This is a genomic window from Bradyrhizobium sp. Cp5.3, from assembly GCF_000426265.1.
Lineage (GTDB): Bacteria > Pseudomonadota > Alphaproteobacteria > Rhizobiales > Xanthobacteraceae > Bradyrhizobium > Bradyrhizobium neotropicale.
On the sequence record NZ_AUFA01000008.1, the window covers coordinates 55,520 to 281,157 of the forward strand.

At 64.8% G+C, this 225,638-nt stretch carries 222 protein-coding genes, 1 tRNA gene, 1 pseudogene and 1 riboswitch (2 of these 225 running past the window's edge); of the genes and pseudogenes, 110 read left to right on the top strand and 114 right to left on the bottom strand.

Annotated features, from left to right (window positions below; all coding sequences use genetic code 11):
- Both K289_RS0112405 and K289_RS0112410 read right to left on the bottom strand, forming a co-directional pair.
- Nucleotide 1 carries a 1-nt sliver of a ParA family protein gene (locus K289_RS0112405; protein ID WP_027551806.1) on the bottom strand. 677 nt of this gene lie to the left of the window's left edge, so only 1 of the gene's 678 nt is visible here; only part of the start codon is in view: it crosses the left edge, with 1 base visible at nt 1; the stop codon falls past the left edge of the window.
- 445 nt (nt 2-446) lie between these two features.
- Entirely contained in the window at nt 447-812 is a 366-nt protein-coding gene (locus K289_RS0112410) for a hypothetical protein (protein WP_027551807.1), read from the bottom strand.
- Between the two features lie 382 nt (nt 813-1,194).
- Between K289_RS0112410 and K289_RS0112415 the strand changes: the two genes are divergently transcribed.
- The 6 genes from K289_RS0112415 (at nt 1,195) to K289_RS0112440 (ending at nt 4,794) form a co-directional block, all read left to right on the top strand.
- Nucleotides 1,195-2,139 (top strand): AEC family transporter, encoded by a 945-nt coding sequence (locus K289_RS0112415; RefSeq protein ID WP_027551808.1) that lies wholly within the window; start codon nt 1,195-1,197, stop codon nt 2,137-2,139.
- A 174-nt stretch (nt 2,140-2,313) separates the two neighbouring features.
- The gene (locus tag K289_RS0112420) at nt 2,314-2,655 is read left to right on the top strand and encodes a helix-turn-helix transcriptional regulator (RefSeq protein ID WP_027551809.1); all 342 of its coding nucleotides are present in this window, start codon (nt 2,314-2,316) and stop codon (nt 2,653-2,655) included.
- Nucleotides 2,656-2,666: 11 nt separating this feature from the next.
- Nucleotides 2,667-3,137, top strand: a complete 471-nt coding sequence (locus tag K289_RS0112425) for an ArsI/CadI family heavy metal resistance metalloenzyme (protein WP_027551810.1) — start codon at nt 2,667-2,669, stop codon at nt 3,135-3,137.
- The gene (arsC, locus tag K289_RS0112430) at nt 3,137-3,556 is read left to right on the top strand and encodes an arsenate reductase (glutaredoxin) (RefSeq protein WP_027551811.1); all 420 of its coding nucleotides are present in this window, start codon (nt 3,137-3,139) and stop codon (nt 3,554-3,556) included. The genes K289_RS0112425 and arsC overlap by 1 nt, the downstream gene beginning before the upstream one ends.
- The gene (locus tag K289_RS0112435) at nt 3,557-4,231 is read left to right on the top strand and encodes an MIP/aquaporin family protein (RefSeq protein WP_027551812.1); all 675 of its coding nucleotides are present in this window, start codon (nt 3,557-3,559) and stop codon (nt 4,229-4,231) included.
- A gap of 158 nt (nt 4,232-4,389) precedes the next feature.
- Nucleotides 4,390-4,794: a nuclear transport factor 2 family protein gene (locus tag K289_RS0112440; protein WP_027551813.1), complete on the top strand. Its 405-nt coding sequence runs from the start codon at nt 4,390-4,392 to the stop codon at nt 4,792-4,794.
- A gap of 204 nt (nt 4,795-4,998) precedes the next feature.
- Here the strand turns inward: K289_RS0112440 and K289_RS48605 are convergent, their stop codons facing one another.
- Nucleotides 4,999-6,690: a hypothetical protein gene (locus K289_RS48605; protein ID WP_051310560.1), complete on the bottom strand. Its 1,692-nt coding sequence runs from the start codon at nt 6,688-6,690 to the stop codon at nt 4,999-5,001.
- Nucleotides 6,687-7,802 carry a dsDNA nuclease domain-containing protein gene (locus K289_RS44290; protein ID WP_051310561.1) on the bottom strand — a complete coding sequence of 372 codons (1,116 nt, stop codon included), beginning with the start codon at nt 7,800-7,802 and terminating at the stop codon, nt 6,687-6,689. Before K289_RS44290 ends, K289_RS48605 begins: the two co-directional genes overlap by 4 nt.
- Before the next feature lie 225 nt (nt 7,803-8,027).
- Here K289_RS44290 and K289_RS0112465 point away from each other — a divergent pair, with 225 nt between their 5' ends.
- Nucleotides 8,028-8,651, top strand: a complete 624-nt coding sequence (locus tag K289_RS0112465; RefSeq protein WP_027551814.1) for an ImmA/IrrE family metallo-endopeptidase — start codon at nt 8,028-8,030, stop codon at nt 8,649-8,651.
- A 118-nt stretch (nt 8,652-8,769) separates the two neighbouring features.
- On the opposite strand, the gene K289_RS0112470 is transcribed toward K289_RS0112465, so the two are convergent.
- The 3 genes from K289_RS0112470 to K289_RS0112485 all read right to left on the bottom strand — a co-directional run bounded on the left by K289_RS0112470 (nt 8,770) and on the right by K289_RS0112485 (nt 10,840).
- Nucleotides 8,770-8,846, bottom strand: a tRNA-His gene (locus tag K289_RS0112470).
- 192 nt (nt 8,847-9,038) lie between these two features.
- Nucleotides 9,039-9,473 (bottom strand): phasin, encoded by a 435-nt coding sequence (locus K289_RS0112475; RefSeq protein WP_027551815.1) that lies wholly within the window; start codon nt 9,471-9,473, stop codon nt 9,039-9,041.
- Nucleotides 9,474-10,456: 983 nt separating this feature from the next.
- Nucleotides 10,457-10,840 carry a phasin family protein gene (locus K289_RS0112485; protein WP_027551817.1) on the bottom strand — a complete coding sequence of 128 codons (384 nt, stop codon included), beginning with the start codon at nt 10,838-10,840 and terminating at the stop codon, nt 10,457-10,459.
- Between the two features lie 357 nt (nt 10,841-11,197).
- Here K289_RS0112485 and K289_RS0112490 point away from each other — a divergent pair, with 357 nt between their 5' ends.
- Both K289_RS0112490 and K289_RS0112495 read left to right on the top strand, forming a co-directional pair.
- Nucleotides 11,198-14,629, top strand: coding sequence for a PAS domain-containing protein (locus K289_RS0112490; RefSeq protein WP_027551818.1), 3,432 nt, complete (start codon nt 11,198-11,200; stop codon nt 14,627-14,629).
- Between the two features lie 115 nt (nt 14,630-14,744).
- Nucleotides 14,745-14,966: a hypothetical protein gene (locus K289_RS0112495; RefSeq protein WP_027551819.1), complete on the top strand. Its 222-nt coding sequence runs from the start codon at nt 14,745-14,747 to the stop codon at nt 14,964-14,966.
- 103 nt (nt 14,967-15,069) lie between these two features.
- On the opposite strand, the gene K289_RS0112500 is transcribed toward K289_RS0112495, so the two are convergent.
- Together K289_RS0112500 and K289_RS0112505 are read right to left on the bottom strand one after the other, a co-directional pair.
- Nucleotides 15,070-16,248, bottom strand: coding sequence for a cytochrome P450 (locus K289_RS0112500; protein ID WP_027551820.1), 1,179 nt, complete (start codon nt 16,246-16,248; stop codon nt 15,070-15,072).
- A 15-nt stretch (nt 16,249-16,263) separates the two neighbouring features.
- The gene (locus K289_RS0112505; RefSeq protein ID WP_051310562.1) at nt 16,264-17,472 is read right to left on the bottom strand and encodes an ABC transporter substrate-binding protein; all 1,209 of its coding nucleotides are present in this window, start codon (nt 17,470-17,472) and stop codon (nt 16,264-16,266) included.
- A gap of 125 nt (nt 17,473-17,597) precedes the next feature.
- Between K289_RS0112505 and K289_RS0112510 the strand changes: the two genes are divergently transcribed.
- Nucleotides 17,598-18,053 (top strand): MarR family winged helix-turn-helix transcriptional regulator, encoded by a 456-nt coding sequence (locus tag K289_RS0112510; protein ID WP_027551822.1) that lies wholly within the window; start codon nt 17,598-17,600, stop codon nt 18,051-18,053.
- Between the two features lie 67 nt (nt 18,054-18,120).
- Here the strand turns inward: K289_RS0112510 and K289_RS0112515 are convergent, their stop codons facing one another.
- Both K289_RS0112515 and K289_RS0112520 read right to left on the bottom strand, forming a co-directional pair.
- Nucleotides 18,121-19,293: an acetyl-CoA C-acyltransferase gene (locus K289_RS0112515; RefSeq protein ID WP_027551823.1), complete on the bottom strand. Its 1,173-nt coding sequence runs from the start codon at nt 19,291-19,293 to the stop codon at nt 18,121-18,123.
- Nucleotides 19,294-19,412: 119 nt separating this feature from the next.
- Nucleotides 19,413-20,312 carry a LysR family transcriptional regulator gene (locus tag K289_RS0112520; protein WP_027551824.1) on the bottom strand — a complete coding sequence of 300 codons (900 nt, stop codon included), beginning with the start codon at nt 20,310-20,312 and terminating at the stop codon, nt 19,413-19,415.
- 121 nt (nt 20,313-20,433) lie between these two features.
- On the opposite strand from K289_RS0112520, the gene K289_RS0112525 reads away from it, so the two are divergent.
- The 4 genes from K289_RS0112525 to K289_RS0112540 are packed head-to-tail and all read left to right on the top strand — an operon-like array spanning nt 20,434 to nt 24,895.
- Nucleotides 20,434-21,807, top strand: a complete 1,374-nt coding sequence (locus tag K289_RS0112525) for a 2-hydroxycarboxylate transporter family protein (protein ID WP_084788600.1) — start codon at nt 20,434-20,436, stop codon at nt 21,805-21,807.
- A 14-nt stretch (nt 21,808-21,821) separates the two neighbouring features.
- Nucleotides 21,822-22,685, top strand: a complete 864-nt coding sequence (locus K289_RS0112530) for a CoA ester lyase (RefSeq protein WP_245283902.1) — start codon at nt 21,822-21,824, stop codon at nt 22,683-22,685.
- Entirely contained in the window at nt 22,682-23,947 is a 1,266-nt protein-coding gene (locus K289_RS0112535; RefSeq protein ID WP_035684576.1) for a CaiB/BaiF CoA-transferase family protein, read from the top strand. Before K289_RS0112530 ends, K289_RS0112535 begins: the two co-directional genes overlap by 4 nt.
- A gap of 12 nt (nt 23,948-23,959) precedes the next feature.
- Entirely contained in the window at nt 23,960-24,895 is a 936-nt protein-coding gene (locus K289_RS0112540; RefSeq protein ID WP_027551828.1) for an amidohydrolase, read from the top strand.
- 39 nt (nt 24,896-24,934) lie between these two features.
- Here the strand turns inward: K289_RS0112540 and serA are convergent, their stop codons facing one another.
- The 10 genes from serA to K289_RS51515 form a co-directional block, all read right to left on the bottom strand.
- On the bottom strand, nt 24,935-26,524 hold the full coding sequence (gene serA / locus K289_RS0112545) for a phosphoglycerate dehydrogenase (RefSeq protein WP_027551829.1): 1,590 nt from the start codon (nt 26,522-26,524) through the stop codon (nt 24,935-24,937).
- A 198-nt stretch (nt 26,525-26,722) separates the two neighbouring features.
- Nucleotides 26,723-27,895 carry a phosphoserine transaminase gene (locus K289_RS0112550; protein ID WP_027551830.1) on the bottom strand — a complete coding sequence of 391 codons (1,173 nt, stop codon included), beginning with the start codon at nt 27,893-27,895 and terminating at the stop codon, nt 26,723-26,725.
- A 79-nt stretch (nt 27,896-27,974) separates the two neighbouring features.
- Nucleotides 27,975-28,181 (bottom strand): hypothetical protein, encoded by a 207-nt coding sequence (locus K289_RS0112555; RefSeq protein ID WP_027551831.1) that lies wholly within the window; start codon nt 28,179-28,181, stop codon nt 27,975-27,977.
- A 157-nt stretch (nt 28,182-28,338) separates the two neighbouring features.
- Nucleotides 28,339-28,803, bottom strand: a complete 465-nt coding sequence (locus K289_RS0112560; RefSeq protein ID WP_027551832.1) for a GNAT family N-acetyltransferase — start codon at nt 28,801-28,803, stop codon at nt 28,339-28,341.
- A 15-nt stretch (nt 28,804-28,818) separates the two neighbouring features.
- Nucleotides 28,819-29,409 (bottom strand): glutathione S-transferase family protein, encoded by a 591-nt coding sequence (locus K289_RS0112565; RefSeq protein ID WP_027551833.1) that lies wholly within the window; start codon nt 29,407-29,409, stop codon nt 28,819-28,821.
- 71 nt (nt 29,410-29,480) lie between these two features.
- The gene (locus K289_RS0112570; RefSeq protein WP_027551834.1) at nt 29,481-30,359 is read right to left on the bottom strand and encodes an outer membrane protein; all 879 of its coding nucleotides are present in this window, start codon (nt 30,357-30,359) and stop codon (nt 29,481-29,483) included.
- Between the two features lie 169 nt (nt 30,360-30,528).
- Entirely contained in the window at nt 30,529-31,398 is an 870-nt protein-coding gene (locus K289_RS0112575) for an outer membrane protein (protein ID WP_027551835.1), read from the bottom strand.
- A gap of 216 nt (nt 31,399-31,614) precedes the next feature.
- Nucleotides 31,615-32,868: an MFS transporter gene (locus K289_RS0112580; RefSeq protein WP_027551836.1), complete on the bottom strand. Its 1,254-nt coding sequence runs from the start codon at nt 32,866-32,868 to the stop codon at nt 31,615-31,617.
- A gap of 97 nt (nt 32,869-32,965) precedes the next feature.
- Complete coding sequence (gene glmM, locus K289_RS0112585) at nt 32,966-34,309, bottom strand: phosphoglucosamine mutase (RefSeq protein ID WP_027551837.1); 1,344 nt, start codon at nt 34,307-34,309, stop codon at nt 32,966-32,968.
- Between the two features lie 221 nt (nt 34,310-34,530).
- A complete protein-coding gene (locus K289_RS51515; RefSeq protein WP_198024694.1) occupies nt 34,531-34,698 on the bottom strand; it encodes a hypothetical protein in 168 nt (55 codons plus the stop codon).
- A 104-nt stretch (nt 34,699-34,802) separates the two neighbouring features.
- On the opposite strand from K289_RS51515, the gene K289_RS0112595 reads away from it, so the two are divergent.
- Entirely contained in the window at nt 34,803-35,939 is a 1,137-nt protein-coding gene (locus K289_RS0112595; protein WP_027551838.1) for an alpha-hydroxy acid oxidase, read from the top strand.
- Nucleotides 35,940-36,240: 301 nt separating this feature from the next.
- Here K289_RS0112595 and K289_RS0112600 read toward each other — a convergent pair whose 3' ends face one another.
- From K289_RS0112600 to K289_RS0112640, 8 genes are all read right to left on the bottom strand, one after another.
- Nucleotides 36,241-36,867, bottom strand: a complete 627-nt coding sequence (locus K289_RS0112600) for a hypothetical protein (protein ID WP_027551839.1) — start codon at nt 36,865-36,867, stop codon at nt 36,241-36,243.
- 77 nt (nt 36,868-36,944) lie between these two features.
- Nucleotides 36,945-37,571, bottom strand: coding sequence for a hypothetical protein (locus tag K289_RS0112605; protein ID WP_027551840.1), 627 nt, complete (start codon nt 37,569-37,571; stop codon nt 36,945-36,947).
- A gap of 57 nt (nt 37,572-37,628) precedes the next feature.
- Nucleotides 37,629-38,462 carry a shikimate dehydrogenase gene (locus K289_RS0112610; RefSeq protein WP_027551841.1) on the bottom strand — a complete coding sequence of 278 codons (834 nt, stop codon included), beginning with the start codon at nt 38,460-38,462 and terminating at the stop codon, nt 37,629-37,631.
- Nucleotides 38,463-38,634: 172 nt separating this feature from the next.
- Nucleotides 38,635-40,389 carry a SulP family inorganic anion transporter gene (locus K289_RS0112615; protein WP_027551842.1) on the bottom strand — a complete coding sequence of 585 codons (1,755 nt, stop codon included), beginning with the start codon at nt 40,387-40,389 and terminating at the stop codon, nt 38,635-38,637.
- A gap of 93 nt (nt 40,390-40,482) precedes the next feature.
- On the bottom strand, nt 40,483-40,755 hold the full coding sequence (locus tag K289_RS0112620; RefSeq protein ID WP_027551843.1) for a helix-turn-helix domain-containing protein: 273 nt from the start codon (nt 40,753-40,755) through the stop codon (nt 40,483-40,485).
- 369 nt (nt 40,756-41,124) lie between these two features.
- Entirely contained in the window at nt 41,125-43,173 is a 2,049-nt protein-coding gene (locus tag K289_RS0112630; RefSeq protein WP_027551844.1) for an elongation factor G, read from the bottom strand.
- A 231-nt stretch (nt 43,174-43,404) separates the two neighbouring features.
- A complete protein-coding gene (locus tag K289_RS0112635) occupies nt 43,405-43,884 on the bottom strand; it encodes a DUF992 domain-containing protein (RefSeq protein ID WP_027551845.1) in 480 nt (159 codons plus the stop codon).
- A gap of 172 nt (nt 43,885-44,056) precedes the next feature.
- Nucleotides 44,057-45,259: a pyridoxal phosphate-dependent aminotransferase gene (locus K289_RS0112640; RefSeq protein ID WP_027551846.1), complete on the bottom strand. Its 1,203-nt coding sequence runs from the start codon at nt 45,257-45,259 to the stop codon at nt 44,057-44,059.
- 549 nt (nt 45,260-45,808) lie between these two features.
- Between K289_RS0112640 and K289_RS0112645 the strand changes: the two genes are divergently transcribed.
- From K289_RS0112645 to K289_RS0112670, 6 genes are all read left to right on the top strand, one after another.
- Nucleotides 45,809-46,459, top strand: a complete 651-nt coding sequence (locus K289_RS0112645) for a glutathione S-transferase family protein (protein WP_027551847.1) — start codon at nt 45,809-45,811, stop codon at nt 46,457-46,459.
- Nucleotides 46,460-46,636: 177 nt separating this feature from the next.
- Complete coding sequence (locus K289_RS51520; protein ID WP_198024695.1) at nt 46,637-46,813, top strand: hypothetical protein; 177 nt, start codon at nt 46,637-46,639, stop codon at nt 46,811-46,813.
- A 74-nt stretch (nt 46,814-46,887) separates the two neighbouring features.
- Nucleotides 46,888-47,046 carry a hypothetical protein gene (locus K289_RS51525; RefSeq protein WP_198024696.1) on the top strand — a complete coding sequence of 53 codons (159 nt, stop codon included), beginning with the start codon at nt 46,888-46,890 and terminating at the stop codon, nt 47,044-47,046.
- A gap of 127 nt (nt 47,047-47,173) precedes the next feature.
- Nucleotides 47,174-47,986: a PAS-domain containing protein gene (locus tag K289_RS0112660; protein ID WP_027551848.1), complete on the top strand. Its 813-nt coding sequence runs from the start codon at nt 47,174-47,176 to the stop codon at nt 47,984-47,986.
- Nucleotides 47,987-48,082: 96 nt separating this feature from the next.
- On the top strand, nt 48,083-48,538 hold the full coding sequence (locus tag K289_RS0112665; RefSeq protein WP_027551849.1) for a GNAT family N-acetyltransferase: 456 nt from the start codon (nt 48,083-48,085) through the stop codon (nt 48,536-48,538).
- Between the two features lie 269 nt (nt 48,539-48,807).
- Entirely contained in the window at nt 48,808-49,749 is a 942-nt protein-coding gene (locus K289_RS0112670; RefSeq protein WP_027551850.1) for an aldo/keto reductase, read from the top strand.
- Between the two features lie 79 nt (nt 49,750-49,828).
- On the opposite strand, the gene K289_RS0112675 is transcribed toward K289_RS0112670, so the two are convergent.
- From K289_RS0112675 to K289_RS0112685, 3 genes are all read right to left on the bottom strand, one after another.
- Nucleotides 49,829-50,152, bottom strand: coding sequence for an antibiotic biosynthesis monooxygenase (locus tag K289_RS0112675; RefSeq protein WP_027551851.1), 324 nt, complete (start codon nt 50,150-50,152; stop codon nt 49,829-49,831).
- Between the two features lie 139 nt (nt 50,153-50,291).
- Nucleotides 50,292-51,506 carry a DUF1501 domain-containing protein gene (locus K289_RS0112680; protein WP_156917932.1) on the bottom strand — a complete coding sequence of 405 codons (1,215 nt, stop codon included), beginning with the start codon at nt 51,504-51,506 and terminating at the stop codon, nt 50,292-50,294.
- Nucleotides 51,507-51,510: 4 nt separating this feature from the next.
- Nucleotides 51,511-53,076, bottom strand: coding sequence for a DUF1800 domain-containing protein (locus tag K289_RS0112685; RefSeq protein WP_027551853.1), 1,566 nt, complete (start codon nt 53,074-53,076; stop codon nt 51,511-51,513).
- A 115-nt stretch (nt 53,077-53,191) separates the two neighbouring features.
- Between K289_RS0112685 and K289_RS52225 the strand changes: the two genes are divergently transcribed.
- Entirely contained in the window at nt 53,192-53,380 is a 189-nt protein-coding gene (locus tag K289_RS52225; RefSeq protein WP_027551854.1) for a cysteine-rich CWC family protein, read from the top strand.
- Nucleotides 53,381-53,496: 116 nt separating this feature from the next.
- Here K289_RS52225 and K289_RS0112695 read toward each other — a convergent pair whose 3' ends face one another.
- The 4 genes from K289_RS0112695 to K289_RS0112710 all read right to left on the bottom strand — a co-directional run bounded on the left by K289_RS0112695 (nt 53,497) and on the right by K289_RS0112710 (nt 56,186).
- Nucleotides 53,497-54,195: a glutathione S-transferase family protein gene (locus K289_RS0112695; RefSeq protein ID WP_027551855.1), complete on the bottom strand. Its 699-nt coding sequence runs from the start codon at nt 54,193-54,195 to the stop codon at nt 53,497-53,499.
- Nucleotides 54,196-54,324: 129 nt separating this feature from the next.
- Nucleotides 54,325-55,032, bottom strand: coding sequence for a glutathione binding-like protein (locus K289_RS0112700; protein ID WP_027551856.1), 708 nt, complete (start codon nt 55,030-55,032; stop codon nt 54,325-54,327).
- A 147-nt stretch (nt 55,033-55,179) separates the two neighbouring features.
- Complete coding sequence (locus K289_RS0112705; protein WP_027551857.1) at nt 55,180-55,410, bottom strand: hypothetical protein; 231 nt, start codon at nt 55,408-55,410, stop codon at nt 55,180-55,182.
- Entirely contained in the window at nt 55,407-56,186 is a 780-nt protein-coding gene (locus K289_RS0112710; protein WP_027551858.1) for a sulfite exporter TauE/SafE family protein, read from the bottom strand. Before K289_RS0112710 ends, K289_RS0112705 begins: the two co-directional genes overlap by 4 nt.
- Before the next feature lie 317 nt (nt 56,187-56,503).
- On the opposite strand from K289_RS0112710, the gene K289_RS0112715 reads away from it, so the two are divergent.
- The 9 genes from K289_RS0112715 to K289_RS51530 all read left to right on the top strand — a co-directional run bounded on the left by K289_RS0112715 (nt 56,504) and on the right by K289_RS51530 (nt 64,684).
- The gene (locus K289_RS0112715; protein WP_027551859.1) at nt 56,504-57,421 is read left to right on the top strand and encodes a LysR substrate-binding domain-containing protein; all 918 of its coding nucleotides are present in this window, start codon (nt 56,504-56,506) and stop codon (nt 57,419-57,421) included.
- 111 nt (nt 57,422-57,532) lie between these two features.
- On the top strand, nt 57,533-57,757 hold the full coding sequence (locus K289_RS0112720; RefSeq protein ID WP_027551860.1) for a hypothetical protein: 225 nt from the start codon (nt 57,533-57,535) through the stop codon (nt 57,755-57,757).
- 39 nt (nt 57,758-57,796) lie between these two features.
- Nucleotides 57,797-58,030, top strand: coding sequence for a hypothetical protein (locus K289_RS0112725; RefSeq protein WP_027551861.1), 234 nt, complete (start codon nt 57,797-57,799; stop codon nt 58,028-58,030).
- A gap of 96 nt (nt 58,031-58,126) precedes the next feature.
- Nucleotides 58,127-61,042 carry an excinuclease ABC subunit UvrB gene (gene uvrB, locus K289_RS44300; RefSeq protein WP_084788602.1) on the top strand — a complete coding sequence of 972 codons (2,916 nt, stop codon included), beginning with the start codon at nt 58,127-58,129 and terminating at the stop codon, nt 61,040-61,042.
- 223 nt (nt 61,043-61,265) lie between these two features.
- Nucleotides 61,266-61,712: a nuclear transport factor 2 family protein gene (locus K289_RS0112735; RefSeq protein ID WP_027551862.1), complete on the top strand. Its 447-nt coding sequence runs from the start codon at nt 61,266-61,268 to the stop codon at nt 61,710-61,712.
- A 266-nt stretch (nt 61,713-61,978) separates the two neighbouring features.
- Entirely contained in the window at nt 61,979-62,419 is a 441-nt protein-coding gene (locus K289_RS0112740; protein ID WP_027551863.1) for a nuclear transport factor 2 family protein, read from the top strand.
- Nucleotides 62,420-62,687: 268 nt separating this feature from the next.
- A complete protein-coding gene (locus tag K289_RS0112745) occupies nt 62,688-63,590 on the top strand; it encodes a hypothetical protein (protein WP_027551864.1) in 903 nt (300 codons plus the stop codon).
- Nucleotides 63,591-63,821: 231 nt separating this feature from the next.
- A complete protein-coding gene (locus tag K289_RS0112750) occupies nt 63,822-64,238 on the top strand; it encodes a hypothetical protein (protein ID WP_027551865.1) in 417 nt (138 codons plus the stop codon).
- Nucleotides 64,239-64,546: 308 nt separating this feature from the next.
- Nucleotides 64,547-64,684: a hypothetical protein gene (locus K289_RS51530; RefSeq protein WP_198024697.1), complete on the top strand. Its 138-nt coding sequence runs from the start codon at nt 64,547-64,549 to the stop codon at nt 64,682-64,684.
- Between the two features lie 41 nt (nt 64,685-64,725).
- Here K289_RS51530 and K289_RS51535 read toward each other — a convergent pair whose 3' ends face one another.
- The 3 genes from K289_RS51535 to K289_RS0112770 form a co-directional block, all read right to left on the bottom strand.
- Complete coding sequence (locus K289_RS51535) at nt 64,726-64,872, bottom strand: hypothetical protein (RefSeq protein WP_027551866.1); 147 nt, start codon at nt 64,870-64,872, stop codon at nt 64,726-64,728.
- A gap of 201 nt (nt 64,873-65,073) precedes the next feature.
- Nucleotides 65,074-65,556 carry a MaoC family dehydratase gene (locus K289_RS0112765; RefSeq protein WP_027551867.1) on the bottom strand — a complete coding sequence of 161 codons (483 nt, stop codon included), beginning with the start codon at nt 65,554-65,556 and terminating at the stop codon, nt 65,074-65,076.
- Complete coding sequence (locus K289_RS0112770; RefSeq protein WP_027551868.1) at nt 65,556-66,008, bottom strand: MaoC family dehydratase; 453 nt, start codon at nt 66,006-66,008, stop codon at nt 65,556-65,558. The genes K289_RS0112765 and K289_RS0112770 overlap by 1 nt, the downstream gene beginning before the upstream one ends.
- Nucleotides 66,009-66,162: 154 nt before the next feature.
- On the opposite strand from K289_RS0112770, the gene K289_RS0112775 reads away from it, so the two are divergent.
- The gene (locus tag K289_RS0112775) at nt 66,163-66,459 is read left to right on the top strand and encodes a DUF4282 domain-containing protein (protein ID WP_027551869.1); all 297 of its coding nucleotides are present in this window, start codon (nt 66,163-66,165) and stop codon (nt 66,457-66,459) included.
- 128 nt (nt 66,460-66,587) lie between these two features.
- Here the strand turns inward: K289_RS0112775 and ychF are convergent, their stop codons facing one another.
- From ychF to K289_RS0112795, 4 genes are all read right to left on the bottom strand, one after another.
- On the bottom strand, nt 66,588-67,685 hold the full coding sequence (gene ychF, locus K289_RS0112780; RefSeq protein WP_027551870.1) for a redox-regulated ATPase YchF: 1,098 nt from the start codon (nt 67,683-67,685) through the stop codon (nt 66,588-66,590).
- A gap of 136 nt (nt 67,686-67,821) precedes the next feature.
- Nucleotides 67,822-68,427, bottom strand: coding sequence for an aminoacyl-tRNA hydrolase (gene pth, locus K289_RS0112785; RefSeq protein WP_027551871.1), 606 nt, complete (start codon nt 68,425-68,427; stop codon nt 67,822-67,824).
- A gap of 57 nt (nt 68,428-68,484) precedes the next feature.
- Nucleotides 68,485-69,210: a 50S ribosomal protein L25/general stress protein Ctc gene (locus K289_RS0112790; RefSeq protein ID WP_027551872.1), complete on the bottom strand. Its 726-nt coding sequence runs from the start codon at nt 69,208-69,210 to the stop codon at nt 68,485-68,487.
- 296 nt (nt 69,211-69,506) lie between these two features.
- Complete coding sequence (locus tag K289_RS0112795) at nt 69,507-69,767, bottom strand: accessory factor UbiK family protein (protein ID WP_027551873.1); 261 nt, start codon at nt 69,765-69,767, stop codon at nt 69,507-69,509.
- Nucleotides 69,768-69,931: 164 nt separating this feature from the next.
- On the opposite strand from K289_RS0112795, the gene K289_RS0112800 reads away from it, so the two are divergent.
- The 8 genes from K289_RS0112800 (at nt 69,932) to K289_RS0112830 (ending at nt 76,307) form a co-directional block, all read left to right on the top strand.
- Nucleotides 69,932-70,663: a dienelactone hydrolase family protein gene (locus K289_RS0112800; RefSeq protein WP_027551874.1), complete on the top strand. Its 732-nt coding sequence runs from the start codon at nt 69,932-69,934 to the stop codon at nt 70,661-70,663.
- Nucleotides 70,664-70,677: 14 nt separating this feature from the next.
- Nucleotides 70,678-71,520, top strand: coding sequence for a prolipoprotein diacylglyceryl transferase (gene lgt / locus K289_RS0112805; protein ID WP_027551875.1), 843 nt, complete (start codon nt 70,678-70,680; stop codon nt 71,518-71,520).
- 21 nt (nt 71,521-71,541) lie between these two features.
- The gene (locus K289_RS0112810; protein WP_027551876.1) at nt 71,542-72,660 is read left to right on the top strand and encodes a class I SAM-dependent methyltransferase; all 1,119 of its coding nucleotides are present in this window, start codon (nt 71,542-71,544) and stop codon (nt 72,658-72,660) included.
- Nucleotides 72,657-73,424, top strand: coding sequence for a peptidoglycan editing factor PgeF (pgeF, locus tag K289_RS0112815; protein WP_027551877.1), 768 nt, complete (start codon nt 72,657-72,659; stop codon nt 73,422-73,424). The genes K289_RS0112810 and pgeF overlap by 4 nt, the downstream gene beginning before the upstream one ends.
- Before the next feature lie 73 nt (nt 73,425-73,497).
- On the top strand, nt 73,498-74,232 hold the full coding sequence (locus K289_RS44305) for a MerR family transcriptional regulator (RefSeq protein ID WP_245283903.1): 735 nt from the start codon (nt 73,498-73,500) through the stop codon (nt 74,230-74,232).
- A 14-nt stretch (nt 74,233-74,246) separates the two neighbouring features.
- Nucleotides 74,247-74,429: a hypothetical protein gene (locus K289_RS52230; RefSeq protein WP_245283904.1), complete on the top strand. Its 183-nt coding sequence runs from the start codon at nt 74,247-74,249 to the stop codon at nt 74,427-74,429.
- Nucleotides 74,430-74,541: 112 nt separating this feature from the next.
- Nucleotides 74,542-75,156 carry a hypothetical protein gene (locus tag K289_RS0112825; RefSeq protein WP_027551878.1) on the top strand — a complete coding sequence of 205 codons (615 nt, stop codon included), beginning with the start codon at nt 74,542-74,544 and terminating at the stop codon, nt 75,154-75,156.
- Nucleotides 75,157-75,353: 197 nt separating this feature from the next.
- Nucleotides 75,354-76,307, top strand: coding sequence for a ribose-phosphate pyrophosphokinase (locus K289_RS0112830; RefSeq protein ID WP_027551879.1), 954 nt, complete (start codon nt 75,354-75,356; stop codon nt 76,305-76,307).
- A 113-nt stretch (nt 76,308-76,420) separates the two neighbouring features.
- On the opposite strand, the gene K289_RS0112835 is transcribed toward K289_RS0112830, so the two are convergent.
- The 9 genes from K289_RS0112835 to K289_RS0112875 all read right to left on the bottom strand — a co-directional run bounded on the left by K289_RS0112835 (nt 76,421) and on the right by K289_RS0112875 (nt 86,018).
- Nucleotides 76,421-76,879, bottom strand: a complete 459-nt coding sequence (locus K289_RS0112835; protein ID WP_027551880.1) for a carbon monoxide dehydrogenase subunit G — start codon at nt 76,877-76,879, stop codon at nt 76,421-76,423.
- 9 nt (nt 76,880-76,888) lie between these two features.
- Complete coding sequence (locus K289_RS0112840; protein ID WP_027551881.1) at nt 76,889-77,728, bottom strand: XdhC family protein; 840 nt, start codon at nt 77,726-77,728, stop codon at nt 76,889-76,891.
- Nucleotides 77,729-77,739: 11 nt separating this feature from the next.
- Nucleotides 77,740-78,948: a VWA domain-containing protein gene (locus K289_RS0112845; protein WP_027551882.1), complete on the bottom strand. Its 1,209-nt coding sequence runs from the start codon at nt 78,946-78,948 to the stop codon at nt 77,740-77,742.
- Complete coding sequence (locus tag K289_RS0112850; protein ID WP_027551883.1) at nt 78,945-79,811, bottom strand: MoxR family ATPase; 867 nt, start codon at nt 79,809-79,811, stop codon at nt 78,945-78,947. Before K289_RS0112850 ends, K289_RS0112845 begins: the two co-directional genes overlap by 4 nt.
- Nucleotides 79,812-79,961: 150 nt before the next feature.
- Complete coding sequence (locus K289_RS0112855; protein WP_027551884.1) at nt 79,962-82,382, bottom strand: aerobic carbon-monoxide dehydrogenase large subunit; 2,421 nt, start codon at nt 82,380-82,382, stop codon at nt 79,962-79,964.
- Nucleotides 82,379-82,879, bottom strand: a complete 501-nt coding sequence (locus tag K289_RS0112860) for a (2Fe-2S)-binding protein (protein WP_027551885.1) — start codon at nt 82,877-82,879, stop codon at nt 82,379-82,381. The genes K289_RS0112855 and K289_RS0112860 overlap by 4 nt, the downstream gene beginning before the upstream one ends.
- 13 nt (nt 82,880-82,892) lie before the next feature.
- On the bottom strand, nt 82,893-83,756 hold the full coding sequence (locus K289_RS0112865) for a xanthine dehydrogenase family protein subunit M (protein ID WP_027551886.1): 864 nt from the start codon (nt 83,754-83,756) through the stop codon (nt 82,893-82,895).
- A 233-nt stretch (nt 83,757-83,989) separates the two neighbouring features.
- Nucleotides 83,990-85,192, bottom strand: coding sequence for an MHYT domain-containing protein (locus tag K289_RS0112870; protein WP_027551887.1), 1,203 nt, complete (start codon nt 85,190-85,192; stop codon nt 83,990-83,992).
- 253 nt (nt 85,193-85,445) lie between these two features.
- Nucleotides 85,446-86,018, bottom strand: a complete 573-nt coding sequence (locus K289_RS0112875; RefSeq protein ID WP_027551888.1) for a 6,7-dimethyl-8-ribityllumazine synthase — start codon at nt 86,016-86,018, stop codon at nt 85,446-85,448.
- 75 nt (nt 86,019-86,093) lie between these two features.
- Nucleotides 86,094-86,253: riboswitch (FMN riboswitch) on the bottom strand.
- Between the two features lie 419 nt (nt 86,254-86,672).
- On the opposite strand from K289_RS0112875, the gene K289_RS0112880 reads away from it, so the two are divergent.
- Both K289_RS0112880 and proC read left to right on the top strand, forming a co-directional pair.
- Nucleotides 86,673-87,173 (top strand): YbjN domain-containing protein, encoded by a 501-nt coding sequence (locus K289_RS0112880; RefSeq protein WP_027551889.1) that lies wholly within the window; start codon nt 86,673-86,675, stop codon nt 87,171-87,173.
- A 202-nt stretch (nt 87,174-87,375) separates the two neighbouring features.
- The gene (gene proC / locus K289_RS0112885; protein WP_027551890.1) at nt 87,376-88,221 is read left to right on the top strand and encodes a pyrroline-5-carboxylate reductase; all 846 of its coding nucleotides are present in this window, start codon (nt 87,376-87,378) and stop codon (nt 88,219-88,221) included.
- A 130-nt stretch (nt 88,222-88,351) separates the two neighbouring features.
- Here proC and K289_RS0112890 read toward each other — a convergent pair whose 3' ends face one another.
- The 6 genes from K289_RS0112890 to K289_RS0112915 all read right to left on the bottom strand — a co-directional run bounded on the left by K289_RS0112890 (nt 88,352) and on the right by K289_RS0112915 (nt 93,479).
- The gene (locus tag K289_RS0112890) at nt 88,352-88,747 is read right to left on the bottom strand and encodes a thioesterase family protein (RefSeq protein WP_027551891.1); all 396 of its coding nucleotides are present in this window, start codon (nt 88,745-88,747) and stop codon (nt 88,352-88,354) included.
- Nucleotides 88,748-88,769: 22 nt separating this feature from the next.
- Nucleotides 88,770-89,024 carry a tautomerase family protein gene (locus K289_RS0112895; protein WP_145927713.1) on the bottom strand — a complete coding sequence of 85 codons (255 nt, stop codon included), beginning with the start codon at nt 89,022-89,024 and terminating at the stop codon, nt 88,770-88,772.
- Nucleotides 89,025-89,092: 68 nt separating this feature from the next.
- Entirely contained in the window at nt 89,093-90,571 is a 1,479-nt protein-coding gene (gene hisS, locus K289_RS0112900) for a histidine--tRNA ligase (RefSeq protein ID WP_027551892.1), read from the bottom strand.
- Between the two features lie 141 nt (nt 90,572-90,712).
- Nucleotides 90,713-91,237, bottom strand: coding sequence for a YegJ family protein (locus tag K289_RS0112905; RefSeq protein WP_027551893.1), 525 nt, complete (start codon nt 91,235-91,237; stop codon nt 90,713-90,715).
- Between the two features lie 144 nt (nt 91,238-91,381).
- Complete coding sequence (locus K289_RS0112910; RefSeq protein ID WP_027551894.1) at nt 91,382-92,272, bottom strand: branched-chain amino acid aminotransferase; 891 nt, start codon at nt 92,270-92,272, stop codon at nt 91,382-91,384.
- A 124-nt stretch (nt 92,273-92,396) separates the two neighbouring features.
- Nucleotides 92,397-93,479, bottom strand: coding sequence for a branched-chain amino acid aminotransferase (locus tag K289_RS0112915; protein ID WP_027551895.1), 1,083 nt, complete (start codon nt 93,477-93,479; stop codon nt 92,397-92,399).
- A 338-nt stretch (nt 93,480-93,817) separates the two neighbouring features.
- Here K289_RS0112915 and K289_RS0112920 point away from each other — a divergent pair, with 338 nt between their 5' ends.
- The 3 genes from K289_RS0112920 to K289_RS0112930 are packed head-to-tail and all read left to right on the top strand — an operon-like array spanning nt 93,818 to nt 96,501.
- Nucleotides 93,818-94,360, top strand: coding sequence for a MarR family winged helix-turn-helix transcriptional regulator (locus tag K289_RS0112920; RefSeq protein ID WP_027551896.1), 543 nt, complete (start codon nt 93,818-93,820; stop codon nt 94,358-94,360).
- On the top strand, nt 94,357-95,088 hold the full coding sequence (locus K289_RS0112925; protein ID WP_027551897.1) for a response regulator: 732 nt from the start codon (nt 94,357-94,359) through the stop codon (nt 95,086-95,088). Before K289_RS0112920 ends, K289_RS0112925 begins: the two co-directional genes overlap by 4 nt.
- A gap of 24 nt (nt 95,089-95,112) precedes the next feature.
- A complete protein-coding gene (locus tag K289_RS0112930) occupies nt 95,113-96,501 on the top strand; it encodes an ATP-binding protein (RefSeq protein WP_027551898.1) in 1,389 nt (462 codons plus the stop codon).
- On the opposite strand, the gene K289_RS0112935 is transcribed toward K289_RS0112930, so the two are convergent.
- Genes K289_RS0112935 through K289_RS0112945 form a run of 3 tightly spaced genes read right to left on the bottom strand, consistent with a single transcriptional unit; the run spans nt 96,498 to nt 98,123 of the window.
- Nucleotides 96,498-97,244, bottom strand: coding sequence for a haloacid dehalogenase type II (locus K289_RS0112935; protein WP_245283905.1), 747 nt, complete (start codon nt 97,242-97,244; stop codon nt 96,498-96,500). The genes K289_RS0112930 and K289_RS0112935 overlap by 4 nt on opposite strands.
- On the bottom strand, nt 97,245-97,775 hold the full coding sequence (locus K289_RS0112940) for a DUF3617 family protein (RefSeq protein WP_027551900.1): 531 nt from the start codon (nt 97,773-97,775) through the stop codon (nt 97,245-97,247).
- 42 nt (nt 97,776-97,817) lie between these two features.
- A complete protein-coding gene (locus K289_RS0112945; protein WP_027551901.1) occupies nt 97,818-98,123 on the bottom strand; it encodes a hypothetical protein in 306 nt (101 codons plus the stop codon).
- A 176-nt stretch (nt 98,124-98,299) separates the two neighbouring features.
- Between K289_RS0112945 and K289_RS0112950 the strand changes: the two genes are divergently transcribed.
- From K289_RS0112950 to K289_RS0112965, 4 genes are all read left to right on the top strand, one after another.
- A complete protein-coding gene (locus K289_RS0112950; protein WP_027551902.1) occupies nt 98,300-98,767 on the top strand; it encodes a hypothetical protein in 468 nt (155 codons plus the stop codon).
- 109 nt (nt 98,768-98,876) lie between these two features.
- Nucleotides 98,877-99,578, top strand: a complete 702-nt coding sequence (locus K289_RS0112955) for a ribonuclease T2 (RefSeq protein WP_027551903.1) — start codon at nt 98,877-98,879, stop codon at nt 99,576-99,578.
- Nucleotides 99,579-99,710: 132 nt separating this feature from the next.
- Nucleotides 99,711-100,568 carry a 23S rRNA (adenine(2030)-N(6))-methyltransferase RlmJ gene (locus K289_RS0112960; RefSeq protein ID WP_027551904.1) on the top strand — a complete coding sequence of 286 codons (858 nt, stop codon included), beginning with the start codon at nt 99,711-99,713 and terminating at the stop codon, nt 100,566-100,568.
- A gap of 253 nt (nt 100,569-100,821) precedes the next feature.
- A complete protein-coding gene (locus K289_RS0112965) occupies nt 100,822-101,037 on the top strand; it encodes a cold-shock protein (RefSeq protein WP_008544396.1) in 216 nt (71 codons plus the stop codon).
- Nucleotides 101,038-101,109: 72 nt separating this feature from the next.
- Here K289_RS0112965 and K289_RS0112970 read toward each other — a convergent pair whose 3' ends face one another.
- On the bottom strand, nt 101,110-101,733 hold the full coding sequence (locus K289_RS0112970; protein WP_027551905.1) for an outer membrane protein: 624 nt from the start codon (nt 101,731-101,733) through the stop codon (nt 101,110-101,112).
- 249 nt (nt 101,734-101,982) lie between these two features.
- Here K289_RS0112970 and uvrC point away from each other — a divergent pair, with 249 nt between their 5' ends.
- The 7 genes from uvrC to K289_RS0113005 all read left to right on the top strand — a co-directional run bounded on the left by uvrC (nt 101,983) and on the right by K289_RS0113005 (nt 108,259).
- Nucleotides 101,983-104,046, top strand: a complete 2,064-nt coding sequence (gene uvrC / locus K289_RS0112975; protein ID WP_027551906.1) for an excinuclease ABC subunit UvrC — start codon at nt 101,983-101,985, stop codon at nt 104,044-104,046.
- A gap of 96 nt (nt 104,047-104,142) precedes the next feature.
- Nucleotides 104,143-104,760 carry a CDP-diacylglycerol--glycerol-3-phosphate 3-phosphatidyltransferase gene (pgsA, locus tag K289_RS0112980; RefSeq protein ID WP_027551907.1) on the top strand — a complete coding sequence of 206 codons (618 nt, stop codon included), beginning with the start codon at nt 104,143-104,145 and terminating at the stop codon, nt 104,758-104,760.
- The gene (gene moaD, locus K289_RS0112985) at nt 104,757-105,008 is read left to right on the top strand and encodes a molybdopterin converting factor subunit 1 (protein WP_027551908.1); all 252 of its coding nucleotides are present in this window, start codon (nt 104,757-104,759) and stop codon (nt 105,006-105,008) included. The genes pgsA and moaD overlap by 4 nt, the downstream gene beginning before the upstream one ends.
- Before the next feature lie 4 nt (nt 105,009-105,012).
- Entirely contained in the window at nt 105,013-105,480 is a 468-nt protein-coding gene (locus K289_RS0112990) for a molybdenum cofactor biosynthesis protein MoaE (protein WP_027551909.1), read from the top strand.
- On the top strand, nt 105,480-106,439 hold the full coding sequence (prmB, locus tag K289_RS0112995; RefSeq protein ID WP_027551910.1) for a 50S ribosomal protein L3 N(5)-glutamine methyltransferase: 960 nt from the start codon (nt 105,480-105,482) through the stop codon (nt 106,437-106,439). Before K289_RS0112990 ends, prmB begins: the two co-directional genes overlap by 1 nt.
- A gap of 93 nt (nt 106,440-106,532) precedes the next feature.
- Nucleotides 106,533-107,129: a hypothetical protein gene (locus K289_RS0113000; RefSeq protein ID WP_027551911.1), complete on the top strand. Its 597-nt coding sequence runs from the start codon at nt 106,533-106,535 to the stop codon at nt 107,127-107,129.
- Nucleotides 107,129-108,259 carry a YihY/virulence factor BrkB family protein gene (locus tag K289_RS0113005; RefSeq protein ID WP_027551912.1) on the top strand — a complete coding sequence of 377 codons (1,131 nt, stop codon included), beginning with the start codon at nt 107,129-107,131 and terminating at the stop codon, nt 108,257-108,259. Before K289_RS0113000 ends, K289_RS0113005 begins: the two co-directional genes overlap by 1 nt.
- A gap of 48 nt (nt 108,260-108,307) precedes the next feature.
- Here K289_RS0113005 and K289_RS0113010 read toward each other — a convergent pair whose 3' ends face one another.
- Nucleotides 108,308-109,150, bottom strand: a complete 843-nt coding sequence (locus K289_RS0113010) for a class I SAM-dependent methyltransferase (RefSeq protein ID WP_027551913.1) — start codon at nt 109,148-109,150, stop codon at nt 108,308-108,310.
- Between the two features lie 120 nt (nt 109,151-109,270).
- Between K289_RS0113010 and K289_RS0113015 the strand changes: the two genes are divergently transcribed.
- From K289_RS0113015 to K289_RS0113025, 3 genes are all read left to right on the top strand, one after another.
- Nucleotides 109,271-110,833, top strand: coding sequence for a winged helix-turn-helix domain-containing protein (locus K289_RS0113015; protein ID WP_027551914.1), 1,563 nt, complete (start codon nt 109,271-109,273; stop codon nt 110,831-110,833).
- Between the two features lie 141 nt (nt 110,834-110,974).
- Nucleotides 110,975-112,453: an EAL domain-containing protein gene (locus K289_RS0113020; RefSeq protein WP_027551915.1), complete on the top strand. Its 1,479-nt coding sequence runs from the start codon at nt 110,975-110,977 to the stop codon at nt 112,451-112,453.
- 15 nt (nt 112,454-112,468) lie between these two features.
- Nucleotides 112,469-113,323 (top strand): TIGR01459 family HAD-type hydrolase, encoded by an 855-nt coding sequence (locus K289_RS0113025; RefSeq protein ID WP_027551916.1) that lies wholly within the window; start codon nt 112,469-112,471, stop codon nt 113,321-113,323.
- Nucleotides 113,324-113,446: 123 nt separating this feature from the next.
- On the opposite strand, the gene K289_RS0113030 is transcribed toward K289_RS0113025, so the two are convergent.
- The gene (locus tag K289_RS0113030; RefSeq protein ID WP_027551917.1) at nt 113,447-113,842 is read right to left on the bottom strand and encodes a response regulator; all 396 of its coding nucleotides are present in this window, start codon (nt 113,840-113,842) and stop codon (nt 113,447-113,449) included.
- A gap of 229 nt (nt 113,843-114,071) precedes the next feature.
- On the opposite strand from K289_RS0113030, the gene K289_RS0113035 reads away from it, so the two are divergent.
- From K289_RS0113035 to arfB, 7 genes are all read left to right on the top strand, one after another.
- Nucleotides 114,072-115,043 (top strand): bifunctional riboflavin kinase/FAD synthetase, encoded by a 972-nt coding sequence (locus K289_RS0113035; RefSeq protein WP_027551918.1) that lies wholly within the window; start codon nt 114,072-114,074, stop codon nt 115,041-115,043.
- A gap of 207 nt (nt 115,044-115,250) precedes the next feature.
- On the top strand, nt 115,251-118,250 hold the full coding sequence (ileS, locus tag K289_RS0113040; RefSeq protein ID WP_027551919.1) for an isoleucine--tRNA ligase: 3,000 nt from the start codon (nt 115,251-115,253) through the stop codon (nt 118,248-118,250).
- Nucleotides 118,247-118,741 carry a signal peptidase II gene (gene lspA / locus K289_RS0113045; RefSeq protein ID WP_027551920.1) on the top strand — a complete coding sequence of 165 codons (495 nt, stop codon included), beginning with the start codon at nt 118,247-118,249 and terminating at the stop codon, nt 118,739-118,741. Before ileS ends, lspA begins: the two co-directional genes overlap by 4 nt.
- Nucleotides 118,742-118,835: 94 nt before the next feature.
- Entirely contained in the window at nt 118,836-119,558 is a 723-nt protein-coding gene (locus K289_RS0113050) for a hypothetical protein (RefSeq protein ID WP_027551921.1), read from the top strand.
- Between the two features lie 198 nt (nt 119,559-119,756).
- Nucleotides 119,757-121,148, top strand: a complete 1,392-nt coding sequence (locus K289_RS0113055; RefSeq protein WP_027551922.1) for a pitrilysin family protein — start codon at nt 119,757-119,759, stop codon at nt 121,146-121,148.
- The gene (locus K289_RS0113060; RefSeq protein WP_027551923.1) at nt 121,145-122,518 is read left to right on the top strand and encodes a pitrilysin family protein; all 1,374 of its coding nucleotides are present in this window, start codon (nt 121,145-121,147) and stop codon (nt 122,516-122,518) included. The genes K289_RS0113055 and K289_RS0113060 overlap by 4 nt, the downstream gene beginning before the upstream one ends.
- A 116-nt stretch (nt 122,519-122,634) precedes the next feature.
- Nucleotides 122,635-123,051 carry an alternative ribosome rescue aminoacyl-tRNA hydrolase ArfB gene (arfB, locus tag K289_RS0113065; RefSeq protein ID WP_027551924.1) on the top strand — a complete coding sequence of 139 codons (417 nt, stop codon included), beginning with the start codon at nt 122,635-122,637 and terminating at the stop codon, nt 123,049-123,051.
- A gap of 58 nt (nt 123,052-123,109) precedes the next feature.
- Here arfB and K289_RS0113070 read toward each other — a convergent pair whose 3' ends face one another.
- Nucleotides 123,110-123,418 carry a hypothetical protein gene (locus tag K289_RS0113070; protein WP_027551925.1) on the bottom strand — a complete coding sequence of 103 codons (309 nt, stop codon included), beginning with the start codon at nt 123,416-123,418 and terminating at the stop codon, nt 123,110-123,112.
- A 310-nt stretch (nt 123,419-123,728) separates the two neighbouring features.
- Here K289_RS0113070 and K289_RS0113075 point away from each other — a divergent pair, with 310 nt between their 5' ends.
- Genes K289_RS0113075 through K289_RS0113090 form a run of 4 tightly spaced genes read left to right on the top strand, consistent with a single transcriptional unit; the run spans nt 123,729 to nt 126,689 of the window.
- A complete protein-coding gene (locus K289_RS0113075) occupies nt 123,729-124,115 on the top strand; it encodes a cytochrome c family protein (RefSeq protein WP_027551926.1) in 387 nt (128 codons plus the stop codon).
- Nucleotides 124,116-124,511, top strand: a complete 396-nt coding sequence (locus tag K289_RS0113080) for a VOC family protein (protein WP_027551927.1) — start codon at nt 124,116-124,118, stop codon at nt 124,509-124,511.
- A gap of 30 nt (nt 124,512-124,541) precedes the next feature.
- Complete coding sequence (locus tag K289_RS0113085; RefSeq protein WP_027551928.1) at nt 124,542-125,090, top strand: hypothetical protein; 549 nt, start codon at nt 124,542-124,544, stop codon at nt 125,088-125,090.
- A gap of 30 nt (nt 125,091-125,120) precedes the next feature.
- A complete protein-coding gene (locus K289_RS0113090) occupies nt 125,121-126,689 on the top strand; it encodes a GMC family oxidoreductase (protein ID WP_027551929.1) in 1,569 nt (522 codons plus the stop codon).
- 283 nt (nt 126,690-126,972) lie between these two features.
- Here the strand turns inward: K289_RS0113090 and K289_RS0113095 are convergent, their stop codons facing one another.
- Nucleotides 126,973-127,290, bottom strand: coding sequence for a ribbon-helix-helix domain-containing protein (locus tag K289_RS0113095; RefSeq protein WP_027551930.1), 318 nt, complete (start codon nt 127,288-127,290; stop codon nt 126,973-126,975).
- A 242-nt stretch (nt 127,291-127,532) separates the two neighbouring features.
- Here K289_RS0113095 and mutL point away from each other — a divergent pair, with 242 nt between their 5' ends.
- Nucleotides 127,533-129,344, top strand: coding sequence for a DNA mismatch repair endonuclease MutL (gene mutL / locus K289_RS0113100; protein ID WP_027551931.1), 1,812 nt, complete (start codon nt 127,533-127,535; stop codon nt 129,342-129,344).
- A gap of 158 nt (nt 129,345-129,502) precedes the next feature.
- Here the strand turns inward: mutL and rsmD are convergent, their stop codons facing one another.
- Both rsmD and K289_RS0113110 read right to left on the bottom strand, forming a co-directional pair.
- Nucleotides 129,503-130,057: a 16S rRNA (guanine(966)-N(2))-methyltransferase RsmD gene (gene rsmD / locus K289_RS0113105; RefSeq protein ID WP_027551932.1), complete on the bottom strand. Its 555-nt coding sequence runs from the start codon at nt 130,055-130,057 to the stop codon at nt 129,503-129,505.
- Complete coding sequence (locus K289_RS0113110; protein WP_027551933.1) at nt 130,058-132,022, bottom strand: pseudouridine synthase; 1,965 nt, start codon at nt 132,020-132,022, stop codon at nt 130,058-130,060.
- Between the two features lie 119 nt (nt 132,023-132,141).
- On the opposite strand from K289_RS0113110, the gene K289_RS0113115 reads away from it, so the two are divergent.
- On the top strand, nt 132,142-132,600 hold the full coding sequence (locus K289_RS0113115) for a nucleoside deaminase (RefSeq protein WP_035684603.1): 459 nt from the start codon (nt 132,142-132,144) through the stop codon (nt 132,598-132,600).
- Here the strand turns inward: K289_RS0113115 and K289_RS0113120 are convergent.
- Together K289_RS0113120 and purD are read right to left on the bottom strand one after the other, a co-directional pair.
- Nucleotides 132,597-133,502 carry an alpha/beta fold hydrolase gene (locus K289_RS0113120; protein WP_027551935.1) on the bottom strand — a complete coding sequence of 302 codons (906 nt, stop codon included), beginning with the start codon at nt 133,500-133,502 and terminating at the stop codon, nt 132,597-132,599. The two genes, K289_RS0113115 and K289_RS0113120, sit on opposite strands and share 4 nt — an antisense overlap.
- A gap of 149 nt (nt 133,503-133,651) precedes the next feature.
- Nucleotides 133,652-134,935 carry a phosphoribosylamine--glycine ligase gene (purD, locus tag K289_RS0113125; RefSeq protein ID WP_027551936.1) on the bottom strand — a complete coding sequence of 428 codons (1,284 nt, stop codon included), beginning with the start codon at nt 134,933-134,935 and terminating at the stop codon, nt 133,652-133,654.
- Between the two features lie 153 nt (nt 134,936-135,088).
- Here purD and xseA point away from each other — a divergent pair, with 153 nt between their 5' ends.
- Complete coding sequence (xseA, locus tag K289_RS0113130) at nt 135,089-136,708, top strand: exodeoxyribonuclease VII large subunit (protein ID WP_027551937.1); 1,620 nt, start codon at nt 135,089-135,091, stop codon at nt 136,706-136,708.
- Between the two features lie 236 nt (nt 136,709-136,944).
- Here the strand turns inward: xseA and K289_RS50390 are convergent, their stop codons facing one another.
- Both K289_RS50390 and K289_RS0113140 read right to left on the bottom strand, forming a co-directional pair.
- Complete coding sequence (locus K289_RS50390; RefSeq protein WP_145927705.1) at nt 136,945-137,094, bottom strand: hypothetical protein; 150 nt, start codon at nt 137,092-137,094, stop codon at nt 136,945-136,947.
- Between the two features lie 170 nt (nt 137,095-137,264).
- Nucleotides 137,265-138,113 carry a dienelactone hydrolase family protein gene (locus K289_RS0113140; RefSeq protein ID WP_027551938.1) on the bottom strand — a complete coding sequence of 283 codons (849 nt, stop codon included), beginning with the start codon at nt 138,111-138,113 and terminating at the stop codon, nt 137,265-137,267.
- Nucleotides 138,114-138,289: 176 nt separating this feature from the next.
- Here K289_RS0113140 and K289_RS0113145 point away from each other — a divergent pair, with 176 nt between their 5' ends.
- Nucleotides 138,290-138,517 (top strand): DUF2093 domain-containing protein, encoded by a 228-nt coding sequence (locus tag K289_RS0113145; RefSeq protein WP_027551939.1) that lies wholly within the window; start codon nt 138,290-138,292, stop codon nt 138,515-138,517.
- Between the two features lie 16 nt (nt 138,518-138,533).
- Here K289_RS0113145 and K289_RS0113150 read toward each other — a convergent pair whose 3' ends face one another.
- From K289_RS0113150 to K289_RS0113160, 3 genes are all read right to left on the bottom strand, one after another.
- Nucleotides 138,534-138,854, bottom strand: coding sequence for a hypothetical protein (locus K289_RS0113150; RefSeq protein WP_027551940.1), 321 nt, complete (start codon nt 138,852-138,854; stop codon nt 138,534-138,536).
- 185 nt (nt 138,855-139,039) lie between these two features.
- Nucleotides 139,040-139,978 (bottom strand): AraC family transcriptional regulator, encoded by a 939-nt coding sequence (locus tag K289_RS48610; protein WP_198024698.1) that lies wholly within the window; start codon nt 139,976-139,978, stop codon nt 139,040-139,042.
- 327 nt (nt 139,979-140,305) lie between these two features.
- On the bottom strand, nt 140,306-141,385 hold the full coding sequence (locus K289_RS0113160) for an AraC family transcriptional regulator (RefSeq protein WP_245283906.1): 1,080 nt from the start codon (nt 141,383-141,385) through the stop codon (nt 140,306-140,308).
- A gap of 791 nt (nt 141,386-142,176) precedes the next feature.
- Between K289_RS0113160 and K289_RS44325 the strand changes: the two genes are divergently transcribed.
- Entirely contained in the window at nt 142,177-143,406 is a 1,230-nt protein-coding gene (locus K289_RS44325) for an OpgC family protein (RefSeq protein WP_051310564.1), read from the top strand.
- Between the two features lie 14 nt (nt 143,407-143,420).
- Here the strand turns inward: K289_RS44325 and lpxK are convergent, their stop codons facing one another.
- From lpxK to K289_RS0113200, 6 genes are read right to left on the bottom strand one after another with little or no spacing between them, the layout of a single operon-like run.
- Entirely contained in the window at nt 143,421-144,437 is a 1,017-nt protein-coding gene (gene lpxK / locus K289_RS0113175) for a tetraacyldisaccharide 4'-kinase (protein WP_027551942.1), read from the bottom strand.
- On the bottom strand, nt 144,430-145,776 hold the full coding sequence (locus tag K289_RS0113180) for a 3-deoxy-D-manno-octulosonic acid transferase (RefSeq protein WP_027551943.1): 1,347 nt from the start codon (nt 145,774-145,776) through the stop codon (nt 144,430-144,432). Before K289_RS0113180 ends, lpxK begins: the two co-directional genes overlap by 8 nt.
- On the bottom strand, nt 145,739-146,452 hold the full coding sequence (locus K289_RS0113185) for a lysophospholipid acyltransferase family protein (protein WP_027551944.1): 714 nt from the start codon (nt 146,450-146,452) through the stop codon (nt 145,739-145,741). The genes K289_RS0113180 and K289_RS0113185 overlap by 38 nt, the downstream gene beginning before the upstream one ends.
- Entirely contained in the window at nt 146,449-146,697 is a 249-nt protein-coding gene (locus K289_RS0113190; protein WP_027551945.1) for a DUF4170 domain-containing protein, read from the bottom strand. Before K289_RS0113190 ends, K289_RS0113185 begins: the two co-directional genes overlap by 4 nt.
- Before the next feature lie 60 nt (nt 146,698-146,757).
- Complete coding sequence (locus K289_RS0113195) at nt 146,758-147,576, bottom strand: 3'(2'),5'-bisphosphate nucleotidase CysQ (RefSeq protein WP_027551946.1); 819 nt, start codon at nt 147,574-147,576, stop codon at nt 146,758-146,760.
- Nucleotides 147,563-148,972, bottom strand: a complete 1,410-nt coding sequence (locus tag K289_RS0113200) for a TldD/PmbA family protein (RefSeq protein WP_027551947.1) — start codon at nt 148,970-148,972, stop codon at nt 147,563-147,565. Before K289_RS0113200 ends, K289_RS0113195 begins: the two co-directional genes overlap by 14 nt.
- Nucleotides 148,973-149,245: 273 nt before the next feature.
- On the opposite strand from K289_RS0113200, the gene K289_RS0113205 reads away from it, so the two are divergent.
- Entirely contained in the window at nt 149,246-149,764 is a 519-nt protein-coding gene (locus K289_RS0113205; protein ID WP_027551948.1) for a DUF6101 family protein, read from the top strand.
- Between the two features lie 105 nt (nt 149,765-149,869).
- Here K289_RS0113205 and ubiA read toward each other — a convergent pair whose 3' ends face one another.
- Complete coding sequence (gene ubiA / locus K289_RS0113210) at nt 149,870-150,802, bottom strand: 4-hydroxybenzoate octaprenyltransferase (protein ID WP_027551949.1); 933 nt, start codon at nt 150,800-150,802, stop codon at nt 149,870-149,872.
- Entirely contained in the window at nt 150,799-151,470 is a 672-nt protein-coding gene (locus tag K289_RS0113215) for a hypothetical protein (protein WP_027551950.1), read from the bottom strand. Before K289_RS0113215 ends, ubiA begins: the two co-directional genes overlap by 4 nt.
- Before the next feature lie 209 nt (nt 151,471-151,679).
- Between K289_RS0113215 and K289_RS0113220 the strand changes: the two genes are divergently transcribed.
- The 6 genes from K289_RS0113220 (at nt 151,680) to K289_RS0113245 (ending at nt 157,756) form a co-directional block, all read left to right on the top strand.
- On the top strand, nt 151,680-152,435 hold the full coding sequence (locus tag K289_RS0113220; protein ID WP_027551951.1) for a 16S rRNA (uracil(1498)-N(3))-methyltransferase: 756 nt from the start codon (nt 151,680-151,682) through the stop codon (nt 152,433-152,435).
- A gap of 270 nt (nt 152,436-152,705) precedes the next feature.
- A complete protein-coding gene (locus K289_RS0113225; RefSeq protein WP_027551952.1) occupies nt 152,706-153,857 on the top strand; it encodes an ATP phosphoribosyltransferase regulatory subunit in 1,152 nt (383 codons plus the stop codon).
- Nucleotides 153,854-154,831 (top strand): ATP phosphoribosyltransferase, encoded by a 978-nt coding sequence (gene hisG, locus K289_RS0113230; RefSeq protein WP_027551953.1) that lies wholly within the window; start codon nt 153,854-153,856, stop codon nt 154,829-154,831. The genes K289_RS0113225 and hisG overlap by 4 nt, the downstream gene beginning before the upstream one ends.
- A gap of 87 nt (nt 154,832-154,918) precedes the next feature.
- Entirely contained in the window at nt 154,919-155,965 is a 1,047-nt protein-coding gene (locus K289_RS0113235) for a glycosyltransferase family 2 protein (protein WP_027551954.1), read from the top strand.
- Nucleotides 155,962-156,807 (top strand): ChbG/HpnK family deacetylase, encoded by an 846-nt coding sequence (locus tag K289_RS0113240; RefSeq protein ID WP_027551955.1) that lies wholly within the window; start codon nt 155,962-155,964, stop codon nt 156,805-156,807. Before K289_RS0113235 ends, K289_RS0113240 begins: the two co-directional genes overlap by 4 nt.
- A gap of 124 nt (nt 156,808-156,931) precedes the next feature.
- Nucleotides 156,932-157,756 carry a DUF2076 domain-containing protein gene (locus tag K289_RS0113245; RefSeq protein ID WP_027551956.1) on the top strand — a complete coding sequence of 275 codons (825 nt, stop codon included), beginning with the start codon at nt 156,932-156,934 and terminating at the stop codon, nt 157,754-157,756.
- Nucleotides 157,757-157,875: 119 nt separating this feature from the next.
- On the opposite strand, the gene K289_RS0113250 is transcribed toward K289_RS0113245, so the two are convergent.
- Nucleotides 157,876-158,694, bottom strand: a complete 819-nt coding sequence (locus K289_RS0113250; RefSeq protein WP_027551957.1) for a L,D-transpeptidase — start codon at nt 158,692-158,694, stop codon at nt 157,876-157,878.
- A 316-nt stretch (nt 158,695-159,010) separates the two neighbouring features.
- On the opposite strand from K289_RS0113250, the gene K289_RS0113255 reads away from it, so the two are divergent.
- On the top strand, nt 159,011-159,784 hold the full coding sequence (locus K289_RS0113255) for a protein phosphatase CheZ (protein ID WP_027551958.1): 774 nt from the start codon (nt 159,011-159,013) through the stop codon (nt 159,782-159,784).
- Nucleotides 159,785-159,886: 102 nt separating this feature from the next.
- Here K289_RS0113255 and K289_RS0113260 read toward each other — a convergent pair whose 3' ends face one another.
- Complete coding sequence (locus K289_RS0113260) at nt 159,887-160,408, bottom strand: hypothetical protein (protein WP_027551959.1); 522 nt, start codon at nt 160,406-160,408, stop codon at nt 159,887-159,889.
- A 316-nt stretch (nt 160,409-160,724) separates the two neighbouring features.
- Here K289_RS0113260 and groES point away from each other — a divergent pair, with 316 nt between their 5' ends.
- The 3 genes from groES to K289_RS0113275 all read left to right on the top strand — a co-directional run bounded on the left by groES (nt 160,725) and on the right by K289_RS0113275 (nt 164,169).
- Nucleotides 160,725-161,021 carry a co-chaperone GroES gene (gene groES / locus K289_RS0113265; protein WP_025033779.1) on the top strand — a complete coding sequence of 99 codons (297 nt, stop codon included), beginning with the start codon at nt 160,725-160,727 and terminating at the stop codon, nt 161,019-161,021.
- A 159-nt stretch (nt 161,022-161,180) separates the two neighbouring features.
- Entirely contained in the window at nt 161,181-162,812 is a 1,632-nt protein-coding gene (groL, locus tag K289_RS0113270) for a chaperonin GroEL (RefSeq protein ID WP_027551960.1), read from the top strand.
- Nucleotides 162,813-162,957: 145 nt separating this feature from the next.
- Nucleotides 162,958-164,169, top strand: coding sequence for a hypothetical protein (locus K289_RS0113275; protein ID WP_027551961.1), 1,212 nt, complete (start codon nt 162,958-162,960; stop codon nt 164,167-164,169).
- 808 nt (nt 164,170-164,977) lie between these two features.
- Here K289_RS0113275 and K289_RS0113285 read toward each other — a convergent pair.
- Both K289_RS0113285 and K289_RS0113290 read right to left on the bottom strand, forming a co-directional pair.
- Nucleotides 164,978-165,376 (bottom strand): META domain-containing protein, encoded by a 399-nt coding sequence (locus K289_RS0113285; protein ID WP_027551962.1) that lies wholly within the window; start codon nt 165,374-165,376, stop codon nt 164,978-164,980.
- A 151-nt stretch (nt 165,377-165,527) separates the two neighbouring features.
- Nucleotides 165,528-167,192, bottom strand: coding sequence for an L-lactate permease (locus tag K289_RS0113290; protein ID WP_027551963.1), 1,665 nt, complete (start codon nt 167,190-167,192; stop codon nt 165,528-165,530).
- Nucleotides 167,193-167,487: 295 nt separating this feature from the next.
- Here K289_RS0113290 and K289_RS0113295 point away from each other — a divergent pair, with 295 nt between their 5' ends.
- Nucleotides 167,488-169,251: an ABC transporter ATP-binding protein/permease gene (locus K289_RS0113295; protein ID WP_027551964.1), complete on the top strand. Its 1,764-nt coding sequence runs from the start codon at nt 167,488-167,490 to the stop codon at nt 169,249-169,251.
- Between the two features lie 203 nt (nt 169,252-169,454).
- Here K289_RS0113295 and K289_RS0113300 read toward each other — a convergent pair whose 3' ends face one another.
- From K289_RS0113300 to K289_RS0113315, 4 genes are all read right to left on the bottom strand, one after another.
- Nucleotides 169,455-170,465: a TorF family putative porin gene (locus tag K289_RS0113300; RefSeq protein WP_027551965.1), complete on the bottom strand. Its 1,011-nt coding sequence runs from the start codon at nt 170,463-170,465 to the stop codon at nt 169,455-169,457.
- A 380-nt stretch (nt 170,466-170,845) separates the two neighbouring features.
- Nucleotides 170,846-171,187 carry a hypothetical protein gene (locus K289_RS0113305; RefSeq protein ID WP_027551966.1) on the bottom strand — a complete coding sequence of 114 codons (342 nt, stop codon included), beginning with the start codon at nt 171,185-171,187 and terminating at the stop codon, nt 170,846-170,848.
- A gap of 77 nt (nt 171,188-171,264) precedes the next feature.
- Nucleotides 171,265-172,578 (bottom strand): glycolate oxidase subunit GlcF, encoded by a 1,314-nt coding sequence (gene glcF, locus K289_RS0113310; protein ID WP_027551967.1) that lies wholly within the window; start codon nt 172,576-172,578, stop codon nt 171,265-171,267.
- Nucleotides 172,575-173,813 (bottom strand): FAD-binding protein, encoded by a 1,239-nt coding sequence (locus K289_RS0113315; protein ID WP_027551968.1) that lies wholly within the window; start codon nt 173,811-173,813, stop codon nt 172,575-172,577. The genes glcF and K289_RS0113315 overlap by 4 nt, the downstream gene beginning before the upstream one ends.
- Nucleotides 173,814-174,121: 308 nt before the next feature.
- On the opposite strand from K289_RS0113315, the gene K289_RS0113320 reads away from it, so the two are divergent.
- Nucleotides 174,122-174,457, top strand: coding sequence for a putative quinol monooxygenase (locus tag K289_RS0113320; protein WP_027551969.1), 336 nt, complete (start codon nt 174,122-174,124; stop codon nt 174,455-174,457).
- Between the two features lie 44 nt (nt 174,458-174,501).
- Here the strand turns inward: K289_RS0113320 and K289_RS0113325 are convergent, their stop codons facing one another.
- Nucleotides 174,502-175,995 (bottom strand): FAD-linked oxidase C-terminal domain-containing protein, encoded by a 1,494-nt coding sequence (locus tag K289_RS0113325; protein ID WP_027551970.1) that lies wholly within the window; start codon nt 175,993-175,995, stop codon nt 174,502-174,504.
- 238 nt (nt 175,996-176,233) lie between these two features.
- Between K289_RS0113325 and cycA the strand changes: the two genes are divergently transcribed.
- Nucleotides 176,234-176,629: a cytochrome c-550 CycA gene (gene cycA / locus K289_RS0113330; RefSeq protein ID WP_027551971.1), complete on the top strand. Its 396-nt coding sequence runs from the start codon at nt 176,234-176,236 to the stop codon at nt 176,627-176,629.
- A gap of 20 nt (nt 176,630-176,649) precedes the next feature.
- Here cycA and K289_RS0113335 read toward each other — a convergent pair whose 3' ends face one another.
- Entirely contained in the window at nt 176,650-177,606 is a 957-nt protein-coding gene (locus tag K289_RS0113335) for an alpha/beta fold hydrolase (RefSeq protein WP_027551972.1), read from the bottom strand.
- Between the two features lie 329 nt (nt 177,607-177,935).
- Between K289_RS0113335 and K289_RS0113340 the strand changes: the two genes are divergently transcribed.
- The gene (locus K289_RS0113340) at nt 177,936-178,118 is read left to right on the top strand and encodes a hypothetical protein (RefSeq protein WP_027551973.1); all 183 of its coding nucleotides are present in this window, start codon (nt 177,936-177,938) and stop codon (nt 178,116-178,118) included.
- 12 nt (nt 178,119-178,130) lie between these two features.
- Here the strand turns inward: K289_RS0113340 and K289_RS0113345 are convergent, their stop codons facing one another.
- From K289_RS0113345 to ykgO, 3 genes are all read right to left on the bottom strand, one after another.
- Nucleotides 178,131-178,391, bottom strand: coding sequence for a hypothetical protein (locus tag K289_RS0113345; protein ID WP_027551974.1), 261 nt, complete (start codon nt 178,389-178,391; stop codon nt 178,131-178,133).
- 125 nt (nt 178,392-178,516) lie between these two features.
- Nucleotides 178,517-179,158, bottom strand: a complete 642-nt coding sequence (locus tag K289_RS0113350; RefSeq protein ID WP_027551975.1) for a tetratricopeptide repeat protein — start codon at nt 179,156-179,158, stop codon at nt 178,517-178,519.
- A 110-nt stretch (nt 179,159-179,268) separates the two neighbouring features.
- The gene (ykgO, locus tag K289_RS0113355; protein WP_006611362.1) at nt 179,269-179,394 is read right to left on the bottom strand and encodes a type B 50S ribosomal protein L36; all 126 of its coding nucleotides are present in this window, start codon (nt 179,392-179,394) and stop codon (nt 179,269-179,271) included.
- A 313-nt stretch (nt 179,395-179,707) separates the two neighbouring features.
- On the opposite strand from ykgO, the gene K289_RS0113360 reads away from it, so the two are divergent.
- The 3 genes from K289_RS0113360 to K289_RS0113370 are packed head-to-tail and all read left to right on the top strand — an operon-like array spanning nt 179,708 to nt 181,835.
- Complete coding sequence (locus K289_RS0113360; protein WP_027551976.1) at nt 179,708-180,592, top strand: amidohydrolase family protein; 885 nt, start codon at nt 179,708-179,710, stop codon at nt 180,590-180,592.
- A 13-nt stretch (nt 180,593-180,605) separates the two neighbouring features.
- Nucleotides 180,606-181,346: a haloacid dehalogenase type II gene (locus K289_RS0113365; RefSeq protein WP_027551977.1), complete on the top strand. Its 741-nt coding sequence runs from the start codon at nt 180,606-180,608 to the stop codon at nt 181,344-181,346.
- 21 nt (nt 181,347-181,367) lie between these two features.
- On the top strand, nt 181,368-181,835 hold the full coding sequence (locus K289_RS0113370; protein ID WP_027551978.1) for a YbaK/EbsC family protein: 468 nt from the start codon (nt 181,368-181,370) through the stop codon (nt 181,833-181,835).
- Nucleotides 181,836-181,844: 9 nt separating this feature from the next.
- Here the strand turns inward: K289_RS0113370 and K289_RS0113375 are convergent, their stop codons facing one another.
- The 3 genes from K289_RS0113375 to K289_RS0113385 form a co-directional block, all read right to left on the bottom strand.
- Entirely contained in the window at nt 181,845-182,174 is a 330-nt protein-coding gene (locus tag K289_RS0113375) for a hypothetical protein (RefSeq protein ID WP_027551979.1), read from the bottom strand.
- Between the two features lie 95 nt (nt 182,175-182,269).
- Nucleotides 182,270-183,256, bottom strand: coding sequence for a tripartite tricarboxylate transporter substrate binding protein (locus tag K289_RS0113380; RefSeq protein WP_027551980.1), 987 nt, complete (start codon nt 183,254-183,256; stop codon nt 182,270-182,272).
- Nucleotides 183,257-183,357: 101 nt separating this feature from the next.
- The gene (locus K289_RS0113385; RefSeq protein WP_027551981.1) at nt 183,358-184,293 is read right to left on the bottom strand and encodes a LysR family transcriptional regulator; all 936 of its coding nucleotides are present in this window, start codon (nt 184,291-184,293) and stop codon (nt 183,358-183,360) included.
- Between the two features lie 117 nt (nt 184,294-184,410).
- Between K289_RS0113385 and K289_RS0113390 the strand changes: the two genes are divergently transcribed.
- The 3 genes from K289_RS0113390 (at nt 184,411) to wrbA (ending at nt 186,669) form a co-directional block, all read left to right on the top strand.
- On the top strand, nt 184,411-185,163 hold the full coding sequence (locus K289_RS0113390; protein ID WP_027551982.1) for an SDR family NAD(P)-dependent oxidoreductase: 753 nt from the start codon (nt 184,411-184,413) through the stop codon (nt 185,161-185,163).
- A gap of 35 nt (nt 185,164-185,198) precedes the next feature.
- A complete protein-coding gene (locus K289_RS0113395) occupies nt 185,199-185,897 on the top strand; it encodes a pirin family protein (RefSeq protein ID WP_027551983.1) in 699 nt (232 codons plus the stop codon).
- 172 nt (nt 185,898-186,069) lie between these two features.
- On the top strand, nt 186,070-186,669 hold the full coding sequence (gene wrbA / locus K289_RS0113400) for an NAD(P)H:quinone oxidoreductase (RefSeq protein ID WP_027551984.1): 600 nt from the start codon (nt 186,070-186,072) through the stop codon (nt 186,667-186,669).
- 243 nt (nt 186,670-186,912) lie between these two features.
- On the opposite strand, the pseudogene K289_RS44335 reads toward wrbA, so the two are convergent.
- The 4 genes and pseudogenes from K289_RS44335 to K289_RS0113420 all read right to left on the bottom strand — a co-directional run bounded on the left by K289_RS44335 (nt 186,913) and on the right by K289_RS0113420 (nt 191,634).
- A pseudogene (locus K289_RS44335) lies at nt 186,913-187,789 on the bottom strand (protein-L-isoaspartate O-methyltransferase).
- Nucleotides 187,790-187,871: 82 nt separating this feature from the next.
- Entirely contained in the window at nt 187,872-189,017 is a 1,146-nt protein-coding gene (locus K289_RS51540) for a GNAT family N-acetyltransferase (RefSeq protein WP_027551985.1), read from the bottom strand.
- A 15-nt stretch (nt 189,018-189,032) separates the two neighbouring features.
- Nucleotides 189,033-190,526 (bottom strand): O-antigen ligase, encoded by a 1,494-nt coding sequence (locus K289_RS44340; RefSeq protein WP_084788604.1) that lies wholly within the window; start codon nt 190,524-190,526, stop codon nt 189,033-189,035.
- A gap of 40 nt (nt 190,527-190,566) precedes the next feature.
- Nucleotides 190,567-191,634 carry a glycosyltransferase gene (locus tag K289_RS0113420; protein WP_035684682.1) on the bottom strand — a complete coding sequence of 356 codons (1,068 nt, stop codon included), beginning with the start codon at nt 191,632-191,634 and terminating at the stop codon, nt 190,567-190,569.
- 247 nt (nt 191,635-191,881) lie between these two features.
- On the opposite strand from K289_RS0113420, the gene K289_RS0113425 reads away from it, so the two are divergent.
- Nucleotides 191,882-192,859 (top strand): glycosyltransferase, encoded by a 978-nt coding sequence (locus K289_RS0113425; RefSeq protein WP_027551987.1) that lies wholly within the window; start codon nt 191,882-191,884, stop codon nt 192,857-192,859.
- Nucleotides 192,860-192,874: 15 nt separating this feature from the next.
- On the opposite strand, the gene K289_RS0113430 is transcribed toward K289_RS0113425, so the two are convergent.
- A complete protein-coding gene (locus K289_RS0113430; protein WP_027551988.1) occupies nt 192,875-193,903 on the bottom strand; it encodes a glycosyltransferase family 2 protein in 1,029 nt (342 codons plus the stop codon).
- 406 nt (nt 193,904-194,309) lie between these two features.
- Here K289_RS0113430 and K289_RS0113435 point away from each other — a divergent pair, with 406 nt between their 5' ends.
- The 5 genes from K289_RS0113435 to K289_RS0113455 all read left to right on the top strand — a co-directional run bounded on the left by K289_RS0113435 (nt 194,310) and on the right by K289_RS0113455 (nt 200,174).
- Nucleotides 194,310-195,110, top strand: coding sequence for a bifunctional 2-polyprenyl-6-hydroxyphenol methylase/3-demethylubiquinol 3-O-methyltransferase UbiG (locus tag K289_RS0113435; protein ID WP_027551989.1), 801 nt, complete (start codon nt 194,310-194,312; stop codon nt 195,108-195,110).
- Between the two features lie 306 nt (nt 195,111-195,416).
- The gene (locus K289_RS0113440) at nt 195,417-197,789 is read left to right on the top strand and encodes an exopolysaccharide transport family protein (protein ID WP_027551990.1); all 2,373 of its coding nucleotides are present in this window, start codon (nt 195,417-195,419) and stop codon (nt 197,787-197,789) included.
- On the top strand, nt 197,782-198,588 hold the full coding sequence (locus tag K289_RS0113445) for a WecB/TagA/CpsF family glycosyltransferase (RefSeq protein WP_027551991.1): 807 nt from the start codon (nt 197,782-197,784) through the stop codon (nt 198,586-198,588). The genes K289_RS0113440 and K289_RS0113445 overlap by 8 nt, the downstream gene beginning before the upstream one ends.
- Nucleotides 198,589-198,608: 20 nt before the next feature.
- Nucleotides 198,609-199,601, top strand: coding sequence for a UDP-glucose 4-epimerase GalE (gene galE / locus K289_RS0113450; RefSeq protein ID WP_027551992.1), 993 nt, complete (start codon nt 198,609-198,611; stop codon nt 199,599-199,601).
- A gap of 231 nt (nt 199,602-199,832) precedes the next feature.
- A complete protein-coding gene (locus K289_RS0113455; protein WP_027551993.1) occupies nt 199,833-200,174 on the top strand; it encodes a hypothetical protein in 342 nt (113 codons plus the stop codon).
- Here the strand turns inward: K289_RS0113455 and K289_RS0113460 are convergent.
- A complete protein-coding gene (locus K289_RS0113460; RefSeq protein ID WP_027551994.1) occupies nt 200,148-204,263 on the bottom strand; it encodes a GAF domain-containing protein in 4,116 nt (1,371 codons plus the stop codon). The two genes, K289_RS0113455 and K289_RS0113460, sit on opposite strands and share 27 nt — an antisense overlap.
- Before the next feature lie 303 nt (nt 204,264-204,566).
- Between K289_RS0113460 and K289_RS0113465 the strand changes: the two genes are divergently transcribed.
- Genes K289_RS0113465 through K289_RS0113475 form a run of 3 tightly spaced genes read left to right on the top strand, consistent with a single transcriptional unit; the run spans nt 204,567 to nt 207,809 of the window.
- Nucleotides 204,567-205,619, top strand: coding sequence for an Ldh family oxidoreductase (locus K289_RS0113465; RefSeq protein WP_027551995.1), 1,053 nt, complete (start codon nt 204,567-204,569; stop codon nt 205,617-205,619).
- Between the two features lie 21 nt (nt 205,620-205,640).
- Nucleotides 205,641-207,008: an LLM class flavin-dependent oxidoreductase gene (locus K289_RS0113470; protein ID WP_027551996.1), complete on the top strand. Its 1,368-nt coding sequence runs from the start codon at nt 205,641-205,643 to the stop codon at nt 207,006-207,008.
- A 15-nt stretch (nt 207,009-207,023) separates the two neighbouring features.
- Nucleotides 207,024-207,809: a fumarylacetoacetate hydrolase family protein gene (locus K289_RS0113475; RefSeq protein WP_027551997.1), complete on the top strand. Its 786-nt coding sequence runs from the start codon at nt 207,024-207,026 to the stop codon at nt 207,807-207,809.
- Nucleotides 207,810-207,935: 126 nt separating this feature from the next.
- Here the strand turns inward: K289_RS0113475 and K289_RS0113480 are convergent, their stop codons facing one another.
- The gene (locus K289_RS0113480) at nt 207,936-208,391 is read right to left on the bottom strand and encodes an Lrp/AsnC family transcriptional regulator (RefSeq protein WP_027551998.1); all 456 of its coding nucleotides are present in this window, start codon (nt 208,389-208,391) and stop codon (nt 207,936-207,938) included.
- A 155-nt stretch (nt 208,392-208,546) separates the two neighbouring features.
- On the opposite strand from K289_RS0113480, the gene K289_RS0113485 reads away from it, so the two are divergent.
- Nucleotides 208,547-211,978: an indolepyruvate ferredoxin oxidoreductase family protein gene (locus tag K289_RS0113485; protein ID WP_027551999.1), complete on the top strand. Its 3,432-nt coding sequence runs from the start codon at nt 208,547-208,549 to the stop codon at nt 211,976-211,978.
- A 99-nt stretch (nt 211,979-212,077) separates the two neighbouring features.
- Here K289_RS0113485 and K289_RS0113490 read toward each other — a convergent pair whose 3' ends face one another.
- Complete coding sequence (locus K289_RS0113490) at nt 212,078-212,989, bottom strand: LysR family transcriptional regulator (protein ID WP_027552000.1); 912 nt, start codon at nt 212,987-212,989, stop codon at nt 212,078-212,080.
- A 142-nt stretch (nt 212,990-213,131) separates the two neighbouring features.
- On the opposite strand from K289_RS0113490, the gene K289_RS0113495 reads away from it, so the two are divergent.
- From K289_RS0113495 to K289_RS0113505, 3 genes are all read left to right on the top strand, one after another.
- The gene (locus K289_RS0113495) at nt 213,132-214,283 is read left to right on the top strand and encodes an HlyD family secretion protein (protein WP_027552001.1); all 1,152 of its coding nucleotides are present in this window, start codon (nt 213,132-213,134) and stop codon (nt 214,281-214,283) included.
- Nucleotides 214,284-214,399: 116 nt separating this feature from the next.
- Nucleotides 214,400-216,016 (top strand): MDR family MFS transporter, encoded by a 1,617-nt coding sequence (locus K289_RS0113500; protein WP_027552002.1) that lies wholly within the window; start codon nt 214,400-214,402, stop codon nt 216,014-216,016.
- Between the two features lie 29 nt (nt 216,017-216,045).
- Nucleotides 216,046-216,507: a carboxymuconolactone decarboxylase family protein gene (locus K289_RS0113505; RefSeq protein WP_027552003.1), complete on the top strand. Its 462-nt coding sequence runs from the start codon at nt 216,046-216,048 to the stop codon at nt 216,505-216,507.
- A gap of 127 nt (nt 216,508-216,634) precedes the next feature.
- Here K289_RS0113505 and K289_RS0113510 read toward each other — a convergent pair whose 3' ends face one another.
- From K289_RS0113510 to K289_RS0113535, 6 genes are all read right to left on the bottom strand, one after another.
- Nucleotides 216,635-217,495, bottom strand: coding sequence for a D-amino-acid transaminase (locus tag K289_RS0113510; RefSeq protein ID WP_027552004.1), 861 nt, complete (start codon nt 217,493-217,495; stop codon nt 216,635-216,637).
- Between the two features lie 188 nt (nt 217,496-217,683).
- Entirely contained in the window at nt 217,684-218,415 is a 732-nt protein-coding gene (locus K289_RS0113515; RefSeq protein ID WP_027552005.1) for an amino acid ABC transporter ATP-binding protein, read from the bottom strand.
- An 8-nt stretch (nt 218,416-218,423) separates the two neighbouring features.
- Nucleotides 218,424-219,116, bottom strand: a complete 693-nt coding sequence (locus K289_RS0113520; RefSeq protein WP_027552006.1) for an amino acid ABC transporter permease — start codon at nt 219,114-219,116, stop codon at nt 218,424-218,426.
- 2 nt (nt 219,117-219,118) lie between these two features.
- Nucleotides 219,119-219,850, bottom strand: a complete 732-nt coding sequence (locus K289_RS0113525; RefSeq protein ID WP_027552007.1) for an amino acid ABC transporter permease — start codon at nt 219,848-219,850, stop codon at nt 219,119-219,121.
- 119 nt (nt 219,851-219,969) lie between these two features.
- The gene (locus K289_RS0113530) at nt 219,970-220,881 is read right to left on the bottom strand and encodes an amino acid ABC transporter substrate-binding protein (protein ID WP_027552008.1); all 912 of its coding nucleotides are present in this window, start codon (nt 220,879-220,881) and stop codon (nt 219,970-219,972) included.
- Nucleotides 220,882-220,991: 110 nt separating this feature from the next.
- Complete coding sequence (locus tag K289_RS0113535; protein WP_027552009.1) at nt 220,992-222,377, bottom strand: M20 family metallopeptidase; 1,386 nt, start codon at nt 222,375-222,377, stop codon at nt 220,992-220,994.
- A gap of 233 nt (nt 222,378-222,610) precedes the next feature.
- Here K289_RS0113535 and K289_RS0113540 point away from each other — a divergent pair, with 233 nt between their 5' ends.
- Complete coding sequence (locus K289_RS0113540) at nt 222,611-223,990, top strand: LLM class flavin-dependent oxidoreductase (RefSeq protein ID WP_027552010.1); 1,380 nt, start codon at nt 222,611-222,613, stop codon at nt 223,988-223,990.
- A 253-nt stretch (nt 223,991-224,243) separates the two neighbouring features.
- Here K289_RS0113540 and K289_RS0113545 read toward each other — a convergent pair whose 3' ends face one another.
- Nucleotides 224,244-225,638: the 3' portion of a thiamine pyrophosphate-binding protein gene (locus K289_RS0113545; RefSeq protein ID WP_027552011.1), read on the bottom strand. Its footprint extends 267 nt past the window's final position; 1,395 of the gene's 1,662 nt are visible here — the last part of the coding sequence; the start codon falls outside the window, past its right edge — the gene reads right to left on this strand; the stop codon is at nt 224,244-224,246.

A 225,638-nucleotide genomic window follows, 5' to 3' on the forward strand; every position in this document is an offset into this window, starting at 1 on the left:
TACCTCTGGCCTCCAGATTGACCCCAGGTACCGAAAATGAATCACCGCGCTGATTCGTGAAAGAAAAATTTACCGGGAGTTGCGTCGCCGCCACGAAATAACAAGGCGTGTTGGCTTTTGAGTCACACTGCGTCGCGCGACGCCGATACGAACTGTAATAAAACGCGTGCTCCGCAAGCATTCCGTGCGCTTTTTGAGCAGCGATGCGGCAACAGGCGGGATGCAACCTCGCCGCGCAAATCCTGTTCCGACTCTTTTCCTATCATCGCGCTCGTCATGGCCGCAGCGCCGCGCGCGTGGCGCGTGAACAAAAGGAGTCCCCGGGCTTTCGCGAGGCTGATGCCGGGGCATTTTGACAGAGGTGCATCCGCGCGAAGGCGCCAAAACGCGAATGCCCGGGACAGGCCCGGGCATGGCGGCGGTTGCGAAAAGAGCGTGACGGGCGTTCAGCCCTCGTCGGTCTTTTTCTTCTTGCTCGCCTTCGATGTTGGCTTGGAGGTCGGCTTGGTGCTCTTCTTCGCGGTGCGCGGCTTGAAGTCGGTCGGCCGCCCGGCGCGCTCCTCGCCCGCCTCCGGCCCCCGCCGGAAGAACACCCGGCATTGCGGCGAGAGCTGCGACTTCTTCTGGACCATGCAGGCGGTGATGGCATCGACGTTCGGCACGAACTCGCCGCACAGCCGCATCGCATCCGGCGTGCAGGCCTGCTGCTCCTCCGGGGTGTAGGCGAAGCCAGCGCCAGGCTGGACCATGACGGCGAGGGCAATCCCACAGATTGCGGCAGCCAAGGACTTCTCGAAGCGAAACGCCGGCATCGATCCCCCCAATTGTCGTGTCGGGGGATAGTGGGTGAACGTCCCTTCGTTGGCAACCGAGCCGCGATACGAAAACCGCGAGCTGTGCGCTCTCGGCAACAGGGCGGTCAGCCCGGCACCAGCCAGGCCAGCGGCAGCAAATGGCCGAGGCTGCCGGCTTAACCCTTTGGCAGCGCTGACGAGATCGGGTGCGGCCTGAATCTTCCGCTCCCCTCCGACAAAAAACGCGAAAACAACCCCATGCAAAGGAGCCGACGAGGGCCGAAGCACATTTTGCGGATTTTACGAAGCCCCTTTGACATGTCGGGCAAAACAGCGGCATGATGCCATGATCGAGGGCGCGTGGGGTGGCCAGTCTATATCCCCGTGAGGTGAGGACCGCATGGCCACCGTGTTGATCGTCGCGCCGGTGTTTGCCCTGATCGCGGCCGGCTATGCGGCGGTGCTGTTTCGCTTCGTCTCCGAGACGGCGCACAAGGGCATCTCCGAATTCGCGTTCAGCATCGCCATTCCTGCCCTGCTGTTCCGCACCATCGTCGTCTCGGAATTCCCGCACCTCAGCGCCTTCCGGATGTGGGGCGCCTATTACGGCGCGCTCGCCATCACCTGGATCGCGGCGCTGGCGCTGTCGGCCCTGCTGCGCGAGAACCGCGAGGACAGCGAGGATGGCGTCGTGCTCGCGATCGGCTCGGTCTACGGCAACATCGTGATGCTCGGCATACCGCTGACGCTCTCGGCGCTGGGAAACGAGGCCGCGGGGCCGATGGCGCTGATCCTGTCGGTGAACACGCCGCTGCTCTGGCTCTGCGGCACGCTGCAGATGGAGTTGGTCGACCGCAAGCAGAAGGGCTCGGCCCTGTCGATCATCCTGCCGGTGCTGCTGGATCTTTCGCGCAACCCGATCATGCTGGCGATCGGCTTCGGCCTCGTCTGGCGCTTCACCGGTTTTGGCCTGCACCCCGTCGTCGACAGGACGATCGAGCTGCTCGCGCAGGCGGGATCGCCGGCGGCGCTGATCGCGCTCGGCATCAATCTGTTCCGGTTCGAGGTCAAGGGCGAGAAGCTCGGCATCGTCGTCATGTGCGCGCTCAAACTGCTGGCGATGCCGGCGGCCGCCTTCCTGCTGGCAAAGCTGCTCGACCTGCCGCCGCTGGCGGCCGGCGTGGTCGTGCTGTTCGCAGCGATGCCGACCGGCGCGAACGCGTACATCTTTGCGGTTCAGTATCAGCGGCTGGTGAACCCGGTGTCGGGGGCGGTCGCGCTGGGCACGCTGCCGGCTGCGGTGACGCTGCCGGTGGTGGTGGTGATCGTGGCGGGGTTGAACTAGCTCCGCAGGATACCGCGTCATCTGCTCAGCATCTCATGCGCGCGATGTAATCGGACTGTGGAAGTCAGGATGGCGGTCGCGCAGCGCCAATCGTCGGTGTGGGCGGCGGCTCCTTATTTGCGATGCTCGAGGGCGCGGCTTGACTCCTCCGATCATTTCGATAATCGTTGAATTATGGAAAAGACGGATGCTGTCGCGGCCCTTTCTGCGCTAGCCCAGGAAAATCGGCTCGATGCCTTTCGGCTGCTCGTGCAGGCCGGACCGGAAGGCATGGCCGCGGGCGCAATCGCGGCTACGCTCGATGTTGCGCCGAATACGCTGACCTTCCATTTCGACCGCCTCCGCATGGCCGGCCTTGTCACCGTCCGCCGCGAGGGCCGCTCGATGATCTACGCCGCGCAATTCGAGCAGATGAACGCCCTGCTCGCCTTCCTGACCGAGAACTGCTGCGGCGGGGTACCATGCGCCCCGGCGGCCGCGTGCAAGCCTACGCGCAAGACCAAAGTGCCAGCTTGAAAGGACACGCCATGAAGCGCCTTCACGTTCACGTCTCCGTCGAAGACATCACGCACTCCATCGGCTTCTATTCGGCGCTCTTCGCGTCCAAGCCCACGGTCGTGAAGCCAGATTATGCGAAGTGGATGCTGGAAGATCCCCGCGTAAATTTCGCGATCTCGACGCGCGGCCGTCAGCCCGGCCTCGACCATCTCGGTATCCAGGTGGAGAACACTGACGAGCTGCACGAAGTATACGAGCGGCTTCGGCAAGCCGGCGGCAATGTCATCGAGCAAGGCCAGACGGCCTGCTGTTACGCGAAGTCGGAGAAATCGTGGATCGACGATCCGGCCGGGATCCCCTGGGAGACCTTCCACACCACCGGCGAAAGCACGACCTATGGCGACGGCTCCGGCGAGAACCGTGCACGCGTGGCTCATGAGAAGCAGGGTGCTTGCTGCGCTCCGCAAGCCGCCGCCAAGCCCACCTCGGCGTGCTGCTGATGGATGTCATCATCTACCACAATCCCGATTGCGGCACCTCCCGGAACACGCTCGCGCTGATCCGCAACGCGGGCGTGGAGCCGCGTGTCGTCGAGTATCTCAAGACACCACCATCACGGACGATGCTGCAAGCGCTGATCGCTCGCATGGGCATGAGCGCACGCGAGCTGCTCCGCGAAAAGGGCACGCCCTATCAAGAGTTGGGGCTGGGCGACGAGAGCTTGAGCGACGATGCGCTGCTCGACGCCATGATGGCGCACCCGATTCTCATCAATCGACCAATCGTCGTATCACCGCTCGGCGTGCGGCTTTGCCGGCCGTCGGAGGCCGTCATTGACCTTCTTCCGGCCCAGCAGGGCGAATTCGTCAAGGAAGACGGCGAGCGAGTCATCGACAACAGAACCAAGGGCGCTACCTAGATGCAGTCGCTGGGGCGGCGACTATTTGCCGAATGGCTTGGGACGTCATTCCTTCTGGCCGCAGTCGTCGGCTCGGGGATCATGGCCCAAAAGCTCGCGGGCGGGAACGTAGCTATTGCGCTGCTCGGCAACACCATTCCAACCGGCGCAATTCTTGTCGTACTCATCTCGATCTTCGGACCCGTTTCCGGCGCTCACTTCAATCCAGCCGTCACGCTGGCTCTCGCCGCACGCGGCGAACTGCCTTGGCGTCTATCGCCAGCATACATCGTAGCCCAGCTTGCTGGTGCTATCGCGGGTGTCTGGATCGCGCATCTGATGTTCGAGCTTCCCCTTTGGCAAGTCTCGGTGACGCAGCGGACGGGCGGCGCTCAATGGCTGGCGGAGGGCGTGGCTACCTTTGGCCTCGTGCTGACGATCTTCGGCTGCGCCGCCAAAGCGCCGAGCGCGATCCCTTATGCGGTCGGCCTTTACATCACTTCGGCCTACTGGTTCACGGCCTCGACATCGTTCGCCAACCCGGCCGTGACGATAGCAAGATCACTATCCGATACATTCGCCGGAATTGCACCCGCGGGCGTTGTCCCCTTCATCATCGCTCAGCTCCTGGCCGCTGCCGCTGCGACCGTACTAAGCGGCTGGCTCTGGCGGCCTTCCTGCTCGCAAAGCTCATGAACGAGCTTCCCTTTGATAAGCCTGATCTATTTGCTCCTCCATGAGCAGGTTTCGTATCGAGGGCAGCGTCCAAATTGGCGTCCAGTGTCAGGATTTTGCCTTTGCACGCGAAGGTAGCTACTCTGTTCCGACGTGAGATGTGTTGCAGGGAGCCCGACATGGGACATCGCGAAGACATGCTCAAGGTCATCAGGGAGGCTTACGCGGCGCGCGGTAACGGCAATGCCGAGGGCCTCGTGGCAGCTTTTCATCCCGAAGGTGTATTCACGCTGGTAGGCGACAAAAGCGCACTCGAAATAGCCGGAAGTGTTCAGGGGCACCCGACCTTGCGAGAAGCTTTCGGTCAATTCATCGACAACTTCGGCTTCGTAGATCGCCAAATCCTAAGCGAGCTGGTTGAGGGGCAGCATGCTGCCGTGCGATCCCTCCTCGTCGTAGAACATCGCCCGACCGGGAAAACCTTCCGGACCGAAGTCCTGGACCTGTTCAGATTTCAGGACGGCAAAATCGTTGAGCTAACTGAATTTGCGGACACCGCGCAGATCAAAGCGATGATCTCCTAGGACCGGCGGATAACACCGCCACCGCGCAGGCGGGATCGCCGGCAGCGCTGATCGCGCTCGGCATCAATCTGTTCCGGTTCGAGGTCAAGGGCGACAAGCTCGGCATCGTCGTCATGTGCGCGCTCAAACTGCTGGTGATGCCGGCCGCCGCCTTCCTGCTGAATTACGGTGACAGTCCTGGACTGTCACCGTAACTGCCACAATTCATTGAAGGAGCTTGGTATAGAAGGGCCGCATGAGATCACTCACCTCATCGAACAACGTAGTCTTAAGAAGCTTGTTCTTCGTGTCAGTCTCTATGATGTGCCCATCATATTTCGCGCCGTGAAGACTCACTGTACCAAGAATTAACTGAGAGCCTTCTGGAATTTCACCGAGACAAAAATCGATCATACGCGTCGCATTTGCAGCGTCCTGATCCTGCTGCACGGGCGAGTCAACCACGATCGGACAAAATGCAGATGTAGAAAACCTCTTCATCGTGTGGATGAACGCGTAGTAGTAGGCGAGAAGCCCCCGTGGCAAATCGCTGCCCGTCTCACGAATATGACAGTCGATCGCCTTGTAACTGTCTTCCGACAGATTTGGGACGTGAAGTTGCTGAACGAAGGAGTTCATTTGCCGCAAGTAGAAACCCTTAATCTCGCCCTGCCGCTTCTTGTCATCCAGCGACTTCATGATTTGCGCCGCCTCGTCGGACTTCATGTCTTGCGCGCCAATTTGCGAGTCAATCTCCTTCTGCTCTGAGGCAATGGTCTCATCCATCAGCTTCTCACTTTCGCCTTCAATGAGATCTCGTAGCTTCAGATCACCCCGCTGCTCATCAAGAATTCCATTGATGCGCTCCATCGAGGCTGAAAAGTGCCCTATTTGCTCTTTTGCAGCAGCAATCTCGGCATCTACCGCATTGATGTCACTCCGAACATCAATGAGGAACGCGCGACACGTGTCGACATCCGAAATCAAACTGAACTTGTTGGCAAAATCGTTAGAGTGAACGGTCCCACATGTCGGACATATGATCTCGTCTTCGGTTTCGCGCCGCAAAAATTCATAATCTGCGCTGAGATCGGCCAAAGCGCTTTCAGCTATCACGCTCTGCTCTACAAGTATTGCTCTCTTGGAATTGAACTCCGAAAGCGAACGCTGCACTTTGTCTTGCGCGGACTGCAGCGACCGGCACTCCGCAACGAGAGCATCAATCTGATCAACGAACCGGTCGGGAGAAAGATCGAAATGGAGACGCTTACGATTAGCGCGCAGCCGCGTGCCTGCCCGATCCAATGCGCGACGTTCGATCTTGAACTCTTCTCTGGCCTTGTCGGCCGAGGCTTTTGATGCCTTGGCTTGATAGTACGCGTTCGGCCGTAGGCCAGCGTGAAAATTCGCGACATCCTTCCGATAGCCAGCAAACATCAGGAGGTTGGAGAACGAACTCCAATTGTCTACCCAACTGACGTCTTGATCGACATAGAATGGTAGGAACAAGTACGCGGGAGGAGGGATCTGCAGCTCGCCCTTTCGATCAGCCAGCGTAAGACCGAAATCGAGCAACTTAGCGATCTGCGGACCAATCCCCGTTGTTACGTTGCTACCTACCCAAATCGCTGCACCGTCGCCGTCAAAAAGCCCAAAGGTGTTGCCCGATCTCAATAGGCTGTAGGGCGTGCCATCTACGGTGAACTCGACCAGTGTATCGACTGCAGCATCCTTCCAAGTCGGATTAATCTTGGCAGAGTCAGCACCAAAGGCAGCATAGATTGATTTGATCAGGCACGACTTACCAGTGTCATTGTCTCCTAAGACCACTGTCCTGCGTGGATCGAACGTCATTAGCCGGGCCGCCTTCTCGCGCTCGGACAACAGAAGCAACCTTCTTAATTGCAAGTTTTTCATGACTTCGCGTCCGCAGAGCCCTTATCAGCTTTTTGTACATCTCCTGACGGGTCATAGGTCATCACCTCATAAATGATCATTGCCTTTGCACGGCTCGGCGTCAGATTAGATATTGTAGCTTTTGCGAAGCTCCAGATTGCGCCAAACAAATGATCGGTCAACGGCGTCAGTGCGAGAGAAGAATTGGGGATCTTCCGCAGTTCCACGCGAACACGCGTGCGGACACGATTTATTGCCTCGTTGCCGGCGCCTAGTGCGAGCGCTCTATAGAGGCGCCACTCCTTAGCAATGCTAGCTTTTTCGATCGCCGAGAATGTCAGATCGTTTGCGAAGTCTGACCAACTCGGTACGGCATCGTTGTTGGTGATCTGTGCCAGCCAACTATTTACATGGCTCTTGGTGATCGCTTTGTGCTTAATCAGGTCATCGAACGTATCGATTGAACCGGTGAACTTTGATTTCGTCCGGCAGTCCTCGATGATGGCCTTATAAAGTGTGTCGGGACTGTAGCTTATGGTGCCCAGCTGGCTTGTTATAAAGTCTTGCATCAAGCCCTTCACGTGCGCAGAGGCATCATGCAGGCTCAGGTCGGCTCTGACAAAATGCATTAGCTTCGCAGTTTCTTGCGTCGCTGCCGGACGTTCATGCTTGAGCTTCGCCAAGAACTTCCTGAAAGCTTCCGCATCACAATCGGCAAAGCAGCAGATTGTGGCGGAGGCGTCCATGAATTCACAGGGCAGATTGGAAACGAAGCTCAGCCTTTCGGTTTCGTCGGGGAAGAGCTCGTAGTTGTCGTGCATCTTCCCGATGTAGGATGGAAGCAACGAGGCTCCGTCCTTCGATTTTTTTCTAGAGCTCAGGTCTGTGAGCGTCCAATGGCCTTTGACCTTGGTCTTGACCTGGTAAAACCGAGCTCGCGTAGGCGTTGAACTGCTGTTCAACCGCACGATGTCATCGTGAAACTCAAAGGCGACCGCGTAATCGTCGAGTTCGCTGTGGCTCTCGAAGATCAGGACGAGTCCCCAGATGGCCTGATAGTCGTACCGCTCATAGCCAGTCTCGCCGGATTTCTCACGTCGTGGCGTTTGAACGAGCTTGTCCGCAAATGCCATGCATTCCCCCCACGGCACTTTAGCGTGACGAAGCCACGAGACAACCACTGCGAGCAGCTCGCGACTAAGCCTTCGGCATAATGTCGCTCCTAACGTTGCACGAGACGGCAACGATAAGACAGCGTACTTGACCTATAAAAATTCGCAAAAACGCTTGATTTTGTACTTGGAACAGCCACCTCCTACAAGGGAGAGTGTATCCTGTCTCAGCGCGAGCAGCATCCAATGTATAAAACCAATGATGATCTTGAAGCGATTGCCCGTGGGTTCCTGAAAAGGCTTGGGCTCGAACATCAGGTTCGGCCGGACATGATGACGCTGATCTCGAAGATCAAGCGCGAGGTGTCCAATTTCAGATATCGGCGAGTGCCAGACGCCGAGATGCCGGACGCAGAAGCGCATTGGTATTCAGACGATTTCGAACTCAGCATGCGCGAGAGCGTATTCGTCGCCATGCAACGCGGCGAGCCTCGCGCGAGAATGACGGTCGCGCATGAGCTGTCCCATTACCTGCTTAGGCACAAAGGATTTCTGAACCGAAGGGCAGAGAAGTCCCTCGCGGAGGTGTCGATCCCGCGCATCGTCAAGCAGGAGGACGAAGCCCGCCGGTTGGCGCCAATTATTCTCGCCCCCGAACACCTGATCCCAGAGGGCGCATCGGTCGAAGACATCATGTCGACGTTCGGACTAAGCCACCAAGCCGCAGCTCTTCGAAAGAATGAAGTGGATGAGTTGCGAAGCCGCAGACAACGTGCGGGTCGGCCGCTACCGCAATCAATAATTGACTACCTGAAGGAAGCGAAGCGTCGTGGACACCCTGTCCGGACCGATCTTGGCGACGACTCCTAGCTACGATTTCTACTTTTTCTCCGTACTCGCTGCGGACCCCACGTGCGCGCATCGCTACAAAATCCGCTGCCCAAACGGGGCGAACAAAGCGCGCTCCATACTAACCGATTGAAATCATTGGTACAGTTGGGTGGGCTCGAACCACCGACCTCCTGTTCCACAGACAGGCGCTCTAACCAACTGAGCTACAACTGCATCCTTGCGAGCCGCCTTTAGGGGCCTTGAGCAGGCCGAGGCCAAGGGGCTGGACGGGGCGGAAACTAGGTGCAACGGCCGTTTTTGGCAAGGCCGCAATCCCCTCGAATTACCCCTTAAACGACGTTATTTCCAAAACAAAACCCGGGCCGCTGGGCCCGGGTTTCTCTTAATTTGAACGGGCCAAATCGGTCAGGCAGCGGGCTTGCCGAACTTGGCGGCGCTGGCCTTGATCGGCTCGGCGGTCTCGGTGGCGACGCGCTGGCCGATCTCGAGGAGCTCCTTGGCCTGGGCCTGGAGGGTCTCGAACTGCTTGCGGGTATGGCCGGTCCACAGCTCCATCGCCTCCGTCGGCGACTTGCTGCCGAGCAGCTCCTGGGCGAAGTCCAGATGGGCGCTGGTGTTGGCCTTCATGAACTCCATCAGCTTGGCGGTGTATTCGCTCGCGCCCTTGCTGGCGGTGGTGAACACGGCCTCGATGGCGCCGTTCTGGCTTTCGGCCGCGTCCTTGAACTTGGCGTAGCTTTCGCGGGCCTGCGAAACGCCCTTCTCGGCGAACGCCCGCATCTGCTCCGGAACCTCGAACGGAATGATCGAGGCAGAGAATGGATCAGTCGCACCTGTCATGATTGTCCCTCACGATTAAGTTGCAAAATCGAGTGAGCCGTCTGGCGCGCCCGCCGGCCAAGTCGGCGGGTACGAAAACTGCTAACGCTTCAAACGAGAGATGGCTCGCCCAGCGCCAAGCATTCTTCACGGCTATCATGTCAACATTGTGCAACGCAATGTGATCAGAGGTGCGCCGCGAAAATTTAACCCGGCCGGGATGCAGATCCTGGCCGGGGGAACCCATGGTTGCGGTATCTCGATGCCCTCAGTGCTTGTGTTTGGTCGCGTCGATCGCGGCGCGGCGGTGACCTGGAAGCGCGACGGTCAATTCCGTCATTCCGGGGCCCGAGCGCAAGCGAGGGAGCCCGGAATCCATCGGGCCACGGAGCAGGCGGATGAATGGATTCCGGGCTCGCGCCAAGGGGCGCGCCCCGGAATGACGGAGGGGCCCTAGTGCTTCGGCTTGGTCGCGTCGTTCGCGGCGCGGCTGTGACCTGGAGGCGCGACGGTTCAATTCCGTCATTTCGGGGCCCGAGCGCAAACGAGGGAGCCCGGAATCCATCGGGCCGCGGAGCAGGTGGATGGATTCCGGGCTCGCGCCAAGGGGCGCGCCCCGGAATGACGGAGGGCTCTAATGCTTCGGCTTGGTCGCGTCGTTCGCGGCGCGGCTGTGACCTGGAGGCGCGACGGTTCATTCCGTCATTCCGGGGCCCGAGCGCAAGCGAGGGAGCCCGGAATCCATCGGGCCGCGGAGCAGGTGGATGAATGGATTCCGGGCTCGCGCCAAGGGGCGCGCCCCGGAATGACGGAGGGGCCCTAGTGCTTCGGCCTGGTCGCGTCGTTCGCGGCGCGGCTGTGCCCTGGAGGCGCGACGGTTCATTCCGTCATTCCGAGGCCCGAGCGCAAACGAGGGAGCCCGGAATCCATCGGGCCGCGGAGCAGGTGGATGAATGGATTCCGGGCTCGCGCCAAGTGGCGCGCCCCGGAATGACGGAGGGGCCCTAGTGCTTCGGCTTGGTCGCGTCGATCGCGGCGCGGCTGACGGCCTGACCGATCTCGCTGGCCTGCTCGGCGAGGGCGCGCATCTGGGCCTGCACATATTCACCGTGCAGCCGCATCACCTCGGAGAGGTCCTTGGCGTGGACCAGCGACTGGGCGTAGTCGAGGGAGGCCTCCACATTGGTCGCGGCGAAGGCGATCGCCCTCGTGCCGACGTCCTTGGCGCCGGCGCGCATGGTCGCACCGCGCTCCTCGAACGAGCCGGCCGCGGCCTCGGCGCCGGCGAGCAGTTTCTCGAATGTCTCGCGCGCCTGCTTGAAGCCGGTTTCCGCCATGGATCGCATCTCCGGCGGAATCTCAAAACGTTCATGCGCCTGCTGGGTCATCCCTACCACTCCTGTCTTGTTGGTTTTTTTCGGCCTTTTGCGGCCGTCCCCGACGCGCCCCGGGCCGTCCCTGACGTGCCCACAGTGAGACTAGCAGCGCTGGGTATTGCCGGTGTGACGCGGCGGCCCGGCCCTCGCGAATCTCAGGGGGCTAACGCAGACGCGCCCTTGCGGGTTCATCCGGATTAAGGTTATCGCGGCTTTGGGGCGCCCCTTCGGCCCTGCGGCCGTGGACCTGCCCGCGCCCGCGGGCGATACTAACCCTTTCTTAAGGCTGCCATTCCGGCAGCCCCCGACGCCCAAGACACGTGAGAGACACGTGGGAGACGCGTGAGAGCTTGAGAAGCAGCCGGTTGGATGAGTAGGTCGGATTTCCAGTTGCGAGGCGTCGGTGATCCGCGGCTGGCCGTGCATGCGACCTCTCCGCTGCCCGCGTGGCTCTGGTCGATCGATGGAACGCGGGTGCTCTGGGCCAATCCGGTCGGCGCAAGGCTGTTCGGTGCGCCCAATGCCGCAACGCTTGTGGCAAAGGCGTTCGGGCCCGCGGACCCACATCGCCGCCAGGTCGCCCGCCTCGCGCGCCAACTCGCCGCGAGCGGCGCGGTCCGGCTCGAGCGGCTGCGCGGCTTCGGCGCCCCGCTCGGCGTCCTCATGACCTGCGCCTGCGCGCGGCTCGAATTTCCCGACGGCAGCCACGGCGTGCTCGTCACCGCGATGGACCCGACCGGCCGCGGCATGCCGCTGGTGGAACGCCTGCAGCGACTGGTCGAAGGCGTCCATGTGCCGATGGCCGCGTTCACGCCCGACGGCCTGTTCATCGGCGCGAGCGAGGCCGCCCGCCCCCTGCTCGGCTTTCGCGATCTCGGCGAGGCCGGCCTCGATGAAGCCCGCAGCGAGGCGCTGCGGCAGGGCCATGTCGAGACGACGACCGGCATCGGCCACATGGTGCTGTACAGGGTCGGCGTGGGTGCCGATGTCGGCCTCGTTGCGCTGATCGCGCCTTTCGTCCGGACGGCGGAGCCCGAGGCGGACGAGGTCGCGCCTGAGGTCGTCCAGGATATCGCGCACCAGGACTCCGCACAGCCTGAACCCGAGGCCGCGCCGCCCGCATCTGCGGCCGCAGTGCCGGACTGTGAGCAACCGGCGTTGTCGAACGAGGCCCCTGCCGAATTCGCGCTGTTCGATGCGTTTGCCGAGCCGGATCAGCTGCCTGCTCCCGCGCTGAGCGAGCCGGAGCCGACCCAGGCTGCAATCAAATCTCCGGTTGAAATCCTCAAGCAAGCCATTGTCTCGCCCCAAGCCGAGCCGATCACGGCTGGCATGGTCGAGCCGCCGTCACGACATGCGGAGCCGCCCGCACCGCGCCATCACCCGCTGCGCTTCCTGTGGCAGATGGATGCGCAGGGGCGCTTCGCGCTCGGCTCCGACGAGTTCATCCGCCTGATCGGCGCGCATACGGCAGCCGGCTTCGGCCGGCCCTGGCACGAGATCGCGGAGGAGTTTTCGCTCGATCCGGACGGGCACGTCGCGCAGGCGCTGGCGAGCCGCGACACCTGGGCCGGGATCACCGTGAACTGGCCGGTCGATGGCGACCAGCACCTGCCAGTCGAGCTCGCCGGCCTGCCGGTCCATGACCGCGCGCGCAATTTCGCGGGCTTCAAGGGCTTTGGCGTGTGCCGCGATCTGGACGGTCTCAACCGGCTCGATGCACTGCGCCGGTTCGAGCTGTTCACCGAGCCGCCGACGCCGCAGCGCCTCTCCGCCGACATCGTCGCGCCTGAGCCCGAACCGGAGGCGCCGCCTGCTCCGGATGAGCTGGCCTCGGCCGGGCCTGAACCGTCCGAGCCTGAACCGCTCGAAGCCGAACTGCCCCAAGAGGAATTGCCTCAAGACGAACTACCCCAAGACGATTTGAACAAAGCCGAACTGAACAAAGCCGAACTGCCTGAACCAGCAACCGACGCGAATTCACACCCAACCGATTTGGAAAAATCCGTGGACACGCCAGTGGAAACGCCTCCCAACGTTGTGCCGTTCCGCCCGCACGGCGATGCGAGATCGCCGACGCTCACGCCTGTCGAGAACAGCGCGTTCAACGAGCTCGCCCGGCAATTGTCGGAGCGGCTCGAGCGAGAGCGAGAGACCATTGCGGGCGCATCGTCCGAGCCACTGACGAGCGAGACCGCCGCCGAGCCGCCGCCTGAGGCGGAGCCACCGCGCCTGCCGGCCGGATGGCTGACCGAGCCCGAGCCGCCGGCGCGCGGCGACAGCGCGCGCGACCGCACGCTGCTCGACCTGTTGCCATCAGGCGTCCTGATCTATCGCCTCGACCGCCTGCTCTACGCCAACCCCGCCTTTCTCGCGCGCATCGGCTATGCCGATCTGAGCGCGCTGGAGAATGCCGGCGGGCTGGATGCGCTCTACATCGAGGTGGGCGTCTCCGCGGCGAGCAGCACGTCGCAAGCCGGCACGCCGGTGACGATCAGCGCGAGCGTCGCCGATGGCGACGAGCCGCTAGCGGCCACCGAGGCGCATCTGCACACGATCGCCTGGGACGGCGACACCGCGCATGCGCTGATCTGCGCGCTGCCGCAGGCCGCGCCTGTTGCTGCCGCGCCCGCCGTCGCCGAGCCCGTGGTGATGATCCCCGATGAGCCCGGGCCTGAAATCGAGGCCGGCGACGCGGACGCCGAGGATCTTGCGGCGATCCTCGACACGACAGCCGAAGGCATCATCATGTTCGATGCCGAAGGCAACATCCACGCCTGCAACCGCAGCGCCGAAGCGCTGTTCGGCTATGACGGCGAGACGCTGCTGCAGCAGAATCTGCTGACCCTGTTCGCGCCCGAGAGTCAGCGCGTCGTGACCGACTATCTCGAAAGCCTCAGGAGCCAGGACATATCGAGCCTGCTCGACCACGGCCGCGAGGTGCTGGGCCGCGAGAAGAAGGGCGGCGTCCTTCCGCTCGCCATGATCATGGGCCGCACGAGGCCCGACGGCCCGAACTTCTTCGCCGTGTTCCGTGATCTCTCGCAGAGCAAGAAGGGCGAGAGCGAATTGAAGCAGGCGCAGCGGCTCGCCAATGGCGCGGCCAGCGCCAAGGCCGACATGCTGGCGCGGATCAGCCACGAGATCCGCACGCCGCTGAACGCGATCATCGGCTTTGCCGAGGTGATGATCTCTGAACGCTTCGGCACGCTCGGCAACGAGCGCTACGGCGAATACATGAAGGACATCCGCGCCTCCGGCGAGCGCGTGATCGCGATCATCGACGATCTGCTCGAGCTCTCGCGCATCGAGACCGGCAAGCTCGACCTCAACTTCGCCAACCTCCACCTCAACGATCTCGTCGAAGCCTGCGTCACGGTGATGCAGCCGCAGGCCAACCGCGAGCGCATCATCATCCGCACCTCGCTCGCGCACGCGCTGCCGCAGGTCATGGCGGATGCGCGCGCGATGCGGCAGATCACCATGAACCTGATCACCAACTCGATCCGGCTTGCGAGCGCCGGCGGCCAGGTCATCGTCTCGACCGCGCTGAACGATCGCGGCGAGGTTGCCCTTCGCATCCGCGACACCGGCCATGGCCTGTCCGAGAAGGAGGTCGCGGCCGCGATGGAGCCGTTCCGCACGCCGCCGCCGGGCGACGCGTCGGACAATTCGGCGCTCAGCCTGTCCTTGACCAAGGCGCTCGTCGAAGCCAACCGCGCCCAGTTCAACATCAAGAGCGCGGCCAATTCCGGCACGCTGATCGAGGTGGTGTTCGCGCAGGCGCTGGCGCGGGCGTAAGGCGTGATCAGACCAGGTTGATTGCTGCCACGCGGGAGGTGCGCGTTGCCCGCGATTGGAACTGTTTGGCGGTTCTCCAGTTTATGCGATTGTTTCCCATCCCCTGGAGACAAGCATGAAGAAGCTCATTTTCACAACGATATGCGCTCTTGCGCTTGCGGTTGGCAGCGCAATGGCCCAGACGCAGCCCGCGCCAGAGGCGTCACCCGGCGTCGCCAAGCACACGTCCAAGCACGCGACGCACATGAAGCATGCGAAGCACATGAAGAAGGAGACGACTGGGCAAACCACCGGCATGGCGCCCTCGAAGACCAAGCAGCCTGCCGCGCGGTATTAGGCTCTTGCACGTCCAGATCACGTGCGGCGGGTACGCCCTTGCTCGTGCCCCATAGCGGAGATTGAGATCTCGCAAGGGTCGCCCACCGTCATCAGCGGAGAGGTCAAGCAGCCGTCACACGGACCGGCATGCTTTTGAGACCCCGAAGAGAGTTGTTGAGCATCCGCTCCGGCTCGGCGATGAGTTCGATCGATTTCGCGCGCTTGGCAAGTTCGGTGAGAACCAACTCACCTTCCAGGCGCGCGATCATCTGCCCCACGCAGGCGTGGATGCCCGAACCAAACCCCACATGCCCCGCTGCGGGTCGCTCCACATCGAACCGGTCGGGCTCCTGCCAACGCGCCGGATCACGGTTGGCGGAAGCCATGAAGATCAGCACTTTGCGGTTTGCCGGGATGGTATCGCCGGCTATTTCCACCTCGCGCGAGGTGGTACGAAAGAAAGTTTGCACAGGCGAGTCATAGCGCAGCCCTTCCTCGAAGGCGTTGCGGGCGAGTTCGGGCCGTTCGCGCAGCCTTTCGAACTGCACTGGATGACTGGCAAGCGCAAGAAGCGTATTCCCGAGACCATTGATCGTCGTGTCGACTCCCGCGGTCAGGAACGGCCGGACCAGATGCGTGGCTTCGTGTTCCGTGATCTCCCCGGCATCCGCAGCTTGGTAGATCATCATGCCAATACCATCGGGCCTGAGCTCGCTACGCGCGCAACGGTCCATGATCCACTTCTGCGCGGCGAGGCCCGGGTCACGAGATCTGGCGAGGATGTGGTTCTCTGGCCCGAAGCTGTTGAAGACGAACGTGCTCCAGGCAAGCAGGTTCTCGCGTCCCTCCTCCGAGACGCCGATGGCATCGGGGAAGACCTTCATCGGATACGCCATGGCGAGATCCGTCATCGCGTCGAAGGTACCGCGCTCGACGAGCTCGCAGATTTTCTTCTCGGCTTCCCTCTGGAAGGTCTCGCGCAGCTTTTTCGCGACGCCCGGTGACATGGTCCGGGCGAGCACCCGACGTCCCTTCTCGTGATCAGGTGGGTCGATCTGCAACGTCATCGGCCGGGGCAGCGCCGGGTTCATCCCCTTCAGGCCGACGCCCTCCCCGCTAATGAAGGTTCGCCAATCCTTGAGAGCGGATTCGACCTGTTCATACCGCGCCATCGCCCAGATGTCGTACTGCTCGATCCTGAATACCGGCCCTAATTCGCGGAACGCATGGTAGACCGGATACGGATCCGTCAGCACGTCGTCAGCGAACGGATCGATCCGGGTGGAGGCAAACTGGCTCATGCCGGTTCCCTCCACCTACTGTTTGCTGAGAGGGCAATTGCCCTCGCTCTCGGGTCTGAAGGCATCTTCGCCCTTGATGGTCCCGACGACCTTCAGGAGGTCCCAACTGGACTTCGATTGGTCGGGCGATTTGACCTGGAGGAGATAGAGCGGATGGATCTTGCGTCCGTCCCTGCGAATGAAGCCTTTGCCGAACAACGGATCATCCGTCGGAAGCTCCTTCATGGCCGCGACGACCGCTTTGCCGTCTTTCGCGCTACCGACCTTGTCGACAGCCTTCAGATAGTGAATGACGGAGGCGTAAACGCCGGCCTGCATGTCGTTGGGGTAGGCCTTGGACGGGATGTGCTCCGAGAAGCGCTTGGCGAACGACCGCGTGCCATCGTTGAGGTCCCAGTAGAACGGATTCATGATCTGGGCGCCTTGAGCGAATTGCAGCCCAAGGGACGGAATGCCGTTCATGCCCAGAATCAGGCCGACCAGCTTGTGATCCCTGGTCAGGCCGAACTCGGCGGCCTGCTTCATCGAGGTGATCGTGTCATCGCCGGCGTTGGCAATGCCAATGATGTCGGCGCCGGAAGCCTGTGCCTGCAACAGGAACGAGGCGAAGTCCGCCGTCCCGAGAGCATGACGGACAGCTCCAAGGACCTGTCCGCCGGATGCCTTGACCGCTTCGGCCGCTTGCTTCTCCAGATCGTGGCCGAAGGCATAATCGGCCGTGATGAAGAACCACTTCTTGCCGCCCTGCTCGACGACAGCCTTGCCGAGCCCGCGACCGTAAGCGTAGGTGTCGTAAGTCCAGTGAACCGTATTCGGTGTGCACTTTTCCCCCGTCAGGAGCGCCGTGCCGGCGCCCGATCCGACGAACACCTTGTTTTTTTCGGCGCTCATTCCCGCGACCGCCAGCGCAATCGCCGAGTTGGGAACGTCGAAGATTGCATCGACGCCCTCATTCTCATACCAGCGACGTGCGATGTTGACGCCGGCATCGGTCTTGTTCTGGTGATCTGCGCTGACGACTTCGACCTGCTTGCCGCCAGCCTTTCCGCCATAATCCTCGACAGCCATTTGTGCCGCGATGACCGACCCGATGCCCTGGTAGCTCGCAAAAGCCCCGGACTGGTCGTTGAGGACGCCGAGCTTTACCCGTTCCTGCGCATCGGCCGACCCGCAACCAAGCGCGAGTGAGCAGATGCACGTCGCCAATAGGCTTGCCACCTTCATGGATACTCCTCCCAGCTACCATTGCGGTCTCAGCCGCATAATACTTATATTTTATAAGTAGCTTGGCGGTGTCAATTCGGCATGCGTCGTGATAGATGCGAAACGAAGATGACCCAGGGGAGCCAATGGCAATCGCAACAATGGCGGCAGAGAAGCAGCTCGATCTAGCTGCCCTTCGCGGCACCCCCGGCTTCGTGATCCGATTGATCCAGTTGAAGTTCTTTGACGGCTTCTACGATACCTTCGCTGAACTCGGACTGACGCCTGCGACCTATGCCATCCTCATGCTGGTGCGGGACAACCCGGGGATCGTTCCCAGTAGCGTCGCGACCCTTTTGCGACTTCACCTGCCGAATCTGACCAAAATCCTGCACCAGCTCGAACATGCCGGTCTGGTGAAGCGAAGCCGGTCAAAAATCGACCGGCGCGCCACAGAGATCACTTTGACATCGAAAGGCGAGAAATTGATGAGGGATGCCGTCAGGCTTACGGCGCCCTATAACCGCCGAATGCTTGCTCCCCTCAGTGAGGCCGAACGATCAACCTTGATCGAGCTGCTAAATCGGGTCAGCCCATTCTGATGCAGCGCTCAAACAAAAAGGCACGGCGCTTTGCGGCACCGTGCCTTTTCTCATTAGCGCGCTTTGATCAGCTATAGATTTCGAACAGGCCGGCGCCGCCCTGGCCGCCGCCGATGCACATCGTCACGACGCCCCACTTGGCCTTGCGGCGCGCTCCTTCCTGCAGCAGGTGGCCGGTCAGGCGTGCGCCGGTCATGCCGAAGGGATGGCCGATCGCGATCGAGCCGCCATTGACGTTGTACTTGGCGGGATCGATGCCGAGCTTGTCGCGGCAATACAGGCACTGGCTGGCGAAGGCTTCGTTCAGCTCCCAGAGATCGATGTCGTCGATCTTCAGGCCGGTGCGCTTGAGCAGCTTCGGGATCGCGAACACGGGACCGATGCCCATCTCGTCAGGCTCGCAGCCGGCGGTCGCCCAGGCGACGAAGCGGCCGAGCGGCTTGAGGCCGCGCTTCTCGGCGTCCTTGGCCTCCATCAGCACCACGGCGGCGGCGCCGTCGGAGAGCTGGCTGGCATTGCCGGCGGTGACGAACTTGCCCGGACCCTTCACCGGCTCGAGCTTGGCGAGGCCTTCCAGCGTGGTCTCGGGCCGGTTGCACTCGTCGCGATCGACGACGTAGTCGACGATGCTCTCGGCCTTGGTCTGCTTGTCGACGACCTTCATCCTGGTCTTCATCGGGACGATCTCGTCCTTGAACTTGTTCGCCTGCTGCGCCGCGGCCATGCGGCGCTGCGATTCCAGCGAGAACTCGTCCTGATATTCGCGGCTGAGCTTGTAGCGCTCGGCGACGATGTCGGCGGTGTCGATCATCGCCATGAAGATGTCGGGCGCGACCTTCAAGAGCTCCGGATCGATCGATTCCTTCGGCGAGCCGCCGCCGGGGATCGAGATGCTCTCGACGCCGCCGGCGACGATGCAGTCGGCGCCGTCGGAGCGGATCGAGTTGGCGGCCATCGCGATGGTCTGGAGCCCTGACGAGCAGAAGCGGTTCACCGACACGCCGGCGGTGGTCTTCGGCAGGCCCGCGAGCAGCGCGGCCTGACGGCCGATGTTCGGCGCGCCGTGGGCGCAATTGCCGAGATAGCAGTCCTCGACATAGTCCTTGTCGACGCCGGCGCGATCGACCGCGTGCTGGATGGCGTGGGCCGCGAGAGACATCGGCGGCGTGATGTTGAACCCGCCGCGGGCGGACTTCGCCAGGCCCGTGCGCGCATAGGAAACGATGACGGCTTCACGCATTGGTTTCTCCCTTTTCGGATCGTCGATTGTGGCTCTTCAGACGCTCTTCGTACAGATATCCGGCCAAGGCAACAGAAATCGTTTTCGCCCGATTTTCCGGCAAGCGGAACGGCCCGATATCATCGCCTTCCGCTCGACAGCCGTGTCTTGATAATTCCGTAGAGTGCGCTGGCAGCGGGCGCCAGCGTCTCGTTGCGCCGCCGCACCAGGGCGATCGTGCGGTACAGGACCGGATCGAGCAGCGGCACCTCGACCAGGCCGGTCGCGACCGTGGTCGCGTTCATAGCTGCGGGGAGGATTGCCGCACCGACATTCTCCCGCGCCAACGCGATCGCACTCGGCGTGCTCTCGACCACGAAGCGGCCTCGCGTCTGCAGCCCTGCCTTGACGAGCTGCGTCTCGACGATGCGGCGGTTGCCGCTGGCGCCGCCGAGCGTGATGAGGTCGATGCCCGCCAGGTTCGACCATGCCACCCGCTTCAGCTTCGAGGCCGGATGCGCGCGGCTGCAGACCAGAACAAAGGGATCGCGCATCAGCATCTCCTCGGAGAGATCGGGGTTGGCCTCCTGCTGGATGTGGATGCCGAAGTCGGCCTGGCCCTCGCGCACCGCATCGGTGACGAGCGCACCGGACCGCTCGAGCAGCTGAATGCGATTGTGCGGATACTTCCTGGCGTACATGCGCAGTGCAAGCGGCAACTGCCGGAACGCGACCGACTGGAGCGTCGCCAGGGTGACGTCGCCAACCCCGAGGCGCGATGTCGTGCGCAGCCGGTCGAGGCCATGGACGAGGTCATCGACGATGCGGCGCGCCAGCGGCAGGAAATCCTTCCCCATCGGGCTCAACGCCGTCGAGCGCGTGGTGCGGTCGATCAGACGGAGCCCGACGAAGGCCTCCAGCCGCTGAATGCGGCGCGTCAATGCGGTCTGGGTGATGAAGAGATGATCCGCCGCCCGGTTGAAGCTGCCGAGCTCGGCGACATGGACGAAGGCCTGGACGCCGTCGATCGGGATCTTCATGCCAATTTCTCATGAAAAATTGCGATTAATGCATTTTACGCAGGCTGGAGCCTCCCGCAAGATCGCTTCCGACGGAAGGATACGCAACCGGCCGCACCTATTTGGAATTTCGGGAGGAACGATGACGACCAATGCGGTGGCCGGCCCCATGAACCCGGTCACGGAGCGCGCGCCCACGGCCGAGACATCCGCCGCCAATATCCTGCAGCGATTGATGGAGATCAGGGTCGGCATCATCCCTCTGCCGGTCTATCTGCTCCTGCTCGGCCTGATCGCGGCTTTCTCCTTCAAGGGTAAGATTTCCGGCGAGGTCACGGTGATGATCGCCGTACTCGTCGCTGGCGGCTTCACCTGCGCCGAGATCGGGCGGCGGATCCCGATCCTGAACGTAATCGGCGGTTCCTCGCTGGTGACGATCTTCCTGCCGTCGTTCCTGGTCGCGCATCAGCTGCTGCCGGCGCCGCTGGTGCAGCAGGTGACGACATTCACCAAGTCCACCAACTTCATCTATCTCTTCATCACCGCCGTCGTCGTCGGCTCGATCCTGAGCATGGATCGGCGCGTGCTGATCCAGGGTTTCGTCAAGATCTTCATTCCGCTGGTGAGCGGCTCGATCCTCGCGCTTGGCGTTGGTGGTGCGGTCGGCTGGCTGTGCGGGATCGGCTTCTGGCGCTCGATTCTCCACGTCGTCGTCCCCGTGATGGCGGGCGGCGTCGGCGAAGGCGCGATCCCGCTTTCGGTCGGCTATGCGGAGGCGCTGGGCCTCAACCAGGGCGCCATGCTCGGTCAGATCCTGCCGCTGGTGTTCTTCGGCAACCTCGTCGCCATCATCTGCTGCGGAGCACTGAACTCGCTGGGCAAGCGGCGGCCGGATCTCACCGGCGACGGCCAGCTCCAGCCGGGCGCCGACGTTGCGGCGGACGCCGTCCGCGACCACGCGCATGCCGGCGTCACCAGCGTCGATGTCGCAACCGTTGCGGCCGGAGGCATCAGCGGCATCGCCATCTACGTTTTCGGCACGCTGATCCACAGCCTGATCGGTCTGCCGGCTCCGGTCGCCATGCTGTTCCTGGTCGTGCTCGTCAAGCTGCTCAAGGCGGTGCCGGCCTCGCTGGAGGAAGGCGCCCGCGTCGTGTTCCGCTTCTTCGTCACCGCGGTGACCTATCCGCTGCTGTTCTCCACCGCAGTGGCGCTGACGCCGTGGCATGAACTGGTCGAAGCGTTCCACCCGGCGAATCTGGTGACCATCATCGCGACCGTCGTGACGCTGACGGCGACAGGATTCTATGTCGGCCGCCTGCTAAGGATGTATCCGATCGAGACTGCGATCGTGAACGCCTGCCACAGCGGTCTTGGCGGCACCGGCGACGTCATGATCCTGACCGCTGCCGAACGAATGGAACTGATGCCGTTCGCGCAGGTCGCGACCCGGATCGGCGGCGCGATCACGGTGACGCTCGCGATCATCGCGATGGCCCACTTCAAGGTCATCTGAGCGGAGGGAAGGGCATGCTGATGCGAAGCAAGCTGTTCGTTCCGGCCTCGCGGCCCGAACTGTTCGACAAGGCGCTGAACTCAGCCGCCGACGCGCTGTCGTTCGATCTCGAGGACGCGGTCGCTCCAGGCCAGAAGTCGCAGGCGCGTGCGCTGCTCGCCAAATTCCTGCGCGGGCTGCCGGCAACCCGTAAATCCATCGTGGTCCGGGTGAACGCGTTCGGCACCGCCGAATTCAACGCCGACATCGAAGCCCTGGCCGGAGCCGTGGTCGATATCATCAACCTGCCGATGGCCGAGGACGCGGATGCGGTGCTCCAGGCGATCGCGCGAATCGAAATGCTGGAGACCTCGTCGCGACGGGTCGGCGTGCTGCTCAACGTCGAGACACCCAAGGGCCTGCGCAATGCCGCCGAACTGGCCAGCTCGCATCCGCGCGTGATGGGGCTTCAGATCGGCTATGCCGATCTGCTCGAACCCTGCGGCATCATCAGGTCCGACCGCGACGCACTCGCTCATATCCGCCTTGCGGTACGCTTCGCTGCCGCCGAGGCCGGTATCGCCGCCTATGACGGCGCCTTTGCCGCAGTCAAGGACACCGACGGCTACCGCGCCGAATGCCTGGCGGCACGAAACCACGGCTTTGCCGGCAAGAGCTGCATCCATCCGAGCCAGATCGCGATCGCCAACGAGACATTCATGCCCGATGCGGCCGAGATCGCGTGGGCGCGCAAGGTCGTGGCCGCCGCTGCGGGAGCCGATGCGCGGGGCATCGGTGCCTATCTGGTCGACGGCCATATGATCGACAAGCCATTCGTCGAACGCGCTCGCGCCGTCGTGTCGCTGGCCGACACAATCTCGACCGAGGCCACGCCATGAGCCAATTGCACGCCCGCGATTATGAGCCCGGCCGCAGCGGCACGCTGGATGGTGTCCGTATCCTCGACCTGTCGCGGCTGTTCGCCGGCAACGTGCTGACCCAGATCCTCGGCGACTTCGGCGCCGAGGTGATCAAGGTCGAGCCGCCCGAGGGCGACACGCTGCGCGCCTGGAAAACCGAGGGCATCGAGACCCACTGGAAGGTCTATTCGCGCAACAAGAAGAGCCTGTGCCTATCGCTGCGCGATCCGCGCGCGATCGACATCATCCGGAAACTGGTGCCGTCGACCCAGATCTTCATCGAGAGCTTTCGCCCCGGCGTTCTGGAAAAGATGGGATTGTCGCCGGAGGCGCTGCTGGCGCTCAATCCGTCCCTGGTCATCATCCGGATTTCCGGCTGGGGGCAGGACGGTCCCTACGCGCAGCGTCCTGGCTTCGGCACCGTGATCGAGGGCGTGTCGGGATTTGCCGCGATCAACGGTTTTGCCGACCGCGAACCGGTGTTGCCCCCGATGTATCTTGCCGACGGCGTCGCCGGCGTCTATGGCGCCTCCGCCGCGATGATCGCGCTCCGCGAGGTCGAGATGAAGGACGGCCGCGGCCAGGTCGTCGATCTGTCGCTGCTCGATCCGCTGTTCGCAATCCTCAGCCCGCAGGCCGCGAACTATCGGCTCACCGGCAAGGTCAAGCCGCGCACCGGCAGCCGCTCCACCAATTCTGCCCCGCGCAACGCCTATCGGTGCAGCGATGGACACTATGTCAGCCTGTCCGGATCGATCCAGAAGATGGCAGAGCGGCTGTTCCGCGCCATCGGCCGCCCCGAGTTGGTCGACGACCCGCGCTTCCGCACCAACGCCGACCGCCTGCGGCATGCCGACGAGCTGGACGCCATCATCGGCGAGTTCATCGGCGCGCGGACGCAGGCCGAGAACGTCGCCTTCTTCGAGCAAGCCGAGGTCACGATCGGCCCGATCTACGACACCCCGCAGATCATGGCCGATTCGCACGTCATCGCCCGCGAGCTGATCGCCGACTATCCGGACCCGGACATGGGGCAGCTCCCGATGCACCACGTGGTGCCGCGGCTGTCGCAGACGCCAGGCACGATCCGGACGCCCGCCCCGGCACTCGGCCAGCACAATCGCGAGCTGCTCAACGAAATCGGCATTGGCGACGACGGCTACGCGGCACTGCGCGAGGCCAACGTGGTCTGCGAAGCCTCGAACAACGCCGCGCCGGCGAAACGCCATTCGAGCGTGTAACGGAGGGTCTCGATGCTGCACCAGATGACGCGAAGGACATTCGTCGCGGCAGCCACCGCAACGGCCGCAGGACTTGCTCAGTCGCGTCATGCGGCAGCCGAAACGATCCCCAATTCATCCGGCACCGAGGCTCCGAAGACAAAAGCGCCGGCGAATGCCTGCGACGCGCATTTCCACATCATCGATCCCCGCTTTCCGACACCGGAAAGTGCCAAGCCGGCAGGCTCGACCTTCGATGACTATGTGCTGCATCAGCGCCGCATCGGCACGACGCGCGCGGTTCCGGTGCAGCCGAAATATCACCGCACCGACCATGCCTGCATCCTCGATGCGCTCAGTCGGCTCGGCAAGAACGGACGGGGCGTCGGGGTCTGTCATCCCGACGTGACTGATGCGGAGCTGAAACGGCTCGATGCCGGCGGAATCCGCGGACTTCGCTTCAGCGTTTGGAATCCGGGCGACACAGTGACCACAATCGACATGATCGAGCCGCTGTCCAAGCGCAGCGCCGATCTTGGCTGGCACGTCCAGCTTCACATGTCAGGCGATCAGATCGTCGAGACGTCGGCAATGCTCGGCCGCCTGCCCTGCCCGATCGTGTTCGACCACATGGGGCGGCTTCCGCCGAAACAGGGGCCGGAACATCCGGCTTTCCGCGTCATCGCCGATCTCGCAGGTAAGGGCCGCGCCTGGGTAAAGCTCGCCGGTGCTTATCTCAACACCGAGCAGGGCCCGCCCTATGCCGACGCGACGCGAATCGCGCAGGCCTTCGTCAAGGTTGCGCCCGATCGCCTGGTCTGGGGCAGCGACTGGCCCCATGTCACCGAGAAGCACAAACCTGATGACGCAGAGCTGTTCGAACTGCTCGCGGCGTGGGCCGGCAATGAAAAGACCCGCGACGCAATCCTGGTCGACAATCCGACCCGGCTTTATGGCTTCGATCGCTGACGCTACCGGAGTAGCGCCAGCGCATTCTGCCTATGGGCCTTAGAACGTCAGCGCCTTGACCTGCTTGACCTGCGGCAGCGCCTGCACCTTGGCGAGCACGTCCGCCGGCACCGCGCCGTCGACCTCGACGAGCGCGATGGCGTCGCCGCCCTGCTCGACACGGCCGAGATGGAAGGTCGCGATGTTGATCTTGGCGTCGCCCAGGAGGCCCGCGAAGCTGCCGATGAAGCCCGGCTTGTCCTCGTTGGTGACATAGATCATCGACTTGCCGAACTCGGCGTCGACGCGGATGCCCTTGATGTCGACGAGGCGCGGCTTGCCGTCGTGATAGACCGTGCCGGAGACCGAACGCTCCTGGCGTTCGGTCGCGACCGTGACGGTGATCAGGCTCTCATAGTCGCTCTGCGCGGCGCGCACGATCTCGTCGACCACCATGCCGCGCTCCTTGGCGACGACGGGCGCGGAGACGACGTTGACCTCGCCCAGCATCGGCCGCAGCAGGCCCGACAGCACCGCGGAGGTGATCGCCTTGATCTTCATCTCGGCGACATGGCCCTCATAGGTGATCTGCACCTTGAGGATGCCGGTCTCGGTGAGCTGGCCGGCGAAGGAGCCGAGCTTCTCGGCGAGCGCGATGAACGGCTTCAGCTTCGGCGCTTCCTCCGCCGTGATCGAGGGGAAGTTGACGGCGTTCGAGATCGCGCCGGAGAGCAGATAATCCGACATCTGCTCGGCGACCTGGAGCGCGACGTTCTCCTGTGCCTCCGTGGTGGAGGCGCCGAGATGCGGTGTGCAGATCACGTTGGGATGGCCGAACAGCACGTTCGAGGTGGCGGGCTCCTCGACGAAGACGTCGAAGGCGGCGCCTGCGATGTGCTTGGAATTCAGCGCATCGACCACCGCCTGCTCGTCGACCAGGCCGCCGCGCGCGCAGTTGATGAGGCGCACGCCCTTCTTCATCTTGGCGATCGCGGCCGCGTCGATGATGTTCCTGGTCTTCTCCGTGAGCGGGGTGTGCAGCGTGATGAAATCGGCGCGCCTCAAGAGGTCGTCGAGTTCGACCTTCTCGACGCCGATGTCCTTGGCGCGCTCCGGCGACAGGAACGGATCGTAGGCGACGACCTTCATGCGCAGGCCGAGCGCGCGGTCGGCGACGATCGAGCCGATGTTGCCGCAGCCGACCACGCCGAGCACCTTGCCGGTGATCTCGACGCCCATGAAGCGGTTCTTCTCCCATTTGCCGGACTGCGTCGAGATATCGGCCTGCGGAATTTCGCGCGCCAGCGCCAGCATCAGGGTGATGGCGTGCTCGGCGGTCGTGATCGAATTGCCGAACGGCGTATTCATCACGATGATGCCCTTTGCCGTGGCGGCGGGAATCTCGACATTGTCGACGCCGATGCCGGCGCGGCCGATCACCTTCAGCTTCGTCGCCTTCTCGATGATCTTGGCGGTCGCTTTCGTCGCGGAGCGGATCGCAAGGCCGTCATAGTTGCCGATGATCTCGGCCAGCTTGTCCTTGTCCTTGCCGAGATTGGGTTGGAAGTCGACCTCGACACCGCGATCCTTGAAGATCTGCACGGCGGCGGGAGAGAGCGCGTCGGAAATGAGAACTTTGGGTTTGGTCATCTGAATGATCCTCTACCTTCCCCTGAAACGAGGGCGGCCTTCGACGGGAGTAGGTTGATGCTGTTTCTCTTCCTCTCCCCGTTCTTACGGGGTGAGGGGCAGCCACAGGCAAGGTGCTCGCGGAGAGAGCCCCTCACCCGGATCGCTGCGCGATCCGGCCTCTCCCCGCAAGAACGGGGAGGGGCTAAGAAAGAAAGATCAAGCCGCTTTCGCGAGCGCGGCCTTGGTCTCGGCGAACGCCCAGTCGATCCACTGGGTCAGCAGCTCGACGTCCTTGGCCTCGACCGTGGCGCCGCACCAGATGCGCAGGCCTGCCGGCGCATCGCGGTAATACGCGAAGTCGAAGCCCGCGCCTTCCTTCTCGACCAGGGCGACGAGCTTCTTGCAGAATTCGGCCTGCGCGTCGGCGGGAAGCGAGGTGATCGCGGGATCGGTGAACTTCAGGCACACCGACGTGTTGGAGCGGATCGAGGCGTCCTTCGCCAGAAAATCGATCCAGGGCGTCTTCGCCTTCCAGTCGGCGAGCACCTTGGTGTTGGCGTCGGCGCGCGCGATCAGCGCCTTCAGGCCGCCGATCGACTTCGCCCAGTTCAGCGCGTCGAGATAGTCCTCGACGCAGAGCATCGAGGGCGTGTTGATGGTCTCGCCGACGAAGATGCCTTCGTTGATCTTGCCGCCCTTGGTCATGCGGAAGATCTTCGGCAGCGGCCAGGCCGGCTTGTAGGTCTCGAGCCGCTCCACGGCGCGGGGCGACAGGATCAGCATGCCGTGCGCGGCCTCGCCGCCGAGCGCCTTCTGCCAGGAGAAGGTGACGACGTCGAGCTTGGCCCAGTCGAGCGGCTGCGCAAACGCAGCGGACGTCGCGTCGCAGATGGTCAGGCCTTCACGGCTCGCGCTGATCCAGTCGGCGTTCGGCACGCGCACGCCCGAGGTGGTGCCGTTCCAGGTGAAGACGATGTCGCTCTTCGGATCGACCTTGGAGAGATCGGGGATTTCACCGTAGGCCGCGTTGAGCTTGGTGAGGTCCTTGAGCTTCAATTCCTTGACGATGTCGCTGACCCAGCCCTCGCCGAAGGATTCCCAGGCGAGCGTGGTGACGGGCCGCGCACCGAGCAGCGACCACAGCGCCATCTCGACCGCGCCGGTATCGGAGGCGGGCACGATGCCGATGCGATAATCGGCGGGCACCTCGAGCACCTCGCGCGTCAGATCGATCGCGAGCTTGAGCTTGGTCTTGCCGATCTTCGCGCGATGCGAGCGGCCGAGAGCTGCGTCCTTGAGATTTTGGGCGTTCCAGCCGGGGCGCTTGGCGCAGGGGCCGGAGGAGAAATGCGGCACGTTCGGCCGCGAAGCGGGCTTCGCTACAGTCATGATCTACCCTTCCAGATAGTAAGCCTCCCGTTGGGGGGAGGTGTCCCGCCGCGGCTCATACGGGAAACGGGTAGAATCGTCAAGGAAGTTCGGGCGCCTCACGGCGGAGTGATGGCGATTCCGGTGCAGCTTCCGGTGATTCGACTGCGGCCAGCGCATTCAGCAAATCCGTTGCCTCGCTGATCAACTGCGCGGCCCGGCGTCGGCTGCTCACTTTCAAAATGCATTTGTCGCCGGCCTGGACGACGTAGTCGTTGCCGACCTTGATCAGAGAATAGCTCGTCATCGAAATCCCCGAACTTACCGAGCCCGGTGTCAGACGCTACCTAGCACCGTTCGTCCCAGAGCAAACGTGAACGACGGCTCGGTAGTTAATCAGCTCTCAATATGAACGGATGCGCAATCCGATTTTGCAGGCGACGCAACGGCGACGCCGAGCTGGTTCAAAAGCGGACAGTCATGCCCACATGACTCGCCGTGAATCCGAGCCGCTTGTAGAAGCGTTGCGCATCGACACGGCTCGCATGCGTCAGCAGCTCGACCAGATTGCAGCCTTTCGCCTTCGCCTCCGCCACCGCCCATTGCACCAACCGCTCGCCGATGCCGCGGCTGCGACAATCGGAAGCAACGCGAACATCCTCGAGCAGACCGCGCGCGCCGCCTTGTGAGCTCAGGCCAGGCAGGATCGCGAGCTGCAGGCAGCCGACCACCCTGCCCTCGCTCTCCGCGACCACGAGCTGGAGTTTTGGATCGCGATCGACCCGCTCGAACGCCTCGTAATAGGACGCGGGCAGTGGATCCTCCAGCCGCTCGCGCGCTCGGCCGAGATGATCGTCGGCGAGCATCGCCACGATCGCGGCAACGTCGTCGCGGCGCGCGCGGCGGATGGAGACGGACTTCGTAGTCATATCTGAACCTTCAAATCAGCGCGCCGGCGGAAGACCGAGACCGGCCTCGGCCTCGCCGATCCAGCGGCGAACGGCAGCAAAGCGGGCAAGATCGAAGCCGCCTTCATGCGCGAGGCGCGTATAGGCGAGCAGTGCGACGTCGGCGAGCGAAATCGCATCCCCAACGAAGAAGCGGCTCGCTGCAAGATGCTGGTCCATGCGGTCGAGCGCCGCATGGCCGCGCTTGACCTTCTCCGGATCGAGCTCGGAGGCAGCCTTGCCGAGATAGACGAGTTGGAAGCGGCACACCGCGATATAGGGCTCGTGGCTGTACTGCTCCCAGAACAGCCATTCATCCATCTTGGCCGCAGCGAACGCATCGCGCGGAACGAGCGCGCTGTCACGGGCGAGATAGCGGATGATGGCGTTGGACTGCGCCAGCGTGCGGCCATCGTCGAATTCGATCGCCGGCACCTGGCCGGCGCCGTTCAGCTTCAGGAACTGCGGCGTGCGCGTCTCGCCCTTGCGGGTGTCGATCTCGATCCAGCGATAGGGCAGCGCGAGCCTGTCACAGACCCACTTCACCTTGAGACAATTTCCGGAATTGCTGTCGCCGTGGATCTTCATCGCTGCCTCCCGTGTGGGAGCGACAGAGCATCAGGACGCCGCCGCCCTGTCAACCGGCTGCATCGGCGCGTCTAGAACTGGTAGCCGGCACCGACGCGGAAGTTGTTCAGGCCGACAGTAATGTCCTTCACGTTCGAGAAGCCGACATGCTCCCATTCCCCGCGAATGAGGAAGTTGCCGCAGATCGCGTATTCGATGCCGATGCCTGCAGTCCATCCGTACATGAAGGCGTTGGAGCGCTGCTCGGCGCTGGACAGTGTGTCTGAACCGGCGGGCAGATGGCGATGAACCGTCGTGACCACGCCGCCGCTGATCACGGCCTCGTCGAAGTCGTCGTATTTCTGCCAGGTCACGGTCGCAAATCGCGAGACTTCAGCGCGCCCGATCGCCAACCCGGCGAAACCATACGGCATGAAGTCGCCGCCGTCCCAGCCGACCCGGCCGCGGAAAGTCGCATAATCCTTGAGCTTCAGCGAAGCACCGCCACCAAGCCTGGTGTCGTAGGTGTAGGTATGGCCTGTGGGAGCCGTTTCGCCTGGGAGTATTCGCCCCATGGAGTCGCTCGCCGTGCTCGATATATTGTTCATGTAGCTGTAATTGGCTTCGACGCCCATCACGGCATCATAGATCTGCCAGTTCTTGCCCACATAGGCACCGAACCCAGTCGACTGCACGTGGTTCTTCGGCAGCAGCGACCATCCGCCGACCGGCGCCTGAAGCACGCTGTTGCGAAGCATGAAGTCGGTCATCGACTTCGGGGCGTGGCTGAAATCGATGTCGGTCGTGGCGAAGCCGAACTGGCCACCGACATAGAAGCCGTCCCAGTTATGGGAGGCCTTCGACAGGCCGTCGGTGAAGCTGCCGCGCAGGATGGGCAGATCCGGCATATCGGCCGCGTGCGCAGCGGACGCAGTCGCCAACATCGCCGCCATCAACCAAAGCCTACGCATTGCAACGCTCCATCGAACTCGAACTTTCGATGGTGATCATCGCTCGTTAACCTTAACCAATGGTTGCGCAGCGGCATTAATTGCCGCCCAGCAATGAAAAATACGCAAAGCGAAACGGCGCGGGATGATCCCGCGCCGTTAGGAAACCTTAAAGTGATCGAGCTGCCGATCAGCCCTTGGTGACGAGCGGCGGCGGCGCGTAGACCGGCGGGCTGCTCAGATCCCAGCGTACGCCGAGCTTGAGGTCGTGCGATGTGATGTCATTGAACTTGAAGGTATTGCCTCGCGAGAAGCCCGTGAAGTCTGAGATCACGCCCGTGGTCCCGCTGCCGAGATCGACGTAGCTGTAAGCGAGTTCGAGGGTCAGGCTCGGATTGACCTTGTAAGCCAGACCGGCGTGCGCCGCCCAGGCGAAATTCCACTTCGATCCACTGGCGGCAGTCGCAAAGCCCGGAAAGGTGCCGTTGTTGATGACGGGACCGGCAGTCACGAGAGGATTGACGGCGCCGCTGTCGGTGAAGCCGGAAATATTGACACGCGATGCACCGATGCCCGCACCGATGAACGGAGTTACACACCACCACGTTCCCAGGTCGACATAGGCGTTTGCCAGAAACAGCAATTCCGACTTGCTGGCGTTGTAGTTGTCGATGCCGTTATAGGCGACGCCGTAGGCGGAGGCCGTGAAGACATCGGAGCCTTTGAAGTTGGACTTGCCCCGATACTGAGCCGTGACGTCTGTCCGGAACCAGTTGTTGAAGCGGTAACCGACACCGACATCGAAGATTCCGGCCGTATCGAAATCAGTCGTCTCGTTGAGCGTGCTGATCTGGGAATAGGCGGTCGGGTCCGACTTGCGGATGTTCTTGACGCTCTGATTGCTGAAGCCGATGTCGCCGCGCAGATACCAGCCGCCGAAGTCGGCGGGCGGAGCCGGCGCGTACATGGGAGGTGCCGCGATCGGCATGTCGGCGGCGAACGCCACCGACGAGATCAGGCTTGCCGCACCCGCGGCAAGGAAAGACTTAACGCTACGCATTGGCTTCGTCCTTTTGGCCGGTGAGGCAAAATACGCAGGCCTCACGTTCTGGAAACTCACAGCCGGACGATGGCACTAAATGCTTAAGCGCCACTTAACCCTAATTTTTAAGGTTGATTTTTCCTCACTGCACACGCGCGTGCTGCGTGAGCGTTGCAGAAATGCGGCGCCCAATTGCTAACAAGGTATGAAAGCGGAGCGCAGCGAGAGAGGGCGTCAGCGCGCGTGCTGCGGCAGTTTCGGCAGGAACACCGCGAGCAGCCCGATGGCCGGCAGGTAGGCGCAGACCTGGTAGACGAACTCGATCGAGGTGTGATCGGCGAGCCTGCCGAGCGCGGCCGCCCCCAAGCCACCGATGCCGAAGGCGACGCCGAAGAACACGCCGGAGATCATGCCGAAGCGGTGCGGCACCAGTTCCTGCGCGAACACGATGATTGACGAGGTCGTCGAGGAGATGATGAGGCCGATGATCACCGAGAGCACCGCGCTGCCGGCGAGACCTGCATGGGGCAGCGCCAGCGTGAACGGCAGTGCGCCGACGATCGAGATCCAGATCACGATCTTGCGGCCGAAGCGATCGCCCAGCGGTCCGCCGAAGAAAGCGCCGACCGCGTTCGCCGCGAGGAAGATGAAGAGATAGATCTGCGCCGCCTGCGTCGACACGCCGAAGCGGTCGATCAGATAGAAGATGTAATAGCTCGACAGGCTCGATACGTAGAGCTGCTTGGAAAACAAGAGCGCCACCAGCACGAGAAGCGCGACTGCAACGCGGCGCGAGCTCGGCCCGCCGGGCTGGGTGTGCACCGGGGCCACCTTCTTCGTGGTGATCTGCGGCGCGTACCAGCGGCCGATGCGCCAGAGGATGAGAATCGCGAGGAACGCGATCGAGGAGAACCAGGCGATGCTGCCCTGCCCGAACGGCACCACGATCAGCGCTGCCAGCACCGGTCCCATCGAGGTGCCAAAACTGCCGCCGAGCTGGAATACCGATTGCGCGAAGCCGTAGCGGCCGCCGGAGGCGAGCCGCGCGATGCGCGCGGACTCCGGGTGGAACACCGCGGAGCCGAGGCCGACCAGCGCAGCCGCAACGAGGATGACGAGATATCGGTGCGCGGCGCTGAGCAGCAGCAGTCCGAAGAAGGTCGAGGCCATGCCGATCGCGAGCGAATAGGGCTGCGCCCTCTTGTCGGTGTAGTGCCCGACCACCGGCTGAAGCAGCGAGGCCGTGAACTGGAAGGCCAGCGTGATCATGCCGATCTGCGTGAAGTCGAGCGCGTAGGTGTCCTTCAGGATCGGGTACACCGAGGCGATCAGCGACTGCATGGTGTCGTTGAGGAAGTGCGAGAAGCTGATGCCGGCGAGCACGACATAGGCCGGCCCCGCGCTCGGCTTGGGGACAGCAGACGCCAATCCGGCCACGGCAACGGGCTCAGTCAGCGTTTCCTCGGAGACGACGACAGGCTTGTTCAAGGGAGGCATCCCGGCGGGCGCGGCGAACCGCCGCACTCGCTAGTTACGATGCCTCCGGCGGCGTAACCACCGCCAATCGCCGATGGCTGGGATGCGCTTAAGCCGCCGCCTGCCCGAGCGCGGAGACGATGGTGTCGACGACATCCTCGACCAGGACGCGGTCCTCGCCCTCGCCCATCACGCGGATCACCGGCTCGGTGCCGGAGGAGCGGATCAGGAGACGGCCGTGGCCGTTGAGCCGCTTCTCGCCGTCGGAGATCGCCGATTTGACGTCGGAATCGTCGAGCGGCTTGCCACTCTTGTAGCGGACGTTCTTGAGGATCTGCGGCAGCGGATCGAAGCGGTGGCAAACCTCGGAGACGGGCCGGCGCAGCCTCTGCACCACCGCGAGCACCTGCAATGCCGCGACGAAGCCGTCACCGGTGGTGGCGTAGTCGGACAGGATGATATGACCGGACTGCTCGCCGCCGAGATTGTAGCCGCCGCTCAGCATCTGCTCGAGCACGTAGCGGTCGCCGACGGGCGTGCGCACGAGATCGAGCCCGTGGCCTTTCAGGAAGCGCTCGAGCCCGAGATTGGACATCACGGTCGCGACGATGCCGGGCCGCGACAGCCGTCCGTCCTCCTTCCAGCTCTGCGCGATCACCGCGAGGAGCTGGTCGCCGTCGACGAGATGGCCGCGCTCGTCGACCAGGATGACGCGGTCGGCGTCGCCGTCCAGCGCAATGCCGATATCGGCGCGCATCTCGCGCACCTTCCTGGCCAGCGCTTCCGGTGAGGTCGAGCCGCATTCCTTGTTGATGTTGAAGCCGTCCGGCTCGACGCCGATCGGCACGACGTCGGCACCGAGCTCCCACAGCGCTTCCGGCACGACCTTGTAGGCGGCGCCGTTGGCGCAATCGACGACGACGCGCAGGCCGTCCAGCGACAGGTCGCGCGGCAGCGTGCGCTTGGCGAATTCGATGTAGCGGTCATGCACGCCGTCGATGCGGCGGGCGCGGCCCAAGCTCGCACTTTGTGCGAGCCTCTTGTCGAGGGATTCGTCGAGCAGCTGCTCGATCTGCTTCTCGACGTCGTCGGAGAGCTTGAAGCCCTGCGGCCCGAACAGCTTGATGCCGTTGTCCTCGAACAGATTGTGCGAGGCCGAGATCATCACGCCGAGATCGGCGCGCATCGACTTGGTCAACATCGCCACCGCCGGCGTCGGCATCGGGCCGACCAGCAGCACGTCCATGCCGACGGAGGTGAAGCCCGCGACCATCGCGTATTCGATCATGTAGCCGGACAGGCGGGTGTCCTTGCCGATCACGACGCGATGGCGATGATCGCCGCGCTGAAAAGCAAGTCCGGCAGCCTGACCGACCTTGAGCGCGAGCTCCGGCGTGATCAATCCGTTCGCGCGGCCCCGAATCCCGTCCGTCCCGAAATATTTGCGGCTCATATGATCCCCCACGCAACAATCAGGGATCCCCGCTACAACCATCGGTGCCCGGACGGGCCCCGCATCCCTGATCTGCTTTCTGCCTTATAAAGCCATCAGGGCTAAATTGGCTTCAAAAAATGTGATTAATCGTTACGGAACCGGCCGCGCCGGTACTCCGATAACCATTTGTTAACATTGAAATTCCCGCTGAGATGCGGCCGCCGAATGGAACCCGCCCGCTAGTCCGTGCGCTTGACGTGGCCATCGTCCCGGCTCGGCGGCGGCTGGGTGACATTGACGGGGTCCGAGCCCGGGAAGGTCTCTTCCAGACCCTCTTCCAGCGCTTCTTCGAGGCGGTGCTTCTCCTTGATCTCTTCTGGCGTCGGTTCACCGCGGGGCCTGCTCATGGCGCCCTCCTCACAAAACGATTTGGCAAACGATTTGGCTGTGCATCCAACCATGCTAGATGACCCCTAAATCTTCTGACGCAAGACGGGCCGGGGGAACGTTTATGAAGCACATCACCTGTATCGACGATCTTCGCGCGCTGCATAAGCGCCGCGTGCCGAAGGCGTTCTTCGACTATTGCGACCGCGGCTCCTATGCCGAGGAAACGCTGCGCGCCAATCGCGAGGACTTGCAGGCGATCAAGTTCCGCCAGCGCATCCTGGTGGACGTCTCCAAGCGCGACACCTCGACCACGATTCTCGGCGAGCCGTCGACCATGCCGCTGATCCTCGCGCCGGTGGGCCTGTTGGGCATGCAGCATGGCGATGGCGAAATTCACGCCTGCCGCGCCGCGCAGGCCGCCGGCATCCCGTTCACGCAGTCGACGATGTCGATCTGCTCGATCGAGGACATCGCCGCCAATGTCGAGAAGCCGTTCTGGTTCCAGCTCTACGTGATGAAGGACCGCGGCTTCATCAAGGATCTGATCCAGCGCGCGATCGCGGCAAAGTGCAGCGCGCTGGTCCTGACCGTCGACCTCCAGGTGATCGGCCAGCGCCACGCCGACATCAAGAACGGCATGACGGTACCCCCGGAATGGTCGCTGTCGAAGCTCCTGGATTTCGCCAGCAAGCCGGCCTGGGTCTCCGGCGTGCTGCGCGGCAAGCGCCGCACCTTCGGCAACATCGCCGGCCACGTGAAGAATACCGAGGACCTCAATCGCCTCGCCGAATGGACGGCGTCGCAGTTCGACACGTCGTTGAGCTGGAAGGACGTCGAGTGGGTCCGCAGCATCTGGCCGGGCAAGCTCATCATCAAGGGCATCCTCGACGTCGAGGACGCCGAGGAAGCCGCCAAGACCGGCGCGCAGGCACTGGTCGTGTCCAACCATGGCGGCCGGCAGCTCGACGGCGCGCCCTCCTCGATCGAGGTGCTGCCCGAAATCGTCGATGCCGTAGGCTCGAAGATGGAGATCATGTTCGACGGCGGCATCCGCTCCGGCCAGGACGTGATGCGCGCTCTCGCGCTCGGCGCAAAATCCTGCATGATCGGCCGTGCCTACGCCTATGGCCTCGGTGCCGGCGGCCAGGCCGGCGTCGCCAAGGCGATCGACATCATCCAGAAGGAGCTGCTCACGACCATGGGCCTGTGCGGCGTCAACAAGGTTGACGAGATCGACGATCATATCATTGCGGTGTGAGGCGTCGGGCGAGTTGCAGCAGCAATAAGGGCCGTCGTCCCAGACAAGCGAGCGTGTCTTAACCTCTCCCCGCCCTTCAGCGGGGAGAGGTCGGATCGCGCAGCGATCCGGGTGAGGGGCAAGGCACCCCGTCACCAAATTGGAAAATCCGTCCGACTCGCGACGCCGCGGAGCGGTACTCTGCCCGCAATCCAATTCAGAACTCGCGGAGACGGCCCCTCACCCCTCCCCGTAAGAACGGGGAGAGGGAGTGAGACGGTGGCACGTCCCTCACTGACGAAGCACCGCCGTCTACCCGCGCTCACATCGGCGGCGTGATCCCATCCCGGCCGACATTCACGCGGCTCGCCTCCAGCGAGCCGTCCTCCTTCTTCGCCGCACCGAAGATGATGAGCTTGGCGCCCGGCTTGATCTCGGACTTGTCGCTGGCGACGAAGGTGACGATCGGCGTGTCCGGCGGCACCACCACTTTCTTCTCGCCATCCTTGTACCTGACCAGGATGATCTGCCCCTCGGTGCCTTGCACCGTCTGCGTCACCGTCGCATTCGTCATGGTGGAGTTGGCGCGCGCATCCCAGGGACGGAAGCCTTCGGCCGCACCGCGCTGGTTCTCGGGGAAGATGTGCACCGCGATCGCCCGCTGCGTGCCGTCGGGCTCCGGCATTCCGGTGACGCCGATGTAGGAGCCTTCCTTGATCTCCGACAGCGAGGTCTTGACGACGGCGAAGACGGCGACGTTGTCGGTCATGTTCACCTTCACGTCATTGCCTTCGCGCGTCTTGATGTCGAGCGTCTTGCCGTCGACGCTCTCGATGGTCCCGCGGATGCGTACCGACGGCGGCTGTTGCGCCGTGGTGGTTGAAGCGAGAATACAGACGGCGAATGCGGCCACGACGAGGCGTGGCAGCAGGTTGGTCAACTTCGGCATGGCCTTGTCTCTCCTGGACGTTGCGGTGGTCCATCACGGCAACCCCGCAAGACCACCGCTATTCCGCCGCCTCGCGATCACATCGGCGGTGTCAGGCCATCGCGGCCGACGCTGACGCGGTTGGTCTCGAACGAGCCGTCCGGCAACTGCTTCATGAAAGCAACGATCTTGGCGCCGGCCTTCAGTTCGGCTTTGTCACCGGGGACGAAGGTCACGACCGGCGTGTTGTCGGCGACGAACACCTTCTTCTCACCGTCCTTGTATTTCACGAGCAGCGTATGGCCGTCATTGCCGACCACGCTCTCGGCCACCGTCGCATTGGTCATGCTGGAGTTCGGCTTCAGGTCGTAGGGGCGCGAGCCTTCGCCGGTGCCGCGCATGCTCTCCGGAAACACATGCACTTCCACGGCGTTCTGGCCGCCGTCCGGCCCCGGCACGGTGGTCGCGCCAACGAAGGAGCCGACCTTGATGTCGGACAGCGCGATCTTGGTGATGCCGGACACGTTCACGTCGGATGCGATGCGGAGCTTGACGTCTTCGCCGCTGCGCGACTTGACGTCCATCACGTCGCCATTGACGCTTTCGATCGTGCCGCGCACGCGCGTCGGCACCGGCGCCTTTTGCGCGATCGCGTAGAAAGTTGAGAAGGCCACCATCGCGACAGCGAGAAGCGGGCGCGCAAGAGTTACACGTTGAACAGTCATGAACGATCTCCGATTGTCCCCACGAGGACAGAACTCCGGAGATCGCCCGCTATTCTCTCAAGATTTTGTGAGATCGGCCTCGACCAGCGCGCGCAGTTCCGCCGTCACCTGCGGCCTTTGGCCAAACCACAATTCGAAGCCGCGCACGGCCTGATGCAGCAGCATGCCGAGCCCGTCGGCAGTCTTCAGTCCGCGTGCTTGCGCCCCCGCGAGCAGCGGCGTGATCAGCGGAACGTAGACGAGGTCGGCGACCACGGCGGTCTGCGGCAGACGTGACACATCAACATTGAGTGAAGGCTGGCCGTGCATGCCGAGCGAGGTCGTGTTCACCAGCAATTTTGCCCGCGGCAGGACATCGTTGATCCCGTCCCAGGGAATCGGATGCACGTTCGGCCCGAACTGCTTCGCCAGCGCCTCGGCCCGCGCAATGGTGCGATTGGCGAGGTGGATACGGCTGACGCCGCGTTCGAGCAGGCCGAACACGACCGCGCGCGAGGAACCGCCGGAGCCGAGCACCAAGGCCTCCTCGGCCTTATCCCAACCGGGCGCGCTGGCGTCGAGATTGTTGATGAAGCCCTCGACATCGGTGTTGGTCGAATGCAGCTCACCGCCCTCGAACCACAGCGTGTTGGCCGCGCCGACAGCTTTGGCGCGCGCATCGGGCGTGGACAGCGCCAGCACGTCCTCCTTGTGCGGGATGGTGACGTTGGCGCCGACGAAGCCGCGCAGCGACAGCCGCAGCACGAAATCGCGCAGATCCTCGGGCGGGACGGCCTCGATGATATATCCGCCGGCGATGCCGAGCGTGCGCAGCCAGTAATGATGGATCAGCGGCGAGCGCGAATGCGCCGCCGGCCATCCGATCAGGCAAGCCGCTGGCGCCTTGGTCACGATCGTCCTCTCAAGCCGCAGGCCTGCATGGTCCCTCCCTTTGGTCTCGTGGCGATCCATTTCGCGTCCAGCCTGCCCTGTCAAGCACGGGCGCGTCGCAGGGCGGCGCCCATCGCCGTGATGGGTCGGAGGCAGTGTCGATCAGATTCGCCGGCTTGAGAAGGACGCGGCGCTAGGCGGGGACAGCATCATCGGACGCGGCAGGAGCCGAGGCCCCCTTGATGTCGGCGATCGCGCGCTCGATCGTCTCGCGGTAACGCGCGCGCGGCGGCAACACGCCATGGGTGAGCAGCGCGCGGCGGACCGTTGGCGAGGCACCGGTGACGAACAGCCTGATGCCCTGGCGGTGAGCCTTGGCGGCGACACGCCCCAGCACGTTCGCCGCGGTGGAGTCCAGGAACGGGACCGCAGCGAAATCGACGACGATGCCCTTGCGCGCGTCGGCGACGCCGTCGAGCACGTTGCCGATCGCCGATGCCGCCCCGAAGAAGAACGCACCCCTGATGCGATAGACCAGTACGTCGCGATCGACCGCGAGGGCGGAATCATACGGCACGCGCTCGCCATTGCCGTCGTCGGGACGGTCGGCGAGCACCAGTGGGGAGCGCTCCTCGATCCCGGTCATCTCGGCCATGCGGTGGATGAACAGCACCGCACCGAGCGCGAAGCCGACCAAAATGCCTTCGGTGAGATCGCGAAAGACCGTGAGCAGGAAGGTCGCGAGCAGCACGACGGCGTCACCCCACGAGGAGCGCAGCAGGATTGCGAACTCCTGCTTCTCCGCCATGGTCCAGGCCACCACCACCAGCACCGCGGCGAGCGCGGCCAATGGGATGTAGCTGGCGAGCGGCGCCGCGATCAGCATGAACAGCAGCAGGAAGATGGAATGCAGCATGCCCGCGAGCGGGCTCCTCCCGCCGGCGCGGATATTGGTGGCGGTGCGCGCGATCAGGCCGGTGACGCAGACGCCGCCGAACAGCGCCGAGCCGATATTGGCGACGCCTTGTGCGACCAGCTCGCAATTGGAGCGGTGGCGGCGTCCGGTCATGCCGTCGGCGACCACGGCCGACAGCAGCGACTCGATCGCGGCGAGCAGCGCGAAGGCGATCGCATCCGGCAGCACCGCCTTCGCCTTCTCGAGCGAGAAAGCCGGAAGCGCGGGCGATGGCAATTCGCGCGGTATCCCGCCGAAACGCGTGCCGATGGTTTCGACCGGCAGCGACAATGCAGCGCTCAGCACCGCCGCAAGGACGACCGCAATCAAGATGCCCGGCCAGGACGGCCGCCAGCGCCGCAGCACGGCGATGACGAGAATGCTGACCGCAGCGATGGCGACGGCGGACGGATTGACAGTGTGCAGACCCCCGGCGAGCGCGACGAGCTTCGGGACGAACTCGCTGGGCTCCTTGGCCGAGAGCGTGATCCCGCCGAGGTCGCGGAGCTGGCTTGCAAAGATGATGACGGCAATGCCGGCCGTGAAGCCGACCGTCACCGGATAGGGAATGAACTTGATATAGGTGCCGACCCGCAGCAGACCCGCGGCGATCAGGAACAGTCCCGCCATCATGGTGGCGAGGATCACGCCGTCGACGCCGTGCCGCTCCGCGGTCACCGCGACCAGCACGATGAAGGCGCCGGCCGGTCCACCGATCTGGAACCGGCTGCCGCCGAGCAGCGAGACGATGAAGCCGCCGACGACCGCGGTGTAGAGGCCGCGGTCGGGGGTCACGCCCGAGGCAATCGCGATCGCCATCGACAGCGGCAGCGCCACGATCGCCACCGTGAGGCCCGCGAACAGATCGGCGCGGAAATCCGCAAGGCCATAGCCCTCACGCCAGACGGTGACGAGCTTCGGCAGGTACAGTTCGGTAAAGGTCGGCTGACGAAACTGCCGCAGTCCGCCTGCGCGCTCGCTGGTAATGCTCATGCCCCGCAACGCTCCGCTGCATCGTGCGGCCGCGTGCTCCGGCGCGACGGTGCATTTAGCTCATTTCATTTCCGAGCATGACCGTCGTTCTGATCATGCTCCCACCCGGCGCGGCGGCCCCGACTCCTTGAGGCGAACGCCACGCCCACCGCTGTCGCTGCGCGCATGTTCGCCGATCAGTTCGACGCCGGCCCGCTCGAACGCCTCGACCACCTTGATCAAGGTCTCGACCACGCCACGCACGTTGCCGGTGCTGGCCTCCATCCGCTGGATGGTCGGCAGCGAAACGCCGGCGAGCTCGGCCAGGGTTTTCTGGTCAATGCCGAGCAGCGCGCGGGCTGCCCGCATTTGAAATGACGTGATCACCTTGGCCTCACGTGTGAAAGATTATAATTGATATTTCACGCCTATACAATGATGTAAAATACATCATCTGGAGCGAAAACGCAAGCGACCGCTTGGTGGCGTCGATGAATTGGTCAGCGGGGTATTTGAAGGAGAGATGCATCTTAACGAGAGGTCGGATCGCGCCTGGCGATGCGAAGCATCGTCCAGTGCGATCCGGGTGAGGGGCATGGCACTTCGCTGCCACGATCGAATGTCCATCCGGCTCGTGAGGCCATCGAGAGCATTCTATCTGCGATTCAGACCGAACTCGTGGAGGCAGCCCCTCACCCCACCCTCTCCCCGTAAGGACGGGGAGAGGGAGTGAGAGAACCGTGCGTCCCTGACGGATTACGCCGCGTGCTGATGCGCGGCGATGATCTGGTCGGCGGCGCGCCCGGTCACCTCGGCCATGTGGTCGAACTGACGGGTGAAGCTGCCGGCGCCGGCGGTGGCCGAGCGCAGCTCCACGATCAGCTCGCCGATCTCGGCTTCAGGCATCATGGCGCGCACACAATCCCAGCCGCTCCAACCGTCGCGGGTGTCGAAGCCGAGGATCTGCCCGCGTCGCGCCGACAGGATCGCGTTGATCTTGGCGGTGGCGTCGGTCGGGCAGACGATCTCGACGACGTGGATCGGCTCCAGCAACACCGGCTGGCATTGCGGCAGGCCTTCGTTGAGCCCGACCCGCGCCGCCGTGCGGAAAGCCAGGTCGGAGGAATCGACGCTGTGATAGGAGCCGTCGGTCAGCGTCACCTGCACGTCGGTGACGGGGAAGCCGAGCGGCCCGCGCGCGAGCCCGTCGACGACGCCCTCTTCCACCGCCGGGATGTAGTTGCGCGGCACGGCGCCGCCGACCACCTTCTCGGCGAATTTGAAGCCGTCGCCGCGCGGCAACGGCCTGATGTCGAGCACGACGTCGCCGAACTGCCCATGGCCGCCGGACTGCTTCTTGTGCCGGCCGCGCTGGGTAATCGGCTTGCGGATGGTCTCCTGATAGCCGATCGCGGGCGGATGCGATTTCACGTTGACGCCGAAGCGGTCGCGCAGCCGCTCGACCTCGACGCGCAGATGCATCTCGCCCTGCCCCCACAGCACCGTGTCGTGGGTCTGGGCGTTCATCACGATGACGAGCGAGGGATCCTCCTCGTGCAGCCGCGCCAGCGCCTGGCCGAGCTTGACGTCGTCCTTGCGATCGGTCGCCGCAATCGACATTCCGAGCACCGGCGGCGTCGGCTCCGCGGTGACCAGCGCCGTCGGCTGGGTCTTTCCGCTCGAGACCATGTCGCCGGTCTTGACCGGATCGAGCTTGCCGAGCGCCACCGTGTCACCGGCTTCCGCCGACGGGCGCTTGGTGTCGTAGGCGCCATTGACGGCGAGAATGCCGGAGATGCGGCTCGCACCACCCGAGGAGGATTGCAGCGTGGCGCCGTCATCGAGATGGCCGGCGATCAGCCGCGTCAGCGACAGCTTGCCGCCGTGCTGGGAGTGCAGCGTCTTGAAGACGTAGCCGAGCGCGTCCTTGGTGTCCGGCACACCGAGACGCTTGGCGGTCTCGGCGATGCCGGGCGCCTCGTGGCGCAGCGCCTTCATCAGGCGCAGCACGCCGTTCTCGCGCGCGGCGGCGCCCAGCAGCACGGGACAGATCAGGCCTTCGCGCAATTCGCGGGCAAGGTCGTCGAACACCGCATCGCGCGGCGGCTGGATATCCTCGAGCAGTTGCTCCATCAGCGCGTCGTCGTGATCGGCGAGCTTCTCCAGCATCGAGAAGCGGGCTTCCTTCTCGCGATCGAGATCGCCGCCCTCGAGCGCGACCACCTCGGACGCCTTGTGCTCGCGATAGACGAACGCGCGCTCCAGCGCGAGATCGACGAAGCCTTCGATCAGCTCGTCCTTCCAGATCGGAATCTGGCGCAGTACCAGCGGCACGCGGGAGGCGGGCTGGAGCGTCGCGAGGGTCTCGCGGATGCGCTTGTTGGCACGGTCGATCTTGTTGAGAAACAGGAAACGCGGAATCTTCAGCTCCTCCAGCTCGCGCAGGATGATCTGAAGCTGCGGCAGCTTCTTCTCGTCGGCCTCGCAAACCACGACCGCGGCGTCGATCGCGGGCAGCGCGGCGCGCATGTCGTGGGCAAACTCAACGGAACCGGGACAATCGAGGAAGGTGTAGCTGTCGCCCATGAAACTCGTGGTGGCAGCAGTAAGGCCGACGGTCATCTTGTGAAGACGGGCCTCGGCACTGGCGTCGCCGACGGAAGTTCCGGCGTCGACGCTGCCGGCGCGCGGGATTGCGCCCGTTCGCGCCAATATCGCTTCAAGAAGAGTGGTTTTACCGCTTTGGAAAGGGCCCACCAGTGCAATGCACCGTGGACCTCGGGGACTTCTGACGTCTTGTCCCATTCGCCGCCTCCCTTGTGTGGAGCTCGGCCCGTGATTGGGTCGGCAAACGTTGATGCTCTGCCCGTCATCCGGGTTTGGCAAGCATCAAACGTCGCTGCGGTGCGTCGTCAGTCAGATCAAGTCTTAGCGCCTGATGAATCAGGTACGACCTATTGCCCCAGGGTGTTCCACCTCTCCCTTCGGGAGAGATGAACTTCTGCTGGCGCTGTCTCAACTACAATTGACCAAGTCTTAGCGACCCGGACGCAGTTCCAGGCTCTCCAGACCGGCTGCGACATTGAGTCCGACCTGGCCCTGCACGCTAAGCGGTTGAAGGGCGATCGAATTGTTGGAGCCGCCAATGAGCACATTGCCTCCTAAGCCGACCCCGACCGACGCGCTGCCTTGCGCGCCCGCGTAATTGCCGGAGAGATCGCCGGGGCCGAGACGGTCGACCGGCGCGAACACGCCCCAGGCCAGCGCGGTCTCCTGGGTGATGCCGATGTCGAGGCCGACTTTACGGATGGTCGCGACATAACGATCGTCAGGTACGCTGTCGGCGCGCAGGACGCAGCCGAGATTGGTCACCGATCCCACCACGAAGCCGACGCTGGCGCCGCCGCGGCATTCGAGCACGCCGACCCGCACCATCCGCTGCTGCGCGCTGGCGCCGGCGACGGAGGCAACGAGGCTCGCGACAGCGAGTCCGGCGAGGAAGATTGAGCGGCGCATGAAATGTCTCCGGCGATGAGGTGATGCAAGCATGGAGGGCGCGGCACAAAGCCGCGCGAGGTTCTATGCCACAATCGTTCCGGTGGTACCAGATCGCGCGGGCGTTAAAGAATGTAAAAGCAAAAGGGCCCGCAGGATGCGGGCCCTTTCATGTCAGATCGTTACTGCGAGCTTAGCGCAGATTGCCGCAGAAGCGCTGGATGCGCTTGCAGGCGTCTTCGAGATCCGAGGTCTTGGTCGCATAGGAGATGCGGAAGGCCGGGCCGAGGCCGAAGGCCGAACCCTGCACGACAGCGACGCCCTCGGTCTCCAGCAACTCCGTGACGAACTGCTCGTCGTTGGAGATCAAATTGCCCGACGGCGCTTTCTTGCCGATGGTGCCGGCGCAGGACGGGTAGACGTAGAACGCGCCTTCCGGCCGCGGGCATTCAATGCCGTTCGCCTGGTTGAGCATGGAGACCACGAGGTCGCGGCGCTCCTTGAACACCTTGTTGTTGGCGGGGATGAAGTCCTGCGGACCGTTCAGCGCCTCCACCGACGCCCACTGCGCGATCGAGCACGGGTTCGAGGTCGACTGCGACTGGATCGTCGCCATCGCCTTGATGAGCTGCGCCGGACCACCGGCATAGCCGATGCGCCAACCGGTCATGCAATAGGCCTTGGACACGCCGTTCACGGTGAGCGTGCGGTCGTAGAGGCTCGGCTCGACCTGAGCGACGGTCGTGAACTGGAAGTCGTCATAGACGAGGTGCTCGTACATGTCGTCGGTCATCACCCAGACATGCGGATGCCGCACCAGCACGTCGGTGAGCGCCTTCAGCTCGGCCTTGGTATAGGCAGCGCCGGTCGGGTTCGACGGCGAGCACAGGATGACCCATTTGGTCTTCGGCGTGATCGCGCGCTCGAGCGCCTCGGCCTGGAGCTTGAAGCCGGTCGCGGCGGTGCAGACCACCGACACCGGCTCGCCGCCGGCGAGCGCCACCATCTCGGGATAGCTGACCCAGTACGGCGCGGGGATGATCACCTCGTCGCCCGGATTGATGGTCGCCATAAGCGCATTGTAGAGCACCTGCTTGCCGCCGGTGCCGACGATCACCTGGTTCGGCTTGTAGCTGATGCCGTTCTCGCGCTGGAATTTCGCGATGATCGCTTCCTTCAGCTCGGGGATGCCGTCGACCGCGGTGTATTTGGTCTTGCCGGCCTCGATGGCGTGGATCGCCGCAAGCTTGATGTTGGCGGGCGTGTCGAAGTCGGGCTCGCCGGCGCCGAGGCCGATGACGTTGCGGCCCGCCGCTTTCAGCGCGCGTGCTTTATCCGTGACCGCGATGGTCGCGGACGGCTTCACACGGTCGAGCGCAGCGGCAAGGAAGGACATCATCATCTCCTGGCGAGCGTCGTGAACCCTTGAGGTCTCACGACTCTGATTGTGGGAATACGCCACCCTAAAACGGGCGCCGCTGCACCGCAAGAAACTTCGGCCCGATCTTGAAAAAGTTTACGAATTTGGGGCGTTCTGAGCACGGCGGAACGCAATATTTCGCAACTTTGCCGCCTGAATCCCTCATATCCGGCAAGCGCTGTCCTCGGAGCAATTTAGCGCTTCCAAAGGGCCAAGGGACCGCCATGAGACTGACGTCAGGCTGACGCCGCGAGCCCGCGCTCGATCGACAGCGCCTGATGCGATCACACTCATTCACCGCTCCTACACGATCGCGCGGAGGCAAGCGCTTACACGTTGACGCAAGCGTGATCCGATTTGCATCATGCTGCGGAAATGATTTTCCGCAGCGTTGCAGTGCGGTAGGGTTTTCGAGTTTTTCTATTGATCAGGCCTTGCGGCGGATTCGCAACGGCATCATTGTTTAGCCGCGTTGCGGGGCAACAAGCGCCGCGCCTTCACGTCCTCGGAATCGAATCCTCTAGAATGTACAAGCTCTATTCGATGCAACGCTCCGGCAACAGCTACAAGGTCCGCCTTGCGCTGGCGCTGCTGAACGTGCCCTACGAAGCGATCGAGGTGGACATTCTGCGCGGCGAGAGCCGCACGCCGGACTTTCTGTCGAAGAATCCGTCCGGGCAAGTGCCGCTGCTCGAGGTCGGCGACGACCGCTACCTTGCCGAATCCAACGCCATCCTCTGGTACGTCGCCGTCGGCACGCCGCTCGCGCCGGAGAACCGCATCGATCGCGCCGAGGCGCTGCAATGGATGTTCTTCGAGCAGCACGCGCTCGAGCCGAACCTCGGCGCGGCCTATTTCTGGCTGTCGCTGGTCAAGGGCGGTCGCGACCTCCAGACCCACGCGCTGGAGGACTGGATGGAGCGCGGCTATGGCGCGCTCCAGGTGATGGAAAATCACCTCAAGACCAACGCCTATTTTGCCGCGCGCCAGCTCACGGTCGCCGACATCGCGCTCTACGGCTACACCCACGTCGCCGAGCGGTGCGACTTCGACCTCTCGACCTTTCCGGCGATCCGGGACTGGCTGAAACGGGTCGAGGAAACGCCCGGCTTCGTCACGATGGCCTGGCGGCCGGCCGACATCGACGATCCCGCCAGCATTGCGGCCGGCGCCTGAGGGCCCCGGCTGGGATGAGGGGAATAGCGGGCATATCGGGGAAATAGCGGGCATAACGGTATTCCTTGCCGCAATCCCGCCACGATCAGCGCGATAGCCGCCCCAATGTTGCCGGTTGAAACTGTGAAATTGTTCGGCGTCGCGGGTGATTCGCTCGCACGCTGAAGGATTTAGACCATGATTCGGGCGTCCGGCACGGCAGGCTTTCAGGGCCGACCCGTCATCGCCGCCTCTTCCCGGTTGACCAACGCCGTCGCGGCCTCGCTCGCGATCGCGGCGCTTTCGCTCTGCCTGATCGTCACCCTGACGGTGCTGTCGACCAAGGCGACCATGGCGATGGGTCTTCCGGTCTGATCCCCGTCTCATCCTGGACCAGCCTTCACGGCGCCCTGTGACGACCCGCCGATCGGCAACGCGACAGGACTTCGATGAAGTCACCGGTGATACTCGTTGCAATTACCCTGACCGCGGCCATCCTGGTCGCGGCGTCGCTCTTGATTTTTGCCGGCACGCGCAAGAACATCGGCACCTCGATGCTGAACGCGCCCACGCTGCAACGGCAGCCGATGCCCGCACATTTGGCCTAAAATCATCCGAAAGCTTTGCGCTTCCGCGCAGCTCCCCCTTAAGCGCGATGCACGAAACACATCGCCTTTCCACAACAATCGGCCAGTCTGACGCCCTTCCTCGTTCAGGGAGGAGCGAGACAGGGCCATGCGGTTCGGCTGGCGTGCGATCTCCGGTCCGGTGCTGACGGCAGCGGTTGCGCTGCTGGCGATCCTGCTCGATCGATCGGTCGCCGGCCCCTCGCCCGCGCCGCTGTTCGTCTGCATCGTGGCCCTTGCCGGATCGCTGTCGGGCTTCGGCTCCGCCGCAACCAGCGCGGCTTTCGCGGTGATCGGTGCTGTGCTGTTCTTCTTCAATCACGGCGCCATTCCCGGAATCACCTTGATCGATTTGGTCCGGCTCGGCCTGCTGGCGACAACGGCTGCCGGCACCGCCGCCATCACCGGGCTGATGCGCGAGCGCCTGCTCGAGACGTTCGCCGCCGAGCGCCGCAACCACGCCATCGCCGCACGTCTGTCGGCGGCGCTCGACCAGGTCGATATCGGCATCGTGCTGCTCGATGCCGAGACCCGTGCCGAGTTCATCAACCGCGCGTTCCGCGACTATTTTGCGCTGCCCGACGCCAAGGCCGACGGCAAGCCGCCCTTCATCGCGCTGATGTATCACGGCCGCGACACCGGCGCGTTCGAGCTGCCGGAGGACGAGTTGAGCGCCTTCATCGCGCAACGCATGGAGATGGTGCGGATCGGCGACGCCACCCCGATCAACATCAACTTGCGGAATGGCGAGGTGCTGCGCTTCGTCTGTACCGCGCTGCCCGACGGCGGACGCATGCTGAGCTACACGCCGGTGACCGACCTCGTGCGCCACACCGATACGCCGGCACAGGCCGACTACTACCGCTCGCTGCGCGATCCATCGAACCGCAACCTGATCCGCTATTTACGCGTTGCGGAGTAGCGCGAGCGCGGATTGATCGGCGCGGCCATCATCACGTATGAAGGACGCGTCACGGAGGCCTCGCGCCTCTCCTCCTTTGGATCGCGGGATTTCGACATGTCGCTCACCATTCGCTCCGTCACGCGGCAGGATTACGATCAGTGGCTGCCGCTGTGGGACGGCTACAATGCCTTCTACGGCCGCTCCGGCCCGACCGCGCTCGCAGCCGAGATCACGCACATGACGTGGCAGCGCTTCTTCGATGCCTACGAGCCGGTGCACGCGCTGGTCGCCGAGAGCGAGGGCCGGCTGCTCGGGCTGACGCATTACCTGTTCCACCGCAGCACCACCGCGATCGAGCCGTCCTGCTATCTGCAGGACCTGTTCACGCTCGAAGCCTCGCGCGGCAAGGGCGTTGCCTCGGCGCTGATCTACGGCGTCTACGAGCGGGCGAAGCTCGCAGGCTCGCCGCGCGTCTATTGGCAGACGCACGAGACCAACCTCACGGCACAGAGCCTCTATGACAAGGTCGCGGAGCGCTCCGGCTTCATCGTCTACCGCAAGCTGTTCTGATCCCGGCGGGGCGCACGCCCCTGTGGATAACTTTGCCTGTCACCCGCACGTAACAGTAGAGCGCTAGGTTGGGCCTGCGTCTGATCCGGCCCCCCGTCACCGATCAAGCGCCCCAAGCGGTCCCCGTCAGTCGCCGCGTCTGACAGGGGCCGCATTTTTTTGCCTGCAATTTTCTTGTCAGCATGGCAGCAGCGCGGGCAGCGCATTTGCCGGCGCGGTGCTCGGCGGGTCACAATGCCATTGCTGCTTGCCCTTGATCAGGATCTCCCATGGAAATTCGCAATCTCGGCGCCTCCGGCCTGCGCGTCTCTGCGGTCGGGCTCGGCTGCAACAATTTTGGCCAGCGCACGGATCTGGAGACCTCGCGCAAGGTGATCCATCGCGCGCTCGATCTCGGCATCACGCTGTTCGACACCGCCGACATCTATGCGGGTATGGGCGGATCGGAGACCGTGCTCGGCACCGTGCTCGGCGATCGCCGCAAGGACATCGTGCTCGCCACCAAATATTCCAAGCCGATGGCGACCGACGGCACCAAGCAGGGCGCCTCGCGCCGCTACATCATGAACGCCGTCGAGGCCAGCCTGACGCGGCTCAAGACCGACTACATCGATCTCTACCAGCAGCACGACTACGACCCGCTGACACCGATGGAAGAGACGCTGCGCGCGCTCGACGATCTGATCCGCCAGGGCAAGGTCCGCTATATCGGCAATTCCAACTTCCCGGCCTGGCGCATCGCGGAGGCCGAGTTCACCGCGCGCGCGATGAACGTCAGCCGCTTCGTCTCCTGCCAGGACGAATACAGCCTGGTGGTGCGCGACATCGAGACGGATTTGTTGCCGGCCGCGCAGGCATACAAACTGGGCCTGCTGCCGTTCTTCCCGCTGGCAAGCGGCCTGCTCACCGGAAAATACCAGCGCGGCACCGCTGCGCCCGCCGACACGCGCTTTGCAAAGGCGCCGGCGCTGCGCGACCGCTACGTCACGCCGCGCAACGAGGACATGGTCGAGAAGCTCCAGGCGTTTGCCAAGGCGCGCGGCCACACCATGCTCGAGCTCGCCTTCTCCTGGCTCGCGGCGCGCCCGCAGGTGTCGAGCGTGATCGCAGGCGCCACCCGCGTCGAGCAGATCGAGGAGAACGTGAAGGCGATCGCCTGGCAGCTCAGCGCGGATGATCTTGCCGAGATCGATCAGATCACCAAGGCTTGAGCATGCAGCGGTTTTCCCTCGCGACAAACGCGGAACGCGTTTGCGCGGAGATCATGCTCAAACAACAAACAGCGCGGCGCTATTTCGCGCCGCGTCCGACCGTCTGCATCACCTCAAAACCCTCGAACTGCGGATGGCCGAGATAGAGCGGCTTGTTGTCGCCGGCCTTGTGATGCGCCGCGCGAAACGCCTCCGACTTGGTCCAGGCCTCGAACGCCGCGTGGTTCGCCCACACGGTGTGTGAGGCATAGAGCGTATGGTCCTCGAGCTCGGGTCCCCTCAGCAGATGAAACTCGATGAAGCCCGGCACTTTGTCGAGATGGGTGTCGCGCGTGAGCCAGATTTGCTCGAAAGCAGCCTCCGAACCCTTGGCAACGCGGAAGCGATTCATGGCGATGTACATGCGGATGGTCTCCTGATGCTGCGCGGATTATTTCGTCATTCCGGGATGCGCCGCAAGGCGCGAGCCCGGAATCCATTGCTCCGCGGATGAATGGATTCCGGGCTCGCGCTGACGCGCGCCCCGGAATGACAATTTTGAGTTAAGCCACCAACCCCTTCATCGGCCGGGCCGCGGCGCTGTCGGGGAACACCGTCTCGGCCAGCACGCGATCGGACAGGCCGAACTGGCCTTGCAGCGCGCCCTTGATCACCGAACGCAAATCGGTGGTGGGCTTGAGGTCGCGACCTTCGTACAGGTTGGCGAGCTTGAGGCCCGGCCAGTCGGAGACGACGCGGCCGCCTTTCACGGCGCCGCCGGCAAGCAGCGCGATGGTGCCGGTGCCGTGGTCGGTGCCGTCGGTGCCGTTGATGCGCGCAGTGCGGCCGAACTCAGTGGCGACCACAACAACGGTGTCGCGCCAGCGCTCACCGAGGCTGCTCTCGAATTCGGCCAGCGCGCCATCGAGGCCGCCGAGCAGGAATGCGAGGCGACCGACCGGGCCGCCTTCATTGGCGTGCGTGTCCCAGCCGTCGAAGGCGAGTGCCGCGATCCGCGGACCGTCGTCGGCGGCCATCAGCTTGGCGGCGCCGCGCGCCACCTGCCGCATCTGCATGGCCGCATTGCCGGGCTTCGGCTTCATGTCATCGCCGCTCGCGGCCTTTTCGAGCTGTAGGCCTTGCGACAGCGCCGATGCCAGTACGGGATCGCGATGGCGATAGAGATCGACGAGCCGCATCGCGGTGTCGTCGTCGGCCTGCGGCAGCGCGACCGGCGCCCAGCCGACGGTCGGCGCCGCGCCGCGCAGCACCAGCGGCGTGGTGGGGCCGACCGCGAGCGCACTGGACACCCGCTCACCGCGTGGCAGCGCTTCCAGTGCGCGGTTGAGCCAGCCGGACTGCACTCGGCCCGGGCCGGCATAGCCGCTCTCGAGCACGTCCTGGCCGTCGAAATGCGAGCGGTCGCGATAGGGTGTTGCGACAGCATGGATCACCGCGGCGTGCTTGTCGCGATACATGCGGGCGAATTCCGGCATCGCCGGATGCAGGGCGAAGAAGGTATCGAGCATGATCGCGGGATGCGCCCCATCCGCCGCGAGCGCAATCGATCCGTGCAGGCCGGCGTAATCGGGATCACCGACCGGCGCGACGGTCGAGAGCCCGTCGAGCGCGCCGCGCAGGATTACGACGACCAGGCGGGGATCGCGCCCGTCCGCCGCGCGCGCGAATTTCGGCAAGTAAGCCCAGGCCGCGAAGGAGGCGCCGCCGAGCAGGAGGCCGCGACGCGAGGTGAGGAGCCGGTTCTCGGTGCAATCCATCACATCATCTCCTCTGCATTTCCGGCGACATCAACAGCAGTGCGAGCGCCTGTTGGCGCGACTCCGCCCGCTCGACGGTTCGCCGCGTTTCGATGGAGGCCGCGTCCGCGGCGGCGAACTCCAGGAGGTCAAGCGGGTCGATGTTGTTGCCGAGCCGCGCGCCCATCTGCGCGGCGATGTCGAGCCGCAGCTTCATGCCTTCGGGCGCCGCCCAGGCGGCGCTGGTGTCCGGGAAGCCATTTGGCCCCGCAGGCGACCACAGCGGCTGGCCGAGCAGGTTGAGGCTGTTGAGATATAGACCGGGGTCCTCCGGCACGCGCGCGAGCAGCCGGCCGCTCGCGACCAGGAAGTCGTAAGGCGAGCGCATCTTGGTCAGCGGGGCCTTCCAGGCTTCGTCGGAATCGACCAGCGCGGTCGCGAGCGCCTTGAGATCGCCGTCGGTCCTGACGAAGACGTCGCGTAATCGCGCCACCAGCGCGGGCGGCGGATCGTCGGCGACGAAGTGTCGGGCGAATTTGGTGGCGATGAAGTTCGCGGTCGAGGGATGGCGCGCGATGTCGGCGAGCGCCGCCTCGCCCTGCGCAAGGCCGGTCGCCTCATAGGTCTTGCCGAGCAGCTGCTGCGGCCCGGGCTGGTGCGCATTGGTGTTGAACACGAACGAGCCTGGTGTTCCCAGCTGTCCCTGCCGGCCGGCAAAAGTCCAGCCGGTGATGATGCGCGCCAGCGAGGTGACGTCCTCCTGCGTATAGCCTCCGCCGACGCCGAGCGTATGCAGCTCCATGATCTCGCGCGCGAGATTCTCGTTCAGCCCGCGCTTGCGGTTCTGGCCGGCACGCGAATCCGGTCCGAGCGATTGCTGGTTGTCGAGAAAGAACAGCATCGCCGGGTGCTGTTCGACCGCCTTCAGCATGTCGGCGAAACGCCCGAGCACGTGCGGGCGGATCGCCTCGCGCTCGAACGCGCCGGCCCACATCCGCGCCAATTCGCCCTTGCTTGCGGAGATGCAGAAATGGTTGGACCAGAACACGACCAGCCGCTCGGTGAAGCCGCACTCGACCAGCGTCGCGCGCTGCAACCGCGCCAGCGCTTCGGCACGGAACGTCTTCTGGATGACGTTGAGCGGCTGCGGCGCGGGCTTTACGGCGGGCGGCGCGGCCGGGTTCGGCTGCATCGTGTCGGGCTTCGCCGCATTGTCCGCCGGCTTCGCCTCGGCCATCTGGCCGGCGATCTCGGTCGCCGCACTGTTCAGCGAGAGATTGCGACGCAATTTGGTGTCGGGCTTCGGATCGGCGGGCGCCTGGGCGGGCGGCGCTTCGGCGGGCGCGGCGACCTTCGCGGCCTCGCGCGCCTGCTTCACCTGATCCTGATAGGCGAACACGGCCTGACCGAGTTGCGGCGTCGATTGCAGGCCCGGCGCCTCCAGCAGCACGCCGTTGGGACGGCCGAGTTCCGCCTTCACGAATCCGCGCGGATCGGAAGCCGCGTTGATGAGATCGCCGGAGGCCCCGCCGCGCGCCCCGAAACCGAACCGGTTGAGCGCAACGAGGGCGGCTTGCGAATCGCGGGCCATCGATGTGTCCTCTGCCCCTTGCCAGACGCTTCCCGGGCGTATGCGCGAGGTTTAATATATCGCGGCGGGAGATGAACCCGACATGAAAAATGACGGCGAAGCTTCGGCGTAAATCATGACAAATCCGAAAGACTTTCCGTTGCAGCCGCCGCGACGCCTCGCCTGTTCCCGCTGCGGCACCGAGTTCGGCTGCGACCTCTCGAGCACCTGCTGGTGCGCGGAGGAGGTCGCGCGGCTGCCGATGCCGGTCGAGGGCGATGATTGCTTGTGCCGGGAGTGTTTGCGGAAGGCGGCGGCGAAATAGTCCTCAACGTCGTCCTGGCAAAAGCCAGGACGACGTTGAGGAGGGAGTGTACGCTCTCTCAACGATATTATTGCGGCCTGCGCCGGGACGACATTGGGAGAGAGCGTGGGTGACAACTACACCGCATGTCCCGGCGACTTGCGCGCCATGCCGTCGAACGCATCGAGCAGCTTCTCGCGCCACGCATGGACAGGATCATCCGCTTCGAGCAGCTTGAACGGGCTGACGACGCGCGCCCATTGGAAGCCGCCGAAGACGATGTAGTCGGCATAGTTCGGCGCACTGCCGCCGAGAAAGGGTTGCGTCTTGAACGTCTGGCGCATCACCTCCAGCGACTTGCGGAACGCGACCACGCCGGTGTCGCGGCTCGCCATGATGTCTTCGAGCGCCTTGCCGCCGAAGCGCGCCTCGCGCGACTTGCGGAAATAGGCGGCGTCGACCTCGGCCAAGTTCTTCGGGATGTCGGCGATGATCAGCGGAAAGATGCCGCCGACGATAGCGATGTCACCCCAGGCATTGAGCATGCGCGCCATGGCGCGGCCGCCCTCGCCGCCGAACAGCGACGGGCGGTCTGGAAAATTGTCTTCGAGATAATTCGCGATCGTCCAGGAATCGACCACCGGCCTGTCGTGATGCAGCAGTACCGGGACCTTCTCCGAGCCATGCGGTGCGACCGCGCTTTTTTCGGTGAAACGCCACGGCAGCGATTCCGCCGACAACCCCTTGTGCGCCAGCGCCATCCGCGTGCGCCAGCAGAACGGGCTGAAGGGGCGGCCGGCGTCGGTGCCGACGAGTTCGAAGAGCTTGAGTGACATGGAGCGCCTCCACTTGCTCCGTCATTGCGAGGAGCTCTGGCGACGAAGCGATCCAGACTATCGCCGCGGAAACATTCTGGATTGCTTCGCTCGCGCTCGCAATGACGATGTGAGGAGACAGTCGTCGTCCTACCGCACCACCGACGCGGTCTGCCCGAACAGGATCTTGCGTTCCTCCTCGGTGCGGATGGCGGGCTTGCCGAAGTTCGGATTGACCTCCTTGGCGAGCGCGTAGGCGCGCTCGGTGGCGGGGCGCGCGCGGATGGTTTCGAGCCAGCGCTTCAGATGCGGGAAGTCGTCGATGTTCTGGCCCTGGTTCGCATAGCCGACCACCCAGGGATAGGACGCCATGTCGGCGATGGAATAGTCGCCGGCAACGAATTCGCGATCGGCGAGGCGCTTGTTGAGCACGCCGTAGAGACGGTTGGTCTCGTTGACGTAACGGTCGATCGCATACGGGATCTTGTCCTGCGCGTAGTTGCGGAAATGGTGGTTCTGGCCGGCCATCGGGCCGAGGCCGCCCATCTGCCAGAAGGTCCACTGGATCACGTCGTAGCGCGCGTAAAGGTCGGTCGGGAGAAACCTGCCGGTCTTCTCGGCGAGATAAAGCAGGATGGCGCCGGACTCGAAGATCGACAGCGGCTTCGTGCCGCCCTTCGGCGCGTGATCGACGATGGCGGGGATGCGATTGTTGGGCGCGACCGCCAAGAACTCCGGCTTGAACTGCTCGCCCTTGCCGATGTTGACCGGGATGACCTTGTAGCTCAGTCCGGTCTCTTCGAGAAACATCGTGATCTTGTGGCCGTTCGGCGTGGTCCAGTAATGCAGGTCGATCATGGCTGGATGTCCCGGGCTGGAGGGAGGCGATCGCAGAAAGATGCGATTGCATGAAGTTCGCGCCAAGCCCTGCCCAAGTCAATGGTTCCGCTGATGACGGCCGCGTGATTGCCTTGCCTCACATGCAAATGCGGAGAGGCGAAGACATCACCGCCCGTTGGCGCGCAGCAGCTTCTCGCCGTCCTCGGTCACCGCAATGATCAAGCCCATGCCGGGCAAGGTCTCGCGCGCGACGTAGCCGCGGTCTGCGGCGTCCTCCCAGATGGTGAGGCGCGGGCATGACGTCTTCCAGGTCGAGACCACCTCGACATAGGCGCGCGGCTCGCGCGCGATCCATTCGACGAAATCGAGCACCAGGGGATCGGCCGTCTCGCTCATTGCAAACCTCCCTTGTCGAAGGCCGCCAGCACCGGCGTGCGGAGCAGGAGCCAGCTTCCATAGGCGATGTAGTAGCAGGCGATGGTGGTGATCAGCCGCGCCGCCCAGACGCGGTATTGCTGATCGGTCATCGCTTCGAGCAACCGGCGCGCAAGGCTCGTGCCGAGCATGGAGGCTGCGATCGCAACCCCCGCCAGCACCGGATCGAGCGAGGCAGCCTGATCGATGATGCCGCCGAAATAAAGCAGCTTGGTGAAATGGCTCGCAACCTGGCAGGTCGCCTTCGTCGCCACGATCTCGCGCCGGCCGAACTTGCCGCCGAGGAAGAACGTGTCCATCAGCGGCCCCGAAACGCCGGTCATCAGCATCAGGCCCATGCAGATCGAGCCGTAGAACGTCCCCTGCCAGATGCTGTCCGGATTCGGCTTGATGCCCGCGGGCATCATCCGCGCCATGAACGGCGTGACGCCGAGCAAGAGCAGCGCGACCGGCTTGTCCGGCACGTAGCGCGTGATCGACCACAGCGCCAGGGCCAGCGCGCAGCCGATCAGATAGACGAACACCGGCCGCCAGCGGATATGTGCGCGCCACAGCACGGCGCGCCAGCCGTTCGAGGCCATCTGCGTGATCGCATGCAGCACCATCGCGGTCGGCAGCGGCATCAGGGCCAGCAGCACGCCGATCAGGATCAGCCCGCCCGCCATGCCGAACAACCCCGACAGGAAGGCGGTGGCGACCATCAGCAATCCGAGGGCAGCGATCATGATGGGCGTCACGAAGAGGTCTCCTGTGGTGGCACGTCAGGGACGCAAGCTGTCCATTCTCCCTCTCCCCGTTCTTACGGGGAGAGGGTTGGGGTGAGGGGCTGCGTCCGCAAAGACGCGAGCAGTTGGACTCGCGGAGGCTCCCCCTCACCCGGAATTTGCGCTTCGCTCAAATTCCGGCCTCTCCCCGCAGGCGGGGAGAGGCGAAGAGGCGGCTTCCCTGATCGGCAAATCAACTTGGAATTACACTCATTCTTGTGCCTCGCTTGTCGTGCTCGCGCAAACTGAGTTATCTTGGCCTGGCATCAGCTTTCCTGAGGGTACGACATTTGCGGCGGCTGCTCTTTCTCAACGGCATCAAGGCATTCGAGGCGGCGGCGCGGACCGGCAGCTTTGCCTCCGCAGGCATCGAGCTCAACGTGTCGGCGGCGGCCGTCAGCCGCATGGTGCATCTTCTGGAGAAGCGCCTCGGCGTCGCGCTGTTCGAACGCAAGGCCAACCGCCTGGTGCCGACCCAGGCCGGGCGGGCCTATCAGAGCGGGCTGACTCCGATCTTCGATGCGCTCGCAAGCCTCACCGCGCAGGTGACGGCATCCTCCAGCGTCCGCGTGCTCACCATCGGCGTCGGGCATACTTTTGCGATGCGCTGGCTGATCCCGCGACTGTCGGAGTTTCGCAGCGAGGAGCCCGACATCGAGGTGCGCTTCACCACCGGCGGCGCGGCGGTGCCGTTCGGCGAGGACTGGAGCTGCGGCATCAAGCTCGGCACCGGCGACTGGCCCGGCCTCGTCGCCGAGCCGCTGTTCGCCGGCGACCTCACGCCGGTCTGCGTGCCCCGCCTCGCCGCCAGCCTGAGACGGCCGGCCGACCTGAAGGGACCGAGCCTGATCCGCGTCGCGCATTCGCCGGAGGACTGGCCGATCTGGCTGAAGGCTGCGGCCGTTACCCGCATCAACGCGCGCGGTCCCGAATTCGAATTCTACGGCCAGTCGCTGCAGGCTGCCGCCGACGGGCTCGGCATCGCCATGGGCATCCGGCCCTATATCGACGACGATCTCGCCGCCGGCCGGCTGGTGGCGCCGTTCGACCTCTCGGTGCCCAAGGGCATGCGCTGGTACCTGGTGTATCGCAGCTTTCAGACTGAGCAGCGCGACTTCGCCGCGTTCCGCCGCTGGATCATGCGCGCGGCGGCCGAGCCTGCGGCTCGTCCGGCCAGGCGGATCGGCCGCACCGCAGCGCGGAACTGAAGGCCTACATCCGGTCCTCTGGGCGAAAAAGCCGACGGCATGTGAACCGTTTCACATGCACACATCCGGAAATGTGGTCCTCTGACCCTCCAACAAGACGTGGGGACCACAATGACGACCCTTTACGACGGCTTTGACATCGAATCCTTCGAGGCTGGCAAGGGACTGTGGCACGCCCGGATCCGGCGCGCCGACTTCAGCCCTCTCGCCATCGATGGCGTACTCTTTCCGGCGATGGAGGTCGGCTTCGCCTGGCCCGATTCCGACGCCGCGATCGCCGACGCCAAGAACCACATCGACCGCTTCCGCCGCCGCGCCGACATCGACGACGAGTAAGCAAGCAGGACCAGCGCGGCGGAAAGCAAGGAACCGGTCATGTCGTCCATCGAAATCGAAGAGACACAGCCGCTGGCCCGATCCTACCCACGGTCCGTGCTATCGAATTGCCCGGAATGCGACGGCGATCTCGCGGTGCTCCGCGTGATCGGCGGCCGCGCCGGATGCGAATACTGGACCATGCGCTGCACCGGTTGTGGCGGGATCCATCTCGACATCCTCCAGCCGCGCAACCTGCACGAGGACGACGACGGGCCGCTGCCCGCGGCGTGAGGAGGTCTGCGCCTGCTGCCAACCTGCTGTCAGCAGGCTGAGCCGGACAAGGCATTCGCCCTTTTCTGCCGGGCGGACTCGTCCCATATTCCGGCCATGGCGAAGAAACCTGCATCCTCCGAAAAATCCGTCAAATCCCCCAAATCCAAAGCGCATCGGCCCGATGTGCAGCCGATCGCACCGGCGCTGGCCGAGTTGCTCAATCCCGCGATCAATCGCGGCGATGCCGGGCTTGGATCGGGCACCGGCCTGCAGCCGCCGCCGGACAATTCGCGCGACCGCCGCGCCGGCGGCGAGGCCGCCGCACACCGCGCGCGGGCCTCGACGCCGAAGGATTTTCCAAATGACCGTTTGAGCGACCGCCCGGCAGGATTGGACGAGGCGCCGCAGGCGAATTACGGCACCGCCGCGACCATTCCGTTCCTCGATCCGGAACTTGCGAAGCAGCTCGGACTGCCGACAGAGGAGGACGATGCCGAGGCCCTGGCGCGGCCGCCGCGCTCGAAGACCGAGGCGCTCGGCGTGAAGGCGACCGCGGACGCGCTGGAGGCGCTGATCCGCGACGGCCGTCCCGAGTTCCGCAAGGACGACGGCTCCATGAAAGTGTGGACGCCGCACCGCCCACCCCGCCCGGAAAAGTCCGAAGGCGGCGTGCGTTTCGAGATCAAATCGGAATACCAGCCCAGGGGCGACCAGCCGACGGCGATCGCCGAGCTCGTCGAGGGCATCGAGCGCAACGACCGCTCGCAGGTTCTGCTCGGCGTCACCGGCTCGGGCAAGACCTACACCATGGCCAAGGTGATCGAGGCGACGCAGCGCCCCGCACTGATCCTGGCACCGAACAAGACGCTTGCCGCCCAGCTCTATGGCGAGTTCAAGAACTTCTTCCCCGACAACGCGGTCGAGTATTTCGTCTCCTATTACGACTATTACCAGCCGGAAGCCTACGTCCCGCGCACCGACACCTATATCGAGAAGGATTCATCCATCAACGAGCAGATCGACCGCATGCGCCACTCGGCGACGCGCGCGCTGCTCGAGCGCGACGACGTCATCATCGTCGCCTCGGTGTCCTGCATCTACGGTATCGGTTCGGTCGAGACCTACACCGCGATGACCTTCGCGCTGAAGAAGGGCGAGCGCATCGACCAGCGCCAGCTCATCGCCGACCTCGTCGCGCTGCAATACAAGCGCACGCAGGCCGATTTCACCCGCGGCACGTTTCGCGTGCGCGGCGACGTCATCGACATCTTCCCGGCGCACTATGAGGACCGCGCCTGGCGCGTGAATCTGTTCGGCGACACCGTCGAGAATATCGAAGAGTTCGATCCGCTCACCGGCCACAAGCAGGACGAGCTCGAATTCATCAAGATCTACGCCAACTCGCACTATGTGACGCCGCGCCCGACGCTGGTGCAGGCGATCAAGTCGATCAAGTTCGAGCTGAAGCAGCGGCTCGACCAGCTCCACGACCAGGGGCGCCTGCTGGAAGCGCAGCGGCTGGAGCAGCGCACCATGTTCGACCTCGAGATGATGGAGGCAACGGGAAGCTGCGCCGGCATCGAGAACTATTCGCGGTATCTGACGGGACGTCGCCCCGGCGAACCGCCGCCGACGCTGTTCGAATACGTGCCCGACAACGCGCTGATCTTCGCCGACGAAAGCCACGTCACCATTCCGCAGATCGGCGCCATGTTCCGCGGCGACTTCCGCCGCAAGGCGACGCTCGCCGAATACGGCTTCCGTTTGCCATCGTGCATGGACAATCGCCCGCTCCGCTTCGAGGAGTGGGACATGATGCGGCCGCAGACGGTCGCGGTGTCGGCGACGCCCAGCGGCTGGGAGCTGAACGAGAGCGGCGGCGTGTTCGTCGAGCAGGTGATCCGCCCCACGGGCCTGATCGATCCGCCCGTCGACATCCGCCCCGCCCGCACCCAGGTCGACGATCTCGTCGGCGAGGTGCGTGCCACCGCGCAGGCCGGTTATCGCTCGCTGATCACCGTGCTGACCAAGCGCATGGCGGAGGACCTCACCGAATATCTGCACGAGCAGGGCATTCGCGTCCGCTACATGCATTCGGACATCGACACCATCGAGCGCATCGAGATCATCCGCGATTTGCGCCTTGGCGCCTTCGACGCGCTGGTCGGCATCAACCTGCTCCGCGAGGGCCTCGACATTCCCGAATGCGCGCTGGTCGCGATCCTCGATGCCGACAAGGAAGGTTTTCTGCGCAGCGAGACTTCGCTGATCCAGACCATCGGCCGTGCCGCGCGCAACGTCGACGGCAAGGTGATCCTCTATGCCGACAGCATGACCGGCTCGATGGAGCGCGCGATCGCGGAGACCAACCGCCGCCGCGAGAAGCAGGTCGAGTACAACAACGCCAACGGGATTACGCCGGAGAGCGTGAAGAAGCAGATCGGCGACATCCTCAACTCAGTCTACGAGCGCGACCACGTGCTGGTGGAAGTCGGCGGCCACGACATGACCGACGACGTGATCTCGATCGGCCACAACTTCGAAGCGGTGCTCGCCGATCTCGAAACCAGAATGCGCGAAGCCGCCGCCGACCTGAACTTCGAGGAAGCCGCGCGCCTGCGCGACGAGGTCAAGCGCCTGCGCGCGACCGAGCTCGCGGTCGTCGACGACCCCACGGCCAAACAGCGCACCGTTCAGAGCAAGGCCGGCGCCTATGCCGGCACCAGGAAATACGGCGACGCCGCCAACTTGCCAGTCAGCGCGATGAAGAAAAAGACCGTGAGCTCCGCGCTCAAGGCCAGCGGCGGCGGCGGTGGCGGCTCGAAGGTGCACAAGCCGCATCTCGACGAGATGCACGGCCCGGAATCGCTGCCCTACCGCGCCAACCGCGCGCTGCCGTCAAAACCGTTCGGCGGCGAGAGCCGGGTCATCCAGCCGACGGATTCGCGGCAGTCCGGCCCGGAGTTCGGACCCGCGCCAAAGTCGACGGGAGGAGCGCCGGGGCGACGGGGTGGGTGGAAGAAGAGGTAGATCGTTCGCTTGGTGAAGACAGCGGGACAACGCCGTCCTCACCTCGCGCCTGCCCGAATTCGTGCACGCAACCGTACGCACAACCCTTAATTGCATCCCGTGAACCTGGCATTGCGTCTGCGCGTCATAAGGTCTGCAATCACCCCTGTGGTTTTGCGGATTGATGGGCGAGCAGGTCGCGCGATAGCGTTTGCGATCGACGGCCGATGAAGGCGGGCGCAGCATGACGGTTGAATCCTTGAGCAGGCAGCGCGTGCTCCATCTGCTCGACAGTTTCGCGCGCGGCGATCTCGACGCGGCGCTTGCGTGCTGCACCGACGACGTCGACTTCCTCACCCACGCGCCGATCGACGTGCTGCCGCACATGGTGCCACGCCACGGCAAGCAGGAGCTGCGCGATCTCTGGCAGACCGTCTGGTCGCGCTATTCGGAAGTTCGCTACAAGACGCCGCACGTCGTCGCCGAGGGCGACGCGGTCGCGACCTACATGCACGCCTACTTCAAGAAGCGCAGCAACGGCCGCATCGTGCAGTTCGACATGGCCGTGTTCTACAGCTTGCGCAACGGGCTGGTGACCGAGATCCGCGAGATCATCGATTCCTACGATCTGGTGCAGCAGGTGCTCGAGCGCGAGATCGGCCCGCTGATCCTAGGCGAGAGGGCGGAGTGAGCCGTTGATCCTCCCTCCCCGCTCCCCGCGGGGCCCACACGATCGCGAGAGCCGGAGCCGGTGCGGCGGCGCGACAAGTAGAATTACGGAGTTCTATTGCAAATCTCACAAAGCGATCTCAATTGTGCATTGCGAAAACGTGAATTGCGTTTTGGCCGAAATCCCGTATTTGTTCGTACACGAATGAGTTGAGCAGCCCCGCGGCACATTGCTGTGCATGGGGTCGTTTTCCGTTTTCTTGCAAGCCAGTTTCAGGACTCCCCAAAATGACAGAGCACAGCCTCTGGCGTTTCTCGCGCGCGTTGCATCGCGCGATCAACGACCGGCACTTTGAGGATATCGAGGCCCTGATCGACGAGGACGTCGACTGGGCGCTCTATGGCCCGATCGACATGTTTCCGTTCCTCGGCGCACGCCAGGGCAAGCAGGCGGTGCTCGACGTCATCCGCCAGCTCGCCGACAACTTCCATGTCCGCCGCTTCGACCGCGAGAGCATCATGCTGGGCGTGGATTCCGCGGCCTCCATGCTGCGCTATTCGCTGACCGCGCTCGATTCCGACAAGCCGCTCTCGCTGCGGGTGGCGCAGTTCGCCCAGTTCAGGGCGGGCCGCCTGGTCAACATGCGCGTGCTGATCGACACCTTCGACCTCGTGGAGCAGGCACTCGGCCGCGCCATTCATCTTCCCAAGATGACCGGCGTGGGGTGAGGGGGACACCAACGGGCCCCGCTTTTCGGGACCGGTGGGCGCTTCGCGCGATGTCCTGGCCTCCAGCCCCGCCGGATGCCGTCGCGTGAGAGCAGTCGTCGGGCGCGCGCTTTTCGCGCGGCCCGTTGGTTTGCGGCCCGACCTCAGCCGCCACAATTTTGCAACGATACAACCGCATGTTGGACGCGGACTGAATGGCGCATGGTCTTCGCGGAAAGCCGCTCTATATTGCTGTTGGAAGCATGCGCCGGGGCTCGCGGGCAGGAATATGGAATTCTCGACAGGTTTCGGCTGGAGGCTGCCAGTGCTGGCGGCCGCGTTCATTTTTGGCTCGGTGCTGACGGCCTCGGCACAGATCATTCCGCCGGCGGCCGCGGAGCCGGACGACGAGACCGAGGCTGCGGCGACGCCTGATGTCGACGACCCCGATGTGCTCAAGGGCATCGACGTCGACAAGCTCGACTGGAGCCAGCTCGCGGTCGACGCCGGCACGCTGAACGACATCATCGCCGCGAAGAAGCGGGCGCAGGCGGCGGCCAAGGACGGGCTCGACTGGTCGTCGAACCTGAACGCAAACGGCTCCTCGGCAGTCAAGGTCAAGCAGTCGGTGTCCTCGTTCTGGGACACGCGGATCGGCGCCGACATGACGGTGGCGAGCGAGCCGACCACGATGTCCGAGCTCTTGGCGCAGAAGGCCGCCAATGGCGGCAACCTGCTGCAATCCTCCGGCAGCGCCTGGGCGGCTGCGACCGCACCGGGCGCGGGCTCGATCTGGGACAAGACCGCGGTGGAAGCCCGCGTCGATCCCGGCTCCGAGCAGAGTAAGCTCGGCGCCTCGCTGACCAAGTCGGTGCCGCTCTCGAGCGACTATTCGCTGACGCTCCAGAACGGCTACAGCGTGAACCAGCAGGGCACGACGGCCCTCCCCGGCATCGCCGGGCGCACCACCCGCAATTACGAGACCGACCAGTCCGCCAAGGTCACGATCACCGACACCGGCACCAGCATCACCGCCGGCCAGACGCTGTCGACCACCGACGACAAATGGCTGCGCAAGTTCGGCGCCGAGCAAAAGCTGTTCGACAACGTCACCGTCTCCGGCTCGGTCGGCGAGACCTCCCAGGGCGCGATCAACAAGAGCCTGACCGCAGGCTTCAAGAAGAGCTGGTGAATGCTCTTCGCCTCTCCGGGAGTCGACCTCCGGCCGAGCCGCGCATTCACCTGGCCGCACCAAACCTTCAGACATTGCTAACCATACGCCACGGCAAAGCCCCCGAATGGTCCGCCCTTGCCGCATCTCGGCCCAGTTGCGGTCAAAATCGGACGCCCTGATGCAGCAGCCCACAGACGTCGTCGTGCGGGGGACACTCGCGCTGCGCTCAACGCGAACAGGGGAACAACGATGAACGCCACTCGCCCGGAAAAGATCGAATCGACCGAGACCGAAACGGTCGACACCAACCTCGCCGCCGTCACGGAAGTCGAGGCCGGCATCCGCGATTTCGTGCGCAACGACATCGCCTATCTGCGCCGGCCGGCCGCCGGCAGCGAAGCCGCGCTCGATCCCAACGCGGAAGCCACCGTCAACAATGTCAACTCGCTGATCCAGCGCGTCGCCGGCACCTCGCTCGCCGAGATCGAGAACCTGATCTCCGAGCTCGAGAGCCTGCGCGATCTCCTCCATGCCGAGGGCCAGCGCGTCCAGCGCGAGATCTCCGGCTACGCCCAGCTCAGCCAGGCCGCGATGAAGTCGACCCGCATGATCTCCGACAACGTCGCCCAGTGGAAGCGCACCGCCGACGGCCTGCGCAACAGCTGATCGTCCGCATCACACGTCATGGCCGCCGCGCTCCCGAGGGGACGCGGCGGTTTTGATTTTGGGGGCGCGAGAACGGGCGCTGCCCCCACTCTCGGTGTCATCACCCGCCTTTTCCAGTAGTCCAAAGACAGCGAGGCAGGAATCGAGGGGGGCGCGGCGTACTGGATGCCCCGCCTTCGCGGGGCATGACAGCGGAGGAGGAGGCACGGGCCGCCCAATCCAACCGGCCCCTTTGAACTTTCCGGCCAATCCCAGCGACCAATGCCAAGCGCCCGCAGCCTTTGCGGCCGGGCCAGGGGACTTCTCACATGGAAAGCATTCGGCCCGACAACACGGACCCGATCCCGCTGCGACCCGCGCCGATCCAGTTCGGCACGATCATGTTGCGCTTTGTCGGATTGCTCGCCGTCGCGATTACGGTGCTGGCGTTCGTCTATAGCCGCTGAGCGGCAGGCGCCGAATTGGGCGGAACAGCGTTAACGAAGGCTTAGTGGCTCGCCTCGACCGTCGAGGCTTCCAGAGTGTAGCCACCGTCGGCATAGCCCTTCACCACCATGCCGGCGACCAGCATCACTGCCAGCGTCGCGGTAGCGAAGATAAATCCGACCAGCTTGAGTGCGCCGCGGTCTGCCATGGTCTCTCGTCCCCTGTCCTTTGCCTATTCGTTCAAATAGACAGCGACAGGTTCATAATTGGTTAGCAACTCGGTGGTTCCGCCAACTGCTTCGCCGGCGGCCCCGTCTTCGGGAAGGCTTATGGCAGCCGGCCTGAATCGCGTCCATAGCGCGCGGGCAACAGTCAGCCACTCATTTCCGGCGTTCAGATTGGAACTGGTCTAATCGACCTTCCCGCGCATCGGGACGAAGGCGGTGGCGGTGATGGAGTAGACCTCCTCGCCGCGCTGATTGGTGCCGGTGGTGCGGGCCGTCAGGATACCCCAGCCGGGGCGCGATCCGGATGCACGCTTGTCGACGATGACACTGGCGTAGGTGATGGTGTCGCCGGCCAGCACCGGCTTGATCCAGCGCAGGTCGCGGAAGCCCGGCGACGGCCCCCACACCGCGACCTCCTCGCCGCGCGCGGCGGCCTCTTTCGCCAGCCGCTGGCCGTCGGCAACGAGCAGGCTCATGCAGGCGGAGCCGACATGCCAGCCGGATGCTGCAAGCCCGCCGAACAGCGAGTTCTTGCCTTCCTCCTCGTCGAGGTGAAAACGCTGCGGATCGAATTTCGCCGCGAACGTCTTGATGGACTCAGCCGTGAACGTATAGGCGCCGATCTCGCGGCGATGGCCGATCGCGATCTCCTCGAAGAACCACATCAGACCGCCCTCTCGCGCCGCTTGATCAGGATCGGCGAGGTCATCTCGCACAGCGCCTCGCCCTTGGCGTTGCGCGCGGTGCATTTGAACTTGACGATGCCGAGTGAGGGCCGGCTCTTCGAGGTGCGCGCTTCCACGACATCGACATCGAGCGTGAGGTCATCGCCGGGCCGCAAGGGCGACAGCCAGCGCACCTCGTCGACGCCGGGCGAGCCGAGCGAGGCGGCGCGGGTGATGAAGCCGTCGGCCATCATCCGCATCATCAGCGAGCAGAGGTGCCAGCCGGAGCCGGACAGTCCGCGCAGCATGCTTCTCGCCGCGGCATCCTCGTCCAGGTGCATCGGCTGCGGATCGAACTCGGCGGCAAAAGCCAGAATCTCGTCGCGGGTGACATGGCGCGGGCCGAATGTGCCGAACCGGCCGGGCGGGAAATCTTCGAAGGTCAGGGTCATCTTGGGAAAGCTTTGCGGAATTGACAGATTGTGGCCGCACTTTGCGGCAATCTCAACCCGCCGGCCCGCATGGCTCGTGCTACATTCGACACGGCGGTACTGGTCTGAGTCGGATCATCCGAAGGGCCGAGGCCCGATTTGCCCGGGGAGAGCAATGTTCTCATTCAACGATCTGTTTCAGTGGGACAGGTTCATCACGCCGACGATCATCAAGACCTTCTACTGGCTGGTGATCGCGCTGATCTGCCTGTTCGGCCTCTCCGGCATCTTCTCGGGCCTTGCCACGATGGCGATCAGCCCGTTCGGCGGCTTCCTAGTGCTGCTGTCGTCGATCGCGAGTGTCGTCGTCGGCGTCGTGTTCTCGCGCATCGCCGCCGAGTTGATCCTGATCGTCTTCCGCATCAACGAGCACCTCGGCGCCATCCGCGACCAGGGCGGTGGGATGAAATAGCTCGTCATTCCGGGGCGTGCGTAGCACCGTAGGGTGGGTTAGCCGAAGGCGTAACCCACCACTTTCTTCGCCGCGGGAGAAATGGTGGGTTACGCTTCGCTGACCCACCCTACGAATCCCGCAAGAACTTACGTATTGAACCGGAAATGCATCACGTCGCCGTCGGCGACGGTGTAGTCCTTGCCTTCGAGGCGCAGCTTGCCGGCATCGCGGGCGCCGGCTTCGCCGCCCAGCGCGACGTAATCGTCATAGGCGATGGTCTCGGCGCGGATGAAACCCTTTTCGAAATCGGTGTGGATCACGCCGGCCGCCGCGGGCGCCTTGGTGCCGCGGTGGATGGTCCAGGCGCGCGCCTCCTTCGGCCCCACCGTGAAATAGGTGATGAGGTCGAGCAGCGTGTAGCCGGCGCGGATCAGGCGATCGAGGCCGGCCTCTTCCAGGCCCAGCGTCTCCAGGAAATCGACGCGCTCCTCACGCGACAGCGTCGCGATCTCGGATTCGATCTTGGCGGAGATGACGACGGCAACCGCGCCTTCTTTTGCGGCCTGTTCCTCGACTGCCTTGGAGAAGGCGTTGCCGGTTGCAGCGGAGCCTTCCTCGACGTTGCAGACATAGAGCACGGGCTTTGACGACAACAGGCCGAGCATCGAGAAGGCGCGCTCCTCCTCCGCCTTGCGCTCGACGAGCCGCGCCGGCTGGCCGTCGCGCAGCAGCACCAGCGTGCGGTTGACGAGGTCGAGCTGCTCCTTGGCGTCCTTGTCGTTGCCCTTGGCCTTCTTGGTGAGATTGTCGACGCGCTTCTCGAGGCTGTCGAGGTCGGCGAGCATCAGCTCGGTCTCGATGGTCTCGATGTCGGCGAGCGGAGCGATCTTGCCCTCGACATGGGTGATGTCGGAGTCCTCGAAGCAGCGCACGACATGCACGATCGCATCGACCTCGCGGATGTTGGCCAGGAACTGGTTGCCGAGGCCTTCACCCTTGGAGGCGCCGCGCACGAGGCCGGCGATGTCGACGAAGGTCAACCGGGTCGGGATGATCTGCGCCGACTTGGCGATCGCCGTCAGCTTATCCAGCCGCGGATCCGGCACGGCGACCTCGCCGACATTCGGCTCGATCGTGCAGAACGGATAGTTCGCAGCCTGCGCCGCAGCCGTCTCGGTCAGCGCATTGAACAAGGTCGATTTGCCGACATTGGGCAACCCGACAATCCCGCATTTGAATCCCATCGTGTCCTCTAGCGCAGTGCAATCGTAGGGTGGGTTAGCGTAGCGTAACCCACCACTTTTTCCGCCGTTGCATGGTGGGTTACGCCTTCTGCCTTCGCTCGTTGCAGCTTCGGCGAACGTGATCGGCTCACCCACCCTACTCTTTGCCGTTGTCGTCCTTGGTCAAAAACCCCTTCGCCTGCATGGCAAGATGCACCCTGTTGGCGAACGTCGCATCGGTACCCTTGGCGAGCAGCGCGGCATGCTCGGCAACCGCATCGCAGAGCGTCGCCACCCATTCGCCGTCGGCCTTGGAAAAGTCCGACAGCACGTGGCCGTGCACCAATTCCTTGACGCCGGGATGACCGATGCCGAGCCGCACCCGGCGGTACTCGTTGCCGATATGGGCGGAGATCGAGCGCAGGCCGTTGTGGCCGGCGATGCCGCCGCCGATCTTCACCCGCACCTTGCCCGGCGGCAGTTCGAGCTCGTCCTGGAACACGGTGACGTCGCCCGGCGCAATCTTGAAGAAGCTTGCCGCTTCCTGAACGCTGCGACCGGACTCGTTCATGTAGGTCGTGGGCTTGAGCAGGATGACGCGCTCAGTGCCGAGCGCACCTTCCGAGGTCTCGCCCTGAAAGCGACGGCGCCATGGCGAGAAACCATGACGCCGCGCGATCTCGTCGACGGCCATGAAGCCGATATTGTGCCGGTTGCGTGCGTATCGTGCGCCGGGATTGCCGAGCCCAACAAAGAGTCGCATGACGCGGCGCGCCCCTCGCTTGGCGCGCGATCAGGACCGCGCGCCAGCTTTGAGAGATTACTTCTTCTTGTCGCCGCCGGCGGGAGCCTTGGCAGCCGCTGCCGGAGCCGCAGCACCCGCAGCCGGGGCAGCCGCGCCAGCCGCCGGAGCAGCCGCGCCCGCAGCCGGAGCCGCGCCACCGGCCGCAGCCGCAGCCGCCGCCTTCTGCTCTTCGGCGTAGCCGGACGGCGGCACGATGGTGACGAGGGTCGCCTCCTCGCGCGTCAGCGCCTTCACGCCCTTCGGCAGCTTGATGTCCGACAGATGGAGCGAGTGACCGATTTCGAGCGAGCCGACATCAGCCTCGATGTACTGCGGGATGTTCTCGACACCGCATTCGAGCTCGATCGCGTGGGCGACGATGTTGACGGTGCCGCCGCGCTTCACGCCGGGCGAGCCTTCCGCCTTCACCACGTGCAGGGGCACACTGATGCGGATGGTGGCGCCTTCGCCGAGCCGCATGAAGTCAACATGGATCGGGAAGTCCTTGACCGGGTCGAGGTGGAAGTCGCGCGGAATCACGCGGTGCTTCTTGCCGTCGAGGTCGATGTCGACAAGGGTGGTCAGGAACCGGCCGGCGAGGATGCGCTGGCGCAGTTCGCGATCGTCAACCGAGATCGGGAGCGGGGGCTGGTTGTTACCATAGATCACTCCGGGCACTCTCCCGGCGCGACGCTCAGCCCGGGCGGCCCCCTTGCCGCTCTTCGGACGTGCGGTCGCCTTCAATTCCTTGACGGTCGCCATAACGTTAAGTCCTTGTTTTTGCAAAAGTTAATGGGCCGCAAGGCGGCCCATGGTGCTGTCCGCAGCAAGCCTCCAGGGGTGCGGGGGCCGCGGACGTGGCGGGCTTTTACCCGGAAGACGCGGAAATGACAAGGAGAATGGGCTGCCGGTCGGTGCCTTGTAGCCCGGATGGAGCGTAGCGAAATCCGGGGGGTCTCGGGACGCAGTTCCCGGATTACGCTGCGCTCCATCCGGGCTACGGGACCACGTATGAGTATAGGCGTGGATGCCCGGGACAAGCCCGGGCATGACGACCTTTAATTGGTCGAACCGCCCAGCTTGGCCTCCAGCGCGGCGATGCGCGCCTTCAGCGCCTCGTTCTCCTCGCGGGCGAGGCGCGCCATGTCCTTGACCGCCTCGAACTCCTCGCGCTTGACCAGATCCATGTCGCGCAGGAATTTTTCGGCTTGGGTGCGCATCACCGTGTCGAACTCGCGCTTGACGCCCTGGGCGGCACCGGCGGCGTCGTTCATCAGACGGCCAATCTCGTCGAAAAAGCGGTTGGTGGTCTGGGTCATGGCGGCCTCCGATAAACTTTGCGCGAACAGCTGCAAAGACAATGGCAATCCCGACAGGGCGGTTCAAGGGTCTTTGCAGGGCTGGGGCTATCCTTGTCATGCCCCGGTTTCCTTGCAATCGTATTCAACGTCCCTGCATAAGAAGAATCACAAGGCGCAAAGAGATGATCGAGCAGCAGATCGCAATTCCCACCAAGGACGGCCACACCGCAACCTTCATCAGCCATCCCGAGCGCGGTGGGCCGTTCCCGATCATCCTGTTTTACATGGATGCGCCGGCGATCCGCGAGGAGCTGCGCGACATGGCGCGCCGGCTCGCGACATCGGGCTATTACGTGATGCTGCCGAATCTCTACTACCGCTCCGGCGTGATGGAGCTTGGGCCCCTGCCGGCCGACCCGAATGCGCCGGAACGCAAGCGCATGTTCCAGTTCATGGGCTCGCTCAGCATCCCCATGATCATGGAAGACACCAAAGCCCTGCTCGCCTACGCCGAGGGCCAGGCGGCCGCGAACACCAAGCTGATCGGGACCGTCGGCTACTGCATGAGCGGCCGCTACGCCGTCAACGCCGCCACCCATTTTCCCGATCGCGTCAAGGCGGCTGCCTCGGTCTACGGCACGCAGCTTGCGACGGACCAGGACGACAGCCCGCATCTTGCTGCCGGCAAGACCAAAGCCGAACTCTATTTCGCCTGCGCCGAGACCGACATCTACGCGCCGGCCGAGATCATCGAGAAGGTGAAGCAGGGCATGCGCGGCGCGAAGGCCGAGGTCGAGATCTATCCTGGCACCCATCATGGCTTCGCCTTCCCCAAGCGCCCGGTCTATGACCGCGACGCGGCCGAGCGGCACTGGGAGCGGCTGCTGGCACTCTATCGCCGCAATCTCGTCTAGGTACAGAAGGCCTGATGCCCCTCTTGCTCATCGATTTTCCGTCGTTCAATCCGGTCGCGGTCGCAATCGGGCCGTTTGCGATCCGCTGGTATGCCCTCGGCTATATCGGCGGGATCGTGCTCGGCTGGCTCTATGCGCGCGCCCTGATCAAGAACGAGAGACTATGGGCCGGCGGATCGCCGATCAGCCTGTCGCAGATCGATGATTTCATATTGTGGGTGACGCTCGGCATCATTCTCGGTGGCCGCACCGGTTACGTGCTGTTCTACAACCTGCCTTTCTTCATCGAGCATCCGGCTGCGATCTTCAGATTGTGGGAAGGCGGCATGTCCTTCCACGGCGGTTTCCTCGGTTGCGTCGTGGCGGTGATGTGGTTCGCACGCAAGAATGGCGTCTCGATCCTGTCACTCGGTGACATCACCTGCGGCGTGGCGCCGATCGGCATTTTCCTGGTGCGGCTGACGAACTTCATCAATGGCGAGCTGTGGGGCCGTCCCGCCGACCCAAGCCTGCCCTGGGCGATGATCTTTCCGACCGGCGGTGATGTGCCGCGCCATCCGAGCCAGCTCTATGAGGCGGGCATGGAAGGCATCCTGCTCTTCATCGTACTCGCAGTGATGATCCGGCTCGGCGCCTTGAAACGGCCGGGACTGATCCTCGGCAGCTTCATCCTGATCTACGGCCTGACCCGGATCATCGGCGAGCATTTCCGCGAGCCGGATGCCCAGCTCGGCTTCCTGTGGGGCGGATTAACCATGGGCATGCTGTTGTCGATCCCGATGCTTATTGTCGGCGGCACACTTATTGTATGGGCAGTGCGGCGCGGAGCGCCGAGGCCGGCAGAGGCCGTTCGTTAATTCATTTCGAGAAGCAAGGCCGTGACCGACTCGCCGTTGTTGAACGAGATCAAGGCACTGATCAAATCGTCGGGCCCGATGCCGGTCTGGCGCTACATGGAACTGTGCCTGATGCATCCGCGCTACGGCTATTACGTGTCGCGCGATCCGCTCGGCCGCGAGGGCGACTTCACCACCGCTCCCGAGGTCAGCCAGATGTTCGGCGAGCTGCTCGGCCTGTGGAGCGCATCGGTATGGAAGCAGATGGGCTCGCCGCAGTTGCTGCGGCTGATCGAGCTCGGCCCCGGACGCGGCACCATGATGGCGGATGCGCTGCGCGCTCTGCGGGTGCTGCCGCCGCTGTACCAGTCGCTTCATATCCACATGGTCGAGGTCAACCCGGTGCTGCGCGAGCGGCAGATGGCGACGCTGTCCAGCGTGCGCAACATTACCTGGCACGACAGCATCGACGACGTGCCCGAGGGCCCGAGCATCATCCTCGCCAACGAATATTTCGACGTGCTGCCGATCCACCAGATGGTCCGGCACGAGAACGGCTGGCATGAGCGCGTGGTCGAGATCGACGGCAACGGCAGGCTCGAGTTCGGCGCGGCGGCTGAGCCGACCCCGCGCTTCGACGTGCTGCTACCGCCCTTGGTGCGCGCGGCGCCGGTCGGCGCGGTGTTCGAATGGCGCCCCGACACCGAGATCATGAAGCTTGCGACGCGCGTGCGCGAGCAGGACGGTGCGGCCCTGATCATCGATTACGGGCACTTGCGCAGCGACGCCGGTGACACCTTCCAGGCGATCGCGCGCCACAGCTTCACCGATCCCTTGAAGGCGCCGGGCCAGGCCGACGTCACCGCCCATGTCGACTTCCAGGCGCTGGCGCGCGCCGCCGAGGACGTCGGCGCCCGCGTGCACGGCCCGGTGACGCAGGGCGATTTCCTCAAGCGCGTCGGCATCGATACCCGCGCAGCCGCCTTGATGCAGAAAGCGACGCCGGACGTCGCCTCCGACATTTCACTGGCGCACAAGCGCCTGACCGACACCGGACGCAGCGGCATGGGATCGATGTTCAAGGTGCTCGGCATCTCCGAGCCGCGGCTGACCGGCATCGCAGGCCTCAGCGATCTCGAACAGGCTGGAGGGGCCTCATGACCATCGCTTCGTCGCTGCTGTCGGCGGTGCCCGGCCTGCGCCACGCCTTCTTCACGCGCGAGGGCGGCGTCTCTAGCGGCATCTACGCCGCGCTCAATGGCGGGCTCGGCTCCAATGACGATCCGGCCCATGTCGCGGAGAACCGCCGCCGCATGGCCGAGCATGTCGGCGTCGCACCGGAGCGCTTCCTCAGCCTGCACCAGATCCATTCGCCCGACGTCCTCGTCGCCGAAACCCCATGGCCGAGCGGGCCGCGGCCCAAGGGCGATGCGCTGGTCACCAGAACACCCGGCATCGCGCTCGGCGTCTCCACGGCCGATTGCGGGCCGGTGCTGTTCGTCGACCCCCATGCGCGCGTCATCGGCGGCGCCCATGCCGGCTGGAAGGGCGCGCTGACCGGCGTGCTGGAGGCGACTATTTCTGCGATGGAGCAGCTTGGCGCTGCGCGCGGCAGCATCATCGCCGCGATCGGCCCGCTGATCCGCCAGGAAAGCTATGAAGTCGGTAACGAGTTCGTGGCGCGCTTCATCGAGGCGGATGCGGAGAACGCGATGTTCTTCATCCCGTCAGTGCGCGACGGCCACGCGATGTTCGATCTCGCCGGCTTCATCCGGAAGCGGCTCGAGGGCGCCGGCGTTCTGATGATCGACGATCTCGGTCTCGACACCTATGCCGACGAGCGCTTCTTCAGCTACCGCCGCTCGGTGCATCGCAAGGAGCCGGACTACGGCCGGCACATCCACGCGATCGCGCTGGAGGGGTGACGCCGCCCGCGTCGCTTCCATAGCGACAAAATGCCCTTGACTCTCCACCTGCTGGAGACCGCACAACGGGCGCATGAAGCAACGCAGCTACAGCATCGGCGAAGCGGCGCGGCTCTGCGGCATATCGGTCCGCAAGCTTCGCTTTTATTCAGACCAGGGACTGCTGCCGCCGGCAGATCGCACCGCCAGCGGCTATCGCGTCTTCACCGATAGCGAGCTGATCCGCCTCGAACTGATCCGCTGCCTCCGGGACGCGGGACTTGGGCTGGGTGCCATCCGCGAGGTGCTGGCTCAGGAACTGTCGCTGACCCAGGCGCTGAAGCTCCGCCTCGAGGCACTGGAGGCGGAGATCGCCGCCCAGCGCCGCGTCGCCTCCACACTGCGGGCCGCGCTGCGTTCACCACAACTCACCGAAGCCGATTTGAGGAGATTTTGGACAATGACGCAGCTATCCCGCGCGGAACGGCGGAATGTCGTCGAAAGTTTTTTTGAGAAGGTATCCGATGGCATAAACGTCGATCAAAAATGGGTGCGCCGAATGGTGGAGGCGACCATCCCAGAGCTGCCAGACGAGCCGACGCCTGAGCAGTGCGACGCCTGGATCGAGCTTTCTGCGATTCTGGCCGACCCTTCCTTCATCGCCAACATGCGATCCAACGCCAGCGACGTCTGGGATCGCGATGCTTTCGACCTCGAAGCGTGCCAAAAGGCGAGCGACGCCATCGTGCTGAGAGCAAAGCAGGCGATTGAACATGGATCGAGCCCACGTCTGGGCAAGGCGGTGAATTGGCGCGGGATTGGCTCTTGACGTCGGCGCGCCTGATGGGACGCAAACCTGACGTCGCGTTCCGGAATTGGCTTGCCACGAAATACGCCCAGCACGATGCCCGCGCGAGCCGCTATTGGGAGCTGGTCGCCATCATGAGAGGCCAGTCTCCGGATGCCAGTCCGAACCGGGAGTGGGTATGGATACTCGACGCAATGCGCCATCATCTTGCCGGCTGAGCCAGGAAATTCACCATTCGGGAGCGGCAGCGGCCTTACCGCCGCTCCTGGCCTGCTTTGTGGCACCTCCGCCCTAGACGTTAATCGATTTTAACGATATCGCTGCCCTCCAATGAGGGAAGCGTCATCATTCTTGCGCCGCGCGGGCTCGCGCGTGCTGGCGGTCATGCTGCTGGCGGCTGCGACCGCGCTTGGCGGCTGCGCCGGTGGCGGCGCCCCGAGCAACTCCTATGCGATGGCGCCGAGTGCCGGCAGCGGGGCGACGGTCGCCTTCGAATCCATCGACGGGCCGCCGCCGCAGGTGTTCGACCGCATGGTCGGCGTGCTCGACAGCGAATCCAAGCTGCGCAGCCTGGCCGTCGTCTCCCGCGAGGGGACGGCCGCCTATCGCGTGCGCAGCTACCTCTCCGCCCAGGTCGTCCGCGGCAAGACCGTGATCGCCTGGGTCTGGGACGTCTACGACGCCAACCAGCAGCGGGCGTTGCGGCTGTCCGGTGAGGAACCGGCCTCGGCCAAGGGTGGGCGCGATCCCTGGTCGGCCGCCGACGATCTGGTGCTTCGGAAGATCGCCCAGGCCGGATTCAGCGGACTTTCCAACATGATCAATGGGACGTCGCCGGATGCGCCCGGGGCCGCCCCGGGGCTGAGGGGGCCTGCCGTGGCGAGCGTGCTGCCGGGCGCCACAGCGCCGGAGATGCCCGCCGCCGCACTCGGCTATGCCGAGTGATAACCACGGCTAAACCACGGCCCCAAGTCCCGCCCAAACTGTTGACCGGACTCAGGATTTTCGCTGGGAAAACGTAGCATCCCGGGTTGCCAGTTCGGCCTTGGGCCTGATATTTCCTCGCCCGTCGTAACCGTGCTTCCAGTGGGTATTCCCAGATGTTGAACGTCGTATCCAGCAAAGCGCGGGAGGAAGCGTCCATGTCGGCCAAAAACGGCTCAATCAAGCTTGTCGCCGGCAACTCCAATCCGGCCCTCGCCCAGGCCATCGCGCAGGGGCTGGACCTGCCGCTGACCAAAGCGGTGGTGCGGCGCTTCGCCGACATGGAGATCTTCGTCGAGATCCAGGAGAACGTCCGCGGGTCGGACGCCTTCATCATCCAGTCGACCTCGTTCCCGGCGAACGACCATCTGATGGAGCTCCTGATCATCACCGACGCGCTGCGCCGGTCGTCGGCGCGCCGCATCACCGCGGTGCTGCCCTATTTCGGCTACGCCCGGCAGGACCGCAAATCGGGTTCGCGCACGCCGATCTCGGCAAAGCTCGTCGCCAATTTGATCACGCAGGCCGGCGTCGACCGCGTCATGACGCTCGACCTGCATGCCGGCCAGATCCAGGGCTTCTTCGACATCCCGACCGACAATCTCTACGCGGCGCCGCTGATGGTGCGCGACATCAAGGAGAAGTTCGACCTCTCCAAGGTGATGGTGATCTCCCCTGACGTCGGCGGCGTCGCGCGTGCGCGCGGGCTCGCCAAGCGCATCAACACCCCGCTCGCGATCGTCGACAAGCGGCGCGAGCGTCCCGGCGAGTCCGAGGTCATGAACGTGATCGGCGACGTTGCCGGCTACACCTGCATCCTCGTCGACGACATCGTCGATTCCGGTGGCACGCTGGTGAACGCGGCCGACGCGCTGATCGCCAAGGGCGCCAAGGACGTCTACGCCTACATCACTCACGGCGTGCTGTCCGGCGGCGCGGCCGCCCGCATCTCCTCCTCGAAGCTGAAAGAGCTTGTCATTACCGACTCGATCCTGCCGACGGACGCGGTGACCAAGGCGCCGAACATCCGCACGCTGCCGATCGCCAGCCTGATCTCCGACGCGATCGCGCGCACCGCTGCGGAAGAGTCGGTGTCGAGCCTGTTCGACTGAGCACCTGACCTCGTAGAATCGTAGGGTGGGCAAAGGCGCGACGCGCCGTGCCCACCTTTTCTGTTTTCGATGATAGCGGTGGGCACGCTTCGCTTTGCCCACCCTACGATCTCCTAGCTCACCTCGGCCTTCGCACCCACCACCTCGGCAAACGACGCGAAGAATTCGCCGGCAAGCTTCGTTGCGGTCGAGTTGATCAGCCGCGCGCCGAGCTGGGCGAGCTTGCCGCCGATCTGCGCATCGACCTCGTAGTGCAGCACCGTGACGTCGGCGCTTTCCGATTCCAGCCGCACGACCGCCCCGCCCTTGGCAAAGCCGGCGACGCCGCCGGAGCCCTCGCCCGAGATGCGATAGCCGCTGGGCGGATCGAGGTCGGACAGGGTTACCTTGCCGCCGAACGTCGCCTTCACCGGGCCGACCTTGAACACCACCGTGGCGGTCATCTCGTTCGGACCGGTCACCTCTAACACCTGACAGCCGGGAATGCACTGCTTCAGCACGGCGGGGTCATTCAGTGCCGCCCAGACCTGCTCGCGTGGGGCGGGGATACGCTGGCTGTCGTTCATCTGCATGATCGGCTCTCACTCTTTCGTTGCTGCCTGATTGGCGGCGCGCTGGCCGCGCCGGCGTTCCCGGGTGATCTCGGCGAGGATCGACATCGCGATCTCCTCCGGCGTGATGGCGCCGAGATCGAGCCCGGCCGGCGCCTTCACGCTATCGATCGCAGCGGCATTCACGCCTTCCGCAATGAGCCTGGCGCGAAGCGAGGCCATCTTGCGGCGGCTGCCGACGAAGGCGTGATAGTCGGCCTTCGTCGCGATCGCGGCCCGCAAGGCGGCTTCATCACCCTTGCCCTGCGTCGAGACCACGATGAAGCGCTTTGCTTCGCCGAGCTCCCCGAGCTGGTAGCCGTCGATGAGTGTGTCGGCGTCCGGCGGAACGGTGAGATCGGCTGAGGGCGCGGCGAGCGTGACGTGGTAGGCAAGCGTGCGCGCCTGCGCCGCGAGCGACAGCGCCACCGGGCTCGCACCGAAAATGACGAGCGAAGGGTGGGGCAGCACCGGCTCGACGAAGATGTCCATGGTGCCCTTGCTCGGGCACATGTTGCTGGCGAAGCGGATGCCATCGCGGCTGTCGCCCGCCCTTACCCCCAGCTCGGCGAGCAAATTCTCCGGCTGCACCGAGACCATGCGCGGCTCGCCGTCCGCAAGCGCCTCACGCGCCGCCTTCAGCACGGCGCCGCGGGCGCAGCCGCCGCCGATCCAGCCGGCGACGATGGTGCCGTCGGCTGCGATGATCGCCTTCGCGCCGGCTTTCGCCGCGGTGACCGAAACGGTACGCACCACGGTCGCGAGGACGAAGGCGCGCTCTGCGGCCTTCATCTGGGCCACCAGATCCAGCACTTCGACATGAGCGGTCATCGGTGCCTCCTCTAGAGCTTTGCGAGATAGGGTTCGAGCGCGCGCAGGCTTTGCAGCGTGTTGGCGGGAGCATAGAGATCGACATGCGGCAGCGCGGCCTTGATGCCCCTCGCCTCGGGCGCATAGCCCTCCCAGGCCATCATCGGATTGAGCCAGACGATACGCCGGCAACGCCGCGACAGCGCGGCCATTTCCCGCCCGAGCAGATCGGCATCGCCGGTCTCATAGCCGTCGGAGACGATCATCACGCAACTGCGCGAATGGATCACGCGCGCGGCATGCCAGCGGTTGAAGGTCTGCAGGCTCTCGCCGATCCGCGTGCCGCCGCCAGCGCCCTGCGCCATGATCGAGAGCCGATCGAGCGCACGTCCCGCATCTTTCTCCTTCAGCGCATCGGACACATAGGCGAGCCGCGTGTGGAACAGGAACGCCTCGGCCTCGCGGAATTCGTCGAGCACGCCATGGATGAAGCGCAGGAACACGGAGGTGTACATGCTCATCGAGCCCGACGCATCGAGAAGAACAATGAGCCGCAGCGGCTTGTCCTTGCGCTGGCGTTTCACGAGGCTGATCGGCACGCCGCCATGGCTGATGTTGCGGTGGATGGTGCGCCTGAGGTCGAGCCGATAGCCGCGCCGGCGCGCCAGATCGCGCCGGGTCAGGCGCGCGCGCATCACCCTCGCGAGCTGCGCCGCCGCTTCGTGGGCCTGCGCGAGCTGGTCGGGATCGCTAAGTTTTCTGAAATCGACCTCGGCGAGATTTTCCGCACGCGAAGCGCCTTCCATGCGGCCTTCGCCGGAGCGGCCCTCCGGCGCATCGTCCGAGGACGGAAGCTGGTCGGTGACGGGCTGTCCGCCCCCCTGCTCCGCTATCTTGTTCTGCAAGCTTTTCAGCGACGGGTTGTGGGCGCCGGGGACAGACCCAATGGTGCGGGAACGCGAGCGCACGCACTTGCCGAGCCAGAACGCATCGAACAGCCCGTCGAACTTGTCCCAGTCGGACTTGCGCGCCGAGAACAAATGCTTGAACGCCGCGCGCAGCAGGCCCGGTCGCGCCGCATAGCCTGATGACATCAGCGTCGCGGCATCCTGCCCTTCGGCAAGCCCGATCCGGAAGCCGGCATCGCGCAGGGTGCGCAGAAAAGCCGCAAGCCTTGCCGAGACGAGGCGGGAGACCTGGTTGAGATCATCGTACCCGGGGCTGGAGCCGCAGCAGCTCATGCAACCCTCCCCAAAAGGCGCTGCGTGACCTCCGGCGTGACGCGGGCGCGATCCTCCTGCGTCTTCAAAAGACAGACCAGGGTCTCGTGCACGGTCTCGGGCGCATCATGAAGATCGCGGATGTCGAGGCCGACCAGGGCTGCCGCCCAGTCAAGCGTCTCCGCCACGCCCGGGACCTTGCGCAGCTCTTCCTTGCGCACGCCCTCGACCATGCGCGCGATCTGGAGTGACAGCGACGGGCTCGCACCGGCGATCCGTGCCAGGATGATGCGGGCCTCGCGGTCGACATCGGGGTAATCGACGTAGTGATAGAGGCAGCGCCGGCGCAGCGCGTCGGAGAGCTCGCGCGTGCCGTTCGAGGTCAGCACCACATGTGGGATTGTGATCGCGGCAATGGTGCCGAGCTCGGGAATCGAGACCTGGAAGTCGGAGAGCAACTCCAGCAGGAACGCCTCGAATTCGTCGTCGGCGCGGTCGATCTCGTCGATCAGCAGCACCGGCGCCTGCGCCCGCCGGATCGCGGCGAGCAGCGGACGCTCCAGCAGGTATTTTTCCGAGAAGATCTGGTCCTCGATGCTGTCGGTGCCGCGATGGGCCTGGATCGCCAGCAATTGACGCTGGTAATTCCATTCGTAGATCGCGGAGGATTGGTCGAGGCCCTCATAGCATTGCAGGCGGATCAGCTCGGTCGCATGCACCTTGGCGAGCGCCTTCGCCACCTCCGTCTTGCCGACGCCCGCCTCGCCCTCCAGGAGCAGCGGGCGCCGCAGCAGCCGCATCAACGAGATCGCCGTCGCCAGATCCTTATCGGCGATGTAGCCCGATGCGGCCAAGGCGTGGGTGATCTCGTCGCGGTTCTTCATCGTTTCTCGAACCAATGCCGTTCTTTCTGTGACCTCATGGTTCGAGACGCGCGAAGACGCGCTCCTCACCATGAGAGTCCAAACCTCATCCTGAGGAGCGGCGCTTGCGCCGCATCTCGAAGGATGACGGCCCGGCTTTCGCCAATCGCGCTACGCCACCGCTCCCAGCTCCTTTGCCGCCTTCCAGTTGCGCCAGTAGTCGTGCGGCATCTGGATGTGCGTGGACCCCAAGAACGAGAACGCGTCGTTGACGGCGTTGGAGAAGGCCGGCACGCCGCCGACATTCGGGCTCTCGCCGACGCCCTTGGCGCCGATCGGGTGATGCGGCGACGGGGTGACGGTGAAGTCGGTCTCCCAATGCGGCGTCTCGACCGCGGTCGGCATGAAGAAATCCATGAACGAGCCAGTGACGACGTTGCCGGTCTCGTCGTAGCGGATCTCCTGGCCCATCGCGATGGCGAAGGCCTCGGTCAGGCCGCCATGCACCTGGCCCTCGATGATCATCGGGTTGATCCGGGTGCCGCAATCGTCGAGCGCATAGAAGCGCCGGACCTTGTACACGCCGGTATCGACATCGATGTCCATCACGCAAAGATAGGCGCCGAACGGATAGGTCATGTTGGGCGGATCGTAGTAGCTGACCGCTTCCAGCCCCGGCTCCATGCCCGGCGGCACGGAGTTGTACGCCGCCCAGCAGATATCCTTCATCGACATGAACTTCTCCGGCAGCCCCTTGACGCGGAAGCCGTCGATGTCCCATTCGAGATCGTCCTCGTGGACCTCGAGCTTGTAGGCTGCGATCATCTGCGCCTTGGCCTTGATCTTTCGCGCCGCCATCGCGATCGCGGCACCAGCAACCGGCGTCGAGCGCGAGCCGTAGGTGCCGAGCCCGTAGGGCGCGGTGTCGGTGTTGCCCTCCTCGACCTGGATGTTGTCGGCGGGAATGCCGATCTCGGTCGCGATGATCTGGGCCCAGGTGGTCTCGTGGCCTTGGCCCTGGCTCTTGGTGCCCATGCGAGCGATGCCCGCACCGGTCGGATGCATGCGGATCTCGCAGGAATCAAACATCGCGATGCCGAGGATGTCGCAGTTCTTCGACGGTCCGGCGCCGACGATCTCGGTGAAGAAGGAGACCCCGAGCCCCATGATCTCGCGGGTCTCGCCGCGCGCGAACGCCGCGCGCTTTTCGGCCTGCTCTTTCCGGAGCGCGGCGTAGCCGGTCGTCTCCATCATCTTGCGCATGGCGGTGTGATAGTCGCCGGAATCGTATTCCCAGCCCAGCGCCGAGTGATACGGGAACTGCTCCGACTTGATGAAGTTCTTCAGCCGCAGCTCGGCCGGATCCATGTTGAGCTTCTGTGCCAGAATATCCATGGCGCGCTCGATGCAATAGGCCGCCTCCGTGACGCGGAACGAGCAACGGTAGGCGACGCCGCCCGGCGCCTTGTTGGTGTAGACGCCGTCCACCGCCAGATGCGCGGTCGGGAAGTCGTAGGAGCCGGTGACGATGTTGAAGAAGCCGGCCGGCCATTTCGACGGGTCGGCACAGGCGTCGAACGCGCCGTGATCGGCGAGCACGTGGACGCGAAGCCCTGTGACCTTGCCGTCCTTGGTCGCCGCGATCTCCGTCGTCATGTGATAATCGCGCGCGAACGAGGTCGCAGTGAGGTTCTCGATGCGGTCCTCGACCCATTTCACCGGCTTGCCGGTGACGATCGAAGCCACGGCCGCACAGATATAGCCGGGATAGGCGCCGACCTTGTTGCCGAAGCCGCCGCCGATGTCGGGCGCGATGACGTGAATCTTCTGCTCCGGCAATTTTGCGATCAGCGACACCACGGTGCGGATCACATGCGGCGCCTGGAACGTGCCGTAGATCGTCAGCTCGCCCTTGATCTTGTCGAAGGAGCAGACGCACTGGCAGGTCTCGAGCGGCGACGGATGGGTGCGGTGATAGGAGATCATCTCCTTGATCGTCACCTCCGCCTTCTTGAAGGCGGCGTCGGTCAGCTCCTTGTCGCCGACGGTCCACTCGAAGATGTGGTTGTGGTGCTTGCGGGGGCCGTGCGCGCCCGACGTCTTGCCGGCGAGGTCCTCGCGCAGCACCGGCGCATCGGCGTCCATCGACTTGAACGGATCGATCAGCGGCGGCAGCGGCTCGTATTCGACCACCACCTTGTTGATGCCGTCATCAGCGGCGTAACGGTCGGTCGCGACGACGAAGGCCACTTCCTGGTTCTGGAACAGCACCTTGCCGTCGGCCAAAACCATCTGCACGTCGCCGGCGAGTGTCGGCATCCAGGCGAGGTTGACGGTCTTCAGCGTCTCGGCGGTGATCACCGCGAGCACGCCGGGGACTTTCAGCGCTTCGCTGTCGTCGATCTTCTTGACCCGCGCATGCGGATGCGGCGAGCGGACGAAGTCGCCGTGCAGCATGCCCGGCAGCTTGACGTCGTCGACATAGTTACCCTTGCCTTGCGTGAAGCGGATGTCCTCGACGCGCTTGCGCTTGCAGCCCATGCCTTCGAGCGCGGCGGTGCGTTGTTCCCGCGTGGGAGTCATGTCATTCATTCTGCGGCCTCCCGGAATTCCACGCCGTTGATCTTGGCGGCGGCGTACTGGATTGCTTTGACGATGTTCTGGTAGCCGGTGCAGCGGCAGATGTTGCCGGAGATGCCCATCCGGATCTCCTGCTCGCTCGGCGAGGGATTCTCCTTCAGCAGCCGGTGCGCGCGCATGATCATGCCCGGCGTGCAGAAGCCGCATTGCAGGCCGTGCATCATGCGGAAGCCTTCCTGCAGGGCCGACAGCGTGCCGTCGGCGTTGGCCATGCCTTCGATGGTGGTGATGTCGGAGCCGTTGGCCTGGACGGCGAACATCGTGCAGGACTTCACTGACATGCCGTCGATGTCGACAGTGCAGGCGCCGCAATGGGTGGTCTCACAGCCGATATGGGTGCCGGTCATCTGCAAGTTTTCGCGGATGAAATGCACCAGCAGCGTGCGCGGTTCGACGAGGCCTTCGACCTCGGCGCCGTTCACCTTCATGGTCACATGTGCTTTTGCCATCGATCCCCTCCCGTCATTTCGTGTTGGCGGCAGCGCGTTGCAGCGCGCGCGTCACCATGATGCCGCCGACATGCTTGCGGTATTCGACCGGCCCGCGGGCATCCGCGGCCGGCGCCATGATCGCTTCCGCTGCCGCAGCCGCGTTCTTCAGCGACGTGGCGTCGAGGCTCGTGCCGATCACGGCGTTGGCGGCGTCGGCGGCGAGCAACGGCGTCTCGTGGACATTGGTGAGCCCGATCGTGCAGGTCGCCACCTTGCCGCCTGCCATCGTCAGCACGACGGCGGCCGCCGCGGTGGCGTAATCGCCGACCTTGCGCTTGAGCTTTTCGTAGGCGTAGCCGTGGCCGGCCGGAGGCACGGGGACCGAGATTGAAGTCAGGATCTCACCCGGCTCGAGCGCGGTGAAATAGGCGCCCTGGTAGAACTCGGCGGCCGCCACTTCGCGGGTGCCGCCGGGGCCTTCGAGGCGATAGGTCGCGCCCAGCGTCATCATCAGCGCCGGCATGTCGTTGCCGGGATCGCCATTGGCGACGTTGCCGCCGATCGTGCCGCGGTAGCGCACCTGCGGATCGGCGATCAGCAGGGCCGCCTCATGCAGGATCGGCACCGACTTGCCGACCTCATCGGAGGCCAGAAGATCGTGCTGGGTGGTCATCGCACCGATGACGAGATTGTTGCCGTCGCGACGGATGCCCTTCAGGCCGGCGATGCCGTGCAGGTCGACCAGATGGGCGGGGGTCGCGAGCCGAAGCTTCATCATCGGCACAAGGCTGTGCCCGCCGGCCAGCGGCCGAGCGTCCTCGCCGAGGTCTGACAAGAGTTTGACGGCATCGGCGACACTCGCCGGCCTGTGATAGCTGAATGATCCCGGGATCATCGTCTCCTCCCACTCGTCCTTGGCGCTCAAAGCGCGGACGTTGGCGGGACGGTCCCTCCCGGCGGGGCTCGGCGCAATCATTCGGGCACAAAGGCGGGGTTTTTGCACGAATTGCGGATTGGGACGCACGAATTGCGTCAGGGTCGGCGACGTATGGCTGGCTCTTCACCTCTCCCCGTAAGAGCGGGGAGAGGGAGTAGAGATAGAGGGCGGGGAGAGGGAGTGAGAGAGCTTTACGCGTGGCGCCGATTGACCAGCCCCAGCCGCGCCTTCACCTCGGCGATCTTGGCCCGGCTCACCGGTACGCGGTGCGGGGACGGACCGTCGAGCTCGAGCACGGCACCGTCGCCTTCCTTGCGGACGTGCGCGACGTGGGAGATCGCGACGATATGGCTGCGGTGCACCCGCAGGAACAGCGAGGGATCGAGCTGCGCCTCGGCTTCGGAGATCGACCAGGGGCACATCCGCTCGCGGGTGCCGTCATGGACGCGCGTATAATGCGCATCCGCCCGAACGCTGCGCACATGGGCCGTCTCGATGAAACGGGTGCCGTCGGCGCCTTCGACCGGCAGCCGCGGCGCCGGCGCACGAGGTGGCTGACCGAGGCCACCGAGCGGCGCCACCGGCCGCGGCGATGTGGCGGCCAGCGCGACCGGCTCCACGGTGGTTCGCATAGCCAGCGGCGCGACCGGATCGGCGGCGACCGACACCTGCGCCTGCCGCCGCGGGTCCGGCACCAGCGACAACAGGAAGCCGGCCGCGATCACGAAGCACAGCACGGCAACGACGATCGACAAGACTTGCTGCGACGCGGCAAGGCTGCCGCCGAGATGGTGATGCGCCGAGCCCGTGAGCGGCTCGAAATGCATGCCGAGCATCGCGGTGTAATGCATGCCGGACACCGCAACGCCAAAGGCGATCGAGCTCACGATCAGACGGACACCTTCCTGCTGCGCCAGGAAGGCGCGCAGGCCGCCATAGGCGGTGACGACCGCGACCAGGATCGACAGCAGCACCATCGAGGGGTCGTGCGCGATGCCGAAGGACCCGGCGAGGCCGTGGATGCCAACATAATGCATGCTGGCGATACCGACGCCGAGCAACACGGCTGACGAGGCCACCCGCTTCAGTGACGGCTCGCCGATCGAGACGAAGAACAGGGAGATGCCGACCACCAGCGCGCAGATCAGGAACGAGATGATGGTGGGCAGGACGAGATAGACGGTGTCGGGCGGCAGCGGTGCGGCCAGCATGCCGACGAAATGCATGGTCCAGATCCCGACCGCCAGAAACGCCGCCGCGCCCGCGAGCAGCATGCGGTTGCTGACGCCGGGCGTGCTGCGGATGCGGGCCGCGAGCGCAAAGCCGGTATAGCCACCCAGGCTCGCGATCGCCACAGAGAGCGCGACGAGATAGGGATCGTGTCCTTCGAACATGATCTTGTCGGCCGCCCCGTCTCCACGGAACGTCCTCCTCCCGCCGCCGACTTTATAGGGACGGCGGCGGGATTGACAATCAGCGCCGTGTGAGGCCGGCCCCCAGGCGCACTGCAAGAGCCTCATGGTGAAGAGGCGCGCAAGCGCCCTCTCCCGGAATGCTTCGCATCACCTGGAGAACCATGAGGCTCGATCGTGGCCTTCATCCTTCGATGATGCGCTCCTCAGGATGAGGGGTAAGAGTCTTTGCAACCTAGCCCACAATCCCCGCGGCGACCTGGCCGCGCAGGCGCTCGAGCCCGTGCAGCGTGTTGGCGCAGGCTTCCGCGACTTCGACGCCCTTGATCGCGAAGTGCCTGCGGAAGAAGTCGTAGTGCACCTCGGTCTCGTGGAATTGCTGCGGCGTCAGCACCGCCGAGAACACCGGGACTTCGGTGCGGAGTTGCACGTCCATCAGCGCCTTGATCACGGTGTCGGCGACGAACTCGTGGCGGTAGATGCCGCCGTCGACGACGAGCCCGGCCGCAACGATCGCGGTGTAGCGCCGCGTCTTGGCAAGGATCTGCGCATGCAGCGGGATCTCGAACGAACCGGGCACCTCGAACACGTCGACATGATTGAGGTGGCGTGCCTCGGCCTCCTTCAGGAAGGCGATGCGGGCCTCCTCGACCACGTCGTGGTGCCAGCAGGCCTGCACGAAGGCGACCCGCTGCGGCTTGGCGAAGCGCGGATGCTCAATCGCCGGCGGCGGATCCTGCGGAACCGGCGGCGGCATTTGGGTTTGCTGAGAGGTTTCGACTTGCGGGTCTTGCAACATCTGATTCATGGCTTTCCTTCTCAAGGACCAGAATCAGGGCACACGGAACGACAAACAGCCGCATCCTGCGATGCGTCTGCCTCCGACCGTTCTCTTTCATCCGGACTTTGACCGTCGGCTTCGGAGTTGCACCGAATCTGCTGACCCTTCCTTCGGGAAAAATCCCTCTTGGAAGGCGCTCGCGGGCTTGGGCCTTTCGGTCCTTACCGCCGGTGGGGACTTTCACCCCGCCCTGAGAACATCGGCCGCCCGGAATGAGCGACCTGAACGGAAATATGACGCCGGCGAGCGGCTCCGGCAAGCACGTTCCGTATGGGGAAACCGCATGGTCCCATGCCGACTTGGAGGTCCTCTTGGCGGTCCGGCCCTCGCGGGACGGAATTAGCGAGTGGCACGCTTTCGGGAATCCGATTCCGGTTTGTTCTCTACGTTAAGAATTATGGCGAAGAGATGAGCTGTGGACGAGTGAGTCCTGACTTGTGGACGGACTCGGGACCCGGTTGCGCAGATTCCGCAAATCACATCACTTGATCCGCGACAGGCCCGCGCCCAAGGGGATCGCGAGAGCGACTCCGAGGGATCGTCGCAGCGATGTTGAGGGAGTGCGCGCCGGCCAACCGCGTGCGTATCAAAGACAACAAGAAGGCAAGAGGTCGAGACGGCATGTCCCTGCTCGAAGGTACCATCGATTCCCGAAACCATCCGCTCGCGGTGGTCGAGGACATTGCCGCCAGCAACAACTGGCCGTTCGAACGTTCCGGCGAGGACGAGCTCACCATCGTCTCCAAGGGACAGTGGACGGACTATCAGCTCTCCTTCACCTGGATGGGCGACATCGAAGCGCTGCATCTGGCCTGCGCGTTCGACATGAAGATCCCGGTCGCGCGCCGGCCGGAGGTCCAGCGGCTCGTCGCCGCCGTCAACGAGCAATTGTGGATCGGACATTTCGATCTGTGGACCAACACCGGCATGATCATGCACCGCCAAGCGCTGGTGCTGCCGGGCGGCCTGACCGCCTCGACCGCGCAATGCGAGGCCATGCTCGCCGGCGCCATCCACGCCTGCGAGCGCTATTTCCCGGCGTTCCAGTTCGTGGTGTGGGCGGGCAAGTCCACGACCGAAGCGATGGATGCGGCGATGTTCGATACGGCGGGAGAGGCGTAAGCACGCCGCCCTCCCCAACGCCGTGAGGGAGGCAGAAATCCCTCCTCATCGTCGTCCCGGCGAAGGCCGGGACCCATACCGCGTGATTTCGCCGTATTTGACGATGCTTGTTGCTCTGCCTTCCATCCACTAGAACCAGTCGTGGCACGCGACGAGCGCAAGCGCTCGCGCGGGGGTCCCGGCCTTCGCCGGGACGACAGCTTTGTTTGTGGTGACCGCAGTGGCCGATAACAGCACTCTCAAGAACATCACCGGCACCATCCTCCTGGCCGGCGCCGGCAAGATGGGCGGCGCGATGCTGACCGGGTGGCTGGCGGGCGGGCTCGATCCGCGCCGTGTCGCGGTGATCGATCCGCAGCTCTCGCCAGAGATCAGTGCGCTCGCCGCAAAGGGCGTTGCACTCAATCCCGACGTGAAGGCAGCCGGCGCGGTCGAGACGCTGGTCGTCGCGGTGAAGCCGCAGATGTTCCGCGAGGCCGGCGCCAGGATGAAGCCATTCGTGTCGGACAAGACCTCGGTCGTGTCGATCATGGCGGGAACCACGATCGCCTCGCTGCAGGAGGTCTGCGGCGGCGCCGTGGTGCGCGCGATGCCGAACACGCCGGCCGCGATCGGCCGCGGCATTACCGTGGCGGTCGCAGCGAACAATGTCAGCGCGCAGCAGCGCGCCGTGGCGGATGCGCTGCTGCGCGCCACAGGCTCGGTGGAATGGGTGGACGATGAAGGCCTGATGGATGCGGTAACCGCCGTGTCCGGCTCGGGCCCGGCCTATGTGTTCCTGCTTGCCGAAGAGCTCGCGCGTGCTGGCGTGGAAGCCGGGCTGCCCGAGGCGCTCGCAACGACGCTCGCACGCGAGACGGTCTCTGGTGCCGGCGAATTGCTGCGTCGCTCGGACCTTGCCGCAAGCACGCTGCGCCAGAACGTGACTTCGCCCGGCGGCACCACCGCTGCTGCGCTCGAAGTGCTGATGGGCGAGCCCGGCCTGCGCGATCTGATGATCCGCGCGATCGCCGCGGCGACGAGGCGCTCGAAGGAACTGGCCAAGTAGCTAGACCCTCATGGTGAGTGCCGTAGGGTGGGCAAAGCGAAGCGTGCCCACCACTTCAGCGGCGATCTCGGAGAGATGGTGGGCACGGCGCTTCGCGCCTCTGCCCACCCTACGGTGTCGGTACACTTGGTTACGTCGCACCCAGCCGCTTGTTGAACAGCTCGACATTGACGAGACCGCGGGCGTGGCGGCCCTCACCGAGCTTGCGCGCGCCCTCGAACGCCTCGACCTCGAACCGGATGACGCGGCGCTCCACTGCGATCACCTTTGCAGTGGTTCGCACCGTCGCACCGACGAGCGCGGCTGCCAGGTGTCGGATGTCGACCTCGGTGCCGACCGTAACCCAGCCCGGCTGAAGCGCAGAGCGGATCGCATCGCCCGAGGTCATCTCCATCTCCAGGATCATCATCGGCGTCGCGTAGACCATCGGCATGCCCGGCACGAAATGCCCGACCGTGCGCTCCGCTGGGACCACCAGCGTACGCTCGGCGCTCATGCCGATCTTGATGAAATCGCGTGCGTCCATGCTGATGCCGCGCCAGCCAAAACTATTTCTTCGCCGCGGCCGCGCGCTCGACGAAGGTCTTGCCGCCCTTCATCTTGTGGCGAAGCGGGGCTTCGTTGATCTGGATGACGACGGCTTCGGCATCGACGCCGAGATTCTTCACCAGCGCTTGCGTGATGTCGCGCATCATGCCGGCCTTCTGTTCGTCGGTGCGGCCTTCGGCCATGCTGATGGTGATCTCAGGCATCGTCTTCTCCCTGCTGCTTTGGCGATGGCCGAGCTCACCCCGGCCCTTCATCGTCGCTGCGCATCAAACAGGACGTGGGTGTCCGGGACAAGCCCGGGCATGACGACTGGAGCGTATGGCTAGCCCCAGCTTACGTCATGGCGCGCCAGCACTTCTTGCACCCTGGCGACGAGGTCGGCTTCGCTGCATGAGAACTGCGCCGGGCGGCTCTCGCGCCATTCCTGGTTGGAGGCAATGGCGGCGGCCGCTTTCGCGCCCTCGATCAGGTCCTTGATCTGCACCTCGCCGCGCGCCTTCTCGTCCGAACCCTGGATGATGACGCAGGGTGCGTTACGGCGGTCGGCATATTTGAGCTGGTTGCCCATGTTCTTGGGATTGCCGAGATAGAGCTCGGCGCGGATGCCTGCACCTCGCAGCGTGGCGACCATCTTCTGATAGTCGGCGACACGATCGCGATCGAACACGGTGACGACGACGGGCCCGAATTCGGGCCGGGTGTCGAGCTTGCCGAGCAGCGTCAGCGCCGCCTGAAGGCGCGAGACGCCAATCGAGAAACCGGTCGCCGGCACCGGCTCGCCGCGGAAGCGCGAGACCAGGCCGTCATAGCGACCACCGCCGCCGACCGAGCCGAAGCGCACCGGGCGGCCCTTCTCGTCCTTGGTGTCGAGCAGGAGTTCAACCTCGTAGACGGGGCCCGTGTAGTATTCGAGACCGCGCACGACGGAGGGATCGATGCGGATGCGATCCTCGCCATAACCTGCGGCCTTCACGAGCTTGCTGATCTGATCGAGCTCGTCGCGGCCCTGTTGCCCGATCGCGCTCGCACTGAGGCGCGGATCGATCGGCGTGTCTTTGTTCTGTTCGATCGCGGAGACGGCGAGCGCGATGTCGTCCTCCTTCAACCCTGCCCCCTTGGTGAAGTCTCCGGACTCATCCTTGCGACCCGCGCCGAGCAACTGCCGGACACCGTCAAGGCCGAGCCGGTCGAGCTTGTCGATCGCGCGCATGACAGTGAGCCACTGGCCGTCATCGGCGATGCCGAGCGCATCGCGCACGCCATCGAGCACCTTGCGGTTGTTCACCTTCACCACATAGGAGCCGCGCGCAATCCCGAGCGCTTCCATCGTGTCCGCCGCCATCATGCAGATCTCGGCGTCCGCGGCCGGGGTCGCCGAGCCCACCGTATCCGCATCGAACTGCATGAACTGGCGGAAGCGGCCGGGGCCGGGCTTTTCGTTGCGGAAGACATAGCCGGCGCGGTAGCTGCGATAGGGCTTTGGCAGCGTGTCGAAATTCTCGGCGACGTAGCGCGCGAGCGGCGCGGTCAAATCGTAGCGGAGCGAAATCCACTGCTCGTCATCGTCCTGGAACGAGAACACGCCCTCGTTCGGGCGGTCCTGGTCGGGCAGGAACTTGCCGAGCGCGTCGGTATATTCCATTGCCGGCGTTTCCACGGGCTCGAACCCGTAGAGCTCGTAGACGGCGCGGATCTTCTCAACCATCTGGCGCGTCGCCTTGATCGCGGCGGGATCGCGGTCCTCGAGCCCGCGCGGCAGTCGCGCCTTAAGTTTTTGAGGTTTTTTGGGTTTTTCGGACATGTCGCTCGTTGTAAGCTTTGTAAGCCAATGCTGACTTACAACATACACGTTGACTTACAAAGCCTACATCGAGCTACCAGCCGGCCGGCAAACGCCTAGTCTAACCTCGCCCCGCCCGACTGCGGAGAGAGAGAAAGAGCACTACGGCTGCTCCATCCGCGCACGCAGGGCGTCGGCATCCGCCCTGGGCATCGACTTCAGCAGCGGCTTGATGGTTTCGCCGCCGACGATCTTGCCGTTGCGCATGAACATCCAGTCCGAGATGTCGGTTTGCGCGAACTCAACCAGGTCGCCTGCCCGCTTGCCGGGCAGATCGCGCGGTTCGTTGGCAAAGACGCCCGAATAGGTCCCGTTCGGCAGCTTCTTCACTTCGGCCATCCAGATGTGCTCGGCGCCCTTGCGGGTCGGAAAGCGCACTTTCAGGGAATGTCCGGTCTCGATCGGCTTCGGCGCGTCATAGGAGGCCCAGAATGTCGGCAACGTATCCCGCGCCCGCGCGATCGCCGCGTTCATCTGCGCATCGGCCGTGCGCACGTCGACGACGGGCGAGCGGTCCTGCGCCACGACTTCGGCCCTGGGCCCGATGGTCAGGATGCCGAAGACCGTGACACCCGTGACGGCGGCGAGAAGGACCCATTTCAGGGGTTGAGGGAGCGTGGAGGCCATGATCGCGAGGTCCGGATGCCAGGATGTCTTTCGGCTTTGTCGCGCGGGCGCGCGGGGGAGTTCATGGCGCGGGAAGCCACAAGCAAGCTGCTCTTCCCCTCTCCCCTTGTACAAGGGGAGAGGGAAAGGTCCTTCCCTTACGCCTTACGCCGCCGCCTGCTTGCCCTTGGGCCGCACTTCCGCTGCGTAGTCGCGCATCAACTGCTCGGAGATCGCGCCAGGCGTGAACTTCCATTGCTCAATCTCGGCGACTGGCGTCACTTCGGCCGCCGAGCCCGTGATGAAGCACTCGGTGAAGCCGTCGAGCTCCTCCGGCATGATACGGCGCTCGACCACCTCGATGCCGCGACGCTGCGCCAGCTCGATCACGGTCGCGCGCGTGATCCCGGGCAGGAAGCAGTCGGCGATCGGGGTATGCAGCTTGCCGTCGCGCACGAAGAAGATGTTGGCGCCGGTGCATTCGGCCACCCTGCCCTCCCAGTCCAGCATCATCGCATCGGCATAGCCCTTCCGTTCGGCCTTGTGCTTGGAGATGGTGCAGATCATGTAGAGGCCGCTCGCCTTGGCGAGCGCGGGGATCGTGCGCGGATCGGGCCGGCGATATTCCGCAAGATCGATGCGGATGCCCTTCAGCCGCGCAGCGGGATCGAAATAGCTCGGCCAGGTCCAGGCCGCGATCGCCAAATGGATGGTGTTGTTCGGCGCCGAAACGCCCATCATCTCCGAGCCGCGCCAGGCGATCGGACGCAGATAGGCATTCGGCAGGCCGTTGCTGTCGATCACGAGCTGTTTTGCGGCATCGATCTCCGCGATCGACCAGGGGATCTCGAAATCGAGGATGTTGGCCGACGCCTTGAGCCGCTCGGAATGCGCGGTGCTCCTGAACACTTTGCCGCCATAGGCGCGCTCACCCTCGAACACGCAGCTCGCATAGTGCAGGCCATGGGTCAGCACATGGACATTGGCCTCCTTCCACGGCACGAGCTTGCCGTCGAACCAGATGACGCCGTCGATATTGTCGAATGAAACTCCCATGGCTCTCTCCCGGTGCTGTTGAAATTTTCGCGCACGCGGCCGCGCGCGTCCCGGCGAGACGCGTGCCGTCCGTGCTTCAATCAGGAAACTTCGTCAGGAGCGGCGGCGTGATGCCGCCGCCGGTTCAGACCACCGTCTTGATCCAGTTGTGCGGATCGTTGGTCCGTCCGTACTGGATGTCGACGAGTTGCTTGCGCAGCCCCATGGCCACGGGACCGGCCGTGCCGCCACTGATCTCGAAGTCGCCGCTCACCGAGCGCACCTTGCCGATCGGCGAGATCACCGCCGCCGTGCCGCAGGCAAATGCTTCCTTCAGCCTGCCGCTGGCGGCATCCTTGCGCCACTGGTCGATCGCGTAGGGCTCCTCGCGCACGGTCTTGCCGGCATCCCTGGCGAGCGCGATGATCGAGTCGCGGGTGATGCCCGGCAGGATCGTGCCGAGCGGCGGCGTCGAGAGCGAGCCGTCGTCGAACACGAAGAACACGTTCATGCCGCCGAGCTCCTCGATGTAGCGGCGCTCGACCGCGTCGAGGAAGACGACCTGATCGCAGCCATGCGTGATGGCCTCGGCCTGCGCGCGCAGGCTCGCGGCGTAGTTGCCGCCGCATTTGACCGCGCCGGTGCCGCCGACCGCGGCACGCGTGTAATTCTCCGACACCCAGATCGACACCGGCGCAGGGCCGCCCTTGAAATAGGAGCCGACCGGCGAGGCGATCACGGCAAAGATGTATTCGGAGGACGGCTTCACGCCGAGGAAGGTCTCGCTCGCGATCATGAAGGGACGCAAGTAAAGGCTGCCCTCGCCGCCCGGGATCCAGGCACGGTCAATGCGCACGACCTGCTCGACCGCTTCGATGAAGACGTCTTCAGGCAGCGGCGCCATCGCCATGCGCTCGGCCGAGGCCTTGAAGCGCCGCGCATTGGCGTCGGGGCGGAACAGGTTCACGCCGCCGTCGTCGCGCCTGTAGGCCTTGAGGCCTTCAAAGATCTCCTGCGCGTAGTGCAGGACGGCACCGGCGGGATCGAGCTGGAAATTGCTGCGCGCCTCGACGTGCGCATCATGCCAGCCGCCCTTGGCCTGGTTGTAGCGGACGATCGCCATGTGATCGGTGAAAACCCGCCCGAAGCCGGGATCCGCGAGCTTGGCCACGCGGTCCTTCTCGGAGGTCGGGTTTGCTGCGGGCTGGATGTCGAATTTCATGCTCATTTTCCTTGCCTCCCGCCGTCGGTATCGGCGCCGTCCTGGCGCCGGCCTGCCCGTTTCGGGCCCGGCTGGCTCGATTGGATTTGAACCGGACCACCGCCAGCCTTGTTACGGCCGGTTTCCGTGGCCAGCATGCCGCGGAGGACATGCTTTTGCGGAACGCGGAAGTCCAGTATGTTTTGTCGAAATGCCGCTCGACAAACGCACGGTAGATCTGATCCGGCCGTCGCAGCCTGTCTGGCTATCCCCGGCCGACTTGGACGATGCCCACCCGACGCGAAGCGATGTAAAATTTCGTGTCGGCTGATCGTTTTGTAACATTGAACCCAAGATACGTCAATATGCCTGACATAAATTTCGCGACTTCCCCTCATGATGCCGCCGAGCCAAGGCCGGCCGCGTCCGATGGAGGCAATTTGCGCTGGGATATCATCGAGCTCCTGTTCTTCGCCTATCGCGATTTCGTCGGCGACCCCGACCAGGAGCTGGAGGCTTTCGGCTTCGGCCGGGCGCATCACCGGGTCATGCACTTCGTCTACCGCTACCCCGGCCTGAAGGTCGCCGACCTCCTGGATGTCCTGCGCATCACCAAGCAATCGCTCGGCCGGGTGCTCAAGCAGCTCCTGGACGAGGGATACATCGTGCAGAAGACCGGCGACAACGACCGTCGCCAGCGCCTGCTCTACGCGACGCCGAAGGGCGAGGCGCTGGTGCAGAAGCTCGCCGGTCTCCAGACCACCCGCATCACCAAGGCGCTCGCCGAGATGGCGCCGCAGGATGCCGAGACGATCAAGCGCTTCCTGCGCGCGATGATCGACCGCGACGATCCGGACAAGGTGCTCGAGACGATCTTCGCCTCGGGTAACCCCGACGCAAAGGAGTGAACGTGCCGCTCACCGCCACTCTCGCACGTCCGCCGGCGCGTCCGGCCGACGATGCGCCACATCTGCTGCTGGTCGACGACGACCGCCGCATCCGCGATCTGTTGTCGCGCTTTCTCGCCAGCGAGGGCTATCGCGTCACCACTGCCGCGAGCGCGAGTGACGCTCGCTCAAAGCTCCTGGGACTGCATTTCGACCTCTTGATCCTCGACGTCATGATGCCAGGCGAGACCGGCTTCGACCTCGCCCGCTTCATCCGCCAGTCCTCGTCGGTGCCGATCGTGATGCTGACGGCGCGGCACGAAGCGGAAGCCCGCATCGAAGGTCTCCAGATCGGCGCCGACGATTACGTTGCAAAACCGTTTGAGCCGCGCGAGCTCGCGCTGCGCATCATCAACATCCTCAAGCGTGCCGCGCCGCCGCCGCAGGCCGCAACGGTGGAGAAGATCGCCTTCGGGCCTTACATCTTCCACCTCGATCGCGGCGAATTGCGCCAGGGCGAGGAGGTCATTCACCTGACCGACCGCGAGCGCGAGATGCTGCGGATCCTCTCGGAGACGCCGGGCGAAACCGTGCCGCGCAGCGCACTCACCGGAAACGGCAGCGTGAACGAGCGCGCGGTCGACGTGCAGATCAACCGCCTGCGGCGCAAGATCGAGAACGACCCCGCCAATCCGCTGTTCCTCCAGGCGGTGCGCGGCATCGGCTACCGGCTGGTGGCCGCGCCGTAAGTCAGAAGCAGTGAAGCGCGACCGATGAGCACGATCGATACCGGCCTGACGCTGCTGAAGAGCGCCGCCGGGCGCGTCTCCGCCGCCAATGGCTGGATGGGCAACGCGTTCAAGGGCTGGATGCCGACCGGCCTCTATGCCCGCGCGCTGCTGATCATGATCGTGCCGATGGTGGTGCTGCAATCGGTCGTCGCCTTCGTGTTCATGGAGCGGCACTGGAACACGGTGACGCGCCGACTATCCGCCGCGGTGGTGCAGGACATCGCCGCCCTGATCGACATCTACAAAGGCTATCCGCAGGACAAGGACCGCGACCAGATCCGCCGCATCGCGCAGCAGCGCCTCGGGCTCGTCGTCGATTTCCTGCCCGCCGGCGACATGCCGCCGCCCGGACCAAAGCCGTTCTTCTCGCTGCTCGACCAGACGCTGTCGGTGCAGCTCGGCCGCCAGATCGGACGTTCGTTCTGGATCGACACGGTCGGCCGCTCCAACCTCGTCGAGATTCGCATCCAGCTCGATGACGCCGTGATGCGCGTGTTCGCGCAGCGCAGCGCCGCCTACGCGTCGAACTCGGAGATCTTCCTGTTCTGGATGGTCGGCACGTCCTCGATCCTCTTGATCGTGGCGGTGCTGTTCCTACGCAACCAGATCAAGCCGATCCTGCGCCTTGCAGACGCCGCGGAAAGTTTTGGCAAAGGCCGCGAGGCGCCGAACTTCAGGCCTAGAGGCGCGCGCGAGGTACGGCGCGCGGCCGTCGCCTTCCTCGAGATGAAATCGCGCATCGAGCGCGCGATGGAGCAGCGCACCGCGATGCTGGCCGGCGTCAGCCACGATCTGCGCACCATCCTGACCCGCTTCAAGCTCGAGCTGGCGCTGATCGGCGACAGCCCGGAGCTCGAGGGCATGCGCAAGGACGTCGACGAGATGTCGATGATGCTGGAGGATTACCTCGCCTTCGCCCGCGGCGATTCCGGCGAGCAGGCGCAGCCGACCGACATGGCACAGGCGCTCGAAGAGCTGCGCAGCGACGCCGAACGTCACGGCCACATCGCGACCGTGACCTTCCACGGCCTGCCCGTGGTGACCGTGAAGCCAGCCTCGTTCAAGCGCTGCCTCGCCAACCTCGTCACCAATGCCGCGCGGTATGGAAAGACCATCGCCATCGCCGGCCAGCGCGATCACCGTTATTTGACCGTCACGGTCGACGACGACGGACCGGGCATCCCCGTCCATCTGCGCGAAGAGGTGTTCAAGCCGTTCCTCCGCCTGGACAACGCCCGCAACCAGGACGAAGGCGGCACGGGCCTGGGGCTTGCCATCGCCCGCGACATCGCGCGCTCCCATGGCGGCGACATCACGCTCGGCGACAGCCCGATGGGTGGCCTGCGGGCGAGCGTAAGGATTCCGGTCTAAGCCGCGGCTTGCAGCTTGTCCGCGAGGTCGATGAAGCTGGTCGCATAGATGTCGAACCAGCTCTCGGGCGAGATGTCGGGCGCCGCGTCGGGTCCGAACTCCAGAGGACGAGGCACGAAGGCTGTCTTCATGCCGAATGCGCGAGCCGCCTTCAAATCGTACTTGTGGCAAGCAACCATCAGAATCTGATATGGGCGATAGCCAAGGTAGTCGACGGCGAGTTGATAGACCGCCGGCGCAGGTTTGTAACTCTTGGCCAGTTCCGCCGTCAGCACGGCATCGAACGGCAGGCCGGCATTTTTCACCAGGGCGATCACGCTGGCCATGCCTGCGTTCGACAACGTCGACGTCAGATAATGTCGGCGAAGCCGAGTCAGCCCCTCGATCGCATCCGGCCAGGCGTCAAGCCGCGTCCAGACATTGTTCAGTTCGTCACGCTCGGCCCCATCCAGACGATCGGACAAGCCGTGCGTCTCGACGAGATCGTCCAGCGCCTCCCGGTAGATGCGATCAACCCGCAACCAGCTCCTGCGGCCTGCGATCACCGCGTCCATCGCGGCGCGGTACAGCTCACGCCATTCTGCCGAAAAGGCAGCCCAGTCGATCTCCAATCCCTTCTCGCTGTTGATAGCGGCGCCAGCCCGCAGGATCGGCTCATAGAAATCGACGCAGGTGCCCTGCACATCGAATACCATCGCCTTGACGTTCGCCAGCTGGCCAGGGCCCACCATGACGCGCGCCACCTATTTCGGCAGCAGGTTCTTCAGCTTGTCGGCGTCGCGCGTGTTTATCTTGAAGCCGCCGGGCATCACGATGTCGCCGGGCTTCTGATCCGGCTTGCAGGCCCCGAGCCACTTGGCTTCGATCATCGTGGTGGCATCACGCCCTGCCGCGCCGGCGACGCCACCTTGCGCGTGCGAGGTGCTCTTCACCGTGTAGGCCGAATTGAAATCGCCGGTGATCTCGGCATGCGAGGTCGTGGTCACGCCGGCGACGCTGCACTCGGAATCGCTGACATAGCCCGTCGCCGTCTTCTTGATGTCCTGCTTGGAGCAAATCTGCTTGGCCATCGGGGAGACGTTGTTGCTCATCTCCTTGTCGACGGTCTCGTCGGTGCAGTGCTGCATGGTCATTTCCGGCATCGGCGAGCCGGTCCTGACCATCTTCATCTCCCATAGGCCGGCCTTGCGCGTCGGCAGATCGTCGGCACGGGCCGCGCCGGCCGACAAGGCGAGGCAAACGGCCGAACCGAGCAAAGCAAGTTTGCGCGTCATGCGAGAAGCTCCCGGCAGTATCGTGGCCTTACGAAAGACGCCTCAATAGAGCGTGCGGATCGGCTGCTCGGCCGGGCCATAGGGCACCCAGCGGCAGGAAAACGAGATGTAGCCGCCCTCATAGGCCTGCACGGCGAGGAATTTGACCACCTTGCCGTACCGTGCGCAGTGATCGACCGCGACCTGCCGCGCATCGACCTGGGTCGCCATCGAATAGGCGATGATGCCACCGGTGTCGTTACCCTTGAACGGGGGCACCGGCAGGATGTCGGCGCCCGCCGGCTGGCTCGCCAGCATTCCCGAGATAACCAGGCTGGCAAAAAGGCCCGCGGCCGCAATGATTCGCATTCCCGTCACTCCATTTGGCTGGGGCCAGTTTACGGTGCCTGGACGACGCTGAAAAGAACGGAAGGCCCGTCTGCTGCGCCGTTATTGTCAACTCGTCGACAAGTGTTGCCGTGCTGCACTTGACCTCCTCCGGCCTTCGCGGCACCGTCCGACCCTCCATGCCTATTGGATTGCCCATGCGCGCCCTCTCGACCTCCCTGAAATCGCTCCGCCTTGCCGCGGGGCTTGGCCTCCTGTTCGGGGCGCTGTCGCTCGGCGAGGCCCGGGCCGCCAATCCGCTGGAGCTGAACTTCTGGCTGGACGGGCCGCGCTATGACGGCCGCGTCGCCGATTGCGACAAGGCGCTGCCCACGATTGCCACCCAGTTCTGGGAGAAGGAAAGCTCCTTCTGGAATTCGCCGCTGAAGATCACCGGTTTCGCCGGTGTCCACGAGATCGCCTTCCGTCCCTGGCAGTCCGACAACATTCCGCGCCGCTACTGCACGGGCCAGGCCATGCTGACCGACGGCAAGGCGCGCACGGTGCATTTCTCGATCATCGAGGACGGCGGCTTCGCCGGCTTCGGCCAGGGCGTCGAATGGTGCGTGGTCGGGCTCGACCGCAACTGGGCCTACAATCCGTCCTGCCGCGCGGCAAAGCCCTGATTCGGGCTGGGCGGCGCCTCCGATACGGGCCGCCCCACGAATTTTGTTCTTGAAATGTTCTTGTCGCCTGCTAGGCTTCCTCGCACAGTCTAGTTGAGGGGGCGTCGTCATGTTTCATTCCAGATTGCAGTCGTTTTCCCGCCTGATGATCTCGCTCACGCTGGCCGCCGGGCTGATGTCGCTCGCGGGCGCTGCGATGGCACAGGACAGGCGGCAGAACGCACCCGGCGAATTCGATTTTTACGTATTGTCGCTGTCGTGGTCGCCGTCCTTCTGTGAAGAGGCCGCAGAGCGCGGCCGCGGCGGCGGGCGCTCCCAGATGCAGTGCGACGGCCGGCCCTATTCCTTCGTGGTGCACGGGCTCTGGCCGCAATATGAGAGCGGCTTTCCGGAATACTGCCAGCGGCCGGCGCCGCGACTCAACCGCAGCATCGTCTCCTCGATGCTCGACCTGATGCCGGCGCCCGGCCTGATCTTCAACGAGTGGGACAAGCACGGCACCTGCTCCGGGCTCAGCGACCGCAATTATTTCGAGACAATCCGGAAAGCGCGCGCGGCGATCAAGATTCCGGCCGAGTTTCTCGACCTGTCGCAGGCCAAGACCGTGGCGCCGGCCGAGATCGAGGAAGCCTTCATCAAGGCCAATCCGGGCCTGAGCAATGCGGCGATCTCGGTCACCTGCAACCGGACGCGACTGTCCGAGGTCCGCATCTGCCTCAGCAAGGACCTGCAATTCCGCGCCTGCGAGGAGATCGAGCGCCGCGCCTGCCGCCGCGACCAGGTGACGATGCCGCCGATCCGGGGCGGTTAGGGCCGCGAGATCCGTCATTGCGAGCGCAGCGAAGCAATCCAGACTGCCGCCGCGGATAGATTCTGGATTGCTTCGCTGCGCTCGCAATGACAAGTGGTTGGGGATCGCGCAAGACAAAGTAGCCCCTGCCCCATGAACTACCGCCACGCCTTTCACGCCGGCAACTTTGCCGATGTCATCAAGCACATCGTGCTGGCGCGCATCCTCACTTATCTGCAGGAGAAGCCGGGCGCGTTCCGCGTCATCGACACCCATGCGGGCGCCGGCCTCTACGATCTCGAAAGCGATGAAGCGCGCCGCGGCGGCGAATGGCTGACGGGCATCGCGCGGCTGCTGCAGGCGCGGCTTTCGAACGAGACCGCGGCGCTGACGAAGCCCTATCTCGACATCGTCCGCGCTTTCAATCCAAAGGGCGAGCTCAAGGCCTATCCGGGCTCGCCGCTGATCGCGCGCGGCCTGTTACGCCCGCAGGATCGCCTCGTCGCCTGCGAGCTCGAGCCGAAGGCGCGCAAGGCGCTGATCGATGTGCTGCGGCGCGACGAACAGGCCCGCGTGGTCGATCTCGACGGCTGGGTGGCGCTGCCTGCCTTCGTGCCACCGAAGGAGCGGCGCGGGCTCGTGCTGATCGATCCGCCCTTCGAGGCAAAGGACGAGTTCGAACGGCTGGGCGAAGCCTTCTCGGCAGCCTTCGCGAAGTGGCCGACCGGTATCTATGTAATCTGGTATCCGGCCAAGAGCCGGCGTGCCACCGACGCACTGGCGCGGCTCGTCGCGCAGGCCGCGGCCGCAGCGAAGCCGAGTGGAAAATGCCTGCGGCTCGAATTCAGCGTCGCGCCGCAAGTCGACGGCGCACTCACCACTACCGGGCTCCTGATCGTCAATCCTCCCTACACGTTGCAAAGCGAGCTCAGGACGATTTTACCCGAGCTGGAGAAGCCGCTCGGCCAAGGCGGCGCCGCGCGCTTCCGCCTCGAGGTGCCGAAGCCGTAAAGCTCCGGCATCCTTGGGAAAAATATGCATGAATGGTAGTCAATATGCAGAGAACCGTATTATGCTGTGTTCGTGACTGGCTTTACGTTCCGCTTCCGCGAATGGTTGCGGCGGAGTGAAGGCCTAAGAAAGATCCGACCGGGCAGAAGTGTCCGCCCAAGGATGGCCAGCTCCCGGGCTCAGTAATGTCCGGTCATGTCATGACGTGAGTCTGCGTCATGACGGAGGAGCAATGCGGGGGAGGAGTTTCCCGATGGCCATGACGGGGACGGTTAAATTCTTCAACGGCGAGCGCGGCTACGGCTTCATCAAGCCGGACGACGGCGGTCGCGATGTCTTCGTTCACATCACTGCTGTGGAGCGAGCCGGTTTGAAGGATCTTGCCGAAGGACAGCGCATCACGTTCGAAGTCGAACCGGACAAGAAGGGGAAGGGACCAAAGGCGGTCAATTTGGTGATCCTCTCCTAGCGAGCCTGACGCAAAAAAATCCCGGCCGCGAGCGGCCGGGAGGGTAATGTCCGGTATTTTCTTCTTCAGCTATCAGAAGTGATAGTTCACGCCCGCGCGCACGACGCTGGCGGTATAGCCGTTTGACACGCCTGTAATTGCGAACTGACTCGTCGACAGATCGATGTAGAGGTATTCGAGCTTGGCGCTCCAGTTCGGCGCAAGCCCGACCTCGGCGCCGACACCCGCAGTCCAGCCGGCGGTGGTGTGCGACTCCGTAAAGCCGAACGTCTGTCCTTTCAGCTCACCGAAGGCGAGACCAGCGGTGCCGTAGAACAGCACGTTGCTGAAGGAATAGCCGGCGCGGCCGCGCACGGTACCGAACCAGGGATTGGAGAACTTCCACGGCGCAAAGGTGTCGTCCGCGCCGGTCGCCTGGATGTCGCCCTCGATGCCGAACACCCACGGACCGTTCTGGAAATTGTAGCCCGCCTGCACGCCGCCGACGAAGCCGGAGGGGTTGGCGGGATTGCTGGTCACCGAGCCCCATTCATAGCCGATGTTGCCGCCGAGATAGGGGCCGGCCCAGCTATAGGCATTGAGCGGCTGATTGACGGTATAGGGCGCACCCTGCCCGTAATTGAGATCGGCGGCCTCTGCCGAAGCTGTCCAGCCGGCTGCAACCAACGCGGCTGCGCCCACAACGAGCCTCTTCATCACACTCTCCAACGCAACTGCCGCAACCGTGCGAGACGAGCGCCGCCGCGCTGCGCCCGGCCGAATGGTTACCGAACCAAGACCTTTTCGCGTAGGATTTATCGAGAGTTTTAAGTTAAAGGGTTGTTAAGGCCGGTTACCGCGCTCTTAACAGACTTAAGGAAGCGTTACCGGGAACTGCGCCCGCCCTCTGTGCGTGTCGCAGGTGCGGAACTTCAAATCGGCGCCACCAGCGCTTAAATTTGCCCCATGGATCACGATTCCACCGACAACCCGGACACTGCGCGCGCGCGCAAGGCCCGGCGCGGCGCGGCGCTGGATGCGCCGCCCGAGGATCTGGCGCCTCCGGACGTCGACCCCGCCGCCGCAAGCGGCGAGGACGACGACGAGGCGCGGCTGCCGGACATCCTGGAAGAGAGCGGCGCGGTCGGCGAAGGCCCGCTGGCGACGGGCCATGAGGCGATCGAGCGCGCGGTCCGGCTCGCCCCCACCTCGCCCGGCGTCTATCGCATGCTGAATGCGAATGCCGACGTGCTCTATGTCGGCAAGGCCAAGAACGTCAAAAAGCGCCTGTCGAACTACGCGCGCGTGGGCGCGCCGCAGCCGGCCCGCATCCTGCGCATGATCGCGGCTACGGTCACGGTCGAGATCGTCTCGACCACGACCGAGACGGAAGCGTTGCTGCTCGAGGCCAACCTCATCAAGCAGCTCAGGCCGCGCTTCAACGTGCAGCTTCGCGACGACAAGTCGTTTCCCTATATCCTGATCACCGGCGACCATTGGGCGCCGCAGATCCTGAAACATCGGGGCGCGCAGACCCGCCCCGGGCGGTACTTCGGGCCGTTCGCCTCCGCCGGCGCCGTCAACCGCACCATCACGGCCTTGCAGCGCGCCTTCCTGATCCGCTCCTGCACCGATTCGTTCTTCGAGAGCCGCACCCGGCCCTGCCTGCTCTACCAGATCCGCCGCTGCGCCGGTCCCTGCACGCGCGAGATCGATTTTACGGGCTATACGACGCTGGTGCGCGAGGCGACCGACTTCCTCTCCGGCAAGAGCCATGCGGTGAAGCAGGAGCTCGCCGCCGAGATGGAGAAGGCCTCCGGCGAGCTCGAATTCGAGCGCGCCGCGCTCTACCGCGACCGCCTCGCCGCGCTCTCGGCAATCCAGTCGCAGCAGGGCATCAATCCGCGTACCGTGGAGGAAGCCGACGTGTTCGCCATCCACCAGGAGGGCGGCTTCTCCTGCGTCGAGGTGTTCTTCTTCCGCACCGGACAGAACTGGGGCAACCGCGCCTATTTCCCGCGCGCGGAGAAGACCTTCACTCCGGAGGAAGTGCTCGGCTCCTTCCTGGCGCAGTTCTACGACGACAAGCCGCCGCCGAAGGTCATCCTGCTCTCGCACGAGATCGAGGAGAGCGAGCTGCTTGGCAATGCGCTGTCGATCAAGGCCGGCCACAAGGTCGAGGTCACCGCGCCCAAGCGCGGCGAGAAGAAGGAGCTCGTCACCCACGCGCTGACCAATGCGCGCGAGGCGCTGGGACGCAAGCTCGCCGATACCGCAACACAAAGCCGCCTGCTCGAGGCGATGGCCGGGACCCTGAGCCTGCCGCATCCCCCGAAGCGCATCGAGGTCTACGACAACAGCCACATCCAGGGCACCAATGCGGTCGGCGCGATGATCGTCGCCGGCCCGGACGGCTTCGTGAAGAACCAGTACCGCAAGTTCAACATCAAGTCCGAAGGCCTCACGCCCGGCGACGACTACGCCATGATGCGCGAGGTGCTGCAGCGCCGGTTCAAGCGTCTGCTCAGCCCGCCGGAAGAGGGTGCGGCCAAGGCCAAGGACGACGATTTCCCGCAATGGCCGGACCTCGTCATCATCGACGGCGGCCGCGGCCAGCTCAACGCCGTCCGGGAGATATTCGAGGGCCTCGGCCTCACCCAGGTCTCGCTGATGTCGGTCGCCAAGGGGCCGGACCGGGATGCCGGCCGCGAGACCCTGTTCATGCCGGACCGCGAGGCGATCAAGCTCGAGCCGCGCGATCCCGTGCTCTATTTCATCCAGCGCCTGCGGGACGAGGCCCACCGTTTCGTCATCGGCTCGCACCGCAAGCTGCGCAAGAAGGACATCCGCGAGGCCGGTTTGCAGGAAATCCCGGGCATCGGCCCGTCACGCAAACGGGCCTTGTTGCATCATTTCGGGACCCTGAAGGAGATCGAGCGGGCCTCGATCGCCGATCTTGGCAAGGTTCCGGGGGTGAGCGCCGAGAGCGCCCGCAGGATTTTCGAGTATTTCCATCCCCAGCCGGGGTGAATTAAAGGGGACCGTGGTCATATGGTCGTCGTGTCCGCGCCCCATTTGAGGAGCGGGACGGTTGACCTTCATGCCACAGCGGTATTGGTAGAACGGATGAACATCGCCACGACACGAGGGGCCACCAAGAGCTCGCTGTCCCTCCCGAATATCCTGACCTACGCCCGGATCGCTGCGGTCCCGGTCGTGGTCGGGTGCATCTATGCCCAGTCGATCATGGATCAGCCGCTCTGGCTGCGCTGGGTGGCGGTCGCCATCTTCATCGCGGCGGGCGTGACCGACTACCTCGACGGCTATTACGCGCGCATCTGGAATCAGCAATCAGCGTTCGGGCGGATGCTCGACCCGATCGCCGACAAGCTCCTGGTCTCCTCGTGCCTGTTGATGCTGGCTGCCGACGGCATCATCCATGGCTGGTCGCTGTGGGCCGCCATCGTCATCCTGTGCCGCGAGATCCTGGTCTCGGGCCTGCGCGAATATCTGGCGGCGCTGCGGGTCAGCGTGCCCGTGACCAAGCTCGCCAAGTGGAAGACCACGATCCAGCTCGTCGCGATCGGCTTCCTGCTCGCGGGTGAAGCCGGCGACCAGGTGGTGCCGGTGGTCACGCAGATCGGCCTGTTGCTGCTGTGGATCTCGGCGATCTTCACGATCTACACCGGTTACGATTACTTCCGAGCCGGCATCCATCACCTCATCAAGGAGGATGAGGGATGAAGCTGAAATACTTCGCCTGGGTGCGCGAGCGCATCGGCACGGCCGAGGAAACCGTCGAGCCGCCTGCGAGCGTGCGCACCGTGGAGGAGCTGATCGCCTGGCTGTCCGGCCGGAGCGAGGCCTATGCCTATGCCTTCGAGAAGCCGCAGGTGATCCGCGCCGCGATCGACCACGCCCATGTGAGGCCCGACGCCGCGATCGCGGGCGCCCGCGAGATCGCGTTCTTTCCGCCGATGACCGGCGGCTAGGCCCATGACCGGCCCCGTCACCATCCGCATCCAAGAGACCGATTTCGACGTCGCCCACGAGATCGCGGGCCTGACGAAGGGCCGTACCGACATCGGCGCGGTCGTGAGCTTCTCCGGCATCTGCCGCGGCGACGAGGACAGCGCCAAGATTTCCGCGCTCACGCTCGAGCATTATCCGGGCATGGCGGAGGAAGAGATCGGGCGCCATGTCGACGAGGCGACCTCGCGCTGGCCGCTGGACGGCGTCACGATCATCCATCGCGTCGGCCGAATCATGCCCGGCGAAAACATCGTGCTGGTGGTGACCGCCTCGCAACACCGCCAGGCGGCGTTCGAGGCGGCCGAGTTCCTGATGGACTACCTCAAGACCAGTGCTCCGTTCTGGAAGAAGGAAGAGAGCGCCGCCGGCACCGGCTGGGTCGAGGCCCATGCCCGTGACGACGAGGCCGCCGCACGCTGGACCAAATCCTGATGGCAAGAGCATCCAAGAAGACACCGCGCGGCCGCGCCGCGCCGAAACTCGCGAAGGTCGGAGCGGGCGAGCTCGTGACGCTGATCGATTTCGTCCGCTATGCGGTGAGCCGCTTCGTCGAAGCCAAGCTCGCCTTCGCGCACGGCACCACCGATCCCGTGGCGGAGGCCGCCTTCCTGGTCTGCGAGGCGCTTCATCTCCATCCCGACCAGTTCGAGGCCTTTGCCAATGCCAGCGTCACCAAGGCGGAAGGCAAGGTCATCCTCGATCTCATCCACAAGCGCGTCACCACCCGCAAGCCGGCCGCCTATCTCGTCAACAAGATCTACATGCGCGGCCTGCCCTTCTATGTCGATGAACGCGTGATCGTTCCGCGCTCCTTCATCGGCGAACTCCTTGAGTCGCATTTCGGCAGCGACGGCGAAGCCGGCTCGCTTCTCGACGATCCCCTGGCCGTCGGACGGGTGCTCGATCTCTGCACCGGCTCGGGATGCCTCGCGATCCTCGCCGCGCATCATTTCCCGAACGCCGCGATCGATGCCGTCGACATCTCCAAAGGCGCGCTCGAGGTTGCCACGCGCAATGTCGGAGAGCACGGGCTCGATCACCGCATCACGCTCCATCGCGGCGATCTGTTTGCGCCGCTTGGCGACAGCAGCTACGACCTGATCATCTCCAATCCGCCCTATGTCGACGCCGATGGCATGGCCGCGCTGCCGCCGGAATGCCGGGCCGAGCCGAAACTCGCCTTCGATGGCGGCGCCGACGGGCTCGACGTGGTACGTCGCATCCTGCGCGATGCGCCAAAACATTTGGCGCCGGAGGGCGGCCTGCTCTGCGAGATCGGGCGCGGGCGCGACTTGCTCGACGAAGCCTTCCCGGAACTGCCACTGCTCTGGCTCGATACCGAGGAGTCCGAGGGCGAGGTGTTCTGGATCTCCGCCGCCGACCTCGGCTGATCGCGGCAACAGGCCCCGCGTCCCGTCGGAACAAGTCAAACACCGCCACGTTCATCCCCGAACGAAACGTCTCGGCTGCCGGAGGATGTCCGTATGCTTGCGCCATCGGGCGAATTGCTGCGCGCGGGGTTGACGCTCAAGGCCAACCACCTCAAGCGCGCCACACAGTCCTATCTGCGCGACCGCGCCAACCAGACCACCGGCAGGATAACCTCCTACGCGATCGCCGCGGGATTGTTCGCGGTCGCAGGCCTGCTCGTTATCGCGGCCTGCTTCGTCGGTCTGATGGCGCTGTTCCGCTGGATCGAGCTCGCTTACGGGCAGTTCTGGGCCTTCGGCGCGGTCGGCGCGGTGCTGCTGGCGGTCGCAGCAATCTGTGCCGTCGTGGCCATGGTCATGATGCGTCGTCCCGCAAAATCCGTCGTGCCTCTCGCCAGCCGCCTGCGCGTGGCGATCGCGACGCCCCGGATCCCGCGTGGAACGGTGAAGGAAGCCGTCAAGGAGGTCGCGACCACGATACCTCTGGTGCCGCTCGCGCCGGGCGAAAGGGGCCAAGACAAGGATCATGGCGGCAGAGCCTCGCCCCTTCGCAGCAACCGGCCGGTGCAACTGGGCTTGATGCTCGCAGCCGTCGGGCTGTTGGGCGTGACGGCGGCGCGCCGGAGGCGCCGCGGCCGATCGGACACATGATGCAGGCGCGGCGCTCCGAGCAGCTCGATAGCTGGCTTCTGGTCGCGGCCACCACCGTGCTGGTCCTGACCGCGGAACGCTACCTCCAGGCGTCCGGCTTCATGCAATCGGAGCCTGTGCAGGATCGCCGCAACAAAGAGGCAAGTTCGCCCGAGACGAACGCAGCCCGCGCGGCCGCGCAGCCCGGCCGTGGCCGCCGATCGAAAAGCCCGTTCGCGATCCCCTGGGCGGGGTGGAAGGATATTGTCTGGCGCACCTATCAGCGCATTGGTGACGACCGGCTGCTCGCGACGGCGGGAGGCGTCGTCTTCTTCGGGTTGCTTGCAATCTTTCCCGCCGTGACTGCGCTCGTCTCATCCTACGGCCTGTTCGCCGATCCCGCGACGATCAGCGCCAATCTGCAGAAGCTCGCGATGATGCTGCCCGAGGGCGCGTTCCAGATCGTCGAGGACCAGGTCGGGCGCGTGGTGTCGAAGGGCAACACTGCGCTTGGCGCCACCTTCCTGTTCGGCCTCGTGCTTGCGATCTGGAGCGCCAATGCCGGCGTCAAATCCATTTTCGACGCTCTCAACGTCGCCTATGAGGAGCGGGAGAAGCGCAGCTTCATCCGGCTCAATCTGGTGTCACTGGCCTTCACGATCGGCGGCATCGCGGCGCTGCTGCTGATGGTCGGCACCGTGGTCGCCTTCCCGCTCGCGCTCAATCATCTCGGCCTCGCCCCCGAGAGCAAGCTGATCATTGCGCTCGCCCGATGGCCGCTCTTGTTCGTCATCCTGCTGATCGCGCTGGCCGTCCTCTACCGCTTCGCCCCCAGCCGCGACTCGCCGCAATGGCAATGGCTGAGCATCGGCGCGGTGACGGCCGCGGTGCTCTGGATCGCCGGCTCGGCGCTGCTGTCCTGGTATCTCTCGGAATTCGCCAACTACAATGCGACCTACGGCTCGCTTGGCGCGGCGATCGGCTTGATGATGTGGATGTGGGTGTCTGCCATCGTCATCATGTTCGGGGCCGAGCTGAACTCGGAGATCGAACGGCAGACGCTGCGGGATACGACCGAAGGGCGGCCCAAGCCGCTCGGCAGCCGCGAAGCGGTCTCGGCCGATACGGTCGGGGCCGCCGCACCGTCCTAGTTCGGTAGGGTCAGGCCGAACGTGCCGGCCTGACCACCGCCGCTCGGTTCAACGCTTGCTGATCACCGCCTCAAGATATTCGCTGTGCACGACCACCGTGCCGTCGTCGGCATGATTGAACTCGCCGAGCAGGGCGAGGAGATCGCGGCGCAGGGCCGTCTGGCCGGTGTCGTCGAGTGCGGCGAAGGCTTTCAGCATCGGGCCATAGAACGACTTGAACACCTCGAGCCAGTGCTCGGGCGAACGGTAGCGGAACACGAACATCCTGGGCTCGGCGGCGATCTCGGAGGCCTGGCTGCCGAACATCTCCTCGAGGCGCGCCGGGGTGCCCCACAGGGCCGGCGACTTCACGCCCGCCGGCGGCGGCAAATGCTTGCCGATCGTCTTGAAGAGCTGACCGATGAAACCCTGCGGCGTCCAGTTCGCGAGCCCGATCTTGCCGCCGGATCTGCAGACGCGCGCGAGCTCGGCGGCCGCCTTGTCCTGATCCGGCGTGAACATGACGCCGAAGGTCGAGAGGACGACATCGTAGCTCGCATCGGCGAAAGGCAGCGCTTCGGCGTCCGCCTCGCGAAATTCGATCATCAGATGCTCCGCCGCGGCCCGCTCGCGCCCGCGCTTGAGCAGCGCCGGCACGTAATCGGTGGATGTGACCTCGCACCAGCGCCGTGCCGCGGCCAGCGTGGCATTGCCGTTACCGGCGGCAACATCCAGAACCTTGCTGCCGGCGCGCAGGTCGAGCGCTTCGCAGAGCTGCTCGCCGACGATCTGCAAGGTGGTGCCGACCACGGCATAATCGCCGGACGACCAGGCCCCGTGCTGACGCTGCTTGACGGCGGCAAGGTCCGGTTGGGCGTCGATCTTGTTGCTGAGCGCTGCGGCTGTCGACATGGCAATCTCCTGCGGTTGAGAGTGCCGGGACGATAGGGCGCATGTGGCCGACTGGCCTTGAGAGCCCCGTTATTTTACCCTGAGAGCCGCTTGATTTCCGAGCGGGAGCCGGGGCGAAACGTGGCATTCAAGTTCGAGGACTTCGTGCTTGATCCCGCGCGCCGCGAATTGCGGCGGGCAGGAACGCTTGTCGCGCTCGAGCCCCAGGTGTTCGATCTCCTGATCTATCTGGTCCGCAACCGCGACCGTGTGGTGACGCGGGATAATCTGCTCGATGCGATCTGGAACGGCCGCGTCGTCTCCGATTCCACGCTGACGAGCCGGATCAACGCGGTGCGGCGCGCGGTCGATGATTCCGGCGAGGAGCAGCGGCTGATCCGCACCATCGCGCGCAAGGGCGTGCGCTTCGTCGGCGAGGTGCGAGAGGCCGCCGTCGCCGGCAGTCCCGACATCAAGGTCCAGCCGGTCGAGGCCGCGCCGGCCGGCCTGCCGCTGCCCGATCGTCCTGCGATCGCGGTGCTGCCCTTCACCAACATGAGCGGCGAGGCCGAGCAGGATTATTTCTCCGACGGCATCAGCGAGGATATCATCACCGCGCTGTCGAAGCTGCGCTGGTTCTTCGTCATCGCGCGCAACTCCTCCTTCATCTACAAGGGCCGGACCGTTCACCTGCGGCAGGTCGCAAAGGAGCTCGGCGTGCGCTACGTCGTCGAAGGCAGCGTCCGCAAGGGCGGCGGCCGTGTCCGCATCACGGCGCAGCTCAACGACGTCGCAACCGGCAGCCATCTCTGGGCCGAACGCTATGATCGCGAGCTTGCCGACGTCTTCGCCGTGCAGGACGAGATCACGGAGGCCATCGTCGCCGCGATCGAGCCGCAGCTCTATGCCGCCGAAAGCTTTCGCGCCCAGCGCAAGCCGCCCGACAGCATGGATGCCTGGGACCTGTTGATGCGCGCGCTGTCGCATTACTGGCGCGTGACGCGACAGGATCATGTCGTAGCCCAAGCCCTGCTCGAAAAGGCCATCGCCCTCGACCCGAACTACGGCAAGGCGCTCGGGCTGCTCGGCACCAGCTATATGTTCACGGCCCATATGGGCTGGATGGAGATGGCGGCCGCAATGCCGGTCGCCGAACGCGCGGCGCGCGCCGCCATCCACATCGACGACGAGGATGCCTGGGCCCACAACGCGCTCGGCCACGTCCATCTGTTCGCGCGGCGGTTCGACGACGCGCTCGCCGAATTCGAGACCGCGCTGCGGCTCAATCCGAACTTCGCGCTGGCGCAGGGCTATTATGGCCTCGTGCTCAGCTATTGCGGCCGCTGGCGGGATGCCGACGCCGCCGCGCGCCGGGCCATCCGCCTCAGCCCGCGCGACCCCTATGCACCGGTCTATTTCGGCATCGCCGCCTATGCCCGCTTTCTGGGCGCCGACTACGAGGAGGCGATCCGGCTGGCGCAGGAGTCCTTGCGCCAGCGCAGCGACTTCGTCGGCGCGCACCGGGTGCTGACCTCCGCCGCCGGCATGGCCGGACACGCCGAGCTCGCCCGTGCGGCGCTCCAGGAACTCCGCCGCGCCCAGCCGAATGTCTCGCTCGCCTGGATCGCCGAATTCATGCCGATCAAGCTCGCCCCCGACCGCGAGCGCTACCTGGAAGGCTTTCGCCGCGCCGGCCTGACCTAGGCCGCGAACAGGCTGCTATCCCCTCGAATCAACAATGATGTTAAGCTCGCTTCGCTTGGGGGAGCATGAGGCGTGACGGGTTCGAATGGCGACCCGTGTTTTCCCGGTCAGGCAGTCAGCTCTTGAGGCGTAACGCGCGGCATGATTCGCATTTCGACGATCTTCATCGCCATCTGCATGGTTCTGGTCGCGGCCTCGCTCGGGCTTGTGCTGTATTCGGTTGCCGGCATCAGCGGAACCGAATCCGCCATCGTGGCGCTGACCGCGCTGACCTTCCTGATCCTCTACAATGCGGTGTCGATGCGGCTGCGCGACCGCAGCGACGTCGGCGGCCAGATCGCCGACCTGTCGCGCGGCACCGCGGACCTTGCCCGCCAGGTGGCCGAGTTCGGACGCCGGCTCGCGGCCGTCGAGGGGCGCGTCGCTTCGGCGAACTCGACCAACTCCGACCGGATCCAGTCGGTGGTCGGCGAGATCAACGAGCTCGGTGGACTGGTCAAGCAGCTCGCCGCGACTGTGTCGGCCCATGAAGACCTGCTGACCACCGCCACTCCGGCTGCGGCCGACCCGGTTGCGGCCGCCCCGGTTGCAAGGCCGGAACCGGAGGCACCGCTCGAACTGCTCGCAACGTTCGAGGAGAAGCCGACCGCTCCCCCGTTGCCGGCCGCGACGTCGACGCCCCCCGCTGCGCCGCGCCCTGCCCCCGCCGTCCAGAGCACTGCCGGACGAACCCAGACCCAGCTCCTGGCGACGCTGCGGAACGCGATCGACGAAAACCGCATCGACCTCTTCCTCCAGCCGATGGTGACGCTGCCGCAACGCAAGGTCCGCTTCTACGAGGCGGTGACGCGGGTGCGCGACGAGCGCGATCAGCTCATCGCGGCCGAGGAGTTCATCAGCATCGCCGAAGCCTCGGGGCTGATCGGGCGCATCGACAACATGGTGATGCTGCGCTGCGTGCAGGTGCTGCGCCGCCTGATGGTGCGCAACAAGGATGTCGGCGTGTTCTGCAACGTCGCGGCGTCCACGCTCGGCAACTCCACCACCTTCGCCCAGTGCCTCGACTTCCTCGAAGCCAATCGGGCGCTGGCGCCGTCGCTGGTGCTGGAGTTCAAGCAGTCGACGTTCCGCAATCTCGGCCCGGCCGAGACCGAGAACCTCGCGGCGCTCGCCCAGCGCGGTTTCCGCTTCTCGATCGACCATGTCACGGACTTGCGGATCGAGCCGCGCGAGCTCGCCGACCGCGGCGTACGCTTCATCAAGGTCCCGGCCGCCCTCCTGCTCGATCCGAGGCAGGCCTCGGCTTCGGACATCCATCCTTCGGATCTGTCCGACCTGCTCGGCCGTTTCGGCATCGATCTGATCGCCGAGCGGATCGAGGGCGAGCGCGCGGTGGTCGACCTGCTCGATTACGACGTGCGGTTCGGCCAGGGCTTCCTGTTCGCGCCACCCCGGCCATTGCGGCCGGAGGGGGCATCTGCTACCGCCGGGGCCTCGCCGAACCAGGCGCAGGACATTCAGGGATCCAATGGCACCGGTACTCCCAGCCCGGCCGCGACGTCTGGCACATCTCCGTCACAACGCATCACCGGCAACGCGGCGCTCGCGCGCCGCATCTGATCGGTCGCGCGCATCATGACCACGCTGCATTTCGCCGAAAGCCTGCGTGAACTCGTGGGCGGTGTGGAGGTCGTGCTGAGCGATATCTGGGGCGTGGTCCATAACGGCCTGGAATCCTTCCCAGAAGCCTGCGAGGCGCTGCACACTTATCGCAGCCACGGTGGTACGGTGATCCTGATCACCAATGCACCGCGCCCCGCCGACTCCGTGCAACGGCAATTGCGCAAGCTCGGCGTCGCCGACGAGACCTATGACGCGATCGTCTCCTCGGGCGATCTGACAAGGCTCTATGTCGCCGACCATCCCGGCCGCAAGATGTTCTGGCTCGGCCCCGAGCGCGACAACTCGATCTACCGCGGCCTCAATGCGGTGACCGCGCCGCTGGAGGAGGCCGACTACATCGTCTGCACCGGCCTCTATGACGACGAGACCGAGACTGCGGAAGACTATCGCGGCATGATGCTGAAGGCGCGCGAGCGCAAGCTGACGCTGGTCTGCGCCAACCCCGATATCGTGGTCGAACGTGGCGACCGGCTGATCTATTGCGCCGGCGCGATCGCCGAGCTCTATCGCGAGCTTGGCGGCGAGGTGATCTTCTACGGCAAGCCGCACCGGCCCATCTACGAGCGCGCGATGGCGCTCGCCGGCGAACGCCAGGGCCACCAAATCGACCGGAAGAAGGTGCTGGCGATCGGCGATTCCGTCCGCACCGACCTCACCGGGGCGCGCGAGTTCGGCATCGACTGCCTGTTCGTCACCCGCGGCATCCATTCCGAGGAGTTCGAGGGCCTCGACCAGCTCGACCCGGCTTCCGTGATGGAGCTGTTCGGCCACCCGCCGAAGGCGCTGATCCGCGAACTGAAGTGGTGACGCTCTAGCCTCTCGTCGTCATCCGGATTCGATGCTTCACATCGCCCCCGAATGACAGTCGAGAGGCGCAAATGCCCGGGACCAGCCCGGGCATTCAGATATCTCTGATGACGATTGGGCGCCTTACGCGCTCGCCATGTCCGGGAAGACCGCCTCGATCTTGGTCTTCAGCGTCGCCGCGTTGAACGGCTTGACGATGTAATTGTTCACGCCGGCCTTCTTGGCCGCGATCACGTTCTCGGTCTTGGATTCGGCCGTGATCATGATGAAGGGCGTGGTCGCAAGGTTGGGATCCGCGCGCACTTCGCGCAGCAGGTCGTAGCCCGTCATCGGCTCCATGTTCCAGTCGGAGATCACGAGCCCGTATTTCTTGCCGCGCATCTTGTTCAGCGCCGCCGAACCGTCGCTGGCATCATCGATATTGTCGAAGCCAAGCTGCTTCAGCAGATTCCGGATGATACGGATCATGGTGCTGTAGTCATCCACCACCAGAACCGGCATCGACAAATCAACCGCCATCTCGACTCCCCCAACGCATACCCAGGATTACTGCCATCGGACCTGCCGGACCTGAGGTCCCGCGGTTCCACGGTTCCAGGACTAGCACCAAGGCGTTAAACAGCGCGTTAACTGCGGAGGCCGGCGAAGGACTGAAATCGTCTCCAAGGCGGCCGTATCCCCCGCTTGACTTCGTCCGGCGGGTCAAGCCACGGTCCCGGCCGGTCCCGCCGGCTTGAGAATTCCCCTGATGGTCCCGCATTTTACCGTTATCCGCGACACCACACCGGCTTCCGCGATCCCGCGGGGCTCCGTGGTCGCCATGGGCAATTTCGACGGGGTCCATCTCGGCCACAGGGCGGTGATTGCAGCGGCCCTGGAAATGGGCCGGGCGCACGGTCGTCCGGCACTGGCATTGACCTTCGAGCCGCACCCGCGCCGGTTTTTCAGCCCCAACACCCCGCAATTCCGTCTGACCGACGAGCCGGCGAAGCTGCGGCTCTTGGCCGGCACCGGGCTTGCCGGCGCCGTGGTCATGACCTTCGACAAGGCCCGCGCCGGGACCAGCGCGCAAGATTTCATTCACCATGACCTGATCGACCGCCTCGGCGTCAGCGGCATCGCCGTCGGCTACGACTTCCATTTCGGCAAAGGCCGGGTCGGCTCGCCCAGCCTGCTCGTCAACGAGGCACCCCGGCTCGGCATCGAGGTCGACGTGCAGGCGCATGTCGATATCGATGAGCGGCCGGTCTCCTCCAGCGCCATCCGGATCGCGCTCGCGGAAGGGCAGCTCGACGAGGCCACCGCCATGCTCGGTGCTCCCTGGTTCGTGACCGGCGAGGTCGTCCATGGCGAAAAGCGCGGCCGAGACCTCGGCTATCCCACTGCCAACATCCGTCTGGATGCCAATTGCGGCCTGAAGCACGGCATCTACGCGGTGCGGGTCGGCCGTGGCACCGAGCGCCTGGACGGGGTGGCGAGCTTCGGCCGCCGCCCGACCTTCGACAATGGCGCGCCGCTGCTGGAAATCTTCCTGTTCGACTTCAAGGGCGACCTGTACGGACAGGTGCTGGACTGCGCCTTCATCGGCTTTATTCGCGAAGAGCTGAAGTTCGACAGTATCGAACCCCTGATCCGCCAGATGGACGACGACTCCGCCCGCGCCCGCGCCGTGCTGGCCGCCGCCCCGGACGCGTTTCCGAGGCTGGGAACGATCGATTGAGGGGGGAAACGGCCCCGTTCCCCGCCCCCTTTGCGCTTCCCCGGCCCGGCTGCTATGGAGAGCCCATGTTTGCGCGGCGCATCATAGGGATTAGCGGCCCGGCTTCCGCCTGAGCCATTCGGCTCGGCGCAAGACCGGGATTTTGTCGTTTCACCCCGCGATTCCAGTCGCCATCCGTTTCCGCGCCCTTCCGAGCCAGTCATCCTCATGTCCGAAAAGCCGCAAAAGTCCGACGCCAAAGACTATTCCAAGACGCTGTTCCTGCCCCAGACGGAATTCCCGATGCGCGCGGGCCTGCCGCAGCGCGAGCCGGAGATCCTCAAGCGCTGGTACGAGATCGGCCTCTACGAGAAGCTGCGCGAGAGCGCGAAGGGCCGCGACAAGTTCGTGCTGCATGACGGCCCGCCCTATGCCAACGGCAACATCCATATCGGCACGGCGCTGAACAAGATCCTGAAGGATCTCGTCACCAAGAGCCAGCAGATGCTCGGCTTCGATTCCAACTACGTTCCGGGCTGGGACTGCCACGGCCTGCCGATCGAATGGAAGGTCGAGGAGGAGCACTATCGCAAGAAGGGCAAGCAGAAGCCCGACTTCCGCGACAGTGCCGCCATGATCGACTTCCGGAAGGAATGCCGCGCCTATGCGACGCACTGGCTCAACGTGCAGCGCGAGGAATTCAAGCGTCTCGGCGTGATCGGCGACTGGGCCCATCCCTACGCCACCATGACCTATCCGGCGGAAGCGCAGATCGCGCGCGAGCTGATGAAGTTCGCCGCCAACGGCACGCTCTACCGCGGCTCCAAGCCGGTGATGTGGAGCGTGGTCGAGAAGACCGCGCTGGCGGAAGCCGAGGTCGAGTACGAGGACTACACGTCCGACATGGTCTGGGTGAAATTCCCGGTCACCTCGCCCGCGCATGGCGCGCTTGCGACCGCCAGCGTCGTGATCTGGACCACCACGCCCTGGACGCTGCCGGGCAACCGCGCCATCTCGTTCTCGCCGAAGATCGCCTATGGCCTCTACAAGGTGACGGATGCCCCTAGCGACAATTGGGCCAAGACCGGCGATCTCCTGATCCTCGCCGACGCGCTCGCCGAAGAGGTGTTCAAGCAGGCCCGCGTGACCGCCTATGAGAAGGTCCGCGACATCCCCGGCGACACCATGGACGCGATCGAGTGCGCCCATCCGCTGAAGGGGCTCGGCGGCGGCTACGAGTTCACGGTGCCGCTGCTCTCCGGCGACCACGTCACCGACGACACCGGCACAGGTTTCGTGCACACCGCACCCAGCCATGGCCGCGAGGACTTCGACGCCTGGATGGCGAACACGCGTGAGCTGGACGCGCGTGGCATCAACAGCGCGATCCCCTACACCGTCGACGAGAACGGCGCCTATACCGATCACGCGCCCGGCTTTGCCGGAAGGCGCGTCATCAACGACAAGGGCGAGAAGGGCGACGCCAACGACGCCGTGATCAAGGCGCTGGTCGACAGGGGCATGCTGCTCGCACGCGGACGGCTGAAGCATCAATATCCGCACTCCTGGCGCTCCAAGAAGCCGGTGATCTTCCGCAACACGCCGCAATGGTTCATCGCGATGGACAAGGACATTGCCGCGAACGGCAAGACCAAGTCCGGCGACACTCTGCGCGCCCGCGCGCTGCATGCGATCTCGGTCACGCAATGGGTGCCGCCATCTGGCGAGAACCGCATCAACGGCATGATCGAGGCGCGCCCCGACTGGGTGATCTCGCGCCAGCGCGCCTGGGGCGTGCCGATCGCCGTGTTCGTGCGCGAGAAGGGTGACGGCTCCGCCGAGATCCTCCAGGACGAGGCCGTCAACGCCCGCATCGGCGAAGCCTTCGAGAAGGAAGGCGCCGACGCCTGGTACGCGCAGGGCGCACGCGAGCGCTTCCTCGGCCCGTGCGCCAACGAAGACTGGCAGAAGGTCGACGACATCCTCGACGTCTGGTTCGATTCCGGCTCGACGCACGCCTTCGTGCTCGAGGACCCCGTGCAATTCCCCGGCCTTGCCGGCATCAAGCGCAAGGTCGACGGCGGCAAGGACACGGTGATGTACCTTGAGGGCTCGGACCAGCACCGCGGCTGGTTCCACTCGTCACTCTTGGAAAGCTGCGGCACGCGGGGACGCGCGCCCTACGACATCGTGCTGACGCACGGCTTCACCCAGGCCGAGGACGGCCGCAAGATGTCGAAGTCGCTCGGCAACACCATCGAGCCGCAGGCCGTCATCAAGGAATCCGGCGCCGACATTTTGCGACTCTGGGTCGCGTCCTGCGACTACACCGACGACCAGCGCATCGGCCCCGAGATCCTGAAGAACACGGTCGAGACCTACCGCAAGCTGCGCAACACCGTGCGCTGGATGCTCGGCACGCTGCATCACTACAAACCGGCCGACGCGGTCGCGCCCGCCGAGATGCCCGAGCTCGAGCGGCTGATGCTGCACGAGCTTGCGGCGCGCGCCGGCGCGATCCGCAAGGCCTACCAGGAATTCGACTACAAGACGGTGGTCGCGATCCTGTCCGCCTTCCTGAACAGCGAGCTCTCCGCGTTCTATTTCGACATCCGCAAGGACACGCTCTACTGCGATCCGCCGTCCTCGCTGACGCGCAAGGCGGCGCTGACCACGATCGACCTGCTCTGCAACGCGATCCTGAAATGGCTGGCGCCGATCCTGAGCTTCACCGCGGAGGAAGCCTGGCGGATGTACAGGCCCGATGCCGAGCCCTCGGTGCATCTCACAATGTTCCCGGAAGGTCTGGAAAAGCTCCGCGACGACAAGCTCGCCGCGAAATGGGAGACGATCCGCAACGTCCGCCGCGTCGTCACCGGCGCATTGGAGCTCGCGCGCGCCGCCAAGACCATCGGCTCGTCGCTGGAGGCCTCGCCGGTGATCTACATCGCCGACCGGGACATGATGATGACGCTGTTCGACACGGATCTTGCCGAGGTCTGCATCACCTCGAGCTATGAGGTGCGCGAGGGCGAGGCGCCCGCGAGCGCATTCCGTCTCGATGCCGTTCCCGGCGTCGCGGTCGTGGTGGAGAAGGCGGTCGGCACCAAATGCGCCCGCTCCTGGAAGATCTCACCGACGGTCGGCGAGGACCCCGAATATCCCGACGTCACCCCGCGCGACGCCAAGGCGCTGCGGGAATGGAAGGCGCTGGGAGTCAGCGTTTGAGGCCCTTCCATGCCGGCGTACTCGCGGCGGTCGCGACCCTGATCGCCGACCAGGCCTCAAAGCTCTGGCTGCTGAACGTGTTCGACCTCGCTCATCGCGGCGCGGTGAGGGTGACGCCGTTCTTCGATCTGGTGCTGGCCTGGAATATCGGGATCAGCTTCGGCTGGCTGCAGAACGACGGCCAGGCGGCGCAGATCGCGCTGATGGTCGTGAAGGCCGTCGCGGTGGTCGCGCTGGCGGTCTGGATGGCCCGGTCGCACACCCGGCTCGCTACGATCGCGCTGGGGCTCATCATCGGCGGCGCCATCGGCAACGGCATCGACCGCCTGGCCTACGGCGCGGTGGTCGATTTCGCCCTGCTCCACGTCGAAATCGGCGGAACTACCTATAATTGGTACGTTTTCAACCTTGCGGACGTGGCCATCGTTGCTGGGGTGGCAGCCCTATTGTATGATTCCTTCCTGGGGGTACCCGCCGCAAAAGCGCCCTGATCCCGGCCGATACGGGCCGGTGGGTGGAACCTTGCTTGCGAGGGTCGACCGCGCATGACGCGGCGATCTGCCACAATATGGAACAGGTACAGTAATGCGCAGCTCCGAAACCAGCGTTTCGATGGTTCGAGATCCCCAGCGGGGGCTCTGGCGGGTGCTGAAATTGTCCGCGGTCGCGCTGGGCATCGGCCTCGTCATGTCGACCGGCGCGGTCCGCGCCGGCGACGACAATGATGACGACGACATGACCTTCGAAGAGAAGCTCATCGACAACCTGATGTCCGGTATCGGCGCCAAGAGCATGGAGAAACCCGGTATCGACTATCGTGAGCGCTCGCCGCTCGTCGTGCCGCCCAAGCTCGACCTGCCGCCGCCCGCCGCGACCGAGGCCAAGGCCGCGCCGAACTGGCCGAAGGATCCTGACGTCAAGCGCCGCAAGGAAGCCATCGCCGCCCGGCAGAAGGCGAACAAGGCGAAGGAAAACTGGGAAGCGGCCCGGCCGCTGACGCCGGCCGAGATGAATGCCGCCAAGACGGCTGCGCCCGCCCGCGAGAACAACGATCCGATTCAGCCGGGCACCAACGGCAACCCGTCGCTGAGTCCAGCCCAGCTCGGCTACACCGGCGGCCTCTGGAACATGTTCAAGGGCAACACCTCCGAGGAGACGAAATTCACGTCGGAGCCTGCTCGCCAGTCGCTGACTGAGCCGCCGCCGGGATATCAGACGCCCTCACCGAACTACGCCTACGGCACTGGGCCGGACAAGTCGCGAAAGATGTATTACGACATCATGTCCGGCAAGGAGAAGGAGCAATAAGCTCCTTGCCTGTCGCAGCGCCTGGTCGCGCGGAACCGCCGCAATCGTCCGGTGTAGGCCGGACGCGGCAGATGACCTATTTTTAAGTTCAACTTAACGGCGTTCTCTGCTTCGTGAGCCGAAGCTCAAAGCCGCGCGGTGTAGCATGCCGTGCTTTCACGCCCGGACGTCAGGATCCGGGCATTCACAAGGATCGTGATGCCCTCATACCGATCGATTGCCTGCCTTCTCGCCGCGCTGCTCTCGACCTCTGCTTTCTCAGCCGGCAGTGCGCTCGCCCAGACCACGGTCACATCCGCACCGCCCGCGAGCTTCACGCTCAGCAACGGCCTTCAGGTCGTGGTGATCCCGGACCACCGCACGCCGGTGGTCACGGAGATGATCTGGTACAAGGTCGGCTCGGCCGACGAGACGCCGGGCAAGTCCGGCCTGGCTCACTTCCTCGAGCACCTGATGTTCAAGGGCACGCAGAAGCATCCGGTCGGCGAATTCTCCCAGACCGTGCTGCGCGTCGGTGGCAACGAGAACGCGTCGACCTCGGTCGACTACACCAACTATTACCAGCGCGTGCCGCGCGAGCAACTGCCGACCATGATGGAGTTCGAGGCCGACCGCATGACCGGCCTCATCCTCAAGGACGAGAACGTGCTGCCCGAGCGTGACGTCGTGCTCGAAGAGTACAACATGCGCGTGGCCAACAATCCCGATGCGCGGCTGAACGAGCAGATCATGGCCGCGCTCTATCTCAATCATCCCTATGGCCGGCCCGTGATCGGCTGGCACCAGGAGATCGAGAAGCTCGATCGCGAGGATGCGCTCGCCTTCTACCGCCGCTTCTACGCACCGAACAACGCGATCCTGGTGATCGCCGGCGACGTCGAACTCGCCGATGTCCGCCCGCTGGTCGAGCGCAATTTCGGGTCCATTCCGGCCCAGTCCGCCATCCCGGCGCGGCGCATCCGTCCGCAGGAGCCGGACCCGGCCGCCCCGCGCACCGTCACGCTCGCCGACCCCCGCGTCGAGCAGCCCAGCCTGCGGCGCTTCTATCTGGTGCCTTCGGCGACGACGGCCGCGGCCGGCGAGAGCGCGGCCCTCGACGTGCTCGCGCAGTTGATGGGCAGCGGCAGCAACTCCTATCTCTACCGCGCGCTCGTCGTCGATCGGCCGCTCGCGGTCTCCGCCAGCGCCAGCTACTCGAGCATCTCGCTCGATCCGACGCAGTTCTCGATCTCGGCCTCGCCGAAACCCGGCGTCAGCTTCGCCGAGGTCGAGCAGGCGGTCGATGGCGTCCTCGCCGGCATCGTGCAGAATCCGATCCGCGCCGAGGATTTGGAGCGGGTCAAGACCCAGCTCATCGCCGAAGCGATCTACGCCCAGGACAATCAGGCGGTGCTGGCGCGCTGGTATGGCGGCGCGCTGACCACGGGCCTGTCGATCGAGGACATCCGGAGCTGGCCGGATCGCATCCGCGCCGTCACCGCCGAACAGGTCCAGGCAGCCGCACAAAAATGGCTCGAGAAGAAGCGCTCGGTCACCGGCTATCTGATCAAGGACACCGCAACCGCCAAACGCGAGGAGAAGCGTTCGTGACCCATCCCTTCCTTCGCGCCCGACACATCGCACTGTCCTTCGTCACCGGCGCTGCGCTGGCGCTCGCCGCGGTCACGCCGTCGGAAGCCGCCGCAAAGATCCAGCACCTGGTCTCGCCGGGCGGCATCGAGGCCTGGTTCGTCCAGGACGCGACGGTGCCGCTGATCGCCATGGAATATTCGTTTGCTGGCGGCTCGGCCCAGGATCCCAAGGACAAGCCGGGCGTCGCCAACCTGGTCGGCGATCTCCTCGACGAGGGCTCCGGCGACCTCGATTCCAAGACCTTCCATGAACGGCTGGACCGCCGCGCCATCGAGCTCAGCTTCAGCGCCAGCCGCGACACCTTCCGCGGCAGCCTGCGCATGCTGCGCGACAACAGGGACGAAGCCTTCGACCTGTTGCGGATGGCATTGACCTCGCCGCATTTCGACACGGTCGACGTCGAGCGGATCCGCTCCCAGGTCCTCGCGGGGCTGCGCCGTGAGACCACCAATCCGTCCTCGCTGGCGAGCCGCAAATTCCTGGAGATCGCCTATGGCGATCATCCCTATGGGCGGCAGAGCAACGGCACGCTGGACAGCGTGCCGACCATCACGGTCGCCGATTTGAAGGATTACGTCGGCCGCGTGCTTGCCAAGGACACGCTGAAGGTCGCGGTCGTCGGCGACGTCGATCCGACCACCCTCGGCAAGCTGCTCGACCACACCTTCGGCAGCCTGCCCGCCAAGGCCAACCTCACGCCGGTCCCCGACATTGTAGCCGCCAAGCCGCCGCAGCGCGCCTTCGTGCCGCTCGACGTGCCGCAGACCGTGATCACCTTCGGCGGCCCGGGCTTCAAGCGCAACGATCCGAACTTCATGGCGGCCTATGTCGTCAACCACATTCTCGGCGGCGGCGGATTGTCGTCCCGGCTCTATCACGAAGTCCGCGAGAAGCGGGGCCTCGCCTATTCGGTGTACGAATCGCTGCTCTGGATGGAGCATTCGGCGCTGTTCATCGGCAATACCGGCACGCGCGCCGACCGCGCCGGCGAGACCATCGACGCCATCGAGAAGGAGGTGCGCCGCATCGCCGAGGAGGGCCCGACGCAGAAGGAGCTCGACGAGGCCAAGTCCTACCTCAAGGGCTCGCAGATGCTGGCGCTCGACACCTCCTCCAAGCTGGCCCAGGCGCTGCTGCAGTATCAGCAGGACAAGCTCCCGATCGACTATATCGAGAAGCGCAACGCCATCGTCGACGCAGTGACGCTGGATGATGCCAAGGCGGCCGCCAAGCGCCTGTGGGGCGAGGGACTCCTGACCGTGGTCGTCGGCCGCGCACCGCAGGCCGCGGCGCAGCCCGCAGCGGCCCCGGTGACGAAGTCGAACTGACTTCCTTACGTTGTCTGAAATGGCCGGGCGCGCCCCGGCCATTTTTTCGTCCGCTTATGCGCCATTGCCGAACGTAGACGTCCGCGATATGTCCGGGCATCACGAATGGTGCCACCATGCTGCGGATATCCCGCGATCTTGCCATCGACGAGGACGACATCGAGATCAGCTTCGTCCGCGCCTCGGGCCCGGGCGGACAGAACGTCAACAAGGTCGCGACCTCGGCGCAACTGCGCTTCGACACAAGCAGGCTGACCCTGCCGGAGGACGCCGGCCTGCGCCTTGCCCGCATCGCCGGCCAGCGCATGACCAAGGACGGCGTCATCGTCATCCATGCGCAACGCTTCCGCACCCAGGAGCGCAACCGGCAGGACGCGATCGACCGCCTCGTCGCGATCCTGAGCGAGGCCATGGTGCGCCCGACGCCGCGGCGCGCCACCCGGCCGACCTTCGCCTCCAAGCAGCGCCGGCTCGACGGCAAGAAGCGCCGCAGCGACGTCAAGGCTGGGCGCGGCGGACGCTTCGACGACTGAGCGACAAGAAACCTCCAGCCGCAAAGCGGCCGGAGGCTTGGCGTTTCGCGTCTCGGCCTTAGTAGCGCTTGCCGCTCGCGGGACTACCCGAAGCGGGGTCGCTGACTGTCCCCTTGGGCGCTGCACTGCCCGTGGTGCCGACCGCGCCCTTCGTTCCCTTGGTCGACTTCATGCCCATCCTCTCTCCCGCAGCACCCTGCTGGGTGCTCATATCCTCATCCTCGCTGCCGACCGCGCCGCCCTGCATGGGTTTGCTTTGCATGGTTCCGCCTGTCTTGGCGCCGGAGGACGTACCTTGCGCGAGAACGGGCGTCGCAATGAGAGCCGAGAGAGCGCATGCGATCACAGAGGTCTTGACCAACTTCATCCATTTCTCCTGGATTTTTTCGCGATGAACGGTTCGGCTGCTTCCTGCGCCGCTCGGCTGCACCGGAACATGTCATCGCGTAAAGAACTCGAACGGCGCGCTTCCCATGCAATCCGCGTCGTGTGGTCATCGTTTAGGGATTTCTGGGCGGTTTCGCGGAATTGTGCTCCTCATATGCGGCAGCGCGGAACACACGCACACCGCGAGCACCAGCGCTTGCGGCGAAATAGCCCGCTACTACCACCGCATCTCTAACGCCGCCTAGAGTTTGCGCACCCTGACGTTCATGTGGATGGGCGGGCTCTTGGTGATGCGCGCAGTCATGCTGGGATTGTGCACCGCGATGGTGCTGGTGGTGCAGGTCGCCGATGCGCAAATGCCCTTGCCGGCCGCAAAGCCGCCGGATGGCGCGACGCTGTTCAAGCAGCAATGCGCGGTGTGCCACACGATGGATATGTCAGCACCGACGCGGCAGGGCCCGCCACTGGTCAGGATCGTGGGACGTACGGCCGGCAAGGTCGAAGGCTTTCGCTATTCGGAAGGCCTCGCGAAAGCGGACTTCATCTGGGACGAGGCCAGGCTCGATGCCTGGCTGAAAAATCCGCAAGCGGTCATTCCCGGCGTGGTCATGGCCTACCGTCAGGCCAAGCCGGAGACGCGCACCGCCATCATCGCTTATCTGAAGGAGCAGAACTGAATGGCGAAACCGGTCCATTCCATGATCCGTGTATTCGACGAGGCGCGATCGCTCGACTTCTACAGGCGCGCCTTCGGCCTCGAAGTCGCAGATCACCTGAAATTTGCGGACTTTGCCTTGATCTATCTGCGTCACCCGTCCTCACCTTTCGAGGTGGAGCTGACGGTCAATTTCGATCGCAAGGAGCCGTACGGCCTGGGTGACGGCTACGGCCATCTCGCCGTGGTGGTCGAGGATCTCGATGCCGAGCATGCCCGCTTCGAGCGCGAAAAGCTCGCGCCGGGACCGCTGCGCGACTTCAAGCACGATGGCAAGACGTTGGCGCGCTTCTTCTTCGTCAGTGATCCCGATGGCTACAAGATCGAGGTGATCCAGCGGGGCGGACGTTTCAACTAATCAAAATCACAAGAACTACGGAGGAAAACCATGAGAGAAGTCGACCGTCGAAGCAAGCATAGCCGCCGCGTCTTTCTCAAGGGCGCGGTGACGGCCGTGCCGGTCGTGGCCGCAGCGGCGAGTGTCGGCGTCAGCATCGAGAGCGCCTGGGCCGACGATGCGAGCGCATTGGAACCCGCGACGATGAAGACGCTGCTGAAGGTCGCGCGCGACATCTATCCGCACGATGTTCTCGGCGACAGCTACTACATCGTTGCGATCAAGCCGTGGGACGGCAAGGCCGCCAAGGATCCCGCCGTCAAGTCCCTCATCAGCGACGGCATCGCCAGGCTCGATCAGAATGCACGCGACCGTCACAAGGTGCCCTATGCCGAAGTGCCCTGGGAAGCCGACCGCGTGGTGCTGCTGAAGGAGATCGAGCAGAGCGACTTCTTCCAGAAGGTGCGCGGCGATCTCATCGTGTCCCTCTACAACCAGAAGGAAGTCTGGCCGAAGTTCGGTTACGAGGGCTCCTCCGCCGAGCATGGCGGCTACATCAACCGCGGCTTTGCCGACATCGACTGGCTGCCGAAGGCTTAAGTCGCACCCCAACGGTTCAGGAGAACGCATATGGCAAAATTCGATCTGAACGACAGCGGCGTTGTGGTGATCGTCGGCTCCGGTGCCGGTGGCGGCACGCTGGGCAACGAGCTCGCACAGAAGGGCGTCAAGGTCGTCATCCTCGAGGCCGGTCCTCGCATCGAGAACCAGGACTTCATCAACGACGAGTGGGACAGCTTTTCCCAGCTCGCCTGGTCGGACACGCGCACCACGTCGGGAACATGGCGCGTCGCCAAGGACTTCCCGAATCTTCCCGCCTGGATCGTCAAGGCGGTCGGCGGCTCCACGGTGCATTGGGCCGGCGCCTCGCTGCGCTTCGACGAGCACGAGTTCAAGGTGAAAAGCACCTACGGCAACATTCCCGGCGCCAACCTGCTGGACTGGCCGGTCACGCTCGCGGAGATGGAGCCATGGTACGCCAAAGCCGAGAACAAGATGGGCGTGACCCGCACCAACGGCATTCCCGGACTGCCCGGCAACAATAATTTCAAGGTGCTCGAAGCCGGCGCGAAGAAGCTCGGCTACAAGACCGTGCACACCGGCAACATGGCGATCAACAGCCAGCCGCGCGACGGACGCGGCTCATGCCAGCAGATCGGCTTCTGCTTCCAGGGCTGCAAATCCGGCGCGAAATGGTCGACGCTCTACACCGAGATCCCGAAGGGCGAGGCGACCGGCAATCTCGAGGTCCGGCCCAACAGCATGGTGATCAAGATCGAGCACGACGCCAGCGGCAAGGTGACCGGCGTCGTCTATGCCGACGAGAGCGGCGCGACGCAGCGCCAGAAGGCGCGCATCGTTGCGGTCGCCGGCAATTCGATCGAGAGCCCGCGGCTGCTGCTCAACAGCGCCTCGACCATGTTCCCCGACGGCCTCGCCAATTCGAGCGGCCAGGTCGGCCGCAACTACATGCGCCACATGACGGGCAGCGTCTACGCGGTGTTCGAAAAGTCGGTGCACATGTATCGCGGCACGACCATGGCTGGCATCATCCGCGACGAGGCGGCCAACAATCCGAAGCGTGGCTTCGTCGGCGGCTACGAGATGGAGACGCTGTCGATCGGCCTGCCGTTCATGGCCGCGTTCCTCAATCCCGGCGCCTGGGGACGTCCGTTCACCTCAGCGCTCGACGGCTATCCGCGGATGGCCGGCATGTGGCTGGTCGGCGAGGACATGCCGCAGGAAACCAACCGCATCACGCTCGATCCGACCGTGAAGGACAAGCACGGAATGTCGGTCGCGAGCGTGCATTTCGACGATCATCCCAACGATGTCGCGATGCGCGCCCACGCCTACAAGCAGGGTGCCGCGGTCTACGACGCCGTCGGCGCCACCGTGACCTATCCGACGCCGCCCTATCCGAGCACTCACAATCTCGGCACCAACCGGATGAGCGAGAAGGCGAAGGATGGCGTCGTCAACAAGTTCGGACAGACCCACGACGTCAAGAACCTGTTCGTCTCAGACGGCAGCCAGTTCACCAGCGGCGCGGCCTGCAATCCGACGCTGACCATCGTCGCGCTCGCCATCCGGCAGGCCGACTACATCGCCGGCGCGATGCAGAAGAAGGAGATCTAAAAGGGAATGAGATTGGTCTGAGTGCAAGCCGCGAGGTAGGTACGCTCCCTCTCCCGCTTGCGGGGGAGGGCTGGGGTGGGGGTACTTCCGCAATCGACGCCCCCCCGAGAGGAGAGAGCCCCCACCCGGCGCTACGCGCCGACCTCCCCCGCAAGCGGGAGAGGTGAACCGCATCCTCGGCTTGCATCGATTCAACCAATAGCACCTGACACAACGAAGCGGCTCTGTCCTTACTGGACAGAGCCGCTTCAGTTTTCATGTCGAGTCTTAGAGCCGGATGCCGCTATTCAGCCGCATCGAGGATGGGCGTAACCGCGCTCTTGAAGTCCTGCACCGGCGCCATGCTCCTGGAGCGGTAGATCAGGCAGGAGCAGCGCAGGAGCGAGGCGAAATTGTTGACCTCGCCGTGATGGTCGAGGACCTCGTTGTAGAGCGTCGTCAGGAACTTGCCGAGGCTTACGTTCTCCTTGGCCGCCATCTCCTCCAGCGTGTCCCAGAAGGCCATTTCCAGGCGGATCGAGGTGCAATGCCCATCGATCCTGAGCGAGCGGGTCTGGGACTCGTAGTCGCGTTGGGGCTGATGCGCGAAGAGATGGCACATGGCGTCCTCCCGTTTTGTTGCCATTTTTTCACGATGCTACACCCCCGCCCCACGCCTCACAATCAGGACAGCGGCAGGAGATCGGCACCCATCACCGGCATCACCGGCGCACGAACGTCCAATGTCTTCAATGTGATAGACCTCCCCCTTCCCCAGCCTGTCACGATGGGGTTGCTCCACACATGCTTTTGACGCAACACGGCTTAAGATAACGCGACCAGCGAATCCCCAGACCTAAGCCCATGCCCGTCCGCCAGCTTCCAGAGCAAGTCGTCAACCGCATCGCCGCCGGCGAGGTGGTCGAGCGCCCGGCGAGCGTGGTCAAGGAGCTCGTCGAGAACGCGATCGATGCCGGTGCGAGCCGGATCGACGTGTTCACCGATGGCGGCGGGCGGCGGCGGATCGGCATCACCGACGACGGCGGCGGCATGACCGCGAAGGACCTGTCGCTTGCGGTCGAGCGCCATGCCACCTCCAAGCTCGACGACGAGGACCTGCTGCAGATCCGCACGCTCGGGTTCCGTGGCGAGGCACTGCCCTCGATCGGCTCGGTCGCGCGGCTCTCGATCACGACGCGGCATGCGAGCGAGCCGCATGCCTGGGCGCTGTCGGTCGAGGGCGGCGACAAGTCCGAGATCATGCCGGCGGCGCTGGCGCATGGCACCCGCGTCGAGGTCAACGACCTCTTCTATGCGACACCGGCGCGGTTGAAGTTTCTGAAGACCGACCGCACCGAGGCCGAAGCCATCCGCGAGGTGGTGCGGCGCCTGGCGATGGCGCGGCCGGATATCGCCTTCACGCTGGCAGGCGAGGAGCGCGCACCAGTCACCTGGGCCGCGGCGCTGCCCGGCGCCGCCGGCCGCCTGACGCGGCTCGGCGATATCCTGGGAGCGGAGTTCCGCAGCCACGCCATCGAAATTCACGCCGAACGCGAGGGCGTCGTGGTCGCCGGCTATGCCGCCGCCCCTGCGCTGACGAAAGCCAACGCGCTCGGGCAGTATCTGTTCGTCAACGGCCGCCCGGTGCGCGACAAGCTGATCCTCGGCGCGGTGCGCGCGGCCTATTCCGACTATCTGCCGCGCGACCGCCATCCCGTGGTGGCGCTGTTCGTCACGCTCGACCCGCGCGAGGTCGACGCCAACGTGCATCCGGCCAAGACCGAGGTGCGGTTCCGCAACGCCGGCCTCGTGCGCGCCCTGATCGTGCATGGATTGAAGGAGGGCTTGGCGCGCGAGGGTCGGCGCACGGCCGCCAACAGCGGCGGCAGCGCGTTGTCCTCGTTCCGCCCTGCTTTCACGCCACGCCCGGCGAGCTGGGACTGGCGGCAGTCGCCGTCGGCGCCCACGCCGCCGCTGCCGTCGTTCGACGGCGCCGCCGCGCCCGTTTTCGCGGAGCGCGCGCAGGCCGCCTTTGATGTCGGCGCACCGAGCGCAGATGTGCGGATCGAGACGCAGCCGATCGGCGACCTCGTCGATCGCCCACTCGGGGCAGCCCGCACGCAGATCCATGAAAACTACATCGTCTCGCAGACGCGCGACGGCCTCGTTATCGTCGACCAGCATGCCGCACACGAGCGCATCGTCTATGAGCGGCTGAAGGCGTCATTGGCAGCCAACGGCGTGCAGCGGCAGATCCTCCTGATCCCCGAGATCGTCGAGATGGATGAGGGCACGGTCGAGCGATTGCTCGCACGCGGCGACGAGCTTGCGTCCTTCGGGCTCGCGATCGAATCCTTCGGCCCCGGCGCGGTCGCTGTGCGCGAGACGCCGTCGCTGCTCGGCAAGACCAATGCGGGCGGCTTGTTGCGCGACCTCGCCGAGCACATGGCCGAATGGGACGAGGCGCTGCCGCTGGAGCGCCGGCTGATGCACGTCGCTGCCACCATGGCCTGCCATGGTTCGGTACGTGCCGGCCGCCGGCTCAAGCCGGAGGAGATGAACGCACTGCTGCGCGAGATGGAGGAGACGCCGAACTCCGGCCAGTGCAATCACGGCCGGCCGACTTACGTCGAGCTGAAGCTTGCGGACGTAGAGAAGCTGTTCGGGCGAAGGTAGCAGCGCGCTTGTAGGGTGGGTTATAGCGTCCGCCGAAGCTCGAAGAGCGAAGGCGGAAGCGTAACCCACCACTTCTGTCTCCGCGGAAGCCAAAGAGGTGGGTTACGCCTGACGGACTGCGCTTCGCGCAGCCGTAGGGCTAACCCACCCTACGATCTCTACGAAGCTCTCAGAAACACGAACTCCGTGTCATCATAGGCGCGCCGCTCCAACTCCTCGTAGCCTTCAGGCGCAGCAAACTGCGCGGCCTTCGCCTCCTCGACCACCAGCAGCGCACCCGGCGTGAGCCAACCGCCGTCGCGCAACGAGGCGAGCGCCTGCTCGGCAAGACCTTTGCCATAGGGCGGATCGAGAAACACCAGCGAGAACGGCTCGACCGGATGCGCGGGGCCGAGATCGGTCGCATCGCGGCGATAGACCTTGGTCACACCGCCAAGGCCGAGCGCCTCGACATTGTTGCGGAGCAACGCGCGGGCCTCGGCGCCGTTGTCGACGAACAGCGTGAATTTCGCGCCGCGCGAGACCGCCTCGATGCCGAGCGCGCCGGTGCCGGCGAAGAGATCGAGCACGCGCGCATCCTGGATCGGATCGTCATAGGCGTGCACGAGAATGTTGAACACGGACTCGCGCAGGCGATCCGCAGTCGGGCGGATGTCGCGCGAGGACGGTGAGGCGAGATTGCGCCCCTTCAATCGACCGCCGACGACGCGCAACTAGTCCTCCCGCGGCTTCAGATCGCGCTTGCCGTGATAGCCGCGCTTGGGACGGCGCGGCGGGCCATAGCCGCTGGCCTCGAGCTCGTTGCGCTCGCGCGCCTCCTCGCTGCCGGTGCGCTGCACCAGCACGCGACGGCCCTTGCGGTCGCTGATCACCGCCCTCTTGCTCACCGGCTTCTTCTCGCGCGGGGCATCGTCGTCGCGCGAAGCAGATTTCGAGGGCACGTCGAACTGCGCGCCCGACTTCTCGATCACCTTGTCGCCGAGCTGCTCGCGCAGCACGCGCGACTTGATCTCGTCGACCTGGCCTTCGGGAATCTCGCCGAGCTGGAACGGGCCGTAGGACACGCGGATCAGCCGGTTCACCTCGAGCCCGAGATGGGCGCAGACGTTGCGCACCTCGCGGTTCTTGCCTTCGCGGATCGCGAACACCAGCCAGACATTGGCGCCCTGGTCGCGCTCGAGCGTCGCTTCGATCGGACCGTATTTGACGCCCTCGACCTCGATGCCGTTCTTGAGCTCGTCGAGCTGCGCCTGGGTGACGTCGCCATGAGCGCGGACGCGGTAGCGGCGCAGCCAGCCGGTATCCGGCAGCTCGAGCGTGCGCGCGAGCCCGCCATCATTGGTGAGCAGCAGCAGGCCTTCAGTGTTGAAGTCGAGCCGGCCGACCGAGATCAGACGCGGCAGGCCTTCGGGCAGATTGTCGAACACGGTCGGACGTCCCTCGGGATCGTCATGCGTCGTCATCAGCCCGCGCGGCTTGTGATAGAGGAACAGCCGCGTGCGCTCGCGCGGCGGCAACGGCTTGCCGTCGACGGCGACGACGTCGTTCTGGGTGACGTCCAGGGCCGGCGAGTTGATCACCCGGCCGTTGACGGTGACACGCCCTTGCGTGACCATCTCCTCGGCATCGCGGCGCGAAGCGAGACCCGCGCGCGCCAGCACCTTGGCGATGCGCTCGCCGGCCTTCTTCGGCTTCGGCGCCTCGTCGCGATGAGGACGGCCCTCGAAATTACGATCGCGCTCGCGATAGGCGCCGCGGCCGCCAAAGGCCGGACGCCTGGTGAAGATCTGGCTGTCGTCCTCGTTGTCGCGGCGCGGACGGTCGCGGAAGCGGCCCTCGCTGCGCGGATGCTCGTGCCAGTCGGAACGGCCCTCGCCGCGATCCTCGCGCGAACGACCGAACCTCGGACGGTCCTCGCCAAAACGCTCCTCGCGCGAGCGCGAGAAACGCGGGCGATCCTCACCGCCCTCGTCGCGCCGCCGGGGGAAGCGCGGACGATCCTCGCCGCGCCCGCCTTCCCGGCGGTCGTCGCGCTGACGCCAGGGCTTCTCCTCGCCGCGGTCGCGGCCGCCAAAGTCCTTGCCGAAAGGTTTGCCAAAATTCTTGCGAGGGCGGTCGTCCCGATCGCGCGGACGGTCGCCGAAGCTGCGCTTGCGATCCCCGCCCTCGAAATCGCGCTTGCGATCACCGAAGTCGCGCTTTCGCTCTTTCCCCTCGAAATCACGATCGCGGCCAAAATCCTTGCGGGGCCGATCCGAGCCGCCGCGCGAAAACTTGCGGTCCTCGAAGCGCCGCTCCGAGCGCTCACCACGCGGCGCGCGCTCGTCACGGTCGAATTTCGGGCGATCTCCGCGCGGCTTGAACGGACGGTCGCCCCGCGGCTTGAAGCTGCGCTCGCCGCGATCCTCACCACCGCGGTCGTCGCGCTTGAAGCGCGGACGGTCGCTGAAGTCGCGGCGCGGGGCGTCGCCCTCCTCACGGCGGCGGAACGGACGGCTGTCGCGGTCGCCGCGGGAGGGGCGCTCCTCGCGGTCGCCCTTGCCGGCAAAGCCGCGCTTGGCGAACTTCTTCTCAGGTCCCCTCGGCTTGCCGCTGCGGCCCTTGAATGACCCCTTGGGCCCGCCTCGATCACGCCGGCCGCGCGGGGAATCGTTGTGTTTGTCGCTGTCGCGGGGCATGAAGCGTCTCACTTAGGGATGGTCAAAAGGGCATTGTGCGCGCTCATTCCGAGCCGCATGCTCAGGCAAAACCGGTATCCACTCTTGCTGAAGGCGGAGCTAGTAGCAGGTTTCTGGCGATGATACGAGGCATGAAAGCCCCTTCTTTCATGGATTTGGCGCTCAAGACGGCCGAAAATGCCGGAAAATCGGGCGAAGTTCCGATCGGATGCGTGGTCGTCCGCAATTATGAGGTCATCGCCACCGCGGCCAATCGGACGCTGACCGACCACGACCCCACGGCCCATGCCGAGATCATCGCGCTGCGCGAGGCCGCCCAAAAGATCGGCAGCGAGCGGTTGGTGGACTGCGATCTCTACGTGACGCTGGAGCCCTGCACCATGTGTGCGGGCGCGATCTCCTTTGCAAGGGTCAGGCGGCTCTATTACGGGGCCGCCGACCCCAAGGGCGGCGCGGTCGAGTCCGGCGTGCGCTTCTTCGCCTCGCCCACCTGCCATCACGTCCCGGACGTCTATTCCGGGGTCGGCGAGAGCGAGGCGGCGCGGCTGTTGCGGGAGTTCTTTCGGGAGCGGCGTTAACCCGCCAGGAAAAACGCGCGCAGTGCCTTCGCGGTGGCCTCGGGGTTCTCCTCCGTGAGGAAGTGCCCGGAATCCACCGGCATGCCGTCCACGTTCGTAGCCCACTGTTTCCACGTATCGAGCGGCGTGGCCGCGGCTTGCGCGACGCCGGCATTGCCCCAGAGCGCGAGCATCGGGACCGTGATCTTCTTGCCGGCCTCGAAATCGGCCTTGTCGAGGTCGTAGTCGAAATAGGCGCCGGCGCGGTAGTCCTCGCACATCGCGTGCACGCGCGCGGGGTCGCGGAACGGCGCGATGTAGTGCTCGAGCGCGCGCTTGTCGATGGCGTCAAGCGTCTTCGACTTGGTCTGGCTCGCCATCTTGAAGCGCAGGAAGAACTCGCCATTGCCCGAGATCAGCGTCTCCGGCAACGGATAGGGCTGCGCGAGGAAAGTCCAGTGATAGATCTTCAGCGCGTACTGCCGGTTCATCCGCTCCCAGTAATTATAGGTCGGCAGGATATCGAGCACGGCAAGCCGCGACAGCCGGCCGGGATGATCGAGCGCGAGCCGGTAGGAGACCCGGCCGCCGCGGTCGTGGCCGGCGAGCGCAAAGTGCACGTGGCCGAGCTGCTCCATCGCCTGCACCATGGCCTTGGCCATCGCGCGCTTGCTGTAGGGGATATGCAGTGCGTCGCTCTCGGGCATGTCGGACCAGCCATAGCCCGGCAGGTCGGCGATGATCAGCGTGAAGGCATCTGCAAGCTCGGGCGCCACGCGGTGCCACATCACATGCGTCTCGGAGAAGCCATGCAGGAGCAAGAGCGGCGGCCCCTTGCCGCCGACACGCGCGAAGACCCGGCCAAAGGACGTATTGATCCATTCGGAGGCGAAGCCGGGATAGAGGTCGGCGAGATCGGACATCTTTTGCATCCTTATCTGGTTGTTCCCGTGGCACCCGATGGAGAGCCCATGGTGCCCCCAGCGAAAATCTCAAAAACAACCTCATGCAAAGTAGCATGGCAGTTGCCGGCAAGGAGGCTCCGATTGCGCGCCGACGGGAAAAACGACTGTCAGCTCTTCGCCTTCTCCGCTTCCACCGCCTGCCAGCCGATGTCGCGGCGGCAGAAGCCGTCCGGCCAGTTGATGCGGTCGACGGCCTGATAAGCGCGGCTCTGCGCTTCCGTCACGGTCTTGCCGAGCGCGCAGACATTGAGCACGCGGCCGCCATTGGCGAGGATCGCACCGTCCTTCGCGACGGTGCCGGCATGGAAGATCTCGACGGTGTCGACCTTGGCGGCCTCGTCGAGCCCTTCGATGCGCGTGCCCTTCTGATAGTCGCCGGGATATCCCTTCGCGGCCATCACCACGGTGAGCGCGGATTCCGGGTACCAGCGTAGATCAAAATGCTTCAACTCCCCGTCGCAGGCGGCGATGAACGCCGGCACGATGTCCGACATCATGCGCAGCATCAGCACCTGGCACTCGGGATCACCGAAGCGGACGTTGAACTCGAACAGTTTTGGCCCCTGCGAGGTCAGCATGATCCCGGCATAGAGCACGCCGCGGAACGGCGTGCCGCGCTTCTTCATGCCGGCAACCGTCGGCAAAATGATCTTCGCCATGATCGCGTCATGGATCGCGGGCGTGACCAGCGGCGTCGGCGAATAGGCGCCCATGCCGCCGGTGTTCGGGCCGACGTCGTGATCGAACACGCGCTTGTGGTCCTGGGCCGAGGCGAGCGGAATCGCGGTCTCGCCGTCGCAGAGTGCGAAGAAGCTGATCTCGCGGCCCGGCAGGAATTCCTCGATCACGACCTCGGCGCCGGCCTCGCCAAAGGCGCCCTCGAACATCATGGCGATGGCGTCCTCCGCCTCGCGCACGGTCTTGGCGACGACGACTCCCTTGCCGGCGGCAAGGCCGTCCGCCTTCACCACGATCGGGGCGCCCTGGCTCTGGACGTAGGCAAGCGCGTCGGCGGCTTTCGTGAAGCGCTTGTAGGCGCCGGTCGGAATACCAAATTCGGTGCACAGCGCCTTGGTGAAGCCCTTGGAGCTTTCGAGCTGGGCGGCCGCCTTGCTCGGTCCGAACGCCTTGATGCCGGCGGCGGTGAGGTCATCGATAATGCCGGCCGCAAGCGGCGTCTCCGGGCCAACCACCACGAGCTCGACGGCGTTCGTCTTGCAGAAGTCGATCACGGCGGCATGGTCGGCGACATCCAGCGCCACGCATTCCGCCTCCCGCGCGATGCCGGCATTGCCGGGCGCGCACCAGAATTTGGTCACCAGGGGAGAGGCGGCGATTTTCCACGCCAGGGCGTGTTCGCGGCCGCCAGAACCGAGCAGGAGGATGTGCATGATGGGCCCAGATGTTATTGCCGCGATGCGGCAGTGCGGTTTACCATGGTCGCGTTCCACCGCAACACGGCTGCGGCCTCGCCGTGTGGATATATGGTTGCCCGCGCAGCCCTAGGCCGGTAACCCTGCATAAATAGCCCGAATCGAGCCTGAATGCCGCCTGCGGAACAACTGCTCAACGCGCCCGAATTCACCGTCTCCGAGCTCTCGCTGTCCCTGAAGCGGACGGTCGAGGATGCCTATGGCCATGTCCGGGTCCGCGGCGAGATCTCCGGCTTCCGTGGCGCCCATTCCTCCGGGCACTGCTATTTCGCGCTCAAGGACGAGAGCGCCAAGATCGAGGCGGTGATCTGGAAGGGCGTCCACAGCCGGATGCGCTTCAAGCCCCAGGAAGGGCTCGAGGTCATCGCCACCGGCAAGCTCACCACCTATCCGGGCTCCTCGAAGTACCAGATCGTGATCGAGGCGCTGGAGCCGGCCGGCATCGGCGCGCTGATGGCGCTGATGGAGGAGCGCAAGAAGAAGCTCGCCGCCGAGGGCCTGTTCGACGAGGCGCGAAAGCAGCTCCTGCCGTGGCTGCCGGAGGTGATCGGCGTCGTGACCTCGCCGACCGGCGCGGTCATCCGCGACATCCTGCACCGGCTCGAGGACCGCTTTCCCCGCCGCGTGCTGGTCTGGCCGGTCAAGGTGCAGGGCGAAGGCTCGGCCGAGCAGGTCGCGGCCGCGATCCGCGGCTTCAACGCGCTGCCCGAGGGCGGCAAGATTCCGCGGCCCGACGTGCTGATCGTGGCGCGCGGCGGCGGCTCGCTGGAGGATCTCTGGTCGTTCAACGAGGAGATCGTGGTCCGCGCCGCGGCCGAGAGCATGATCCCGCTGATCTCGGCGGTCGGGCATGAGACCGATATCACCCTGATCGATTTCGCCGCCGACAAGCGCGCGCCGACGCCAACAGCCGCGGCCGAAATGGCCGTGCCCGTGCGCAGCGATCTCTTCGTCGAGGTCGCCGACCTCGCCCGCCGCACCCGCGCCTATTGGCAGCGTAGCCAGGAGAGCCGCCGCAGCGAGCTGCGCGCAGCCGCGCGCGCATTGCCGGCCGCGGGCGATCTCCTCGCGATTCCGCGCCAACGCCTCGACTCCGCGGGTGCCGCCCTGCCCCGCGGCCTCAAGGCCAACACGCATGCGCATTTCCGCAGGTTCACCGCCGCCAGCGCGAAACTGACGCTGCGGGTGCTGCACGGCCAGATCGCGCAGGCCGACCATCGGCTCACCGTGTGCGGCGAGCGGCTCGGCCTGTCCGCGCGTTCCCTGCTGCGGCAGCGGCGCGACCGCTTCGCCGGACTTGACGTGCGGCTGCGCGCCTCGCGCCTCTCCAACGCGCAGGCCCAGCGCAACGCAATCGCCCGCCAGCGCGAGCGCACGCATCGTCTTGCCGAGCGCGCCGGCCGCGCGCTGGCGACGCTGCTGCAACGGCTCGATGCTCGCGTCGAGAACAGCGGCAAACTGCTCTCCGCGCTGTCCTATCGCAGTGTGCTCGCGCGCGGCTTTGCTCTCGTGCGCGACGAGGCCGGCCACCCCCTGCATTCCGCCGACGCGATCGGGCCGAGCGCGCGGCTCGAGATCGAGTTTGGAGATGGCCGCGTGGGCGCGACAGCGGATGCCGATCGCCCCGCACCGACCGCGCCCCCGACGTCGCAGCCGAAGCCGGCCTCGCGCGAGGCAAAGCCGGCACCGAAGCGCGTGGCCAAGCCGGTGGATCAGGGCAGCCTGTTCTAAAGGTGAGGTAACTCTCTCTGTCATTCCCCGCGAAAGCGGGGAATCCAGTACGCCGCGGCTTCTCAATGAACTACGGACGTCTCGAGTACTGGATCGCCCGATCAAGTCGGGCGATGACACTGAGTGAGTGGCAAGCGCATGCAACACACTCGCTGTCGTCCTGGCGAAAGCCAGGACGACATTGGGGAGATTTGGTCGCCCCACGGCATCATCTCACGGCGACGCCGTCATTTGCCTTACCGGCAGGACAATCCCGCGTCGATCGTGGTCCAGAAGCCGCAATGTTCCGGCGCAAGCTGCGGTGCGCCGGCGCGGGCCTCGAAGAGGAAGATCGCGACGGTGAAGATGACCAGTGCAGAGGAGAAGAGCAGGACGCGGTGGCGCATGTGATTGGCGTTTAATCGACATCATGGTCGAACTATGGCGGCACTGTTTGCGCTGAAACCGGTCGCCGTTCCATCCGTAGATTCCCGGTCGGCCATCTTGTTCCGTGCAGGGCGGTGGTCGATGCGGGGCTGTCCGCCTCACATTGTTCCTCGGGCGGCCCCGCTTCGGACTACCGCGCCAGCCACTCCGCGACTTCCTTCTGCGCCTCCGCGCGCGCTTCCGTGTCGGTGCCGAGATGGCCGTGCTCGGGCGTTGCGACGTCGGTGCTGCCGGCGAGCGCGTGCACCGGCAAATTGGCGCGGTCGAAATCGTGATAGGCGCCGGGATAGACCACGATGCGCGCGAGCGCGCTGCGGCCGTGCGCGCCCTCGACCATCTGGCGGCAGGCCGGCGGCGACGACACGTCGTCGTTGCCTCCGATCAGGACCAGCGTCGGCACCCGGGCGCTCCAGCCGAGCCCAGCGGAAATCCGGCAATCCGGATAGAACGCGACGGCGGCGCGAAAATCCGGGTTCGCGTCGCGTGCCGCATTCTGCGGGCGCACCGCCCAGAGCAGCGCGCTGGCGCCGTTGGCCCAGCCGATCAGGCTGACCCGATCGCGCGCCACCCAGGTCTGCTTCATCAGCCAGGCGCGCGAGGCCACGATATCGGCGACGCGCTCGCGCCGCGCCTTGACGTGCCCTTCCTTGACCCGGCATTGCGGCCCGACTTCGCGCGAGCCGTAGCTGTCGGGCAGCAGCACCGCGTTACCTGTCTTGAGGAATTGCAGGGCCCAGTCGCGATAGCGCGGCGCGACCGGGTCGGAATGGCCGCCGAGCCCGCCGCAGCCATGCAGTGCAATCACCGTCGGAAACGGTCCTGCCCCGTCTGGCTTGTAGAGCTGCGCATGCAGGACCCCACCCGCTAGCGGAATATCAACCTGCTGCGGCGCAGGCGTGGACGCGGTCGCAGGCGCGGTCGCCGCATGGGCGGGCGACAGCAGAAGCGCCAGGAACAGGGCGATTGACGGAAGGCGCATCGGAGACTGCCGTGAGTGACCGGGACCAGCGATCCTTCGCACGAGCACTATCATGCGTGAACGGCGGCAAAACATCACAAGCCGGTGGGTTTAACGGGCGGACAAGCCACCCTATTTATGGTAATCGGATTCATCACATCACGCCCTGAATGGGCCTTCCACGGAGACTTTCGACCGTGCTGAACAAGTTCGGCCCCTCGGGCCATGGCGAGGCGCAGGTACAATATCTCGACGGCGACTTCCGCGTGATCTCGCCGGGGACCTATGTGCGCTGCGCCGTGACGGACACGAGGATTCCGCTCGACGAGCTGAAATACTGGAGCGTGGACCTGCAGGAGGCCTACGCCACTCCAGCCGCAGTGTTGCAGCGGCATTTTCCCGGCGCGCTGAAGCCGCAGCCGTAAGGCCGCCGCCGCCCGCCTATTGTTGCTCCGCGCCATCCATACCCACGCAGCTTTTGACGAAAGTCTTCCGGGGCTCGCCGACGATCTTCTGATCGATCGCCTGCTTCAGGCAATCGAGCCGCGCCTGGGCCATGCAGAGCTGCATCTGGTCCCGCTTGTCCTGCCCCTTCAGGTTCTGCGTCGAGCTGAGACAGGTCACGCGCTTGGTCGCGGGAACCGGCACCGTCGCGGTCGGCGCGGCGGGTGCGGCTGCAGGCGGTGAAGGCGTCTGGGCAAAGGCGGACGCAACAATCAGACACATAAGGCTGGCAACAACGGTCGCGGACGGCAGTTTCATGGAACTCTCCTGATCGAACTTAACTCGATAGGAGTCTGGCGATGAATGTCGGGTGAATGATCGTCGTCACGCTGGCGAAGCCCCTCCTGCGTCGCCCTGGCGAAAGCCAGGGCCCATCCCTTGACTGTCGATGTGGCGCAGAGCCGGTGCCGCAGTGCCCCACCAAATCCGGTGGGGTCGCAGGATCACTTCAGCTCCCGCATGGTCGATGCGGCGCGCACGCCTGATGGCGTCTCGCCGAAGTGCCGGCGGAACATGCGATTGAAATGAGAAACATCACCAAAGCCGACCGCAAACGCGATATCGAGGATGGTCAAATGCAGATGCTGCGGGTCGGTCAACATCGCGAAGGCACGCTCGAGTCGACGTCCTGCAAGGTGCTCGGTGAATGACTTTCCGGTCCCCTCGAGCAAATTTTGCACGTATCGCCGCGACATACCGAGCGCCCCGGCGACATTGTTCAGATCGAAACTGGGATCGCTGAAGCGTTGCGCGACCTCCGCCAGGATCGCCTGCAACTTGGCTGCCTTCACACCACGCTCCGCAACGATGTTTGCAGCTTCGGCGGTCGGCCCGAGCGTCGCGGCCACGAGATCGAGGAGATGTGCGCCGACGGTGGAGGCCAGTTTTGATGACGGAGGCTCCTTGAAGGAGGCGAGCGACCGCAGGTAGCGGTCGAGGAGTCTAAGCGCCGGTCCGGAACGCACCGGCCGACCGGATAGATCCTCCGGGTGCGCAACCAGAGACCTAAGGGCCGCAGCCTGCACGGTCACGAATCTGACGTTGCCGCCACGCGGCCCAAATACTCGCAGCGGCCTTCCCCGGTCGACCAAACAAGCGGAGCCGGCATCATGGACATGGTCCTCGCCGGCATTTGCAAACTGGACCGGTCCAGCCTCGACGATGTTCAGTCCGAATTGGTCACGGCTATCCTTGAGGTGGTGTTTGTGACGGATAAACTCCACCGGCGTGGCGACAAGGCGACAAACGCCAACCGCGCCGAGCTGCAGATGGGTGACGTCGATACGCGGGCGGCCGCCGCTGTGATCTATCACGTCCAAGGCGAGGTTCAGCCGCGCAAACTCCTCACGGAACGTGGAGGACCGCGCGCGCTCCGGCAGCATCTCGGTCGACCATCGCACGAGGTGAGATGACGTTGGCATTTCGGCCTCCCGTTCTGGGGGCCAGCCCTCGGGAAATCATATCGGACCGCGCTTCGCTGCTGTGTGAAATGGATTACAAAGGGGGAGGCAGGCTGCGCGACATGACCGCGCGCGCCTCCGCTGCGCGCTGCGCGCGATGAGTTGGCGCGCCCGCCGCGCAGATTGTGGCGGGCAACGAGACCGCAGCCTCCTTCACTTGCGAGAACAACCAGCCCTATCGTCGCCAGCGACGATGCCCGTGGTCATGTGCGAGCTCCGAAAACATATGCCATCTCGTGCACGCGCCGATCAGGGGCACGCGGCCTGGCCGGGATCCCTGCCGGCGCAGCGAACCCCACGTGGCGAATCGCCGAAGCGAGCTCGGAACAAGCGATTGAAATGCGAAACATCCGAGAAGCCGACCTCCAGGGCGATGTCGGAAATCAGCTGCGCGCTGACGCGCGCCTCGGTTAGCAGCTTGAGAGCAAGTTGGAGACGCAACTCGTTCACGTGCCCGGTGAATGATGACCCTGATGACGCCATCAGGCGCTGCAGATAGCGAGGTGAGATGCCTTGGCAACGGGCGACCGTCTCGACGCTAAGTCCTGGGTCCTGAAAGTGTGCCGCGATGTAGTCGAGTACGGCGCTGTGGCGCGCGGCCACGACCGCGCTCGCATCGCTCTCGCCCAGGGGCGCGCACTCGCTGACTGCGAGCGCCACGAGATCATGGATGTGAACCATGACCGCATCACGCAGCTTGGGGGCGGCCAGAGCCCCCTCCTTGAATGCCGACTTCAGATAAGCCATCAGGAGACGAAGCGCTTCGGTTCGGCAGGAAATCAGCCGCATGGCGAGGCCTTCAATGTCCGTCACGCGCTGTGCAAGCGCGTCGCGCGGCACGGCCAGACCGAACAGTAATCCGTCAACATAGGTGACGGTGACGGGCTCCGAATGCAGAATTCCGATTGCGTCGCCGGCGCAAAGCCCAATGTCCCGGCCGCGCTGCGAGAGCTGACTTCTGCCGGGTGAGCCGACGATGAGACCGATCGAGTCATCACCATCAGCAATGCTCGCCTGCAGGCGCTTGAAGCGCATGGACGAGCCTTTCAGTGCGAGCGTGCGCAGACCCGGGATCGCTTGCAGCGTTGCGTCGGCCTGAAACGGAACGTTCGATATCGGCTCGATATCGACGTGAACTATCCCTCGCACAAAGCTCTCGCGCCAGAGCGGAAGTCGCATGCGCTCCGGAAGCTCGCGCGACGAGAATCGATGCGATACGAAATCGGCTGCGTCCGTAGACATGGGGACCTCCAGCCTTGACAAAAACATCGGGTTGAAATGCTGCGACAGGCCGCTGTCGGTATCCGTATTTTGCAATTCGCGCACCACGCCGTCTTCGTAAAGGTGCGCAGAACTCCAAGAAGTTACATCACTTGCCTGCTAGTCTCATTCACCTGTGAGCAATACTATTGTGAACTGGCTCACGTAGCGGCCAGAAAATTACGCCTACACGGATTGCGAGAGTCGCGGTGCAGAAAATCTCCTTTAAGAGGAGACAAGCGTGATGGCTCTATCTCAAATTGCTGCCATCGGATCCGATTTGAACGTCCCTGGCAGGGTGCAAGCGCAAATCCATCTTTACGACGTCGTTCGCGATTGATCGAACTCAACGGTCCGCGACGCAAACGTTCTGCAGCACTGGATGTCCCCTGATACCGATTTCGTGGCGTTCCTTGGCCGCCACATCGTCATCAGAGTTTGTCGGGCAAAAATTACTTTCCGGCACCGTTCGCTTTTACCGCCGGCTGGAATGCTCGAAATCTATCACGCGGGATGTCAACGCTGTTGATCAAGCGAGGGTTCGATCATGTCCACCATAGTCGACATGCTTTACCGTGAGTACTGCCGCGCCCGCCTCGCCGAAATGCGAAAGCAGCTCTCCATACCGGTTGCCGGTGACGACACCCTGCGAGAGCCGTGGGAGGACGGTGATACTTCCGACTCCGGCGATCAGCACAGCGGCTGGGCGACGAAAGAACCCCGGACCATCAGGTAGCTGGGGCGCGCAACCGCATCGCCTGGTCGGAGACCCGCTCGGCCCGCGCAAGTCCCCGAGCATCCGTACGTCTCATCGACCTACCTCCGATGAGGGCATGCGCGCACGCCGTGCAGGTCAACAGATGCTTGATAGAACTCACACCTCGAAGCGATTGATCGGCGAAACTCCGCCGGAGTTCCGCGGGGCCGGCCGCGACCTGCGCATCGATGTCTGTCGGGGGATCGCGCTGTGGTGGATATTCCTTGACCATGTGCCCAACAACATCGGAAGCTGGCTGACACCGCGCAATTACGGCTTCTGCGATGCCGCCGAGATATTCATGTTCATCTCGGGCGTGACCTGTGCGCTGGCCTACGGCAGGACACGTCAGCGCGACGGCTGGAGCGGCATGATCGGCCGTTCGCTGCGGCGGGGATGGGACATTTACGCCGCGTTTCTGCTGCTCACGCTCGCTTGCGCCGTCCTCGTCTACCTCACGGGCAGCGATGATCTTGCCGACCATAGCAATACGCGAATTCTGTTCGAGCAGCCGGGGGCGAGCCTTGCGCACGCCGCAATCCTCCAATATCGCCCTGTCAACACCGACGTCCTGCCGGTTTTCGTGATCTTTCACGTGTTGTTCGCGCCGCTGTTGTGGCTGCTGCTGCGAGCACCAAACGTGACGCTGGGCCTTTCGCTGGCGCTTTATGCGCTCGTGCACGTCTTCGGCTGGAGCGTTCCAGCCTGGCGCAATAGCGTCTGGTTCTTCAATCCGCTGGCCTGGCAGCTTCTGATCGTGCTGGGCGCTTGGTGCGTCATCGAGGGAGAGAAATTCCGGCCGTGGGTGATGTCGCGCCCGGCGCTTGTTCTTGCCATTCTCTATCTGGTTTTCAGCCTGGTCCTTGCACTGAATTGGGGCATCAAGCCACTGGTCCCGCAGGCATTGACGGACCTGGTATTTCCATTGGACAAATCCAATCTCAGTCCGTTGCGGCTGCTGCATTTCCTGGCTCTCGCAGTTGTGGCGCTGCGGCTCATTCCCCAGGATTGGCGAGGGCTATCGTCGCCGGTGCTGCGCTGCGCGGGGTGCTGTGGCGAGAATTCGCTGCCGATCTATTGTCTCGGCGTCCTTCTGGCGCTCGCCGGCCACCTTACGCTGCTCGACATCTCGGCGGGGCTCGCGATGCAGATCCTGCTCAGTCTTGCTGGAATTCTGATGATGATCGCCGTCGCGAGGCTGCTGCACGCAATCAACAACAAGCGCTCGCGGCAGCCCCAGCGGACGCAGACGGACGAGACGGTCTCGCCGACATTCTCGAGCTGTCAGGCCGACGGAACGCTTTGGCCCGGGACCAGGATCACATCACATTAATCGCTTGGTGAATCTCAGCGGCGTGCGAACCGTCGCTCGCGCGCCTTGTAGAGATGGTCGCTCATCAGGCCGCGGAGCGCTGCGCGGTCGTCGAACTCGAGCTGGACCGCGAACGGCACTATGTCATCAGGCACGCCCGCGCTGCCGCGCAAGCGGGCAAGATCTTTTTCGGTGGTCACAAGCGTGAGCTGCTCGCGCCTGGCGTCGGCGACAAGCGCGGCGATCTCGGCCTGCGAGAACATGTGGTGATCGGCGAAGGGACGCGTGCGCGCGACGTCGATGCCGCTGGCCTGCAGGGTGCGGAAGAAGCGCCCGGGATCGCCGATGCCGGCGAAGGCGAGGACCTGCCTGCCGAAGAGCTGAGCGACGGACGCGGCATCCGGCTTCAGCCGCGCGCGCAGCACCGGCCTGTCCCGCGCGACGATCTCCGCCGCGACATCGTCGGCGGCATGGCCATCGCCGATCAGCACCAGCGCGTCGGTGCGCGCGAGCTGCCCCTTCAGCGGCGCGCGGAGAGGGCCGGCGGGGAACACCTTGCCGTTGCCGAGGCCGCGCTCGCTGTCGATCACGATCAGCGAAGCATCCTTGGTGATGTGCGGATTCTGAAAGCCGTCATCCATCAGGATGACGGTCGCGCCTTGCGACCTGGCCAGCGCCACACCGTCGAGGCGGTCGCGCGCGACCGCGACCGGCACGTCACGCACCATCATCAGGGGCTCGTCGCCGACATCGGCCGCGCTATGACGTGCGCGATCGACCATCACCGGACCCTTCAGGCGTCCGCCATAACCGCGGCTGAGCACGACCGCTGTCTCGCCGAGCTCGCGCAACAGCTTGGTCAGCGCGAGCACGGTCGGCGTCTTGCCGGCGCCGCCGACATGGTAATTGCCGACGCAGATCACGGGGATGCCGGCGTCGAAGCCCTTGCGCGCCATGCGCCGCGCGGTGATCGCGCCGTAGAGCGCGCCCAATGGCTGGAGAAGATGCGACTTCGGGGAACGTGGCCGGTACCAGAAGGCCGGCTCACGCATTGGCGGCTCCCATCTCGATCCGCAGTTGCAGCAGATACGGCTCGAGCGCCGCCATGGTGCGATCGAGCGCACCGCCGAGTTCCTCGACCACGCCGGTGCCAGCGCGCTGCATTCTGTCGCGCACCGCTGGATCGGCCAGCAGCTGGCCGAGCTGCTTCACCAGAGCTTCCTGCGTCTCCGCCTGCCGCGTCCCGCCGCTTCCGTCGAGCGCCGCGTAGACGTCGGTGAAGTTGAAGACGTGCGGACCATGGACGATCGCAGCGCCAAGCTTGATCGCCTCGATCGGGTTCTGCCCGCCATGGGGGATCAGCGAGCCGCCCATGAACACGATCGGCGAGAGGCGGTAGAACAGGCCGAGCTCTCCCATGGTGTCGGCGACGTAGATGTCGGTCGTGGCCGTCGGCAGCTCCTCGCGCGAGCGCAGGGCCGGCGTCAGGCCCGAGGCCGTGATCAGGCCGGCGATCGAGGAGCCGCGATCCGGATGGCGCGGCACGATTACGGTCAGGAGCTGCGGAAAGAAGCCGACGAGGCTGCGATGCGCCGCCACCAGCATCTCGTCCTCGCCCGGATGGGTCGAGGCCGCGACGATGATCGGACGGCCCCGCGTCATCGCCATCAGGCGCTCGAGCTTGGCGGGATCTGCGGGCGGCGCCGGCACGTCGAGCTTGAGATTGCCGGTGATGACGACGTCGCGGCCGCCAAGCGTGGCAAAACGCTCGGCGTCGATCTTCGATTGCGCCAGGCAGATGTCGAAGCGCGACAAGAGCGCCGAGATGGTGCCGTGCATCCGCCGCCAGCGCGGGAATGAGCGGTGCGACATCCGCCCGTTGATCAGCACCATCGGCAAGCGGCGCGCCGCGCCGGCCAGGATCAGGTTCGGCCACAAATCGGATTCGATGAACAGCGCCAGCGATGGCTTCCAGTGATCGAGGAAGCGCGCGACATAGCGCGGGGAATCGTACGGCACGTATTGATGGATGACGTCGGGCGGGAAACGCTTGGCCACGACGGCGGCCGAGGTCACGGTGCCTGAGGTGAGCAGGATGCGCAGGTTGAGATCGCGCAGCCGTTCGATCAGCGCCGCCGCAGCCAGCACCTCGCCGACGCTCGCGCCATGGATCCAGACCAGCGGCCCGTGCGGCCGCACGTCCCGGGACAGGCCGCGCCGTTCGCCGACGCGCGCGGGGTCTTCCTTGCCCTGCTTCAGCCGCCGCTTGATCAGCGCAGGCGCGAGCGGCACCAGGCCGGAAGCCAGGCGCCTGTACATCCGCAGCGTCATCGGCAGCGAACTAGGCAGCGACTTAGGCATCTTGGGGTCCCGGGCGGCCGAGTTGCGCATAGGCGCGACGGGTCGCTTCGTTCAAGGTGTCCTCCAGATCCTGCCGCAGCGCTTCCATGGTGGCCGCGTCGGCGTCCGGAGGGACGTGGATTTCCTTGATGCCGACCAGGGCGCCCCGTCCGAATGGCAAATTGATGGTGGTGCGGTCCCAGTTCTTCAGCCGGATGAAGCGACTGGTCGCCATCGCGAAAGGCATGATCGGCCGCCCCGATTCCCGTGCGAGCATGATGATGCCGAGTCCGGCCACGCGCGAGCGCTTCGGGACATCGGCGGTCAGCGCGACATTACAACCGTCCTGAAGCGTGCGCACCATCTCCTTGAAGGCGCCGACCCCACCTTTGCGGTGGAAAGCCCCGCCATGATCGCCGGAACCGCGGATCGTGCCGATGCCGAGCCGCTCGGCGGCGATGGCGTTGAACTCGCCGTCGCGGTGCCGGGAGATCAGCACCCTGGCCTTGTACCAGTCCTTGTTCTTGATGAACGGGGTGAGGAAATGCTGGCCGTGCCAGAAGGCGAAGATCGCAGGGATCTGCGGCTCGACGCGAGCGTAGACGTCAGGCGGATCGAACGTGAACTTGTTGGTCCGCCAGACCAGCCGCAGATATTCGGCCGCCAGGATCCCGACGGCACGCTGAAACCAGCTGCTCCGCAGCGTATTGCGAAGCAGTCTCTTCAACGTGCCGGCTTCGATTCTTGATTCGGGTCGAGCAGCCGGTGGAGATGGACGATGAAATAGCGCATCTGCGCATTGTCGACCGTGCTCTGCGCCTTGGCCCGCCAGGCGGCGTGAGCGGTCGCATAGTTCGGATAGAGGCCGACGATCTCGACGTCGTCGAGATTCTTGAACGTGTTGTGCTCGAGATCGACGAGCTCGCCGCCGATGACGAGATGCAGCAGTTGTTGCGGGGCACTATCTGACATGGATTCTCTTCCTAACGGACTGCCCGGCAAGCAGTATTCGACAAGCACAGCGGACGCGCTTCAGGGCAAGGGGCGGTTTCGAAAATGCGCGACGATGCTCGCATGACGATCCAGGCCCGCTGCCACCAGCACCCCGTGCGCCACTTCCCGGCGGTTATAGAGGAGGGGTTCTCCGGAGAGGTCGCTCATCCTACCATCCGCTTCCTGCACGATCAAATCCGCAGCCGCAAGATCCCAATCATGGCTATTGCCCCCCGCAAAAGCCGCATCCAGCGCGCCGTGGGCGACCCGGCACAGCCGAAGCGCCAGCGAACCGATTCGCGGATGCAGCTTGATCTCGCCCGGTGACGGCTTGAGCCGCTCGACCAGCGGTTTCGGGCCGGCCACGCGGGAGAAGTCGAGCTCGGCCCCTAGCCTCGCCCGCACGCGCCTGTCGTTGAGGGTCGTGCCCTGCCCGCGCGCGGCGAAAAAGAACTCGTCGCTGGTCGGCGCGAACACCGCAGCGAGCACGGGCGAGGCCCCCTCGACCAGCGCTACGCTGACGCACCAGTCGTCATGGCCGCCCAGATAGTTGCGCGTGCCGTCGATGGGATCGACGACCCAGACCAGGCGCCGCGACAGCCGCGCCTGGTCATCGGCGCTTTCCTCCGACAACCAGCCATAATCGGGCGTCGCGCCGCGCAAGCGCGCTTCGAGGAGATCGTTGACGGCGATGTCGGCTTCGGAGACCGGCGAGGACGCGCCCTTGATCCACTTCTTCAGCTCGGTGCCGAACATCGACAGCGCGAGCGCGCCCGCTTCCCGCACCGTGTCTTTCAGCAGCGCCGCGTCGCGGGCCAGAATGGTCTCGTCCAGGGAGTTCGCGTCAGCGTCCGCCAAGCGTCAAACCCTCGATGCGCACCGTCGGCGCATTGATGCCGTAGCGGAACTCGAGGTCGCTGGCGGGCTGCATCGACTTGAAGATCTCGAACAGGTGCCCTGCGATGGTCACCTCGCTCACGGGATAGGTGATCTCGCCGTTCTCGATCCAGAAGCCGGAGGCGCCGCGGCTGTAATCGCCGGTGACGCCATTGACGCCGGAGCCGATCAGATCGGTGACGTAGAAACCCTGCTTGATGTCGGAGATCAGCTCGGCCGGCGTCGGCGTGCCGGCCTCGAGATGCAGATTGTACGGCCCCGGCGAGGGCGAGGACGACACGCCGCGATGGGCATGGCCGGTGGTCGCAAGGCCCAGCTCGCGCGCGGTCGCGCAATCCAAAAGCCAGGTCGTCAGCACGCCCTCGTCGACCAGCGCCTGTCTCTTCACGGCGACGCCTTCCGCATCGAAGGTCTGCGAGCGCAGGCCGCGCTTGCGCAGGGGATCGTCGATGATGCGGATGTTCCTGGCGAAGAGCTGCTGACCGAGCTTGTCCTTCAAAAAGCTCGTCTTGCGCGCGATCGACGCGCCGTTGATGGCACCGACGACATGGCCGACCAGCGAGCCCGCCACGCGCGGATCGAACACGACCGGCACCTTGCAGGTCTCGACCTTGCGCGGATTGGAGCGCTTCACCGTACGCTCGCCGGCCGAACGGCCGACATATTCGGGCGACAGGAGATCCGAGGCATGCGGCGCCGAGGTGAAATCATAGTCGCGCTCCATGCCGGTGCCTTCGCCGGAGATCGCGGTCGCGGAGATGCCCTGGCTCGAGCGCAGATAAGAGCCATGGAAGCCGGTGCTGGTGACGAGCACCATGCCGCCGATACCGGCGGAAGCCGACGCGCCGCCGGACTTGGTCACGCCCTTCACGGCGATCGCGGCCGCTTCCGCTTCGAGCGCACGCCGCTCGAGCTCGGTGGTCGCCGGCACGTTGGGATCGAGCAGGTCGAGATCGGGGAAGTCGCGCGCAAGCAGCGCGGGATCGGCGAGCCCGACATATTTGTCGACTGGCGCAACGCGCGCCATCGCCACCGCACGCTCAGCGAGCTTGGCGACGGCATCGCCGCTGACGTCGTTGGTCGACACCACCGCCTGGCGCTGGCCGACCAGCACGCGCAGCCCGACATCGTCGCCCTCGGAACGCTCGGATTCCTCGACGCGGCCGTCACGCACCTCGACGCCCTGCGAGATGCCGCGCACCGCGACCGCATCGGCGGCGTCCGCGCCGGCGCGCTTCGCCGCATCCACCAGCCGCTGCGCGAGATCCGACAGCTGAGACTGATCGAACAGGTCGCGGCCAGACTTGGAGGAATCCTTGGGCGAAAGCGTCGAGCTTGCGGATGGTGAAGAGTTCACGAACGAAATCCTGTTGGGGGCGGGTTCGAGGGCCGAGGGGCCGAACCCACCAGATGTGCCCGATTGGAGCGGACTTCAAGCATTTTCGGCCCGCCGAAAGCTCAGATTCGCGGCAGCGCGGCAACGTCTCGTCAATCATGCGCGCCAAGGTCTTGTCAATCATGAGCGGCAGTGACGGGGGGTTAACCAGCCTTTTTAAGCGGTTTCCGAAGCTTCCCGCGCTAAGGTCCTCGCATCGACCGGGAACATAATCCCGGCGGGGAGACTAAAGCCGTGAGGCGTCAAACAGCAACATGCGGGGTCGCTCCCGCCGGGTCGAGCCGCGCATTGCGGCTCGACCCTCTTTCCCTTCCGGTCCGCTTCGACGCGCACGATCCGCGCGCCGACGGCCACACCAGACAGATCGAGCTTCATCGCGAACGCGTCGTGCTGCGCCGTGCGATCCGCGGCATGCAGATGGCGGTCAACGTCCGCGTCAGTGATTTCACCGGCATCGCATTGCGCGGCGATGACGAGGCGCAGACGCTCGTCCTGGTCCACCGCGATCCCTCGCTTTCCATTCCGCTGCTCGTCAGCGCCGATGGCGACGAGATCCTCGAAGCCTGGGCGACCTGGAGCGAGATCTTCGCGCTGCCGCAGCTCGACGAAGGCACGCGCGAGCCCGCGCCGCGGCGCCGCCGATGCAACGCCATCCGCGCCCGCCGTCCGAAATTCCTGATGCGCCGCCGCGCCGGCATTGCGCGCGAGCTTTCCATTCATCGCGACGAGCGCGAGATCATCGCAAGGAACTGAGCAAGGTTTTGGTAGGGTGGGTTAACCGAAGGCGTAACCCACCTCTTTTGTGTCCGCAGAAACAGACAGTGGTGGGTTACGCTTCGCTAACCTACCCTACGAGTTCTACACTGCCCGCATCACCGCGTCCGCGAGCAACCCCGCAAACAATAGCAGCCCCGCATCGCGGTTCGATTTGAATAGCCGCAAACAGAGCGCAGGATCGTTGATCCTGAGCCGCATGATCTGCCAGACCAGATGCAGGGCGAAGGCCAACAGCCCGAGCCAGGCCGGCCAGCGCGCATCGCCAGATGCCAGCGCGATGCCGATCAGCATCACCGCGAGCCCGTAGAACATGATGAGCGCCTGATGCGTGTGCGCGCCGAACAGGCGCGCGGTCGACTTGATGCCGATCAGCGCATCGTCCTCGGTGTCCTGGTGCGCGTAGATGGTGTCATAGCCGATCACCCAGGCGATCGCGCCGGCATAGAGCACGAGCGCGGTCACATCGATGCGGGCGAAGGTGACGGCAAATCCCATCAGGGCGCCCCAGGAGAAGGCGAGGCCGAGCACGATCTGCGGCCACCAGGTGATGCGCTTCATGAAGGGATAGATCGCGACGATCACGAGCGAGGCGATCCCGGTCAAAATCGCGAAGCGGTTGAACTGCAGCAGCACGACGAGCCCGATCAGGGCCTGCGCGACCAGGAAGATCAGCGCCTGCGTCACGCTCACCTGCCCAGAGGGCAGCGGCCGCGAACGCGTACGCTCGACCCTGGCATCGAGGTCGCGGTCGGTGATGTCGTTCCAGGTGCAGCCGGCGCCGCGCATCACGAAGGCGCCGATGAAGAACAGGACGATGATGAGCGGCAGGCGGCCGATGTCGTGCGCCATGCCGGCGGCGAGCGCTGCGGACCACCAGCACGGCATCAACAGAAGCCAGGAGCCAATCGGACGATCGAAGCGGGACAGCCGCAGGTAAGGCCGCGCCCATTGCGGCGCGACCGTATCCACCCAGTTGCCGGTGGAATCGGCAACGCGGGCGGAAGCATCACTCATCGGGTCAGAACGTTGCCGTTGAGCGTGTCGAAGGTGCTGCCGCCCTTCTTGCCGGCATTGGCCTCCGGCACCGAAGCCGAGGAGCCGAGCACCTCGCTCAGCGAGGGGCCGGCCGGTCCGCGCGGACCACCCTGCTGCATCTGCTGCGCCACCATGCAGACCTTCTTCTGCATGTTTTCGGTATTCTTGTGCCCGGCCTTCATCTGATCGCCGATCTGCGGCGGGATTCCGCATTTGGCGGCGTGGCTCTCGATGTACTTGATCATCTTGACCTCAGCCTGGCTGAAGTTGCCGATCAGCTTGCAGGCCTCGTCGGGCGGGGCGTGACGGTCGCTCGCGGCCTTGATCAGCTTGCCGCGCTTCTCGGCCTCCTCACGCAAGGGGATGAAGGCCTTCATGCATTCCTCGCCGGGACCGCTCTGCGTCGGCGGCGCCGCGCTGAACGCACCGCCACCGCCGACGGGAGCCGCGCCGTTCGCGGGGAAGGATGATTGCGGCGCCGTGCCCACGGAGGCGACTGGCGCCGAACCGTTGACCGGCGGAAAGGCGGAATCGGAAGTCGCGGCCTGGCCGGGCAGTGGCGCCGGGAAGGCGCCTTGCGCATAAGCTCCTGCGGCGCCCATGGTGACCATGGCGGCAATGATCGGAACCATCAAACGACGGATCATGAAGGCTGTCTCTCCGGCGGGAGCTACGGGGTTCGGCGTCTTCCTAATTGAAGCGCAACCAGCGTGTTCGCGTTTTTACGATTCCCGCCGCCGCTTAACAACCCGTCGAATTGGGCAAGAGCGCGGCGCCGGGACGCACCGTGGGGGCAATAATTACCCCCGAAAGCGCTGCTTTCGGTTAAGAACGGCGGCAAATCGGACCTTGAGCAATGCCCTCCCACGATTTTCGCGCCCCCCGCCTGTTTGTCGACGCCCCCCTAGCGCAGGACGCCAGGGTCGCGCTCGACCGCGACCAGAGCAATTATCTCGGAAATGTGCTCAGGCTCGGCGCCGGCGCCTCGGTCCTGGCGTTCAACGGGCGTGACGGCGAGTGGCAGGCCGCGATCGAGGGCCGGAAACGCCCCGACAGCCTGGTGATCCTGCAGCAGACCCGCGCGCAGGACACCCTGCCCGACCTCGCCTATGTCTTCGCGCCGCTGAAGCACGCCCGGCTGGATTACACGGTCCAGAAGGCCGTGGAGATGGGCGCCGCCACCCTGCAGCCGGTGCTGACCCGGTTCACCCAGGCCTCGCGCGTCAACAGCGAGCGCATGCGCGCCAATGTGATCGAGGCGGCCGAGCAATGCGGCATCCTGAGCCTTGCCTCCGTGACCGAACCGGTGGCGCTCGAGCGCTTTCTAAGCCAGCGCGAATCAAGCCGCCTGCTGGTGTTCTGCGACGAGGCAGCCGACGTCGAGAACCCGATTCGCGGCCTTCAGGACGCGCGCGAGGCAGGGCACGGCATCGACGTGCTGATCGGTCCCGAAGGCGGCTTCGCCGAGGAAGAGCGGGCGCTGCTGTTGCGGCAGCCCAAAATCCTGCGGCTGGCGCTCGGCCCCCGGATCCTGCGCGCCGACACGGCCGCGGTCGCGGCTCTGGCGCTGGTCCAGGCGGTGCTGGGCGATTGGGGCGGCGGATCGGTCTAATTAGTTTCCGCGGGCACGCTCTGTAAGCCTCAGGCAATCCCGACGCGGAAGCATCCCCACCCCAGCCCTCCCCCGCAGGCGGGAGAGGGAGCGCACCTGTTTCGCGGCCGCAAGCGGGCCGGTCGAATCCCCGCCAGCCATGTGCATTGGCCGAACCGTTAAGCGATTGATCCTTTGGAGGTCGAAACCGCCACCCGGCCATGCTAAGGGGCTGCGCCAACGCCCCTTCCCCCTTTTCCGCCCGGGTCCACCGGGACGATGGGACCTGAGATGACCGCGACTGCCATCCCGAACGCTGCTGGCTCCGCCTGGGCGGATACGCTGCTCCTGTCGTTCGCGCAGGCCGGCTACCTCAGGGCCGAGCCCGCCATATTGCAACCGGCCGAACCGTTCCTGGACCTCTCCGGAGAGGACATCCGCAAGAGCCTGTACCTCACGACGGACCTGACCGGGGAGGAGCTCTGCCTGCGTCCGGACCTGACCATCCCGGTGGCGCGCGACTATCTGTCCTCCGGCCGCGCCGGCCAGCCGGCCGGCTTCAGCTATCTCGGTCCGGTATTTCGCTACCGCAACGGACAGCCCAGCGAATTCCTTCAGGCCGGCATCGAGTCCTTTGGCCGCCAGGACCGCGCCGCGGCCGACGCCGAGATGCTGGCGCTGGCGCTGGAGGCGACCGCGGCCTTCGGCGTGAGCGACGTCGAAATCCGCACCGGCGACGTGGCGCTGTTCAACGCGCTGCTCGATGCGCTCGACCTCTACCCGGTCTGGCGCCGCCGCCTGGTCAAGGACTTCAACCGCAAGATCAGCCTCGAGCAGGACCTGGAGCGCCTCGCGCACGCCACCACCGCGACCCGCAGCGAATATGAGGGCGTGCTCGCCGCGCTCGCCGGCTCCGACCGCAAGGCGGCGCTTGCCTTCGTCACCGACCTGATGTCGATCGCCGGCACCACGAATGTCGGCGGCCGCACCACGGCCGAGATCGCCGACCGCTTCCTCGAGCAATCGACGCTGAAGGGCGGCGCGCTGCCGCGCGAGGCGCTCGCCGTGCTGAAGCGCTTCCTGGCAATCTCGGGCAATCCCGACGACGCCATTGCCGAGCTGCGCGCACTCACCACTGAAGCAAAGCTCGACATCACGGCCGCGATCGACCAGTTCGAAAGCCGGATTGGCTTCATGGCGGCGCGCGGCATCGACGTGAAGCAGACGCGCTTCTCGACCGCGTTCGGGCGCGGGCTCGATTACTACACCGGCTTCGAATTCGAACTGCATCACAGGGGCAACGGCGCCGAGCCGCTGGTCGCCGGCGGCCGCTATGACGGGCTGATGACCCAGCTCGGATCGGTCGCGCCGATCCCCGCCGTCGGCTTCTCGGTCTGGGTGGATGCGCTGACCCGGATCGGCCGCAAGGAGCTCAAGTCATGAGCGCGCCATTCGTCCTGGCCGTTCCCTCCAAGGGCCGCCTTCAGGAAAACACCGAGGCCTTTTTCGCCCGTGCGGGCCTCAAGCTGTCGAAGGCCGGCGGCGCCCGCGACTATCGCGGCACGATCGCAGGCCTCGACAATGTCGAGGTCGCCTATCTCTCGGCGAGCGAGATCGCCTCGCAACTGGCCCGCGGCTTCGCGCATCTCGGCGTCACCGGCGAAGATCTGGTGCGCGAGAACATCGCGGACGCCGACACGCGCGTGTCCCTGATCGAGGGGCTCGGCTTCGGCTACGCCGACGTCGTCGTCGCCGTGCCGCAGGCCTGGATCGACGTCCGCACCATGGCCGACCTCGACGACGTCACCACCGGCTTCCGCGAGCAGCATCACATGCGGATGCGGGTCGCGACCAAGTTCATCAACCTCACCCGCGCCTTCTTCTCGAGCCACGGCATCGTCGACTACCGCATCGTCGAAAGCGCCGGTGCGACCGAAGGTGCGCCGGCGGCCGGCGCCGCCGAGCTGATCGTCGACATCACCACGACCGGCGCGACGCTCGCCGCCAACGGATTGAGGGTGCTCGACGACGGCGTGATGCTGCGTAGCCAGGCCAATCTGGTCGCCTCCAGGGACGCCGACTGGTCGCCGCAGGCCCGGGAGACCGCGCGCGTCATCCTGGATCACATCGCGGCGCGGGCGCGGGCCACCAAATACCGCGAGGTCCGCACCCGATTCCGCCAGTGCGACGCCGCCCTGCTCGGCGAAGCTCACAGCCGGTTCGGCGTCGAAACCCCGTTCGGCGGGCCGACCTCGTCGGGCATGCTCACGTTGCACTGCCCGCCGGGCCAGCTCTATGCGCTCGCGAGCTTCCTGCGCGACCATGGCGCCGAGACGGTGTCGGTCGGTTCGCTCGATTACGTGTTCGACCGGGAGAACCCGCTGTTCGCCAAGCTCGAGACATTCCTGCGGCGGTGAGCCCCGGGGTTCATTCAGCGTAGCGACAGCAAGCGGCAGCTACCATATGCTGTTTGGAACAATTGAAGGTCTCTGGAACCTTGATCGATGACGCTCGGCTCTGACGTTTCCACCCTGACGACCACCGTGGCCAACGCCGCGGCGAAAGGGCTGTCGATTGTCGTCCCCGTCTACAATGAGGCCGCGGGACTTTCGATCCTGCACGAGCGGATCTGCGAGCTCGCCAGGACCCTGCGGCAGCGCTACCGCCTGTCTTGCGAGGTCGTCTATGTCGACGACGGCAGCGCGGATGCGACGCTGTCGATCGCCCGCGCACTGCCCGCCGACGCGCTCGACCTCCAGGTGGTCTCGCTGTCGCGCAATTTCGGCAAGGAGGCGGCGCTGATGGCCGGCCTCGATCATGCCCGCCGCGGCGCCGTGATGTTCATGGACGGCGACGGCCAGCATCCGCCGGCCCTGGTCGAGCAGCTCGTGCGGCACTGGATCGAAGATGGCTACGACGTCGTCTATACCGCCAAGGCACATCGCGACAACGAGACCTTCCTGCGGCGGCTCGCCGTGCACGGCTTCTACGCGCTCATCAACTGGGGCGCGCGCCAGAAGATCCCCGAGGACGCCGGCGACTTCCGCCTGCTGTCACCGCGTGCGGTGGCAGCACTCAGGCAGTTGCCGGAGCGCAACCGCTTCTTCAAGGGGCTCGCAAGCTGGATCGGTTTCCGCCAAATCCGCGTCGACTACGAGCCGGCGCCGCGCACCCATGGCGTGACCACGTTCAACGCCGCACGCCTGCTCGGCCTGTCGATCGAGGGCCTGACCTCGTTCTCGGTGGCGCCGCTGCGCTTTGCCAGCCTGCTCGGCGTGATCCTGGCAGGCGGCGCCTTCCTGTTCGGCCTCTCGATCCTCTGGGAGGTCTGGACCACCGGCAAGCAGGTGCCCGGCTATCCCTCGCTCGTGGTCGGCCTGATGACGATCGGCGGCGTGCAGCTCATCATGATCGGCATTGTCGGCGAATATATCGGCAAGATCCTGTCCGAGCTGAAGGCGCGCCCGATCTACTTCGTTGCCGAGCACAGCGAGAAGCGCTTCGAGGCCGACACGGCCGACGACGCCTCGAAGAGGACGGCGGCCGAATGAGCGAGGCCGCGACGCCGCGGCGGATCTGGCTCTGCGCCGACGACTATGGCATCAGCCCCGGCGTCAACCGCGCCATCCGCGATTTGATCGAACGCGGCCGCCTCAACGCCACTTCGGTGATGATGGTCGGTCCCGCGATCGACCACGGCGAGATCGACGCGCTGAACGCCGCAGCCAAGAACAGCCCGCGTTGCGCGATCGGATTGCACGTGACGCTGTCGGCGCCGTTCCGGCCGCTCACCATGCATTTCCGTCCGCTCGACGGCGACATGTTCCTAGGCTTTCCGAAACTGCTGCGCGCAGGCCTTGCCCGGCGGCTCGACCGCGAATTCTTTCGCAATGAGGTGAAGGCGCAGCTCGCGGCCTTCGCGGAAGCCTTCGGCCGCGCGCCGGATTTTGTCGACGGCCATCAGCATGTGCAGCTCTTTCCGCAGGTGCGCGACGGCTTTGTCGATGCGGTCAGCGAGGTCGCGCCAAAGGCGTGGGTGCGCCAGGGCGGCCGCGACCTGCCGCTGGCGCAACGGCTGGCTTCGCCCAAGGCGCTGGTGCTCGATGTCCTCAGCGCGCAATTCCGCCAGCGCGCCCGCCGTGCCGGCCTCGGCTTCAATCCCGGCTTCGCCGGCGCCTATGACTTCACGCGGGCCGCCGATTTCGCCGCGCTGATGCAGCAATTCATCCAGGGCCTGCCGGATGGCGGCCTCATCATGTGCCACCCCGGCTTCGTCGACGATGTCCTCACCAGCCTTGACCCGATGACGGATGTGCGCGAGCGCGAGCATGCCTATCTCGCCAGCGACGCGTTCCCGCGCCTGCTTGGGTCAAGCAACGTGACATTGGCGTGAAACGGCCGAAGGCAGGCTGCCGGGCAGCTTGTCGCATACGGAAATTTAATCCGCAGGCCACTGTTGGGGCCACATTGGAACCCTACATCTTCGACGCGCATGTTTCGCGCGAGGGAGACTGACCATGACGCCGCAGGAACGCCAGCTCGTCGACGAGCTTTTCGATCGGCTTTCGAAACTCGAGAATGCACCGCGCGATCCCGATGCGATCGCCGCGATCTCCGATGGCCTGCGCAAGGCGCCCGGCGCGATCTATGCGCTGGTGCAGACCGTGCTGTTGCAGGACGAGGCGCTGAAGCGCGCCCATGCCCGCATCCAGGAGCTGGAGGCGGCCCACGCGCCGGAGCAGGCGCAGTCCGGCGGCTTCCTGGACTCCATGCGCGAGTCGCTGTTCGGCGCGAGCCCCTCGCGCGGCTCGGTTCCGAACGTGCCGCCGCGTGACTCGCGGCCGGTGTGGAACACCGGCCAGGCGATGCAGCAAACGCAGCCGGGTTACGGCCAGCCGCCCTACGGACAGGCTTATGGTCAGGGCCAGGGCTATGGCGCCCCGCCGGTCGGCGGTGGCGGCGGCTCCTTCCTCGGCACGGCCGCGGCCGCGGCCGCAGGCGTCGTCGGCGGCTCGCTGCTGCTCTCAAGCATCCGCAACATGATGGGCGGACCGCATCAGCAGGCCTTTGGCGATACCAGCATCGCCGGGGACCGCGGCGGCGGCAGCCCGTGGGGCGGCAGCGACCAGTCCGGCGGCTCGCTCGCGCGCGATGCCGGCCTCAACGATATCGGCTCGAACCGCAGCGACGATTCCCGACAGGGCTTCGTCGACCAGGCGTCGAACAACGATCGCAATGACAACGATCAGAACTACGACGACGATCACGACGACGACAACACGGACATGGCCGACGACAGCGATTTCGGCGGCGACGACGATGGCGGCAGCGATTACGCGTAATGCTACTCTTCCTACGTCAAACAAAACGGCCGCCGATAAGGCGGCCGTTCTCGTTTAATGCCCAGAACTCTTCCCTTCTCCCCTTACAAGGGGAGAGGGTAAGGAGCGAGCGCTTGGCCTCACATCACCACGACCTTGGTGCCGACATTGACGCGGCCATAGAGGTCGATGACGTCCTCGTTGCGCATGCGGATGCAGCCCGAGGAGACGTTGGTGCCGATGGTCCAGGGCTCGTTGGAGCCGTGGATGCGGTAGAGCGTCGAGCCCAGATACATCGCGCGCGCGCCGAGCGGGTTTTCAGGACCGCCCTCCATGTGCCGCGGCAGGTCGGGACGGCGGGCGATCATCTCGGCCGGCGGTGTCCAGTCCGGCCATTCGCGCTTGGCCGTGATCGACTTCACGCCGGTCCAGGTAAAGCCCTCGCGTCCGACGCCGATGCCGTAGCGCAGCGCCCTGCCGTTGCCTTCGACGAGATAGAGGAACTTGTTCGAAGAATCGACCACGATGGTGCCGGCAGTTTCCCTGCCGCTATAGTCAACGAGTTGTTTCTCGAATTTCGGATCGAACGGACGCTGCCGCGGGTCGATCCCCTCCTGTTGAACCGCGCCCTGCATCTGCGGGTCACCGCCCATCGGCGGCATACGGCGCTGGTCGTAATAGGCCGGCTGCTGCTGATACATCGGCTGCTGTTGCTGCGGATAATAGGTCCGGCCGCGCCCGGGGGCATCGCCGAACAAGAACTCGATGAAGCCGCCGCCCATGTTCGAATTCATGTTCGAGTTGGAGGCGACGCGCACCGGTGCCGGCGGGACCTGCGGCGCGTAGAGCACCGCGGGCGGATCGTTCGGCACGGTATTGTCGAAGGCGCTCGCGCTGTCAGCGCCGGCCATGAAGGTGCAAGCGCTGCCGAGCAGCGCGACAGACATTCTCTTGAACATCGACGTACTCTGTACTGTTTCGTCTAGATCGCATTCGTCGTGGAGAGCGCCTGGCTGATCCGCGCTTCCCGACGTGGTCAATAGAGATCAAAAGCAAATCGGTTTGGTAAACGTATCAGGCGTTTCGATTCACCACGCTGTCAGCACGGGTGCAATTTGGCGATCAGCGTTTATTTTCGGTGAACGGCGAATTCGCATGGTTAATCGCTCCTTTGCGCGCCGTCGCCCGCGGCCGCATCACAGTTCCCGCTGTGAACTTCGTGTTAAATCGCTTCTGCCTACAAAGACGCGTGAGTGAGGTGGGGGGAGTATCCTAATGGCTGTTCACCGCAAACGTTTTCGCGTCGAGGAAGCTGTCGTCGGCGAGATGCCAATTCCTGAAGTAATCGACGAGGCTCTTCCGATGCATAGCGAGATCATGGCCGAGCTGCGCGCGATCCGTGCACAGATGGCCCGCAGCAGTCACGCAGCCCACGCCGCGCTGCCGCCGAGCGAAACCGTCATGGCGCAGGAAGTTGCCGATGCGCGCGTGATGCTGGAAACCTATCGCGCCCAGATCGAGCAGTGCGAGAAGCTCAAGGTCGAGCTCGACCTCATTCACGACGCCATCAGCCGCACCAAGCGCGAGATCGCGGTGCTGCATGGCAAGAGCTTCAACGGCGAGGAGATGGCCAAGGTCAATGGCGAGCTCGGCGCGGTCGTCGGCGGCACCGAGCAGGCGACCCAGCAGATCCTCGAAGCCGCCGAATCGATCGACCAGGCCGCATCCGCGCTGTCCAAGGTGGACTCGATCGACCAGCAGAAGCGGCTCGCCGACGATATCCAGGAACGCGTCATCTCGATCTTCGAGGCCTGCAACTTCCAGGACCTGACCGGCCAGCGCATCAACAAGGTCATGACCACGATGAAGTTCATCGAGCAGCACATCAATGCGATGATGGACATCTGGGGCGGCGTCGACGCGATCAAGGCGCATGCGCCGCCGATCATCGACACCCGCGACGAGGACGCCAAGCTGCTCAACGGTCCGAAACTCACCGGCGACGTCGGCCATGCCTCGCAGGACGACATCGACGCGCTGTTCGACTGAGCGGACGGAGATAGCGAAAATACAAAACGCCGGCTCTCGCCGGCGTTTTTTTGTCGTTGCGAGCGAACCTCGCAATGACGAGTGGTCAGGCCGCCACCTCGACTACGCCTTCGGCGCGCAGCGGACGTAGACCATGTTGCCGTAACGGGTGGCGGCGTCCTTGTCGATGAAGCGGGTGATCAGGACGCGGCCGTCGAAGGAGACGATCTCGCGATCCTGCTCGCCGGGGGTCGGACCGGACGGTCCGATATAATTCTTGCCGCTCGGCGAGCCCTTGAGCCGCAGTTCCTGCGGGGTCGCCTGGTCGGCCAGATGCATGATCACGCCGCCGGAGGAACCGGCGCCGATCACATAAGGATTCTTGCACTGCGCACGCGCGGCAGCTTCGGTGCGGGCACGATCGGCCGGGTTCTGGAACGAGGCGAGGCCCCAGCGGCCGACGATCTCGTCGGAGCGGATGCTCGCCGGCATTTCCGGCCCGGTGCCGGGCTCGGCCTCGGGTGCCGGCTGGGACGAGGAGAAGGACGGCAGGCTCATACCGCCGCCGCAGGCGCCAAGCAGCAGCGCCAACAATGAGGCGGCGGCCAGATTGGCAGCCGTCCGCGCCTGAGCTGAACTGATCATGGCATTCCCCCGAACAAGACCTTGGCCACACCCCTCCCGCAGCCAAGCGCAAAACCGCTGCCGGGGCAATGACGTCCTTTTATACGCCAACACCACGAACGAGTTTCCGAAAACACCATCCTATATCCGCCTCACCAATCGCTTAACCACCTTTGCTTGACAGGATCGCGGCCAAGCCATATTTCCGGGCGCACTATTAGCACTCGGAAAGACCGATTGCTAAGCGCGCCATTCGACCCTCGGAGAGGTTGGATGGAAGCTCCGCCCTCACCCACTTCCGCTGTTTTCGACAAGCGAGCCTCCAAAGGGAAACGTCATGGCTAAGTCCAAATTTCGTCCGCTGCATGACCGTGTCGTGGTCAAACGTATCGACGCCGAGGAAAAGACCAAGGGCGGCATCATCATTCCGGACACTGCCAAGGAAAAGCCGTCCCAGGGTGAAGTCGTCGCCGTCGGCCCGGGCGGCCGCGACGAGACCGGCAAGCTGATCCCGATCGACCTCAAGGTCGGCGACCGCGTGCTGTTCGGCAAGTGGTCGGGCACCGAAGTCAAGATCGACAACGAAGAGCTCCTGATCATGAAGGAGTCGGACATCATGGGCGTGCTGGCCTAAGGCCATCAGCCTGAACCGCCGCTGAATGCTCCATCGTCATGCCCGGGCCCAACCCGGGCATCCATCGTTCTTCGTATGATGATGAATTGCCGGCCAGGCCCGGCAATGACGAGGGAAAATGCGGCGCCCCATCGATCCAAGTTTTTCAGGAGTTAGAAAATGGCTGCCAAAGACGTCAAATTTTCCGGAGACGCGCGCGAACGCATGCTGCGCGGCGTCGACGTTCTCGCCAACGCCGTCAAGGTGACGCTCGGCCCGAAGGGCCGCAACGTCGTCATCGAGAAGTCGTTCGGCGCGCCCCGCATCACCAAGGACGGCGTCACCGTCGCCAAGGAGATCGAGCTCGAGGACAAGTTCGAGAACATGGGCGCCCAGATGGTGCGCGAGGTCGCTTCCAAGACCAACGACCTCGCCGGCGACGGTACCACCACCGCGACCGTGCTGGCCCAGGCCATCGTGCGCGAAGGCGCCAAGGCGGTTGCCGCCGGCATGAACCCGATGGACCTCAAGCGCGGCATCGACACCGCGGTGGCGGCCGTGATCAAGGACATCGAGAAGCGCGCCAAGCCGGTCGCCTCCTCCTCCGAGGTCGCCCAGGTCGGCACCATCTCGGCCAACGGCGATTCCGCCATCGGCAAGATGATCGCCCAGGCGATGCAGAAGGTCGGCAACGAGGGCGTCATCACGGTCGAGGAAAACAAGTCGCTCGACACCGAAGTCGACATCGTCGAGGGCATGAAGTTCGACCGCGGCTATCTGTCGCCCTACTTCGTCACCAACGCCGAGAAGATGACCGCCGAACTCGAGGACGCCTACATCCTCCTGCACGAGAAGAAGCTGTCCGGCCTGCAGGCCATGCTGCCGGTGCTGGAAGCCGTTGTGCAGTCGGGCAAGCCGCTCGTCATCATCGCCGAGGACGTCGAGGGTGAGGCGCTGGCGACGCTGGTCGTCAACCGCCTGCGCGGTGGCCTCAAGGTCGCTGCCGTCAAGGCGCCGGGCTTCGGCGATCGCCGCAAGGCCATGCTCGAGGACATCGCGATCCTCACCGGCGGCCAGCTCATCTCGGAAGATCTCGGCATGAAGCTCGAGAACGTCACGGTGAAGATGCTCGGCCGCGCCGGCAAGGTCGTGATCGACAAGGAGAACACCACGATCGTCAAGGGCGCCGGCAAGAAGCCCGACATCGAGGCCCGCGTCGGCCAGATCAAGGCGCAGATCGAGGAGACCACCTCGGACTACGACCGTGAGAAGCTGCAGGAGCGTCTCGCCAAGCTCGCCGGCGGCGTCGCGGTGATCCGCGTCGGCGGCGCGACCGAGATCGAGGTCAAGGAGAAGAAGGACCGCGTCGAGGACGCGCTCAACGCCACCCGCGCCGCGGTGCAGGAAGGCATCGTCCCCGGCGGCGGCGTCGCGCTGCTCCGTGCCAAGAAGGCGGTCGGCCGCCTCTCCAACGACAATGCCGACGTTCAGGCCGGCATCAACATCGTGTTGAAGGCGCTGGAAGCTCCGGTCCGCCAGATCTCCGAGAACGCCGGCCTCGAAGGCTCGGTCGTCGTCGGCAAGATCCTGGAGAACAAGTCCGAGACCTTCGGCTTCGACGCCCAGAACGAGGACTATGTCGACATGGTCGAGAAGGGCATCATCGATCCGGCCAAGGTGGTTCGCACCGCGCTCCAGGACGCCTCGTCGGTGGCAGGCCTCTTGGTGACCACCGAAGCCATGGTCGCCGAAATGCCGAAGAAGGACGCGCCCCCGGCGATGCCGCCCGGCGGCGGCATGGGCGGCTTCTAAGGCCTGTTCCTTCCATTACGATCGTGCGAAGGCCGCCTCCGGGCGGCCTTCTTTTTTGCCGATGATACCTCTCGCTTTCCAATTCAACCGACGGCCAAAACCCACTACGGTGGCGCGCCGATTCGATTGCTCGAGGATTTCATCGATGCGCGCGCCTCTGGTCTGCCCGACTGTTCTCCTGGCGGCTTTGCTTGCCGTTTCGCCTGAAGTCGCATCCGCCCAGATGAAGCTGTCGCCGAAGGCCACGGCACCTGGCGGCGTGGAGACGCGCTATTTCACCTCGATCGACGGGCTGATGGACGGTAATGCCGACGTGATCCTCAAGGAGACGCGGCAGGGCAAGACGGTCACCGCGGCCGTGCTCGACGTCTGCTATCCCGTCGCGAAGAATTCCGACCGCAAGGACCGCTTCGTCGCCAACCTCCAGGTCGCGGGCCAGACGCTGACCGGCACGACGCAGAGCGTCGGCGAGAAGGCGCTGGTCACCGTCAAGCTGCTGCGCAAGCCGACCGGCGACACCTTTGAATTCCGCGGCCAGATCTCGATCGGCCAGGTCGTGACCGAGGTCACTTCCCCCGACAATTCCGACCTCAGCGAGAAGGAATTTCTGGACAACCAGACCTCCGACGACGGCATCACGCCGCAGCCGAAGGATTTCACCGAGGTCTCGCCGGAAGCGATCGCGGTCAAGGTCAAGCTCGATGCGGCGACCGACGTCCTGAAGAGCCTGAAGGGCCAGGACGTCGAGGTGACGCTGGCGAGCCTCTCGGTCGGCTGCGACGCGCTCCGCGCCGGCGAGCAGACCATCAACATGTCGGTCGATCCGGAGCGCGCACCCGCGCTGCTCGCCAAGCTCAAGGCGATGCCGGGCGTCACCGCCGCAGGCTGGACCGCAGGAATGACCGAAATGGATCGCACCATCCGCTTCCCTGCCGCCGACTGGCGCGACGGCGACAAGATCAACCGCGACAAGCTCGCTACCGCCGTCTCGAACGTCCTGAGCAGGACGCTCGCAGCGAAGCCGGTCTCGCAGAGCTTCAGCCCGACCACCGGCAAGCTCAAGCTCGTCTTCAAACGGCCGAACCAGGATTTCCCCGCGCTCGAGCTCACCGACACGATCGAGGTCGCCGGCCTCGTCTCCGCGGACAAGCCGGGCTCAACCGACAAGCTCATGCTCTGGATCGGCAGCCCCTCGACCACGACCGCCGACGAGAGCACCGGCGCGAAGCTCAATCTGTCGGACGAGGCGGCGACCGACGAGGAGGGCGACCAGCCCGACGACAACGGCTCGGTCGAGGCGCTCGTCAAGGAGCTGAAGGGCCAGCGCTGGGATGCCGACAAGTCGCTGTGGAAATAGGCTGAGCCGCCACAGCCGTTCGCCGGATTGTTAAGATTCGATTCAGTCTAAGCGGCCATCATCGGTTAGCCGAACGTGGGTCGCATCATGCAAGACCACGAGCTGAGTACCCTTGGAAACATCCGGCCCGGGAATGTGGTTGGCGGCCAATTGCCGAGGCAGCCAGCCAGCCTGTGGGATCTCTTAAGCCACGATCGCGAAGAAGTGCTGGTGCTACGAGACCCCTATGGTGTTCGAGCGCGCACCTTTCTGCTGTTCACGATCGCACTTGTGGCAAGCTTTGGACTGGGATGGGCCGGGGGCCTGAATTGGCCTGCGTTCGCGAGCATGTTTGGCGTCAGCCCGATTGCCCAGAAAGCAGTGCCCTCATTGCGAGCTTCTGAACCAAGATCCGGGGGCAAGATTGAAGGCGCTCGAAAAACGGCCTCTTCCTCCGAGCAAACCGCACCCGCTTTCGTAGGAAGCATTCCCAAGACTTCCACCACCTCGAGCGCGCGCCCGTCGACGGCCTCGCAAGCACATACGAGCCCATCCGCGCCAGCGATGGCAATGAGGCAGCCCCTGGCGCCGGCACCTGAAACGAGGCCGACAACCATCCCCGGGTGGACGGTTGTCGACGTTCGGGACGGAACTGCTGTTCTCGAAGGCCCTGAGGGAATGCGGATGGCCGCGCGCGGCGACACTATTCCCGGGCTTGGGCGAATAGACTCCATCGTGCGCTGGGGCAATCGCTGGATCGTCGCCACCGCCAATGGATTGATTGCGACGCCGTAACCGTCCAACGACGGGGCGCCGGCTGCAACGAAGCTCAATTCCCGTTCATGCGGAAACGCAGCGGCTTCGGGCCGATCAGCGTGAGCACGTCGCCCTGGCGCTTCCAGGTCTCGGTGCCGGCGAGCGCCGCCACGAGTTCGTCATCGGCCTGCGCCTTGGCGGGCGGGCAGGAGCGGTCCTGGATCTGGCCGGGGACGAAGATCACGGTGTTGCCGGCAACCGAGAACTGACCCTTGCCGCCCTTGCACCAGAGCTCCAGCACGACCTCGCCATTGTCGCCGATCTCGATGTTCGGAATCCGCTTCGAGCCGGGCTGCGGCAACGCCTCGAGCGTCATCTCGGTGCCGAACGGGAAGCCCTCCTCGGCAGAAGCAACTCCCGACATCAGCAGCACCGCGACCGCCGCACACATCACCTGCTTGAGCGAACCCATATTGAGTGAACCCATGACACCTCTCGAACCGTCCTGACCCGGCGCACCTTCTATAAGACGGCGGCAATATTGAGAAGGTTCGTGCACCGCAGGCGCAAAAATCCCCGCGGGACTTAACCCGCGGGGATTCGTTACAGCAGGACGCGCGAGGCTACTTCAGCACCAGCGCCGTGAACGGCCAGACATAGGCCTGCAACGTCACGAGCACGCCGACCAAGCAGGCCAGCACGATCGAATGCCAGAACACGAAGCGCAGGATCGTGCCCTCATGCCCGTACCACCGCGTCGCGGTCGAGGCGACCACGATCGACTGCGCATCGATCATCTTGCCCATCACGCCGCCGGAGGAGTTCGCCGCCGCCATCAGCACCGGCGACAGGCCGATCTGCTCGGAGGTGATCCTCTGCAGGTTGCCGAACAGGATGTTCGAGGCGGTATCCGATCCCGTCAGCGCCACGCCCAACCAGCCGAGCAGCGTGCCGAAGAAGGGATAGAGCACGCCGGTCGCCGCGAAGGCGAGACCGAGCGTCGCGTCGACACCGGAGAGGCGGGTGAGCGTGCCGATCGCGAGCATCGCCGAGATCGTGATCAGCGAGATCGCGCACAGCCGGATCGTACGACCATACTCCACCAGCAGGCGCCCCGGCCCAACCCCCATCAGGACGCCGGAGATGATCGCCGCGATCAGCATGCCGGTGCCGGTGAACGACAGATAGGTGAACGAGAACACCGCGCCTTCCGCCGTCGGCTTGGCGGCGACCGGCGGCATCTTGTTGATCATCTGGTGCAGGTCGGGAACGGCGTAGTTCCAGGTGAAGATCGAGTTCGCCCAGGTCTTGAACGCACCGTTGCCCCAGATCAGCATCACGATACAGACGATGATCCACGGCAAGAGCGCGCTCCACAACTCGGACTGGGTGAGCGGCGTCTTGTCGAGCGGCGTGGCCTTTTCCATTTGCGCGGCCGACTCGTCGTGGCCGCGCAGCTCGGGCGACAACCAGAGCTGCTTCGGCTGCCACACCTTCAGGAACAGGATGAGCGCGCCCATCGAGATCAACGACGCCCCGATGTCGACGATCCAGGGATTGATGAAGTTGGAGATCACGAATTGCGGGACCGCGAACGACACGCCGGTGACGAGGATCGCCGGCCAGACGTCCTTCATGCCGCGCCAGCCCGCGAACGCCCAGACCACCCAGAACGGCACGATCAGGGAGAAGAACGGCAATTGCCGGCCGACCATCGCGCCGAGGATGTAGGGATCGAGCCCGGTGACGGACGCAAGGCCCTGGATCGGCGTGCCGAGTGCGCCATAAGCCACCGGCGCGGTGTTGGCGATCAGCGACAGGCCTGATGCGGCGAGCGGCGAGAAGCCGAGGCCGATCAGCACCGCACCGGTGATCGCGACCGGCGTGCCGAAGCCCGAGGCGCCTTCGAAGAACGCGCCGAACGAGAACGCGACCAGCAAGAGCTGCAGGCGCCTGTCCTCGGTGACGCCGCCGATGGCGCGCTTGAGTAGTTCAAAACGCCCGGTGCTCACCGTGACCTGGTAGAGGAAGATGACGTTGAGAACGATCCAGCCGATCGGGAAAAAGCCCGTGACGATGCCGAGCACCGAGGCGCGGATCGACATGCCCGCCGGCATGGTGAAGATGAAGATCGTGATCAGATTGGTGATGATCACGGCGATCACGGCCGCGATGTGCGCTTTCACGCGCCCGCTCGCGATCATGATCAAGAGCGAGACGACCGGAATGGCCGCCGCGATGGTCGACAGCGCCGCGTTGTTCAGCGGGTTATAGATTTGATTCCACATGTCTTCCTCCCCCACGCATTCGTGCGGCAGGACAGCCAGCGTGGACAACCGGCCTGCTTGACGCTGGTAGCGATAACCCCCGAGCCTGTAGCGAATTCCCCTGCGATACGCGGCGGTTCCCATCCGCTCACAAGCTCGCGAAGTCCGAAAGGCCCCCACCCCGCGCCGTCAATGCCCATGCTAGGGTCGCCGACCCGGACAACGCAAATTGCACAACTTGCGACTTTAGTCTAAGCGCGCTTATTTCCGCCGTTGCTACAGGCAGTTGCGCACACCCCCGCAGGAGACCCGCTCTGTGAAGAACATCCGCGCCACGCTCGCGACCGTTTGGCGAATCGCCATCCCCTATTTCCGATCGGAGGACAAATGGGCCGGCCGCGGCCTGCTCGTCGCCGTCGTCGCGATCGAGCTGGCGCTGGTCGCGATCAACGTCCTCGTCAATCAGTGGCAGAACCGGTTCTACAGTGCACTCCAGGCCTATGATCTGGACGAGTTCGTCCGGGAGATCTGGATCTTCCTTGGCCTCGCGTTCACCTACGTCGCACTGGCCGTCTACAAGCTCTATTTGAACCAATGGCTGCAGATCCGCTGGCGGCAATGGCTGACGCGGCACTATCTCGGCGAATGGCTTGAGGGCGCCACGCACTACCGTATGCAGCTCAGGGGCGACGCCGCCGACAACCCGGACCAGCGCATCACCGAGGACGTCAAGACGTTCGTCGAGCAAACGCTGACCATTGGCCTCGGTCTGCTGTCCGCGATCGTGACGCTGGCCTCGTTCATCGTCATCCTGTGGGGCCTGTCCGACAAGGCGCCCCTGCACATTTACGGCACCGATCTCACCATCCCCGGTTTCCTGGTCTGGTGTGCGCTGGCTTACGCGATCCTGGGCACGGCCTTGACGCACTGGATCGGTGTGCCGCTGGTCAACCTGAATTTCGAGCAGCAGCGCTTTGAAGCCGATTTCCGCTTCAACCTGGTCCGGGTGCGCGAAAATTCCGAACAGATCGCGCTCCTGAAGGGTGAAGGCGCCGAGCGAGGGCGCCTGTTGCACCGCTTCGGATTCGTGATCGCCAACTGGTACGAGATCATGAGCCGGACCAAGCGTCTCACCGCGTTCACGGCGAGCTATCAGCAGGCGGCGGTGGTCTTTCCCTATGTGATGGTGGCGCCCGCCTTCTTCGCCAAGAGGATCCAGCTTGGCGACATGATGCAGACCGGCTCGGCATTCGGCAGCGTGCAGGATGCGCTGTCCTTCTTCGTCACGGCCTATCGCTCGCTCGCCGAATGGCGCGCGGTGGTCGCCCGTCTCGACGGCTTCGAGATGTCGGTCAGCTCGGCGGTCCATATCGGCACGCAGGAGCCGACCATCGGCGTCGCGCCAGCCGGCGCAGGCAAGGCAATCGCGCTCAAGCAACTGCTGGTGAAGCTGCCGAACGGCGCGCCCCTGGTCGCGGCCGACAGCTTCACGATCCAGCCGTCGGAGCGGGTGCTGGTGACCGGACCGTCGGGCTCCGGCAAATCGACGCTGTTCCGCGCCATCGCCGGCATCTGGCCGTTCGGTACCGGCACGATCGCCATTCCCGAAAAGGCCAGGCTGATGATGCTGCCGCAGCGGCCGTATTTCCCGGTAGGGCCGCTCGGCGACGCCGTGATCTACCCCGCAGAGCACGGCACGATCGCGGCCGACAAGATCAGGGAGGCGCTGACGGCCGTCGGCATGCCGCGGCTGGCCGATCGGCTCGACGAGGAAGGGCACTGGAACCGGACGCTGTCGCTGGGCGAGCAGCAGCGCCTGGGGCTCGCCCGCGCGCTGCTGCATACGCCGGACTATCTGTTCCTCGACGAGGCCACCGCCTCGCTCGACGAGCCCTCCGAGAACCGACTGTACCGGCTGCTGACGGACAAGCTGCCGCATGCCACCATCGTCTCGATCGGGCACCGCTCGACGCTCGACGTCTTCCATACACGCAAGGTGGCGATGTCTGAGAGTGGCGAGCTCCACATTCTCGGCAACAGCACCGAGCCGGCCGAGGCAGAGCCGAGCGCGGCGCGCTGAGACCGCTCGCGCTGTCCTCCGTAGCGGTCATGGCCGGGCTCGTCCCGGCCATCCACGTCTTGCCCAGTGGCACGAAGGACGTGGATGCCCGGGCATGACGACGGCTATCAATCCGGCGCCTCCGCGAAAGACCTTCGCGGCCCAAAAAGCAAAAAGGGCGGCAGGTTATCCTGCCGCCCTTTTCAGTCAGTCTCGGGAGAAACTTACTTCAGGTTGGTCATCGCCGTCAGGTCGAACGACAGCTTGGCGATACCGGCCGCGCCGCACCAGTTGGAGCCGACGCCGGACGGATTGATCGGAGTGAGGGAGGTACCCTGGTTCACAGCGATGTTGCCGCGGGCAGCAAAGTCGCTGGTGAAGGCGTTGCAGTTACCCTTGGACAGATCAGTGTCGGAGTAACGCAGGTCCAGCGTGAAGACCTTGTAGGTGAAGCCGATACCGATGTTCCAGGTGTTGTAGTCGGCATATTTGATGCCGTTCGGGAAGGTCTGCGTGCCGTAGAAGCTGTCGGACGTACCCAGCCACTGACGGCCGAATTCGCCGGACACATACATGCCGACGCCGCTCGAGCCGAAGATCGTGCTGGGCGCGATGTACTTGCCGGTGATCGACGTATAGTTGCCCCAGGCACCGGAGTTCAGGTAGCTCGGCGTATAGTACTCGTTCACGCCGAACGCCCAGTTGTCGTTCACCGTGTAGGTCATCTTGCCGTAGACTTCGAAGAAGCTCAGGTCCTTCTTGATCACGTTGCCGTTGATCAGGGCCTGCGAGGCGCAATCGGCGCCCTGGAAGTTGCCCGCGAAGTCGACGCCGTTGCCGCCGAAGAAGCAGCTTCCGCCCGGATACAGGTAGCCCCAGACGCCGATATCGAAGGCGAAGGCACCGAAGGTCGGGCGGATACCGCCATAGACATCGATCTCGGCCGCGGCGCGGTTCGGGAAGGAGATGCTCTCACCGGACACGCCCACGTAGAGCTGGAGGTCCTTGGTGACGTTGTAGCGCGGCTCGAAATAGGCCGTGACCGACGGCTTGTGGTTCGACTGCGTGATGCCGCGGAAGATGTAGTCGCTCATGATGCCGCCGCCGAAGGCGACGTCCCACGGGTCAAAGGCGGGCGGCGGCGGCGCCTTCACAGCCTTCACCGGCAGATCTGCCGCCAGTGCCGAACCCGTCACCATTGCCAGCGCCGTTGCCAACAAAGTCACTTTCTTCATTTCGATCCCCATACCAGTCTGAACCCACAGTCGGATCTGGAGCCCCCCAAGGGCGAGCGATACCTGACTGAAAAACAACGGTCGCAATCTGGAGCGGGGGCAGTTAAGCCGGAAGCAAAAATCGACGGCATCTGCTGACTTTTTAGGCGTTCAAGCCTTTCCACGAAAGGTTGTCGCCGTGTGTTGCATTCCGAACACAGCTTTTGCATTCCCCGTGTGTCCGGCACCCGTGGTGCTACGGAGACGGCCATGCTGTGGGGACTTCGGGCCACGAATCAAACCGCAGCATGATTCGGCGCCGGTCCCGGCGATGCGAAAAGGCCGCAGCATCCCGGCTGCGGCCTCCCGTCTTCAGGTCGTTCCGGAGGATACGGGAGAGCCTAGCCGTGACCTTCGGCCGGCGTCGAATCCGCGGAGGGCATCGCCCAGCTTGTTTCCGGTGCGGGCTCGGGAGCCGGAGCCTCCATCGGTGCCGGCGCCTTCGGAGCCGGAGCAGCCTTCGCCTTCGCGCGCTTCTTGGGGGCGGCCTTCTTCGCGGCCTTCTTGGCTGCCGTCTTCGGTGCGGCCTTCTTTGCCGATTTCTTGGCCGATTTCTTGGCTGACGTCTTGGCCGCTTTCTTCGCGGACTTCTTTGCTGCTTTCTTCTTCGCGGTCTTCTTCGCCGCTACAACCTTCTTCGCCTTTTTGGCCTTCTTGCTTTTCTTCTTCTTCGCCTTCGCCATCGTGGTCCTCCTGTTGCCGCCTAACAATGGTTCATCGGGCGTCTTCAGTCGTCACCTCGGGACGCAGCGCCGCTCGACTAGTTCAATGCCGGCCGCGAACCGCCCGTCGCCCAATCGAGAAGCTCAATCGTGTGTACGACCGGAACTGACGTGCCGCTGGCAATCTGCACCATGCAGCCGATATTGCCCGCGGCAATCATGTCCGGCTTGACGCTCGCGATGTTGGCGACCTTGCGATCGCGCAACCTGCCCGCAAGGTCGGGCTGGAGAATGTTGTAGGTCCCCGCCGAACCGCAACACAAATGGCTCTCTGGGACATCTTTCACCACGAATCCATTCTTGGAAAGCAATTCTTTCGGAAGCCCCGTGATTTTCTGCCCGTGCTGCAATGAACAAGCGGAGTGATAGGCGACGACGATGTTGTCGCCTCGCATCGTTGGCGCGAGGCCAAGACCGGCGACGTACTCGGTGATGTCCTTGGCCAGCGCAGAGACCTGTGCCGCATCGGCTGCGAAGTCGCGATCCTCGCGCAGGAGATAGCCGTAGTCCTTGACCACGGTGCCGCAACCGGACGTGGTCACCAGGATGGCGTCGAGCCCCTCCCTCGCCGCTTCCGCACGCCATGCCCTGACATTGGCGCGGGCACGGGCGAGCGCGTCGTCGTCGCGGCCGAGGTGATGGGTCAATGCGCCGCAGCATTGTTCGTCCTTGACCAGGACGACCTCGATGCCGTGCCGGGTCAGGAGATTGATGGCGGCCTGGTTGATGCGCGGCGCCAGCACCTGCTGCGCGCAGCCCTGGAGCAGCGCGACCCGGCCCCGCTTCTTGCCGAGGGGCGCGAACACGCTGCCCGGGGCAGGCCCCGGTGATGGCAGGCGGTGTGGGGCCAGCGCCAGCATCGCCTTGATCCGCTGGATCAGGCCGGGCGTCGGCGACGGCCGCGGGGTCGGCAGGAGCACGGTGAGGGGGCGCGCCAGCCGGGCCAGCCACATGCTGGCTCGGAAGCGCTGCGGGTCCGGCAGGACGAAGGCGAGCAGCGCGCGCAACAGCCGCTCGGCGAGCGGCCTCTGGTAGCGCTGCTCGATCCTGACCCGGGCCTGGTCGACGAGGTGCATGTAGTTCACCCCTGAGGGGCAGGTCGTCATGCAGGCAAGGCACGACAGGCAGCGGTCGATGTGCTTGACCACATCCGCCGTCGGCGCCTGGTCCTTCTCCAGCATCTCCTTGATCAGGTAGATGCGGCCGCGCGGGCTATCGAGCTCGTCGCCGAGCAGCACATAGGTCGGACAGGTCGCGGTGCAGAACCCGCAATGGACGCAGGCGCGCAGGATCTTGTCGGCCTCCGCGATGTCGGGGTCGGCGAGCTGCGCGAGTGAGAATTCGGTCTTCATGCCGCAACGCCCCGCGTCAGCCGTCCACGGTTGAGGATGATCTTCGGATCGAAGCTGGCGCGGACCCGCTCGCTCAGCGCCGCGATCCCAACGGCCTGCGGATGGAACACGTCGACATTGCGCCTGACGTCCTCAGCCGCCCGGATCAGCGTGGCATGCCCGCCGAAGGCATCGACGCGCTGTCGCACGGTCGACGCATGCGCATCGCCCTTCGGCGGCAGCGCGGCCCAGATCAGCCCGCCACCCCAATCGTAGATCACGTCGCCCCCGGTCTCGCGGCCCAATTGCGCGCCGAGCGCTCCACCCGAGGCCGGCGGGCAGACGATTCGCCAGACCGGCCAGGCACCGAGCGCGCCGCCCGCCGCGAACGGCAGGGCGTCGCGGATCGTGGCCCATAGCGTCGCGGACGCCGCATCCTCGATGAGCGTCGCGGTCCCAAACGGCGCCAGCAACTCGCGCAGCGAGCCCGCACGGTGAACCGCGGAGGCCTTGATGCCCTCGAGCCGCAGCACCGTCAGCGCCTCGCCCTGGCCTGCGATGTCGCCAAGGCCGTCCGTCCTGGCGCGGAACGCCGATTTCGGCAGATGCGCAGCGCCGGAGACGTCGTAGGGCGAGCCGAGCGCCGCGGTCATGGCCTTGTTGGCGGCGGCATCGTCGAGCCCGCGGAGCAGCAGCGTCCGCTCGGCCTCAGGCTTCGGCATGACCTTGAGCGTGACCTCCGTCATCACCGACAGCGTGCCCCAGGAGCCGCTAAGCAGCTTGCAGAGATCGTAGCCGGTGACATTCTTCACCACCCTGCCGCCGGTCTTGAAGCTGTCGCCGAAGCCGGAGACGGCGTGCGCCCCGAGCAGATGGTCGCGCGCCCCGCCCGCACGGATGCGCCGCGGGCCGGCGAGGCCCGCCGCGATCATGCCGCCGATCGTGCCGAACGGCGGCGTGCCCAGAAGTGGCGCCGTGTTCATCGGCTCGAAGGCGAATTGCTGGTTCTTGGAATCGATCAGCGACAGCACGTCCGCAAGCGGCGCGCCGGCCTGCAGGGTGACAATGAGCTCGTTGGGCTCGTACGAGGTCACCGCGCTGAGCGCGGAGACGTCGAGCACGGCGTTGGTGGCCATCGCGTGGCCGATGCCGCGCTTGGTGCCATGACCGATGATCTCGAGCGGCTGCTCATTGGCAATCGCCGCGCGCACCACCTCTTCGACGTCTTTGGCGTCTCTGACCTTGAGCGTATCCACACTTCTAGCGGGTACCGAAATTCGCGGCGGAAATCAATTCGACGCATGACGACGGCGCCTCGGAGCGCAGTGGCTTGGGTCCTTCCCCTCATCCTGAGGGGCTTGCCGAGCCGCGCTTCGCGCGAACCCGTTGGCGGCCCCTCACCCTGTGGATCTGGACAGCACCCGCATCGACCCCGCCGCCGAACATCCGCACTTCGATCAACATCGAATCATTGACGCGCAGACTTCGCTATCTATCGAACTGTCCCTTGCGGATAGCTGCGTTCGCCGCGCCCCGCGGGGTCCTGCAAGCGAGGAGTTCCACCATGAACCAACAGACAACGAACCAGCACACCATCCATGATGTGACCGGCGGCGGCCTTCTGGTCGTGGCGCAATGGGAAGCGAAGGCCGACGAGGCCGACCGGGTCGCCGAGATCCTGCGCGGCTTCCTCCCGGAAGCGCAAAGCGAGCCCGGCGTGAAACTGTTCCTGATCAGCCGCGCCAAGGATAATCCGGCCCAGTTCCTGTTCTACGAACTGTTCCGCGACGAGGCGGCCTTCAAGGCCCACCAAGAGAGCGCGCACTTCAAGACCTACATCGCCGGCAAGGCGCTGCCGCTGCTGGCCAAGCGCGAGCGGACTCAATACGGGCTGCTTTAAGTGGCCTTGGAGGGAGGAGCTTGCTCTTCCCTCCGCACGATCCCCTAGAACCGCGGGAGATCCGGAAACGCCAGCTTGCCGGCATGGACATGCATGCGGCCGAGCTCGGCGCAGCGATGCAGGGTCGGAAACACCTTGCCGGGATTGAGCAGGCCCTGCGCATCGAAGGCGCATTTCAGGCGCTGCTGCTGGTTGAGGTCGATCTCGGTGAACATGTCGCCCATCAGATCGCGCTTCTCGATGCCGACGCCGTGCTCGCCGGTGAGCACGCCGCCGAACTCGACGCAGGCGCGCAGGATGTCGGCGCCGAAGGCCTCGGCGCGCTCGATCTCGCCGGGCTTGTTGGCATCGTAGAGGATCAGGGGATGCAGATTGCCGTCGCCGGCGTGGAATACGTTGGCGCAGCCGAGCTGGTATTTTTCCGACAGCTCCCGGATCCGTGCCAGCGCCTTCGGCAGCGCGCCGCGCGGGATGGTGCCGTCCATGCAGAGATAGTCGGGCGAGATTCGGCCCACGGCCGGGAATGCGGCCTTGCGGCCCGCCCAGAACAGGTTGCGCTCGGCCTCCGAGGTCGAGATCTGGCAGGTGGTCGAGCCGCAACCATTGGCGATTGCCTCGACGCGGCTGATCAGTTCGTCGACCTCGATCGACGGGCCGTCGAGCTCGATGATGAGCAGCGCCTCGACATCGAGGGGATAGCCGGCATGGACGAAGGCCTCCGCGGCGTGGATCGCGGGCTTGTCCATCATCTCCATGCCGCCGGGAATGACGCCGGCGCCGATGATCCGCGCCACGCATTCGCCGGCTGCCTCGACTTCTGCGAAGCCGACCATCAACGCACGTGCCGTCTCCGGCTTTTGCAGGATGCGCACCGTGATCTCGGTGATGACGCCGAGCAGGCCTTCGGAGCCGGTGATGACGCCCATCAGATCGTAGCCGGAATTCTCCGTCGACTTGCCGCCGATGCGCAGGATCTCGCCGCTCATCAGCACGATCTCGCAGCCGAGCACGTTGTTGGTGGTCATGCCGTATTTCAGGCAGTGCACGCCGCCAGAATTCTCCGCGACATTGCCGCCGATCGAGCAGGCGATCTGCGATGACGGATCCGGCGCGTAGTAGAAGCCGGCATGCGCGACCGCCTGGCTGATCGCGAGATTGGTGACGCCGGGCTCGGTGACGACGACACGGTTGTCGAAATCGATCTCGCGGATGCGCTTGAACTTGCCGAGGCCAAGCAGCACGCCGTCCTCGAGCGGCAGCGCGCCGCCGGACAGCGAGGTGCCGGAGCCGCGCGGCACCACCTTGATGCCGTGAGCTGCACAATATTTCAGGACCTGCGAGACCTGCTCGGTGGTATCCGGCAGCACCACCACCATCGGCGGCTGCCGATAGGCGGTCAGCCCGTCGGATTCATAGGCCCGCATTTCGGGAGCGCTGTCGATCACGCCCTCGCCGGGGACGATTGCGCGCAGCGCGGCGACGATCTCCGCGCGCCGCGCCAGCACAGCCTGGTCGGCTGCCGGCATCATGATGGCCATTGGACGTCCCTTCCGGCTCTGCGCCGAACGATCAATTTGTCACGACGAATCAAGCACGTCCGCGGTGGTTTGGGTAGGCCCATCCGAAGGTCGCATTGCTTTGTTGCAGCGCAAGTTCTCTCTGGGGCAAGTTTGCTATCGCGAAACCTGTCAAACTTTCGCGGCTTGTCCGCTTGCACCGGACCTGCCAAAACCACGATCCTCAATCTGACCCCCGGGAAGAGACGAAGAGCATCCGATGAAAAAACTGACTTTTGGCGCACTGATGATCCTCACCGTGACCGCGACGGCGTCCGCCGCGATGGCGCAGGATGCCGCCGCCGGCAAGACCTCGTTCAACAAATGCCTGGCCTGCCACGCGATCGGCGAAGGCGCCAAGAACAAGGTCGGACCGGAGCTCAATGGTCTGGACGGACGTCATTCCGGCACCGCGCCCGACTACAATTACTCTGACGCGAACAAGAATTCGGGCATCACCTGGAACGAGGCGACGTTCAAGGAATACATCAAGGACCCGAAGGCCAAGATCCCGGGCACCAAGATGGCGTTCGCCGGCATCAAGAACGAGACGGAGATCAACAATCTCTGGGCCTTTGTCTCGCAGTTCGACAAGGACGGCAAGATCAAGCAGTAACGCAAGTCGCGAGGCGGCCGCTAATCGGCGGCCGCCTGCACCGAGGTGATTGCGTCGCTCATCGCCTCGATCTCGGTCTTGACGAGATCCGGCACCGCGTTCTGCACCATATGCCCGAGATCGGGCAGCACGATCAGCTTCGCATTCGGCACCATCGCGGCAAACGGACGCGCATGGATATTGGTCGACACGGTCTTGTCGGGCTCGCCCGCGATGATGACGACCGGCGCCGAGATCTCGCCATAGCGCGGAGCTTGCGCGGCCACCGACGCCTTCAGCGTCACGAGATCAAAGGCATTGGCGATGAATTCGCGCGGGCGCAGCAGCAGCGGCGTCGCGGAATCCCTTACGAAACCGTCCGGCATCACCTGCGGCAGGAAGACGTTGCGTGCACCGGATTCGGCCAGGACGTAGCCGAGCGGCAGCGTGATGGTGTAGGCGAGCAGCGGACCGATCACGGGCATCGCGATGAGCTCGTTGTAGCGGCCGACGCCGCCGCGCCAGGGATGGGTCACTGGCGCCAGCATGACGAGGCCGGCAACGCGCTGCGGATGATCGAGCGCAAGGCGTGCGCCGAGCGCCCCGCTCCATGAATGCACGACGAAGATCGCGCGCGCGATGCCGAGTTTGGCCAGCGCCTCATCGATCATCCGCGCCTGGATCTGTGGCGTCGAATCCCGCCGCCTCGCCCGGGTGCTCCAGCCGTGGCCGGGACGGTCGATCAGGATGATGCGGTGGTGCTTCGCCAGGAGATCGCCGAGCGGCCGGCGCATCGCTTCGAGATTGGAGCTTGCGCCGTGCAGCATCACGATCGGCAGGCCGGCATCGCGCGGGCCGACATCGACGACGTGAAGCGTCGCACCGTCGACCTCGACCATCTGCCCCTGTGGTGGAAAGGCGCGCTGCAGGGCGAGGACCCCGGCCTGTGTGGCGAGCGCCAGCATGATCAGCGCCGCCACGACTAAGATCACGACCATGAAGACAATCCGGACAATTCTGGGCACATGGCAGCTACGGGTGTTGGAGGCGGCAGTTTCGCTCCGGGCGGCTGATCACCACCACAGGAACGACCGGGCCTGTGGATATGTGCACAATTGTCATTTGGGAAAACTCAGTAAAATCAACGATCTTCCACGACAATACACAAGCCTCGGGCCAGCTTCATGCGGCCGTCATGGCGGCTTCCATATAATCGCCACGGTCGGTTCGGCCATCTAGAGGCGGGTGGGCGCCGATCCTCCTCGCAATCCATGGGAACGCGGGAAAGACCGGTAGGATTGTCATGGTTTGAACCGGAGGATTTTCGATGAGCTTCAGATCCAACGACACCGCGATCGACGAGATCGTCGCGAGCTGCAACGGCGACCTGCGCGGCGCGGTGCGGGCCCTGCTCCTGATCAACGAGCATCTCGAAACTGAGCTCGCGAAGCTCTATGCCGCAGCCGCCGACCGCGGCCTCGCCGAGCGCGGCACCAGCGTCCTGCACTAGGCCGCAACCGGTCTAGTTCGCGCTGTCCTCGTCCTTTTCCTCGTCGGGGGTGACCGCGGGACAGGCGCGAATGGTCGAGCGCGCGAGCTTGGCGTCGGCCTTGGACTTGTAGGGACCGTCCCCGAACCAGATGTCGCCAATGATGACCGGGTTACTGGTCACGATGTCGCATTTGCCGGTGGCGTGGTTGCCGACCACCCAGAACAAACCATCGGCCAGACTGGCGTTGCCCAACGCCAGCAGCAACGCACCTGCGAGGATGAAACGCTTCATGGCTTTTGCTCCTGCCATGGACGTACGTCCGCGGCGGCGGCAACAACACCCCCGCCGAAACATACCCTTGGATCGTAGTTAATTTCCGCGCGCCGCGATCGCTCGAGAACGGCTCGATTTGTCGGCTAGATGTCGCGGCCTTCGACCTTCTCGGTCAGCGCCTTGACCTGCTCGGGGACCTTCTCGAGGTGCGGGTTGATCGCGAGCGCCTTGCGGTAGGCATCGAGCGCGCGCTTCTCGTCGCCGACCTCCTGCATGATCATGCCGAGGCCCGCGAGCGCGCCGAAATGGCGGGGTTCGCGGATCAGCACCTGCTGGATGTCGGCGAGCGAACGGCCATAGTCGTTCTGCATGTAGTACAGCGTGGCGCGCCGGTTCCAGGCCTCGATATAATCGGGCCTGAGCTTGATGACGGCATCCAGCAGCTTGATCGCCACGTCGACCTTCTGTGCATCCACGGCCGCCTTGGCGCGTGCCATCAGCAGCGCCGCGGTGTCGCTCGGGGTCTGCAGCCAGATCGCCCAGATCCGCGCCTCGACATGCTTGGCGCTGGCATCGTCGGGGGCGGCCTTCAGCGCCCCGAACAGGAAATCGAGATTCTTGCCGCGGTCGACCTTGGGAAGCTTCGCCGGCGCCTCGGGCAGCTTCTTCTGCTGCTTGGCGGGCGGGGCGGCCGGGTCGTCCTGCGCAACGGCCGGGGCCAAAGCGGTTCCGGCCAGAACGACGGCCAGACACAGGGTGCGTGCGAACGAGAATCTCACTGCCATGGTGAAAGTCTAAACGCGCAAAGCCGTCCTTGCAAAGCAAGGACGGCGTCAAAGTCGTGTGAGACCGTGGTCTTGTGGGGCGCGCGCAGAACACGCCGCCGGGGCGAAAATCAGCCCTGGCGCGCCTTGAAGCGGCGCTGCACCTTGTTGATCACGTAGACCCGGCCCTTGCGGCGGACCAGGCGGTTGGCGCGGTGGCGACCGCGCAGCGATTTCAGCGAGTTACGGACCTTCATGGCAGAATCCTGAACGTTCGAAAGGCCGTGTTCGGCACTACCGTTTCGGCACGCGCGAATGTGGCAAAATGAGATTTTTCCCGCCGGCGGACCGACCGCCCGGGACGGGGCGGTTTCTAAGCCATGGCGGGACCGAATGTCAATGCGACAGGCTTAATTCCGAGCCGATTAACCCCAGATAGGGCTGAAACGGGCTCATCGCCACGCGGGGAAAATGGCCGGGCCGGCGGGTCCTGCCTGCCAAGCGCTACTGCCCCTTGTCAAATTCGTTATATCATATAATCAATTTGCCAGATCGGGAGGAAAGAAGCCAATGCCGAAATTGAAGCTGCCCAACATCGATGACGTCGTCGCAATCGACATCCACACCCATGCCGAGGAGCCCTGCGGCTGCCATCCCGACGACGGCTATGACGACTTCCAGGCGCAGATGGCGGAGTATTTCAAGTCGCCGAACAAGCATCCGCCGACCGTGCCGGAAACCGCGGCCTACTACCGCTCCAAGAACATCGCCGCCGTGATCTTCCCGGTCGACGCCGAGCGCGAGACCGGCTTCCGCCGCTACAACAATTACGAGATGCTGGAGGTCGCCTCCGACCATCTCGATGTCCTCATCCCCTTCGTCTCGATCGACCCGCACAAGGGCAAGCTCGGGGCGCGCGAGGCGCGCAAGCTGATCGAGGAATACGGCGTCCGCGGCTTCAAATTCCATCCGACCATGCAGGGTTTCTACGCCAACGACCGCATGGCCTATCCGCTCTATGAAGAGATCAACAATGGCGGCGCGATCGCGCTGTTCCACACCGGCCAGACCGGCGTCGGCTCGGGCATGCCCGGCGGCATGGGGATGCGGCTGAAATATTCCAACCCGATGTACATGGACGACGTCGCGGCGGATTTCCCCGACCTCAAGATCATCCTCGCCCACCCCTCCTTCCCCTGGCAGGAGGAAGCTCTGTCGGTCGCGACCCACAAGCCGAACGTCTATATCGACCTGTCCGGCTGGTCGCCGAAATATTTTCCGCCGATCCTGGTGCGCTATATCAACTCGATCCTTCAGGATAAGATGCTGTTCGGTTCGGACTGGCCGGTGATCACGCCGGACCGCTGGCTGTCGGACTTTGCCAAGATCGACATCCGCGACGAGATCCGGCCGAAGGTGCTCAAGGCCAACGCGCGCAAGCTGTTGGGGATCTAGCCGAGAGGTCAACGTGACGATCAGAGCCGTCGTCTTCGACGCCTACGGAACGCTCTACGACATCCAGTCGGTCGCGGAGATCACCGAGGATGCCTTTCCGGGCTACGGCGAGATCATCACGCAGGTCTGGCGGATCAAGCAGCTCGAATACACCTGGTTGCGCTCGCTGATGCGGCGCTACCAGGATTTCGCCACAGTCACGCGCGACTCGCTTGCCTATACGCTGCGCGTGCTCGGGCTCGACTATGACACCGAGGCGTTCGAGCGTGTCATCGAAAAGTACCTGCATCTCGACCTCTATCCGGACGCAACAAGCGCGCTCGCGGCGCTGAAGCCGCGCAAGCTCGCGATCCTTTCCAACGGCAGCCCGGACATGCTGAATGCGCTGGTGCGCAACACCAAGCTCGACCAGCTGCTCGACGCCACCATCAGCGTCGATGCGAAGAAGGTCTTCAAGCCGAGCCCGCAGGCCTATGAGCTGATCGGCGAAGCGCTCGGCACCGAGCCGAACGAAGTGCTGTTCGTCTCATCCAATCCGTGGGACGTATCGGGCGCGAAGGCGTTCGGGCTGAACGTCGCCTGGATCGAGCGGGTGACGCCCGAAGCCATGGCGCTCGCTTGCGTCGAGAACGAACTCGTGGCACCGCTCACCATGTTCAAGGCGATCCGGACCCAGATGGACGAACTTGGGTTTGCGCCGGATCACCGTGTCCGCGCGCTATCCGAGCTGCCCGGGATCGCCGCCCGCCCATAAGTTCGGAATGAGCAGTCAGGAATGAGCCTTCAATCCGTCCGCGCCTTCTTCGCCGAGAAAGCCCCCGACATATCAGTCATCGAGTCCCCGATCAGCTCCGCAACCGTGGCGCTGGCCGCAGAAGCCTATGGCGTCGAGCCCGGGCGAATTGCCAAGACGCTGTCCTTGCGGATCGGCGAGCGCGTGATCCTGATCGTCGCCGCCGGCACGTCGCGCATGGACAACAAGAAGGTCAAGGCGCAGTTCGGCGGTAAGCCGAAGATGCTGGGGCTGGAAGAGGTTGCCGACATCACCGGCCATGAGGTCGGCGGCGTCTGCCCGTTCGGATTGAAGGCGCCGCTGCCGATCTATTGCGATGTCTCGCTGAAAGCGTTCGACGTGGTGGTGCCGGCCGCCGGCTCGACCCATAGCGCGGTACGCATCACGCCCTACCGCATGGCCGAGCTGGTCGCGGCCGAATGGGTCGATGTCTGCGAGCACCGGCCCTAAACGAGTCTATTAATCCTCGTCGTAATAGGGCGGCGGAGGCGGCGCGTTGTTGTAGCGCGGCGGCGGCGCAACGCGATTGCGCGGCACCGGCGGCTGCGGCTGGGCCCGGTTGTTGGATTCGAACACCGCCCGGCACGCACTCGAGAGCTGCGGCGTGTTCTGCTGCAGGCAGGCCACGATGCGGTTCCTGTCCGGAATCTGGTCGCTGCACAAACGCCACACATCCGGCGTGCACGCCATCTGCTGTTCCATGGTGCCGCGATATTCTTGGGCGAATGCTGCGCCCTGCGCGACACCAATTGCGAGCGCAACACCCAGCGCTATCCGCTCTGTTCGCATGTCCCGATCCTTCCTGATTGCCTCAAACAGTCTTCAATCAATGAGGCGCGGCCGGGTTCTGGACCAACAACAAAATGTGAAAGGGCGTTCGGAACCTATTCCACCTTGCCGATCTTCTTCACCGCTTCGATCAGACGCGCGCTGTCGATTGCCACGAACTGCGAGAAGGCCGGCGCATCCTGATAGGCGACGAGACTGCCCGCGGCCTCGAACGATCTGAGCACGTCCGGGCTCGTCATCACCTGCGCCATCGCCTCGCGCAGACGGATCGCGATCGGCGCCGGCAGCGCGGCTTGCGCGAACAGGCCGGCCCAGATGTACATCTCGACGTCCTTGTAGCCGAGTTCCTGGAAGGTCGGCACATCGGGGAAGCTCGCGATGCGTTGCGCGCCGCAATTGCCGAGCACGCGCAGCTTGCCGTCGTCGACCTGCGGCTTCAGCGTGCCGGGTGCAGCCGCGATCGCCTGGACGGTGCCGCCGAGGATCGCGGTCAGCGCGGGTCCGGCGCCGCGAAACGGCACGTGCAGCAGCTTGATGCCGGCGCTGCTCGCGAACATCTCCATCGCCACGTGCAGCGTGCCGTAGGGTCCCGACGAGCCATAGGTGATCTGGCCGGGGCGCTTCTTCGCATCCTCGACGAAGTCCTGTGCAGTCTTCCACGGAGCCGAGGCCGGCACCGCGAGCAGCGTCGGATCGGCGAGCACGCGCGCGATCGGCATAAATTGCGAGACTTCATAGGCGACCGGACGGTCGAACAGCCGGTCGGCCTCCGGCAGCACCGCGAGCGAGGACAGTGTCATCAGCAGGGTGTAGCCGTCGGGCTCGGCCCGCGCGGCTGCGGCGTTGCCGACCGATCCGCCGCCGCCTCCGGCGCGATTGTCGACGATCACCGCCTTGCCGAGGATCCGCTCCAGCGCCATCGCCACCGGGCGCGCCGCAAGATCGGCCTGGCCGCCGGCCGGAAACGGCACGATCATGGTGATGTTGCGCGCCGGATAAACTTGCGCGAGCGCCGAACGCGAGATCACGGTCTGCGCGAGCGGCAATGCTGCGGCGGCACGCAGCAGGTCACGACGGTTCATCGGCAGCCCCCCAATATGATTTTGTTTTTCGTTCAGGGGCAGACTAGCTCGATCCCGTAGGGTGGGCAAAGGCGCAAAGCGCCGTGCCCACCGAGCAGGAATTACGACGACTTCACCGCTTTCCTCGGCCGGCGCTTGCAGGTGCCCGGCAGTTTTGCCGCGAGAAAGTCGCCGAGCGCCTCGACGCGCGCGGGGCGCGGCCCGCCGGGCGGCGTTACCAGATGCACGGCGCCTTCGGCCTGCTTCCAGTCCTTCAGGATCACTTCAACCTCGCCGGAGGAGATGGCGTCGCCGACGATGAATTCGGGAAGCTCGGCGATGCCGAGGCCGGCGATCAGCGCCGGCATCACGGCTTCGCCATTGTTGACGCGGAGCTGCCCGCCCGGACGCACGCTGGCCTGCTCGCCGGCCGCGTTGGTGTAGTGCCAGACATTGGGCGTCGACAGATAGGCGTAGCTGAAGCATTTGTGCTCGGCGAGATGCATCGGATGCGTCGGACGGCCGTGACGCTTGAGATAAGACGGCGCGGCCACCGTAAAGCGCGGCATGGTGAAGAGGCGCCGCGCGATCAGCGAGGAATCCGGCAGCCGCGCGATCCGCACCGCCATGTCGAACCCCTCGCCGATCAGGTCGACGGTCGCATCGCTGAGGTGCAGGTCGACCGAGACTTCCGGATAGGTCTGGAAGAACTCCGGCAGCAGCGGCGCCACCGCCTTGATCCCGAATGTCATGGGCACGGCGAGCCGGACCAGCCCGCGCGGCGCCACCGACTGCGCCAGCGCCTCGTTCTCGGCCGCCTCGCCATCAGCAAGCAGGCGCGTCGCGCGTTCGGCGAGCTTGTGCCCGGCGTCGGTCAGCGCGAGCCGGCGCGAGGTGCGGTTGAACAGCCGTGCGCCGAGCCGCTCCTCCAGCCGCGTGATCGCCTTGGAGACGGTTGCCTTGGACATCGCAAGCTCGTTCGCGGCAGCCGCAAACGACCGTAATTCCACGACTTTTGCGAAGATCGCGAGCGCCTCGAAATCGGGGAGTTTTGCCATGGGAGCGATCCGATCAGTAAATTATTGGAAACAATGCGTTTCAACAGTTTCTATTTCTATACCACAGGCGGAGGCATATCCAATAGCCATCGCAAATACGTGGACTGGAGAAATCCAATGACCAAGAAGCTCTCGGGCAAGGTTGCCCTCGTCACCGGCGGTTCGCGCGGCATCGGCGCGGCATCCGCACGCGCGCTCGCCGATCAAGGTGCAGACGTCGCCATCAGCTATGTCGCCTCCCCTGAAAAGGCGGAAGCCGTCGTTGCCGATCTGAAGGCCAGGGGCGTCAAGGCCCGCGCCTTCAAGGCCGACCAGGCCTCGGCCAAGGACGTCACTAAGCTCGTCAATGACGTGGCCAAGGAGTTCGGCCACCTCGACATTCTCGTCAACAATGCCGGCGTCGCCGCCGGCGGCGCGATCGACGACGCCAATGCCGACATTGAAGCCCTCGCCCGCCAGGATGCCATCAACGTGCACGGCGTGATCGCGGCGATCCGCGCCGCCTCGCAATTGATGGGCGAAGGCGGTCGCATCGTCACCGTCGGCTCGATGCTCGCCGACCGCGCCTCGTTCCCGGGCCTTGCCGACTACGTCGCCACCAAGGCGGCCGTCGTCGGCTACACCAAGGGAGCGGCACGCGACCTCGGCCCGCGCGGCATCACCGTGAATGTGGTGCAGCCCGGCTCGATCGACACCGACATGAATCCGAAGGACGGCGGGGAATTCGCCGAGACGCAGCGCAAGCAGCACGCGCTGCAGCGCTTCGGCCGCCCCGAGGAAGTCGCCGCCGGCGTCGTGTTCCTCGCGAGCCCGGAAGCCTCCTTCGTCACCGGCACCGTGCTCAATGTCGACGGCGGCTTCGGCGCCTGATCGCGACGTCAATGGTTCAAACAGGAAATACGCAAATGATCGAACTCAGACCTTTCGCAAAGCTCGGCGGCGCCGATCACGGCTGGCTCAAGGCCAAGCATCACTTCTCCTTCGCAAGCCACTATGACCCGAACAACATGGGTCACGGCGCCTTGCGGGTGTGGAATGACGACGAGATCGCGCCGAGCACCGGCTTTCCCGCCCATCCCCACGCCAACATGGAAATCATCACCTATGTGCGCGAGGGCGCGATCACCCATCAGGACAGCCTCGGCAACGAGGGCCGGACCGAAGCGGGCGACGTGCAGGTGATGAGCGCCGGCAGCGGCATCCGCCACTCCGAATACAATCTGGAGCCGACCAAAACCCGGATCTTCCAGATCTGGATCGAGCCGACGACGCGCGGCGGTCAGCCGACCTGGGGTTCAAAACCCTTTCCGAAGGCCAACCGCTCGGACAAGCTCGTCACCATCGCGAGCGGGTTCGAGGCCGATACGGACGCGTTGCCGATCCGCGCCGATGCGCGGGTGCTCGCGACCACGCTGAGAGCCGGCGAGAGCGTGGAATACGAGCCGCAGAAGGCGCGTCACCTCTATCTCGTGCCGGCCGCAGGCTCAGTCGAGATCAACGGCGTGCGCGTCAATGCCCGCGACGGCGCCGCGATCCGCGACGAGGACAGGCTGAAGATCACGGCGCTGGAAGATTCAGAGCTCGTGCTCGTCGACGCGGCGTAACGACGATCGCCGTCATGGCCGGGCTTGTCCCGGCCATCCACGCCCTCCGCAAGAAAGCAAGTACGTGGATGGCCGGGACATAGGCGAGCGGAAGCGACGCCGTCCTTCGGACGGCTATGCCCGGCATGACGTCCCCAACTACTCCCATCAGATCTACACAACGGAGACCATCATGACCAAAGTTCTCGTCCTGTATTATTCCGCCTATGGCCACATCGAAGCGATGGCCAATGCGGTTGCCGAAGGCGCGCGTGAGGCCGGCGTAACCGTCGACATCAAGCGCGTGCCCGAGCTCGTGCCGGCCGAAGTGGCCAAGGCCTCCTACTACAAGCTCGACCAGGCGGCGCCGGTCGCCAAGATCGAGGACCTCGCGAATTACGACGCGATCATCGTCGGCACCGGCACCCGCTTCGGCCGGATGTCCTCGCAGATGGCGAACTTCCTCGACCAGGCCGGCGGGCTCTGGGCCAAGGGCGCGCTGCACGGCAAGGTCGGCGGCGCCTTCACCGCGAGCGCGACCCAGCATGGCGGCCAGGAGACGACGCTGTTCTCGATCATCACCAACCTGCTGCATTTCGGCATGGTGGTGGTCGGCATGAACTACGGTTTTGCCGGCCAGATGAAGCTCGACGAGGTCACGGGCGGCGCGCCCTACGGCGCGACCACGATCACCGGCGGCGACGGCAGCCGGCGGCCCAGCGCCAACGAGCTCGCCGGCGCCCGGTATCAGGGGCGCCAGATCGCGGAGACCGCCAAAAAGCTTCATGGCTGAGCCTCGGTCTCAAGATCAACTGCATGGCTGATGCGATGCGGGCGGCATTCTCCTTGCGGAGATGCCGCCCCATCTATTGGGCCGGGAGCGACACTGAATGGCTTTTGAAATTCTCTTGATCGCGCAAATGATCCGTCGGCCTGCCCAGGCGCTGGCGCGGCGCTGGTATTGCCGAAGCCTGTTCCGCGCCTCCCGCGGCCGGCTGCATTGCGCCGGATGCACCAAGTCGTAAGGCGCGAGCTGCTAGGCCTGCGTGATGTCAGCGTGGGGCTGGATTGGATCCGTAAGCACAGGCGCCGGCGCCGTCGAAAGCCACCAGCCCTCACCGGCAAACCAGCACGGGCGCTCCTTCTCTCCGCAACGACTTCACGCTCTCCCATCCTTTCGCGAACGCTTCGGCCAATCGCCGGCCGGCATCCGCATCCTGCAATCCCGCGCAGCCGATGAACTGGGCACGGCCGAGGAATTTCGCGGGCCAGATCGTGCCCTCGCCCGGGCGCGTGATCATCAACATGCCACCGTGCACGCCTTCGGGGGCCAATGGAAACACCAGCCGCCCGCCGGGCCGCAGCGTCTCGAGCCATTCCGTGGCCGGCTGCGCTGCGCCTGCGCAGACATAGATCACGTCAGCGCTCGGCAGATCCGACGCGATACCCGAGCGCTCACACAGCTCAACTTGAGCAATGTCTTTCAGATTTTCGCGCGCGAGCGCTGCGAGACGTTGGTCGATCTCATAGGCATGAACGCGGCCGCAAGGTCCCACGAGGTGCGCGAGGATTGCGGTGTAGTAGCCGCTGCCCGCGCCGATCTGGAGCACGGTCTCGCCTTCCCTCACGGCGCAGCCGCTGAGCCAATAGGCATGCGCACCGGGCATCCCGATATTGAGGCCACGCGCGCTGTCGAGCGCCAGCAGCGTGTTCTGATAGATGAAGGCGGGATCGTCATCGGGCGTCACGACATAGGTGTGACCGCCGAAGGAGATCGACCACGGCCCGGGCCCGACGAAAGGCTCGCGCCTGACGGTCCGAAAGGCCTGCTCGATACGGGGATCCGCGGTCCTCGCCGCAGCGCAGATCAACTGCGCATAGAATGCGCGATATTTTGCCGAACGATCTTCCATGTCGCCTCCGGGGAGCGAAGGTGACGATAGCACAGCGCACGCGACAACTGGAAGTTTTGCGCCATCCCGAGCTTCATGCGCTTCAAGGATAGGACCTGCCCATCGCCCATGCCGCAAAAGCCGCCAGCCTGGGATGACGGCGCAGGCCCTGCGCGGTGTGGTCGCGCAGGACGTAGGGCCAACCGCGCCACGATAGCGCGACGCTGACATCTGTGAGCGGCACCGGCACCGCGCCGAAGCGGCGCTTGTAGTCGTGATTGCCGATGCTGAGATCGAAGCGGCGCACGCCCTGCGCATGCAAGGCTTCCATCGTGCGCTCGGTCACGAGCAGTCCGGGCGAGCAGTTTGACCAATTCTTTCCGGCATGGCTGATGCGCAGCAGGACGTAGGTCGCGCCATATCTGACGCCCAGCGTGGTCGCGACGATGCCCTCGTCGCAGACGAGCGCCGACACGACAGTGTAGCCCTCCGCAACGCCCCGCCGCGCCACATCACGGTAGAAACGCGCGTGGGCGTCGTCGTTCAGGACGAACTTCGAGCCGAGCTGATTCATGCGGTCCTGCTGCTGGACGTCCATCACGTCCAGCAGCTCGCGCGCGCGATCGAGATTGGCGGCGATCTCGAAACGCGCACCGGCATGGCGGCTGAAGACGCGCCAGCAGCGCGGCATCTGCATGCGCTTGATCGAGGCCTGGTAGTCCGCATAGTCGTCACCCGCCAGCACGAGATTGCCGTTGAGCGAGCAGGATCCGACGCGGCCCAGCGTCACCAGCGGGTTGGGCTTGCGGCCGACATAGGCCGGCATCTTCTTGAGGCGCAGGAGATCGAAGCGCTCCGGCAGGGCGCGCACGCCCTTGACCAGCGCCTCGCCAACGGCGCGTGCACCGGCCGGATCCAACGGGGCGTCAAGCGCCAGGATCGGCGCATTGTTGTCGGACACGCCGAGATCGGCGAACTCGACGATACGGATGCCGCCTCCGGTGCGGCAGACCATCGGCACCACCGCGATGGCCCTGCCGGTGGCAGCATCGGAGATCACGGCGATCAGCGGCGCGAAGTCATGAAACGCCTCGTACCAGGCGCCAAGCCAGTAGCCATGCTGGAAGGCGGTGCGGTGCCCTGCGCTCAGGCGCAATATGGCCTGCGACCAGTCACGCACGAAATCGACTGCGATTCCCGCCGTGCTGGACACCCGACCATCTAATTGCTCGACGCTGAGAAACGTCATCCGCGGGACATATTGTTACTGAATGTTTCCAGATAGATGATGTTTTGCCGCAGACCACAAGTGACGTCGCTGCTTATCGTTAAGTGATACCGTCGCAGCGCGAAGCCGGTGGGCCATGTCCCGATATGAAACGTGAGAGCCTGCGACAGGCTGTCGTTCCCGACCGGGCTCCACGGTCTCGACGCACTGGAACCTGGCGAGGAAGTGCAGCCCGGCCACGGCGACGACAAACAAGAACCAGATCGGATTCTGCCGTTCGAGCAGGAAAGTCTCGGTCGTCCCATAGTAAAGCCCGAACAGCCAGACGGTCAGAAACAGCTTGGCGAGCGCCCCGCTGCGATTGTGGGTCCGGGCCTTCTGGAAATTGCCGAGCGGCGTCAGCACGAAGATGAGGACAACGAGCAACAGCCCCGGCAGGCCAATGGTGACGGCGAGGTCGAGATAGCTGTTGTGGCTGTGCGCCGCGGTCACGGCCCATTCGGCGCCCTGGGCTGTCTGCCGGCCGGTCACGTCGTCCCAGAACGCCGCATAGCCGTGGCCGAAGACCGGCTTTTCGGCGACGGCTGCGAGCGCGAACTCCCAGATGTCGGAGCGGCCGGTGAAGGTCGGATCGACCGGAAGCTGCCGCGTGATGGTCCCGAGAGCCGGACTCATGGCGCTGCCAACCGTTAGCAGGTTCATCACGATCAGCGGCACGAAGCAGATGGTCTGCTTTACCCACAGGCTCCGCGTGACGTAGACCAGGGAGGCCATCGCATAGATGGAGAGGCAGAGTACCGTCGACGTCTTGCCGCCGGTGAAGATCAGGAAGACGCCGGCAAGGATCGCGATCGCCGGTCCCATCACGAACGACCGAACGGCGCAGAGATAGATGCCGAGATAGACCAGGATGGTCATCACGGGCGATGCGACATTCTTGTGCCCAAAGCTCCCGCGCCAGTCGCCGGCGAGCTGGGGCTCGGTGATGTCGAGCGCAGTGTGGATCGAGTATTGGGGTGCGAGAAAGACGCCGAGATAGCACACGACGAGCAGCACGAGGGCGGCACCGCCGAGGCACATGTTGAAGCTTCGCTGCGTCCGCGGCAGGAGCGGCAGCAACACCGCAAGCGAGGTCACGCTGGCCGCCAGCGCGAACCGCTGCATGGACACTCCGCGGCTTTCGGAGAAGACCACGTTGATCAGCATCCAGCCGACGAGGCAAAGGTGCAGCGGCGTCACCAGGGTCTTTAACGAGGGCGCGTCACTCGCGGCACAGAGCAGCACCGCCACCGCGGCCAGCAATCCGAAGGAGATGTAGGTCAATGCCAACCGCCCGCCGACGACGTTGGCGACATCAGGGTTGCGCAGATCCGGAAATGGATCGAGCGTCACCAGGGTGAGCAGCAGGGCTACGACGGCGACGAGGCAGCGCGCCGCGTTCACGACGTCGAGCTTCGCCAGCAGGGTGCGCAAGCCGTGGCCCAGCGAACGGGCCTCGACCTCAATCATGTCTGCGGCGCTGCGATCCATGCCTCAAGGCCGATATGGCACGCGTGGGGAGGTCCTGGGTTTAACCCACTCCCGTTAACCATCCGTCAACCAGCGTGCCGGAGCCCGCGGACACCGCATGCTGCCGCGCCACGCTCCGCGCGATGTCGTAATATTGCCGCGCCCGCTGCTCCAGCGTGAGATTGTCCAAGACATAGCCGCGCGGATCGAACGAGTCTTTCATGCACCCGGCCCAGAAGTCCGCCCAGCCCGCCTCGAAGCCGGCGCGGTCGACGAACTTCATGCCGCAGCGCTCATCCCAGTAGGGAACCGACGATACCGGCGCGAACGTGACCCGATGCGGAAAATAATCGGGATCCCGCCACGGCCCACCGGGATCCCAGGCGAAGACCGGCACGCCACAGGACAGGGCCTGCTGATAGGCGATGCCCTGACTCTCGTTCTGGCAGAGAAAGATCATCGCGCGCGAACGCGCCAGCGCTGCCTGAAAGTCCTCTTCCTTGTAGCTGCCGTAGCGCAGCTCCGTGAACGAGCGGCCCTCGCTGACGAGCCGGGCGCGAACGGGCTCGATGAGTTCCGGCGCGTAGCGCTCGCGATCCCAGTGGACCTTGTCGTAGATCAGCACGTCGACGGACTTGTCGGCGGCGCGTGACGGCGCCCACCGATCGGTATCGATGCCGATCGGCCAGGCTTCCGTGTCGGGCCAATACGGTCGGTACATGTCGGCGTACCACGGGCCCGGCACCACGACCTTCTTCACCGGCAGGCGCGTAAACAGGTCGGGATCGTCGAGCGGATGATTGTGAGCGGCAACCCCGAGCAGGATCGGATTCTTCCAGGCGAATTTGTCGAGCAGGAACGTGCGGCCGATGATGCAGGCGAGCTCGTCGGGATGCTGCGCGATGTAGCGATAGTCGTTGACGCGGTAGCGGATGCCGAGCCGGTCCAGCCCCGCACAGAGATTGAGGAAGACGCGAAGCTGCCCACTCATCCGCGGCTCGCCGAACAGCATCTTGCGCGCCATACGCCGCAGGTGCCGGTCGCCGGGAAACCAGCGGTCGTCCTTGTCCTCGTAGAAAAGGTTGAGGACCAACTCATCAGAATCGTGTTCGAATGTCTTCGCGCGCACTGGGTTCATCCACCGCTACCGAGCCCGCTATCTCGCATGAGGCCGGGTGTCGCACCTATCAAGAATCCGCGACAGACTTAACGCCGCGAGCTTAACGCTAATTGACGAAACCGATGGCGTGCCGGCCGTCTCAACGACGATTTGACCGTTATGCGGCTATCATGCCGCGCGCCTGAGGCTGCGATCGCTGGCATTGCCGGCTTCGAGATACGGCCCGGTTAACAGACTCTTAAAGACGAGCCGCCGCGTGAGCACCGCCGAAGCCATTGTCGACTTGCCGACCGCCGCGCTGCCGTCGACCAGCGTCCGCGCGCCCTCTCCGGCCGGGCCGGTCTCCGTCGTCATTCCCGTCAAGAACGGCGCAGCCTATATCCGCGAAGCCATCGACAGTGCGCTGACGCAAGGCGGCGTCGCTGAAATCATCGTCGTGGACGATGGTTCGACTGACGACACGATTGCAATCGTCCGCTCCATCCGCGATCCACGATTGCGGCTGACGACGAACGTTTCCTCCGGCGTATCAGCCGCGCGCAATTTCGGCGCACAAAATGCGACGGGCGATTGGCTGGTGTTCCTCGATGCCGATGACCGCCTGCGTCCCGGCGCGGTTGCGACGCTGCTCGCGGCAGCGCGCGGTGCCCCCCGCGCGGTTCTCGTCTACGGCGACTACAACACGATCGATAGCGAGGGACGCCAGATCGGCCGGCGCGAGCTGCTGAAAGGACGACGCAAGCCGTCCGGCGACGTGCTGGAGCGGCTCACGAGCGGCAACTTCATCGTCAATGGCGGCATCGTGCTCACGCGCACCGAGGCTTTCCGCGCCGTCGGCGGCTTCGACGTTTCGCTACGATATTGCGAGGACTGGCACTGCTGGTGCCGTCTTGCCGCCATCGGCGAGTTCGAGTTCGTGCCCAGACTTCTGCTCGACTATCGTTTGCATACCGCCAACACCATGAACGCGGCAGTGCGGACGCCGCAGGACTTCTTCCCGGCGGTCGCGCGCGTGTTCGACGACGGATTGATCCTGGCGAGGCTCCCCGAAAGCGCCGCATTCCGGCTGCGTCAGGCCGCCGAGATTCATCTCGTCACCTATTCGGCGATGCAAGCGATCCGCTTCGGCAGGTATCGCGAGACCCTCGCCTATCTCGGGATGGTTGGCCGGCGGTCGCTCAAAGCGATGCCGCGATCCGCGACCAGGATCGTCCTGGCCTATTTTGGTATCTAGTCCGTCGCCGCCGGGTCAGGACACGATCTTCGAGGCTTCATAGGGCTTCGGCTCGACACCGAAAGCGGCAAGCGCCGCGCCGAATGCGACCATCACGGGATGCATCGCGACGACGGCCTTCGAGGTCGTCAACAGACGCGCCGCGCGAAACAGTGACAACGGCAACCGTCCGAGCATCAGCGCGAACACACGCACCCGCACGGCCGCGCTCTGCGCAGCCTTGTACTGCACACGATAGTTGATCGCACCGATGCGCAGGCCGCGCCGCACGATCCAGCCGAGGCTGGTCCGGCCGCGCGGCACGGTCTCGGTGATGACGGCCTCCGCCGTCCAGTGGAACGTCATGCCGGCATCGCGGCACCGCACGAAGAAGTCGGTGTCGCCGCCGCCGAGGAAATTGAAGCGCAGATCGAAAGCGGGACTGCCAAAGCGGTCGAATGCGGCGCGCGTGATGAGACAATTGCCGCAGCCATAGATCAGCGGCACCGCGCCGCTGTAGTCATAGGCGGGACAAAAGACGGGATGACGCGAGAGCCACGGCTTGCCGTCGTCGTCGAAGACCGGCAGCACCGGCCCGCCGACCACGTCTGCGCCGGTCGCCTCACAGGTGCGAACCATCAGCTCGAGCCAGTCGGGCGAGGCGATCTCGTCATCGTCGATCATCAGGAAACGGGTGGCGGCGGGGAACAATGTCCGGGCCGTCTCGAACGCGGCGTTGATCGCCTGGCAGTTGCCCTGCCGCTTCTCGACGAGGCAGATGCCCTGGAGCTTGCCGGCGGCGAGAAACTCCGCGGCGACCGGCGCGCTCTCGCGCTTCGAGGCGTCGTTCTCGACCATGACGACGGCGAAGGCGCGCGGCGTGCGCTGGCGGACGAGCGACTCCAGCGTCAGCCGCAAATGCTGCGGGCGGCGGAAGCAGGGAACGCAGACGACGATGCCGACCGACAGGTCGAGGACGCGCGAGCTCGCCGCGACCTCCCGGTTGGGATCGCGCATGACGTCCGGGATACGGCTGGCGGACAGGTCTGTCGGGATCAGAGTCATGACGTCCTAGATGTCCGAGATTTATTGAAAAAGCCCTGCGTCAATCGCATGCATCCGCGTCGTCCCGCACCGGCACAGCACTTCGGGGACAGATGCGTCCCAAAATGAGCGAGCGCCCCAACCACGAAACGTCGCCACGCTGCCGATCTCTCGCCGATGCAGGCGCATCACCAGGCGCTTAACCGCTTTTGCGCGTTTCTCCCGCGGCTCCTTGCGCGCGTGTTACTGCAATTTGCGGTCCACCGGCACAGAGATGGGACAATGCGAACGAAGCCGTAGTTAACGGGCCTGCGCATTAACCCGACCGAAAGCACCGCAACCGGTGAGACGGCGCAGCATGAGATTTGCTCTTCGGGCACGTGACATATTTCTTGTAATTTGAGTCGAACAAGCGCGGTCAAAAAACATGAACAAGCCAGCCACGATCGATTTCGCGACAGCCATCGGGACTGACGCGCCCGCAGTCCTCGCGCACACCCGGGCGCTGCTCGACATGGTTGCCGGTGAAGCCCGCGACAGCCTGCTCGCCATCCACGCGGTCCTGCGCCGGGAGCTGCCGCAAGGCCGGCTCGCCACTTACGAGGCCGGCGGCGGCTCGTGCAGCTTTCTGCCGCTGGACGTGCTCAGCCGCAGCCACGTGACCGTCGTCGACATCGACGAGGACCAGGTCCGCAACAACACCTACGCGCAGGAGGCGATCCTCGGCGACGTGCAGACCTATCGCTTTCCGCCGGAGAGCTTCGATCTCGTGATCTGCTACAACGTGATCGAGCATCTGCCGAACGTCGAGGCTGCGCTCCTGAACTTCCGCGACGCGCTCAAGCGCGGCGGAATGATCCTGATCGGCGCGCCCAATCCGCGCTCGCTGTCGGGCGTCGTCACCAAATATTCGCCGCACTGGTTCCACGTCTGGTTCTACCGCCACGTCCGCGGTATCAGGAATGCGGGCGAACCGGGCGAGCCGCCGTTCCCGACCTTCTTCCATCCGCTGGTGACGCTGTCGAAGCTCGAGGCGTTTGCGGCGACTCACGGCCTCGATATGGTCTACCGCCGCGAGGTCGAGAGCCCTCGCTATCCCGAGATGCGCCAGCGCAAGCCGCTGTTCGCCGCCCTCGTCGACGCCGGCGCGGCCGTGCTCAATGCCGTGCTTCCGCGCGGCACCGACGTCCGTCGCGGCGACTATCACGTCATGCTGCGGAAGCGCTGACGACCATGGCGGGCGCGCGGACATTGGCCGGGCACACGGCATTGTGCCTTGACGCGGCGCTGCTCGCCGGCACGTCCAGTAACGAACCGTTAATCTCTGAGGAGCTTGCGCATCGGCGGCGTCACGACGACGCGTCGAAGAGTGGCCAGCGCTTAAACGCTTTGTTTGCCATTTCAGTGAATAGTCCCTCAATGAGTATGGTTAATTTTTCCTGTTGCGTTGATTGGGCGCCTATATCCCTGGTGCGTGGCGTGACCCGAAGAGTAACCCCTCAGCCCGCGGCACTTGGAATGGAAGCTGGGGATCATGCTTGACTATAGCCAGCCGATAAATCGGGCCGGGCCGGAGGCCGGGCAGCCGCGCCCCCAGACCGGCTTCAACGTGCTGGAGCTCGTCAACCTGCTCTGGCGACGCAAGATTGCGATTGTCGGTGCCGCACTGCTCGGCGCGACGCTTGCGGTGACGGTCGGCAAGAGCCTGGCGCCGCGCTACACCGCCACCGCCCAGCTCTATGTCGATCCGCGCGAGCTCCAGCTCGTCGACCGCGAACTCACGCCGCGCGCGCAGGACGTGTCCGGCATGTCCATGGTGGTGGAGAGCCAGGCCCGCCTGATCACGTCCAACAGCGTGCTGCTGAAGGTCATCCAGCAGGCCAATCTCGACAAGGATCCGGAATTCGGCGGCGGCGACGGCAAGACCCTGATGTCGTCGCTGCTTGGCCTGATCGGTCTCCAGGCCCGCGCGCCCTCCGCCGCGGAGCAGAAGGAGGTGCAGCTTGCGGCGCTGGACGCGCTGAACAAGCACATCACGATCCGCAAGACCGAGAAGAGCTTCATCGTCGACATCGAGGTCTGGTCGACCGATCCCGCCAAGGCGGCGATGCTCGCCAACACGCTGACCAGCGCGTATCTGACGGAGTCGCGCAACTCGCAGGCCTCGGCGGCGCGGCGCGCCACCAACGATCTGTCCGGCCGCCTGAAGGAGCTGCGCGAGCGGCTGCGCAACGCCGAGACCGTGCTTGCCACGTACAAGGCCCAGAACAATTTCGTCGGCACCCAGGACACGCTGATCAGCGACCAGCAGCTTTCCGCAAGCAACCAGCGCGTGGCCGCAGCGCGCGCGGCGACACTCGATGCGCAGGCGCGCTTCGACCAGATCGAGGCGACCCGGCGCACCGCGGCCGACGCCGGCGCGATCCCCGAAGCCCTGCAATCGCCGACCATCGCAAACCTGCGCGCGCAATATGCCGACGCCCGCAAGAAATATGCAGAGCAGGCCGGCGAACTCGGGCCACGGCATCCGGCACTGCGCCAGACCGAGAAGCAGGTCGAGGATCTCAAGCGCACCATCAACGAGGAGATCGACCGCTTCGCCCAGTCGGCCAAGAACGATCTCACGCGCGCCCGCGACTACGAGGCTTCGCTCAACCGCGCGCTGGAAGCGCAGAAGCGGCAGAGCGTCCAGCTCAGCCAGGCCGCCGTGCGGCTGCGCGAGCTGGAACGCGAGGCCGATGCAAGCCGCGACGTCTATCAATCCTTCCTCAAGCGCTCGCGCGAAACCGAGGAGCAGGAGAGCCTGAACACGTCGGCAGCCCGCGTCATCGGCGAAGCCACGATGCCGCAGCGGCGCTCGTTCCCGCCCGCAATGAGCCTGTTCGCCATGATCGGCTTCACCTTCGGCGCACTTCTCGCCGCCTTCTGGTTTGTCGTCGCCGAACATATCTTCTCCGGCGCAATCGCTCCCCGCCCGGCACGCCGCGAACGCACGCCCGAGCCGAAGCGTCGCGAACGGACGCCTCAGCCTGAGACCGCCAGCGTGCCCCCGACGAAGACGCCGATTGTGTCCGAGGCGATGCTGTCCCATCCGATAGAAGCCGTGGCACAAGCGCCGCCACTCGTTCCGGACGAAAAGCCCCTCATCCTGGTCGAAAAGCCCCTGATCGCGCGTCTCCAGGAGGCCGACGTCATCCGCACGCTCGGCGCCATCCTCGCGGCCGGAGCCGGCACCGATCTCACCCGGCTCGGCTGGCCGACGCTACGGCCGGGATTTCCGCTGACGACGCTGTTGAATGCGCTGCGCGACATGCGTACCGCGGTGGCACGGCGTACCGGCGGCAAGGCGATGCCTGTCGTCGCGATGGTCGGCACCGGCGAAACCACCGAGCGCAGCGTCACCGCGCTGAACTTCGCGCTGGCGGCCGCGCGCGATGGCAACCGCGTGCTGATGATCGACGCCGACCATCAGGCCCACAATCTGTCGAACAAGCTCAACCGGTCCGGCAAGAGCGAACCGAACAAGCTCGGCTGGCTCTCGATCGGCAGCAAGGGCGCGCGCGAGATCAAGACCGTCAACGGCATCTCGGTGCTGCCGGTTGCCGAGAGCGACGCCGGCAAGACGACCGAGGCCATCCGCAAGGCGGTCGCGCAGGCGCGCTCCACCGGCGGCTATGATCTCGTCATCCTCGATGGTCCGGCGACGCCGCGCTCCGCCGCCGGCCGCAAGCTGCTCGACGGCATTGACGCGGTGGTTGCGGTGCTGCCGACCAGCCTCGACATCAACGACAGCATGGAAGAGATCCTGACCGCGCTCGGCAGCGCCGAGCGCAAGCTCGTGGGCGTCGTGCTGAGCGAGCTCGCCCCTGAAACTCAAACACGCCAGCGAGGCAGGCAGTATGCTTGAGCGTCGCGTCAATCTGGACGGGCGGGAAGCGACCGCCGATGTGCCACGGATCACCGTCGGCGGCCTTCGCATGGCCGCGCTCGATCTCGAGGCAACCGCCGATTTCATGATCGAGGCAACCGATCCACGCCATCGCATCGGCCGCCCGCTGTTCCTGACGTCGGCCAATGGCGAGGTGCTGGCGCGTTGCTCGACCGAGCCGCAGACCGAGCGTCTGTTCCGCGCCGCCGACCTCATCAACGCCGACGGCCAGCCGCTGGTTGCGGCCTCGAAGCTGCAATCCTGGTTCCCGCTGCCGGAGCGCGTCGCGACCACGGACCTGTTCCATATTGTCGCACGCAAGGCCGAGGCGGTGGGCCGCACCTTCTACATGTTTGGCGCAAGCGAAGCCGAGAACGCCGCTGCTGTCGAGAATGTCCAGAAGCTGTATCCCAATCTCAAGATCGTCGGACACAGCCACGGCTATCTGCGCGGCGACGCGCTGCGCGCGAAAGTCGAGGAGATCGACGCCCTCGCGCCCGACTATCTGTGGGTCGCGCTCGGCGTACCTAACGAGCAGGCGTTCGTCGAGGAATTCACGCCGCTGCTGACCAATGTTGGCGTGATTAAGACATCCGGCGGCCTGTTCAACTTTTTGTCAGGCAGCCGGTCACGCGCACCGCAATGGATGCAGAAGATCGGGCTTGAATGGGCCTGGCGAACCTGGCTCGAGCCGCGCCGTTTGCTCTGGCGCTATTTGACCACCAACCCCCGCGCGCTCTATCTTCTCTTCAGCCGCAACCGGCGTTTCAATCGCTGAAAGAGACCTAGAGTAACGACATGACCGACCGACCGACTGTCCTCGTCACAGGAGGTGCGGGCTATATTGGCTCGCATGCATGCCGCGCGTTGGCCGCCGCCGGCTACGAGCCGGTGGTTTATGACAATCTTTCGACAGGACATCGCAATTTCGTCAGCGGCCCGCTGGTCACCGGCGATTTGCTCGACGGAACAACGCTCGCGCGCGCGTTTACCGAGCACAAGATCACGGCGGTGATGCATTTTGCGGCGGCGAGCCTGGTCGGCGAATCCATGACCGACCCGCAGAAATACTACATCAACAACGTGCAGGGCACGTTGTCGCTGTTGCAGGCGATGCGCAACGCGGGCTGCCAGCGCATCGTGTTCTCCTCGACCGGCGCGGTCTACGGCAACGCCGACTCCAAGGCGCTGCCGGAGAGTTTCCCGTGCAACCCGATCAATCCCTACGGTGCTTCGAAGTTGATGATCGAGCGCATGCTCGCCGATTATCGCTCTGCCTACGGCTTCGGCGCGTTCTGCCTGCGCTATTTCAACGCCAGCGGCGCCGATCCTGCCGGCGGCATCGGCGAGCTGCGTGACAACGAGACGCATCTCATTCCCCGCGCGATGATGGCCCTGCAGGGTCACGTCGACTTCGCGGTGTTCGGCGACGACTACGACACGCCGGACGGCACCGCGATCCGCGACTACATCCATGTCACCGACCTTGCCGCGGCGCATGTCGCGGCACTGAAGCTCCTCGAGGAAGGACATGGCGGCGCCAGCTTCAATCTCGGCACCGGCTCCGGTTTCTCGGTGCGCGAAATCCTGACCGCCATCAGGCAGGAGACCGGGCGCGAGGTGCCTCACACCGTCAAGCCGCGCCGCGCCGGCGATCCCACCTATCTGGTCGCTGACCCCTCCGCCGCGCGAAAAGTGCTGAACTTCGTGCCGCGCCACTCCGACCTGCCGTCCGTGATCCGGACCGCCTGGGCCTGGCACCAGAAGGCGCATCCGCTAAGGTCGCGTTAGGCACCCCGCGCGCCCATATCTTGCTCGCCGTGGGCATGAACGGGTAAGATCGGCAAATCCTGTCGACGTCGGCGCATGTCCCGGCGTCCAGTTTGTCTGCATCGCCGGCGATGATGCCGGCCCTGCGTGGCTGCGCCAATTGCGCGAGCCGATTTTTCCGAACGTCAAGGCCACGACCGATTTCCGCGCATCGGCCAGCTTTCAGCGCGGAAGCCGAGGAGCAAAAGGCGAATGCATCAGGCCGCCCGCCTGGAGTTCGAGCGCGTGATGGACGAGTTTGCCCGCTGGCACGCCGTGCCCGCGGACCAGCGCTCGCCGGCGCCCGCCTGGTGGTGGGGCCCGGCCATGGCGGTGTTCGACGATCATGAGCCGATGTGCCGTGCGTGGTGCTGCGAACTCGGCCTCGGCGAAGGGACGAGCTTCGCCGACGGCGCGCGCCAATTGCTCGCACTGTTCGCCGAACAGACGTCGCTGCCGCTGGCGCATGACTTTCCCAGCATGGCCGAAGGCGGCGATCACGACGTGCGCGATCTGCATCCGCAGCCGTCAGACGACAGCGCGTTTCAGCCGTGACACTGCGCTCATGCCGGCTGCGGCATCGAGCTCCGGCAGAAGCGGAGGCGCGACGGGCAGCACCATTGGCCGCAGCAGCTCGGCCATCTGACGTGCCGGAAGCGGCTTGGAGATGAGATAGCCCTGCATCTCGTCGCAGCCATGAGTGCGCAGGAACGCCTCCTGCTCGGCATTTTCGACGCCTTCGGCGACCACCGTCATGCCGAGCGCCTTGCCCATGCTGATGATCGCCTGCGCGATCGCCTGATCCTCCGAATCCTGCGGCAGGTCGCGCACGAAGGAACGGTCGATCTTGATGGTGTCGATCGGGAAGTGCTTCATCAGCGACATCGACGAGTAGCCGGTGCCGAAGTCGTCGATCGCCAGACGAATGCCGCGGCTCTGGATGGCGTCGAGCACCTTCAGCGCGCGCCCGACATTGCGCATCATCATGCTCTCGGTGACCTCGAGTTGGAGCAGCACCGGCGACATGCCGCTGGCTGCGAGCGCCTCGTCGACGTCCTGCAACAGGTGCTCGTCGGCGAACTGGCGCGGCGACAGGTTGACTGCCATCGACAGCGGCAAGAGGCCACGACGCCGCCAGGCCATCGCCTGTACGCAGGCCTCCTTCAGCACCCAGCGGCCGATCGGCACGATCAGCCCGGTCTCCTCGGCGAGCGGGATGAACTGCGCCGGCGAGACGCTGCCGAGATCCGGATGGTTCCAGCGCAACAGCGCCTCGACGCCGGTGATCTGGCCGGTCGCCATGTCCACCTTGGGCTGGTAGTTCAGCGAGAACTGGTTGCGTTCCAGCGCGCGGCGCAATGCGCTTTCGAGCGACAGGCGTTCGATCGACTGCGTCTTCACCTCCTTGGAGAAGAAGCGATAGCCGTTCTTGCCGTCCTCCTTGGCGAGATACATCGCCATGTCGGCGTTCTTGGTCAGCGTCTGCGCATCGGCGCCGTTCGCCGGATACATCGCGATGCCGATCGAGGCGGTGGTGTGGCACTCGTGGCCGGCGAGCTCCATGGGCTTGCCGAGCACCGCCAACAATTCGGTCGCGATGCGCTGGACGTCGTCTACGTCCCCACATTGATCGAGGATCACTACGAACTCGTCGCCGCCGAGCCGCGCCACCACGTCGCTGGCCCGCAGCGCGTTGCGCAAGCGGTCGGCGACTTCGAGCAGGAGCAGGTCGCCGGCCTCATGGCCGAGCGAATCGTTGATGACCTTGAACCGGTCGAGATCGATGAACAGCAGCGCGAAGCGGTGGTCGTGACGTTGCGCCGTGTCGATCGCCTTGCGCAGCAGGCCGTTGAAGGTCTCGCGGTTCGGCAGGTTGGTCAGGCTGTCATGCGAGGCGAGGTATTCGATCCGTTCGTCGGCCTTGTTCTTCTCGTCGGCGCGGTCGAAATTCTCCATCGCAAAGGAGACGTTGTCGGCCAGGCGCTGCAACAATTCGACGAACTCGCCCGTAAACGTGTCCGGCTCGGTCGACATGTAGAGCATGACTCCGACCGGCTGGTCGTGGGCGATGAGCGGGAACGCCGCGCCAGAGCGCGCGCCGTCGCCGCGGACGATCGCATGGAAGGCGCTCACGCGCTGGTCGTTGAGATAATCGTTGCTGATGCAGGGCTGGCGGGTGCGGAACGCCGTGCCGCTTATGCCGCGGCCCTCGGGACGCTCGGGGTCGACCGAGAGGCGGACGTTGCGCGTGGTCTCGGAAGACGGCCCGGCGCTCGCGACGATCTCGAGCTGGTCGCTGTCGGCCTTGGCCAGTGCAATGGTCGTCGAGGTGAACTTGGCGCCGTTCGATGCGGCGAGGCAGACGAGGTCGAACAGCTCGGCGCGGGACTTCGCCCGCATGATCGCCTCGTTGGTCGCGCTCAGCGCCGCGAACATGCGCGTCAGTCGCTCCTTCTGCGCCTCGGTGCGGGCCTTCTCCTCGGCGCGGTCGAAATTGTCGAGGGCGAAGGAGACGTTTTCGGCCAGGCGTCCGAGCAGCTCGACCAGATCGGGCGTGAACGTATTCTCTTCCGGTGCGAGGAACAGCAGAATGCCGATCGGCTCCCGGCCGGCCCGCAGCAGCGGGAAGCTGGCAGCCGCCCGCGTTCCATCCTCGATCGCCCTCGTGCGCCAGTGCGCCGATCCCGGGGCGTTCAAATAGTCGTTCATGACGCTGGGCCGGCGGGTCCGCAGCGAGGTCCCGATGATTCCCTGCGCTTCGGGATGATCGGCGGAAACAGCGCAGGTACGTCCGACCATGCGCTCCTGGAGCCGCCCCTTCACGGCGACGACGCGAACGAGCTCTTGTTTTTCATCCATGATGCCAATCGTCGCCGAGGCGAACACGTCGCCGAGCACGGCGGCCTGGCACGCCACCTCGAACAGCTCCTCGCGCGTCTTGGCGCGCATGATGGCTTCGTTTGTGGCGCTCAGCGCCTCGAACATTCCGCTCAGGCGGTTGCGCTGCTTGTCGGCCCGCGCCTTCTCGTCGGCGCGATCGAAGTTCTCCAGCGCGAAGGCGACATTGGCCTGGAGCTTGCGCAGCAGATCGACGAATTCGGGTGTGAACGTGCCGCGCTCCGGCGAATTGAACAGGAATACGCCTTCCACCCGGTCGCCGTTTAACAGCGGTAGCGCGGCGGACGATGCGATGCCGTTGCGGCGCGCGCTGTCCTGCCACGGCTTGATGCGGTCGTCTGCCAAGATGTCGTTGCTGATGCAGGGTCGCCGGGTCCGGAACGCGATCCCGGTCAGCCCCCGTCCCTCCGGCACCTCATCGCTGATCGCAAACTTGAAGGTTCGCACCTCATCCGCGTTCGGTCCGCAGGATGCGACAACGCGAAGCAGTTCGGCCTGGTGATCGACCAGCGCGATCGAGGTCGAGGCGAACTTGGCACCCTGCACCGTCGCCTCGCAGACGAGATCGAACAGCTCGGCGCGGCATCTTGCGCGCAGGATCGCCTCGTTGGTGGCGCTCAGCGCGGCGTACATGCGCGCGAGGCGGTCCTCCTCGTCGGCGATCCTGGCCTTTTCCGCCTCGCGGTCGAAATTCTCGATCGCAAAGCAGACGTTCTCCGCGATGCGCAGCAACAGCGCGACGATCTCCTCGTCCTTGGCCCACGACCGGCTGATGAAGAACAGGATGACGCCGACACTTTCGCCATGCTTGATCAGCGGAGCCGCCACACAGGCCGCGACGCCGGTGTTGATGTTGGCCTGCTCCCACGGCGTTCCCTTGGTGCGGATGGCGAGGTCCTCCTCGACGCAAGGCTTCTGCGTCCGGAAGACATTGCCGGAAATGCCGCGGCCAAAGGGATTGTCGGGATCGGCGGAATACTTTGTCTGGGCAACGAGGTGCAGATTCTGGCCGGTCCCGGCGACCGGCTTCAGCCAGTGCGAATCCTGCTCCTTGAGCAGAACGAAGGTCGCCAGCGACTTGCCGCCATGTACGGAAGCATCGCACACGAGCTGGTACAGCTCCTGCTCGGTCTTGGCGCGCAGAATGGCCTCGTTGGTCGCGCTGAGAGCGCCGAACATGCGGTTGAGCCGCCGCGCCGCCCGCTCGCCGCCCTGCCGCGCGATCTCGCGCGCGAAATTGTCCAGCGCATAGGAAATGTTGGCCGACATGCGCTCGAACAGCGACACCATCTCGTCGCTCAGCGAGCCGGCCTCATGGCGGGTGACGAACAGCACGCCGACGCTCTTGCCGTTGCAGAGCAGCGGCAGCGCCGCTGCCGCGCCGACGCCTGCCTTGATGGCGCCTTCGCGCCACGCCAACGAGCGCGGATCGTTCAGAAAATCATTGCTGATGCACAGCTTCTGGCTGCGGAACGCCTCGCCACCGACACCGGAGCCTTCGGGGGTCCCCTCCTCGATCGTGATCTCGATCGACCGCAGCCGCGCAACGTCCTCACCGCAGCCGGCCGCATAGCGCAGCCGCGGGCTGTCCGGCTCGACCAGGAACACCGAGACGGCCATAAAATCCCCGCTCGAAAACCCGGCGTCGCAGACCTTCTGGTACAGCTCGTCCGGCGATTTCGCGTAGAGGATGGCTTCGTTGATGGCACTCAACGCTGCAAATGTGCGCGCGAGGGTCGTCTGCAAGGTCTCAACTCCCGGGCATTCCTGCCGTTTTTCCCGGGACTTTATCGCCGCCGATCAACTAAGTGGTCGTTATTGCGCGCGGCAAACCGTCGATCAAAGTGAACGAGCTGCGAACAACGGTCCCCAAACTATCGAAAATACCGTCGCGCGGGACGTCGGCGGGTGCCGCTCCACGACGAAGGCGCATTCCTTTACGAATTTGCAGCCCTGTATTGGTTTACGGGAGATTGATATCGCACCTGCGCTTTGAGACGATGGCACCAACAACCAGAGCCCGCCAAGGGCGAGGACCGAGGAAACGCCATGCCGATCGTCAAGGCCGAGCGCCTCACGCGCATCAGCGCCGCGCTGCTCCGCGCCGCCGGGGCATCCGTCGAGGAAGCCGACGCGGTCGCCGTCGGCTGCGTCAAGGCCAATCTCGCCGGGCACGATTCGCACGGCGTGATCGCGGTTCCCACCTACATCGATCGCATCAAGGCCGGGCACATTGTCCCGGGCGCGAAATGGACCATCGTCCAGGAATCGCCGACCACGACCGTGATCGACGGGAATTGGGGCTTCGGCTTCCACGTCAACGCCAAGGCGATGGCGCTGACGATCGAGAAGGCAAAGACCTCCAATGTCGCCGCCTGCACCGTGTTCCGGCAGAGCCATGTCGGCCGGCTCGCCGCCTATCCGATGATGGCGATGCGCGAAGGCATGATCGGGATTGCGACGGCGGACTCCGGCCGCTCGCCGAAACATGTGGCGCCGTTCGGCGGCCGGGAGGCGCGGCTCGGCACCAACCCGATCTCGATCGCGGTGCCCTCCGATCTCGAGGCGCCGTTCTATCTGGACATGGCGACCTCTGCAGTGGCCGCCGGGAAGATCCAGCTCGCTGTGGCCCGCGGCGAGGAGATTCCGACGGGATGGATCATCGACGCGGAGGGACGGCACACCACCGACCCCTCGCAGTACCGCAAGGGCGGCGCGTTGCTGCCGCTCGGCGGCACCGAGGGCTACAAGGGCAGCGGCCTTGCGGCCATGGTCGAGGTGCTCTGCGGCCTGCTCACGGGGCTCGGCTTCGGCGTCGAGCCGACCGGCCGGCACAATGACGGCTGCTTCATGGCGGTGTTCAACGTCGCGGCGTTCCGGCCGCTCAAGGACTTCAAGAGCGAGGTCGCCGAGTTCGCGCGCTATCTGAAATCGACACCGCCGTCCGAGGGAACCAAGGGCGTGTTCTATCCCGGCGAGATCGAGCATATGCGCGAGCAGCAGCGGCTGCGCGACGGCATCGAGATCGAGGATGCGACCTGGGAGAAGCTGCGCGCGCTGGCGCGTGACTACAAGATTGACAAAGAGCTCGATCTGGCCTGACGGGATTTTTTGGAGAGCGGCATGACGCGGCAGATGGTACTGGTCGGCTTCCTCCAGGCACAGAACTGCACCAATTTGCCGAGCTCCTGGCGGCACCCCGACTCGCGCGACGATTCGATGTCGGCGGACTACTATCAGGCGATCGCAAGAATTCTCGAGACCGGCAAGTTCCACATGGCGTTCTTCGACGACCGCCTGGCGATGCCGGACCGCTACGGCAACGATCATGCCCACACCGTCGAATATGGCATCCGCTGCGTGAAGATGGACCCGCTGATCGTGCTGACGACGATGGGCATGGTCACCGACAAGCTCGGACTTGGCGCGACCTGCTCGACCACCTATTACGAGCCGTTCGACGTCGCCCGCCGCTTCGCAACCCTCGACCTGATGTCGGGCGGGCGCGCCGGCTGGAACGTCGTCACCTCGTTGAACGATGGCGAGGCGCTCAACATGGGCAAGGACTCCCATCCCGAGCACGACTCCCGCTACGACCGCGCCGACGAATTCATGGAGGTCGTGCTCGGTCATTGGGACACCTGGGAGGACGGCGCCCTCATCATGGACAAGACGAGTGGCCGCTTTGCCGATCCGGCCAAGGTGAAACGGCTCGATCACAAGGGCGAGTTCTTCAAGTCGCGCGGACCGTTCACCGTACCGCGCTCGGATCAGGGCCATCCCGTCATCATCCAGGCCGGCGCGTCCGGCCGCGGCCAGCGCTTTGCCGGCCGCTGGGGCGAAGTGATCTTCACCGCCGCGCGCAATCTCACCGCAGCCAAGGAAGGCTACGCGAGCGTGCGCAACGAAGCCGCCAAGGCCGGCCGCGATCCCGACCAGATGTTCCTCTGCAATTTGACGACGCCGGTCTGCGCCGCGACCAAGACTGAAGCCGAGGACAGGATGGCCCTGATCAACAAGCTGCCGCTCCAGATCGACGCGCTGTCGCTGCTCGCGGAAGCGCTCAACTACGACTTTGCGTCCAAGGGCCTCGACGAGCCGCTGACGACCGAAGAGTTGAAGAGCATGCAGGGTATTCTGGGCATTCGCGACGGCGTGCTGAAGACGTCCGGCAAGAGCAATCCGAGCGCGCGCGACTTCGTCACCTTCTCCGGCCGCGGCCAGGTGCAGGATGCGATGGTCGGAGGCCCCAAGGAGATCGCGGACAAACTCGAAGAGATGTTCGTCGAGCGCGGCTGCGACGGGTTCGTCATCGCCGCGACCTACGTGCCCGGCTCCTACGCCGATTTCGTGCGCCACGTCGTGCCGGAACTGCAGCGGCGCGGGTTGTTCCAGAAGGATTACCGCGGCAAGACGCTGCGCGAAAATCTGGGGCTGAAGCGGCCGGCCGCGGGCGCCTGGAAAGCGCAGCCGCGCGATGCGGCGGAATGAGAACGAGGACAGAACATGCGCTGGCTGAAATTCAAGGCCTCAGGCAAGACCTCCTGGGGGATAGTTGAAGGCGACCAGGTGATCGCGGTCGACGGCGATCCGCTCAGCGATTGGCAGCGCACCGCGCGCACGCATCCGCTGTCGCAGGTGAAGATCGAGCTGCCGCTGGTGCCGCGCACCTTCTATTGCGTCGGGTTGAACTATCTGAAGCATCTCAAGGAAGCCGCGGACAAGCGCGGCGAGATTCCGGCCGTCCCTGATAGACCCGAGATCGGCTATCGCGCCCAGAACGCGTTGATCGCGCATGACGAGGACGTGGTGATCCCGTCGTTTGCGACCGAGAAGATTCACTATGAGGGTGAGCTCGTCGTCGTCATCGGCAAGAAGGTGAAGCATCTCACCGAGCAGACCGCGATGGATTGCGTGTTCGGCTACACCATCGGCAACGACGTCAGCGAGCGCAGCTGGCAGAAGGCCGATCGTGGCCTGTGGCGGTCGAAGAATGCCGACACGTTCAAGCCGATGGGCCCGTGGATCGAGACCGAGGCCGATCTCGAAACGATGCAGACGATCGTCCGGGTCAACGGCAAGGAGACCAACCGCTTCCACACCAACGACATGATCTTCGGCGTGGTGCCGTTCCTAGTCGAGCTGACGAAGTATTTCACGCTGTGGCCGGGCGACGTGATCTGGATGGGCACCGACGGCGCCTCGCCGGACATCAAGCATGGCGACGTCGTGGAGATCGACATCACCGGCATCGGAACCTTGCGCAATCGGTTTGTGCGCGAGGGGCAATAGCAATGCCGTAGTGCCGTAGGGTAGGTAAAGCGAAGCGTGCCCAGCGCTTCTGACGCAAATCGTGGAGCGGTGGTGGGCACGGCGCAAGAGCGCCTTTGCCCACCCTACGGCAGCTTCGCGAAGCCTTCAAAACGGCAGCGCCACGCCGGTCTTGATCTCCTTCAGCACCACGTTGCTGCGGACGTAGCGGATGCCGGGAATGCGGAACATGAATTCGTCGAGAAACCTGTTGTAGGCTGCCATGTCCTGCACCACCACGCGCAGGTGATAGTCGGCGTCCCCCGTGGTCGCAAAGCACTCCAGCACCTCGCGCCGCTTGGTCACCCGCGCGACGAACTCGTCGACGAATTTGGCGTCGTGCCGCTCCAGCGAGACATGGAGGATGGCGGACATCGCAAACCCCGCCCGCTCCCGCGCGACCAGCGCCGCATAGCCGTGGATGACGCCGCTCTCCTCGAGCGCGCGCACCCGGCGCCAGCAGGCCGAGGTCGACATGCCGACCTCGTCCGCGAGCTGCTGGTTGGTGGCGCGGCCGTCCTTCTGGAGATGGGCGAGAATCCGTGCGTCCTGGTCTTCGATCATGGAAGTCCTTCGGTTTGAGATATTCTACCATACAGAGCCAAATCTCGCAAAATCTTACCGATAACTGCCTTGCCATCGGGCAAATAGGTAAGACCTACCACCCGCCCGGGCTTAACCTTCGCTGATCCGGCAGGGGATACCGCGCGAGGTCCGCCATGGACGCCATTCCGTCACTCGACACCTACGAACTCTCCGACCGCTACGACCGCGAAAACGGCCGCGTCTTCCTGACGGGTACACAGGCCATCGTCCGCATCGCGCTCGACCAGGCGAAGCGCGATCGCGCGGCCGGGCTCAACACCGCCGGCTTCATCTCCGGCTATCGTGGCTCGCCGCTCGGCGGCGTCGATCTCGAGCTGTGGCGCATCAGGGAGCAGCTCAAGCGCGACCGCATCGAATTCCTCCCCGCAGTGAACGAAGACCTTGCGGCGACCGCGGTGCTCGGCTCGCAGCAGGTCGAGACCCAAGCCGACCGCGAGGTCGATGGCGTGTTCGGGCTCTGGTACGGCAAGGGCCCCGGCGTCGACCGCTCCGGCGACGCGCTGAAGCATGGCAACGCCTATGGCTCCTCGCCACATGGCGGCGTGCTGGTCGTCGCCGGCGACGACCATGGCTGCGTCTCCTCCTCGATGCCGCATCAGTCCGATGTCGCCTTCATGAGCTGGTTCATGCCGACGCTGCATCCGGCCAGCGTCGCTGAGTATCTGGAGTTCGGCGAGTATGGCTACGCGCTGAGCCGCTTCTCCGGCATGTGGGTCGGCTTCAAGGCGATCTCGGAGATCGTGGAATCCGGCGCCTCCGTCGCGTTGCGCCCGCCGCGAATCTTCCGCAGGCCCGACTTCACGCCGCCGCCGGGCGGGCTGCATTATCGCTGGCCGGACCTGCCGGGGCCTCAGATCGAGGAGCGGCTGGAGGCCAAGAAGCACGCGGTCTACGCCTTCGCAAAAGCCAATCCGATCGACCGCCACATCTACGACATTCCGCACGCGACCTACGGCATCGTCACGACAGGCAAGGCGCATCTCGACCTGATGGAGGCGCTGCGGCTGATCGGCCTCGATGAAGCGGCCTGCCGCAGCATCGGCATCGACGTCTACAAGGTCGGCATGGTCTGGCCGCTCGCGCTGCACGACGCGATGGAATTCGTGAAGGGCAAGCGCGAGATCTTGGTGGTCGAGGAGAAGCGCGGCATCATCGAGAGCCAGTTCAAGGAATATTTCTACGACTATCCCGGCGCCAAGCCCGAGCGCATGGTCGGCAAGCATGACGAGCGAGGGGCGCGGCTGATCTCCTGGATCGGCGAATTGTCGCCGCGCGCGCTCGCGGACGTGCTGGCCCGCCGGCTCGATCCGATGTTCCCGGGCCTCAATCTCGCCCCGCGGGCAGCCGCCTTGTCGCCCGAGGCGGAGCGCACGATCAACGTCGCCGGCGCAACACGCACGCCCTACTTCTGCTCGGGATGCCCGCACAACACGTCGACAAAAGTGCCGGAAGGATCGAAGGCGCTGGCCGGCATCGGCTGTCATTTCATGGCGAGCTGGATGGACCGCGAGACCTCCTCGCTGATCCAGATGGGCGGCGAAGGCGTGAACTGGGCCGCCTCGTCACGCTTCACCGGCCACAAGCACATCTTCCAGAACCTCGGCGAGGGCACTTATTATCATTCCGGCTCGATGGCGATCCGGCAGGCGATCGCGGCAGGCGCCAACATCACCTACAAGATCCTGTTCAACGACGCGGTCGCCATGACCGGTGGCCAGCCGGTCGACGGTCCCATCAGCGTGCACGCCATCGCCCACAGCGTCCGCGCTGAAGGCGTGACGCGCATCGCGCTGGTGTCGGACGATCCCTCGCATTTCTCGCCTGCCGACCTGCCCATCGGCGTCACAATCCATCCGCGCGAGGAAATGGACGCCGTGCAGCGCAAGCTGCGCGAGATCCCCGGTGTCTCCGTGCTGATCTACCAGCAGACCTGCGCCACCGAGAAACGGCGAAAGCGCAAGCGCGGGCAGATGCCGGATCCGAAGCGCTTTGCCTATATCAACGATCTCGTCTGCGAGGGCTGCGGCGACTGCTCGATCGAATCCAACTGTCTCAGCGTCGAGCCGAAGGAGACGCCGTTCGGCCGCAAGCGGCAGATCAACCTGTCGGCCTGCAACAAGGATTTTTCCTGCCTCAACGGCTTCTGCCCAAGCTTCGTCACCGTCGAAGGCGCTACGCGCCGGGCGAAGACCGCGAGCAGCATCGACGCGATCGGTCGCGCCGCAGCACTGCCCCTCCCCGCGCCCGCAACGCTCGATCGCCCGTACGACCTGCTGGTCACCGGCGTCGGCGGCACCGGCGTGATCACCGTCGGCGCGCTGATCGGCATGGCCGCGCATCTCGAACGCCGCGGTGTCTCGGTGCTGGATTTTACCGGCTTTGCGCAGAAATTCGGTCCTGTGCTGAGCTACATCCGCCTGGCGGCGAGCCCGGAGGCACTGCATCAGGTCCGCATCGATCAGGGTGCAGCAGATGCGCTGATCGGCTGCGATCTCGTGGTGAGCTCCGCACCCAAGGCGTCCGGCACCTATCACCGTGGCACGCGCGCCGCCATCAACACCGCGGAGATGCCGACCGGTGATGTCGTGCGCTTCCGCGACGCCAATCTCGCCTCCCCTGCCCGCCTGCGCGCGATCGGCCGCGTCATTGGTGAGGGCAATCTCGATGAGATCAACGCCAATGCGCTGGCTGAAAGCCTGCTCGGCGATGCCGTCTATGCCAACATCATCATGCTGGGCTTCGCCTGGCAGCGCGGCCTGGTGCCGCTGTCGCTGCAGGCGCTGCTCCGCGCGATCGAGCTCAACGGTGTCGCGGTCGAGCGCAACAAGCAGGCCTTCGCCTGGGGCCGAATCGCCGCCGCCGATCCGGGGTTCCTCCCCAAGTCCGAGGGCGCCCTCGCCGCCGAGACGCTCGATCAGATGATCGACCGACGTGCCGAATTCCTAACCGCCTACCAGAATGCACCCTATGCCATGCGCTATCGGGAAATCGTCGCGAAGGTGCGCAGCGCCGAGTCAAGATTGGGCAGCGAGGCGCTGACCGACGCGGTCGCGCGTTCCCTGTTCAAGCTGATGGCCTACAAGGACGAATACGAGGTGGCGCGCCTGCACATGCAGACCGGCTTCCTCGACACGCTGAAGCGCGAGTTCGCCGGCGATTTCAGCATCAAGTACCATCTTGCGCCGCCCTTCCTCGCCTCAAAGCGCGACGCACGCGGCCGGCCGCGCAAGCGCGCCTTCGGTCAGTGGATCCAGGTTCCGCTGGCCATGCTGGCGCGGCTGAAGGTCTTGCGTGGCACGCCGTTCGATCCGTTCGGCTACACTGCCGAACGGCACGCGGAGCGCGAGCTGATCTCCTGGTACGACGGCCTCGTCGAGACGATGCTCACCCGGCTCGATGCGACGGGCCTGCCCGACATGATCGCGATCGCCAGTGCGCCGATGGAGATCCGCGGCTACGGCCCGGTGAAGGACGCCGCCATCGTGCAGGTGAAGGCCAAGGTCGCGTCCTTGCTGGCCCGCCCCGCGTCCGCCAAGGCGGCCTGACGAGCGCCTTCGTCCTCGAACATGATAACACGCGCCGCTGCGGCTCCGCCGATCTCTTTCACCGGGACACGCTCTTCCTGTCGAGAGAGCCGCCGCCCATCAGGAATAGGGATTGATCAGCTTCTGCTGCTCCGCACTGTGATGCACCAGCATGTCGATGAAAGTCCTGACTTTCGCGGACAGATGGTGCCGGTGCGGATAGACCGCGTTCATCGACATCTCGACCGTCCGGTATTCGGGCAGCAGGCGAACCAGGTGTCCGGCTTCGAGATCGTCGCGAATGAGAAATCCGGCCATCAGGCACACGGCGGCGCCTTCCAGCGCCACTTTCCGCAACGCCTCCCCGCTGTTGGTGACGAAGCTGCCGGAGATGCGCACCGATGCCGGCGTTCCCTTGCGATCGAGGAAACGCCAGTCGTCGCCGTAGGGATAGTTCAGATGACGGCCGCAATTATGCGCCGAGAGCTCCTCGAGCTTCTGAACGCGGCCATGTTTCTCGATGTAGTCGTGCGAGCAGCACAGCACGTGGCGCCAGGTGGCAAGACTCCGGACGATCAGACTTGAATCCGGCGGCGAGATCATGCGCAGCGCAACGTCGTAGCCTTCCTCGATGAGATCGACCTCGGCCTCGCCCATGCGCAGATCCACCTTGATCTCCGGATAGGTGGAAAGCAGCTTTGCCACCACCGGAGCGACGAACGGCACCATATGCGTGGCGGAGTGGATGCGCAGCGTGCCGCGCGGCACTGACTGCAATTCGCTGGCGATGTCGTCGGCCTGCTCGAGGTCGGCGAGGATCTGTGTGGAGCGGTCGTAATAGGCCTTGCCGATTTCGGTGAGGCTCACCTTGCGCGTCGTGCGGTTGAGCAGCCGCACCCCGAGCCGATCCTCCAGCGCCTGAACGTGGTTGCTCACCATCGTCGTCGACATGTTGAGCCGGCGGGCGGCAGCGGAAAAGCCGCCGTTCTCGACTACCCGGACAAAGGCCGTGAGGCTGGTGAAGCGGTCCATCTCGTGAGGCTCCGATTATCCGCTCTCGCTGGATAATCCTTCCATTTCTTCATGGATTATCACACGCGCCGGGACAGCGCATCTTTACCGCCGAAAGCAGCGCCCCCTTGGAACGGGGCGTCTGGCGGCCCCGGAGAATGCCATGTCGAACGCCTCTTATGTCACTGAAACAAAAGAGAAAACCAATCTTCGCCCATCGCGGGTGGCAATCAAGCGGGCAGCCCTCGGCTTGGCGCTGGCGCTCGGCATCGCTGTAGCCGGCGACTTCGGCTACAGCTACCTGACGACCGGCCGCTACCTGGAATCGACCGATGACGCCTATGTGAAGGCCGATTCCACGATCATCGCGCCGAAGGTCTCGGGCTACATCGCCCAGGTCCTGGTCGGCGACAACGAGAAGGTCAAAGCCGGCCAAGTGCTGGCCAAGATCGACGACCGCGACTTCAAGACCGCGCTCGAGCAGGCCCGCGCCGACGTCGCTGCGGCCGAAGCCTCCGTGCGCAACATCGACGCCCAGCTCGAATTGCAGCAGCCGATCATCGAGCAGAGCACCGCCGACGTTTCCGCCGCCGAGGCCAACCTGAAATTCGCTCAGGAAGAGCGCGCCCGCTACGACGACCTGATGAAGACGGGCTCCGGCACGATCCAGCGTGCGCAGCAGACCGATGCGGCGCTGCGCGCCAGCAACGCGCAATTGCAGCACGCGAAATCGGGCCTGATGGCTGCGCAGCGCAAGGTCGATGTACTCACAACGCAGCGCGCCCAGGCCGTTGCCCAGCTCGGGCATACCCGCGCAGTCGCGCAGCAGGCGGAGCTGAACCTCTCCTATACCGAGATCACCGCGCCGGTCGACGGCACGGTCGGCGCTCGTTCGCTGCGCGTCGGCCAGTACGTGCAAGGCGGCACGCAATTGATGGCGGTGGTGCCGCTCGACGCGGTCTATGTGGTTGCCAATTTCAAGGAGACGCAGCTGACGCATATGCGCCCGGGCCAGCCGGTCGAGCTGAGCATCGACAGCTTCCGCAACCAGACCCTGCGCGGCCATGTCGACAGCCTGTCGCCGGCGAGCGGGCTCGAATTCGCGCTGCTGCCGCCTGACAATGCCACCGGCAATTTCACCAAGATCGTGCAGCGAGTGCCGGTGAAGATCGTGCTCGACGACCACCGCCTGACCGGCCTGCTCAGGCCCGGCATGTCGGCGGTGCCGACCGTCAACACCAAGGCGACCGTGCTGGCCGAGCGCGACACGGGTAAGCGACTCGCCGACAACGCCGCGCGTCCGAACGGAAGCTGAGGTCCAGCTTTTGGGCGGGGTTATCAAGTCCTGCCGGATGCTGCTTCAAAGACTTCCGCGATTATCGGAACCATCCGCCTAATGCATCCTGTCTCCGTAACCGAGACGAGGCTTCCATGAGCACGCTCCAGCCGACCCTCAACTCCGCTTCCGCCGCCAGCGTCCCCGCGCCGGCTGCGCCCTCAACACCGGCGGTGTCCGCAAAAACCTGGATCGCTGTGGTCGGCGCCACGCTCGGCGCCTTCATGGCCGTCTTGAACATCCAGATCGTCAACGCCTCGCTGGCCGACATCCAGGGCGCGATCGGCGCAGGCATCGACGACGGCGGCTGGATTTCGACCTCCTATCTGATCGCCGAGATCGTGGTGATCCCGCTCTCCGGCTGGCTCGCGCAGGTGTTCTCGATCCGCGTCTATCTGCTCACCAACGCGATCCTGTTCCTGGTCCTGTCCGCCGCCTGCGCGCTGGCGCAGGACCTGCCGCAGATGATCGTGCTGCGCGCGGTGCAAGGTTTCACCGGCGGCGTGCTGATCCCGATGGCGTTCACGCTGATCATCACCCTGCTGCCGCGCGCCAAGCAGCCGGTCGGCCTTGCGCTGTTCGCGCTGTCGGCAACGTTCGCGCCGGCAATCGGCCCGACCATCGGCGGCTATCTCACCGAGAATTTCGGTTGGGAGTACATCTTCTACGTCAACCTCGTCCCCGGCGCGATCATGGTCGGCATGCTCTGGTATGCGCTGGAGCCCAAGCCGATGAAGCTGTCGCTGCTGCGCGAGGGCGACTGGGCCGGCATCATCACCATGGCGATCGGCCTGTCCGCGCTTCAAACCGTGCTCGAGGAAGGCAACAAGGACGACTGGTTCGGCTCGCCCTTCATCGTAAAACTGTCGGTGATCGCGACCGTCGCACTCGTCACCTTCCTGATCATCGAGCTCACGGTGCAGAAGCCGCTTCTGAACCTGCGCCTCCTGGTTCGCCGCAATTTCGGCTTCGGCATGCTCGCGAACTTCCTGCTCGGCGTCGCGCTCTACGGTTCCGTGTTCATCCTGCCGCAATATCTGTCACGCATTCAGGGCTACAATGCCGAGCAGATCGGCATGGTGCTGGCCTGGACCGGCCTGCCGCAGCTCGTGCTGATCCCGCTAGTGCCGCGCCTGATGCAGAAGTTCGATGCGCGGATCATCATCGGCGTGGGCTTCGTCCTGTTCGCAGGCTCCAACTTCATGAACATCACCATGACCAGCGACTACGCCGCCGACCAGCTCATGTGGCCCAATATCGTCCGCGCGATCGGGCAGGCACTGGTGATGGCACCGCTGTCGGCGGTCGCAACTGCCGGCATCGAGCCGGAGAATGCAGGCTCGGCCTCCGGCCTGTTCAACATGATGCGTAATCTCGGCGGCGCCGTCGGCATCGCGCTGCTGCAGACCGTGCTGACCAAGCGCGAGCAGTATCACTCCAACGTGCTGATGCAGTCGGTCTCGGTGTTCGAGCAGGCCACCCGCACGCGGCTGGAGCAGCTCACGCAATATTTCGTCAATCACGGCGTCCTCGACCGCGCCGACGCGGCGCATCGCGCCTATGTCGCGATCGGCCATATCGTGCAGAAGCAGGCCTATATCCTCGCCTTCAGCGACACCTTCTATCTGCTCGGCATGGCCCTTATCGTGGCCCTGATCGCCGCCCTTTTCCTGAAGAAGCCCGGCCATGTCTCGACCGGGGAAGCGCACTGACATCGCCCCGCAAAGCAAGGAGAACGACCATGAAACCCCGCATGAATTACTACCAGGCTGCGCCCGAAACACTCAAAGCGCTTGTCGCGGTGGACACCCAGATCAAGGCCAGCGGCCTCGAGCAATCCCTGATCGAACTGGTCAAGACGCGCGCGTCGCAAATCAACGGCTGCGCCTATTGCATCGCTGTTCACACCGACGACGCCCGCAAACGCGGCGAGACCGAGCAGCGGCTCTACCTCCTCAACGCCTGGCGCGAGTCTCCGCTCTATACCGACCGCGAGCGCGCCGCATTGGCCTGGACCGAGGCCGTGACGTTGATCTCGGAAACGCATGCGCCCGACGACGTCTACGAGCAGGTCCGCGCGCATTTCTCCGAGGAGGAGACGGTTAACCTGACCATGCTGATCGGGACCATCAATGCCTGGAACAGGATCGCGATCTCGTTCCGCGCCGTGCATCCGGTGAAGGTGAAGGCGTCGGTGGCGTGAGGCGACCAGGCCCGCCACACATCCAACACGTCATGCGCGGGTTTGACCCGCGCATCCATCAAAGAGAGTCTTGCGACGCGCGATGGATTGCCGGGTCAAGCCCGGCAATGACAACTAGCGATTTGAATCAAACCGCCGTCACCTTCGCGAACTCCACATAGATCTCCCGCAGCCGCGTCGCCATCGGGCCGGGCTTGCCGTCGCCGATCTTCTTGCCGTCGATCGCGACCACCGGCTGCACGAACAGCGAGGCCGAGGTGGCAAAGGCTTCCTTCGCGGCGAGCGCTTCTGCGACCGTGAAGGCGCGCTCCTCGACGCGGAGCTGACGTTCCTCGGCGAGCGCGACCACGGCCTTGCGGGTGCAGCCCGGCAGGATCGCGTTGGAGTTCTGGCGGGTCACGATGACGTCGTCCTGGGTCAGGATGAACGCCGAGGACGAGCCGCCCTCGGTGACGAAACCGTCTTCCAGCATCCAAGCTTCGCCGGCGCCGGCCTCCGCCGCGGCCTGCTTCGCCAATACCTGCGCGAGCAGCGCCACGCTCTTGATGTCGCGTCGCTCCCAGCGGATGTCGGGGACCGTGATGACATTGATGCCGGTCTTGGCCGAGGTCGCGCCAACAATGTCCTTCTCGGAAGTGAACATTACCAGGCTCGACTCCACGTCGCTCTTGGGGAATGCGAAGTCGCGGCCCTTGTCGGCACCGCGCGTCACCTGGAGATAGACGAGGCCGTTGGCGACCTTGTTGCGCGCGACGAGCTCCTTCTGGATCTCGGTGATGCGCTCGACCGTCACCGGCAGCTTCAGCTTGATCTCGCCGACCGAGCGCTCAAGCCGCGCCAGATGCGAGGCATTGTCGACCAGCTTGCCATCGAGCACGGCCGCGACCTCGTAGATGCCGTCGGCGAACAGGAAGCCGCGGTCGAGGACCGAGATCTTGGCGTCCGAGAGCGGGACGAATGAGCCGTTGACGTAGGCGATCGAGTCCAAGGGAAGTCTCCTGGCGGGAAGGGGAAAGTTGGCGCGCTTATACGCCAATTGAGGGTGGCGATCACCCCTCTATTCGTCATTCCGGGGCGGCACGAAGCGACGAGCCCGGAATCTATTTCACCTCGCGTACTGCCGCCCAATGGATTCCGGGCCTGCGCCTTCGGCGCATCCCGGAATGACGACAGCGGTCAATGCGACAGAATCTTCGACAAGAACTTCTGCGCGCGGTCGCTGCGCGGCTTGCCGAAGAAATCGTCCTTCGGCGCGTCCTCGACGATCTCGCCGCGGTCCATGAAGATCACGCGGTTGGCGACCTTGCGGGCAAAGCCCATTTCGTGGGTGACGACCATCATGGTCATACCCTCGCGGGCGAGATCGACCATGACGTCGAGCACCTCGCTGATCATCTCGGGATCGAGCGCCGAGGTCGGCTCGTCGAACAGCATGGCGATGGGATCCATCGCCAGCGCGCGCGCGATGGCGACGCGCTGCTGCTGGCCGCCGGAGAGCTGCGCGGGAAATTTCTGCGCATGCTCCTTCAGCCCGACACGGTCCAGCAGCATCATGGCCTTGGTGACGGACTTGTCATGTCCCCGGCCCAGCACCTTCTCCTGGGCAAGGCAGAGATTGTCGATGATCTTCAGGTGCGGAAACAGCTCGAAGTGCTGGAACACCATGCCGACGCGGGCGCGCAGCTTCGGCAGATTGGTCTTGGGATCGTTGACCTTGGTGCCGTCGACGGTGATATCGCCCTTCTGAAACGGCTCCAGCGCGTTGACGCATTTGATCAGCGTGGACTTGCCAGAGCCCGATGGGCCGCACACCACCACCACCTCGCCCTTGGCGACGCTGGTGGTGCAATCCTTCAGCACCTGAAACGCGGAGCTGTACCATTTGTCGACGTGACTGATCTCGATCATGACGGGCTCTAACGAATGATGGCGATGCGCGACTGCAGGCGACGGACGCCGAAGGACGCAACGCAGGAGATGGTGAAATAGACGAAGGCCGCGAACAGATACATCTCGACCAGACGGCCATCACGCTGCGCGACCTTGCTCGCGGCGCCAAGGAAATCCGGTATCGAGAGCACGTAGACCAGCGAGGTGTCCTGGAACAGCACGATGGTCTGGGTCAGCAGCACCGGCAGCATGTTGCGGAAGGCCTGCGGCAGCACGACGTAGCGCATGGTCTGGGCATAGGTGAGGCCCAGCGCATTCGCCGCCGCCGGCTGGCCGCGCGAGATCGACTGGATGCCGGCGCGCATGATCTCGGAGAAATACGCCGCCTCGAACATGATGAAGGTGATGAGCGAGGAGGCGAAGGCGCCGACGCTGATCGGGCGCGAGGCGCCGGTCAGCCACTGCCCGATATAGGGCACCAGGAAGTAGAACCAGAAGATGACGAGCACCAGCGGCAGCGAGCGCATGAAGTCGACATAGAGGCCGGCGATGCGCCCGAGTGTCTTATAGCCCGACAGCCGCATCAGGGCGATCGCCGTGCCGAAGATCAGGCCGCCGAGCGCGGAGAGCGCCGTCAGCGTCAGGGTGAACGTCATGCCCTCGTAGAACAGATAGGGCAGTGAGCGGCGGATGACGTCGAAATCGAAATTGCCGAGCATCGCTATTTCCCCGTGATGTAGCCGGGGATCGCGACATAGCGCTCGAGGATGCGCATGCCGGTGACGACGACGGCGTTGACGAGGAGGTAGAGGATGGTCGCGGCGGTGAAGGCCTCGAACACCTGGAACGAGAACTCCTGCATCGAGCGCGCCTGTCCGGTCAGCTCGAGCAAGCCGATGGTGATCGCCACCGCAGTGTTCTTGATGGTGTTGAGGAACTCGGAGGTCAGCGGCGGCAGGATGATGCGGAACGCCATCGGCAGCAGCACGTAGCGATAACCCTGCACGGTCGTGAGACCCAGCGCCGTGGCCGCCTGCTTCTGCCCACGCGGCAGCGAGCCGATGCCGGCCTGCAACTGCACGGCCACACGCGCCGACATGAACAGGCCGACGCCGATCGAAGCGGTCCAGAACGGCGCATTCGGCAATTGCTTCAGCCACAGTCCGGCGGCCCTCGGCAGGATTTCCGGCAGCACGAAGAACCACAGGAACAACTGCACCAGCAGCGGCATGTTGCGGAAGAATTCGACGTAAGCAAAGCCGAACCAGTAGGCCCCCTTCGAGGGCAGCGTGCGCATCACGCCGACGATCGAGCCGGTGATCAGCGCGATGATCCAGGCCAGCACCGCGGTCTCGAGGGTCAGCACCAGTCCCGACAACAGCAAGTCGAGATAGGTACCGGTCCCCATCGGGTTCGGCTGGAAAAAGATTCCCCAGTTCCAGTTGTAGTTCACGTGTCCCCCGCGCGAGCGCGTCAAATTTACAAATGTCGTGAACGTCTATGCAAATGTCCGGCCATTCTGATTTCTGGAATGGCCGGACATGATGGTCGTGATCCTCCAGGGATCGAAGCTTACTTATAATCGTCCGGATTCGGCGAGTCCGAGGGCTTGGCGAATTCGTGCTTCAGCTCGTCGGAGATCGGCGTGTTGAGGTTCAGGCCCTTCGGCGGGATCTTCTGCGTGAACCACTTGTCGTAGATCTTCTGGCCTTCGCCGGACGTGTAGAGAGCGGCGGTCGCCGCATCGACCACCTTCTTGAACGGCGCATCGTCCTTGCGCAGCATGATGCCGTAGGGCTCCGGCTTGGAGAACGCATCCTTGGAGATCACGTAGTCGTCCGGTGACTTCGAGCCGGCGACGAGGCTCGCGAGCAGGATGTCGTCCATCACGAAGGCGACGGCGCGGTCGGTCTCGACCATCAGGAAGGCTTCGGCATGGTCCTTGGCCGGGATGATGTTGGCGCCGAGGCCTTTCGCAACGTTGGCCTCGGTGAGCTGCTTGATGTTGGTGGTGCCGGCGGTGGAGACCACCGTCTTGCCCTTGAGGTCGTCGATCGACTTCAGCCCGCTCGACTTCTTGAACACGTAGCGGCTGGCGGTGAGGAAGTGGGTGTTGGTGAAGGAGACCTGCTTCTGCCGCTCGGCATTGTTGGTGGTCGAGCCGCATTCGAGGTCGATCGTGCCGTTCGCCATCAGCGGGATGCGGGTCGCCGAGGTCACCGGATTGAGCTTGACCTCGAGCTTGTCGAGCTTGAGCTCCTTCTTCACGGCGTCGACGATCTTGTAGCAGATGTCCATCGCGAAGCCGACCGGCTTCTGGTTGTCGTCGAGATAGGAGAACGGGATCGAGGAGTCGCGGAAGCCCAGCGTGATGGCGCCGGTGTCCTTGATGTTCTTCAGCGTACCGGTCAGTTCCTCGGCACTGGCCTGGCTGACGGCGAAGGTCGCGGCGAGTGCGAGGCCGATGCTACGGAAATGTTTCACTTTTCTTCCCCTTTCAGGATGATGCGGGCGGATGCAAGCACAAATCGGGCCGGAATAGAATGTGACTTTCGACTGGATCGCGGCTCAGGTTAACGGCTCAGGATAGCGGCTCAGGATAGCGGCTTGGGCAATTCGCCGAGATCCCAGAACAGGCCGGCCATCACCGTCAAGGCCTCTTCGGTCAGCGGAAGCAGGATGTGCTCATTGGGCGCATGCTGGGAGCAGCCGGGATAGGAATGCGGCACCCAGATCGTCGGCAGTCCGAGTATCTCGGAAAACACGTCATTGGGCAACGAGCCGCCGAAATTGGGCAGCACGGCCGGCGCCTTGCCGGTGGTCTTCTGCACCGAGTCCGCCGCCCATTTGATCCAGGGGCTGTCGAAATCAGTGCGCGAGGCGGCAAAGCTCTGCGCCGCCCGCACCTCGACCATCGGAAAGCCGTTCTCCACCAGATGCGCGCGGATGGCCTCGACCAGCCCGTCGATCCTGGTGCCGACGACAAAACGCAGTTGCAGCACGGCGTTGGCATGACCGGGAATGGCGTTCGCCGGCTTCCCGATGTTGCCTGATGATATCGCCAAGACTTCGAGCGTGTTCCAGGCGTAGAGCCGTTCGGCGGGCGACAGCCCCTCCTCGCCCCAATTGTCGGCGAGCGCCGGCTCGTCCTCGGTCGGCACGACCTGCACGTCGGCGAGATAGCTGCGGATCTGGTTGGTGAGCCGCGGCGGCTTCAGGGCCTCGAGCTGGAGGCGGCCGTGGCCGTCGACCAGCGTTGAGATGGCGTTGACGAGAATGGTGGCGGGGTTGGCGAGCACGCCGCCCCAATTGCCGGAATGGTGCCCGCCATCGCGCAGGTTCACGTCGAGATGGATGCGGATGCCGCCGCGGCATCCCAGGAACAGCGTCGGACGGTCGGCCGACAGGCGCGGACCGTCGGAGGCCATGAACAGGTCGGCCTTGAGGGCGTCGCGGTGGAGATCGCAGACCTTGCCGAGATCGGGCGAGCCGATCTCCTCGCCCATCTCGACGATGAACTTGGCATTGAAGCCGAGCTTGCCGCCGCGGGCCTCACGCACCGCGCGCAGCGCCGCCATGTTGATGCTATGCTGGCCCTTGTTGTCGGCGGTGCCGCGGCCGTAGACGCGCGCGCCGGCCGTGGTGGTGCGCCAGGGATCGCGGCCTTCGCGCCACTCGCCTTCCATGCCGTCGACGACGTCACCATGGCCGTAGATCAGCACGGTCGGCACCGCGGCGCTCTCGTGATGGTCGGCAATGAGGAACGGCGCCTTGCCGCTCGGGGATTCCACCAGCCGGCTTTCGAAATCGAGCGCCGCGAAAGCGGGCTGCATCTCCTGTTCCAGATAAGCGCGCAGTTCGGCACCGCGCGACGGGTTCTGGCTCTCGGTCCGGTAGGCGACGCGGCGGTCGAGCTCAGTGAGGAACGCGCCGGACTGAATGTCGTTGCGGGCGCGGGCGATGGCGTCGGCTCTGGTCATTGCTTGCTTTTTCGGCGTTTCGAGGCGAAGGAGCCTACCCGAGATCGGTGGACCTTCGAAAGTGGCGGGGCGTGGGGATTTCGTTCTTGCTCTCTTGAGATTGGCTTGCCAAGGCAGGAGTGCTTCTCGATTTTGGCCTTGCCAATGGCGGGACCATGCAAGAACTTCGCCAAAATCGAGCGCACTGTTAGCATTCGAAGAGCGTCAGGCATAGGGCGCCGAAGGACAAAACCATGGCCAAGCAAATCCGGCTCAACGCATTTGCGATGAATTGCGTCGCACACCAATCGCCGGGCCTGTGGACCCATCCGCGCGACCGCACTGCCGAATATAACCGCCTGCCCTATTGGCTCGATCTTGCCCGGACGTTGGAACGCGGCCGGTTCGACGGGCTGTTCCTCGCCGACGTGCTCGGCGTCTACGACGTCTACGGCAACAGTCCGGACGCAGCTTTGCGCAATGCAGCACAGACGCCGTCGAACGAACCGCTGCTCTTGCTGTCGGCGATGGCGGCGGTGACGCAGAACCTCGGGTTCGGTGTCACCAGCAATCTCTCTTTCGAGCCGCCCTATCCGTTCGCGCGGCGGATGTCGACGCTGGATCACCTCACGGAAGGGCGGATCGGCTGGAACGTCGTCACCGGCTATCTCGACAGCGCAGCGCGCGGCGCCGGCAAGGACAAGCAGACCGGGCATGACGACCGCTACGACATCGCCGACGAATATATGGAGGTGGTCTACAAGCTCTGGGAAGGCAGCTGGGAGGACGATGCGGTGCTGCGCGACCGCAAGCGCGGCATCTTCACCGATCCGGCAAAGGTTCATCGCGTCAACCACGAGGGCGCGAACTACCGCATCAACAACACCATCCATTTGAGCGAGCCGTCGCCGCAGCGCACGCCAGTGCTGTACCAGGCCGGCACCTCGCCGCGCGGCCGGCAGTTCGCAGCGCGCCACGCCGAATGCGTGTTCATGTCCGGGCCGTCGGCCAAGGTGATCGGGCCGCGCGTCTCCGCGATCCGCCAGGAGGCGGCCGCGCTCGGCCGCAACCCCGCCGAAATCCTGATGTTCTCGATGATGACGATCATCCTCGGACGGACGGAGGCGGAGGCGAAGGAGAAGTACGCGGACTACCGCCGTCACATCAGCCCCGAGGGCGCGCTGGCGCTGATGTCGGGATGGACCGGCGTCGACTTCTCCGGCTACGACCTCGACCAGCAGGTGCGTCACGTCCAGAACGACGCCGGCCGCAGCGCGATGGACAACGTCACCCGCGCCGATCCCGATCGCGTCTGGACCGTGCGCGACGTCATCGAGCATGTCGGCATCGGCGGCGCCGGCCCCGTCGTGATCGGCACGCCGGAGATCGTCGCCGACAAGATCGAGGAGTGGTTCGAGGCGACCGATGTCGACGGACTCAACGTCGCCTTCGCAATCTCGCCCGGCGATTTCGAGGACATCGCCGACATGCTGGTGCCGGAGCTGACCAGGCGCGGCCGCTACAAGGCGGAGTATGCGCAGGGTACGCTGCGTGAGAAGCTGTTCGGCCAGGGACGCGCGCGGCTCGACGCGCCGCATCCGGCGGCGGGGTATCGGGTGGGGAAGACGGGGTAAGGCCGCTACTTTGCATGGGGTTGTGTTGCGGATTCTGCGAGAGGCCCGCCGGTTCGCTCTGTCGGCGCCGCAGATACAACTCCGTTCCCTCCCCCCTTGCGGGGGAGGGCTAGGGAGGGGGGTGCCACACGGCACACTCTCTCAGTGAGGCGAGACTCGTTCTCGACGACGGCGACACCTTTTCCTGGGCTACCCCCCTCCCCTTCCCTCCCCCGCAAGGGGGGAGGGAGCAGAGCGGATCGCGCGGCGCCGCCTACACCTTCCCGTCCACCATCACCTCGATCAGCTTCGTCCCGGGCCGGTTGAACGTGGACGCCAGCGTCGCCTTCAGCTCGCGGGGATCGCTCACCTTGATCGCCTCACAGCCCAGCGACTTGGCGATGCCGGCGAAATCAACCGGCGGATCGACAAAATCCATGCCGACATAATTGTCGTCGCCATGGAAGGCGAGCAGGCGCTGCTTGATGATGCGGTAGCCGCCGTTGTTGGCGATGACGACGTTCAGCCGCAGCTTGTGGTGCGCCGCCGTCCACAGCGACTGGATCGAATACATCGCGCTGCCGTCGCCGGAGAAGCACACGACGGGGCGATCCGGATTTGCGAGGCTGACGCCGACCGAGGCCGGCAGGCCCCAGCCGATGCCGCCGGAGGCGAGCCCGTGATAGCCGTAGCGGTCGCGATGCGGACGCAGGTTCGTGATCTGGCGGCTGGAGGTGAGGCCTTCGTCGACGAGGATGGCATTGCCGGGCATGGCCTCGACCATTTGCAGCACCAGGAAGTCCGGATCGATCGGCGTGCGGCCGGCGTTCTTGCCGATCTGCTCGACCAGCGCGGCGCGCCGCGCGATCCAGTTCTTCGGCGCGAGCTCGGCGAGGCGCTGCTTTGCGCGCTCCGCCAGTGCAGCGCCGCCCACCTCTTTCAGCACCGGGATCAGCGCACGCAGCGTCTCCTTCACGTCGGCCTTCAGCGCGATCTCGGCGCCGTAGTTCTTGGCGATCTCCCAATCGGCGAGACCTATCTGCACGACGCCAAGTCCATCCGGCAGCGCATCGACTTCGCTGTAGACCGACATGCGCAAGGGATCGCCGCCGAGTGCGATCAAGAGATCATGAGGCGCGAGCGTATCGCGCGCGACTTTCTGCACGCGCGCCAGCGTGCCGACGAAGCTCGGGCTCTCGGACAAAAAATGCGCGCCGTAGGGCGTTGAGGATTGATAGGCGGCGGCGCCCAGCAACTCGGCGAGCTCGGCCGCTTCCTTCAGCGCATCGCTCTTGACGACCTCGTCCATGGTAACGATCACGGGCCGCTCGGCCTTGAGCAAACGTACGGCGAACGCCTTGAGCGCTTCGTCCGATGGCTTGGTGCGCGCATCGATGCGCGTGGAGCGGCCGAGGTCGATGCCGGCTTCGCTGTTCAGGATGTCACCGGGTAGCGAGATGAACACGGGCCCGGTCGGCGGCGTGGTCGCAACCTTGGCGGCGCGGCGCACGATGCGCGGCAAATCCTCCAGTTGCGTCACCTCGACGGCCCATTTCACCAGCGGCTCGGCCATGCGCACCAGCGGGCCATAGAGCACCGGCTCCATCAGCCCGTGGCCCTGCTCCTGCTGGCCGGCGGTGAGGATCATCGGCGTGCCCGTGAACTGGGC

Bases quoted from the DNA above. Each gene is read 5' to 3' on its own strand.
- K289_RS0113070 (WP_027551925.1), bottom strand. From the start codon at position 123,418: ATGAAGTTGGTCAAGACCTCTGTGATCGCATGCGCTCTCTCGGCTCTC.
- K289_RS0113395 (WP_027551983.1), top strand. From the start codon at position 185,199: ATGATCGAACTCAGACCTTTCGCAAAGCTCGGCGGCGCCGATCACGGC.
- K289_RS0113240 (WP_027551955.1), top strand. From the start codon at position 155,962: ATGAGCGAGGCCGCGACGCCGCGGCGGATCTGGCTCTGCGCCGACGAC.
- K289_RS0112560 (WP_027551832.1), bottom strand. From the start codon at position 28,803: ATGACTACGAAGTCCGTCTCCATCCGCCGCGCGCGCCGCGACGACGTT.
- K289_RS0113430 (WP_027551988.1), bottom strand. From the start codon at position 193,903: ATGACTCTGATCCCGACAGACCTGTCCGCCAGCCGTATCCCGGACGTC.
- K289_RS48605 (WP_051310560.1), bottom strand. From the start codon at position 6,690: ATGAAAAACTTGCAATTAAGAAGGTTGCTTCTGTTGTCCGAGCGCGAG.
- K289_RS0112540 (WP_027551828.1), top strand. From the start codon at position 23,960: ATGCTGCACCAGATGACGCGAAGGACATTCGTCGCGGCAGCCACCGCA.
- K289_RS0113255 (WP_027551958.1), top strand. From the start codon at position 159,011: ATGGCTGTTCACCGCAAACGTTTTCGCGTCGAGGAAGCTGTCGTCGGC.
- K289_RS0112495 (WP_027551819.1), top strand. From the start codon at position 14,745: ATGAAGAAGCTCATTTTCACAACGATATGCGCTCTTGCGCTTGCGGTT.
- K289_RS0112930 (WP_027551898.1), top strand. From the start codon at position 95,113: ATGAGCACGATCGATACCGGCCTGACGCTGCTGAAGAGCGCCGCCGGG.
- K289_RS0113340 (WP_027551973.1), top strand. From the start codon at position 177,936: ATGAGCTTCAGATCCAACGACACCGCGATCGACGAGATCGTCGCGAGC.
- K289_RS0112825 (WP_027551878.1), top strand. From the start codon at position 74,542: ATGAGGGAAGCGTCATCATTCTTGCGCCGCGCGGGCTCGCGCGTGCTG.
- K289_RS0113500 (WP_027552002.1), top strand. From the start codon at position 214,400: ATGAGCACGCTCCAGCCGACCCTCAACTCCGCTTCCGCCGCCAGCGTC.
- K289_RS52230 (WP_245283904.1), top strand. From the start codon at position 74,247: ATGGGACGCAAACCTGACGTCGCGTTCCGGAATTGGCTTGCCACGAAA.
- K289_RS0112475 (WP_027551815.1), bottom strand. From the start codon at position 9,473: ATGACAGGTGCGACTGATCCATTCTCTGCCTCGATCATTCCGTTCGAG.
- K289_RS50390 (WP_145927705.1), bottom strand. From the start codon at position 137,094: ATGCGCCACCGCGTCCTGCTCTTCTCCTCTGCACTGGTCATCTTCACC.
- K289_RS0112700 (WP_027551856.1), bottom strand. From the start codon at position 55,032: ATGATCGACCTGCATTACTGGACCACGCCGAACGGCCACAAGATCACG.
- K289_RS0113360 (WP_027551976.1), top strand. From the start codon at position 179,708: ATGCCGAAATTGAAGCTGCCCAACATCGATGACGTCGTCGCAATCGAC.
- arfB (WP_027551924.1), top strand. From the start codon at position 122,635: ATGCTGCGGATATCCCGCGATCTTGCCATCGACGAGGACGACATCGAG.
- K289_RS0113035 (WP_027551918.1), top strand. From the start codon at position 114,072: ATGGTCCCGCATTTTACCGTTATCCGCGACACCACACCGGCTTCCGCG.
- K289_RS0112835 (WP_027551880.1), bottom strand. From the start codon at position 76,879: ATGCAGATGAACGACAGCCAGCGTATCCCCGCCCCACGCGAGCAGGTC.
- K289_RS0112635 (WP_027551845.1), bottom strand. From the start codon at position 43,884: ATGCGCCGCTCAATCTTCCTCGCCGGACTCGCTGTCGCGAGCCTCGTT.
- glmM (WP_027551837.1), bottom strand. From the start codon at position 34,309: ATGAGCCGCAAATATTTCGGGACGGACGGGATTCGGGGCCGCGCGAAC.
- K289_RS0112420 (WP_027551809.1), top strand. From the start codon at position 2,314: ATGGAAAAGACGGATGCTGTCGCGGCCCTTTCTGCGCTAGCCCAGGAA.
- K289_RS0112945 (WP_027551901.1), bottom strand. From the start codon at position 98,123: ATGCGAATCATTGCGGCCGCGGGCCTTTTTGCCAGCCTGGTTATCTCG.
- purD (WP_027551936.1), bottom strand. From the start codon at position 134,935: ATGCACATCCTCCTGCTCGGTTCTGGCGGCCGCGAACACGCCCTGGCG.
- groES (WP_025033779.1), top strand. From the start codon at position 160,725: ATGGCTAAGTCCAAATTTCGTCCGCTGCATGACCGTGTCGTGGTCAAA.
- K289_RS51540 (WP_027551985.1), bottom strand. From the start codon at position 189,017: ATGACGTTTCTCAGCGTCGAGCAATTAGATGGTCGGGTGTCCAGCACG.
- K289_RS0112720 (WP_027551860.1), top strand. From the start codon at position 57,533: ATGACGACCCTTTACGACGGCTTTGACATCGAATCCTTCGAGGCTGGC.
- K289_RS0113115 (WP_035684603.1), top strand. From the start codon at position 132,142: ATGATACGAGGCATGAAAGCCCCTTCTTTCATGGATTTGGCGCTCAAG.
- K289_RS0112990 (WP_027551909.1), top strand. From the start codon at position 105,013: ATGACCGGCCCCGTCACCATCCGCATCCAAGAGACCGATTTCGACGTC.
- K289_RS0113030 (WP_027551917.1), bottom strand. From the start codon at position 113,842: ATGGCGGTTGATTTGTCGATGCCGGTTCTGGTGGTGGATGACTACAGC.
- K289_RS0112505 (WP_051310562.1), bottom strand. From the start codon at position 17,472: ATGAAGGTGGCAAGCCTATTGGCGACGTGCATCTGCTCACTCGCGCTT.
- K289_RS51530 (WP_198024697.1), top strand. From the start codon at position 64,547: ATGGAAAGCATTCGGCCCGACAACACGGACCCGATCCCGCTGCGACCC.
- K289_RS51535 (WP_027551866.1), bottom strand. From the start codon at position 64,872: ATGGCAGACCGCGGCGCACTCAAGCTGGTCGGATTTATCTTCGCTACC.
- K289_RS0112850 (WP_027551883.1), bottom strand. From the start codon at position 79,811: ATGAAGAACCGCGACGAGATCACCCACGCCTTGGCCGCATCGGGCTAC.
- K289_RS0112800 (WP_027551874.1), top strand. From the start codon at position 69,932: ATGATCGAGCAGCAGATCGCAATTCCCACCAAGGACGGCCACACCGCA.
- K289_RS0113005 (WP_027551912.1), top strand. From the start codon at position 107,129: ATGCAGGCGCGGCGCTCCGAGCAGCTCGATAGCTGGCTTCTGGTCGCG.
- K289_RS0112605 (WP_027551840.1), bottom strand. From the start codon at position 37,571: ATGACTGTTCAACGTGTAACTCTTGCGCGCCCGCTTCTCGCTGTCGCG.
- K289_RS0112770 (WP_027551868.1), bottom strand. From the start codon at position 66,008: ATGACCCTGACCTTCGAAGATTTCCCGCCCGGCCGGTTCGGCACATTC.
- K289_RS0112675 (WP_027551851.1), bottom strand. From the start codon at position 50,152: ATGTACATCGCCATGAATCGCTTCCGCGTTGCCAAGGGTTCGGAGGCT.
- K289_RS0112535 (WP_035684576.1), top strand. From the start codon at position 22,682: ATGAGCCAATTGCACGCCCGCGATTATGAGCCCGGCCGCAGCGGCACG.
- K289_RS0113475 (WP_027551997.1), top strand. From the start codon at position 207,024: ATGCGCTGGCTGAAATTCAAGGCCTCAGGCAAGACCTCCTGGGGGATA.
- K289_RS0113250 (WP_027551957.1), bottom strand. From the start codon at position 158,694: ATGTTCAAGAGAATGTCTGTCGCGCTGCTCGGCAGCGCTTGCACCTTC.
- K289_RS0113225 (WP_027551952.1), top strand. From the start codon at position 152,706: ATGACCGCGACTGCCATCCCGAACGCTGCTGGCTCCGCCTGGGCGGAT.
- K289_RS0112705 (WP_027551857.1), bottom strand. From the start codon at position 55,410: ATGAGCGAGACGGCCGATCCCCTGGTGCTCGATTTCGTCGAATGGATC.
- K289_RS0112510 (WP_027551822.1), top strand. From the start codon at position 17,598: ATGGCAATCGCAACAATGGCGGCAGAGAAGCAGCTCGATCTAGCTGCC.
- K289_RS0112860 (WP_027551885.1), bottom strand. From the start codon at position 82,879: ATGGCAAAAGCACATGTGACCATGAAGGTGAACGGCGCCGAGGTCGAA.
- K289_RS0112490 (WP_027551818.1), top strand. From the start codon at position 11,198: ATGAGTAGGTCGGATTTCCAGTTGCGAGGCGTCGGTGATCCGCGGCTG.
- K289_RS0112415 (WP_027551808.1), top strand. From the start codon at position 1,195: ATGGCCACCGTGTTGATCGTCGCGCCGGTGTTTGCCCTGATCGCGGCC.
- lpxK (WP_027551942.1), bottom strand. From the start codon at position 144,437: ATGCGTGAGCCGGCCTTCTGGTACCGGCCACGTTCCCCGAAGTCGCAT.
- K289_RS0113080 (WP_027551927.1), top strand. From the start codon at position 124,116: ATGGCGAAACCGGTCCATTCCATGATCCGTGTATTCGACGAGGCGCGA.
- K289_RS0112525 (WP_084788600.1), top strand. From the start codon at position 20,434: ATGACGACCAATGCGGTGGCCGGCCCCATGAACCCGGTCACGGAGCGC.
- K289_RS0112615 (WP_027551842.1), bottom strand. From the start codon at position 40,389: ATGAGCATTACCAGCGAGCGCGCAGGCGGACTGCGGCAGTTTCGTCAG.
- K289_RS0113390 (WP_027551982.1), top strand. From the start codon at position 184,411: ATGACCAAGAAGCTCTCGGGCAAGGTTGCCCTCGTCACCGGCGGTTCG.
- K289_RS0112965 (WP_008544396.1), top strand. From the start codon at position 100,822: ATGGCCATGACGGGGACGGTTAAATTCTTCAACGGCGAGCGCGGCTAC.
- K289_RS0113455 (WP_027551993.1), top strand. From the start codon at position 199,833: ATGCATCAGGCCGCCCGCCTGGAGTTCGAGCGCGTGATGGACGAGTTT.
- K289_RS0112875 (WP_027551888.1), bottom strand. From the start codon at position 86,018: ATGAATCAGATGTTGCAAGACCCGCAAGTCGAAACCTCTCAGCAAACC.
- K289_RS44325 (WP_051310564.1), top strand. From the start codon at position 142,177: ATGCTTGATAGAACTCACACCTCGAAGCGATTGATCGGCGAAACTCCG.
- K289_RS0113025 (WP_027551916.1), top strand. From the start codon at position 112,469: ATGACCACGCTGCATTTCGCCGAAAGCCTGCGTGAACTCGTGGGCGGT.
- pgeF (WP_027551877.1), top strand. From the start codon at position 72,657: ATGACCATCGCTTCGTCGCTGCTGTCGGCGGTGCCCGGCCTGCGCCAC.
- K289_RS0112410 (WP_027551807.1), bottom strand. From the start codon at position 812: ATGCCGGCGTTTCGCTTCGAGAAGTCCTTGGCTGCCGCAATCTGTGGG.
- K289_RS0113490 (WP_027552000.1), bottom strand. From the start codon at position 212,989: ATGGACCGCTTCACCAGCCTCACGGCCTTTGTCCGGGTAGTCGAGAAC.
- K289_RS48610 (WP_198024698.1), bottom strand. From the start codon at position 139,978: ATGCTGCCGGAGCGCGCGCGGTCCTCCACGTTCCGTGAGGAGTTTGCG.
- K289_RS0112880 (WP_027551889.1), top strand. From the start codon at position 86,673: ATGTCCCTGCTCGAAGGTACCATCGATTCCCGAAACCATCCGCTCGCG.
- K289_RS0112940 (WP_027551900.1), bottom strand. From the start codon at position 97,775: ATGACGCGCAAACTTGCTTTGCTCGGTTCGGCCGTTTGCCTCGCCTTG.
- K289_RS0112890 (WP_027551891.1), bottom strand. From the start codon at position 88,747: ATGGACGCACGCGATTTCATCAAGATCGGCATGAGCGCCGAGCGTACG.
- K289_RS0113085 (WP_027551928.1), top strand. From the start codon at position 124,542: ATGAGAGAAGTCGACCGTCGAAGCAAGCATAGCCGCCGCGTCTTTCTC.
- K289_RS44305 (WP_245283903.1), top strand. From the start codon at position 73,498: ATGAAGCAACGCAGCTACAGCATCGGCGAAGCGGCGCGGCTCTGCGGC.
- K289_RS0113110 (WP_027551933.1), bottom strand. From the start codon at position 132,022: ATGCCCCGCGACAGCGACAAACACAACGATTCCCCGCGCGGCCGGCGT.
- K289_RS0113535 (WP_027552009.1), bottom strand. From the start codon at position 222,377: ATGACCAGAGCCGACGCCATCGCCCGCGCCCGCAACGACATTCAGTCC.
- ychF (WP_027551870.1), bottom strand. From the start codon at position 67,685: ATGGGATTCAAATGCGGGATTGTCGGGTTGCCCAATGTCGGCAAATCG.
- K289_RS0113470 (WP_027551996.1), top strand. From the start codon at position 205,641: ATGACGCGGCAGATGGTACTGGTCGGCTTCCTCCAGGCACAGAACTGC.
- K289_RS0113290 (WP_027551963.1), bottom strand. From the start codon at position 167,192: ATGTGGAATCAAATCTATAACCCGCTGAACAACGCGGCGCTGTCGACC.
- K289_RS0112685 (WP_027551853.1), bottom strand. From the start codon at position 53,076: ATGGCCCGCGATTCGCAAGCCGCCCTCGTTGCGCTCAACCGGTTCGGT.
- K289_RS0112425 (WP_027551810.1), top strand. From the start codon at position 2,667: ATGAAGCGCCTTCACGTTCACGTCTCCGTCGAAGACATCACGCACTCC.
- K289_RS0113440 (WP_027551990.1), top strand. From the start codon at position 195,417: ATGCTTGACTATAGCCAGCCGATAAATCGGGCCGGGCCGGAGGCCGGG.
- K289_RS0113465 (WP_027551995.1), top strand. From the start codon at position 204,567: ATGCCGATCGTCAAGGCCGAGCGCCTCACGCGCATCAGCGCCGCGCTG.
- K289_RS0112735 (WP_027551862.1), top strand. From the start codon at position 61,266: ATGACGGTTGAATCCTTGAGCAGGCAGCGCGTGCTCCATCTGCTCGAC.
- pgsA (WP_027551907.1), top strand. From the start codon at position 104,143: ATGAACATCGCCACGACACGAGGGGCCACCAAGAGCTCGCTGTCCCTC.
- K289_RS0112895 (WP_145927713.1), bottom strand. From the start codon at position 89,024: ATGAAGGGCCGGGGTGAGCTCGGCCATCGCCAAAGCAGCAGGGAGAAG.
- K289_RS0112955 (WP_027551903.1), top strand. From the start codon at position 98,877: ATGTTTCATTCCAGATTGCAGTCGTTTTCCCGCCTGATGATCTCGCTC.
- K289_RS44340 (WP_084788604.1), bottom strand. From the start codon at position 190,526: ATGGATCGCAGCGCCGCAGACATGATTGAGGTCGAGGCCCGTTCGCTG.
- arsC (WP_027551811.1), top strand. From the start codon at position 3,137: ATGGATGTCATCATCTACCACAATCCCGATTGCGGCACCTCCCGGAAC.
- K289_RS0113075 (WP_027551926.1), top strand. From the start codon at position 123,729: ATGCGCGCAGTCATGCTGGGATTGTGCACCGCGATGGTGCTGGTGGTG.
- K289_RS0112515 (WP_027551823.1), bottom strand. From the start codon at position 19,293: ATGCGTGAAGCCGTCATCGTTTCCTATGCGCGCACGGGCCTGGCGAAG.
- K289_RS0112775 (WP_027551869.1), top strand. From the start codon at position 66,163: ATGTTCTCATTCAACGATCTGTTTCAGTGGGACAGGTTCATCACGCCG.
- K289_RS0113050 (WP_027551921.1), top strand. From the start codon at position 118,836: ATGCGCAGCTCCGAAACCAGCGTTTCGATGGTTCGAGATCCCCAGCGG.
- K289_RS0112595 (WP_027551838.1), top strand. From the start codon at position 34,803: ATGAAGCACATCACCTGTATCGACGATCTTCGCGCGCTGCATAAGCGC.
- K289_RS0112465 (WP_027551814.1), top strand. From the start codon at position 8,028: ATGTATAAAACCAATGATGATCTTGAAGCGATTGCCCGTGGGTTCCTG.
- K289_RS0113260 (WP_027551959.1), bottom strand. From the start codon at position 160,408: ATGATCAGTTCAGCTCAGGCGCGGACGGCTGCCAATCTGGCCGCCGCC.
- K289_RS0112550 (WP_027551830.1), bottom strand. From the start codon at position 27,895: ATGACTGTAGCGAAGCCCGCTTCGCGGCCGAACGTGCCGCATTTCTCC.
- K289_RS0112660 (WP_027551848.1), top strand. From the start codon at position 47,174: ATGCGGTTCGGCTGGCGTGCGATCTCCGGTCCGGTGCTGACGGCAGCG.
- K289_RS0112670 (WP_027551850.1), top strand. From the start codon at position 48,808: ATGGAAATTCGCAATCTCGGCGCCTCCGGCCTGCGCGTCTCTGCGGTC.
- xseA (WP_027551937.1), top strand. From the start codon at position 135,089: ATGCCGCCTGCGGAACAACTGCTCAACGCGCCCGAATTCACCGTCTCC.
- K289_RS0112520 (WP_027551824.1), bottom strand. From the start codon at position 20,312: ATGAAGATCCCGATCGACGGCGTCCAGGCCTTCGTCCATGTCGCCGAG.
- pth (WP_027551871.1), bottom strand. From the start codon at position 68,427: ATGCGACTCTTTGTTGGGCTCGGCAATCCCGGCGCACGATACGCACGC.
- K289_RS0113055 (WP_027551922.1), top strand. From the start codon at position 119,757: ATGCCCTCATACCGATCGATTGCCTGCCTTCTCGCCGCGCTGCTCTCG.
- K289_RS0113285 (WP_027551962.1), bottom strand. From the start codon at position 165,376: ATGGGTTCGCTCAAGCAGGTGATGTGTGCGGCGGTCGCGGTGCTGCTG.
- K289_RS0113090 (WP_027551929.1), top strand. From the start codon at position 125,121: ATGGCAAAATTCGATCTGAACGACAGCGGCGTTGTGGTGATCGTCGGC.
- cycA (WP_027551971.1), top strand. From the start codon at position 176,234: ATGAAAAAACTGACTTTTGGCGCACTGATGATCCTCACCGTGACCGCG.
- K289_RS51520 (WP_198024695.1), top strand. From the start codon at position 46,637: ATGATTCGGGCGTCCGGCACGGCAGGCTTTCAGGGCCGACCCGTCATC.
- wrbA (WP_027551984.1), top strand. From the start codon at position 186,070: ATGACCAAAGTTCTCGTCCTGTATTATTCCGCCTATGGCCACATCGAA.
- K289_RS0113020 (WP_027551915.1), top strand. From the start codon at position 110,975: ATGATTCGCATTTCGACGATCTTCATCGCCATCTGCATGGTTCTGGTC.
- groL (WP_027551960.1), top strand. From the start codon at position 161,181: ATGGCTGCCAAAGACGTCAAATTTTCCGGAGACGCGCGCGAACGCATG.
- K289_RS0112865 (WP_027551886.1), bottom strand. From the start codon at position 83,756: ATGATCCCGGGATCATTCAGCTATCACAGGCCGGCGAGTGTCGCCGAT.
- hisG (WP_027551953.1), top strand. From the start codon at position 153,854: ATGAGCGCGCCATTCGTCCTGGCCGTTCCCTCCAAGGGCCGCCTTCAG.
- K289_RS0112630 (WP_027551844.1), bottom strand. From the start codon at position 43,173: ATGGGACAAGACGTCAGAAGTCCCCGAGGTCCACGGTGCATTGCACTG.
- K289_RS0112915 (WP_027551895.1), bottom strand. From the start codon at position 93,479: ATGAGCATGAAATTCGACATCCAGCCCGCAGCAAACCCGACCTCCGAG.
- K289_RS0113275 (WP_027551961.1), top strand. From the start codon at position 162,958: ATGCGCGCGCCTCTGGTCTGCCCGACTGTTCTCCTGGCGGCTTTGCTT.
- K289_RS0113515 (WP_027552005.1), bottom strand. From the start codon at position 218,415: ATGATCGAGATCAGTCACGTCGACAAATGGTACAGCTCCGCGTTTCAG.
- serA (WP_027551829.1), bottom strand. From the start codon at position 26,524: ATGACCAAACCCAAAGTTCTCATTTCCGACGCGCTCTCTCCCGCCGCC.
- K289_RS0112830 (WP_027551879.1), top strand. From the start codon at position 75,354: ATGTCGGCCAAAAACGGCTCAATCAAGCTTGTCGCCGGCAACTCCAAT.
- K289_RS0112970 (WP_027551905.1), bottom strand. From the start codon at position 101,733: ATGAAGAGGCTCGTTGTGGGCGCAGCCGCGTTGGTTGCAGCCGGCTGG.
- K289_RS0113445 (WP_027551991.1), top strand. From the start codon at position 197,782: ATGCTTGAGCGTCGCGTCAATCTGGACGGGCGGGAAGCGACCGCCGAT.
- K289_RS0112960 (WP_027551904.1), top strand. From the start codon at position 99,711: ATGAACTACCGCCACGCCTTTCACGCCGGCAACTTTGCCGATGTCATC.
- K289_RS0113335 (WP_027551972.1), bottom strand. From the start codon at position 177,606: ATGGTCGTGATCTTAGTCGTGGCGGCGCTGATCATGCTGGCGCTCGCC.
- K289_RS0112910 (WP_027551894.1), bottom strand. From the start codon at position 92,272: ATGGGAGTTTCATTCGACAATATCGACGGCGTCATCTGGTTCGACGGC.
- K289_RS0113495 (WP_027552001.1), top strand. From the start codon at position 213,132: ATGTCGAACGCCTCTTATGTCACTGAAACAAAAGAGAAAACCAATCTT.
- K289_RS0113300 (WP_027551965.1), bottom strand. From the start codon at position 170,465: ATGAAGAAAGTGACTTTGTTGGCAACGGCGCTGGCAATGGTGACGGGT.
- K289_RS0112530 (WP_245283902.1), top strand. From the start codon at position 21,822: ATGCTGATGCGAAGCAAGCTGTTCGTTCCGGCCTCGCGGCCCGAACTG.
- K289_RS0113010 (WP_027551913.1), bottom strand. From the start codon at position 109,150: ATGTCGACAGCCGCAGCGCTCAGCAACAAGATCGACGCCCAACCGGAC.
- K289_RS0112645 (WP_027551847.1), top strand. From the start codon at position 45,809: ATGTACAAGCTCTATTCGATGCAACGCTCCGGCAACAGCTACAAGGTC.
- K289_RS0112795 (WP_027551873.1), bottom strand. From the start codon at position 69,767: ATGACCCAGACCACCAACCGCTTTTTCGACGAGATTGGCCGTCTGATG.
- K289_RS0112680 (WP_156917932.1), bottom strand. From the start codon at position 51,506: ATGGATTGCACCGAGAACCGGCTCCTCACCTCGCGTCGCGGCCTCCTG.
- K289_RS0112555 (WP_027551831.1), bottom strand. From the start codon at position 28,181: ATGACGAGCTATTCTCTGATCAAGGTCGGCAACGACTACGTCGTCCAG.
- K289_RS0113380 (WP_027551980.1), bottom strand. From the start codon at position 183,256: ATGAACCGTCGTGACCTGCTGCGTGCCGCCGCAGCATTGCCGCTCGCG.
- K289_RS0112790 (WP_027551872.1), bottom strand. From the start codon at position 69,210: ATGGCGACCGTCAAGGAATTGAAGGCGACCGCACGTCCGAAGAGCGGC.
- mutL (WP_027551931.1), top strand. From the start codon at position 127,533: ATGCCCGTCCGCCAGCTTCCAGAGCAAGTCGTCAACCGCATCGCCGCC.
- K289_RS0112485 (WP_027551817.1), bottom strand. From the start codon at position 10,840: ATGACCCAGCAGGCGCATGAACGTTTTGAGATTCCGCCGGAGATGCGA.
- K289_RS0113245 (WP_027551956.1), top strand. From the start codon at position 156,932: ATGACGCCGCAGGAACGCCAGCTCGTCGACGAGCTTTTCGATCGGCTT.
- K289_RS0113505 (WP_027552003.1), top strand. From the start codon at position 216,046: ATGAAACCCCGCATGAATTACTACCAGGCTGCGCCCGAAACACTCAAA.
- K289_RS0112870 (WP_027551887.1), bottom strand. From the start codon at position 85,192: ATGTTCGAAGGACACGATCCCTATCTCGTCGCGCTCTCTGTGGCGATC.
- K289_RS0112600 (WP_027551839.1), bottom strand. From the start codon at position 36,867: ATGCCGAAGTTGACCAACCTGCTGCCACGCCTCGTCGTGGCCGCATTC.
- K289_RS0112565 (WP_027551833.1), bottom strand. From the start codon at position 29,409: ATGAAGATCCACGGCGACAGCAATTCCGGAAATTGTCTCAAGGTGAAG.
- K289_RS0112695 (WP_027551855.1), bottom strand. From the start codon at position 54,195: ATGTCACTCAAGCTCTTCGAACTCGTCGGCACCGACGCCGGCCGCCCC.
- K289_RS0113235 (WP_027551954.1), top strand. From the start codon at position 154,919: ATGACGCTCGGCTCTGACGTTTCCACCCTGACGACCACCGTGGCCAAC.
- K289_RS0112905 (WP_027551893.1), bottom strand. From the start codon at position 91,237: ATGGCCTCCACGCTCCCTCAACCCCTGAAATGGGTCCTTCTCGCCGCC.
- K289_RS0113305 (WP_027551966.1), bottom strand. From the start codon at position 171,187: ATGGCGAAGGCGAAGAAGAAGAAAAGCAAGAAGGCCAAAAAGGCGAAG.
- K289_RS0113140 (WP_027551938.1), bottom strand. From the start codon at position 138,113: ATGCGCCTTCCGTCAATCGCCCTGTTCCTGGCGCTTCTGCTGTCGCCC.
- K289_RS0113000 (WP_027551911.1), top strand. From the start codon at position 106,533: ATGCTTGCGCCATCGGGCGAATTGCTGCGCGCGGGGTTGACGCTCAAG.
- K289_RS0113215 (WP_027551950.1), bottom strand. From the start codon at position 151,470: ATGATCCGTCGTTTGATGGTTCCGATCATTGCCGCCATGGTCACCATG.
- glcF (WP_027551967.1), bottom strand. From the start codon at position 172,578: ATGAAGACCGAATTCTCACTCGCGCAGCTCGCCGACCCCGACATCGCG.
- K289_RS0113485 (WP_027551999.1), top strand. From the start codon at position 208,547: ATGGACGCCATTCCGTCACTCGACACCTACGAACTCTCCGACCGCTAC.
- K289_RS0112440 (WP_027551813.1), top strand. From the start codon at position 4,390: ATGGGACATCGCGAAGACATGCTCAAGGTCATCAGGGAGGCTTACGCG.
- K289_RS0112845 (WP_027551882.1), bottom strand. From the start codon at position 78,948: ATGAGCTGCTGCGGCTCCAGCCCCGGGTACGATGATCTCAACCAGGTC.
- K289_RS0112750 (WP_027551865.1), top strand. From the start codon at position 63,822: ATGAACGCCACTCGCCCGGAAAAGATCGAATCGACCGAGACCGAAACG.
- K289_RS0112840 (WP_027551881.1), bottom strand. From the start codon at position 77,728: ATGACCGCTCATGTCGAAGTGCTGGATCTGGTGGCCCAGATGAAGGCC.
- K289_RS0113435 (WP_027551989.1), top strand. From the start codon at position 194,310: ATGAACAAGCCAGCCACGATCGATTTCGCGACAGCCATCGGGACTGAC.
- uvrC (WP_027551906.1), top strand. From the start codon at position 101,983: ATGGATCACGATTCCACCGACAACCCGGACACTGCGCGCGCGCGCAAG.
- K289_RS0112500 (WP_027551820.1), bottom strand. From the start codon at position 16,248: ATGAGCCAGTTTGCCTCCACCCGGATCGATCCGTTCGCTGACGACGTG.
- K289_RS52225 (WP_027551854.1), top strand. From the start codon at position 53,192: ATGACAAATCCGAAAGACTTTCCGTTGCAGCCGCCGCGACGCCTCGCC.
- ileS (WP_027551919.1), top strand. From the start codon at position 115,251: ATGTCCGAAAAGCCGCAAAAGTCCGACGCCAAAGACTATTCCAAGACG.
- galE (WP_027551992.1), top strand. From the start codon at position 198,609: ATGACCGACCGACCGACTGTCCTCGTCACAGGAGGTGCGGGCTATATT.
- ykgO (WP_006611362.1), bottom strand. From the start codon at position 179,394: ATGAAGGTCCGTAACTCGCTGAAATCGCTGCGCGGTCGCCACCGCGCC.
- lgt (WP_027551875.1), top strand. From the start codon at position 70,678: ATGCCCCTCTTGCTCATCGATTTTCCGTCGTTCAATCCGGTCGCGGTC.
- K289_RS0112570 (WP_027551834.1), bottom strand. From the start codon at position 30,359: ATGCGTAGGCTTTGGTTGATGGCGGCGATGTTGGCGACTGCGTCCGCT.
- K289_RS0112725 (WP_027551861.1), top strand. From the start codon at position 57,797: ATGTCGTCCATCGAAATCGAAGAGACACAGCCGCTGGCCCGATCCTAC.
- K289_RS51515 (WP_198024694.1), bottom strand. From the start codon at position 34,698: ATGAGCAGGCCCCGCGGTGAACCGACGCCAGAAGAGATCAAGGAGAAG.
- K289_RS0113120 (WP_027551935.1), bottom strand. From the start codon at position 133,502: ATGTCCGATCTCGCCGACCTCTATCCCGGCTTCGCCTCCGAATGGATC.
- ubiA (WP_027551949.1), bottom strand. From the start codon at position 150,802: ATGAGTGATGCTTCCGCCCGCGTTGCCGATTCCACCGGCAACTGGGTG.
- K289_RS0113220 (WP_027551951.1), top strand. From the start codon at position 151,680: ATGCCCTCCCACGATTTTCGCGCCCCCCGCCTGTTTGTCGACGCCCCC.
- K289_RS0113385 (WP_027551981.1), bottom strand. From the start codon at position 184,293: ATGGCAAAACTCCCCGATTTCGAGGCGCTCGCGATCTTCGCAAAAGTC.
- hisS (WP_027551892.1), bottom strand. From the start codon at position 90,571: ATGTCCGAAAAACCCAAAAAACCTCAAAAACTTAAGGCGCGACTGCCG.
- K289_RS0112665 (WP_027551849.1), top strand. From the start codon at position 48,083: ATGTCGCTCACCATTCGCTCCGTCACGCGGCAGGATTACGATCAGTGG.
- K289_RS0113520 (WP_027552006.1), bottom strand. From the start codon at position 219,116: ATGCTCGGCAATTTCGATTTCGACGTCATCCGCCGCTCACTGCCCTAT.
- K289_RS0113540 (WP_027552010.1), top strand. From the start codon at position 222,611: ATGGCCAAGCAAATCCGGCTCAACGCATTTGCGATGAATTGCGTCGCA.
- K289_RS0112640 (WP_027551846.1), bottom strand. From the start codon at position 45,259: ATGTCCTTCCTTGCCGCTGCGCTCGACCGTGTGAAGCCGTCCGCGACC.
- K289_RS0113320 (WP_027551969.1), top strand. From the start codon at position 174,122: ATGAACCAACAGACAACGAACCAGCACACCATCCATGATGTGACCGGC.
- K289_RS0113370 (WP_027551978.1), top strand. From the start codon at position 181,368: ATGAGCCTTCAATCCGTCCGCGCCTTCTTCGCCGAGAAAGCCCCCGAC.
- K289_RS0112740 (WP_027551863.1), top strand. From the start codon at position 61,979: ATGACAGAGCACAGCCTCTGGCGTTTCTCGCGCGCGTTGCATCGCGCG.
- K289_RS0112435 (WP_027551812.1), top strand. From the start codon at position 3,557: ATGCAGTCGCTGGGGCGGCGACTATTTGCCGAATGGCTTGGGACGTCA.
- K289_RS0112855 (WP_027551884.1), bottom strand. From the start codon at position 82,382: ATGAATGACATGACTCCCACGCGGGAACAACGCACCGCCGCGCTCGAA.
- K289_RS0113325 (WP_027551970.1), bottom strand. From the start codon at position 175,995: ATGGCCATCATGATGCCGGCAGCCGACCAGGCTGTGCTGGCGCGGCGC.
- K289_RS0113180 (WP_027551943.1), bottom strand. From the start codon at position 145,776: ATGCGCAACTCGGCCGCCCGGGACCCCAAGATGCCTAAGTCGCTGCCT.
- K289_RS0112765 (WP_027551867.1), bottom strand. From the start codon at position 65,556: ATGTGGTTCTTCGAGGAGATCGCGATCGGCCATCGCCGCGAGATCGGC.
- K289_RS0113350 (WP_027551975.1), bottom strand. From the start codon at position 179,158: ATGGCAGTGAGATTCTCGTTCGCACGCACCCTGTGTCTGGCCGTCGTT.
- K289_RS0112745 (WP_027551864.1), top strand. From the start codon at position 62,688: ATGGAATTCTCGACAGGTTTCGGCTGGAGGCTGCCAGTGCTGGCGGCC.
- K289_RS0113375 (WP_027551979.1), bottom strand. From the start codon at position 182,174: ATGCGAACAGAGCGGATAGCGCTGGGTGTTGCGCTCGCAATTGGTGTC.
- moaD (WP_027551908.1), top strand. From the start codon at position 104,757: ATGAAGCTGAAATACTTCGCCTGGGTGCGCGAGCGCATCGGCACGGCC.
- K289_RS0113345 (WP_027551974.1), bottom strand. From the start codon at position 178,391: ATGAAGCGTTTCATCCTCGCAGGTGCGTTGCTGCTGGCGTTGGGCAAC.
- K289_RS0113150 (WP_027551940.1), bottom strand. From the start codon at position 138,854: ATGAAACTGCCGTCCGCGACCGTTGTTGCCAGCCTTATGTGTCTGATT.
- K289_RS0112575 (WP_027551835.1), bottom strand. From the start codon at position 31,398: ATGCGTAGCGTTAAGTCTTTCCTTGCCGCGGGTGCGGCAAGCCTGATC.
- K289_RS0112950 (WP_027551902.1), top strand. From the start codon at position 98,300: ATGCGCGCCCTCTCGACCTCCCTGAAATCGCTCCGCCTTGCCGCGGGG.
- K289_RS0113190 (WP_027551945.1), bottom strand. From the start codon at position 146,697: ATGTCAGATAGTGCCCCGCAACAACTGCTGCATCTCGTCATCGGCGGC.
- K289_RS0112920 (WP_027551896.1), top strand. From the start codon at position 93,818: ATGCCTGACATAAATTTCGCGACTTCCCCTCATGATGCCGCCGAGCCA.
- K289_RS0113480 (WP_027551998.1), bottom strand. From the start codon at position 208,391: ATGATCGAAGACCAGGACGCACGGATTCTCGCCCATCTCCAGAAGGAC.
- uvrB (WP_084788602.1), top strand. From the start codon at position 58,127: ATGGCGAAGAAACCTGCATCCTCCGAAAAATCCGTCAAATCCCCCAAA.
- K289_RS0113095 (WP_027551930.1), bottom strand. From the start codon at position 127,290: ATGTGCCATCTCTTCGCGCATCAGCCCCAACGCGACTACGAGTCCCAG.
- K289_RS51525 (WP_198024696.1), top strand. From the start codon at position 46,888: ATGAAGTCACCGGTGATACTCGTTGCAATTACCCTGACCGCGGCCATC.
- K289_RS44290 (WP_051310561.1), bottom strand. From the start codon at position 7,802: ATGGCATTTGCGGACAAGCTCGTTCAAACGCCACGACGTGAGAAATCC.
- prmB (WP_027551910.1), top strand. From the start codon at position 105,480: ATGGCAAGAGCATCCAAGAAGACACCGCGCGGCCGCGCCGCGCCGAAA.